This is a genomic window from Allobosea sp. P2_A10, assembly GCF_056405115.1.
In genome coordinates this window covers 109,907-333,343 of the sequence record NZ_JBFUCS010000002.1, presented here as the reverse complement: position 1 = coordinate 333,343, position 223,437 = coordinate 109,907, and the positions used below count along the sequence as shown (strand labels likewise).

Sequence of the window (223,437 nt, the reverse complement as noted above, 5' to 3'; positions counted from 1 at the left end):
CCGGCGCTTCGCCGAGGCCGAAGCCGAATGCCGGGCCCTGCTCGAAAAGGGCGAGAGCGGCGAGCGTCATCTCATGGTCCAGCCGGCCTATGACCAGTGCCTCAAGGCCGGCCACAGCTTCAACCTGCTCGACGCGCGCGGCGTGATCTCGGTCACCGAGCGCCAGAGCTACATCCTGCGCGTACGGGAACTGGCGAAGGCGTGTGGCGCGGCGTGGTTGAAGACAGCGGGCGGGGGAGCCCACTGATGCCTGATCTCCTGCTCGAACTCTTCTCCGAGGAAATCCCCGCGCGCATGCAGCGCAAGGCGGCCGACGATCTGCGCCGGCTCGTCACCGACGCGCTGGTCGAGCGCGGGCTGGTCTATGAGGGCGCGAAGGCTTTCGCCACGCCGCGCCGGCTGGCGCTCCACATCGCCGGCCTGCCGGTGCGTGGGCGCGATATCCGCGAGGAGCGCAAGGGTCCGCGCGTCGGCGCGCCAGACGCCGCCGTGCAGGGCTTTCTCAAGGCTGCGGGTCTCACCTCGCTCGATCAGGCGACCATCGTCAGCGATCCCAAGAAGGGCGACAGCTACATCGCCGTGATCGAAAAGCCGGGGCAGGAGACTCACCTCGCCATCGCCGAGATCGTACCCGCGATCATCCGCAGCTTCCCCTGGCCGAAATCGATGCGCTGGGGCAAGGCGTCCGCCGCCGGCGCGAGCCTGCGCTGGGTCCGGCCGTTGCATACGATCCTGTGCACCTTCGGAGCCGAGACCGAGGAGCCCGAAATCGTACCCTTCGAGGTCGACGGCATCCTCTCCGGCAACATCACCTATGGACACCGCTTCCATGCCCCGGGCGCGATCACGGTGCGGCGCTTCGACGACTATGTCTCGTCTCTGGAGAAGGCGCGCGTCGTGCTCGATGCCGACCGGCGCAAGGAAATCATCCTCGCCGACGCGAAGACTCTTGCCTTCGCGCAGGGGCTCGAACTGGTCGAGGATGAGGGCCTGCTGGAGGAGGTCGCGGGGCTGGTCGAATGGCCGGTCGTGCTGATGGGCTCCTTCGAGGAACGCTTCCTCGATATTCCCGCCGAGACGATCCGCGCGACGATCCGCGCCAACCAGAAGTGCTTTGTGCTGCGCAACCCCGAGACGGGCGCGCTCGCCAACCGCTTCCTGCTGACCGCCAACCTCGTCGCCAGCGACGGCGGCGCAGCCATCACCGCCGGCAATGAGCGCGTCGTCCGCGCCCGCCTCTCCGACGCCGCCTATTTCTTCGCGACCGACAAGGGCGACCTGCCCGATCTCGATACGCTCAAGGAGAGCGCCGACAAGCTCGGGCTCGATCTGACAACGCCGCTCGACCAGCGCATGGCCAAGCTCGACAAGCTCGGGGTGGTGTTTCACGCCAAGCTCGGCACGCAGGGCGAGCGGGTGCAGCGCATCGCGGCGCTGGCGCGGGAGCTGGCACCGATCGTCGGAGCCGATCCCGATCTCACTGAGCGCGCGGCAAAGCTCGCCAAGGCCGACCTGCCGACCGAGATGGTCGGCGAGTTCCCCGAATTGCAGGGGCTGATGGGCCGGAAATATGCCGGGTTGCAGGGCGAGCACCTCTCGGTCTGCGCCGCGATCGAGGAGCATTACAAGCCGCTTGGCCCCTCCGACCGCGTGCCCACCGATCCGGTCTCGGTGGCGGTGGCGCTCGCCGACAAGCTCGACACGCTGGTGGGGTTTTGGGCCATCGACGAGAAGCCGACCGGGAGCAAGGACCCGTTCGCGCTGCGCAGGGCGGCGCTGGGGGTGATCAGGTTGGTGGTTGAGAATGGGGTGCGGTTGGGGCTATCGCGGGCGTTGCTTTCGGCGACGGCGATATACCGAGGCAATGGGATAGCTTCCGTCCTACTTGCAACAACGCCAAATCACGCTGAGCAAGCAATTTCGAATCGGGAGGCGCTGGAAAGAGCATTTGCCGCTCTGACCGCGCCAGACCTCCTCTCCTTCTTCCACGACCGTCTGAAGGTCATGCTCCGCGATCAGGGCGCGCGGCATGATCTGGTCGATGCGGTTCTGGCGGGCGCGACTCCTTCTCCCCTCGGGGGAGAAGGTGGCACGGCGCGTAGCGCCGTGACGGATGAGGGCAGCACTGCGGCAGACGTCCCTCATCCGTCTGCTGCGCAGCCACCTTCTCCCCCGAGGGGAGAAGGAAGCGACGACCTCCTCCTCATCACCCGCCGCGTCGCGGCGCTCGGGCGCTTCCTCGAAACGGATGACGGAAAAAGCCTGCTCGCCGGCTACAAGCGCGCCGCCAACATCCTGAAAGCCGAGGAGAAGAAGGACGGCGAGGGCGCGTTTGCTCAAGCCGCCGATCTCCGGCTCATTGCCGATGCCGGGCTGATCGAGGAGAAGGCGCTCGCGGTCGCGCTCGCGCAGGCGACGCCGAAGGCGACCGCCGCCGTCGCCGCCGAGGACTATGAGGGCGCGATGGCGGCGCTGGCCGAACTGCGCCCTGCGGTCGATGCCTTCTTCGTCGCGGTGATGGTCAACGATCCCGATCCGGCGCTGCGCATCAACCGCCTGCGCCTGCTGAACCAGCTTCGCGAGGCGACGCTCGCCGTGGCGGATTTCGGGCGGATCGCGGGGTAGGGTCCCACGTCATGGTCGGGCTTGACCCTACCATCCCGGAAACCAGTGCCTGCTCGTTCCGGGATTCTCGGGTCTTCGCTTCGCTGCGCCCGCGAATGACACACAACCCGTCATGCTCGCCCTTGTGGCGAGCATCCACGTCTTGGGCATAGCGCTCGACGACGGAAGACGTGGGTGGTCGGGACAAGCCCGACCATGACGGAAAGGGCGGCCCAACGCGTCCAACGGAACCAATTCCCACCCCGCGACGTTCACTTTGCGGCGCTGATGTGCCGCGAAAGCGTCGCGGTGCTGGCGTCGGGGGGCCGGCTTCCGGCCGAGGCATAAGGATTTAAGTCATGTCCATTCTGATTTCGCTGCTGATCACCGTTCTGGTCATCGGCCTCGTGCTCTATCTCGTTCGCATGCTGCCGCTCGACGCGCAGATCAAGAACGTCGTCCAGATCATCGTGATCGTGATCGGCATCATCTCGCTGCTGCGTTATCTCAACGTCTTTGCGATCTGACGCGCTCAGCCGGCGCGAGCCTGTTCGGCCGCGCCGGTTCCGCGAGCTCAGGGGCGGCGCGGCGGCAAAGCGCCGTGCTGCTGCCCCGGCGGCAGCCCCTTGGCCTTCTGCAGCAAGCCGGGCGGCAGCGGGTTTTTCGGCGGCGGGCCCGGCACGGGCCCGAACGCCCGCTCGATGACCTCCAGGATCCAGGTCGTGTTCACGTCGAGCTGGAAGGGCTGCTTGGTCTTCTGGTTGGGCGTCGTGTAGTTGCGCAGCAGCTTTTCGGCAAAGAACAGACGGCCCTCTTGCGTGTTGGCCACGATTCCGCCCGTCACCGCCTGTTTCCAGAGCGTGGCGACCTGGCGCTTGTGCTCCGTCTTTTCGGTTGCATATTTCTGCGCGGCGAGGTCGTTTGGCCCATAGGCGGTCTGCTGGTCCCTGATCAGCAACTTTGCCCAGTTTCCGCGATTTTGGATGAAATCCGCCCCGGTCACCCGGTGCTTTCTGCTGTAATCGTAGATCATCACGGTCTGGACATCGATGCCGTGCATCATCATCGCCTGCAGGAAGCTGATGAAGTTGGCTTCGTCGGGCTGATAATGGCCGCTGTCGTTGCAGATCGCCCTTATCATGCCGTTCTCGATCAGGATGGTCCCCGCACACAAAACGGGGTCTCCGGCGAGATAGGACGAATGGTAGAAATTGCCGCCATTGCCGACATTGGCCTGGCCTTCCCCGCAGTGATGACGCGCCATGTAGAGGTCGCGGCTCATGCTCATGGCGAAGCCGCCCCATTTGGCCAGGCCGAATACGCGCGGGTTTGACGCGCTTTCCGAATTCGCGAGCACGAGTTTCATGCTCTTGGGCTGCCGCTTTTCGCCGCTGGCCAAAGCGCGCTTGCGCTTGTCGAGCAGGGTCAGTTCCGTGCCCTTGCCGGGCCAGTTCCACATGTAGGCCTTCTTGTCGCGGAAGACGATCCTGTACTTGTCGACTTCGGCGCGCGTCAGATAGGTCGCGAGCGACCCGACCACATCGAGGTGCTCGCCGTGATAGGTCAATTTGCGGCCGAAATGGCGCTCGAGATATTCCGGCAGGGTGTTGATCGTGCAGGAGAGCATCTGGGCCAGCGAAAAGGCCGTGAATTTGTACAGGGCAAAGACCGCCGGTTCGCGGCCCTTGCTCATGCCGGATTTCTGCTTGAAGACCTTGAGCCAGTAGTCGAGCGTAAAAAACAGGTCGGACTTGAGCTGAAGCCGGGCATATTCATGCCCGCATGTCTCGTATTCCTTCAGGAGTTCGTCGATCCGGACGAGAACGTTGTCGTCACTGCGGCGGGCAAGCGCGACGCTGCTGTCCTTCTGCCACTGCGCGACGCTGGGCGTGCCGGTGTATGTGAGGGGTGTGCTGGCCATGGCCGGTCGCTTTCGCTGTGGTCGCGGTGTTGGATGCGTTGCTTGATGTAGGAGAGTTTTACTCAACTGTCGCTGCGTAACTGTTCCCTGGGAAACAGCCGTCCCGCTTTTGATTGACCGCGATGCGGGGCCGGTCCAGACTGATGCACGTTATGAAGGTCCCGCGGCGCGCAAGTCCGGGACCTTTTTCCATTTGCAGCGACCGGACCCCGGCGATGACCTCGCAGAACCGCACCACCCATACCCGCCTGACCTCGTATCCCGAGCCCGGCAATGCGGCGGGCCGCTTTCCGATCATCTGGGGCGCGGAGACCCCCGCCGAGCGCGGCCCGATCATCGCCTCGACCACGACACCGGCCGACCGCAACGTCATCGGCGCCCATGGCGGCTCCTACTCGGTCTATCGCGCGCTCGCGATTTCGGCGCGCGCCATGAACCCCTCGCAGCGCCCCGATCTGCACAACACCCACCCCACCGCCGAGATCGCGCCTCAAGCCTCGTGGTTCGCACCCGGCCGGATCGTCTCGATGGACCCGTTCGGCCATCGCGTCGCGCAGGATTTCGGCAGGCTGATCGGCGAGGGCATCGACATCCGCCCGACCATCGCCATCACCAAGGCGCGGCTGAACCTGCCGGAAATCCTTGCGGCCATGGCGGCGCACCGCCTGGCGCCCGACGACCACATCCTGCACAAATCCGGCGACATCAGCGTCACCAAGGTGGCGATCGACCCGGTCTGGCATCTGCCGGGCATCGCCGAGCGCTTCGGCACGAGCGAGAACGAATTGCGCCGCACGCTCTTCGAGCAGACCGGCGGCATGTATCCCGAACTGGTGACGCGGCCCGATCTGCGCGTCTTCCTGCCGCCGATCGGCTCGATCACCGCCTACATCGTCGGCGAAGTCTCAGCGATCGCCGATCCGAAAAGGCGCGTCGCCTGCCGCGTGCATGACGAGTGCAACGGCTCGGACGTCTTCGGCTCCGATATCTGCACCTGCCGGCCCTATCTCGTGCATGGCATCGAGGAAGCCGTGCGCGAGGCGCAAGGCGGCGGCGTCGGGCTGATCGTCTACAACCGCAAGGAAGGCCGGGCGCTCGGCGAGGTCACGAAATTCCTCGTCTACAACGCCCGCAAGCGCCAGGAGGGCGGCGATTCCGCCGCGACCTATTTCGAGCGCACCGAATGCGTCGCCGGCGTGCAGGACGCCCGCTTCCAGCAATTGATGCCCGACGTGCTGCATTGGCTTGGCGTCACCCGGATCGACCGGCTGATGTCGATGTCGAACATGAAATACGACGCCATGGTCGAGAGCGGCATCGAGATCGGCGAGCGCGTCGCGATCCCGCCCGAGCTGATACCCGACGACGCCTCAGTGGAAATGGAGGCCAAGAAGGCGGCGGGTTACTATTCGCCTGACGGTCCGCCCGGCGACAACGTCCTGAAGTCGACCGTCGGTCGCGACCTCGACAAGTTCTGAGCGGCGGCAAGGCCATGCCCGATAGCAACCCCGACGCCTTCCGCCAGTTGCTGAAGCCCACCGCGATCCGCGCCCGCGCGCGGGAGATGCTGGCGCTCGGCCTCGCCGGCAAGCTGCTGCATTTCAGCGTCGACGCCTCGCGGATCGAGGCTTGCGCCGACTATGTGCTCGAAACGATCCGCGCGAATTATCCGACGCTGGAAATCCCCTTTCACGCCCGCTGGCGGCATTTCAGCGTGGCGGGCATGGATCGCTGGACCGTGCTCGATCTCGCCGCGAACTTCCGCGACGCCGGCGCGCGCGGCCGGGCGGCCTACGACCTCGCCATCGTCAGCGTGCTGCTCGATGCCGGCGCGGGCCCGGACTGGCGCTATCGCGACGGGGTGACCGGCCAGATGATCGGCCGCTCGGAGGGGCTCGCCCTGGCCTCGCTCGACATGTTCGCCGGCGGCGCGTTCTCAAGCGACCCCGCCGATCCGTTGCGCGTTGACGCGGCGGCGCTGAAGCGGCTCGACGCGGCAAAGCTTGCGGCCGGGTTCCAGTCGGGGCCGGGCAATCCGCTGCTCGCGCTCGAAGGCCGGGCCGCGCTGATGAACCGGCTCGGCGAGGAACTGGAGCGCCACGGCATGAGCCGCCCGGGCGATCTCTTCGACAGGATAGCGGGAGCGGCGGAAACCGGCGTCATTCGCGCGGGCCATATCCTCGCGGAAGTGCTCGCGGCCTTCGGCGGCATCTGGCCGTCGCGGCTGACCGTTGCCGGGATCGCGCTGGGCGACACCTGGCGGCATCCGCTGATCGCCATGGGCGAGCCGACCGCCGGGCTCGTGCCGTTCCACAAGCTCTCGCAGTGGCTGTCCTATTCGCTGATCGAGCCGCTGCAATGGGCCGGCATTTCCGTCATCGACATCGACGAACTGACCGGGCTGCCCGAATACCGCAATGGCGGACTTTTCCTCGACAGCGGCGTCATCGCCCTGAAGGACGCAGGCGACGCCAACCGCGCTCATGAGGTCGGCTCGACGCTCGTGGTGGAATGGCGCGCGCTGACGGTGGCGCTGCTCGACGAGATCGGGGCCGCTGTCCGCAAGCGGCTGGACAGGACAGCCGAGGAACTGCCGCTGGCCAAGGTTCTGGAGGGCGGCACCTGGGCGGCAGGCCGGCGCATCGCCGCGCAAAAGCGCCAGGGCGGCGGCCCGCCCTTGACGATCGTCAGCGACGGCACGGTATTCTGAAACAGACGACAAGCGTTCCCTCAGCCCTCATCCTGAGGAGCGGGCGAAGCCCGCGTCTCGAAGGGTGCTCCAGCCAGCGCTTTCTGGAGCATCCTTCGAGACGCCGCTGCGTGGCTCCTCAGGATGAGGGCTGAGAGTGGATGAAGAACAGGGAAACTTTGCGCATGACCACCCAACAGGACGGCGTCACCGTCGTTGACCACCCGCTGGTGCGCCACAAGCTGACGCTGATGCGCGAGAAGGACCGCTCGACCAAAAGCTTCCGCCAGCTCCTCAACGAGATCGGCATGCTGCTCTGCTACGAGGTCACGCGCGACCTGCCGATGGAGATGGTCGAGATCGAGACGCCGCTGACGAAGACGATGCAGCCGATCATCGCCGGCAAGAAGATGGTCTTCGCGCCGATCCTGCGCGCCGGCGTCGGCTTCCTCGACGGCATGCTCGAACTGGTGCCGGCCGCCCGCGTCGCCCATATCGGGCTCTATCGCGATCCCAACACGCTGCAGGCGGTGGAGTACTACTTCAAGGCCCCCTCCGACGTCGCCGAACGCATGATCGTGGTGATGGACCCGATGCTGGCCACCGCCAACTCGGCCGTCGCCGCGATCGACCGGCTGAAGGAGCGTGGCGCGCGGGACCTGCGCTTCGTCTGCCTGCTCGCCGCGCCCGAGGGCATCGAGCGGCTGCGCGGCGCCCATCCCGATGTCCGCATCTGGACAGCCGCGATTGACGAGCGCTTGAACGACCACGGCTATATCGTGCCAGGCCTGGGCGACGCCGGAGACCGCATGTTCGGCACGCGCTGACGAAACACGCGCTGAAAACGAAGAAAGGCCCGCTCCATTTCTGGAGCGGGCCCGTCGATCCGGAGGAGGGCAATCAGGCCGGCAATGGCGCGATCACCCTTGCGGATCGGCTTCCGGTCAGTTGATGACCTGTACGATGCGGTGCGTCTGCGGGTCGACCAGCACGGTGCGCTTGTTCACGACCGTGTAGCGATAGGGCGTCTCGCCATATTCGCGCGGCACCGTGCGATACTCGACGCCATCAGCCGGCAGCACCGTGCCGACCGCGACCGGCTCGGCATAGGTGTAGGACGGCACGCGCTGCTCGACCACATAGGTCTGGAAGCGCGGGGTGTTGTCGCCGATGATGCCACCAACGATCAGGCCGCCGACGCCGCCGACCACAGCCCCGACAGGGCCGCCGACGATCGCGCCACCAACAGCGCCGGTTGCGCCGCCAGTCAGCGCGCCACCCTGGGCGCCCTGGGGATTCTGGGCGAAGGCGGTCGCGGGAATGATGGCGAGCGCGCCGATGAGAGCAAGTTTCTTGAGCATGTCTGTTCTCCTTTCGAGAGCATTTCGGGAAGGAGAACGAGCTTCACGGCGCTCGGTTCCGCAGAATTCGCGTCACGAGATGTTTCGATTTGCTCCGGAGCGGGAAAAACTTTTATAGAACAGAAGCTTGAGACGTTACTTGACCTCGGCCCGCTCCAAACGAAAACGGCGGACCACAAGGCCCGCCGTCCCGTATCCAGCCTGTCGGTGACCGCTTATTTCGGCGCGGCCGCGAGCGCGGGCGTCAGCTTGTCGGCGTCGCGCTTGATGATGGCCGCGAAGCCCGCCGGTGTGCGCTCGGCAGCCGTCGGCAGCACGGTGCCCAGTTCGAGCAGGCGCTTCTTTGTGGTCTCGTCGTCGAGCGCCTTGCCCAGCGCATCGACGAGGCGGTCGATCACAGGCTGCGGCAGGCCCTTGGGGCCGGCGATGCCGTTCCAGGCCTCGATCTGGTAGCCCGGCAGGCCAGCTTCCGTGGTCGTGGGAACGTCGGGCAGGGCGGGCGAGCGCGCGGCCGAGGCGACGGCATAGGCCTTGATGTTGCCGGCCTTGACCTGCTCGGCGACACTGACGATCTGGTCGCACATGAAGTCGATCTGGCCGGAGACCAGGTCGTTCAGGGCAGGTCCCGTGCCGCGATAGGCGACCGCGTTGAGCTTGGGCACGCCGAGCACGCCCTTGAGCAGGGTGCAGGTCGTCCACGACACCGAGCCGAGACCGGCATGGGCCTCGTTGACCTTCTCGGAGTTGGCTTTGACGTAGGTCACGAACTCCTTGAGGTCCTTGGGCTCGAAATTCTTCTTCGCCACGATCAGGATCGGGGTGCCGCCGGCGAGCCCGATCGGCTGCATGCCGTTGATGGGATCGTATTTCAGGTTCGGATAGGTTGCGGGCGCCGCCGAGAAGGTGCCCAGATGTCCCATCGCGATGGTGTAGCCGTCGGCCGGCGCGGTCAGTGCACGGGTGATGCCGGTGGTGCCGCCGGCGCCCGCGACGTTCTCCACCACGACCTGCTGGCCGAGTGTCTTCGACATGTGGTCGCCGACGATGCGGGCGATGATGTCGGTCGGGCCGCCGGCCGCGAACGGCACGATCATGGTGACCGGCCGCGTCGGATAGGCCTGCGCGTGAGCTCCGGCAGTCAGCGCCAGGCCGATGGCGGCCGCGAAGCCGAGTGTCAGTTTTTTCATGGAAAAATCCTCCCTTGGATGGTTGGAGACAGAGTTGGGGCCGCAGCGCGGCCCCCGCAACCCCGTCATTCGGTGAAGACCTCGTCGCGCTTCTTGTTGATCGAGGGCAGCAGCGCTATCGCCAGAACGACCACGGCAACCACCAGCAGACCCGCCGAGATCGGCCGCTCCACGAAAGTCATGAACGAGCCGCGCGAGATGATCAGCGCCTGGCGCAGCTTTTCTTCCAGCAGCTTGCCGAGCACGAAACCCAGCAGCATCGGCGCCGGCTCGAAGCCGAGCTTGATCAGCAGGTAGCCGAACAGGCCGAACATGGCGGTGAAGGCGACGTCGACCGGCTGGTTGTTCACCGAGTAGATGCCGATGCAGCAGAAGATCAGGATCGCCGGGAACATCAGGCGATAGGGCACCTGCAGCAGCTTTACCCAGACGCCGACGAGCGGCAGGTTGATGATGACCAGCATCAGGTTGCCGATCCACATCGAGGCGATCATGCCCCAGAACAGATCGGGGTTCTTGGTCATGACCTGCGGGCCGGGGATGATGCCGTGGATCGTCATCGCGCCGACCATCAGCGCCATCACGGCGTTGGGCGGGATGCCCAGCGTCAGCAGCGGGATGAAGGCGGTCTGGGCGCCGGCATTGTTGGCCGACTCCGGACCCGCCACGCCTTCGATCGCGCCGCGCCCGAAGCGCGAGGGGTCCTTGGCGATCTTCTTCTCGATCGTATAGCTCGCGAACGGGCCGAGCACCGCGCCATTGCCCGGCAGGATGCCGAGAATGCCGCCGATGAAGGTGCCGCGGATGACGGGCCAGGTCGACTGCTTGATCTCGCCCCAGTCGGGCAGCAGGCGGCCGATCTTGGCCTTGACGACGTCGCGCGCCTCCGGGCTTTCCAGATTGCGCAGCACCTCGGCGAAGCCGAACACGCCCATCGCCAGCACGGCGAAGTCGATGCCGTCCGAGAGCGGCGGGAAGCCCATCGTCATGCGCTCCTGACCGGTCTCGAGGTCGGTGCCGACCGTCGAGAGCAGCAGGCCGAGCATGATCATGCAGAAGGCCTTCAGGATCGAGCCGCGCGCCAGCACGACGGCAAAGCACAGCCCCATCACCATCAGCGAGAAATATTCCGCCGGGCCGAACAGCAAAGCGAGCTTGGTCAGGGGCGCGCCGAGCGCGGCGATGAACACCGTCGCGACGCAGCCTGCGAAGAACGAGCCCAGCGCGGCGACGCCGAGCGCGACGCCGGCGCGGCCCTGCCGGGCCATCTGGTGGCCGTCGAGCGTGGTGACGACCGATGTCGCCTCGCCCGGAATATTGACCAGGATCGCCGTGGTCGAACCGCCATATTGCGCGCCGTAATAGATGCCCGCCAGCATGATCAGCGCGCCGACCGGGTCGACGCCGAAGGTTATCGGCAGCAGGATCGCAATGGTGGCGATCGGCCCGACGCCGGGCAGGACGCCGATCAGCGTGCCGATGAAGCAGCCCGCAAAGCACAAGGCCAGGTTCTGGAGCGACAGCGCGACGCCGAAGCCCAGGGACAGGTTGGAGATCATCTCATGCATCGTCTCAGATTCCCAGGAGCCAAGGAGCCAGCGGGATCGGCAGACCCAGCGCATATTTGAACAGCAGGCCACAGCTGACCGTCATCGCGATGGCGAAGATGATCAGTTCCTTCCACTTCATGTCGTCGGCCGCCAGGCCGGAGATGATGATGACGAGCGGGCCGGCGATCAGCAATCCAAGCTGCGGGACATGGATCGGGCCGATGTCGAAGCCGCGAATGGCGAGCCCGAAGGCGACGGCGCCGCCCAGGACGAGGAAGACGCCGCGCCACGACCAGCCTGTGAGCTTCTCGCCGTTGAAGCGCAGCGAGGTGAGCGAGAGCGCGGCGCCCAGGACTATGCAGAAAACCGCGAAGGATTTCGGCAGCATGCCGGGGCCGATCTGGCGCAGGCTGCCGAGCGGCAGGTCGTTGGAGAGCACGAACGCCACCACGCCGAGCAGGATCATGAACAGGCCGGCCGCCATGTCCTGCTGGGAGCGGATGCGCAGGCCCTGCGACTGTTCGATTGGGTTAAGGCTCATCAGGCTCCTCCGATTGGCGACCCGGCGGTGCGGGCTGTGCGTGTCAGTCTGGTTGCGGAAAGGCTCGTGTTGCCGGGCGGCTTTCGCGCCGGCTGCGTGACGAACGGCAGAATGGTGCGCTCGTCCATCAGGGTCACGCTCTCGCGCAGGATCGCGAGGAAATCATCGCGCGGCCCCAGCTTCTGCTGCGGCCGCCAGGCGATGCCGACCAGCGCGCCGGGCGGCGGCGGATCGAGCAGGGCGCCGCGCAGGCGGCGCATCGTCACGCCGGGAAAGCTGAGCCGGGAGACCCAGTCGGGCGCCAGCGCCATGCCCAGACCCGCCGCGACAGCCGACATCATCGCCGGTTTCTCGGTCGCCTCGATCGTGACGTTGGGCACCGAGCCGACGCTCTCGAAATAGGCCATCACCAGATCATAGGCGAAGGGCCTGATCCGCTTGGAGGGCACGACGAAGGGCTCGCCCACCAGATCGAGCATGGTCAGGTACTCGCGCTGGGCCAGCGGGTGCGTCTCGTTCAGCACCACGATCGGGCGCTCGACACGCAGGATCTCGAAAGCGCAGTCGGTCGGCTTGCGCGGCGGGCGGGTCAAGGCGAGGTCGAGCTTGCCGGCCTCCAGCATCTGGACAAGCGCGGCCGTCATCGCCTCGACGAACTTGATCTCGATGCCGGGATGGCGCTGGCGGAAGCAGGCGAGCGCCTCGGGCACGAAGCTCGACGACGCGGCGTCGATCGCGCCGATGCGCAGGATCTTGCTCGACGAAAGCGAAGCTTCGCGAACGGCGCGCGAGGCATGCTCCATCTTGACCAGAATGCCCTTGGCCTCCTCCAGCATGATCAGGCCGGCGCGCGTCAGCGTCACCTGCCGCGTGGTGCGCGTGAACAGGGCGACGCCGAGTTCGTCTTCCAGCGAACTGATCTGCCGGGACAAGGCTGGTGGCGCGAGGCCGAGCCTTTCAGCCGCACGGCCGAAATGCAATTCCTCCGCCACCGCGATGAAACATCGCAGTTGCCGAACATCCATGATGACCGTCTGCTCCCCTCTGGCGTATCGTTTTTTGCGATATCTTCCAGTCTTAGCGGTTATGCCTCTAACGGCTGTCGCCGCAAAAACGACCCTAGAGCAATTCATAATTTTTTGGCAATAAAGCCACGCTTGAAATCTGGCCCGCGGAAGCCTTCAGCCGCCGCGGCGAAACAGCCGGCCGTCAATCAGGGCAAGGCCGGCGAAGATCGCCGCCATGCCCAGAAAATGCCGCGGCAGCAGCGCTTCGCCCAGGATTCCGACGCCGAGCATGATCGCGCTGACCGGGACCAGGAAGGTGACGAGCATGGCGTTGGCGCCGCCGGCGCGCCGCATGATCTGGAAGAAGATCACATAGGCGAGAGCCGTCGAGACCAGCGCCAGCGCGAGCAGGGCCGAGCCCGCTGCAAGCGAGGGCAGCGGCAGCCGCCAGGGCGGGTTCACGACGAGGACGAGCGGCAGCGCCATGACCGTCGTGGCGCTGAGCTGGCCGGTCGCGGTCACCAGCGAGGGCAGTTCGCGAAAGCGCCGGCCATAGAGGCCGGCAAAGCCGTATGACAGGGCCGCGCCCAGGCAGGCGAGCTGCGGCAGCAGCGCGCCGCCAAGACCGCCGAGCGCATCGGGCCCCATCAGGATCGCGACGCCGACGACGCCGGCCAGGACGCCCGCGACCTTGAGCGGCGTCGCTTTTTCGTTCGTCCCGAAGACATGCGCGACGAGGACGCCGAAGACCGGCGTGGTCGCGTTCAGGATGGCCGAGACGCCGCTTTCAAGCTGGGTCTGGCCCCAGAAGATCAGCGCGAACGGGATCAGGTTATTGAGCAGCCCCATGCCGAAGAAGGCGAGCCACATCCGGCGCCCGACGGCCATGTCGAGGCCACGCGCCCGCAGCACGAGATAGAGCACCACCGCGGCGAGGCTGACCCGCGACAGCACCACCGCCAGCGGCGGCCACTCGGCCACCGCGATCTTGCCGAAGAAGAAAGAGCCGCCCCAGAGCAGCGAAAGCAGCAGCAACAGCAGCCATTCGCGGGCGCCCATCACGGGGCTGGACGTGGTCGGAACGGCAGTCATGGCGATGGCCCCTGGAGGGGAGGCGAAACCCTCCCCTCCGGCGCACTGGCTATGGTCGCGCGAGCGCTCGCGCCACCCGTTTTCTGGTCATGCGGGCTCGGCGTCGCGCGCGGCCCACATCGCCTTGAAGGCGGGGCGGGCCTGGCAGGCGTCGAGCCATGCCTTCACATGCGGGGCTGCGTCGAAGAGCTGCGTGGCGGGCTTCGCATAGCGCATGATCTCGGCGACGTTGATGTCCGCGACGGTGAAGCGTCCGCCCATGATATGGCCGCCGCCCTCGGCCAGCGCCTTGTCGAGCGCGGCGAACGGGCCGGGCAGGGCGGCGAGCGCCGCCTCGACCAGGGCCGGATTGCGCTTCTCGGGCGGATAGGCCGCCATGTGATACTGGATGTTCAGGGCCTGGCCCTCGACGGCCGTCGCCGCCCAGAGCGACCACATCACCGCAAGGCCTTCCTCCTGCGCGTCCTTCGGCGCCAGCGGCCCGCCATGCTTGCGCGAGAGATAGAGGTTGATCGCCAGCGATTCCTGAAGCTTGAAGCCGCCATCGTCGATCGCGGGGATCTGGCCCTTCGGGTTCACGGCAAGGAATTCGGGGCTCTGCGTATGGATCGGAGCGCCCGGCGCATTCGGATCGGGCAGGCGGTAGACCTGGATCACCGGCACATGGGTGAAGGCAAGGTCGAGCTCCCTGGCGAGCCAGATGTTGCGCGAGGCGCGCGAGCGGTAGCACCCGTAGATGGTCAGGGACATGGGATGAGGCTTTCGGCTGGGAGGGGCGGGCCGCCCGCGCAAGGCGAGCGCGGCGGACGTTAGAGATATCCGTCGTCCTGGCCAACCGATCCTTGGAACACGGCTGCGTTAGCCGGCTCTGTGCTCCCGAAGGCGGTCGGTCGGGCACTGCAAACCCTTATGCAGATTTTATTTGACGCGCGCCCTCGGCGGGTGCACTCCGCCCCCGCCGCCGGACCTTCGGGAACGGTCGCTCACAGGAACCCTCATCGCAATGCCAACCGACAGTCCCAGCCGACAGTCGATGCCGTCCGCCGCCGCCTCGTGCGCCTGACCGGGTAACCGGGCTCGCCTGCGACCGGCCGACGACGGCCGATCGCAAGGAAAGAGCCCATGAACGATATCATCGCGCATGACGGTGCAGCCGCGCCCGATCTCCTAGCCACGACCCTGGCCTGCACCCTGGCGCAGGAACACATCGCCGACATCGTCGAGACGCTGAACGATCAGGACACGGCGACCATCGCCGCCGTCCTCGTCGCCCTGCCGTTCGAGCGTGCCGTCGAGGTGCTCGACCAGCCCGAACTGACCGACGCCGCCGAAGCGCTGTCGCACCTGCCGGAACAGCGTGCTGCGGCGTTCCTCTGCGCCATGTCGGCCGACCGCGTCGCCGATGTCGTCCGCGCGCTGAACGAGCCGCTGCGGGCGCGGCTGCTGGCGCAGGTCGATCAGGAAACGCGCGCGGCGATGACCCGGCTGCTCTCCTATCCCGAGCACAGCGCCGGCTCGATCATGACGACCGAATTCGTCAGCGTGCCGGCAAGCTGGACGGTCGCGCAGACGCTCGATCACATCCGCCATGTCGAGCGCTCGCGCGAGACGGTCTATGCGATCTACGTGCTCGATCCCGCGACCAACGCGCTGGTCTGCGCCGTGACCTTGCGCCGGCTGATCAGCGGCGATCCAGCGGCGCCCGTCGCTTCGGTCGTGCCCGCGCGCAAGCCGATCCGCGTCACGCCTGCGACCGACCGCGAGGATGTCGCCCGGCTGATCTCGAAATACAATCTGCTCGCGGTGCCCGTGGTCGACGCGGCCGACCATGTCATCGGCATCGTCACGGTCGACGACGTGATCGACGCGATGATCGAGGAGACGACGGAGGACGTCCAGAAGCTCGGCGGCATGGAAGCGCTGGACGAACCCTATCGGGAGATCGGCTTCCTCAAGATGATCAGGAAACGCGCCGGATGGCTCTCGATCCTGCTGATCGGCGAGATGTTCACGGCTTCCGCCATGCAGTATTTCCAGGACGAGCTGGAGAAGGCGATCGTGCTGACACTGTTCATCCCGCTGATCATGAGTTCTGGCGGCAATTCGGGCTCGCAGGCGACCTCGCTGATCATCCGGGCGCTGGCGCTGCGCGAGATCAGCCTGAAGGACTGGTGGCGCATCGCCCTGCGCGAACTGCCGACCGGCCTTACGCTCGGCGCGATCCTCGGCGTAATCGGCGTCGCGCGCATCGTGCTCTGGCAGAAGCTCGGCATCTACGATTACGGCCAGCACTGGGCCCTGATCGCCGCGACCGTCGGGGGCGCGCTCGTCGGCATCGTCACCTTCGGCTCGCTGATGGGCTCGATGCTGCCCTTCGTGCTGAAGCGGCTGGGCTTCGACCCGGCCAGCGCGTCGGCGCCCTTTGTGGCGACGCTTGTCGATGTCACCGGTCTGGTGATCTATTTCGGCGTCGCGGCGGTGGTGCTGAGCGGGACGCTGCTGTGAGGTGACGTCTGGCGTTCCGGTTCGGAAACACGCCGTCATTCCGGGCGCAGCGAAGCGGAGACCCGGAATCCATCGTAAGGCACGACAGCGCTCGACGATGGATTCCGGATCGGCGCGGCTTCGCCGCTTGTCCGGAATGATGGTAGTCGGTGCGGGAACGCAGCACTCGAAAACCAGGCCGCGCCTCAGCCCGCCAGCACGCGCTGCGGCGGGAAGGTGATCTCGATCAGCGTGCCTTCCTTCTTGACGCTGGTGATCGTCATCGCGGCGCGGTTGGCCTCGACCAGCGCCTTGGTCAGCGGCAACCCTAAGCCCGTGCCGCCCTTGCGGCGCGTCGTCGGCACCTGCCGGAAGGGCTCCAGCGCCAGCGCGATCTCGTGGTCGTCCATGCCGATGCCGGTATCGCGGACGCGCAGGATCGCCTCGCCCTGGTCGCCGAGCGCCGTCGAGACGATGACCTGCCCGCCCGCATCGGTGAATTTCACCGCGTTGGAGAGCAGATTGATCACGATCTGCTTGATCGAGCGCTGGTCGGCGACGACCGGCGGCAGCTTCGGCGAGAGGCCCGAGCGCAGCACGACGCGCCCGCGATTGGCCTCCGGCTGCAGCAGCGCCACCGTCGAGAGCGCGATCTCGTTCAGGTTCACGCTGATGAAGTCGAGGTCGAGCTTGCCGGCCTCGATCTTGGCGAGGTCGAGCAGGTCGTTGACGAGGCTGATGACGTAGCCGCCCGACTGATGGATATCGCGCAGATATTCCTTGTAGCGCTCGTTGGCGATCGGCCCGAAGCGTTCCTCGGCCATCACCTCGGCAAAGCCGATGATGGCGTTGAGCGGCGTCCTGATCTCGTGGCTGATCTTGGCGAGCACGTCGGATTTCTGCGCGCTCGCCCGCTCGGCCGCCTTGCGCGCCTCGACCAGTTCGCCCTCGGTCTTCTTCCAGGCGGTGATGTCGCGCAGCACCGCGCAGAAGCGGCGCTCCGTTCCCTCGGCGATCTGGCCCATGGTCATGAACAGTGGGATCTTGCCGCCCTGGCGAACGCGGCCGACGATCTCGCGGCCGTCGTTCATCACCGAGGCGACGCCGCCGCCCTTGAGTCCTTCGAGATAGTCCAGCGCCGGCGCATGGCTCTCGGCCGAGAACATCAGCGTGAACAATTCGCCGGTGACCTCGCGCTGGTCGTAGCCGAACAGCGCCTCGGCGGTCTTGTTCATCGACAGGATCCGGCCGCGCTCGTCGACCGTGACGACGCCGTCGGTCGCGGTGTCGAGCATCGCCACCAACTCGCTGATTCGAGCCTCGCGCGCATCGACGTCGAGCCGCAGCGCCTCGACGCGGGCGCCGCTTTCAGCGTCCTCGGCCTCGAACTCGGCTGCGAGTTCCGCGTCTTCCGCTTCCTGGGGAGTCAAAACCTTGACCTCGCCGCCGCCATCGGGATGGCGGAAGGCCATCAGCGTCGCCGGCTCGCCGAGCCAGGACACGCTGGAAAGCACCGCATCGACGCTGACCAGATGATTGCGCCGGTCGATCAGGATCATCGCGCCGCCATCGGTGCGCGCCGCGCCCTTGATCAGCCGGCTGACGCTGCCGCCGGCTGCGAGGTCGTCGAGATCGGCATAGTCGAGCAGGTCGAGCAGGGTCCGGTTGGCATAGAGCGGCACGTCGCCCCGGTTGACGAGCACCGCGATCGGCAGCCGGTCGAGCACGTCGGCATGGGAGTTCGGCAGGCGCGGGCGCGCGGCTTCGCCCGTAGCCTGCGCCTCGGCGGCCGGCTCTACGGTGGTAATGGCGGGCGGGGTCGCGGACTTCGGCACGGCCGCGGCCGCGGCCGCGTCCTGCGTCCCGTCCAGCTCTTTCAGCTTGAGCGGCGCGACGGGCGGAAGGCGCGGGCCGATATCGTCCTCGCCGGCGATGCGCGCGCCCAGCGCCTTGGCGATCTCGCGGAAGGCGTTGCGCTCGGCCGAACTGAGATTGGGCTTGGACGGCTCCAGCATCGGCCTGACGGCGGTGAGGTGACCGTTGCGCAGCGGCACGATGTTGGCGCCGGGAACCGGCGTCTCGCGCTCGGGCGCAGCCGCAGGCGGATTTGGCAGGCTCGGCTCGGGAGCAGCCGGCTCGGGCAACGACGCTTCGGTGACGAGAGCTGTCGCGTCGTTGTCGGCCATGTTGTGCGTTGCGACGATTTCGGGAGCATCGTCGTCGACGGCTCCGACCTCTTCGGCTTCACCGGCGTCGACAGGCTCGGCGTCCTCATCGACCTCGGCCGAGGCGGCGTCGTCAAAGACCGCGACGCTCGCTTCGGTCTCGTTCGTCTCTTCATCCTGATGGACGACAGCGTTCTCGGGCTCGAACACAGCGGCGATATCGTGCAGCGCTTCATCGTGCCGCGCTTCGATCCCGGCCGTGGCTTCGACCGGCTCGGGCAGCTCCTCGGCCTCGATTGCGTCGGGCTGCGAGTCCGGCGCGGATTCTGTCGCCGCCCCGATTTCTGTCGTCGCCTCGACCTCGGGAAAGGTTTCGCGTTCGGTCAGGCGTGCGAGGCCGAAGCCGCGAAAGCCCGAGAACTGCCGGGCGGCGTCCAGCACCGGCACGCCCGAAAGCTCGACGCGCGCGCCTTCGCCTGGCGCTTCGGTCCGCCAGAGCACGCGATGGCCGCTCCAGGTCGAGACCGAAGCGAGACGCTCCGCCAGTCCGCCGTCGCGGTCGATCAGTTGGTGGCCGATCAGTCCGGTCCAGTCGCTGCCGGGCAGGGCTGCGGCTGCTTTTGGCCCTGCCAGTTCCGCGAAGTCCGGCGAGACGCTGGTCAGCTTGCCGGACGCGTCGCTGGTCCAGAGAAAGCGCACGATGGCGCGGCGCGGCGCGGCAGGCACGGGAGCCCGCGGCCCGGGCGTCGCCAAAGACGGCGCGGGCTTAGCGGGGGGCGCATCAGCCGGGGCCGGCGCAGGCGCAACCGTTTCCTCGGCAAGGCCGCCGGCGTCGGTTTCAAGGACTGTGGCCGTCGCTTCCGCCGCCGGAAGCGTGACGCCGAGCCGGCGCAACTCCGCTGCGGGCACCGTCAGCGCCAGCACGGGCGCGCCGCCGTCCAGCGTGAGCAATTTGCAGCCGCAGGTGATCAGGGTCGCGGCAAAGCCGGCCGTCAGCCGCAGGCGCTCCATCCGGATGCCGTCGCGGGGAGCGAGGCCGTCCGCGAGCAGGTTCAGCCTGAGGCGCGTCTGGCCGGGGAAGGTGGCCGAGACCGCGTCTGCCCCAAGCAGGGCGCGCGCGCCGGCATCGGCAAATCCGGGGCGCTCTGTGGCGCGATCCCAGAGCAGCAGCGCGCCGCCCGTCGTGAAGGATGCGTTGCCCGCCTCCTTCATCGCCGCAGCGCCCAACGCCGCCCAGTCCTGTCCGGCTTCGCTCATGCCCGCCCGCTCGTTTGGTCCGCGCCCGTATGGCTAACAAATCTTTAATAGCGCCCAAACGATTGCAAATCCATGGAATCGGGGTCGGCTCTCCCGCTTCTCATCAAAACAGCGTTAACATGGGTGACGGCTGTGCGATCCGCCGTTGTCATTGCAACGCAGCAATGATATTGCACTGCACAATGACCGCCTATGCTCATGAGTCATTGCAACAGGAGGATGCCCCGATGAACGGCAAGATGCCCTACGAAGTGCCGACCGAGATGCGCGAATTCGCCGAGAAGAGCGTCGAACAGGCCCGCAAGGCTTTCGACGGCTTCATCGGAGCGGCCCAGAAGGCCGTCGATACCGCCCATGGCTCGGCCGAGTCGGCCCGCGTCAACACGCAGGACGTGACCCGCAAGGCCATGACCTATGCCGAGACCAACGTCGCCGCCGCCTTCGAGCTGGCCCAGAAGCTGGTGAAGTCCAAGGACCTGACCGAGATCATGCAGCACCAGTCCGAGTTCATGAAGGCGCAGATGGCCTCGCTCCAGACTCAGCTCAAGGAGATGGGCTCCGTGGCGCAGGACGTCGCGACCAAGGCCGCCGAGACCGTCGCCAAGGCGACGAAGCTGAAATGAGCTGCCGCTGCGGGCGCTGAGACGCGCCCGCTTGCGCCGATATGCGAAGATCAGGCGGCCGGGCGCACGAGCCCGGCGCGCGCCGTTTCACCGTTGAAGGAGGATCGTGATGGTCAAGCCTGCCCCGACCAAGACGAAAGCCAAGGCGCCGATCAGCCTGGCGCCGGTCAAGGCGCTCTCGAACCCCGCGCCGATGGCTGCCACCGCCACGGCGTCGCCCGTGGTCGTCGCAAAGCCTATTGAGACTAAGCCGGTTGAGACCAAGCCAGCTGATACCAAGCCGGTCGTCGTCGCGGCTGCAAAACCGCCTGAGGCGCCCAAGCCCGTGACCCCCGCCCCGGCGGCGGCTCCGAAGGCGGAGCCTGCGACGCTCGCTGCGGTGAAGCCGGTAGAGCCGAAGGCCGCCGCGCCGGCGATCGCGCCGGCCAAGGCCTCGCCTGCCAAGATCGAAGCGCCCAAGATCGAAGCCGCCAAGATCGAGGCTTCTAAACCTGCGATCGCAGCGAAGACGTCAAAAGCTGCGGCAAAGCTGGCCAAGCCGTCCGCCAAACGCGTGCCGCCGCCCAAGGCGCGTGTCGAGAAAGCGCCCGCCGCTGCCAAGGCCGCCGCCAAGGCGCCAGTGGTGACCAGCATCGCTCCGCCCGTCGTCGCTCCCAAGCTCGCCGAGGTCGCGAAGCCCGTCGCGGCAGCCAGTGTCGCGGTCGCCAGCAAGAGCGTGGAGACGGCCGAGAAGGTCGTGGCGAAAACGGTGGAGGTCGCCAAGGCCGCCGTGAAGGCCGCGCCCGTTCCGGTGGCGTCGCTGGTCGCGATGATGCCGAAGCCCCCGGAATTCGCCAGTATCACCGCCACGACAATGCTGTCGCAGACGCTCGCCATGGCGCGCGCCTTTGGCGCGATCCAGGCCCAGATGCTCGACCACGCCTGCGCCGAGCTGAAGGCGACGATGGGCGAGGCGGAGACGCTCGCGCGCACCGACAGCGCGGCCGATGCGGTCGCCCTGCAAGCCAAGGCTGTGCGCCGCGGCTACGAATCCTATGCCGCCCATCTCAAGGAACTGGCCAGGCTGGCCAGCGCCTCCCTGAAAAAGGGCTGAAACGACCGAATGACGGGCGTGCCGGCTTTCCTCCGGCGCGCCTGAATTCCACGGTTGCATTCGCAAGCCGTCGGAACTAGGTTCCGCGCCGCTGGAGATCGCCCGTTCGATCGCCGCGCGCCGGGAAGCCGGGCAGCCATAGCTCAGTTGGTTAGAGCGCTAGATTGTGGATCTAGAGGTCCCCCGTTCAAGCCGGGGTGGCTGTACCATCCGGACGACCCCGCATCGCTCCCTCCACTGCAAGATCGATCATCGCCGCCGGGTCGCCGGCGCCCGGCAATGCCCTTGAACCGGCCAAAGCGGCTCGCCATATCCTGTCGATGCGGAAGGGTTCGCCTTTCGCGTGCGGGGCGCTGCCACAGGCGGGTTCCGGTCAAGCAGAGGCGCCTTTCGAGGGCTTCGGCGAGGATGTCGGAATGACGCGTACCCCAAGTTTGTCCCACCCGTTCCTGCTCGGTTTCGACGATATCGAGCGGGCGCTGGACCGGGTCACCAAAGGCGCCAGCGAAGGCTATCCGCCCTACAACATCGAGCGGATGGCGCGCAGCGACGAAGAGCCCGACCGGCTCAGGATCACGCTGGCGGTGGCCGGTTTCGCCCGCGATCAGCTGGAGATCACGCTGGAAGAAAACCAGCTGACCATCCGGGGCCGGCAGAGCGACGACAAGAGCCGGCAATTCCTCCATCGCGGCATCGCTGCGCGCCAGTTCCAGCGCAGCTTCCTGCTGGCCGAAGGCATGCAGGTGATGGGGGCGGATCTATCCAACGGCCTGCTCGCCATCGATCTGATCAGGCCGGAACCTGAACGCCTGATCAGGCGTATCGATATCGTCAGCCGCGATTGAGCAGACTGAAATCCAGGCCTGGAACGGTGCAGCGCGGTTTTTGCATCCGTTCATAATTGCAGGCGTAACTTAGAGACCGCTACTCGCACTGCTCTGAAGGAGGGCGCGATGACCGACAGGACCATGATCCAGATGAATCCCCTGACCGCTGCGGAATTCGCGGCGCTTGGCACCGGGGAAGTCGCCTATCTCAAGTCGATGACATCAGAGGAGCTGGTGCGGATATTCCCGCAGGCTCCGGAGATCCAGCCCGGCTTGAAGCTCTTCGCGCTGCTCTCGGCCGATGGCGCACCTATCCTGGTGACCGACTCGCGCGACGCCGCGACCGCCAACGCCTGGGAGCACGATCTCAGGATGGTCAGCGTCCACTGACGCTGGTCCTCGGCGTCGACTGACGCCGGTTCAGAGGGCGGTCGTCACGCCGGCGACCGCGGCCTGAAGCCTGCTGATGTCGGCCGGCGTCGAGAGACGGTGGTCGCCGTCCTTGATCAGCGTCAGCAGGACGGGGTCTTCCGTCAGATGTTCGACGAGCTTGACCGCTTGCCGCCACGGCACGTCTGGGTCGGCCATGCCCTGCAGGATATGGACGGGGCAGCCTGTCCTGATCTCAGCTCCGAACATCAGGTGCCTGCGCCCATCCTCGATCAGCGCGCGCGTGATCGGCGTAGGCTCGGGCGAGTATTCCGACGGCCGGAGCCAGACGCCATCGCGCAGGATGGTCTGGCGGATCGCCTCGGGCATCTGGGCCCACATCAGTTCCTCGGAAAAATCGACGGCCGGCGCGATCAGCACCAGACCCGCCGGCGCGAGCGCCGTACCGAGCAGCTTGCGTGCGACAAGCAGCGCAATCCAGCCGCCCATCGAGGAGCCGACAAGAACCGGCGGCTGCCTGCACCGGGCGCGGATGACCGCAAGCGCATCCTCGATCCAGTCCGACAGCGTCCAGCGCGCGAAATCGCGGGCGGGATTGGCCGGGTCGGCGGATTCGCCGTGGCCGGCATAGTCGAAGCGCAGAAAGGCGCGGTCATTGGCTTTGGCCCAGTCGGCCAGCGCCTGGGCCTTGGTCGCGCGCATGTCGGAGCGAAAGCCGCCGAGCCAGACGACCGGGGCTCCCTTGCCGTCCTCGTCGACGAAGGCGAGACGCCGTGTCCGGTCGCCCCGACCGACCTCCAGCCATTGCGGCGCGGCTGTCTCCACTTCAAAACTCCTGTGACGAATCGGCTTTGACGCTCAATAGAGACTGCGACGACGCCATGCACATGATGATACTATCGTCCCCGGCCAAAAGAGTTCTCTGAAAACGGTGAGCATGTCCTTTCAGCCCGGCGCGCATCTGTCTTTGCCCTCGACCGAGACCCATCCGCTCAGCGGCCGTACCATCCTGCAGATCATTCCCGATCTCGATGCCGGCGGCGCGGAGCGGACGGCCGTCGACATCGCCAAGGGCCTGACGGATGTCGGCGCGCGCGCTCTGGTGGCGACGGAGGGCGGCCGGCTCGTCGCCGAACTCCAGGCCAAAGGCGGCGTCTGGCTGCCGTTCCCGGCTGCGACCAAGAACCCGCTCGCCATGGCGCTGAACGTGCGCCGGCTGGTGCTGCTCTGCCGCCATGAGGGCGTCGAACTCATTCACGCCCGCTCGCGCGCCCCGGCCTGGGTCGCGCTGGCCGCGGCGCGCCGGCTGAAGCTGCCTTTCGTCACGACCTATCACGGCTCCTATGCCGGCCGCTCCGGCGTCAAGACGCTCTACAACTCGGTGATGGCGCGCGGCGACGTCGTCATCGCCAATTCCGGCTATACGGCCGAGCTGATCCTGGCCAAGCACCCCTTCGCTCGCGAGCGTATCCGCGTCGTCCACCGCGGCACCAATTTCTCGGCCTTCGCGCCGGCTGCCGTCGGTCCCGAGCGCGTGCAGGCCCTGCGCGCCGCCTGGGGCGTCGAGCCGCACCAGCGCATCGTGCTGCTGCCGGGCCGTCTCACCGGCTGGAAGGGCCAGCGCGTCCTGATCGAGGCGGCGCGCATCCTGCGCGACGGCGGAGATAGCGAGACCGCTTTCGTCCTCGCGGGTGATCCGCAGGGGCGAGACGGCTATGTCAGGGAACTCGACCAGGCGATCGCGGCGGCGGGACTGGAAGCCCGCGTCAAACGTGTCGGTCATTGCACGGATATGCCGGCCGCGCTGCTCTCGGCTTCCGTCGTCGCCGTGCCGTCGACGGAACCGGAGGCTTTCGGACGTGTCGCCGTCGAGGCGCAGGCCATGGGCGCGCCGGTGGTCGTCTCCAATCTCGGCGCTGTCCCCGAGACGGTGCTCGCCCCGCCGCAGGTGACGCCCGGCGAGCGCACCGGCTGGCGCGTGCCGCCCGGCGACGCCGCCGCGCTGGCCGACAGCCTGAAGGAGGCGCTGGCCCTGCGTCCCTCGGCCCGCGACGGTCTGGCGCTGCGGGCGCGACTCCATGTCGAGCGGCATTTCTCGCTGGAGACGATGGTCGCCGAGACACTCGACGTCTATTGCGCGCTGCTCGGCGGATAGATGCGGGATTAACCGCGAATACGGGCGAAGACTGCCTATTGCTGCATCATCGACCGCCTCCCACATTGACATCGCGCGGCTTTGTGCAATGTGTCTGCTCAGCGGCGCCGCTTGCGCCTGATACAGGAGAACACCCCCATTCGTCGTCCTTTCCGTGCTGCCCCGACCCCGACCAAAGACGGCCCGCGTTCCAACCGCGACATTCGCGGCGTCCGCGATGTCCAGCTCATCGACGATACCGGCGCCAACCGTGGCGTGGTCTCGTTCTTCGAGGCGTTGAAGATTGCCGAGGATGCTGGTCTCGATCTCGTCGAGATCTCCCCCAATTCCGAACCGCCGGTCTGCAAGATTCTCGACTATGGCCGCTTCCGCTTTCTCGAGCAGAAGAAGGCCGCCGAGGCGCGCAAGAAGCAGCGCACCATCGAGATCAAGGAGATCAAGCTCCGGCCGGGCATCGACAAGCACGACTACGAAGTGAAGATGAAGGCCATGCACGGCTTCTTCGAGGAAGGCGACAAGGTCAAGGTGACGCTGCGCTTCCGCGGCCGCGAGATGGCCCACCAGGATCTCGGCGTGAAGGTGCTCGAACGCGTCAAGGTCGATCTCGTCGATGTCGCCAAGGTCGAGAGCGACTGGCAACTCGAAGGCCGCCAGATGGTCATGGTTCTCGCGCCCAGATAAGCGGTACTGTCTCCGTCATGTGATTTCGATCAGGCCCGGCCCCAGCGCCGGGCCTTGTCATGTCCGGGCTCGCGATGCTTCGATGCCGCAACAGGTCGATTGGCTTTTGAAACGCGCCGTCATTCCGGGTCTCCGTCGCGCCCGGAATGACGGCGCGTTCTTTCGCCCCGCGACCCTGCCCAGATGATCGTTCGACCGAAGGACCGCCCATGTCCCAGCCCAGCATCACCCATCAGCGCCGCGACCTTGCCGCTGCCTTGCGCCTCGCCGCGAAGTTCGAGCTCAACGAGGGTATCTGCAACCATTTCTCGGTCGCGCTGCCCGACGGCGCGGACGGCAAGCCGCGCTATCTGATCAATCCCTACGGCGTGCACTGGGCCGAGATGAAGCCCTCTGATCTACTCCTGATCGACGACAAGGGGCAGGTGCTGGAAGGGGAGGGCGAGGTCGAGGCGACCGCGCGCAACATCCATGTCGCCGCCCACAAGGCCAATCCGGGCCATGTCGCGGTGCTGCATGTCCACATGCCCTATGCCACCGCGCTGACCATGGTCGAGGGCGGCAGGCTGGAGATGGCGCATCAGACCGCCTGCCGTTTCCATGGCCGCACGCTCTATGTCGACCACTTCGGCGGACTGGCGCTGGACGAGAACGAGGGCGAGGCGATCGTCGCGGCGAGCAAGGGCAAGGCCGATGGCGGCGCCGACATCGTCTTCCTCGCCCATCACGGCGTCACCATCGGCGGCCCTTCCGTCGCGGTCGCCTTCGATGATCTCTATTTCCTGGAGCGCGCCTGCAAGCAGCAGGTGCTGGCGATGTCGACCGGCAAGCCGCTGAAGCTGATCCCGCAGCAGGAAATCGACGCGACCGCGCGCGAATGGCGCCAGGTGCTGGTCTACCAGTCCGAAAAGCATTTCGAGGCGCTGCGCCGGATGGAAGGCGTGTGACCCTGCGTCATCATTTTCATTTCCCGTCGCCGGGCCTTTGGCTAGGCTGGCAGGATTCGGAACGCGAGCCCTGAAACGAGGCTTGGCCGGGCGAGGGACGTTTCATGGACTGGCATCGCATCGGCCGAGGTGTGGCCGCCTTGGCGCTGGCTTCGATCCTGCCATCTTTGGCGGCAGCGCAGCCCAAGCCCGATGACGGCAAGATCGATCTGAAGCTCTTCGAGAAGGGCGAGGCCGGCCGCTCGAAGGGCTGTTCGGTCGCGCTCTGGCAGGCCAATCGCGATCCCGACAAGGACAAATACGCGATCATCTTCGCGGAGGCGCTGACCGGCCCGAGCAACGCCCGCCAGCCGGCGCGCATCAAGGTCGGCGACAAGGTCCTGACGATGACCCGCGTCGCCATCGGTGGCAAAGGCAGCGGTTACGGGCTCTATCCCTATCAGCTGTACAAGTTGGGCGAACCAGACGCCTTCGCGGTTCTCGAACTCAAGCTCGGGGAGATCGAGGGTGAGGCTGTCGAGATCGAGAGCGGCACGCTGACCCTGAGCATGTCCGGCAAGCAGCCTGCGCGCGTCACGGTCAAGGGCGGTGCGGGCTGCCAGACGGCGGCTGCACCGCCGCCCGCCAACGAACCCTCGGGCATCTTCACCCGCTATCAGGTCAGGCCTGCTCAGGTGCCCCGTTCGCTGGGCGCGACCGTGAAGAGCAAATTCGGCTGCGACCCGGAGATGCTTAAGATCGGCATCACCGGCTTCCAGATGTCGGAGGAATCGGCGATCTGGGAAATCCCCTGCCAGCGCTTCAACATCCAGGCTAATTCGGTGTTTGCGCTGGTCTACCTGCCGGAGCCTGCGACCAATCTCAGCTTCCTCGCCTTCAAGGGCCCGCCTGGCAGGAAGCGCACCAGCGAGCCCAACGAGTTGATGACGGCGACATGGGATGCCAAGGCACGCACCGTCACCGGCATTGCGCTCGGCCGCAGCTCCGGCGATTGCGGCGTCTATGAGCGCCACCGCGTCAACGAGGCCGGGGAGTTCGTCCTCATCGAATATCGCGAGAAGGAAGCCTGCGACGGCAAGGCCATGAAGCCCGAGCAGTTCCCGCTGGTCTATCGCGGGAAATAGGAGAAGCCGCTGGCTCCCCCCGCGCCGTCATCCTGGACAAGCCGCGCAGCGGCGCAGATCCGGAATCCATCGTAAGGCTCGACGGCCCTCTATGATGGATCCCGGGACGACCTTCGGTCGCCCAGGATGACGCGCGTGGTTCAGAGCAACATTGCCCCCTGCAACGCCCTCACCTGATCGGATGCGGATATTGCAGCCCGCCCTTCGAGGCCAGTTCGTTCAGGCCGCGCTTGAGCTGCAGGCGCGAGCCCATGCCGACATTGCGCTCGAAGCTCTCGCCGTAATTGCCGACATGCTTGACGATCCGGTAGGCCCAGTCGGTGGTCAGGCCGAGACCCTCGCCAAACTTCTGCTCGACACCGAGCAGGCGCCTGATCTCCGGGTTCGCGGACTTCAGCATCTCATCGACATTAGCCTTGGTGACGCCGAATTCCTCGGCGTTGAGCATCGCGTAGTGCACCCATTTCACCAGCGCAAACCAGCTCTCGTCGCCGCGCTTGACGGCCGGTCCAAGCGGCTCGCGCGAGATCAGCGTCGGCAGGATGACGAAATCATCGGGCTTTGCGAACTTCAGGCGCTCGGCGGCGAGCCCAGAGGAATCGGTGGTGAAGGCGTCGCAGCGTCCGGCCTCCAGCGCCTTGACGCCTTCTTCATTGGTCGAGAACCCGATGACTTCGTATTTGAGTTTGTTGGCGCGGAAGAAGTCCGCGAGATTGAGCTCGGTCGTGGTGCCCTGCGTGACGCAGATCGAAGCGCCGTTCAGGCCCTTGGCCTCGGTGACGCCGAGCGCCTTCTTCACCATGAAGCCCTGGCCGTCGAAATAGTTGATGATCGGCCAGGACATGCCGGCCGTGGTGTCGCGCGACATCGTGTAGGTGGCGTTGCGGGCGAGCATGTCGACCTCGCCGGCCTGCACCACGACGAAGCGCATCTGCGGCGTCGTCGGCACGAACTTGACCTTGTTGGGGTCGTTGAAGATGGCCGCCGCCACGGCGCGGCAGAGGTCGATGTCGAGCCCGTCCCAGCGCCCGTCGGGGCCCTGCAGGCCGAAGCCCGGCAGGGCGATGTGGTTGCCGCAGATCAGTTCGCCGCGCGCCTTGACGCGTTCGAGCGTGGTCGTCTGGGCGATGGCGGAGCTTGCGGTCAAAGCGGCGGCAAGGCCGAGGGCCGCAGTCAGCATGGTCTTCGAGGTGGTCATTCTATTCCCCTGTTTTGGTTTGGCGTTTTTGATCGTCGGTCGTTCGTCTCATTCAAACCTTGCCGTCATCCCGGGTCTGCGCGGCTTCGCCGCTTGTCCGGGACGACGACGGAGGTTTGGAAGTCGGTATCGATAGTCGTCAAATCGCGTCCGCGATCGCGGCGTCGACGGCCTCTCCGAGCCGTTCGACGATGGTGTCCATCACCGCCGCATCGGCGATGAAGGGCGGGGCCAGCAGGACATGGTCGCCGGAGGTCCCGTCGGCGGATCCGCCCATCGGATAGACCAGGAGCCCGCGCGCCATCGCCGCCTGCTTGATGCGGGCGTTGAGCTTGAGGCCGGCGTCGAACGGCGTCTTCGAGGCCCGGTCCGCCACGAGTTCGATGCCCCAGAAATGGCCGCGGCCGCGGACGTCGCCGACATGGTGGTGGTTGCCGAAGCGCTCCTTCAGCCGGCGTTGGAGATGGCCGCCCTGCTGGCGAACATTGGCGAGCAGGCCGTCGCGCTCGATCACCTGCTGGACGGCAAGCGCGGTGGCGCAGGCGAGCGGATGGCCGTTATAGGTCTGGCTGTGCGGGAAAGCGCCGGAGCCGCGTCGGACGGCCTCGACGATCCGCCCGGAGACCAGCATCGCCCCGATCGGCGCATAGCCCGCGCCCAGCCCCTTGGCGATCGCCATCAGATCAGGCGCGATGCCCTCCTGCTCGCAGGCATGCAAGGTTCCGGTGCGGCCCATGCCGCACATCACCTCGTCGAGGATCAGCAGCACGCCATGGCGGTCGCAGATCTCGCGGATGCGCCTGAAATAGCCCGGCGTGGCCGTCGAAGCGCCAAGCGTTGCGCCCACGACCGTCTCGGCGACGAAGGCGGCGACGGTCTCAGGCCCGAGTTCGAGGATCTTGGCCTCCAGCTCGTCGGCCATGCGCAGGCCGTAGGCTTCCGCCGTCTCGCCGTCTTCCAGGCCGCGATAGGCATGGCAGGGCGAGATGTGATGACCGTGGAGCAGCATCTCCTTGAACGGCGCGCGGTCCTTCATCCGCCCGCCGACCGAGAGCGCCCCGACCGTGATGCCGTGATAGCTCTGCCGGCGCGAGATGAAGTTGGTGCGCCTGGTCGCGCCGGTCTCGACGAAGTAATGCCGCGCCAGCTTCAGGCAGGCCTCGATCGCCTCAGAGCCGCTGCTGCAGATGAAGACGCTGCTCAGGCCCTTCGGCGCACGCGCGATCAGGTGCTCGGCGAGTTCCTCCGCCGGCTGCGACGTGAAGAAGCTGGTATGGGCATAGGCCAGCTTGTCGATCTGGGCGCGCATCGCGGCCAGTATATCGGGATGGCCATGGCCGAGGCAGGACACCGCGGCGCCGCCGCTGGCGTCGATATAGCTCCTGCCGTCCGCGTCGACCAGGTTGACGCCATGGCCGCCGACGGCCGTCGGATAGGAGCCCGTGAGGCTGCGATGCAGAAGCTGGCTCATAGCGGTCTCCTTTTGGTGCGCCGGGGCGTCTCATAGGTCGAGAAGGCGTCGAGCTGCGTCTCGGCGGCGGCGATGGCGTCGAGCGCCGGCTTGCCGCGCCGCGCCGTCATCAAGGCAGCCAGGCATTCGACTGCGGCGAAGGCCGGCGTCATCGTGTGGAAGAAGGAGGGCGTCTCCGTGCGCACCACGACCGTCTCGTCGGCGAGCGCGGCCAGCGGCGAGTAGAGGCTGTCGGTCAGGGCGATGATGGTCGCGCCCCGGCTTTTGGCGAACGCCGCCGCCTGCACGGTGAGCCGCGTATAGGGCGCGACGGAGACGACGAAGAGTGCATCGCCCGGGCCGATCCGCCGCAACCCGTCGACGCCGCGCCCGCCCGCGCCGTCGGCGAGAACGCTGTCGGCGCCGATCATCGCCCGCACGAAATCGAGCATATAGGCGGCGGGAAAGGCCGAGCGCAGCCCGAAGCAGAACACGCACCCCGCCGCTGCCAGATGTCCCGCCGCGTGTTCGAGGCGCGCAATCGAATCCGGCTCGCGCAAGGCCCGCATATGCTGCGCCAGCGCCGCGAACATATCCTGCGCGATGGCGCTGTCGCCCTCGTCGCCATGACGTTCCAGCAATTCGGTCGCGCGGCCGGCGAAGCCGTCGGGTCGCTGGCGCAGCGAGGCGGCATAGGCCGTGCGCAACGCATCATAGCCTGGAAGCCCGAGCCGCTGCGCCAGTCGCGTGAAGGTCGCCGGCGCAAGCCCGGCGCGGCGCGCCTGCTCGCGCGTCGTCAGCAGCGCGACATCGGCCGGATGGTCGAGCACCCAGCGTGCGACCGCGCGCAACTGACCGGGCAGATGGTCGAGTTCCGCATCCAGCGTCGCGACGAGCGTTTCCTGGTCCATGGCCGGCGATAGCAGGGATCGAGAGGCGATGAAACAGAAATTACAAAACTGACAATAAGATTCATTTGTTTCATCGCGATCATGGCTGCTGCGTTGCCTCATGATCTGCGTCTGCCACCGGCCTGCACAGCCGGAGATCTGCGGAAACTCTGGCGCCGTCGCGCGCGATTGCCGCAAATTTCAGCGCCCGCATCGGGAGAACCAGATGCGAATCATTGAATCTGATGATTTGGTTCATGTCGGAACCGTTGCGCCGACAGGGGCCTGTCCGTCAGCCGCAGCCTCAGTGCCAGACGACCCGATCCGAGAGAACCACCGCCTTGCAGACGCTCCACAAGGGTATCGCGATCGATCCGTCGCTGGCGGGGCTGATCCGCCACATGCATGCGATCGACGATTATCGTCAGGTCTTCGACCGGCTTCAGGGCTCCTGGGACACGCTGACCCTGCTCGGCCAGCTCTCCGGCAACGCCACCGAGATGTCGGGCACGCGCGCCGCCTTCGAGGAGTTGACCGGCAGCCTGCTCAACCATCTCGCCATGGAGACGCGCGACAAGGTCGCGACCGATCTGCGCACCAAGGCGCAGAACGCCATCGACGTGCTCGTCCGCAATCTCTTCGAGCGCACCGCCGATATCGGCTTCCTCGCCGCCGACACCGACATTCGCGAGATGCTGGAGGAGGCGTCGCCGACGCCCGGCGCGCGCAAGGCCATCGAGGCGCGCTTCCGCGACTACGTCGCGAAATACTCGGTCTATTCCGACATCGTGCTGGTCGATCGCGAGGGCGCCATTCGCGCCCGCCTGTCGCCGCATCAGGCGACGGAGGCGCGCCATCCCCTGATCGACGAGGCGCTGAATTCGAGCGGCGCCTATGTCGAGCACTACGGTCCGGTCGACTTCCTCTCCGGAGACCAGTCGCTGGTCTATGCCTGGCGGGTCGAGGATGCGGGCAAGCGTCCGCTCGGCGTGCTCGTACTGGTCTTCCGGCTCGCCGACGAGATGGCCGGCATCTTCCGCAAGCTCCTGCCTGAGGATGACTGGACGATCCTGGGCTGCGCCACGCCCGACGGCCGGATCATCGCTGGCTCCTGCACCTTCCAGTTGCCGGCAGGGCTGACCCTGTCGCAAACGGCGATGCAGGGCAGCGACCCGGTGATCAAGCTCGGTGGCCGGCAATATCTCGCGGTCTCCTGCCGGAGTTCCGGCTATCAGGGCTATATAGGTCCGGGCTGGATCGGCCTTGGGCTGTTGCCGCTCGAGGCCGCCTTCACCGCTGGCGATCGCAAGCTCGGCCAGCGCATCGACGACGGGTTGCTGGCGGCGGTGACCGGCCAGTCCGGCCTGTTCTCGGAGGATCTGCGCGGCGTCTCGCGGCAGGCGGCTCTGATCCAGCGCGATCTCAACCGCTCGGTCTGGAACGGCTCGATCCGGCAGGCGGGCTCGACCGCCGCCAACGCCGCCTTCTCGAAAATCCTGCTCTGGGAGATTTCCAGCGCCGGCCGCAAGACGCAGGCCGTGTTCGACGCCTCGATCGGCGATCTGCATCGCACGGTGGTGGCCGCGATCATGGAAAAATGCCGCTCGCGCGCCGCCTTCGCCATCGATGTCATGGACCGCAATCTCTACGAGCGCGCCAATGACTGCCGCTGGTGGGCGCTGAACGCGACCTTCGCCCGCGTGCTCGCCGAGCCGAGCCGGGAGGGCGCGCGCCTTTGCGGCGAAATCCTCGCGACGATCAACTCGCTCTACACGGTCTACAGCAACCTGATCCTGTTCGACGCCGACGGTCGCGTCGTCGCGGTGTCGCAAGCCGATGCCGGCCATCTCGTCGGAACGCCGCTCGACGCCGAATGGGTTTCGCGCACGCTCGCGCTGCGCTCGGGCCAGCACTACGCGGTCTCGCAATTCGAGCCGACTTCGCTTTACGCCGACGCCTCGACGCTGGTCTATACGGCGGCCGTCCAATCGCCGGGCGGTGGCAAGCCTCTCGGCGGCATCGCCATCGTCTTCGATTCGACGCCGCAATTCGCCGCGATCCTGGCCGATTCACTGCCCGCCGACGAAACCGGCGCGGCGCTGCCCGGCGCCTTCACGCTGATCTTCGGAAGCGACGGCCGCATCGTCTCGTCGAGCGATGCGCGTTTCGCGATCGGCGCGCCAAGCCCGATCGCGATCAGCCCGCAGGCGCTCGCCGCCGACGGCGACCTTACCGATATCCGCGGCTTCGAGGGCAAGCATGTCGCCATCGGCGCGGCGCTGTCGAGGGGCTATCGCGAATACAAGACTAGCGATGGGCACCGCTCCGACGTGGTCGCGCTCTGCGTCGTGCCGCTCGGCGAGATCGCTTCTGGAACGGCGGCCAAGCCCGCTCCCGGCAGCGAGAGCGCCGCGCGCAAGGCTGCCGAAGGCGTCGCGGCCTTCGAGGTCGCGAGCTTCCATATCGGCCGGCACTGGCTCGGGGTCAAAGCGCGCGACGTCGTCGAGGCGGTCGATCTCGAAGGCCTCAAGCCCTCGGCGAAGCAGGCCGGCGACGGGCTGCTCGCGGGCTACAAGCTGTATGAGGGGCAGCCCGTGCCCGTGCTGCGTCTGGCGCGACTGCTCGGCATTCCCGACGCATCGGCTCAAGGTCAGCAGATCGTTATCGTGCGCGCCGCCGGCCGCACGCTCGGGCTCGTCGTCGATGCGCTCGGCCAGATTCCGGAGGTCGCCGAAACCGAGCTGCAGTCGCTGCGCGAGTTCACCGCCAAGGCCGATGTGCCGGCGCTAGGCGTCGTGGCGATGCGCGACGCGCGCGGAGCGCCGGCCGGCATGCTGATGGTGCTCGATGTCGACCGGTTCGGCGCCAGGCTGGAAAGCGAAGCCGCGCCCGCTCCGATGCGTGCCGCCGAGTAGAACTTAGGCCACCGCCAGCCCCAGAAGCGCCCGCGCCTCGGCGACTGTCGCCGGCCTGCGGCCATATTCCGGGCAGAGATCGACGACGCGCTGCACCAGCGCCGCGTTTGAGGGGGCGAGCGTGTGGCGGTCGAGCCGGACATTGTCCTCAAGCCCCGTGCGGCAATGACCGCCCAGTTCGAGCGACCAGCGGTTGAGCGTGATCTGGTCGCGCCCGATGCCGGCTCCGGTCCAGGTCGCATCCGGCGCAAGGCGCTTCAGCGTCGCGATATAGAACTCGAAAGTCGGGCGGTCGACCGGCATGGCGTTCTTCACGCCCATGACGAACTGGACATGCAGCGGCCCCTCGATCGCGCCGGCGACCCCCATCTCCGCCGCCTTGAAGATCATCGACAGGTCGAACGCCTCGATCTCCGGCTTGACGCCATGGGCCTTCATCTCGGCGGCCAGCCAGTCGACGAGATCGGGGCTGTTCTCGTAGATCCGCGTCGGGAAATTGCATGAGCCGGTCGAGAGCGAAGCCATGTCGGGTTTCAGGCTCAGCATGCCGCCGCGCTCCCGGCCCGCGCCGGAACGGCCGCCGGTCGAAAGCTGCACGATCATGCCCGGGCAATGCTGGCGCAGCCCCTCCAGCAGCCGGCCGAAGCGCTCGGGATCGGAGGTCGGCGTGCCCTCGTCGCTGCGGACATGGCAATGTGCCAGCGTCGCGCCGGCCTCGAAGGCGGCCTGCGTCGACTCGACCTGCTCGGAAATCGAGATCGGCACGGCGGGATTGTCGCGCTTGGTCGGCAGCGAGCCGGTCATGGCGACGGTGATGATGCAAGGGGTCATGGGCATCTCCGGGCTTGAAGCGTTGTGATCTCGCGGGTTCACCCGAAGACGGCCAGCCGCAGACCGAGCCCAATCAAGACCACGGCCATGACCACGTCCAATCCTGATTTGGCGCGCAGATAGGCTCTGCTGACAGCCGGGACTGTGAAGAACAGCGTCACTGCGATCCACCAGGCCGCCGAGACCGCGACGACGACGGCCACAGCCGCCCAGAACAACCAGGCCGGCGCACCGGCCGGAATCATCACGCCGAACAGGCTCGCATAGTACGCTACCACCTTGGGATTGGTGATGTTGGTGATGAACCCCGCCCGAACAGCTTCCGCGCCCGAAACCGGCTCGGACACGGGGTGGGCGGCTGCGGCCTGCTTGTTGCGGAAGGTCGAGACCAGCAATTTGGCGCCGAGATAGACCAGATAGGCTGCGCCTGCGAGTTGCAGGCCGCGATAGGCGACAGGAAAGCTCGCCAGCAACGTGCCGATTCCGGCTGCGGCCGCGAACGCCCAGGTCAGGGTCGCCAGCACGACGCCGACGGTCAGCAGCAGACCGGCGCGGCGATCCCCTCTCACCGCGTAGCTCATGACGACCGCAAATGTCGGACCCGGACTCGCGATCGCGAGCACGTGGATCGCTGCGATGCTAGCCAGAATGCCGGTTTGATTCATGGACTGTCTCCCCCGTCACATATTGTTTCATAGCAGGGCGACGACGTCACTCGGGCTGGTTGCGTCGCCATCGAACCGGCATCGGAGCGCTTGCCACCCCCCGGCTTTTCTGGCATACGCGCGTCCTTCGATCGCCCGGCTGATAAGGGCTGCCGTGGCGGTCGATCTTTGCTTCCCCAAGAACCATTCTTGAACAAGCAAAACATGAAGCGGCGCCGTTTGCGCGCTCGCGACCTATGAGGAGCCGAAATGCCCAAGATCAAGACGAAGTCGAGCGCCAAGAAGCGCTTCAAAATCACCGGAACCGGCAAGGTGCTCTACGCCCAGGCCGGCAAGCGTCACGGGATGATCAAGCGGACCAACAAGCAGCTCCGCAATCACCGCGGCACCAACGTCCTCTTCGAGGGCGATGCGGCCAACGTGAAGAAATATTTCCTCCCCAACGGCTGACGCCACCTAACATTCCGGAGATCATCACATGGCTCGCGTGAAACGGGGCGTAACGGCCCACGCCAAGCACAAGAAGACACTCAAGGCCGCCAAGGGTTTCTATGGCCGCCGCAAGAATACGATCCGCGCCGCCAAGGCTGCCGTCGATCGCTCGATGCAGTACGCCTATCGCGACCGCAAGAACCGGAAGCGCTCGTTCCGTGCGCTCTGGATCCAGCGCCTCAACGGCGCGGTGCGCGAGCATGGCCTCGTCTATTCCGCCTTCATCAACGGCCTGCACAAGGCCGGCATCGAGCTCGACCGCAAGACGCTGTCGGCGATGGCGATCGACGATGCGTCGGCCTTCGCCGCCGTGGTCGAGACGGTCAAGGCCGCGCTCGCCGCCGCCGAGCCCAAGGCCGCCTGAGGCTGAGCTTTCCGCTATGAATTGAAAAAGGCCGGCAGCGATGCCGGCCTTTTTCATGTCTGGGCCTGGCCCTTCGCGCCCGGAGGCGGGTTTGGCGACACAGGCAACATGATCCGCTCGAAGGCCTCTTCAGGCGTGTCGGCATAGCAGAAGAGGTCGAGATCCTCGCGCCGGATAAAGCCTGCCTTCGCCAGGGTTTCGAGGTTGAGCAGGCCTTTCCAGAAGGCGCTGTCATAGAGCACCACGGGAACCGGCGGCATCTTGCCGGTCTGTTTCAGAGTGACGATCTCGAACAGCTCGTCGAGCGTGCCGAAGCCGCCGGGGAAGGCGACGAGCGCCGCTGCACGCATCGCCAGATGCATCTTTCGCATCGCGAAATAGTGGAAACGGAAGGTCAGCGCCGGCGTCGACCAGGCGTTGGGGTCCTGTTCGTGCGGCAGGGTGATGTTGAAGCCGATCGAGAGCGATCCGGCTTCGGTGGCGCCGCGATTGGCCGCCTCCATGATGCCCGGCCCGCCGCCCGTCGCGATGACGTTGTCGCGGCCGCTGTGACCTTCGGCAAGCGCGCCGCCGCGCTGCGAGGCGATGCGCGCGAACGTTCTTGCCGCCTCGTACCAGGGTGCGCCCTCGTGCAGCCGCGCCGAGCCGAAGACGACGATGGTCGAGGCGACGCCATGGGCGCGCAGGCTGTCCTCGGCCTTCTGGTATTCGAGCATGAAGCGGGCGCCTCGTGTCGAATCGCCGAGCAGGAAGTCGGAGTCGAGCGCCGCCAGTCGATAGGAAGGCGAAGTCTTCTGGGCGGTATTGTCAGGCATGTTGGCGCATCCGGATTGCAGTGGCCTTTGCATAGGCCGATCCCGCCGGGCTTGTCGCCTGTGGGATGGTCAGCTCGCCGCTTCGAGATATTTCCGTAGCACCGTGGCCAGCCGGTCCGCGCCCGCATTATGCGGCAGCAGCGTCAGGAAGCGCCCGTTCCGGTCCATCAGATAGGTCAGCGAGCCATGATCGACGGCATACTCGCCGGCGCCGTGATGGGCCTGCGTCAGCTTGCGCCGATGCACCTTGTAGGCCTTGGCGATGGCGGCGATCTCGGCTTCGCTGCCGGTCAGTCCGATCAGGCGTGGATGGAACGCTGCGACATAAGGGGCGATCACCGCCGGCGTATCGTTGTCAGGATCGACGGTGACGAAAATTGGCGCGACCCTGTCGGCGAGCGGGCCGATGGCGTCGAGCGCCTGCGCGATGATCGGCAGATCGACCGGGCAGGTGTCGGTGCAGCGCGTGAAACCGAAATAGACCAGCATGAAGCGGCCACGGAAATCGGTATCGCCGAGGCGCTTGCCGGTCTGGTCGACAAGCGAAAAAGGCCCTCCGAACTGCGTCGCCAGCCGGTCATGCGACACGCTGTCGGGCGGAGCGACGCCATGGTGGCCCTGATGCCCCTGCGCCAACGCGCCGCCCGCCGGCAAGGCGAGCAGGCCGGCCAGCAGCGCCCTCCGGCCGATCGATGTGCTCATTTCGGCCATTTCAGATCCTTCCGGCCGAGAATGCCGTTCTCCGCCAGTGCTGTCTTCGCAGTCGGGTCGGCGCGCCACCATTCGTCGGCCTTGCCGTTGGCGGCGGTCCAGTCCTTCTCGAACTGCTCGGTCGGCATGAAGGCTTCGCTGGCTTTCTCCCGGATGCCCTGCACCATCAGGATCGGCATGGCCGGGTTCTCGACCAGCAGGCCGTCGATCTCGATGGTCTTGCCGCACCACGGGACAAGATCACGCGCCGTGCCGGCAAAGAGCGTGTTGCTTTTCGCCGCAGTGTAGAGCTTGCCGTCGGTCGCGAGGATGCCGAGCTGGCGCTTGCCCGCGCCGCAGGCCGCCGGGCAGTCGCCCTTCAGCGTGCACAGGATATCGACGACCTTGCCGGGGAAGGACACGGTCTTCTCGTCCTTCAATCCCCAGGGGTCGGCGGCCATGGCGGGCGTGCAGGCGAGCGCGGCGGGCAGGACGAGAGCGGCGGGAAGGGCGAGGGCGAATAGCAGCTTGCGCATCGTCGTCACTCCCCGAACGGCACAACGCCGTGCTCGTCATGGGTCAGGTTCACGATGCCCTTGTCGTCGGCGACCTTGTTGACGAGCAGGTATTTGACACCGTCACGCTCGAACAGCTCGCCATCGACGGTGACCTCATGGGTCTGGATCTTGACGATCTTCGGCGAGGCGACGCTGACATCCTCCTCCTCGATCCGCAGCACCATGTAGAACTGGCCATCCTTGTCCCTGATCGCGACGGGAATGCCGCCGACCGCACACCAGACCGCGCATTGATGATGCGCCGTGCCGAGCCCGAACATGATGCCGGTGACGGCGCACCAGGTGTCGACGATCTCGCCCGAGACCTGAACGCGTTTGCCGTTCTCCTGCGCCTGCGCGGCAGCGGGCGTGATCAGCGCCAGGAGCGTGGCGGCAGCCAGCATCATCATTCGCATGTCGCGCTCTCTTTTTTGCGTTTCCCTGAGGCGACGCTAGCACGGGCGCGGCAGCCGGCACTTCACTTGGGTGTGAGACACGATTGCAGCTTCGTGAGCGCGCCGTGAGCGGTCTCAGGGCTTTGGCTTCGGCACGAGTCCCTTGATGCCCAGCGGCCCATTCTCCGCGATCAGGTGGTTGGCCTGGGGGTCGGCGCGCCACCACTCCTCGGCCCTGCCGTTGCGCGCTTCCCAGTCCGGCTTGAAACGCTCGGCCGGCGTATAGGGCAGGGTGGCGTCTGTCCGCACGCCCTGCACGAAGAACAGGGTCACCGCCGGGTTCTCGATCAGCAGGCCGTCGGCCTCGATCTCGCGGCCGCAGAAGCCGATGAGGTCCACCGTCGCTCCGGCGAAATCGATGTTGGATTTCGCCACGAGCCGGAAGGTGCCGTCCGCCAGCACCAGGCCGAGCTGGCGCCGGCCAGCCCCGCAATCGGGCGCGCAGCGCCCCTTGAGCCGGCACAGCGCATCGACGACGCGTCCCTTCAGGACGGCCGGCTTCTCGTGGGGAATGCCCCAGGCTTCGGCGGCGTTGGCCGCGACAGGGGCAAACGCCATCAGCGCCGCGACGCCAAGCCCCACAGCCCTCATCCTGAGGAGCCGCGCAGCGGCGTCTCGAAGGATGTTCCAGCGCGCTCTGGAGCATCCTTCGAGACGCGGACGGCGTCCGCTCCTCAGGATGAGGGCTCGTGTGGTCGGGACGAGGAGGTTGGCGCCCATCCCCTCAGTTCCCGAACGGCTGGATGCCGTATTCCTCATGCGTCATCGTGATGACCCCCTTATCGTCGGCGATGCGGTCGACGAGGAGGTAGGTCACCCCGTCGCGCTCCAGCATCTCGCCATCGACCGTGACCTGACGCGTCGCCATGCGGGCGACGCGCGGGTTGCCGGCGCTGTCCTCGTCGTCGCCGATCCTGAGGATGAGATAGAGTTTGCCGTCCGCATCGCGGATGCTGACGGGAATGCCGCCGAGCGCGCACCAGATGGCGCATTGATGATGCGCCGTGCCCTTGGCGAACATCAGCCCGCTGATCGTGCACCAGGTGTCGCTGATCTCGCCAGTGATCGTGACGCGTCGGCCATCCTCGGCATGGGCACGGCCGGAGATCGCGCTCGCCAGCGCCAGACAGAGCAGGACGCCGCGCCATTGAGACATGATTGTCATGCTGCTGCGCTCAATCCCTTGCCGAGAGCCCGATTCGCCGTTGAGGCGATGCTTTGCCAGCATGATTGCCTCTGGATTCGCTGCTGGCGACACCATAGAAGATGCCTCGCAAACGGACCAGAGCAGGCATGAACGAGATCGACACCCTTGGCGCGAGCCTTCTCGACGAGATCGCCGGCGCGCAGGACGAAGCGACGCTTGAGCAACTGCGCATCGCCGCGCTCGGCAAGGCGGGCTCGATCTCGGCGCTGCTGAAGACGCTGGGCGCGATGACGCCCGACGAGCGCAAGGAAAAGGGTCCGCTGATCAACGGCCTGCGCGACCGCGTCCAGAGTGCGCTCAGTGCCCGCAAGGATGCGCTCGGAGAAGCCGCGCTCGAGGCGCGCCTCGCAGCAGAGACCATCGACGTCACGCTGCCCGTCCGCGAGGGGCCCGAGGCGCGTGGTCGCATCCATCCGATCAGCCAGGTCATCGACGAGATCACCGCGATCTTCGGCGATATGGGTTTCTCGGTGGCGGAAGGGCCCGATATCGAGACCGACGACCTGAACTTCACCAAGCTGAACTTCCCCGTCGGCCATCCGGCCCGCGAGATGCACGACACCTTCTTCTTCGCGCCCGACGCCAATGGCGAGCGCAAGCTGCTGCGCACCCACACCTCGCCGGTGCAGGTCCGCACCATGATGAGCCAGGAACCGCCGATCCGGGTGATCATCCCCGGCCGCACCTACCGGATGGATTCCGACCAGACCCACACCCCGATGTTCCATCAGGTCGAGGGGCTGGTGATCGACAAGAAGACCCATATGGGCCACATGAAATGGGTGCTGGAGGAGTTCTGCAAGGCGTTCTTCGAGATCGACGCGGTCAAGATGCGCTTCCGGCCGTCCTTTTTCCCGTTCACCGAGCCCTCCGTCGAGGTCGACATCCAGTGCTCGCGCAAGGGCGGCGAAATCCGCTTCGGCGAGGGTGAGGACTGGCTCGAAATCCTCGGCTGCGGCATGGTTCATCCGAACGTGCTCAGGAATTGCGGGCTCGACCCCGAGGTTTATCAGGGCTTCGCCTGGGGCATGGGCATCGACCGCATCGCCATGCTGAAATACGGCATGCCTGACCTGCGCCCGTTCTTCGAGGCCGATGTCCGCTGGCTCCAGCATTACGGCTTCCGCCCGCTCGATTTGCCGACACTGACGGGTGGGCTGTCGTCGTGAGCGGGTCTTCGCTGCGGGAATGGCTCCGTTGACGCTCACAGCCGCAGCCGGCCTGTTCGCGGCGCTGATGGTCGCGACCAACCTGCTTTGCCAGGCGATCGCCTTCGTGCGCCTGCGCCGCAAGGACAAGGGCTGCGCCCTGCTCGACGCGTTGCCGCCGGTGACGATCGTGCGCCCTGTCCGCGGGATCGAGGCGTTCAGCCGGGAGACAGCGACCTCGGGCCTGACGCTCGACTATCCCCGCTACAAGACGATCTTCTGCGCGGCCGATGCCGACGATCCGATCGTGCCGCTGATCGAGGAGCTGATCGGCCGCTTCGGTGCCGATAGCGTCAGCCTGATCACCGGCGATGTCGCCGTCAGCGCCAATCCCAAGCTGAACAACTGCGTCAAAGGCTGGGAAGCGGCTGCGACCGAATGGGTCATTCTCGCCGATTCCAACGTGCTGATGCCGAAGGATTACATCCAGCGCATGCTGGCGTCCTGGCGGCCCGACACCGGGCTGGTCTGCTCGACGCCGGCGGGGTCGCGCCCGCAGGGCTTCGCGGCCGAGCTGGAATGCGCCTTCCTCAACACCTTCCAGGCGCGTTGGCAATATGCCGGCGAGGCGCTCGGCTTCGGCTTCGCGCAGGGCAAGTCCATGCTCTGGAACAAGCCTTTTCTCGATGGACGCGGCGGCATCGCCGCGCTCGGGCAAGAGATCGCCGAGGACGCGGCCGCGACCAAGCTCGTCCGGCGCGCCGGCAAGCATGTCCACCTCGTCGGCCAGCCCTTCGAGCAGCCGCTGGGCGAGCGCAGCTTGCATGACGTGGTCCAGCGCCAGTTCCGCTGGGCGCGGCTGCGTCGCGTCACCTTCCTGCCCTTCTTCGCGCCGGAGATCTTTGCAGGTCCGCTGCTGGCGGTGCTGCTGGCGCAGGTTGCAGCGTCGGGCCTGGGCTATCCGCTCTGGCTCGCGCCCTTGCTCGTGCTCCTGCCCTGGTATGCCGCCGAGATCGCGCTTGCTCGGGGCGTCGGCTGGTATCTGTCCTGGCGCATGCCGCTGGCGCTGCTCGTCCGCGATGTCGTTTTCCCCGGCATCTGGGCCTATGCCTTCGTTGCCGGCGAGGTCAGCTGGCGCGGCAATGCGATGAAGATCAGAACAGACGGCGACGATCAGCTCAACGCAGCTGCGCCGAGCCTGTCCCATGCCAATATGAGAAGCGACGGACGACCATGAAGTTCACTTTGTCCTGGTTGAAGGACCATCTCGAAACGACAGACACCCTCGACACCATCACCGAGACCCTGACCCGCGTCGGGCTCGAGGTCGAGGGTGTCGAGAACAAGGCGAAAGCGCTCGAAGCCTTCACGATCGCCTATGTGATCGAGGCCAGGCAGCACCCCAACGCCGACCGCCTGCGTGTCTGCATGGTCGACACCGGCTCGGGCGAACCCGTGCAGGTCGTCTGCGGCGCGCCCAATGCCCGTACCGGCATGAAGAGCGTGTTCTCTCCGCCGGGCACCTATATCCCCGGCAAGGACATCACGCTCGGCAAGGGCGTCATCCGTGGCGTCGAATCCAACGGCATGCTGTGCTCGGCCGCCGAACTCCAGACCTCCGATGAATCCGACGGCATCATCGACCTGCCCGCCGATGCGCCCGTCGGCCAGCCCTATGCCGCCTGGCTCGGGCTCGACGACGCCACGATCGAGATCGCGGTCACGCCCAATCGCGCCGATGCGCTCGGCGTCTCAGGCATTGCGCGCGATCTTGCCGCCGCTGGCCTGGGTGCGTTGAAGTCGTCGCAGGCACAGCCGTTGCGCGGGGCTTTCCCGTGCCCGGTCAAGGTCACGCTCGATTTCGTTCCCGAGGACAAGGCGCTCTGCCCGGCCTTTGCGCTGCGGCTCGTGCGCGGCGTGAAGAACGGTCCGTCGCCGGAGTGGCTGCAGGCGCGTCTGCGCGCGATCGGGCTTCGCCCGATCAACACGCTGGTCGACATCACCAACTTCATGACCTTCGACCGCAACCGGCCGCTGCACGTCTTCGACGCCGCCAAAGTCGCGGGCAATCTCGTCGTGCGCCGCGCCAAATCCGGCGAGACCCTGCTCGCGCTCGACGGCAAGACCTATGCGCTGACCGACGAGCATGTCGTGATCGCCGATGATCACGGCGTCGAATCGCTTGCCGGCGTGATGGGCGGCGAGGCCTCGGGCTGCGACGAGAGCACCATCGACGTGCTGGTCGAAAGCGCGCTCTGGGACCCGCTGACGGTCGCCCGCACCGGCCGGGCGCTCGGCCTCAACAGCGATGCGCGCTATCGCTTCGAGCGTGGCGTCGATCCCGATTTCTGCCGGCCGGGCCTCGATCTCGCGACCGCGATGATCCTCGAACTCTGCGGCGGGCAGGCTTCGGAAATGGTGTTCGAGGGCGAACTGCCGGAGCGCCCCCACGCAATCGATTTCCCCTGGTCCGAGGTCAAGCGCCTGACCGGGCTCGATCTGCCGCAGGTCGAGATGAAGCTCGCCTTGGACTCGCTCGGATTCCACGTTTCGGGCGCTGGCGAACGCGTCAAGGTCGCGGCCCCTTCATGGCGTGCCGATATCGGCGGCAAGGCCGATCTGGTTGAGGAAATCCTGCGCATAGCGGGGCTCGACCGCGTAACCTCCACGCCGCTGCCGCGCATCAAGGGCGAGGTCGTCAAGCCGGTCCTGACCGTCCTGCAGAAGCGCACGCGCCAGGCCAAGCGCCTGCTCGCCAGTCGCGGGCTCGTCGAGGCCGTAACCTGGTCCTTCATCTCGCATGATCAGGCGAAGCTCTTCGGCGGCGGCTCGGACAAGCTCGTGCTCGCCAATCCGATCGCGGCCGACCTCTCCGACATGCGCCCCTCGCTGCTGCCGGGCCTGATCCGCTCGGCGCAGGCCAATGCCGATCGCGGCTTTGGCGATGTCGCGCTGTTCGAGGTCGGGCAGGTCTTCAGGGACGACACGCCCGAGGGCCAGTTCATCGCGGCAGCCGGACTGCGTCGCGGCACGGCGCGGATCGAAGGCGTCGGCCGGCATTGGGACGGCGCGGCCAAGCCCATCGACGTGCTCGACGCCAAGGCCGATGTGATGGGCCTGCTCGCCGGCCTCGGCGTGCCGGTCGGCGGGTTGCAGATCGTTCCTGGCGGCGCGGCCTGGGCGCATCCCGGGCGCTCGGCTCTCCTGCAGTTCGGCCCCAAGGGCGTGCTCGGCGCGTTCGGCGAGGTTCATCCGACGATCCTGAAGGCGCTCGACGTCAAGGGGCCGCTGGTCGCCTTCGAAATCCATCTCGATGCGCTGCCGCTGCCGAAACACAAGCCGACCAAGGTCAAGCCGAAGCTTAGCCTGTCGGGCTTCCAGCCGGTGACGCGCGACTTCGCCTTCATCGTCGAGAAGAAGACGGCGGCGGGCGACATGCTGAAAACCGCGCAGAACGCCGACCGGGCGCTGATTTCCGACGTCGCCGTCTTCGATCTCTACGAGGGACCGGGCGTCGAGGCAGGCAAGAAGTCGGTTGCGCTGGCAGTGACGCTGCAGCCCGTCGAGAAGACGTTGACCGAGACCGAGATCGAGGCAGTCGGCGCGAAGATCGTGGCGGAGATGGCCAAGCGCTATGGGGCGTCGCTGCGGGGGTGAGGGGCTGCAGGAACCCTTCTCTCGGATGGGAGAAGGGCAGGGATGAGGGGCCTGCCCTCGATGGATGAGACGAAAACGGCTCCGCTCGCGCCCACTGGAGCAGTGGCAGGCCCTCATCCGTCGCTCCGCGCCACCTTCTCTCATCCGGGAGAAGGGAAGAAGCGTCCGACCTCGCCAAACCACCTCGCCACCATTGATCCTGATTGTGTAATAATCGGCGCGCGCAATCGCTGGAAAATCAGGCTATCGGCACTTCCATTGTTGCAACTTCGCGGTCGTGATGTCGCTCACCGAACTCCCCGTCACTGACAGCCTCTTCCCCGGCTTCCGCCTTCTCGACGTCGCGACGTCAGGTGCGCGCATCCGGGTGCGGACGGGCGGGCAGGGGCCGGCCCTGCTGCTGCTCCACGGCTATCCGCAGACGCATGCGCTCTGGCACAAGGTCGCCGCGCGGCTCAAGGACAGCTTCACGCTCGTCTGCGCCGATCTGCGCGGCTATGGCGACAGCGACAAGCCGACGACCGACGCCGAGCATTTTCCTTACTCCAAGCGCGCCATGGCGCTCGACATGGCGCAGATGATGAGCGCGCTCGGCCATGAGCGCTTCATGGTCGGCGCGCATGATCGCGGCGCGCGCGTCGCCCATCGCCTGGCGCTGGATCACGCCGGGCGGGTCCAAAAACTCGCCACGCTCGACATCGCTCCGACGCGCGAAATGTACGCCAACACCAGCGACGCGTTTGCGCGCGCCTATTGGCACTGGTTCTTCCTGATCCAGCCCGCGCCCTTTCCCGAGACGATGATCGGGGCCGATCCCGACGCCTACTGGCGCAAGAAATGCGGCTCCGGCTCGGCCGGGCTGACGCCGTTCGCGCCGGAGGCTTTGGCGCACTACCTGCGCTGTTTTGCCGATCCCGCGACGATCCATGGCAGCTGCGAGGACTACCGCGCGGCGGCGACGATCGACATCGCCCATGACGACGCCGATGGCGGCCGCAAGCTGGAGCTGCCTTTGCTCGCGCTCTGGGGCGAGAACGGCGTCATCGGCCGCTGCTTCGATCCGCTGGCGCTTTGGCGTCTGCGCGCGCACAACGTCCAAGGCCGCGCCCTGCCGGGCGGGCATTATCTCGCCGAGGAGATCCCCGATCTCGTCGCGGCCGAATTCCAGGCCTTCTTTGGAGAGACCCCATGACCACCACGGGCAAGAGCGGGACCAATCGCGTCTACCGCATCGCCGTCATCGCCGGGGACGGCATCGGCAAGGAAGTCATGCCCGAAGGCGTGCGTGTGCTCGAGGCGGCGGCGAAGAAATACGGTTTCGAGCTGCGCCTGGACGAGTTCGACTTCTCGTCCTGCGACTACTACGCCAGGCACGGCAAGATGCTGCCCGACGACTGGAAAGAAAAGATCGGCGGCCATGACGCGATCTTCTTCGGCGCGGTCGGCATGCCCGCCCAGGTGCCCGATCACATCTCGCTCTGGGGCTCGCTGCTGCTGTTCCGGCGCGAATTCGACCAGTACGTCAATCTGCGCCCCGTCCGGCTGATGCCCGGCGTGCCCTGTCCGCTCGTCGGCCGCAAGCCCGGCGACATCGACTTCTTCGTCGTGCGCGAGAACACCGAGGGCGAATATTCCTCCGTCGGCGGGCGCATGTATGCCGGCACGGAGCGCGAGATCGTGCTGCAGGAGACGGTGATGAGCCGCGTCGGCGTCGACCGCGTGCTGAAATACGCCTTCGAGCTGGCGATGCGCCGGCCGCGCCGTAAGCTGACCTCGGCGACCAAGTCCAACGGCATCTCGATCACGATGCCCTACTGGGACGAGCGGGTGAAGGAGATGGCGAAGAACTATCCCGATATCGCCGTCGACCAGTACCATATCGACATCCTGACCGCGCATTTCGTGCTGAATCCCGACCGTTTCGACGTGGTCGTGGCCTCAAACCTGTTCGGCGACATCCTGTCGGATCTCGGCCCGGCCTGCACGGGCACGATCGGCATTGCCCCAAGCGGCAACATCAACCCGACCGGCGATTACCCGTCGCTGTTCGAGCCGGTCCATGGCTCGGCGCCCGACATCTACGGGCAGGGCATCGCCAATCCGGTCGGCCAGATTTGGTCGGGAGCCATGATGCTCGACCATCTCGGCGAGACCGAAGCCGCCAAGGGCATCGAGGCGGCGATCGAGCGCGCGCTCGGCGATGCCCGCACCCGCACGCGCGATCTCGGTGGCACGTTGGGAACGGAGGCGGCCGGCAAGGCGGTGGAGCAGGCGCTCGGCTGACGGATTTCGCGAACGCCCGACCATCCGTGCGGGGAGGCGACTTCGCCGCCCGGATTGGTTAGGAGATGATATCCGCATGCCAAAAGGTGGCTAGATCATGGATTTCTCGGCAATCTCCTTCAGCGACCCTCTCCTTTGGGGGAAGCTCTTCGAGATCATCATTCTGAATATCGTGCTGTCGGGCGACAATGCGGTCGTCATCGCGCTCGCCTGTCGCGGCCTGCCGCCGGAGCAGCGCACCAAGGGCATCGTCCTGGGCGCCGGCGTCGCGGTCGTGCTGCGCGTCATCTTCACGGTGCTGATCGCGTCGCTTCTCAACACGCCGTTCCTGCGCATCGCCGGCGCGCTGCTGCTGCTCTGGATCGCGATCAAGCTGATCGCCGAGGATGGCGAGGCGCAGGACGATTCCGTCGCCGCCAGCGACCGGCTTTGGAAGGCGGTGCAGACGGTCGCGATCGCCGACATCGTCATGAGTCTGGACAATGTGCTGGCCATCGCCGCCGTCGCCAAGGATTCAGTGCCGCTGCTGGTGGCGGGCCTCGTCATCTCGATCCCGCTGATCGTCGTCGGCGCATCGCTGATCACGAAGCTGCTGGAAAAATTTCCGATCCTGGTCTGGGCCGGCGCGGCCCTGCTCGGCTGGGTCGCGGGCGAGATGCTCGATTCCGACCCTTGGCTGATCACGACCTTCGGCGCGGACCTGCTGCACAAGCTCGAATACCCCGCCGCCATCGTCGGCGCGCTGATCGTGGTCGGCGTCGGCTACCTGCTGAAGAACCGGCGGGCCGAGGCTCACTGACGCGGCTCGGGCGCGCATGCGCCGGAGCCTTTCACTCACCCCCGCCGCGCCCGCGGCGGGCCGCGCGACCGACAAGGGTGCTGCATGGATTTCTTCTCGACCCAGTTCCTGATTTCGCTGCTGCAGATCATCTGGATCGATCTGCTGCTGTCGGGCGACAACGCGGTCGTGATCGCGCTCGCCTGCCGCAACCTGCCCGAGGAGCAGCGGAAGCTCGGCATCTGGCTGGGAGCAGGCGCCGCGATCGGCCTGCGCATCCTGTTCGCGCTGGTCATCACCTATCTGCTCGCGATCCCCTTCCTGAAGATCGGCGGCGGGCTCCTGCTGTTCTGGATCGCGATCAAGCTGATCCATGGCGAGGAGGATCACGGCGACGTCCAGGCCGGCACGACGCTGTGGGACGCGGTCAAGACGATCGCGATCGCCGACGCCGTGATGAGCCTCGACAACGTGCTGGCGGTCGCCGCTGCCGCGCATGGCAATGTCTGGCTCTTCGTGTTCGGGCTCGTGCTGTCGATCCCGCTGATCATCTACGGCTCGACGATGATCCTGGGTCTGCTGACGCGCTTCCCGGTGCTGATCTGGCTCGGCGCTGCGCTGCTCGGCTGGATCGCGGGCGACATGATCGCGAATGATCCCTGGGTGACGGCGCGTTATGGCGCGCCCAGCGGCATCCTCGAATATCTCAGCGACGCTGTCGGGGCGCTGTTCGTGCTCGCGGCCGGTTTCTTCTTCAAATGGCGCAAGGAGCGCGCCGCGCGAACGCACTGACCGGCGCGTTCAATCGAGTAAAACCAGGGCGGCGGCGAGGGTAACCTCGCCGCCGTTTTTCACGAGGCGGCCATGACCCGTCGCCAGCCCGCGCCCGGGATCGTCGATCACAAGGCCATCCTCGCCGAGAAGCGTCAGCGCGAAGCTTTCCGGCGGTCGCGCGAACCCGGTTCCGAGCGCCTTCACATACGCCTCCTTGCCGGCCCAGATCTGCGCGAAGGCGAGCGGCCGGGCGGCTTCCGACAAGGATAGCAGCGCCTCCCTTTCGCGCGGATGCAGAGCTTCCAGCGGCAGCGCCAGCAGCGGATCGACGCGCTCGACATCGACGCCGACGGGATGATGCGCCAGCGCGACAGCCACGACCCCGGCGCGCGTCGCCAGCGACAGATGCAGACCGGTGCCGGCCGGGTGGGCAAGGAGCGGCCGACCGCGCGCGTCATGGTCGATCACGACGTCGGCTTCGGCCAAATTGGCTTGCGTCGCTATGATCGCGCGCGCGACCCGACGCCGCAAGGCCGATCGCTCGATCAGATTGGCCGGCTCGGCGCCGGTCGCGATCAGCCAGGCGGCTGGCAGGGTCGGTGCGGGCTCGCTCTCGGAACTCAGCCAGATCATCGGCGAAGCTTACCCCCACGGCTTTGCCGTGTCCCGCCCTGCGCTCTCCTCATGCGGCCTTGCCATTGTCGTCCGTTGACGTGCGCTGGCGCAGGCTTTCTTGGGAAGAGATGGAGCATTCTCCCGAACCCGGCCCGAAACCCACCGACGTCCTGCTGAGCTGGCAGGGCGCGCTGCTCGGCCTGCGTCGCGTCTCGGTTCTGATGCCCGGCATCGTCGTTTTCGCGGTCGCCTTCGGCGCGGCAGCCTCGGCCAAGGGCCTGAGCCTGCTCGAGACCGTGCTGATGAGCGGACTGGTCTATGCCGGCGTGGCTCAACTCGTGGCCATGGAACTCTGGCGGCCTGAGTGGACCTGGGGAGCGATAGCAGGGCTTGCCGTCGTCACCGCGACCGTCAATGCGCGGATGGTCCTGCAAGGCGCTTCGCTGCAGCCCTGGTTCGCGCCCTATTCCAGGCGGACCAATGCCGCGCATCTCTTCCTCTTCACCGACGCAAACTGGCTGGTCGGCACGCGCTATCATGGCGAGGGCGGACGCGATCTCGGCGTGCTGATCGGAGCCGGCGTCGCCCTCTGGCTGGTCTGGGTCGCGGCGACGGTGCCGGGCTATCTGCTCGGCGCGCTGGTCGCCGATCCCCGGCGATACGGCATCGACCTGGTCATGCCGATCTTCTTTGCGGCGATGATCGTGCCGATGTGGCGGGGCATGCGCGCCGCCGTGCCCTGGGTCGTGGCCGGGTTGGTGGCGCTCGTCACAGCCAAGCTCGTCGACGGCTATGCCTTCATCATCGTCGGTTCCTTGTCGGGGGCGCTGGTGGGAGCGTTGCGCGATGACGCTGCCTGAGCTCGGCCCCTGGGGCCCCTTCATCGCCATCCTCGCCATGGCGGTCGCCACCTATCTCTGCCGGATTTCCGGCGTCGTTCTGATGGGCTTCATCCCGCTGACGCCGGCGGTCAGGCGCGGGCTTGCGGCGCTGCCGGGCTCGATCGTGGTTGCGACCGTCCTCCCGCTGATCGAGCGTCTCGGCCTGTCGGCCGCGCTCGCTCTGCTCGCCGCCATGGGCAGCATGGTGCTCAGGCGCAGCGAACTGCTCGCGCTGGGCGTCGGCATGGCGGTGGTCGCAGGCGCACGCGCGCTCGGGTTCTGATCCATCACCCGTTCGGATCGCATCCATCACATCCCGTCATCGCCGCCGTGTTGACGAAGGCAACGACTGGGCAGACGGTGTCGCCCGGCAGAAATCACTGAAACGGAGCGCCGGAATGGCCTGGTATTCTCAGACTTGGACCTGGTTCGACGGCACATGGCACGAGGGCAATCCCGGCATCGTCGGGCCGCGCAGCCATGCGCTCTGGCAGGCCTCCTCGGTCTTCGACGGCGCACGCTATTTCGACGGCGTCGCTCCCGATCTCGATCTGCACGCAGCCCGCGTCAATCGCTCGGCGGTCGGCCTTGGCCTGAAGGCGACCGTGACGCCGGAGTTCATCATCGAGAAGACCCATGAGGGCGTGAAGAAGTTCGCGCCCGGCACCGCGCTCTACATCAAGCCGATGTATTGGGGCGAGGCCGATGGTCCTTCGACCATCATCCCCGACGCTGAATCGACACAGTTCGCGCTGTGCCTGTTCGAGGCGCCGATGCCGCAGCCGAGCGCCGGCTTCTCGGTGACGAAGGGCGCGTTCCGCCGCCCGACGATGGAGACGATGCCGACGGACTCCAAGGCTGGCTGCCTCTACCCCAACAATGCCCGCATCCTGCGCGCCGCCAAGGCCGCCGGCTTCGACAATGCGCTGGTGCTCGACATGCTCGGCAATGTCGCGGAGACCGCGACGTCCAACATCTTCATGGCCAAGGACGGCGTGGTCAGGACGCCCGTCGCCAACGGCACCTTCCTGAACGGCATCACCCGCCAGCGCGTCATCAGGCTGATGCGCGAAAGCGGCGTCACGGTCGAGGAGACGAGCCTGCGCTATGGCGATTTCGAGCAGGCCGACGAGATCTTCATCTCGGGCAACTACTCGAAATGCATGCCGGTGACCCGGATCGACAACACCGCGCTCCAGCCCGGCCCGATGTTCCGCAAGGCGCGCGAGATGTACATGGACTTCGCCAAGTCGAAGGCCGCGTGAGGCGTCAGCGTCAGCGCAGCAGCCGGGTGAGGCCGCCAATGCGGAGTCCGGCTGCGACGACCACGGCATAGACGATGGCCGCCGCGAGGCCGACCGCTGCGAGCGCCACAAGCTTCGGCTCCAGCGGGACCGACGCGGCTGCCACAAGCAGGGCCGGCGCGCTCAAGCGGGCCGCAAGCCCGGCAAGGGCGGCGGCGACCAGCACGGTCGTGATGAAGGCCGGCAGCCCCGGTGCGGGCCGTGTCCAGCCGCGCTTCACGCCGAGTACGAACAGCGCGCCGACATTGATCCAGGCCCCGGCCGCCGTAGCCAGCGCCAGCCCCGGCGCGCCGAAATCGCGCCACAGCAACAGTTTCAGCCCGACATTGCCGGCAATCGCCGCCAGCGAGACCAGCATCGGCGTGGTCGTGTCGCCGCGCGCCTGAAAGCTCGAGACCTGCGTGCGGATCAGCACGATCGCGGGAAGGCCGATGGCATAGGCGAATAGAACGGCGCCCGCCGCCTGGCTCGCCGCCGCGTCGAAGCGCCCGCGCTCGAACAGGGCCGCGACGATCAGTTCGGGAACGGCGAGGAAGGCGGCGGCGAACGGCGCGGCGGCCACCAGCGTCAGCGCTACCGCCCGGTTCTGCGCCCTGTCGGACGCGGCGACATCGCCAGCCGCCAGCAGCCGGCTCATGGTGGGTAGCAGCACGGTGCCGACGCCGATCGCGATCACGCCGAGCGGCAGCTGATAAAGGCGTTCGGCATAGTACAGCGCGGCATAGGCGCCCGCCGGCAGCAGCGAGGCGATGATCGTGTCGGCGAAGAGCGCGATCTGGACACCGGCCGAGCCGATCACGGCCGGCCCGAACGCCTTGAGGAAGGCCTTCACGTCGCCGTCGAGGCGAGGGCGGGTCAAGGCTGCAGCGACGCCGGCCTTGCGGGACGCGAGCGTCAGTAGCAGCCATTCGAGCACGCCGGCGACCGCGACGCCCCAGGCGGCGGCATAGGCCGCGCTCGGAAACAGGAACGCGATGGCAAGCGCTGCGATGAGGCAGATATTGAGCAGGATCGGCGCAGCCGCAGCCGCTGCAAATTTATCGACGGCGTTGAGGTTGGCCGAGAGCAGCGTCACCAGCGTGATGAAAAGCAGATAGGGGAAGGTGATCCGCGTCAGCGCGACCGCGAGATCGAAGCGCTGGGGGTCATTGGCGAAGCCCGGCGCGAGCAGTCGCACGATCTCCGGCATGAAGGGCAAGGCGAGCCCCAGCAGCACGATCTGGACGACGAGGTTCAGGCTGAACACCCGGTTGGCGAACAGCGCGGCGGCGGCCTGTCCCGTTTGCTGGCGGACCCGCGCATAGGCTGGGATATAGGCCTGGTTGAAAGCGCCCTCGCCGAAGATGGCGCGGAAATGGTTCGGCAGCCGCAACGCCACCGAAAACGCATCCATCATCGGCCCGGCGCCAAGCACGGCCGCCAGCACGATGTCACGCACGAAACCGGACACGCGGGACAGCAGGGTGAAGCCGCTGACGGACAGGATTTTCTTGAGCATCGCGAAGCGGCAACCTTGCTTGGAACCACGACGCCGTCATCCCGGACGCAGCGAAGCGGAGATCCGGGATCCATCATAGAGCACTGTGTCGCCCTATGATGGATCCCTGATCGGCGCGGCTTCGCCGCTTGTCCGGGATGACGGCGGGGTTGCAGGCGAAATGAAAGAGGTGGCCTTCATCCCAGATCGGCCGCCTTGCGTCTACCTGATCAGCGGCGGCAGCGCGTCGCCGCGCGGATGATCGACGGTGCGGGCGTCGAAGCCGACGCGCTCGCCGATCAGATAGAGCGGCCGGCGCTTCACCTCGGCGAAGATGCGTCCGACATATTCGCCGATCAGCCCCAGCGAGATCAGCTGGATGCCGGAAAAGAACATGATCGAGACGATCAGCGAGGGAAAGCCCGGCAGGTCGGTACCGAAGATCAGAGTACGCACCATGAAGAATAAGGCTGTGAAGGCTGCGATGATGGCGATGACGACGCCGGCCCAGGTCGCGATCTTCAAAGGCACCGTCGAGAACGACGACAGCCCGTCGAATGCGAAGGAGAACAGCCGGCGATAGCGGAATTTCGTCTCGCCATGCAGGCGGTCCGCCACCTCGAACGAGACGCCGGTCGAGGGGAAGCCAACCCAGGCGTAGAGCCCCTTCGAGAAGCGCGCGCGCTCGGGCAGCGCGCGCAGCGCATCGACCACCTTGCGGTCGAGCAGGCGAAAATCACCGGCGCCTTCCGGCAATTCGGTCTCGCCGAAGCTTGCAAACAGCCGGTAGAACATCTTCGCGAAATTGCGCTTGAGCGCGCTTTCGCCGTCGCGGTCGGCGCGTTGGCCGTAGATGTTGAGAAAGCCCTCGCGCCATTTCGCCAGGAACACCGGAATCGTCTCGGGCGGATGCTGCAGGTCGGCGTCCATGATCACGACGGCGTCGCCGCGCGCATGGTCGAGCCCGGCCGCGATAGCGATCTCCTTGCCGAAGTTCCGGCTGAAGGAGACGGCGCTGATGCGCTGATCGCCGGCGCTCAGGAGCTTCAGCACCGACAGCGTGCCGTCGCGGCTGCCGTCGTCGACGAAGACGAACTCCCAGGACGAGACCTGGCCCGCAAGCACGTCATTCACGCGCTCGACCAGCAGCGGCACATTGTCGGCCTCGTTATGCACGGGCACGACGATGGAGAGCTCCGGCCGGTTGGCTTCGGCCTTGGGCGCTGTCGAAATCGGGGCAGGCGACATCTCGGACACGAACGACCTCTCGACACCGGCCTCTCGTCCCGACGCCAGAAGGCGCGTCTCGACAGGCCGGATGCAATCTGCACAGAAGCATTGGCTTCTACACGGTTTTGGATGAACCAGTGACAACAGGCACGATGGCGACCGGCTTCGTTCTCTGCGCCGATGATTTCGCGATGACGGATGGCGTCAGCCGCTCGATCCTGGCGCTTCTCGAAGCCCGAAAGCTCTCGGCCGCGGGCGCGATGACCAACCGGCCGCACTGGATGCGCCTCGCGGCGGAATTCGGCGCGCATGTCGCCGATGCCGATCTCGGCCTGCATCTCAACCTGACCTGCGCCGCGCCGCTCGGGTCGATGCCGAGGCTGGCGCCGGGCGACGTCCTGCCGAAGCTCGGCGAGGTTGCGCGCGCGGCGCTTGTCTCGTCTGCCGCCCGGCGGGAGATCGCCGCCGAAATCGCGCGCCAGCTCGACGCCTTCGAGGCCGGGCTTGGACGCGCCCCGGACTTTGTGGACGGCCATCAGCATGTCCATGTCCTGCCGGGCGTGCGCGGCGCAGTGCTGGCCGAACTGCAGCGGCGCTATCCGCCGGGCTCGGTCTATCTGCGCGATCCCGCCGATTCAGCCCGCGCCATCCGGGAGCGGGGCGTTGCAGTGAAAAAGGCGCTGGTCATCGCTGGCCTCGCGCAGGGCTTGGCGAAGTCGGCGCGCCGGCGCGGCATCCCGGTCAATCGCGGCTTTTCGGGGGTTTCGCCCTTCGACCCGCAACGCGATTTCAATGCCGATCTCGGCCGGTTCCTGACGCGGCCCGGCCCGGCCCATCTCGTCATGTGCCATCCCGGCTTCATCGACGACGAGCTTGCGACGCTCGATCCGGTGATCGCGACCCGACCCCTCGAACATGCCGCGCTGCTTGGCTTTGCGCCGCCGCCGAGCCTCGCCATGGTTCGGTTCGCCGGTCTCGCCTGACGCGCCGCCATTCGGCCGCAGCGGGACTTCACGGCTCTCGCCGCCTCGGGTGAGCCGGGTGCAATCGATTCTTTACCTCGTTCGTTCAACATCGTTCCCCAGCGATCATGCGCGGCGAACGCATGCGAAATCGATGAAATTCGGGGATATCAGCGCAATGAAATGGTTCAAGCGAGCCGGCAAGGTGGCCAGCCCTGCCGGGGTGCTTCCCGCGAGGGAAGGTGTCACCCGTTCGCTCGGCAGCCAGATCGCCGGCGCGGCCGTCGCCATCGTCGCCGTTGCGATCGTCTTCGTGGTCATTGCGGTCGCTCGCTACAACGACGCCAAGACGCGCGGCGACCTGGAGCAGAAGATGACGGCGCTGACCACCATGGTCGTCAATGCGTCGCCGGCCCTGATCCTGTCGCGCGACACCACGACGTTGGGCTACATCCTCGAATCGCTGCGCCGCGACCCCGATTTCGACGCCGGTATCGTCGCCGACGACATTTCCGCCCTGGCCAGCGCCGGCCGCACCGAGGAAGCCCGCCTGTCGCTGACCCCTCGCACCCTGAAGGCTGCGCTCGGGCGTGAGCCCTGGGACAGGCTGATGGAGGTCACCTCGACCGAAATCGAGGACAGGACCTATGTCACCAAACTGCATGTGGTGAAGGTCGGTGGCCATCAAAAGCAGATCGGCTACATCGCCGTCCGCTTCGACAAGACCCGCCTCGTGGCGCGCGCCAACTGGGAGCAGTTCGCCACCATCGGTTTCGGCATCGCCATTCTCGTCGTGCTCGGTCCGCTTCTGTGGATATCGCTGTCGCAGACCATGAAGCCGTTGAAGAGCATGACCCGCGCCATCGTCAGCATTTCCGATGGCAAGCTCGATACCCCGATCGACGCCGTGGGCCGGCGCGACGAGATCGGTGCGATCGCGCATGCGCTCGGCATCCTCAAGGTCAGCCTCGCCGAGCGCGCGACCCTGCAGGAGAAGCAGCATGTTTCGGAAGCCGAGCGCAGCGCGCATCAGAAGCGCGTCGACGAATCGATCGCGCTCTTTCGTGCCGAGGTCGGCGTGGCGCTTGAGGCCTTCAAAAGCAATGCCGACCGGATGAGCGAAGCGTCCGACGGGCTTGCCCGGGTCGCGGCCGAATCCTCCGAGCGCGCGGCGCGCGCCGCGCAGAACGCGCATGGTGCCTCGGGCAACGTCGAGAACGCAGCCCAGGCGGCCGAGGAAATGGGCGCCGCCATCCGCGAGGTCGAATTCCAGGTCCGCCGCGTTCGCACCGAGATCGTCGAGGCCGCGTCGGTCTCGCGCGATACGGCGAGCTCGGTCCGCGCGCTCGACGAGACCGCGCGCGCCATCGGCGAGGTCGTCAACCTGATCCGCGACATCGCGGCGCAGACCAATCTGCTGGCGCTCAACGCCACGATCGAGGCCGCCCGCGCCGGCGAGGCGGGCAGGGGCTTTGCCGTGGTCGCCTCCGAGGTCAAGTCGCTGGCCTCGCAGACTGCGGACGCGACCGACCGGATCGTCGCTCAGGTCGGCGCGATCCAGGGCGCCACCGGCGAGGTCGTCGGCGCGATCCAGAACATCGCCGAGCGCATGGGCGCGATCGAGAACTTCGCCAATTCGGTCGCGACCTCGATCGAGCAGCAGGCGATTGCGACCGGCGAGATCGCTTCGGGCGTCGCCATGGCGTCGTCGTCGTCGCTGTCGGTGTCCAGCGATCTCAGCGTGCTTGCCGACAGCGTCGAGGAGACCGGCCGCTCGGCCGAGCAGGTCAGGGGAGCCGCCGGCGAGGTCGCGGCCCAGGCGCTGCGCCTGCGCTCGACGGTCGACCAGTTCCTGCACAGCGTCGCGGCCTGAAGCCCGGCCCCGCACCGCAATAAAAAACGGGGCCGAAAGGCCCCGTTTCCATATCAGCGCTGTCGCGGATATCAGGCCTTTGCGGCGGCTGCGTACATTTCCGCGACATACTCCCAGTTCACCAGGCTCTCGAGGAACGCCTTGAGATAGTCGGGGCGGCGGTTGCGGTAGTCGATGTAGTAGGAGTGCTCCCAGACGTCGCAGCCGAGGATGGGCGCAGCCCCGGTGACCAGCGGGCTCTCGCCATTGGGGGTCTTGCTGACGGCGATCTTGCCGCCCTTGACCTCGAGCCAGGCCCAGCCCGAGCCGAACTGGCCGACGCCGGCGGCGACGAAATCTTCCTTCATCTTTTCGACCGAGCCGAACGAGTCGATCACGGCCTTCTCCAGCTCGCCCGGCAGCTTGCCGCCGCCATTGGGCTTCATCCACTTCCAGAAGTGGAGATGGTTGTAGTGCTGGCCGGCGTTGTTGAAGATCGGCGCGCTCTTGCCGTGCGAGCCCTTGACGATCTCTTCGAGCGACTTGCCCTCGAATTCGGTGCCCTTGATCGCGTTGTTGCCGTTGGTGACGTAGGCGAGGTGATGCTTGTCGTGATGGTATTCCAGCGTTTCCTTCGACATGAAGGGCTGAAGCGCATCATGGGCGTAGGGCAGTTCGGGAAGGGTGAAGGACATCGTTGCCTCTCCTTGGGCTGTCGGATCGCACGGGCCGGGCAGAACGCCCGGGCTTGGGAACGGCTTGGGTCGGGTCGCCCACGAGGAGCGGTCCGCCATTCCCGATCTAGTTAAGCCTCCGGCCAGTCCCCGGCAACCGCCGTGGTGGTGGATCGGGGCATGTCGTTGCGGAAACCGCGCCTCAATATGGCCGGATTTATCGGTCTATCGAGGCGCGTCATTGAAACACTCTCTTATTCAATACGTTAGATGATGATAGACCGGGTCGCGCAGTGACCGAGCCACCGGTCGTCTGGTCAGGAATGCTGAATTGAGCACGCTCTTCGTTTTGCTTGGTGTGATTTTTCTCGGTGGCGGCATCGCGAGCATCGTCGATGGCTATCCCTATATGGTGCTCGAGCGCGGCTTTACGCAGGTCATTGTGGGCTCGGTCGCGGTCGTGGCGGGTGTGCTCTTGCTGGCGCTGTCGCGTGTCATGGCCGAGCTTAAGCAGCTCAGGATGACGCTCTCCAACGCCGTGATGGCGGTCTCGGTTGCTTCACTCGCGGCGGAACCGCCGGCTCTCTCGATCTCCCGCGCCGGAGATCGCGATCTGGACGGCCCATCCACTGACAAAGGCGGCTCTGGAACGGGTCTGTCGGGCGCCGCAGTGGGCGCTGTCGCTGGAGCAGGCGCGGCTGTGATTGCCGGCAGGATGCTGGCGCGCGATGAACTGCGTCATGATCCATTGCCCCAAAGTGAGACCGCACCGGAGGGGGCTTCGTTCGAACAGGCTTTGGCCGCGACGTCATCGTCGGGCGACGATGCCGATCTGTTCGAGAAGACGGATGCCGAGGGCGCGAAGGCCGAGGTAGACCAGCCGGACATGTCCGGGCTGGATCGCCATGACGATGCGCTCCCGGCGGCGGCGATGGCCGATCTCGGCACGTCGCAGGAAACCGCCGACGAACCTCCTATTGTCGCGTCGGCTTCGATCGCCCCGGCCGACGACATCAGGGATCCGTTTTCGGATGCGCTGCTTGCGCCGACCGCTCCGGCTGTTGCGGAGCACGCAGCGGCTGAAGACGCCTCCGACGCATTCCATTCCCACGAGACTGTGGAGCCCCCCCGCAAGAGCGAGCCGGATTTCGACACGCTGCTGGCCTGGCCCGAGCCCGAACCCTACAAGCCGATGGTGTCCGCGCTCCGCTCCGAACCGCGCGACGACGCATTCGGCTCCCTGCGCGACGATCTTGCAGACCGACCCGGCGACCGTAATCAGGCCGCGGACATTCCCGCGCGGGACGATGGGCGTCGTCAGGGCGGCAAGATCGAAGCCGCCGAGTCCTGGATGGCGGAATCCTGGATGGACCGCCCGGCCGCGCGTCGCGAGCCCTGGTTCGCCGAACCTCCGGTCCAGCCTCCAGCGGTGGATTCCGACGAGACCGCACCTGTTGTCGCCGAGATGCCGCTGCCACCCGACCTGCAGCTTCCGCCATGGCCGACGCTGAAGCGCGGCTCTGCGCCGGCGGAAAAAGCTCATGTCCCGGAATGGCCGACGCTGGACAGAGACAGGGAACTCGACGCGGCGATCGAGGCCGCCGAACCCGAGGCGCGCGATGCTCCAGCCCCGGCCGAGGAGATTTCGCCCGTCCTGCCGGACGATATCGCGGCGCACTCGGAGCCCGAACCGGACGAGGTCGCCGATGTTGCTCCTCCGGCCGCCTCGAACGAGGGCATCGTCGGCGCCTATCAGGTCGGAGATGCGAATTTCACCATCTATGCGGACGGCTCGATCAAGGCCCGCACACCGGATGGCGACTATAATTTCGGCTCGATGGACGAACTCAAGACCTATCTCGCCAGCGAGAAGTCGAGGCTCGGCGTCTGATCAGCTTGCTGGTTCGCTGTCGCTTGGCAAGGCATTGTCGGGCCACGCGCCGCCGACGGCCTGAATTGCGAAAGCGTAGGACAGCGCGGTCTCCTTCAGCGAGTCGAAGCGCCCCGCCGAGCCGCCATGCCCGGCGTCCATATTGGTGTGCAGCATCACAGGACCGCCGCCGGTCATGGTTGCGCGCAGCCGCGCCACCCATTTCGCCGGTTCCCAATAGGTCACGCGCGGGTCGGTCAGCCCGCCCATCGCCAGGATCGGCGGATAGCGCTGCGCCTTGACATTGTCATAGGGCGAATAGCTCCGGATCATGTGGAAGGCCGCGACATCGCGGATCGGATCGCCCCATTCCGGCCATTCCGGCGGCGTCAGCGGCAATGTATCATCGAGGATCGTGTTCAGCACGTCGACGAAGGGTACTTCCGCCAGCACGCCCGCGAAAAGGCTGGGCGCCATGTTGGCGACCGCGCCCATCAGCATGCCGCCGGCGCTGCCACCTTCCGCCACGATCCGACCATGCGTCGTGAACCCGGCCTCGGCCAGCGCCTCGGCTGCGGCGATGAAATCGGTGAAGGTATTCATCTTGCGGTCGCGCTTGCCGTCGAGATACCAGCCCCGGCCCTTGTCGGTGCCGCCCCGAACATGGGCGATGGCGTAGACGAAGCCGCGATCGACCAGGCTGAGCGGCCGCGTCCGGAACGAGGCCGACATCGCCGAGCCATAGGAGCCATAGCCGTAGAGCAGGCAGGGCGCGCTGCCGTCGAGTGCGAGATCGGCGCGGTGCAGCAGCGAGACCGGCACCTTGGCGCCGTCCTTCGCCGTCGCAAAGATGCGGCGCACGCGATAGGCCGCCGGATCATGGCCCGAGGGCACTTCCTGGCGCTTCAGCAGCAAGCGTTCGCCGGTGGCCATGTCATAATCGAATGTTTCGGCAGGACGCGCCATCGAGGCGTAGATGAAGCGCAAGGTTTCGGTGTCGAACTCGTAGCCGGCGTCGAGGCCAAGCCCGTAGGCTTCCTCCTCGAACGCGATGCTGGTTTCCGCCCCACTGGCGAGGTCGCGGATCACGATGCGCGGCAGCCCGTCCTCGCGCTCCAGCCGGATCAGCCGGTCCTTGAGGCAGACATGGTTGAGGATCAGCCGCCCGGCCTTGTGCGGCACGAGATCGCGCCAGTTCTCGGGTGCGGGCGCGGCGACCGGCGTGATCGCGATCTTGAAGTCCTCCGCGTCTCCGGCATTGGTCAGGATCAGGAAGTCATCGCCGTGATGCTCGACATCATATTGCCGCCCGACCAGCCGGGGCGCGATCGTCACGGGCTTCGCGGTCGGATCCGCGAGGTCGAGCGCCCGGATCTCGGAGGTCTCGTGGTCGCCGATCGATATCAGCAGGAAGCGGCCCGACTGCGTTTTGTCGATATCGACGAACATGCCGGCATCGTCTTCCTCATGCAGCAGTTCGTCGCCCGCTGGATCGGTTCCGAGCCGATGGCGCATCACCCTCGACGGGCGATGGTCGGCGTCGAGCCTGACATAGGCGAAAGACAGGGAATCGCGCGCCCAGATCATCTCGCCGGTGGTGTCGTCGATGCGGTCGACGAGATCGGTGTCGGTCGCAAGATCGCGAACCCGGATGCTGTGCAATTCCGAGCCGGCCTCGTCGGCGCTCCAGGCGAGGAGCGTGTGGTCGGGACTGTGCGCGGCGTCGCCGAGATCGAAGAAGTCCTTGCCCTCGGCCAGCGTATCGGCGTCGAGCATAATCTGTTCGCGGGACTTGCCGCTGCGAGACTTGCCGCTGCGAGACGTGCTGCTGCGCGGCTTGCGGCAGATCAGCGGGTGTTCGCCACCCTTGCGATAGCGTGAGTAATAAAGGAACGGTCCGTCGGGCTGCGGCACGCTCGAATCGTCCTCCTTGATGCGTCCGCGCATCTCCTTGACGAGTTCGCGCTGCAGCGCGCGCGTCGGCGCCATCAGGCGTTTGCAATAGGCGTTTTCCGCATCGAGATGACTGCGGATATCGGCTGGAAGCACGTTGGGGTCGCGCAGCACATCCTTCCAGTTCGCCGCGCGCAGCCATGAATACTCGTCGCTGAGCTGTGTTTCATGGACGATCCGGACGTCGTGTCTCGTCTCTGCGCGGGGCGCGCGCCTTCGCGGCTGCGCCTTTGGTCCGTTGCCGTGATTTTTGTCTGCGCGCGTCGAAGGCATTGCAATCCCCTGCTGCGGTCGACTGGTAGTGATCGCCGTCTGACCTGACAAGACAATCATGGCCGCCACAACTCACACACGGTAACAGTCCCCGCGTCATTCTGCATTTACAGGGCGTTGCAATATTGCTTGTAGATGACCGTATTCGACTGCTGAAGTTCACTTGCGGGCTCGTAAACTATCGCCTACATAAATAAGCGATCGATCCGCTTGGGATGATTCCATGGCTGCAGGTTCTTGACCAGCTTTCAGCCATTGTCAGCGTAGGCTTGGGCGCCCGGGGGGGCGCGGACGATCACGGATGACCAAGGTCCAAGAACACATAAAGGAGTGCTGCCACCATGCCTGATAATGACGGGTCGGATTACATCGAGCTCGCGGCTGACATTGTTTCAGCCTATGTCTCGAACAATTCTGTTCCGGTGTCCGAATTGCCTGCTCTGATCGCCGATGTGCACGCAGCACTGAGTCGTGTGGTTGGCGGCGTCGCACCGGTCTTGCCGACAGAGGCGCCCAAGCCTGCCATCCCGGTCAAGAAGTCGATCACTGCCGATTATTTGATCTGCCTTGAAGATGGAAAGAAGTTCAAATCGCTGAAGCGCCATCTTCGGACGCAGTACAACATGTCGCCCGAGCAATATCGCGAGAAGTGGGGCCTGCCGCCCGACTATCCGATGGTCGCGCCGAACTATGCCGAAGCCCGCTCCCAGCTCGCCAAGAAGATGGGTCTGGGCCAGCAGCGCCGCAAGCGCCGCTGAGCCGCGGCACTGCCTGGCTTCGCCGGCGGTTCCAGCATCATACCGAAAGGCCGCCGGCATCGCCGGCGGCCTTTTCGTTTGCGCTGTCGTCGGTTGCCGCCCCGGGGGAGGGGACAAGTCGGGGGTGAGGACTGCGGCGTTTCTGCCCTTGCTATTCCCGAGATAGGAATATAAACCTATAACGTCAGGTTGCGGTGACCCGCTCCGACCAATCGGAGAGAGAACATACAATGAACATATCCCAAAGCAAGCGGCAGGATCCGCTGCCTCACGCCGCCTCGGCCCGCCTTGCCGAGGTCGCCGTCGCGGCGATGGCGCGTCTGCCGGCGGCGAGCCTGCGCCGGGCGCAGCGCGGCAAGCGTCAGGCTGCCCGCGCCCGGCAGACCGCGATGTATCTCGCCCATGTCGCTTTCGGCCTGTCCTTCATCCGCATCGGGATTTGCTTCGGGCGCGATCGCACCACGGTCCGGCATGCCTGCGAGCTGATCGAGGACAGGCGTGACGATCCCGCGCTCGAATTCGGCCTGTCGGCGCTCGAAGCCGGCCTCGTCGCATTGAACGACCGGCTTGCCGGCGAGGTGCGGTCATGACCGGGGACGATGCCGTTCACGATGACCGCGCCCGTCTGCTGCGCCATCTCGGCCAGCCGGGCGCTTTCGCGATGGTCTCGCCGCTCGGCTGCGGGCGCATCGCGCTCTTCCGCAGTCATGGCGGCACGAGCCTGGGCGCGGGCTATGTGCCCGATGCGGCGGCGCAGGCGCTGGTCGCCGACGGCCTGGTTTGCTGGAGTGGCTTGGGGAAGGGCAAGCGCCTCGTCGCGGTTGCCGGCGCCGCACCGGGTCGCGAACTGGCGAGCCGGGTCGTGCATGTCGATGGCACGGCCACGCGGGTGCTCTGCGACGAGCGCGAAAGCCCGCTGCTCTGGCTGCACCGCCGCAATGGCAAGGACGGCAAGCCGCAGATTTCCGCCGATGAATTCGCTGCCGGAGAGCGTTTTCGTGCCGATCTGACGCTGGCCCAGATGCTGCCGCGCACGACGATGAACTGGGATGCGTCACTGTCGCCCGGCGCGCGCGGGCCGGGCGGGCGCGACCCGGCCAGCGCGTCGGATTCGGCGCTGGCCGCACGGCAGCGGGTCCGCCTCGCCTGCGACAGGCTCGGGCCGGAGCTTTCGGGCCTCGCCATCGATGTCTGCGGCTTCCTCAAGGGGCTCGACCATGTCGAGCGGGAGCGGCACTGGCCGGCGCGCTCGGCGAAGATCGTGCTTCGGATGGCGCTGGCTGCGCTTGTCGGGCACTACGGCATCGACGCCCGGACCAGGGACGTCAAGAGCAAGCGTCCGTCGGTCTGGCTCGCCGACGACGCCCGCGCCGGCATCATGCCGGCGGATGCGGGGGTGTGACCGTCAGCCCTGCACGGCGGCGCGCGCGTCCGATTTGATCCGGTCGATCATGGCGCGCACGCCGTTCGAGCGCTGCGGCGTCAGATGCGCGGCGAGCCCGAGCCGCTCATAGATTGCGAATGCGTCCGCCGCGACGATCTCCTTGGCGGAGCGGCCGGAGTAGATCGAGAGTGCGAGCGCCACCAGCCCGCGCACGATATGGGCGTCGCTGTCGCCGCGGAAGTTCAGGATGGTCGCCTCGCCCGGGCCGCCTTCGGTCGTCATGTCGAGCCAGACCTGGCTGGCGCAGCCGCGCACCTTGTTGGCGTCGTTATGCGCTTCTTCCGGCAGTGGCGCGAGATCGCGGCCAAGCTCGATCAGATAGCGATAGCGATCGTCCCATTCGTCGAGCAGTTCGAAATTGGCGATGATCTCGTCGAGGCTGGCGCTCATGTCCGGTCCGCTTGCGGGCCGTCGCGGGAGGAACTTGCAGCGGCCGGGGCTCAGCGTCTTCGGCGCGTCGCGCTGCTTCGTCAAGCGCCGGGGTGCCGCAGGCGGCGGTGCTTGAGCCTCAGCGCGGTTTGACGATTTCGCGTGCTTCGGGCCGGCCGGCGATCGCGGGAACGGCCAGCGCCAGCATGCGCTGGCGCGTCTCGGGGTCGAGGTTGGCGAGAATCTGGGCGGCTTCGCGCGCGGCCGCAAGGCTCTGCATCGCGCCATGGGCGTCGATCTGCGTGGCGGATTTCGCCAGGCCGTGCAGCGCCGAGGCCGCGCCGCTCTCGGCGGGTTTGTCGCTCTGCACGGGCGAATTCAGCGCGATCACGCCGATCACCGCCAGGCTGCGCAGAAGATACGCCATGCTCGATCCCCGTTACGGACAAGGCTCTTGCGAACCCACCGGAACCATAGACTGCAAACCCGAAAGATCGCGTCATCCCGATCGTCCGCATTTGAATCGAATGCCGCGCGCGATCTTCAGCTTCCGTTCACCCTGCCGCCAACATGGCGAAAGCGTGCGGGCGGCGCCGGAATCCGGGTAAGATTATGAAATTATTGGCTTTATTCGGATTTAATCCCGTCTCCACGCGGTCCGGTCCCGGCGCGCTTTAAGTCGCGCTTAAACCGCGCTGACGAGGATCGCCTCCAACACGGGCGACAGAGCCCGTCAGGGATCAGGCGTTGCGGTTAGAAATGGCTAAATCGGCGATCAGGACACAGGTAGCGGCGATGGTGCACGCCTCCGTGCTGCCCAACTCGCTCGAGCGGATGCGCCAGGAGCGCTTCATCCTGACGCGTCTGGCCGTCGGGGTGGTGTCGCTCGGGCTGGTTCCGGCCTATCTCGCCTGGCGTGGCGCGCTCGGGGCGCTCGAAGCGGTGGTCGTGATCGCCGCCGCCCTGCCGCCGCTGGCGGTCGTCGTCCTCTCGCGCACCGGGCGGCTCGATCTGGCGCATTGCATGTCGGCTGCGGCGCTTGCGCTCTTCATCTGCGCGCTGGCGGGCATGACCGGCGGTGCGGCCTCGCCGCTACTACTGTGGCTGGCGGCCGTGCCGGCCGAGGCGATGTTCTACGGTTCGCGTCCTTATGTCTCCCGCGCCAGCGCCATCGCGGCGATCGCGCTCTGCGGCGTCATCATTCTGCATCATTTTGGCGCCTTCGCCGAGCCCGCGCTTTGGACCGCCGGCTTGATGCCGACATTCGTCACCATCGCGATCCTGCATTCGATGGCGATCGCCGTCGGCTTCCTGCGTCGCCGCGATGTCGAGCTGCGCGAGCACCGCGCCTCCGACGCCCGCGCGCAGCTGCTGCTCGACCATGTCGGCGATCTCGTCACCTGGCATGACGCCGCCGGATCCGTCGTCTTCGCCAACGCCGCCGCCCGCGCGTTGGCCGGAGCCGAACCGCGCGAGTTGTTCGGGCGCGGCCTGTTCGATCGTGTCCACATCGCCGATCGTCCGCTTTTCCTGAAGGCGCTGAGTGACGCCGCCCATGGAGCGGGCGAGGCCACAGCCTGCTTCCGCACCCTGTTCGTGCCGCGTGACGGCCAGGCGCCGATCTCGCTCTGGCTCGAAATGCACGCCCATCGCATCGCCAATGCCGACGCTGGCGACGGCGCTGCCGTGGTCTGCGTGATGCGCGACATCACCGCCCGCCACGCGATCGACGAGGAGCGGGCGCGCGGCCACGCCGAGGCGGTCAAGGCGAGCGACGTCAAGGGCCAGTTCCTGGCGACTGTCAGCCATGAGTTGCGCACTCCGCTCAACGCCATCATCGGTTTTTCCGAGATGCTCGTCACCGACACGCAGAACTGGCTCGATGACGCCAAGCGTCAGGAATACGCGACGATCATCCATGCCTCGGGGCATCACCTGCTCGACGTCGTCAACACCCTGCTCGACATCTCCAAGATCGAGAGCGGCGCGATGACGATCGAGCAGGATCCGGTCGATGTCGCCGAGGTCGCCCAGGATTGCTGTGCGCTGATGGCGCTGAAGGCCGACGCCGGCGGGATTTCGCTGGAGCGCGTGCTCGGCCCCGATCTGCCTTCCATTCTCGGTGACCGCCGCGCGCTGAAGCAGGTCATGATCAACCTCCTGTCCAACGCGGTGAAATTCACGCCTGCCGGGGGCCGCGTCGTGCTGGCCGTGGTGCGTGACGGCGACATGATCGACCTGTCGGTCTCCGACAGCGGCATCGGCATCGCCGCGACCGACCTGCCTCAACTGGGCGACCCCTTCTTCCAGGCCAAGGGCTCCTATGACCGTACCTATGAGGGCACCGGCCTTGGCCTGTCCGTCGTGCGCGGGCTCGTGGGCCTGCATGGCGGCAAGCTGACGATCGAGAGCGCACCGGGCGTCGGCACGCGCGTCGCCGTCAGGCTGCCGGTCGGCGGCGTCGCGGCCGCCTCCCAACCCGTCAAGATCGCGACCTTCGCCCGGGCCCCACGCCGGGGCATGGACACCAAAGAACCCATCCGCCTGACCGCCTGACCCAAAAACCAACCCTGACCCAGAGCCGAGCATGTCCGCCACTCTCGCCGCCCGCGCCCATACCGGTTCTTCCCTGTCCGCGCCCGTCAGGCGCGCTGCGCCGGCGCGGCGGCAGGCCTCATGGCTGCAACGCATGGGGCGGGTGATCGTGCGCCGACCCGGCCGGGCCGTCGTGCTCGTGCTGTTCAGCGCGGTTGCGACCGCGATCCTCGTCAACGCGATGCTGTTCCAGAAGGGGCGCCATCCCGCGCCGATCATCTCGGCGACGACGCAGACGCCGCCGGTCCGCTCCACGGAGCGCCGCGCCGATCCCAGCGCCGCCACGCCTGCCAATACGGCGCCTGCAAATCCCGTTTCGGCTGCGTCGGCTCCGATGCCGCCGGCCCGGCCGAGCGATCTGTCGCAGGGCGCGCGCGAGGCGCAGACCCGCCCACCGGCCGGCGTCACTAGCATTCCGCGCACGGCGGTGACCCAGGCCCCCGCAGCGCCGGCGCCCGTCGCCCGCAGCACCGCCGCCCGCGATCCGATCGCCGATCTGATCAACGGCTCCGATATCCGCCCGCCGGCCGAAATTCGCGGCGGCGCGGCCGGCAAATCTGCCTCGGCTCGCCGTACGGTCGAGAACTAGGCCGGCGGTCGCGTACAGCGATGCCGCGTCTCACCAGCGATTTCTGGGTATCGGCCTATCTGCGCCAGGCCGCCCATGACGGGCTCGTCGCGGTGCTCCGGCGACGCGGTTCGCCGGAGGCCGGCGCGATCTTCGTCAAGCTCGACCGCCTCGACGGCACGGCGGCGCTTTACGGTCCGGCGCCACAATCGCTTGCCGACGAGGCCGGCAGCCGGCGCTTCCAGTTGATACTCGACGCCGATCCCGGCTCCGTCGAGGAGCGGGTCGAGAAGGAACGGCGCTTCGACCCCGACCTTTGGTTGGTCGAGATCGAGAACCGTCAGGGCGATGCGAGGGTCGATCTGGTCGAGGTCTAGCCCCGGGCCTAGCCCTGCTCGCGCTTCAGCCCGAGCTTGCTCATGACGCCCGACATCAGAGTCTTGGCCTCCGGCCTCGCCGCGCCGGCGCGCACCGGCGTGCTGCTGGGATCCATCGCAGGGATGTGACGGCCCGTTCGTGCAACGCTTTGCGCCCTCACGCCCGCGACCTGCATCACGATGCGCTGCGCCACAGTGGGCCTGATGAAGCGCATCAGCGCGACGAGGGCGAAGATGCGCTCGACCGAATGGGCGGTCTCGTCGCCGAGCCGGATCAGGAAGCGCGTCGCATCCTCGACGCTGACGCCTGCGGAAGTCAGCGCCAGCGCCGCCAGATCGCGCGAGCGATCGACAGAGAGCGCGTGGGCAAGCGTCGGCCCGCTGCCGAGATGGTCGGCGATCGCGCCGAAGGCTCCTTCATGATCGTCGTTGGCCATGGCGAGCCAGCCTGCAAACAGATCCTCGGCGACGGTCGGGCGGCGCTCCGCTGGAGAAAGCGCATCGAGCGCCGACAGTGAATCGATGATCGCGGTGCGTCGCTCGGCGCTGGCCTGCAGGAAAAGCGGCGTCAGCTCGGTGCTGGCGATGTCGCGCCGAGCCAGCAGTCCCGGCCCGTAGGCGGCGTCGCTGCGCGAGCGCTCGACCAGCTGGTCGAGCGCGGCGCGTGGAAGGGGAGCGGCGGGATTGGCGATCAGGGCGAGATCGAGCGGCCGCTCGTCGCGATCGACCAGGATCAGAGCGGCCGTGGCGGTGAGGTCCGGACGCTCGGCGACGGCCGTGGCGATTTCGACATCCGCGGTGTCGGCCAGGAGCTCGATCTCCGTCTCGGGCATCGGCATGCCATGGCGCAGCAGGGCTGAGAGAACCGGGCCGCCGCGCGCCTTCAGCGCCTGCAGCACGAGGCGAGGTGCGTGACGCCAGCCGGCGAGCTTGCGCGCCAGGATCACGGCGGTGTCTTCATCGATCGAGGGGATCAGCGCCTGCGCCATCTCGGCGAAGTCGGCGAGGTCCTCCTGCGGCGGCAACGGCGTCGACATCAGCAGATCCGCCTTCACCCGCAGCGAGACCTGGCTGAGGTCGAGGCCGCCATCACGCGCGACGCGGGCGAGTTGGGCGAGTTCGGCGGAGATTCGCGATGGCATGAGGGCAACTCTGTCGGAGATTTCGGCGATATCGGCAGAGTAATCCCCGAGGCTTTAACACGGCGTTAACCATGTCGGGGCCTGATGCGATCAGGAGGGCCTAAGCGTCGATGCGGGGTTTGGCCCCGAGCGGCCTTGCAGCCCTGCTGCCGCCGCAACCCGGGCGCCAACAAGGAGGCGCGTCAAATGTCCGATGTCATTCTTTTCGCGCCACGCCTCAGGGCCGTTGTCCGCGCGCCGGAAGCCGCGCCGCGCGAGGCTGCGCAGATCCTGTTCTTCACCGGCGTGCGCTATGAGCGCCAGCCGGAGGTCAAGCCCGCCGAGGCGCCGACACCGCGGCGTCGGCGTCCTGCGGCAGGACGGGTCAAGACCGCCGGGCAGCCGGCGTGACGTCCCGGGCTTCGCGGCCGAAGACGCGTCGCGCCTTGAGTCTCGCCGTTCTCTCCGGGCTTGCCACGAGCGCCTGCACGGGTGATCTCGGCCGTCCGCGCCCCAATCTCTGGAGCGACGTTATCGCACCGCAGGCTGGCTTCTGGGCCGCGACCGCGCGCGGGGAGGCGACATCCTCCTTCCGTATGACCGATGACGAACTGCAGCTGCGCGATCGCGCCTGGCGTCTGGTCATGCCCGCGCACGAACGTAACTTCTTCGAGCGCGAGGTGTCCGATCTCGCTCACGCCCGCATCCTGCCGACCTCGGCGCAGTCGAACGCGATCTCCGACTATCACCGCGCCCTGACCGGCGGCTCCTATGCCTCGCAGGCCTCGCGCTATGGCAGACTTTCCGAGGACGCCAATGCCGACCGTCTGCTGATCACGCCGTTTCGCGGCAACGCCATGCGTGTCGTCGCGGCCGATCGTGTCCGGCTGCGCGCCGTCGACGGCTCGCCCTTCGTGCCGCCGGAAAAGCACGATCCCGCCTTCGCGCGCGTCGTCGAGAACGAGGGCCTCGTGCTCTGGGTCTGCGAACGCGTCGGCTTTCGGCTCGAAAGCTACCGCTATGCGCTGGCCAATCTCGTTGTCGAGATGCCGTCGCGCGAGGCGATCCGGGCCGAGCGCGCCATCATGGCGCTGGAGGCCGAGGCCGGGCCGATGTGCAAGCTGCCGCTGATCGGCGTGTTCGGCGAGGGTGCAAGGTCGCGCGAACCCGCGAGCGGCGAGCGGCCGCCCGTCGTCTACAAGGGCTGATCAGTCGGCCAGTTCGCAGGCGACGCCGGTGGCGAGCGCCTCGGCATCGGCGCGATCGGATGGACGCCGCGCCAGCACGCGGGCGACGATCAGCCCCTGCTGCGTGTCCGAGACGACGCGAAGTTCGCGCGAGGTCTCGCCTTCCTCGTCGCGGGCGATGCGCTCGTCGCGCTGCTCCTCGGTCATCACCAGGAACTCGACCACGCCCCGGATCGCGGCGCGATCGGTGATCGCGTAGAGCACGCCGCCGCCACGGCGGTGCAGCGTCAGGCCAAGCGGCAAGGTGCCGGCGCGGGCGACGACACGGACCGGGCCGGCGCTGAGATCATAGCCGCAGACGGCGGTCACGGCCGCCGGATCGGCCTCGCGCAGCGCCGGCAGGCCGCTTGCCGCGCCGGGCCCGGAGATCAGTTCCGCCCGCCCGTTGGCGCCTAGCGCGAGATAGGCGCTGGTGGCGTCGCGCTCCGACAGCACGGGGATGAGCAGGACCGCCACGATATGGACGATCCCGGCGAGAACCAGCCCGGCGAGCGTGCCCAGTGCGAAGCGGCGCAGCGCGCGCGCCAGACGCGAGCCCCAGCTTATCCGCGGCGGTGCGGCGACTGGGGCAGCGGGAGAGGGAGGGGCGATATCCCGCTCCGGAGCCTGGTCGAGCGCGCTCATCGGCAATCGAGCCGCATGATCGCAGGCAGGATGCCGGGGCGCAATTCGCCGGCCTGGCTTGAGATCGGCGTATCGTAGAGCCGCAGCCTCAGCTGGAAACGCCCGCTATCGGGTATAGGCAGCCAGTTGCCGGTCTGTGCGTCCGAAGCCGCCACGATCCGCATCGCGCCGGCTTCGTCGCGAATGATCTCCTCGTCGCTGAAGCCGCTGCGCACGAGCGGCAGGCGCAACGGCTCGCCGGCAGGGTCGCTGACGCTGAGCGTCCAGCCGCGCGTCGTCGGCGTCGCGCCGGTCACCAGGTAGCGGCAGCGTCCGTCGAGAGCCTGGCCGCGGTCGTCGCGGGTCGCGATCAGTTCGAGGCCTTCTCCGGCGCCCAGCGGCAGGTGCACGCCGCGTGCGAGGTAAGCGCGCATATAGGGGTCGACATCGCGCCCGCCGCCGCGCGGCCAGGCGTCCCATGCTCCGATCGGCACCATGCCGAGCAGGGGGCGGCCTGCGACGGCAAGCTGCGCCGAGGCCAGCCCGAGCCCGGCGCCGACGGCGATCACATAGGACAGATCGAGGACACGCAAAGTGGTGGGTTTCCGTGCCGGTTCTGGCGCTGCCGGCGGCGCGAGTTGAACCAGCGGCGCGCTTCGCGTCAACCTGCGATGGCCGCTCTAGCGGATGCGGGTTTCGCGGCCGCCGGGCGTGACCTCGCGGATGCCGACCTGGATCGAGGGCCGCGATGCGCGCTGCGGTTCGATCGTCTTGAACATCGAGCCCACCGCCGACAACACCTCGAAGGACTGGCGCGGCATGTGGCCGGCGCCAGGCCCGGTGGGAGCTGGAGCGGGTGTCGCGGCCGCGGTCGGCGCACTCGCCCTGGCGACCGGCGTCCCCTTGGGGTCGGTCGCCGGCGTGACGCCCGGGATCGGCTTCAGCTCCAGCCCCTGATGGGCGAACTGCATGATTTCCTTCCACAGGATCGCCGGCAGCGAGCCGCCGGTCATGTTGGCGGTCTCGGATGAATCGTCGTTGCCGAACCAGACCGCGCCGACGAGATTGCCGGAATAGCCGACATACCAGGCGTCCTTGTAGCCATTCGTGGTGCCGGTCTTGCCGGCGGTGACGACGCCGTCGAGTGCGGCCTTCCGACCCGTGCCTTCGGTCGGCACCTTCGACAGCATGAAGTTCATGTCCTGCGCGACCTGCGTGCTCAGCACCTGAAGCGGCGCCGGCTCATCGCGGTCGTGGCGGTAGATATCGTCGCCCTGGGAGTTGCGGATTTCGACCGCCGCATAGGGCTTTGCGCGCTTGCCACCATTGGCGAAGACCGAATAGCCCGCCGCCTGGTCGATCACCGTGACCTCGGCTGCGCCGATCGGCAGCGAGACGGTGTCGGCGAGAGGCGTGGTCAGGCCCATCGCATGGGCGGTCTCGACGATTTTGTTGCGGCCGATCCGGGCGGCGCGCGCCTCGTGGCTCTCGCCGGCCGCCTTGCCGATCGCGATCGACATCTGCACGGGGATCGTATTGATCGACTTGGCGAGCGCGACCGTCAGCGGCATCGAGCCGGCATAGGAGCGCCCGTAATTGTTGGGGCACCAGTTGCCGATGCAGACCGGCCGGTCGGTGACGATGGTGTTGGGCCGGTAGAGCCCCGCCGACAGCGCCGCCGCATAGACGTAGGGCTTGAACGAGGAGCCCGGCTGTCTCTGGCTCGACGTCGCGCGGTTGAACTGGCTTGCGCCGTAGTCGCGTCCGCCGACCATGGCGCGCACCGCGCCGTCGGGGTCCATGATCACGGTCGCCGCCTGCCTGGCGCGGTAGGCTGCGCCGTGCTGGCGCAGCACCATCTCGATCGCCTCGTCGGCCTTGTCCTGGATCGCGGGGTCATGCGGCGTCTTCACCGTCAATACCCGATCGGAGCCGATCTTGCCGTCATCGGCGAGCTTCTTGATCTCGTCGAAGGCCCAGTCGAGATAATAATCCGGGCTGGCGTCGCGCCGCCGGTCGATCGGCGTCGCCGGGTTGCGCTTGGCGCTGTCGATCTGCCCGGCCGTCAGGAAGCCGGCATCGACCATGGCGTTGAGCACGTCGCCGGCGCGTGCGCGGGCGGCCGGCAGGTTGACATGCGGCGCATATTTCGTCGGCGCCTTGAACAGCCCGGCCAGCATCGCCGCCTCGGCCAGCGAAACGTCTTTCACCGACTTGCCGAAATAATATTCGGCGGCGGCCGCGACGCCGAAGGTGCCGCCGCCCATATAGGCGCGGTCGAGATAGAGCTTCAGGATCTCGTTCTTGGTCAGGCGATATTCCAGCCAGAGCGCCAGGAACGCTTCCTTGATCTTGCGGTCGAGCGAGCGCTCATTGCTCAGGAACAGGTTCTTGGCGAGCTGCTGGGTCAGCGACGAGCCGCCCTGCACGACGCCCGAGGCGCGCGCATTGACGGTGACGGCCCGCAGCGTGCCGAAGACGTCGATGCCGAAATGGTCGTAGAAGCGCCGGTCTTCCGTCGCCAGCACCGCCTTGATCAGGTGGTCCGGCATTTCCTCGAGCTTCAGGGAGTCGTCGTGGCGCGCCCCGCGATGGCCGATCTCGGAGCCATAGCGATCGAGGAAGGTCACGGCGAAGACCTGGTTCTTCAGCCCTTCCTCGCGCCCCTCGCGGAAGGAGGGGATCGCCAGCGCCAGCATCAGGAAGGCCGCGACGATGCCGATGTTCAGCCCTTCGCTGGCGAACTCCGCCGCGAGACGCTTGCCGCCGGTGACGGTGAAACGGTCGGCGAAGCTGCGGATGCGCTCATAGACCTCGCCGGCCTTGCGAGCGGCACCCCACAGGCCGGCATCGACCCATGAGTCGACGCCGAGCGCGAAGCGCTTCAGACGTGTCCCCCAGCCTGCCTTCCTGAATTCCATCGCCGTCCCGGACCCCAACTAGAGCCGCCGCCAAATTCCTGCCGCGACAAGATCGTCTTGGCAACAAAATCCGCAGCAGCGGACAGATATGTGCCGTTTTGCGCCTGTGAAAGGGCGTGTGACCGGCCGCGCGACATCGTGAGCAGATTCCGGGCCGGCCCCCTCGTCCCGTTGCCGCACAGTGTCGCAGCTTGCTCTACCGGCGGCGACGTCTCGCGGATGCGCGCATGCGCCGGCTTCCCTAGCGCGGCGCGACGGCGCATAAGCGCTCCATGACCCAAAATCCTGCTTCGACCGCCCCTTTCTGGCGCACGACGACGCTCGAAGCGATGAGCCGGGAGCAGTGGGAATCGCTCTGCGACGGTTGCGGCCGCTGCTGCCTGATCAAGCTCGAGGATGACGACACCGGCGAAATCCTCGCGACCGATGTCGGCTGTCGCCTGTTCGATGCGGGCTCCTGCCGCTGCCGCAACTACCCCGGCCGTTCGACGATCGTGCCCGATTGCGTCACGCTGACGCCCGATATCGTGCGCAGTTTGCGCTGGCTGCCGCCGACCTGCGCCTACCGGCTCGTCGCGGAAGGCCGCAACCTCGCCTGGTGGCACCCGCTGGTCTCGGGCGATCCGCAAACGGTGGTCGAGGCCGGCGTCTCGGTGAAGGGCCGCGTCTCCGTCAGCGAAGAAGAGGTCGACGACGAGGACCTGCCGTCGCACATCGTCAAGTGGCCGCTGCGCTGGCCGCGCGGCGCGCGCGGCCAGCGCCCCTGACAGCCTAGCGCCTCGGCGTCGGATCTTTCCGTTTCCGGCGCAGATCGTCCTCCAGCACCACCCGTTCAGCCAGCTTCGGATCACCGATGTCGAGCACGAGGATCAGATCGCCTTGCGTCCCGATCCGCGACGAGAAGGCCAGGTGATGCGAGCGGTAGACGATCTGCTGATGCGCGATCTCCAGCGAACGCCGTTCCTTCAGCAAGGTCCGCAAGGCGATGCCAGCCGCATCGTCGATGCCGGGGCCCAGCAGCCGGCGGGCCGCCAGCGAGGGGTAAATCACGATGGGCAGGGAATGACGCGACATATCTTCTCTCCACGCAGCCGCCGACCCACGTCGGAATGACGTGGCGCGGTGGATGGAGAGGCGGATATTCAGCGCATGGCCGGAGAATTGCTCTTGAACCTCGGCGGAAACAAGGCGTCGACACAGACACCCGCTCATTGATTGTTCAGCCGGTTTTCGGCATGACCACGGCGCGCCCGGCCTGACTGGCGCGCGAGCGAAACCATTCGATTGCCGGCGCGTTCGTCTGCCCGGGCAAATCCGTGAAGAGGCTGTTCTGATGGCTGGCGCGAAGTGGGTCTACACCTTTGGCGATGGCAGGGCCGAGGGCGAGGCGGGGATGAAGAACCTGCTCGGCGGCAAGGGCGCGAACCTGGCCGAGATGAGCAATCTCGGCTTGCCCGTGCCGCCCGGCTTCACCATCACCACCGAGGTCTGCACCTGGTATTACGACAACGGCAAGAACTTCCCGCCCGAGCTCGAAGGCCAGGCCAAGGCCGCGCTCGACGGCATGGCCAAGCTGACCGGCAAGGTCTTCGGCGACCCCGCCAACCCGCTGCTGGTCTCGGTCCGCTCGGGCGCGCGCGCCTCGATGCCGGGCATGATGGACACGGTGCTCAACCTCGGCCTGAACGACGTCACCGTCGAGGCCGTCGCCACGGCTTCGGGCGACGCCCGCTTCGCCTGGGACAGCTATCGCCGCTTCATCACCATGTATTCCAACGTCGTGCTCGACGTCGATCATGGTGCGTTCGAGGAGGCGCTGGAGGACTACAAGGAGCGTAAGGGCCTGCATCTCGACACCGATCTTTCGGCCGATGACTGGAAGCTGCTGGTCGGCAAGTACAAGGACATCGTCAGGAAGGCGCTCGGTTCCGAATTTCCACAGGAGCCGCAAGCCCAGCTCTGGGGCGCGGTCGGCGCGGTGTTCTCCTCCTGGATGAACGCGCGCGCGATCAAATATCGCGAGCTCAACGGCATTCCTGCCGCCTGGGGCACCGCCGTCAACGTCCAGTCGATGGTGTTCGGCAACATGGGCGAAACCTCCGCGACCGGCGTCGCCTTCACCCGCAATCCCTCGACCGGCGAGAACGCGCTCTATGGCGAGTTCCTGATCAACGCCCAGGGCGAGGATGTCGTCGCCGGCATCCGCACGCCGCAGGACATCACCGAGGCCGCCCGCAAGGAAGCCGGCTCCGACAAGCCCTCGATGGAAAAGGAGATGCCCGACGCCTATGCCGAGCTCTGCCGTATCTACGGCATCCTGGAGAAGCACTACCGCGACATGCAGGACATGGAGTTCACCATCCAGGAGGGCAAGCTCTGGATGCTGCAGACCCGCTCCGGCAAGCGCACGGCCAAGGCCGCTTTGCGCATCGCGGTCGAACTCGCCAAGGAGGGGCTGATCGACGAGGCGGAGGCCGTCGGCCGCATCGAGCCCGGCGCGCTCGACCAGTTGCTGCACCCGATGATCGACCCCAAGGCGGAGCGCCGCATCCTGACGACCGGCCTGCCGGCCTCGCCGGGCGCGGCCGCCGGCGAGATCGTGTTCAATTCCGACGATGCCGAGAATGCCAGGAAGGCCGGTCGCAAGGTCATCCTCGTGCGCATCGAGACCTCGCCGGAAGACATCCACGGCATGCACGCCGCCGAGGGAATTCTCACGACTCGCGGCGGTATGACCTCGCACGCGGCGGTGGTCGCGCGCGGCATGGGCAAGCCCTGCGTTTCCGGCGCCGGCCAGATCCGTGTCGACTATGCCAAGGGCACGCTGACGGTCGGCCAGACCGTCTTGAAGGCCGGCGATTTCATCACCATCGACGGCGCGGCGGGCCAGGTCCTGCTCGGCGAGGTCAAGATGCAGAAGCCGGAGCTATCGGGCGAATTCGGCACGCTGATGGGCTGGGCCGACAAGGTCCGCCGCCTGAAGGTCCGCGCCAATGCCGAGACGCCCGAGGACGCCCGCACCGCGCGCGATTTCGGCGCGGAGGGCATCGGGCTTTGCCGTACCGAGCACATGTTCTTCGACGAGGACCGCATCCAGCCGATGCGCGAGATGATCCTCGCCCATGACGATGCCGGCCGTCGCGCCGCGCTCGCCAAGCTCCTGCCGATGCAGCGGCAGGATTTCGTCTCGCTGTTCACGATCATGCAGGGCCTGCCGGTGACGATCCGCCTGCTCGACCCGCCGCTGCACGAATTCCTGCCGCATGGCGAGGCCGAGGTGGCTTCGGTGGCGCGCGCGCTCGGCGTGACGCCCGAGGCGCTGAAGCACCGCGCCGCCGAACTGCACGAGTTCAACCCGATGCTCGGCTTCCGCGGCGTGCGGCTGGCCATCGCCTATCCCGAGATCGCCGAGATGCAGGCCCGCGCCATCTTCGAGGCGGCTGTGATCGCCGCGAAGGAAACGGCTAAGCCGGTCATGCCCGAGGTGATGATCCCGCTCGTCATGGGCGTGCCGGAGTTCGATCTGGTCAAGGCGCGCATCGACGCGATGGCCAAGGCCGTGATGGCCGAGAGCAAGGTCGAGCTGACCTATCAGGTCGGCACCATGATCGAACTGCCGCGCGCCTGCCTGCGCGCCGAAGAGATCGCCGGAAGCGCCGAGTTCTTCTCCTTCGGCACCAACGATCTGACGCAGACGACGCTCGGCATCAGCCGCGACGACGCCGGCTCGTTCCTGGGCTCCTATACGACCAAGGGCATCCTCGCCAACGACCCCTTCGTCACCATCGATCAGGAGGGCGTCGGCGAACTCGTCAGGCTCGCAGCCGAGCGCGGCCGCAAGGCACGGCCCGACATCAAGCTCGGCATCTGCGGCGAGCATGGCGGCGACCCGGCCTCGATCGGCTTCTGCGAGAGCGTCGGGCTCGATTACGTCTCGTGCTCGCCTTTCCGCGTGCCGATCGCAAGGCTTGCGGCGGCGCAGGCGGCGCTGGGGGCCGTGCGGGCGAAGGAAGGGTGAGCCGCGTTCCGCGTGGCCCATCATTGACCGGCGGACATTGGCCGTGACGGCCCCTCCGGGCTAGCATTCGGCCATGCACACGATTTCGGGTTATCTCGACCGCTCTTTCGGCAGGCTCTATTACGAGATGACGGGCTCAGGGCCGCCGATCGTCTTCGCGCATGGCCTCGGCGGCAATCATCTGTCCTGGTGGCAGCAGGTCGCGCATTTCGGGCGTTGCCATACCTGCGTCAGCTTCGCTCATCGCGGTTTCTCGCCGTCCGACGCGGTCGCCGGTGGACCGGACCCCGACGATTACGCCGGGGACCTTGCCGCGTTGATCGGTCATCTTGGGCTGGATCGCCCTGTCCTTGTGGCGCAATCCATGGGCGGCTGGAGCTGCCTGGGCTACGCGCTCGACAACCCGGGCAAGGTGGCGGGGTTGATGATGGCCTGCACCACCGGCATGCTCGATTTTCGCAAGAGCGAGCGTGACATCGCAGCTCCGCTCGCGAATTGGCAGGCGCGTGCCGATGCGGCGATGCCACGCTGGGCTGAGGCCGGCATCCATCCCGCCTGTGGCGAAGCGTTCGCGGCCCGCTCGCCGGCTTTGCACGAACTCTACAAGGCGATCGATCAGCTGAATGCGGGGCTGGACAAAGTCGCGCTCCGCTGGCGGCTTGGGGCCTCGCGCCGTCACTCGCCGGCGGAACTGTCCCGGCTCGACTGCCCGGTGTTGTTTCTGTCGGGTGCGGACGATCTCGTCGTTCCCGCCTGCGGGCTGGAGGCTGTCGCGGCTCAAGCGCCCAATGGACGCTTCGTGCTCGTTCCGGACGCCGGGCATTCGGTCTATTTCGAGCATGCCTCGCGCTTCAACGCCGAACTCGAAGCCTTCATCGTCGCGCTGGGAGTCTGAGCCCGTGCCGCGCACGCTCACCACCATCGGCTTCGACGCCGACGATACGCGTTGGCGGAATAGCTGCTCCTTCAGCAAAAGGAGCGTTTCATCGTACCGCTGATGGCGGCACTTGTGAGTTCATTGCAAAAAAGGTATATTTCCGACCATGGCATGGTCGGTCGAGTTCTTGAACAGCGACGTCCGTGCCGAACTTGAGACGCTGCCCGCCGATATCATAGCAAGTTTCCTGCGCATCTCCCGCCTGATCGCAGCCAACGGTTTGCCGAGTGTGCGCGAGCCCTATGTCAAGCACCTCGAAGGTCCGGTCTGGGAAATGCGGATGAAGGGCAGGGACGGTATCGCCCGTGCGGCTTATGTCACCGCCGTCGGGCAGCGCGTCGTCGTCGTGCGTGTTTTCGGGAAGAAGACCCAGAAAACGCCCCGCCGCGAAATCGAGATCGCCCTGAAGCGGGCAAGGGAGGTTCAATGAGCCGGAAGTTCATTCCTGTCGAAGAGGCGGCGAAGGATTGGTTCGAGAAACCCGATTTCGTCGCGGCCTTCGATGCGCTCGATGAAGAGTTCACATTGGCCGACGCGCTGATCAAGGCCCGCGCGGGCGCCGCAATGACTCAAGAGGATGTTGCAGCGCGCATGGGCACGACGCAGGCCGTCGTCGCGCGTCTGGAAAGTGGCCGGGTGATGCCATCGACCCGGACGCTGAAGCGGTTTGCCGAAGCAACCGGAACGCGCCTGACGATCAGTTTCGACGCCTTGGAACAGCGCAAAGTATCAAATCGCTGAATTCTTCAAAGTCTGCCGCCGTGCGGGCGACGGCGTGCCAAACGTCCATGCCGACCGAAGGGAGCCGCGCTGCTGGACCCACGTTGCAAATTGTGCTAGCCCATCCCATGTAAGACGAGATGCGGCCGGGTTCTGGCCATTCCTCCGCGCGGGCTCACCCGGTCGGCGGGCACGATTCAGATCCACCACTCATCGCTACAAGACCAGAGCGAGGCGTCCGCGCGTCGAGCACTGGGTCTCATCGAATACGCGGATCTGAAACGTAAGGACTACCTTCCATGGATAAGGGCACCGTCAAGTGGTTCAACGCCACCAAGGGCTATGGTTTCATCACGCCTGAGAACGGCGGACAGGACATCTTCGTCCACATCAGCGCCGTCGAGCGCGCCGGCCTGCGTGAGCTGGTCGAAGGCCAGGTCGTCTCCTACGAGATGGTCGCCGATCGCAAGACCGGCAAGTCTTCGGCCGGCAATCTCTCCGTCGCCTGAGACTGAAACGATGACGACCGGGTGGGTGTTTCCATCCACCCGGTTCGCAAACGACACCTTCCGGCGCTGTGGCATAGCGGTTCGCCGGCAGGAAAGAGCAAATACTCATGGCCGGGCGCAATCCGGCGGCACAGCCGATACCCACATGTGCCCCTTGCGTCGCGGCGTCCAGAAAGACCTGTTTTGACTCAATTCACCGACCTCGGCCTCGCCGAGCAGCTGCTCAAGGCTTTGAGCGCCGAAGGTTACACCACGCCCACGCCGATCCAGGCCCAGGCGATCCCCCCGATCCTCGCCGGACGCGACCTTCTCGGCGCCGCCCAGACCGGCACCGGCAAGACGGCCGCCTTCGCGCTGCCGCTGCTACACCGCCTGCTCAACCAGCCGCGCCGCATGCAGCCGCGCTCGGTGCGCGCGCTGATCCTCTCGCCGACGCGTGAACTTGCAGCCCAGATCGAGACCTCGATCCGCGCCTACGCCAATTTCACCACCGTCAAGTCGACCGTCGTGTTCGGCGGCGTCCCCGTCGGCAAGCAGATCCGCGCGCTCGGGCAGCATGTCGACATCCTCGTTGCGACGCCCGGCCGCCTGCTTGATCTCGTTGACCAGCGCGCAGTCTCGCTGCGCGAGATCGAATATCTCGTCCTCGACGAAGCCGACCAGATGCTCGATCTCGGCTTCGTCCATGCGCTGCGCCGCATCGCCACGCTGATCCCGGCCAAGCGCCAGACGCTGCTATTCTCGGCGACGATGCCCAAGCCGATCCGCGAGATCGCCTCGGCCTATCTCACCGATCCGGTCGAGGTTGCCGTCACCCCGGTGGCGACCACCGCCGAGAAGGTCGACCAGCGCGTCATCTTCACCAATCCCGGCGACAAGCCGGCGTTGCTGGCGAGGACCCTGAGCGTGCCCGAGATGGAGCGCGCCATCGTCTTCACCCGCACCAAGCACGGCGCCGACAAGGTGGTCCGCCAGCTTGAGATCGCCGGCATCAAATCCGCCGCGATCCACGGCAACAAGAGCCAGGGCCAGCGCGAGCGCGCGCTTGGCGCGTTCCGTGACGGCGATCTGCGCATCCTGGTCGCCACCGACATCGCCGCGCGCGGCATCGATGTCGACGGCATCAGCCATGTCGTCAATTTCGACCTGCCCAACGTCTCCGAGACCTATGTCCACCGCATCGGCCGCACCGCGCGCGCCGGCGCGTCCGGCGTCGCGATCGCCTTCTGCACGCCAGAAGAGCGCGGCGACCTCGCCGCGATCGAGAAGCTGACCCGCATCGAGCTGACCCCGGTCGGCGACGTCCCCTATTGGGACGGCCGCACCCCGAAGAAGCCGCCCCAGAACCAGGGCCGTGGCGGACGCAGCGGTCAGAACAATGGCGGCGGCGGACGCGATCATGGCAGGCCGTCTGGCCAGCGCCAGGGCGTCAAGCCTTCTCATGCCGGAAATTCTTCGCATGCGGGAAAGCCTGCGCATGCCGCTGGCCAGCGCTCCGAGGCGCCCCGCACTGATGCGCCGCGCAACGACAGGCCGCAGCGCAGCGAGCAGCAGCCCCCGCGAAAAGACGGTGGTTCCGCCAAGGAAGGGCTTGGCGGCGTCGCGTTCTTGCAGCAAAGAACAGGGCAACAACGCACCAACGGCGCCCGGCGGCGCGCAAACTGACGCGCGAGACGCCAGAGCTGGAGCAGGGCAGGGCCAAGGGCCGCGCCCGCTCCACGCGCCCGAGCCGGATCGTCAAAGATCGAATGCGATCTTTGACGTGAATCCGCTTCGGCTATTGTATTTGGACCATGATTTGACGGAAAACCGCGTCCCACTTTTCCTGATCATGGTCCGGGCACACGAAGGACGAACGAATGGCTAAAGAAGAACTGCTCGAATTCGACGGCACGGTGGTCGAAGTCCTGCCGGACGGCAACTACCGGGTGAAGCTCGACAACGAGCACGTGATCCTGGCCTATGCGGCCGGCAAGATGAAGAAGAACCGCATCCGCACCATCGCGGGCGACCGCGTGGTCGTGGAGATGTCGCCTTACGATCTCGATCGCGGCCGCATCAATTTCCGCCAGAAGACAGCCGGCCCCGCGCCCGGCGGTCCGCCGCGCAACCAGAACTTCCGTCGGCGCTGAGCCGGGCATCCAGATGCGCTTTTCGCGGATCGAAATTCTCTTCGTCATCCTCGGTGGCGCGCTCGGCGCCATCGTGGCTTTCGTCTTCAAGGCGGGCCTGGTCGCGGCGTCCGCGAGCTTCCCGCCTTTCATCTTTGTGCTGCTGGGGCTCGGCGTGATCGAGCTTCTCGCCGGCCTTGCCACGCGGGCCTCGCCCGGTGCGCTGGTCGGCATGCCTGCCCGCATGATCGCTTTCGTCGTCGGCGTCGGCGTACTGGCCGCGATCAACGGCGGCTTGAGCTAGACACCGGCCGCTTCTCCCAAACCTCTCCGTCATTCCAGGCAAGCCGCGCAGCGGCGCCGATCCGGAATCCATCGTAAGGCGCAGTCGCAGCTTTATGATGGATTCCGGCTCTCCGCTGCGCAGCGCCCGGAACGACGCCGCGTTTCGACTTTTGAAAAATCCGGCCTTCCGATCGTCCGCCGCAGCGACCAATTTTCTGGGCTCGAGCCCAGAAAAAAACCCCGGCGCGAGCCGGGGTTTGAAGTGGTCTATTTTCCGTAGTCAAAGGGTCTGCGTAGAAACTCGTTGGTGAAACTCAGTAGCCGGTGCGGGCCCAGCGCTGCGAGCCGGGGCTCACCAGCACCGAACGCTGGCGCGTCTCGTAGACGGCCGGGATCGTGTCGTGCACGACCTGCGTCGGGCGCACCATCACCTGGCGCTGCCGCTGCGTGTAGACGGCGGGGATCGTCTCGTAATCGACGCTCGCTGCCGAAATCTGGACCGTGCGCTGCTGATACCCGTACTGGGCCGGCGTGTAGACCCAGCAGCCGGTGGTGCGGCCATAGGCGTCGGTGGTCACTTCCCAGCGCTTGCCGCCGGCCGAGATCATCACCTTTTCGGAGACGGTCGAATACTGCGCCGGGCGGTGATGCGGGATCTGGCGGGCCGGGTGAACCATCACCGTTTCCGTCTGGTAGTCGTATTCGGCGGGAATGACGCGGGCCTGGCTCTGGGCCGGGCGGGCGAGATAGGTCTCGTTGACCGTGCCATAGACCGGCGGCGTCTGGACCAGATTATAGCAGGACGAACCCTGGCAGGGTGCGGGGCGGCAGGAGGAGCCGTAGCAGCCGCCGGCCTGTGCGCCCTGTGCGCCCAACAGCAGGACCGCCGAAAAGGCCGAAGCAGTGAATGCCGAAAGCGAAACGATCTTGCTCATCATGTCCAAATCCAACCTGCCCTGTGGCGTCACCGCGCCGCTTGTGGAATTGAAGAAGCCAGTCCCGGGTGATGAACGCAAGGTAAACGCCAAAACAAGGTAAAATTAACCATGCCGCGTGCGCTGCGCGCGTTCACGCAGATTGAGACGGCGTAAAGATGATCATGGCAATTGTAGCGATCGACTGGTGGTTTCCGCTCATGCGGCCGATGCGCCGGACTCGCCAAGAAGCTGTTCACCGTGGAGTGCTAGAAATGATCGCGTTGTCGCGATAGGAGCCGTCATGGTCAGGACAGGTGGCGCGGGAGAAGGTTGCGGGCATGCGTTGGCCCGGCTTCGCGGAACGCGTAATCTTGCCGGAGGCGCAGATGTCCGACGCCGTCGCTGACCAAAGGGCCGGAGCAGGATATTTGGGTAAGCCGCTTCCTCCTTATCTGCGTCCTCGGCAGCCGGAGCAGGTCGAAAAGCCTGTGCCCGCCCGCCCCCCGATCGCAGCAGGGCCGGTCGGGCGCTGGTTCAAGGCCGTGAACTGGACCCGCCCGGTCGTCAGGGCGATCGTGGCCCTTGCCGCCGCCGCTCTCGTCGCCGGCGTGGTGCTGCTCGCCTGGGCGATCGAGAGCCGTCGTCCGGCCGCGCCCCAGCAGACGAAATCCGCACCCGCCGAACCGTTCAGAAAGGTCGAGGCCCGCACCGAGCGGGCGGTGCTGGCCGAGGTCCTGGACAAGCGCGGCAACGATCTCTCGGCCCTGCCGGCCTTCGATCTCGTCGCGCCGTTCGTATCAGTCGACGGCATCACGCTCCTGCGTGGAACAAGCAAGGTTCGGCTGGAAGGCGTCGAAGGACCCGGCGGCAGCGACACCTGCATCGACGAAGCCGGCGCGCGCTGGGCGTGCGGCCTGCAGGCGCGTGCCGCGCTGCATAATCTGCTCGCCGGCAAGAGCCTGTCCTGCCGGCCGCGTCGTTCGCTCGGCCAGGACGAGATGACCGCGCTGTGCTCGCTGGGCGCACCCGGCCCTTCGTCCTGGAGCGATCGCGATCTCGCCTTCATGCTGATCGAACTAGGTTGGGCACGGCCGCTCGACGCGAACGCCGTGCGCTACGAGCCCTATCTCGCCGTGGCGCGCGAGAAGAAGCTCGGCCTCTGGCGCGGCAACTGGACGCTCTTCACGCAGCCGAAGGGGAATTGAGAGGGGTGGGTGCCTGACGCTCTCAGCCCTCATCCTGAGGAGGCGCGGCACGCGCCGTCTCGAAGGATGCTCCAGTTCACTCAAGAAGCGCCTTCTGGAGCATCCTTCGAGACGCCGCTTCGCGCCTCCTCAGGATGAGGGCTGTACTTGGCCAAATGCGATCGTCCGGGGGAGGTTCCGAGCGCCGCTTTACAACGCCTTCAAGGCCGCTGCATCCTCAGGTTGAACGACGTGACCGAGATGCGCGAGCTGTTCGCCTGGGCGATGATCGAGACGGTAGAGCTGCGCCATCTGGCGGCTGCAGGGCAAACATAGAGCGAGTGCGGGAGGTGACAATATCCCTAAGAGGGCTGCGCCGTGGCGTACACTAATGAAGTCGTGCAGAACATGGCGCAGATGCTGCGTGACTATCGGCTTCGTGAGGCGTTAGTCCGGGAACGGTTACTTTTGTTGCCCCTTCAAAGCGATGAAGGCCGTCAGTATGTCGCGCAAGGAGTAACGCGGCGGCTTGCAACGATAGAGTTGTGCTTAGATCGAGTGTTCAATGTGCTACCCGTCCAAGAGGCCCAACCAGGACGGGCGGCTCTAATCGAGGCAGCCGTACTGCTGCAGGCCTTCGTGATGCATGTCACCGGTGTCATGGACAATCTTGCCCGCATCTGGTGCTTGGAGCGAGGATTTGCTGACGAGAACGGGGCTCCTATCCCGGACGCGCATATCGGCCTAGCACCTCAGAACCGGTCGATTAGAGCGTCTCTCAGTGAGGAATTCCGGGATCGCCTACAGCGAGCGGATGATTGGTTCGCATACTTGAAGAACTACCGTGACGCATTCGCGCATCGCATACCACTCTATATACCCCCGCGTACCTTGGGGCCTGAGGATGAACAGCGATACAGACAGATAGACCTCGAGCACGCGGCAGCGCTACAGCAGCGAGATTATATCGTGGCTGGTAGGCTAATCGTCGAGATGCAGACGCTGGGTCGGTTTGACCCGATGATGATGCACGCTTTTGGAAACCGGCCCCAAGATGGTAGGCCTGTGCGGCTTCATCCTCAAATGATTTGCGACCACGCCACCGTCGTCGAAATATGCGAACTTATGGCCACCGAACTCGAGCGCGGCCCATAGCTCGCCAAATTGCAGCTGCAGCCACTTTGATCGTTCGAGCTACGCGCGCCGTTTCACGTCTGCCCCGGCCGCAGCTTGTAGAAGACATGCTGGCCGATCGTGTCCATCTTCTTCAGCTTCTTGGCCCAGTACGGCCGGACATAGTTCGCGTGGTAGTGCGTCGAGCCGCCGACTTCGGGCATGTAGGTCGTGCCGTCATAAACCTCGCGGGCGAGGCGGACCGCGTCGCGCCAGGGGCCGGGCTCGGTGATGCGCAGCGACTTGCCTTCGCAGGTGAAGGTGAACTGGCAGGCGAGATGCCGGTTGCTGTTCTGGTAGACGACGCCGCAGACGCTATCGGGATAAAGCCCGCTCTTGACCCGGTTCAGCACCACCTGCGCCACGGCGGCGCGGCCTTCGTTCGATTCCGAGCGCGCCTCGAAATAGACCGCTTCCGCCAGGCAGCGCTGCTGGCGCGCCATGTCGCCGGGAGCGATCAGCCCGATATAGCTTTGCTGCGGGCCGGGATCGACCTTGCGGATGGCCGAGGTCGCCGGCGCGGTCGCGCGCGCGACGAGATTGGGGCTGGCGGGCGCGACATGGGCTGGCGTCGCCGGCGGGGCGAGCGTTGCTACATTGTAATTCACCGTCGGCGTCGCCGAGGCGCGGGCGGTCGCCGTTGAAACGGACGGCGTCGAGCCGTCGATGCTTTCCAGATGCAGTTCGCCCTGGCGCGGCGAAATGATGATCGCCTTGGGTGAACTCGGCGAGGCGTCCGACAGCGCCGGATCGGTCAGCCCTTCTTCGTTGGCATAGGGCTCGAAGCCGGTCTGTGGCCCGGTGACGGCTTCGGCCTCGCGCTGGGCGTCGAGCGAAAACCCGCCCGAGATCAGGCCGGGCTGGTTGTCGCCGAAGACGACGCGTTCCAGTTCACGCGGAGGCGCCTGCGTCAGGCTCGGTCGCAGGCCCGGCAGCGGGTCGCCCTTGGCGCTGCGGTCGACCTCGGGGAAGGCGCTGGCCGAGCGCTTCATGTCCTCGCGTGGCTGGCGCGGATCGATCGTGATGCGGCGTTCAGGGTCGTCGAACGAGAGATGCGCCTGCCGGATCGCCGAGGACAGCGACAGCCCCGGCAGCCGGAAGGCGGAGGCCGCGATCAGCATCGAGGGACCTTCCTCGAGTTCCGAATCGGCGGCTGGAACGGCGCGCTGAACCAGCGAATAGGGCAGGGCGTCGGGCCCGTAGTTCTGGCCGGCCGATGCCGTGAATGAGACAAGCAGGCCAGAGGCCAGCGCCCAGGGCGCGACCGTGGCGGCGATCCATCTCAGCCGCAGCAGGCGCTTTCGCCTGGAACGCTCCCGCAACCGCACCTGACCCGAACTCCACTCAAAACAGCGGCGATCCGCACGCTTCCGTTATCTCCCCGGTAGGGTTGAGCTGCGGTTAATGCGAAGGCGTTTTTCGGCGCTGGCGGGCGGATAGCCGCGCGACCATGCGCGGCTGTGATGGGCTACGTAACGAAAAGGCGCTGTTGCGCTGCGGCAAGGGCCGGTATCGTGCAGCCACACGTTCCGCTTCCGCCGCATCGGCCGGAGAACTGCCATGACCACTTCGACATCGCGCGGCTACGCGCCCGAGATCATCGTCGCCGCCGGCTGCCTGATCGCGCTGATCACCTTTGGTCCACGCGCCAGCGCCGGCCTGTTCCAGATCCCGATGACCACGGAGTTTGGCTGGGGCCGCGACACCTTCAGCCTCGCCATCGCGATCCAGAATCTGCTCTGGGGCGTCGGCGCGCCTTTCGCCGGAGCGGTCGCCGATCGTTTCGGCACGGTGCGCGTGCTCTGCTTCGGCGCGGTGCTCTATGCGGCGGGCCTCGTCGGCATGAGCATGGCGACGACTCCGCTGGGCATGCATCTGAGCGCCGGCGTGCTGATCGGCTTTGGCCTCTCGGCCTGCTCGTTCAATCTCGTGCTTGCGGCGTTCAGCAAGATTCTGCCGGAAAGCTGGCGGCCGATGGCGTTCGGCGCCGGCACGGCGGCAGGCTCCTTCGGCCAGTTCCTGTTCCCGCCGATCGGCAACATCCTGATCGAGCAGGTCGGCTGGCATCAGGCGCTCGTCGTCTTCGCCGGCACGGTGCTGCTGGTGATGCCGTTCACATTGATGCTCGCAACCCGCAAGCCCGATGCCGCGCAGATAGCCGCCGCGGCCAAGGTGCCAAGCCAGTCGATCAAGCAGGCCCTGACGGAAGCGTTCCAGCACCGCTCCTATGTGCTGCTCGTGCTCGGCTTCTTCACCTGCGGCTTCCAGCTCGCCTTCATCACCGCCCATATGCCGGCCTATCTCAAGGATGTCGGCATGGCCGCCTGGGTCGGCGGCTGGACGCTCGCCATCATCGGCCTCGCCAATGCGGCGGGCTCGCTCGCCTCCGGCTGGCTCTCGACGCGCATGCCCAAGCGCCATCTCCTGGCCTGGATCTATTTCGGGCGTGCCGCCGCGATCGCGGCTTTCATCCTGCTGCCGCCGAGCCCGGCGACAGCGCTGGCGTTCGGCGCGGTCATCGGCCTGTTCTGGCTCTCGACCATCCCGCCGACCTCCTCGCTGGTCATGCTGATGTTCGGCACGAAATACATGGCGATGCTTTATGGCTTCGCCTTCTTCTCGCATCAGGTCGGCGGCTTCCTCGGCGTGCTGCTCGGCGGCGTGCTCTACGAGGCGACGGGCTCCTACCAGATCGTCTGGTGGCTCTCGGTCGCGCTCGGCATTGCCTCCGCGTTGATCAACCTGCCGATCGTCGAGAAGCCGGTCGAGCGGCCGGTCGCTCAGCCGGCCTGATCCGGAACTGACCAAAGACGCACGGCGCGAGGGCTTGCCCCGCGCGTCGCCCTGCGTATCTCCTGCAGCGAAGCTTCAGGAGAAAACGCCCATGTCGACCTTCAAGGCCCTCGTCGCGACCAAGGGCGAAGCCGGCCCAAATCTCGCCTTCACCGATTTCGCCGAGAGCGACCTGATGGAAGGCGACGTTACCGTCCGCGTCACGCATTCGACGGTGAACTACAAGGACGGGCTCGCCGTGACCGGCAAGGCCCCGGTGATCCGGCGCTGGCCGATGATCCCCGGCATCGACTTCGCCGGGCGCGTCGAAACCTCCGACCATCCCGATTTCAGGCCGGGCGACCTCGTCATCCTCAATGGCTGGGGCACGGGCGAGACGCATCTGGGCGCCTATGCGCAAAAGAGCCGCGTCAAGGGCGACTGGCTGGTGCCGCTGCCGGCCGGCATGAACCCGGACGAGGCCATGGCGATCGGCACCGCCGGCTACACCGCGATGCTCTGCGTGCTGGCGCTGGAGAAATACGGCCTCAAGCCCACTGATGGCCCGGTCGTGGTGACGGGCGCGGCCGGCGGCGTCGGCTCGGTTGCGATTGCGCTGCTCGCCAGGGCCGGCTGGCACGTCATCGCCTCGACCGGCCGTGCGGAAGAGGCGCCCTATCTCAAGGGCCTCGGCGCGGCCGAGATCATCGACCGCAACGAGCTCTCCGCAGCAGGCCGCCCGCTGGCCAAGGAGCGCTGGATCGCCGGCGTCGACGCGGTCGGTTCGCACACGCTCGCCAACCTGCTCGCCATGACGAAATATGGTGGTGCGATCGCCGCCTGCGGCTTGGCGCAGGGCATGGACCTGCCGGCCTCGGTCGCACCCTTCATCCTGCGCGGCGTCGCTTTGCTCGGCGTCGAGTCGGTGATGTGTCCCAAGCCGCGCCGGCTGGAGGCCTGGGCGCGGCTTGCGACCGATCTCGACCGGGCCAAGCTCGCGACCATGACCACGACGATCCCGCTGGAGAGCGTGATCGAGACCGGCAAGGCGATCGTCGAGGGCAAGGTCAGGGGGCGGGTCGTGGTGGAGGTGGGGTGAGGCTTTACCCTGCACCCTCGATCAGCCCGCGCCGTTTCGCCAGCTCCGCGCCGACGAACTCCATGAACGCCCGCACGCGTGGGGCGTGGCGGATGTCGGGATGGGTCAGGATCCAGACGCCGGTCGAGAAGTCCGGGTCGGGCGGCATCAGCCGGATCAGGCCCGGGCGCTGGTCGGCGATGAAACAGGGCAGGGGGCCGATGCCGAGCCCCTGCTCGACGGCCTCGGTCAGGCCGAGCACGGCTGAACTGCGCAGCGCGATCTTCTCGGGCGCGACGCGGTCGCGGACATAGCGCGCCGCCTTCACATAGCCGAGCTGGTCGCCGAGCGTGACCCAGTTGCGCTGGAACAGCGCGGAGGCGTCGGCCTGCTCCGCCTCCGACAGCGGGTTCTCGGCGCGGCCATAGATCGCCCAGGTCAGCGTCGCCAGCCGCCGCCCGACCAGCGTCTCGCCGGGCGAATCGCTGGCGCGGATCGCGACATCGGCGTCGCGCTTGGAGAGGTTCAGCGTCTGGTTGCCGATCACGATGTCGAGCCGGATCAGCGGGTGCGCCAGCCGGAAGGCGGCGAAGATCGGCAGCAGCAGGTTGAGATAGAGCGTGTCGGTGGTGGTGACGCGAACCTCGCCGGAAGGCGCCACGTCGCGCCCGGCCAGGCGTCGCCCGAAGGCGGTGACGTCCTCCTCCATGCGGGCGGCGAGCGCCGCCATCTCGGCCCCGGCGACGGTGGCGACGTAGCCGGTTTTGCGGCGCTCGAACAAAGGCAGCCCGAGCTGCTCCTCCATCTGGCCAAGCCGCCGGAACACCGTCGAATGATTGACGCCGAGCGAGGCCGCGGCCCCGGTCAGCCCGTCATGATCGGCGATCGCCTTGATCAGGCGGAAATCGTCCCAGGCGAGATGGGAGTTCATCGGAAAGGCCCTGCGTGAAGCCGGAACCAAGCCGATATCTTGCAGATATGCAAGCTGCGGCTTGCCTCTGATCAGCGCGGCGCGGCGGCGCGCGCGAGCCTGTCGTTGATCGCCTCGCCAAGCCCCCGCATCGGGATCGGCGCAACCGCGATCGTGGCTGCGCCTGCCGCATCGAGCCGGCGCAGATGGCCGAAGAGGTTGGCGGCGGCCTCAGTCAGATCGCCGGTCGGGCTGAGATTGAGCGATGCCTTCGCAAAGCCGATATTGCGGGGTTCCGGCCCGAAGCCGAGCCAGGCCTCGCCGGCTTGCGGCCGCTCCGCATCGAGCCGGACGCGTGCCGCAGGTGCGTAATGCGAGGCGAGCAGGCCCGGCGAAATCGGGGCCACCCCGCTTTCGCCGGCCAGCACCAGCGTCCGCCCGATCACGGCCTCGATCGCGGCGCTGGCGATGCCGCCTGGACGCAGTAGCCGCGGCGCGCCGTTCAGGCAGGCGACGATGGTCGATTCGACCCCGACCTGCGTCGCCCCACCGTCAAGCACAGCGTCGATGCGGCCGTCGAGATCGGCCAGCACATGCTCCGCGCTGGTCGCGCTGATCCGGCCCGAGCGATTGGCCGACGGCGCGGCGACAGGTCGCCCGGCGGCACGCAGCACCGCCTGCGCGATGGGGTGCGCTGGCACGCGCAGCGCGACGGTATCCAGCCCCGCCCGGGCGAGATCGCAGATTGTGCAGCCAGTCGACACCGGCACGACCAGCGTCAGCGGCCCCGGCCAGAAGGCGCGCGCCAGCGCCAGCGCATTGGCGTCGAACAGCCCTTGCGCCTGCGCGGCGGCGATGTCGGGCAGATGCGAGATCAGCGGGTTAAAGCTCGGCCGCTCCTTGGCGGCGTAGATGCCCGCGACGGCCGCGCCAGAGGTGGCGTCGGCCGCGAGCCCATACACCGTCTCCGTCGGCAGCGCGACGAGGCCGCCCGCGCGCAGCAGATCGGCCGCAGCGGCGATGCCTGCCGCGCTGTCGTCGAGCCGCCGGGTGCTACGGGTGGAAAGCACATTGACCTCAGATGGTTCATATATAAACTAATTCTGTGCATCCACGATCATCGCCCTGCGGACGAAGGTCGCGCTTGCCCTGCGTGGCGTCGGGGATAGTTCCTCGCTAACATCGCGGCAACGTCAAAAACATCGCTTCGCCTGCCCGCTCCGGCATGATGCGAAGGCGTCAAGGGAGAGACCCATGAGCTATCGCGCCCCGGTCGAGGACATCATCGCCACCATGCGCCACGTCGCGGGGCTCGACGCGCTGATCGCCGAGGGGCTTGCGCCCGAACTCGAAGGCGGCGTGGCCGAGGCGGTGCTCGACGAAGCCGCGAAGTTCGCCGCCGACGTGATCGCGCCGCTGAACAAGGTGGGAGACAAGCACGGATCGACCCTGAAGGACGGCGTCGTCACCACGCCGCCGGGCTGGAAGGAGGCCTACACTGCCTGGGCGCAGGCTGGCTGGAACGCATTGCCGGGCCCCGAGGAATTCGGCGGGCAGGGCTTGCCGAACCTGCTGCAATCGGCCTGCACCGAGATGTGGAACTCCGCTTCGCTCGCCTTCGCGCTCGGCCCGCTGCTGACGGTCGGCGCGATCGAGGCCGTGCACGCTCACGGCTCGGACCATCTCAAGCAGACCTATCTCGCCAAGCTCGTCTCGGGCGAGTGGATGGGCACCATGAACCTGACCGAGCCGCAGGCTGGCTCTGATCTCAACGCGCTCAGGGCCAAGGCAGAACCGGTCGGAGACGGCACCTACCGCATCACCGGCCAGAAGATCTTCATCACCTATGGCGAGCATGGGATGACCGAGAACATTATCCATCTCGTGCTGGCGCGCCTTCCCGACGCGCCTGCCGGCACGCGCGGCATCTCGCTCTTCCTGGTGCCGAAATATCTGGTCAACGCCGATGGTTCGCTCGGCGAGCACAATGATCTGCGCTGCTCGGGCATCGAGCACAAGCTCGGCATCCATGCCTCGCCGACCTGCTCGATGGCTTATGGCGACAGGGGCGGCGCCATCGGCTGGCTGATCGGCGAGGAAAATCGCGGTCTCGCCTGCATGTTCACGATGATGAACAACGCCCGCCTCAATGTCGCGCTGCAGGGCGTCGCCATCGCCGAGCGGGCCTATCAGCAGGCGCTCGCTTTCGCGCAGGAGCGCCGTCAGGGCTCGGCCCTCGACGCGCCAAAGGGCTCCGCCATGAGCCCGATCGTCGTCCATCCGGATGTGCGCCGCATGCTCATCGACATGCGCGCCAAGACGCAAGCCTCGCGCGCCATCTGCTTCATGGTCGCGGAGGGCCTCGACCGCGCCCATCGCGAGACCAACCCGGACAGGCGCAAGGCTGCGTCCGAGCGCGCTGCGCTGCTCACCCCCGTCGCCAAGGCCTATGCGACCGATATCGGCATCGATGTCGCCTCGACCGGCGTCCAGATCCATGGCGGCATGGGCTTCGTCGAGGAAACCGGCGCAGCCCAGCATCTGCGCGACGCCCGAATCCTGACGATCTATGAGGGCACCAACGGCATCCAGGCGATCGACCTCGTGCTGCGCAAGCTGCCCTTGTCGGGTGGCGAGGCAGTCAAGGCGCTGATCTCCGAGATGCGCGGCGTCGTTGCGCAGGTCGAGGGCGCCAATACGCCGGGCTTCGGTCATACGTCAGCCCGCCTCAAGGCCGCGGTCGATTCGCTGGAGCGCGCCACCGACTGGATGCTGGCGACGATGGGCGCGAGCCAAAGCGAGGTGCTCGCCGGCGCGACGCCCTACCTTAAGCTCTTCGCGCTCGCGCAGGGCGGCGCCGGGCTCGCGAAAAAGGCGCTGGCGTTGCGTAGCGAGGATAGCGGGCTCGCCCATCTCGCCACCACCCGCTTCTTCGCCGAGCACATCGCGACCGAGGCCCCCGCGCTGGAGCTGGCGGTGACGGAAGGCGCCGGCGCGGTCGCGGATGCGGCGGCGGTCTTCGCGGCGTGATCGCATCGCGCCCGCTGGCAGGCAAGATCTGCCTCGTCGCCGGCGCGTCGCGCGGCCTGGGGCGCGGAATCGCGAGAGCGCTCGGAGAAGCGGGCGCGACCGTGGTGGTCACCGGGCGTTCGAGCGAGGCCGGCCCACGCACCGACCAGAGAGCCGAGACCTTCGAGGATACGGCGCGCGAGGTCGAGGCCGCCGGCGGCAAGGGCCACCCCTATCGCTGCGACCACGTCAACGAGCGCGAGGTCGACGCGCTCGTCTCATGGTGCCTGCGCCGCTTCGGCAGGCTCGATTGCGTGGTCGATGCGGTCTGGGGCGGCAATGAGGGCTATGACGGCGAGCGCTATCCCGACGGCTCGGCCTTTGGCGCGCCGTTCTGGCGCCGTCCGGCGGCCCGCCTCGGCCAGAACTTCGAAAGCGGCGTCTACGCGCAACTGCTGCTGGCGCGGGCGGTTGCCCCGGCGATGGTCCAGATGCGCAAGGGCCTGATCGTCACGGTGAGCTTCGATACGCAAACAGGCTATCTCGGCGACGTCTTCTACGACCTCGCCAAGGCGGCGATGAACCGGCTGACGCTGGCGATGGGCGAGGAACTCAGGCCCTTCGGCGTCACCGCGCTCGGCCTCTCGCCCGGCCATGTCCTGACCGAGCGTGTCACCGACGCCGGCATGGCCGGTGAGACGACGGAGACGCCGCTCTATACCGGCCGCGCGGTCGCCGCGCTTCTGGCCGACGCGGAGGTCGCGCGCCATGCCGGGAAGGTGCTCCATGTCGCCGATCTCGCTCGCGCCTATGGCTTCACCGATCGCGATGGCGGCCAACCCGGGCGCTTCGTACTGACCGCGCCGCCAGCCGGCGCATCGCCGTCATCCGTTTGACAGCACAGGAGGATTGGGCTTCCTGCGGCGCAACAAGCGCCGTTGCGCCGCCACGCTCCATTGAGTCGCCCGCATGCTCCTGACCCACGGCATCTGCCCCGACACCAGCGACAAGCTGCTGCACCGGACGATCACGACCGACGAGGACTTTCCGCCCGGTTCGGTCTGGATCGACCTGCTCAACCCGACCGCGGCCGAAGACGCCAAGGTCGAGAAGCATCTCGGCATATCGATTCCGACGCGCGAGGAAATGCACGATCTCGAACCGTCCGAGATCATCTACACCGAGAACGGCGCGCACTACATGACCGCGCGGATCATCTGCCAGTCCGATACGATCGTGCCTCGCCTCGCCGACGTCACCTTCATCCTGACCGAGAAGGCGCTGGTCACGGTCCGCTATGACGAGCCCGGCGCCTTTCAGATCTTCCTCAACCGCGCGACCAAGCCCGGCGGCTGTGGCACCCAGCCCGAGGCCGTCCTGGACGGGCTGATCGAAGCGATCGTCGACCGCGCGGCGGAAGTGCTGCGCGGCGTCGGCGACCAGATCGACGAGGCGTCCCGGCGCATCTTTTCGGGGCGGGGGCAGGACGTCGAGCAGGGCAGCGCCTATCAGGCGGTGATCCAGAAGATAGGACAGTACGAGCACATCATCTCGAATGTCCGCGAGAGCATGGTCTCGGTCGAGCGCGTGCTGCTCTTCCTGTCGGCCAACTACGCCCGTCCCAAGAAGGCGCAATCGGGCTTCGCCGCCGAATGGCGCTCCTCCGTGCGCGATGTGCAGGCGATCGAGCAGCACGCGACCTTCCTCTCCAACAAGCTGCAATTCATGATGGACGCGACGCTCGGCCTGGTCTCGATCGAGCAGAACAAGATCATCAAGCTGTTCTCCGTCGTCTCGGTCGCGCTTATGCCGCCGACGCTGATCGCCTCGATCTACGGCATGAACTTCAAGGCGATGCCGGAGTTGGAATGGCAGTGGGGCTATCCGATGGCGATCGGGCTGATGATCCTCTTCGCCGTGCTGCCCTATCTCTTCTTCCGCTGGAAGAAATGGCTTTAGAGCATTTTCGAGCGAAGTGGACGCCGGTCCGCGTGAAGAAAATGCGACGAAACAACGAGCTGGAGCCGTTCCGCGATTCCGGGAAACGCGGAACGGCTCTGGACATCGGCGCGGCTTCCCGCGGCGCGGGACATGGATAAGCGCAGCCGATGACCACGCCCCAGATCCTTTCCATCTCGCTTGTCGCCGCGATGATGGCGGCCTTCCTCTGGGGCCGGCTGCGCTACGACATCGTCGCCATGCTGGCGCTGCTCGCGGGCGTCGCGGTCGGCATCGTCCCGGCCAGGGAGGCCTTCAAGGGCTTCTCCGACGACATCGTCATCATCGTCGGCAGCGCGCTGGTGCTGAGTGCGGCGGTGGCCCGTTCGCGTGTGATCGAGCGCCTGCTCGGCCGGCTCGCGCCCGAGCGCGCCTCGACGCAGGTCCAGGTCGCGCTGCTGGTCGTCATCGTCGCGGTGATGTCGGCGATCATCAAGAACATCGGCGCGCTGGCGATGATGCTGCCGATCGCCTACCAGCTTGCCCGCAAGGGCGGGAAATCACCCTCGGTCTTCCTGATGCCGATGGCCTTCGCCTCGCTGCTCGGCGGCGTCGTCACGCTGGTCGGGACCTCGCCCAACGTCATCGTCGCGCGCGTCAGGGCCGAACTTGGCGGCCAGCCCTTCACGATGTTCGATTTCACGCCGGTCGGCATCGTCATCGCGCTCGCCGGCTGCGCCTTTCTCGCCATCGGCTACCGACTGCTGCCCAAGGACCGGCGCGGCGCGGTCTCGCTCGACCAGGCGATCGAGATCAAGGACTATGTCACGGAAGCCGCGCTCCGCGAGAAATCGGCGCTCGCCGGCAAGACGGTCGCCGATCTCAAGGCGCTGGGCGGTGGCGAGGTCGAGATCGTCGCGATCCTGCGCGACAAGCGCCGGCTGCGGACGCCTTTGCCGGACGCCGTTCTGCGGCCCGGCGACACCTTGCTGCTGCGCGGCGACGCCGGCGTGCTCGAACGCGTCGTCGCCGAAGGCGGGCTCGATCTCGCCGGCAAGGACCGGCCGACCGAGAAGGCCGACGCGCTCGATCCCGATCTCGTCAGCGAGGCGATCATCGGCCCCGATTCCGTGCTGATCGGCCAATCGGCCGGCGATATGGGCCTGCATGCCCGCTTCGGCGTCAACATGATCGCGATCAGCCGCTCGGGCGAGAAATTCTCGCAGCGCCTGCGCGATATCCGGCTGCGCGCCGGCGACATCGTCGTGATCCAGGGCGACGAGAAACTGCTGCCGGAAAAGCTGATGGAGCTCGGCCTGCTGCCGCTGGCCGACCGGGTGGTGGCGCTCGGCTCGACCCGCAGGGCGCTGGTGACGGTGTCGATCGTGCTCGCGGCGGTGGTCGCGCTCGCGGCGGGGCTCGCGCCCGTGCCGCTGGTCTTCTTCTCGGCCGCCGTTCTGCTGATCGCGCTGCGCTGCGTGCCGCTGCGCGAGGCCTATCAGAGCATCGACGCGCCGATCCTGCTGATGCTGGCGGCGCTGATCCCGGTCAGCGATTCCCTGCGCGCCACCGGCGCGACGGACCTCTTCGCCGGCTGGCTGGCGCAAATTGGCGCGGGGCTGCCGGGCTGGGCCTCGGTCGCGCTGATCCTGGCGGCGGCGATGGCGGTGACGCCCTTTCTCAACAACGCCGCGACGGTCCTGGTGATGGCGCCGATAGGCGCGGGCTTCGCCGCAAAACTCGGCTACAATCCCGACGCCTTCCTGATGGCGGTCGCGCTGGGCGCAGCCTGCGACTTCCTCACCCCGATCGGCCACCAGTGCAACACGCTGGTGATGGGGCCGGGTGGCTACAGGTTCGGCGATTATCCGAGGCTGGGCGCGCCCCTCTCGCTGATCGTACTGGTGGTAGCCGTGCCGATGATCCTGCTGGTCTGGCCGTTAAAATGAGCTGGGCGCGTCTGACGAGGCTTGTGTCGGCTCCGGCACGATGGCGTTATACTCCGCGAGTGTTCAACGAGGCCGCTGCCATGCCATCAACTGACGCGGAGAAGGCCAGGCTGGTGCTCGATGTCTTCAAGCATTTCGACACCGAGCCGGGCGAGCCTTTGGCAGCGGGAAACCTGCTCTCCATCGCCGCGATGAACGGCTGGCAGACGACGGATGTCGCCGACGGTTACAAGCACGGCGTCTCGTTGGGCTGGTTCGAGGACGGCCCGAACGGAACCGTGATGCTGACGGCTGCGGGTTTCTCCCAGCTTTGACGAGGGTAGGTCATGGCGTTTCCCGAACAACGTCATCACCGAGCCGCACCACTCCGCCCCCGATGACCCGCGCCGTGATCCCGCCATGGCCGCGCACGGCGTTGTAGCCGCCGGGGCCGAGCGTCTCTTCCATGCGCGAGCAGGGATGGCATTCGCCGGTCGTCTCCAGCAGTACCTCGCCGAGGCGGAAGCGCCGGCCCTTCAGCGCCAGCAGGTTGAGGCCGGCGACGACGATGTTGCGGCGCATCTGCTCAGGCGAAACCGCGTCGACACCGAGATAGGCGGCAATGGCGAGGAGATGTTCGGCGCCGATCAGCGTCACCTGCCGCGCGCCGTCCGTCCGGCTGGCATAGCGGTCGCCGACCAGACCCTCCTTGGGATCGAGCCGGGCGTCGTCAACGGCCTGCATCGGTTGCCGTCGCGCCGGGCGCAGGCCGATCCATGCCACGCGCCCCGGCCGCAGCGGTCCGTCGAGCAGCTTTGACAGCGGCGATTCGGGGTTCAGCATCGACAGGTCTCTTGCGGCGGAAGGCCCTTGGGGATCGGCATACGAGCATCGCCCGAAAGCCCGCATCCGGCGATAGGCATTATTGCTCGAAATTAATCCGTTTTTGCTATCTCATTGATTAATAGCCGAAAATGCGAGAGCCTTCCGACGCTTTCCAGGCATTGGGCCGAAAGCCGCAACGGATAAAAAAATCATGAGGAAACTCCTTGCCGCAGTGGCCCTGATGGGCCTGCTTGCGACCTCCGCCCATGCCCGCAACCTCGCTGTTCCCGACAAGGACCCCGCCGTGGTCCTCACGGTGCCCGACAACTGGAAGATGCAGGAGATCGCCTACGGCTACTCCGCAGAATCACCCGGCAAGGACGTGATGTTCTTCGTCGAGTTCGCCAGCGCCAAGAATGTCGACGCGATGCTGGCCAACAACGAGACATGGATGAAGGAGAACAAGATCAAGAAGGTCGAGCCGGTCAAGGCCGAGGCCCCGCTGAACGGCATCCCGGCGACCATCTTCCAGTTCAAGACGAGCGACGCCAACGGCCCGACCACGGTCGATTTCATCATGCTGCCGGGCGGCAAGAACCGCATGATCATGCTCACCGTCTGGGGCAATGACGAGGAGCGCGAAAAACACGGCAAAGCGCTCGACTCGATCTTCTCGAGCATCAAGGCCATCCAGTAGTCTGCAGGCGGCCGTTCACGCGAGAGGCGGAGCGCTCCGGCGCTCCGCCTTTTCTGCTTTCAGCGCAGCACCCGCGCCATCATCTGCTTCAGCCCGGCGTCGCCGCGCTCCAGCCAGCCCGGCACCGGCAGGCCCTTGCTTCGCAGGAACTCGGGGTTGAAGAGCCGCGACTGGTAGCGCGTGCCGTAGTCGCACAGGATCGTCACGATGGTGTGGCCAGGCCCCATGTCTCGGGCCAGCCTGATCGCGCCTGCGACGTTGATGCCCGACGAGCCGCCCAAGCATAGCCCCTCATGCTCCAGCAGGTCGAAGACGATCGGGATCGCCTCTGAATCGGGGATCTGGAAGGAGACGTCGATCGGCGCGCCTTCGATGTTCTTGGTGATCCGCCCCTGTCCGATGCCCTCGGTGATCGAGGAGCCCTCGGATTTCAGTTCGCCGGTGGTGAAGAAGGAATGCAGCGCCGCGCCCATCGGGTCGGCGAGGCCGATCCGGATCGCCGGGTTGAAGCCCTTCAGGGCGATGCCGACGCCGGCCAGCGTGCCGCCCGAGCCGACCGCGCAGATGAAGCCGTCGACCTTGCCGTCGGTCTGATGCCAGATTTCCGGGCCGGTCGTCTCGATATGGCCCTGCCGGTTGGCGATGTTGTCGAACTGGTTGGCCCAGACCGCACCGTTCGGTTCGCTCTTCGCCAGTTCCTCGGCGAGCCGGCCTGACACGCGCACGAAATTATTGGGGTTGGAGTAGGGCGCGGCCGGCACCTCGACTAGCGTCGCGCCGGCCAGCCGCAGCATGTCCTTTTTCTCCTGGCTCTGCGTCTCCGGGATCACGATCACGCTGCGATAGCCCAGCGCATTGCCGACGAGCGCGATGCCGATGCCGGTATTGCCGGCCGTTCCCTCGACGATGACGCCACCGGGCCGCAGCGTTCCGCGCGCCTGCGCATCGCGGATGATGGCGAGCGCGGCGCGGTCCTTGACCGACTGGCCGGGATTCATGAACTCCGCCTTGCCCAGGATCGTGCAGCCGGTTTCCTGCGAGGCGCGCTTCAGCTTGATCAGCGGCGTATTGCCGATGGCCTCGATGACGCCATTGCGGATTGTCATGTCGAAATTTCCCTGTTTGGCTTCAACCTGATAGGCGAAAGCTTCCGACAAATCACCAGTCAGCCGCGCATGCCGCCCCTTGCCGAAAAACCATCCGCCGCAAAGCCTCTCGCGGAAAGGCGTCTCGCCATGAACGAGACCCTGACGATCGCGCGTCTCGGCCAGCGCGGCGACGGCATCGCCGAGACGGATAGTGGCCAGGTCTTCGTGCCCTACACGCTTCCGGACGAGACCGTGCGCGTCGTGCGCGATGGCGAGCGGGGCCAACTGGTCGAGATCATCGCCCCGGCAGCCTCGCGCATCGCCGCGATCTGCCCGCTGTTCACCCGCTGCGGCGGCTGCGCGGCGCAGCACATGGACGATGGACTCTACCGAGCCTGGAAGCGCCAGCAGGTCGTCACCGCGCTCCAGCGCGCCGGCGTCGAGACCAATGTCGCCGAGGTGGTCGATGCTCATGGCGCCGGACGGCGGCGCGTCACCTTCCATGCGCGGCGCGAGGGTCTCGGCATGATGGTGGGATTCATGGCCGCCCGCAGCCATGATCTGATCGCCGTCGAGGCCTGCCCGGTGCTTGCACCGGGTCTCGCCCGCGCGCCGGCTGTGGCGCAGTTGCTGGCAAACCGGCTCGGCGGCTCCAACAAGCCGCTCGACATCCAGATCACGGCCTCCGACGCCGGCCTCGATGTCGATATTCGCGGTCACGGCCCGGCCGGCGACAAGCTCAGGCTCTCGCTGACCGAGGCCGCCGAGCGGCTCGATCTGGCGCGGCTTTCGATGCATGGCGAGATCGTGGTCGAGCGTCGGCCGCCCCTGCAGAAAATGGGCAGGGCCATGGTCTCCCCCGGCGCGGGCGGCTTTCTGCAGGCGACGGTGGCGGGTGAGGAGACGATCGCGGCGCTGGTCACGGCCGCGCTGCCAAAGGCCAGGCGCATCGCCGATCTCTTCGCCGGCTGCGGTCCTTTCGCCTTCCGCCTGGCGGAGAAAGCGCAAATCCATGCCGTCGAGAGCGACAAGGCGGCGCTGCTCGCGCTCGCCCGCGCCGCCGGCGCGACGCAGGGGCTCAAGCCGATCACCAGCGAAATCCGCGACCTGTTCAAGCGGCCGCTGCTGGAGCATGAACTGAACGGCTTCGACGCGATCGTGCTCGATCCGCCGCGCGCCGGCGCGGAGGCGCAGGCGCGGCGTCTGGCGGCCTCGAAGGTCGCGACGATCGCCTATGTGTCCTGCGATGTCGGCAGCTTCGCCCGCGACGCCGCGATTCTGATCGCGGGCGGCTATGCGCTTGGCGTGGTCACACCCGTCGACCAGTTCCGCTATTCAGCCCATATCGAGCTCGTCGGCGTGTTCAGGCGCGCGGGCAAACGTTGATCCAAGCCAAGCGTTGACCCAAGTGGTGACCTCTGGAGACCCCATGACCAGCGAAATCCTGGAGCAGATGGCCGGTGTCGTGGGCGCGAAGAACGTCATCACCGAGGCCGACGCCATGGTGCCCTACCTCAAGGAGTGGCGCGATCTGTTCCGCGGCAAGGCGCGCGCCGTGGTCCGTCCCGGATCGACCGAAGAGGTCGCGGCGCTGGTCAAGCTCGCTGCCGCACAGGGCGTGGCGCTGGTTCCCCAAGGGGGCAATACCGGCCTCGTTGGCGGCCAGATTCCGGTCGCGGAAGGCCGCGAGATCATCCTGTCTCTGCAGCGGCTCGACAGGATCCGCGCCGTCGATGCCGACAGCGACACCATGACGGTCGAGGCCGGCGTCACGCTCCAGCGCGCTCAAGGCGCCGCCGAGGCTGCGGGCCGGCTGTTCCCGCTCTCGCTCGCCTCGGAGGGCAGCTGCACCATCGGCGGCAACCTCTCGACCAATGCCGGCGGCACCGCCGTGCTCGCCTATGGCAACGCCCGCGAGCTCTGCATGGGGCTCGAGGTCGTGCTGGCCGATGGCCGGATCTGGAACGGCCTGCGCCAGCTGCGCAAGGACAACACCGGCTACGATCTCAAGAACCTCTTCATCGGTGCGGAGGGCACGCTGGGCGTCATCACCGCCGCCGTGCTGAAGCTGTTCCCGCTGCCGGCCGCGCGTGCGACGGCCTTCCTCGCGGTGCCAGACCCGGAATCGGCGCTCGCTCTGCTCAACGGCGCACGGGCCGGCGCGGGCGGCACCGTCACGACCTTCGAGCTGATGTCGCGGTTCTGCATCGAGATCGTCCTGCGCCACGCCTCGGGTACGCGCGATCCGCTTTCGGAAGCCTCGCCCTGGTATGTACTGATGGAAATCTCCGGCCAGTCGGCAGCCGGGCTCGACGAGGCCGTCGAGGCCTTTCTCGGCGAGGCTCTGGAGAAGGGGCTTGTCACCGACGCAGCGCTCGCAGGCTCGCTGACCCAGCGCGCCGATTTCTGGAAGCTGCGCGAAATGCTCTCGGAGGTTCAGACCCATGAGGGCGGCTCGATCAAGCATGACATCTCGGTGCCACTGCATGCCGTGCCGGGCTTCCTGACGCGCGCCATCTCGACCGTCGAGGCCATGGTCCCGGGCTGCCGTCCCGTTCCTTTCGGCCACATGGGCGACGGCAACATTCACTTCAACGTCAGCCAGCCCGCTGGCGCCGACAAGGCGGCCTTTCTGGCGCGTTGGAGTGAGATGAACGAAGCCGTGCACGCCATCGTCACCGAACTCCACGGCTCGATCTCGGCCGAACACGGCATCGGCCGCCTCAAGCGCTATCTGCTGCCGGGCGTGAAGGACCCCGTCGAGCTTGCGCTGATGAAGACGCTCAAGGCGACGCTCGATCCGCAGGGGATTTTGAACCCGGGCGCGGTTCTATAGAGTTGAGTTCCAACACTTCTAGGAAATTTTGTCCTCTGGTGTTGGAACAATCTGGCTGCTAAGTTCCAACAGTCGGCGGCTATCTCCGATATTCGTGTTGGAACCGCGATGCGCGAACTGGACAACGACCAGCGCCGGGAGATGATCAATGCGCGGCAGCGTTACGCCGTGTTCCGCGAGGCTGCGGAGAGATTGGCGAAGTATCGCGGCTCGATGGTCTGGTCGGCCACCAAGGGCACCGACTATCTGCTTCGAAGCTTCTACCCGGATGAAGGCGGATCGCGTCGGCAACGCTCGATGGGGCCGCGATCGGCTGAGACCGAAGCGATCAAGCAGGAGTTCGATTCCGGCCGCGCGGTCGCCCGTCGACGCCACAAGGCGACCTGGACGGCGGTTGAGCGTCAGGCGGCGATCGCGCGCGCGGTCGATCTCGGTCGCGTCCCGCTGACAGCAGCACGCATCATCCGCGCCATCGACAGCCTCGGACTGCTCGGGCGTGGCCTGAAGGTCGTCGGGACCAACGCGCTGTTTGCCTATGAGGCCGCCGCCGGCGTCTTCGTCGATCCCCAGGTCACGGCGACGCAGGACATCGATCTTCTCTTCGACGCTCGCCGAGAGTTGGGCCTGGTCGCCGGCAAGGCCGTAGGCCGTGGAGGCCTTCTCGGTCTCCTCAAAGGCATCGACCCCAGTTTCGCGCGGGGGCGCGAGAGCTTTCGCGCCGCCAACGACGAAGGTTACCTGGTCGATCTCATCCGTCCCGAGGCGAATCCGCCTTGGCGCGGCATTCGCGACAGCCTGCATCTGGCGGAGGGCGATCTGTCAGCCGTCGCTATCGAAGGGCTCGAATGGCTCGAGAACGCGCCGCCATTCGAATCCGTCGCTATCGACGAAAAGGGCATGCCGCTGCGGATCGTCGCGGTCGATCCACGCATTTTCGCCGCGCATAAGCTCTGGCTTTCGCAAAAATTCGACCGCGACCCGCTCAAGCGCGCGCGCGATGCGGCGCAGGCCAGGGCGGTCGGGGCGATCGTACGAATGCACCTGCCGCATCTTCCGCCGACCTTTCGCGAGATGTCGGTGCTCCCGCGCGCGATCTTCGATGCGGCTCGCCCGCTGTTCACGCCACCCGATTGAACCGCGACCTCACACCGCCACCACATATCCGTCCCGGCGCGGATCGGCCGCACCCGTATAGGCTCCCGTCGCGGGGTCGCGCGCCACCGCCTGCATGCCGCCGCACTTCATCGTCCAGCCGACATCGAAGGCCTCGATCTCATGGCCGCGCGCTTTCAACGCCGCGATCGTCTCCGGCGCGATCCGGTTCTCGGACTGAATCAGGCGGCCGTCCCAAAGCCGCGAACGCGGAGCCTCGATCGCCTCCTGCAGCGGCAGGCCGAAATCGAGATACTGCACCATCGCCTGCGCCTGCGTCTGCATGATGCCGTAGCTGCCGGGCGTGCCGAGCGCGAGCACGGGCTCGCCATTGCGGGTCGAAATGCTCGGCGACATGCACATCGGCAGGTCCGAGCCCGGCCCCGAGCGGTTGGGGCTGCTTGGCTGGACATCGGCCCAGTAGAGGAAGTTGTTGAGGCACAGGCCCGTGCCGGGCGTCACAACGCCGCTGCCGAAGGGGCTACCGATGCTGTTGGTGATGCAGACCATGTTGCCTTCGCTGTCGGCGACCGAAAGCGAGGTGGTGTGGGCGGGGTCTTCGGATGTCTGCGGCGTCCATTGCTCGGTGGGTCCATCGACCGGCTTGCCGTCGCGCAGCCTCTCTCTCAAGGCTCCGACAGCGGCGTCCGACAGAAGCTCGGCGAGCTTCTCGGGCGGCGGGTTGTTGTGGGCGATGCGCATACCGGCCGCGAGCCTGATGGCGCGATAGACCAGGTCGAGATGGTCGGGGCCGTCCTTGGCCAGGTTTGCAAGGTCCGATCCGTCGAGCAGGCGCAGTGTCAGCAGGAACTGGAAACCCTCGCAGGGCGGCGGCGGCACATGGATCGTCACCCCGCGATAGGAAACCGCCAGCGGCTCGCGCCAGACCGGGGCGACCTCGGCCAGGTCGGCCATCGTCAGCGTACCGCCAAGCGCCTGCAGATGTGAGACGATCTTCTGCCCAAGCGCACCGCGATAGAGATGGTCCGGCCCTTCCTTGGCGATGGCGGTGAGCGTCTTCGCCAGATCGGGCTGGCGCAGTATCGTGCCGAGCCTGACGGGGCCGCCGCTGAAATAGGCTGCGGCGAAACTCGGATAGAGTTCGGGCCAGGCTTTCAGCAGCGGCGCCTGCTCGTTGATCTCCGCGACGCCGAATTCGGCCAGCGGAAAGCCACCCTCGGCCAGTGCGATCGCCGGCGCCAGAATCGCCGCCAGCGGGACGCGGCCATATTTGGCGGCAAGTTCGCACCAGCCGGCGAGATTGCCGGGCTTTCCGACCGAGAGCGCCCCGCGTTCGAGGTCGCTGCGCTGGCTGAAGCGGCCGGCCGGAAAACTCATCGGAATCGTCGGGACGAAGTCGAGCGCGCGGACACGCTTTTCCGCCGCGACCCACATCGTCGCCGAACCCATGCCGGCAAGGCTCGACATGAACGGCTCGACCACGTTGAGCGCCGCTGCGGTGGCTGCCGCCGCGTCGAAGGCCGTGCCGCCATTGGCGAGAATGCGCGCACCGGCCTGCGCGGCGAGCGGGTGCGCGGCGGCGACCATGCCGTGGCGGGAACTGATCGTCGGGCGGCGGCCATGCATCGTCGATTGTCCTTCCAGACCAGGGGGCCGCCTCCCGGCGACAGCGCGATCAGATCACGTTTTGCGCGCGAGGGCAGTCGGTATCGCCCGGCGTTGGTGGATGGGTCGGCGGATATTCCTGCATGGCTGGGCTGGTGGCCTGCTGCATCCTGACCGACGCGTGGCGCGGAACTTGCTCCATTCGAGCCAGGCGGCTCTTTAAGGCTCGGTTAACCATGAGCACCGAGCATCGACCGTGACGCCGATCTTTGCGGGAGTGGTCCGATGGATGCCTTCACGATGGTCATCGTTGCCTGTGTCGCCGGGCAGACGACCTGCACCTCGGCCCATGTCAGCGAGCAGGGCTTCGTCACGGCTCAGGCCTGCGAGGCGCGGATGGACGACATCACCCGCATGATGACGCGCGAATTCGGCAAGCGCGAAGAGTTCAAGGGCAGGGAAGTGACCTACGACGTGACCTGCATGGACCGCGTCCAGCTCAAGCAGAAATTCGGCATCGCCCAGTCCGACACCTGAGATCGCCCGGCCGGACGCCAGGTCAGAACTGGCGACGTTTCGTTGCAACCAGCCCGTCATTTCGGGTCTCCGCTTCGCTGCGCCCGGAATGACGGCTTGGTTCCGCGTTAAAACGGCAGTCGCTAGAACAGACTGCCCTGGGCGTCCTTGGCGGCCGGCTGCTTCTTGGGAGCGGGCTTGGCCGGCTGCGGCGAGGCGCTGGCGGGATCGAACGGCTCCTGCACCTCCGGCCCGTCATTGGCGACCTTGTTCACCGCCGGGCCGATCCGGACCATCTCCAGCAGATCGTCGGGCGGCGGTTGCAGCAGCGGCGCGACATCGCGGGCATCGGCGGCCGGATCGAGCCAGTCGTCATAATCCTTGGGGTCGAGGATCACTGGGCAGCGGTGATGGACCGCCGACATCAGCCCGTTGGCCGGGCCGTTGACAAGCGCGACGGTGTCGATCTCCGAACCGTCCTGCGAATGCCAGGTCTCCCAGAGCGCTGCGAAGGCGAACAGCCCGCGATCGGGCCTTCGGAACAGGTAGGCGCGGCTTTCGCTGTGTCGGCCCTCGCCGGTGCGGTGCCACTCATAGAACCCGTCGGCCGGCATCAGGCAGCGTCGCCTTGTCAGGGCGGCGCGGAAGGACGGCTTCTCGGCTGCGCTTTCGCCGCGGATGTTGATGACGAGCGGGAAGTCCTTCAGGTCCTTGACCCAGCCCGGAACGAAGCCCCAGCGCATCAGCATGAACTGGCGCTGACCGTCATGCCGGCGCACCACCGGCACCGGCTGCGTCGGCGCGATGTTGTAGCGCGGCGGAAAGTTCGGCCGTTCGCGATAGGCGAAAAGCCTCTGCATCGCCTCGGGGGGCAGGGTGATGGCGTAGCGACCGCACATGGTGGGCCAGATGTGGCGAGACGTGACGAGCGGATCAACACTTTATTTGGGTTTCATCAAGCATAGTCGTGGCGTCCCGGGGCTCATGATGACCGTCTCAGCAGTGCGAACGCTGGCCATTGCTGACGATGAGTGGGCGCTCGCGGCCGCAGTGCCGCATCTCTCCACCGACTATCTCAACCGCTATGGCGAAGCGCTGATGCTGCTTGAGATCGCGCCGATGGATCCCGGTGTCGTCGAGGATCTCGCCGTCTGGCGGGCCGTCGGCTATCGCGAGCATTTCGAGACGTCGCAGCTGCGCTGCACGGAGTCCGCGCTGTCGGCCTATGACAACCTCGCAGCCGATCGCCGGCAGGCTTTCGAGGAGCTTTGTGGCGCGATGAACCGCCTGATCGCAACAGTGACCGCGCTGCTGGTCGAAAAGCCCGAAGATCCCGAGGCTACCGCCGTGATCGATGTGGCCTGCGAAGCGCTGCGGACGCTGATGGGTCGGGCGACGCAGTTCATCAACGCCAACGGGCGGGTCGATATCGGCGCGCTCGAAGGCGTCGGCCTGCAGGACGAGATCGACGCGCTGTTCGCGAACTGAATTCAGCCAGCCCTTCGCCCGCCGATCAGGAATTCGCGATTGCCGTCGCCGCCCTCGATCGGCGAAGGCACGGGCCCCGTGACCGCAAAACCCAGCCCCACCAGAATTTCGATAATCTCGGCGCAGACCTTGGCATGCACCGCCTCGTCGCGGACGACGCCCTTCTTCAGCGCGGCGCGCCCGGCCTCGAATTGCGGCTTGATCAGCGCGGCGATCTCGGCCTCCGGCGCAAGCAGAGCCGCGACCGCCGGCAAAACCAGCCTGAGCGAGATGAAACTGACGTCGACAGCGGCCAGCGAGGGCCGCTCGGCCATGCCGGCCAGCGTCAGCGTCCTGATATCCTGCCCCTCGAAGCTGGACACCTTGGGGTGGCCCCGCAATGAGGCGTGCAACTGGTCGCGCCCGACATCGACGGCGATGACCCGCGTCGCGCCACGTTTCAGCAGCACGTCGGTGAAGCCGCCGGTCGAGGCCCCGACATCGAGGCAGATTCGACCGTCCGGCGCGAAGCCGAACGCGTCGAGCGCCGCCTCGAGCTTGAGGCCACCGCGCGAGACGTAAGGGTGGGCCGCACTGGCCTGCACGCAGGCATCAGCGGCGAGCATCGCCGAGGCCTTGCGGACGAGCGCGCCATCGGCGGTGACGAGACCAGCCGTGATCGCCGCCTGCGCCCGTGCCCGGCTTTCAAAGATGCCGCGCTCGACGAGCCATTGGTCGGCCCGGAGCTTCATCGCTGCTGTCTCGACGGTTTCAGGCGCGCTTGATGGCGCTGGGCACACCGAGCGCGCTCTCGACGGTGCGCACGATGCCGGCGGCGTCGAGCCCGGCCTGGGCATACATCGCCTCGGGCTTGTTCTGGTCCTGGTAGATGTCGGGCAGAGTCAGCGTCCGGACCTTCAGTCCGCCATCGAGCATGCCGGTGCGGGCGAGCAGATGCAGCACATGGCTGCCGAAGCCGCCGACCGAGCCTTCCTCGACCGTGACCAGAATCTCATGCTCGCGCGCGAGCCGCAGGATCAAAGCCTCGTCGAGCGGTTTGGCGAAGCGCGCATCGGCGACCGTCGCCGAGAGGCCGCGCTGGCCGAGTTGTTCCGCCGCCAGCAGGCATTCCGCCAGCCTTGTGCCCAGCGATAGCAGCGCGACGCGCGTGCCTTCGCGGACGATCCGGCCCCGGCCGATTTCGAGGGGCTCGCCGAATTGCGGCATCTCGACGCCGACGCCTTCGCCGCGCGGATAGCGCAGTGCGATCGGCCCCTCGTCGAAGGCCGCGGCGGTCGCGACCATATGGGTCAGTTCGGCCTCGTCGGCCGCGGCCATCACCACCATGTCGGGCAGGCAGGCGAGATAGGCGACGTCGAAAGCGCCTGCATGGGTCGCGCCATCGGCCCCGACCAGCCCGGCGCGGTCGAGCGCGAAACGGACGGGGAGCTTCTGCAGCGCAACATCGTGCACGACCTGGTCGTAGGCGCGCTGCAGGAAGGTCGAGTAGATCGCGCAGAACGGCTTGTAGCCTTCGGTCGCCAGGCCCGCCGCGAAGGTCACCGCATGCTGCTCGGCGATGCCGACATCGAAGGTCCGGCCCGGAAATTCCTTGCCGAAGGCATCGAGCCCGGTGCCGGACGGCATCGCGGCGGTGACGGCGACGATCTTGTCGTCCTTGCGCGCTTCCTTGATCAGGGCGTTGGCGAAGACGCCGGTGTAGCTCGGCGCATTGGCCGGAGCCTTGGCCTGCTGACCCGTGACGGGGTCGAACTTGACGACGCCGTGGTATTTGTCGGCGCTGGCCTCGGCCGGCGCATAGCCCTTGCCCTTCTGCGTCACGACATGAACGAGGACAGGGCCTGATTCGGCATCGCGGACATTGCGCAGCACCGGCAGCAGATGGTCGAGATTGTGTCCGTCGATCGGCCCGACATAGTAGAAGCCGAGCTCCTCGAAGAGCGTGCCGCCGGTCCAGAAACCGCGCGCATATTCTTCCGTCCGCTTCGCCTTCTCATGGAAGAAGCGCGGCAGCTTTTCGGCGAGGTATTTCGCGACCTCGCGCAGCGAACGATAGGTCCGGCCCGAGACGAGCCTTGCAAGATAGGCCGACATCGCCCCGACCGGCGGCGCGATCGACATGTCGTTGTCGTTCAGGATCACGATCAGGCGCGAGCCGAGCGCGCCGGCGTTGTTCATCGCCTCATAGGCCATGCCGGCCGACATCGCGCCGTCGCCGATTACTGCGATGACGTTGTTGGGTTTGCCCGAAAGGTCGCGGGCGACCGCCATGCCGAGGCCGGCCGAGATCGAGGTCGAGGAGTGCGCCGCGCCGAACGGGTCGTATTCGCTCTCCGTCCGTTTGGTGAAGCCCGACAGACCGCCGGGCTGGCGCAGCGTGCGGATGCGGTCGCGCCGGCCGGTCAGGATCTTGTGCGGATAGGCCTGGTGGCCGACATCCCAGATCAGCCGGTCCTTTGGCGTATCGAAGACATGGTGCAGCGCCACGGTGAGTTCGACGACGCCGAGCCCCGCGCCAAGATGGCCTCCGGTGACGGAAACGGCGTCGATCGTCTCGAGCCGCAATTCATCCGCGAGCTGGCGCAGATCGCTCTCGGGCAGCTTGCGCAGATCCTGAGGCGTATGGACGCGGTCGAGGAGCGGGGTTTGCGGGCGCGTGGTCACGGTCACGGTCTATCGCATCGCCGCATGGCGGCACAAGGGCAGGGCGGCAGACTGCGCATGCGTGCGGCACACTGCCGCCACACGCGCCAGCGTCTTCGGCGCAACCATGAGCAGAGGCTTCGCCGGAGGTCGCGAGGACGTGTCCATGAGCCGCTCGTGACTGGCCCGCAACTTGCGTTTTCCCCTGCCAGTCGCCATTCGCGCCGTCGCGCCAGATTCGGTCACAGGAGCCCACATGAGCACGCCCTCGCCCGTTCGCTGTCGCCGCCAGACACCTCCTGAAGGGGTTTGCCGTCGGTGCGTTGGCCACCGCCATCCTGTCTGCGCAGCCAGCCGGCGCCCAGACGCTGCGGATCGCGATGACCGCCTCGGATATCCCGACCGCGACCGGCCTGCCCAATAACGGCTTCGAGGGCATGCGTTTCCTCGGCTACCCGATTTTCGAGGGGTTGATGCTGTGGGATCTGACGCGCACCGACAGGCTCTCTGAACTGCGTCCGGGCCTCGCCGAGCGCTGGGAGCAGGCCGCCGACGACCCAAAGACCTGGATCTTCCACCTGCGCCGCGGCGTGAAATTCCATGACGGTACGGATTTCAACGCCGACGCCGTGGTCTGGAACCTCGAACGCTATTTCAACAAGGATGCGCCCCAGTTCGAGCCGCCGGCCGCCGGCATCACCCGCGCCCGCATCCCGGTGATGGGCTCCTACAGGAAGATCGACGACCACACCGTGTCGATCACGACGACGCAGCCCGCCTCCTATTTCCCCTATATGGCGGTCTACATTCTCTTCACCTCGCCTGCCTCCTTCGAGAAGGCCGGGAAGGACTGGGCCAAGGTCGCGGCGCTGCCGGCCGCCGGCACCGGCCCGTTCCGCATCACCAGCGTGGTGCCGCGCGAGCGCGTCGAACTCGCCCGCAACGACGCTTATTGGGACGCGGCCAAGAAGGCGAAGGTCGAGAAAGTCGTGCTCCAGCCGATCCCGGAGGCCAATGCTCGGCTTGCGGCGTTGCGCGCCGGCCAGGTCGACTGGATCGAAGTGCCGCCCGCCGACGGCATCCCCTCGCTGAAGCAGGCCGGCTTCTCGATCGTCACCGGCTCATACCCGCATGTCTGGCCGTGGTTCTTCAATATCGGCGCGACCAACAGCCCGCTCAAGGACGTCAGGGTCCGGCAGGCGCTGAACTATTGCGTCGATCGCGCCGGCATCGTCGAACTGCTCAACGGCACGGCCGAGCCCTCGGTCGGCTGGCTCAAGGCGAGCGACCCGAATTTCGGCAAGCCGGAGAACCGCTATGCGTTCGATCCCGCCAAGGGCAAGAAGCTGCTGGCCGAAGCGGGTTTCAGCGCGAGCAAGCCGCTCTCCTTCAAGGTGATGATCTCGACCTCGGGCTCGGGCCAGATGTCGCCGCTGCCGATGAACGAGTTTCTGCAGGCCAGTCTCAAGGAGGCCTGCGGCGTCAATGTCGAGTTCAACGTCTCGGAATGGCAGGTGCTGCTCAACGCGATCCGCGCCACGCCCGACAGCCCGAGCCTGTCGGGCTCGCTGGCGCTGAACGTGTCCTCGCCCTCGTCGGATGCCGGCGTGATGGCGCGCTATTTCCTCGCCGCCAATTTTTCGCCCAACGGCTTCAATTTCGAGCAATGGAAGGATGACGGCTTCGAGGCCGCCTTCGCCAGGCTGTCGACCGCGACCGACCCCAAAATCGTCGCCGAGCAGACCGCCGCCGCCCATGAACGGCTCGTCGACAACCCGCCCTGGCTTTACATCGTCCACGACCTCAACCCGCGCGCCATGTCGGGCAAGGTCAAGGGCTTCGTCTCGCCGCAATCCTGGTTCGTCGACCTGACCCTCGTGAGCATGCAGTAAGGCCAAAGAGCGTGCCAAAGGTGATCCCATGAACGACGCCGCCCACCGCCCGACCGAACTCGCCTTCGAGCCGGCCCATGTCCTTGCCCGCGAGATCGCCGCGCGGCGCATCTCGCCGGTCGAGGTCGTCGATGCGCTGCTGCGGCGGATCGACCGGCTGGAACCCAAACTGCAGGCCTTCGTCGCGGTCTATGGCATGGATGCAAGGCTCGCCGCCGAAGGCGCCGACAAGGCGATCCGCTCGGGCCATGCGGTCGGTCCTCTCCATGGCGTGCCGGTCGCATTGAAAGACCTGATCGAGCTGGAGGGGCGCGTCACCACCGGCGGTTCGGCAAACTGGCGCACCCGTCGCTCGCCGGTGACCGCAACCATCGCGCGCAGGATGATCGCGCAGGGCATGATCGTGCTCGGCAAGACCCACACCGTCGAGTTCGCCTTCGGCGGCTGGGGCACAAACCAGCATATGGGGACGCCCCGGAACCCATGGGATGCAGTACACGCGCGCACGCCCGGCGGCTCCAGCAGCGGTTCGGGCGTCGCGGTCGCGGGCCGGCTCGCGCCCTGGGCGATCGGCACCGACACCGGCGGCTCGGTACGCCTGCCGGCTTCCTTCTGCGGGTTGACGGGACTGAAGCTCACGATCGGACGGGCCTCGACCTATGGAATCCTGCCGCTTTCAACCTCGCTCGATACGCCGGGTCCCATGGCGCGCGATGTCGAGGACGTGGCGCTGCTCTACAATGTCATGCAGGGGCCCGATCCGCTCGATCCCAACACGCGCGGCATCCTGCCGATCGACCCGATGCCGGTGCTGAAGCGCGGCGTACGCGGCTTGCGGATCGCGCGCATGCCGGCCTCGGAGCGACAGGGCGTCGATGCCGAAATCCTTGCGGCCTATGACGGTTCGCTCGCGACCCTTGCCGGGCTCGGCGCCGAGATCGTCGATGTCGATCTGCCCTTCGCCTTCGCGGATTTCCTGAGATCGCAGGCGATCCTCGAAGCAGAGGCCTATTTCAACGACGGCGTCATCGCGGAGAATGCCACTGCGGCGATCGACGATGCGGTCAGGGCGCGCGTGCTGGCGGGCGCGACGGTGCCGGCGCAGGCCTACCTCGCCACCAGGCAGCACCAGGTCGACTGCAAACGGCTGATGGCGAATGCCCTTGCCGGTATCGACGCGCTGTTGACGCCGAGCACTGCGATGGCGGCGATCAGGCTCGACGCGGTCGATCAGGATGTGATGCCCTCGCGCTTCACCCGCTTCGGCAACTTCCTCGAGATGTGCGCCCTGTCGTTGCCGAACGGCTTCAACACCGAGGGCTTGCCGCTCTCGCTGCAAATCTGCTGTCCGGGCTACGAGGAAGCAACCGCGCTGCGCATCGGCTACGCCCTGCAGCAGGCGACGGATTATCATCTGAAGGTGCCGCCGATGGTGGCGTGAGCGGACACAGGAAACGGGTGGGTTCCACCGCGGCGTGATGGGAAAGCTTGTCTCACCCGCAAGCAGGAACTCATCACCATGTCCTCGCCACTCCCGCTCGCCTTGCTCGTCGCCGGCGTCGCCTCGCAATTCGCCGACAAGCTGGCCCTCGACACGATCTCGCTGGCGGCGACGCAGAGCGGGGCCAGCCCCCGGCTCGTCGGCCTGCTGGTCGCGGCGCAATCGGCGGCCTGGCTCCTGGTCTCGCTGCCGGCCGGCGTCTTCGCCGACAGGGTTGCGCCGCGCGCGCTGATCATGCTCGGCGGCGCTCTGATGCTGGCGGGTTCGCTGGCCGGTGCGGGCCTGCTGGCGCTGGGCGCCGTCGGCTGGGCGCTGGCGCTCTCGACCTTCGTCGCGGCGTCCGGCCCCGTGGTGATCGCTTTGTCGATCTTCGTGCTGCTGCCGCGCATGGTCGCGGTCGCCAGCCTGCCGCGCGCCAATGGCCGGCTCGAACTCGGCCGCGCCTGCTTCAGCCTTGCCGCGCCGCTGATCGCGGGCTGGGCGGTCGCTCATGGCGTCGGGTCGCTCGGGCTCGGCCTTTGCGCGGTTCTGGGAGCAGCCGTGCTGGTCGTCGCGACGCGCCTGCCGGGCGACCGTCCCGAGGCAGCGCCGCGCCAACCCTTGCATCGCGCCATCGCGGAAGGCGGCGCGTTCGTCCTGCGCCACCCTTATCTCCGGCCGATCGCGTTTTGCGCCATCGGCTGGAACATGGCCTTCTTCGCCTTCCTCGCCATGGTCACGCCCTATGCCGCCCGCGTTCTCCTGCTCACGCCGGAGGCGATCGGGCTTGCATCCTCCGTCTATGGCGCGGGGCTGGTCGTCGGCGCGCTGAGCGGTCCCGCCCTGATCGCACGGCTGCCGACAGGCCCGCTGCTGGTCTTCGGCCCGGCCTCGTCCCTGATCGGCGCTGGGCTGCTCGCCCTCGCGCCGCCGGCGCTGGGCTCAGCCGTGCTGGCCTTCGCCTTCTTCCTGTTCGGCTTTGGCCCGATTCTCTGGTTCATCGTCCAGACCAGCCTGCGTCAGGCCGTGACACCGAAGGCTCTGCTCGGTCGCGTCAGCGCCACGCTGACGACGGCGATGTACGGCATGCGGCCGGTCGGCGCGCTCGCCGGCGGGCTTGCCGGCGAATGGTTCGGGCTTCAGGCGGCCATATGGCTGCCGGTCGTGCTCTTCGCCTTCTCGACGCTGGCGATCCTGGCCTCGGCCATGCCGGGGCTGAAGGCGATGCCGGAAGGCGAACTCACCCTTCAGGCGGCGGAGTAACGCTTCAGGCGCGCGCCCCTGCGGCTTCGCTCTCCATCTCGGCCATGTCCTGGAACCGGTCGGCGATGCGCGGATGCGCCCGGCCGCCATCGGACGCGCCGATCGCGATCAGGATCTCGTCGGGCCCCGGCGCGTCGCTGATCTGGAAGGTCGCGGTCAGGAAGTGCGAGCGCTTGCCGRTCTCACTCTTGTGGATCATCGGCAGGCACAGCAGGGCGCCGGGGCCGACGCGCGTATTGGTGAAGCTCAGGAAGGCCGTGCCCTGGGCCGCCTCGCGATACATGTTGCCGAAGCGCAGCGTGTGGATCAGCGCCGAGCCATGCTCGATCTCGCCGTTGACGCCGACGGAGGCCGCCTTGCCATAGGCCTCGATCCGGTCGGCGGGCATCAGCGCGGTGAGCCGTCGCGTCATCTCGACGCCCAGCGGCGGCGCGAGGCGCAGGATGTCGGGCCGCAGGTTCTCGACGAAGCCTTTGCCGGCCCACGGGTTCTTCAGCACGGCGGCGACCACGATCATGGTGATCGGCCGATCGGTCGCCTTGCCGCCCTCGATCATGGTTTCCTCAACGAAGGTCGCGATCTTGCGAAGACCCAGTTCCATGTCCGTTCGTCCCTCGTCGGCAATGTCCGTTCAGCCGAGATTATGGGGGCGGTCTGCGCTTTCCTTCCTTCGGTCCGATGGAAGAAGCAGTTCCCGCTTCCGCGATACGCTGTAGCATCGAGGGCTCAGCGTCGTGAAAGGCGGGCCGTATGCCGGACCAGACATCTCAGATGCGGTCGTTGCGGGATGTCGCCAGCCGGATCAACTCCGGCGGCAATCTCGATGCGATCCTGAAGGACCTGATCCAGGCGGCCTGCGAGCATGGCGGCTGGCAGATGGGCTCGGTCATGGCGGTCGATGCCGCGCGCGGCCATGCCTTTGTCATCGTCAGGCACGATCCGACCTTGCTGCGTCGACCGCTCGAGGATCGCTGGGAGCTGGCGACAAGCCCGGCCATGATCGCCTTGCAGCGCAACGAGCCGGTTTATATCCGCGATGCGCGGGCCTCCGACGAATTTCCCGGCTACCGGCGCGAGGCCTTCGAGCGCGATTACCGCACCGTCCTCGTGCTGCCGATGAGCTGTGCCGATGCCGAAGGCCGGCCCATGGTGCTCAACGTCGTCTCGCGCACGGTCACCGAGGTTTCGGGCGAGGATCTCGCCTTCATGGGGATGATCGTTCATCTCGGCGGCATCGCGGTCGAGCGCGAGCATCGCCACCGCGCCCAGGCGCAGGCGGCCGAGCGCCTGCAGGCTGCGCTTCAGGCGCAAGCCTCGCTACTGCAGCAGGTGCTGTCGGGCGGTACGACCGCGTCGCTTGCGGCGAGGCTGGCCGATCTGGTGCCGAGCCCCATCGTCGTCGTCGACTTCGCCGGCAACAGCCTGATGGCCGGGCGTTCACCCGACAAAGCCACGTTCGACGACGATGCCTGGCGAGAGGCGGTGGAAGGTGCCTTCAGCGCTCAGATTGCCATGGCGGCGCGCGACAGCGTCGGGCGCGGCGGGTCCGGGCCGATCAGGCTGCGTATCGACGACGGCAAACGCAAATTCGAGCTCCCCGCTCGGGTCGAGCCGCTCAGCGTCGATGGCGACGCGGTTGGCGCGATCATGGTGTTTGCGACCTCCGCTGTGCCGGGCGACCTCGAATTGCTGATGCTGGAAAGCGCCAAGTTCGCGCTCAGCGTCCAGATGATGCGCAGCGTCATCCGGTTCCGTTTCGAGACGCGCACGCTGACCGAACTGTTCTTCGAGATCGTCGAGCGGCGCTGGCGCGACGCCGACGACCTGATGCACCGCGCGAGGCGGCTCGGCCTGTCGCTGTCGCAGTCCGCGCGCATGGTCGTGGTCGATTTCCCCGATCGTCCGGCGGGCGCGGCGGACGTCTCGGTCGAATGCCATCATGCCGTGGTCAGGCTGGCGCGCCAGCACAATGTTCCGGCGACCGTGATCACCGTCGGCGGCGGCCTCGTCTGCCTGCTGCCCCAGGATGGCGGCGTCGATCAGGAGCGGCAGGGACGGCTTGCGCGACGCATCGCGGAGACCCTGCGGCACAGCTTCGGGCGCGAGCCCATCGTCGTGCTCGGCGGCGCGTGCGAGGGGCACGAGGCCTATCCCAAGGAATGGGAGCGTTGCTGGCGCATGATCCGCATCGCGCGCGCCTTCGGGCGCACCGGCGTGCTCTCCGCCCCGGATTTCGGGCCGATGCCGATGCTGATCGGCGCTGCCGACTCGACCGAGGTCCGAAGCTTCGTCGAAGGCTGCATCGGCGCGATGGTCGCGCATGACCGGGCTCACGGCACGCCCTATCTGGAGACGCTTGCGGCCTATGTCCGCGAAGGCTGCCGCAGCCAGCCCTGCGCCGACGCGATGGGCCTGCATGTGACGACGCTGCGCTACCGGCTCGGGCGGATCAACGACCTCTTCGGCATCGACGCCGAGACGCCCGAGCGGCGCTTCGCCCTCGAACTCGCGATCCGGCTGCACTGCGTCATCGAGAACACGGCGGCGACGCCGGGCGTCTGATCCTGCCGCGAGACGCAGAACTCTTTTCGCAAACCGTCCTCCGGTTCGCAGGAAGAACGGTATGGCCTCGCCTCGTAGCGTCCTCGTCGCGATCACCGATCCTTCGAGACGAAGCGAATGCTGGCTCCCGCACCACACCATCCCACGACGATCGATCCGCTGGCGCTGCGCCGCGCGTTCGGCACCTTCGTCACCGGCGTCACCGTGATCACGACGCATGACGCGCAGGGCAATCCGCGCGGCATGACCGCGAATTCCTTCACCTCGGTCTCGCTCGATCCGCCGTTGCTGCTAGTCTGCGTCGGCAAGAGCGCGGCGAGTTTCTCGGCCTTCAACACCTCGCCCTGCTTTGCCGTGAACCTGCTGCATGAAGGCCAGATCGAGGTTTCCAATCTCTTCGCCTCGAAGGCCGCCAACAAGTTCGAGGCGGTCAACTATGACCGCGTCCATACCGGCGCGCCGGTGCTGACCGACTGCCTGAGCTGGTTCGACTGCGTCGTCCACAGCCGCGTCGACGCCGGCGACCATGTCGTGCTGCTCGGCGAGGTCCAGGCCTTCGGCACGAGTCCGGTCGCCCCGCTCGGCTTCTGCCGGGGCCGCTACGCCAACATCAAGGATCCGCTGCCGCCCGGCTGGCTCGCCTCGCACGGCATGATCGTCGGTTATCTGATCGAGGCCGACGGCCATCTGCTGCTCGCGAGCGATGGCAAGGGCGGCTGGGTGCTCCCGAGCGCGCCGCGCCGGATCGCCAACGACCGCCTGCACATCGAGGGCGGCGAGGCGCTGACGCTGCTGCCCGACGACACCTTCCTCTATTCGGTCTTCGACGTCGCCGATGGCGATCCGGGCTACCTGATTTACCGGGCAAGGCTGGCGCAGGAGCCGGCCGGCGTAGCCCTGCCGGCGAATTTGCGCTTCTTCCCCATCGACCAGCTTCCCTTTGAGGCGATCCCGACCCGCGAAATCCAGGCGATGCTGCGCCGCTATGCCCGCGAGAGCGCCAGCAAGCGCTTCGGCATCTACATGGATTCCCATGATGGCGGGCGGCTCGCCATGGTCGGCGAGGCCCAGCCCTGGGCCACGGCACCCACCCCCGATCTCGGCTGAGCGACATGAAAACCACTGTCAGGACACTCGAAGGCTCACGCCAGGACCTGTTCATCGACGGCCGCTTCGTCGCGCCCAAAAGCGGCGTCTATGTCCCGAGCTACGACCCCACCACCGCGCAGCCCTGGTACGAATTCGCGCAGGGTGATGCGGCCGATGTCGAGGCCGCCGTACGCTCGGCCCGCGCCGCGCTGATCAACCCGGCCTGGCGTCGGCTGACCCAGACCGATCGCGGCAAGCTTGTGCGCAGGCTCGCCGATCTCGTGCTGGAGAACGCCGACGAACTGGCGCTGATGGAGTGCCGCGACAACGGCAAGCTGCTCAAGGAGATGAAGGCCCAGATGCGGGCCATCCCGGATTCCTATCTCTATTTCGCGGGGATGGCCGACAAGCTCCAGGGCGACACGATCCCGGTCAACAAGCTCGATACGCTGAACTTCAACCTGCGCGAGCCGATCGGCGTGGTCGGCATGATCATCCCGTGGAACTCGCCGCTGATGATGCTGACGGGCACGCTGGCGCCCTGTCTCGCCATCGGCAACACCATCGTCATCAAGCCGTCCGAACATGCCAGCGCGTCGACGCTGGCGCTGGCCGAGCTGGTGATCGAGGCCGGCATTCCGCCCGGCGTCGTCAACGTGGTGACCGGTGACGGCGCGACGACCGGCGAGGCGCTGACGCGCCATCCCGGCATCGCCAAATACGTCTTCACCGGCAGCACCGCGACGGGCCGCAGGATCGCAGCCAACGCGGCGGCCAACCTGGTGCCCTGCCAGATGGAGCTCGGCGGCAAGTCGCCCCATGTCGTCTTCGGAGACGTCGATGTCGAGCGCGCCGTGAACGGCGTCGTTTCCGGCGTCTTCGCGGCGGCGGGCCAGACTTGCGTCGCCGGCTCGCGCTGCTTCGTCGAGGCCTCGATCTATCCCCGCTTCGTCGAGGCGCTGGTCGAGCGCACGCGCCGCGTCAAGGTCGGCCATCCGCTGGCCGAGGATACCGATATCGGGCCGCTGGCGCTTTCAGCCCAGCTCGACAAGGTCGAGGGCTATGTCGCGTCGGGCGTGCGCGAGGGCGCGACGATCGCGGCCGGCGGGCGCAAGCCGCAGGACGAAGACCTCGCTTGCGGCTGGTATTTCGAACCGACCGTGATGACCGATGCCAGCAACGAGATGAGTTTCATGCGCGACGAGATCTTCGGCCCCGTCGTCGGCGTGGTGCCGTTCTCGAGCGAGGACGAGATGATCGCACTCGCCAACGACACCGAATACGGCCTCGCCTCCGGCGTCTGGACGAAGGATATCGACCGCGCCATGCGCTTTGCCCGCAATGTTGAGGCCGGCACGGTCTGGATCAACACCTACCGCTCCGCCGCCTACATGTCCGCCAATGGCGGCACCAAGAAGAGCGGCTACGGCCGGCGCGGCGGCTTCGAGGTCATGCGCGAGTTCTCGCGGCTGAAGAACGTCGTGATCGACTACTCCGGCGCCATGCAGGACCCGTTCGTGATCCGCCTGCGCTGACCCGCTCCAGAACCTTCAGCCCGATCCCGGAGGCCATCATGAAATTCGCCGTTTCGATCAGCATGGAGCGCTTCTCGCCCCAGGACAGGATGTCGGACGCCATCGCCAATCTGCGCGCACTGGCGCGGCTCGCCGACGAGGGCGGCTTCGAGACGTTGTGGACTGCCGAGCACCACACCATCGAGTGCACGATCTCGCCCAATCCCTTCCAGACCCTGACCTGGCTTGCCCAGCATACAGACCGGATCAGGCTCGGCACCGCGACGCTGGCCGCGCCCTACTGGTCGCCGATCAGGCTCGCCGGCGAGGCGGCGCTCTGCGACCACCTGACCGGCGGACGCCTCGAATTCGGCATCGCGCGTGGCGCCTACCAGTACGAGTTCGACCGGATGGCAGGCGGCATCCCCCAGCAGGAGGGCGTCGGCTACATGAAGGAACTGGTCCCGGCCGTACAGAAGCTCTGGGCCGGCGACTACGCCCATGACGGGCATTACTGGCAGTTCCCGCTCGCGACATCCGTGCCCAAGCCGCTGCAGCAGCCCCATCCGCCGATCTGGGTCGCGGCGCGCGACCCCGGCACCTTCGACTGGGCGATCAGCATCGGCGCCAGCATCCTGTCGACGCCGCTGTCCTCGCCGCCGGCCGAGGTCTCGGTACTCGGCGAGAAGTTCCGCAAGGCGGTCGCCGATCATCCCGGCCGGCCGCGCCCGCGCTTCATGATGCAGCGGCGGACCTGCGCCTATGATCGGCCGGGCGACTGGGAGGTGGCGGTGCGCCACAGCGTCGATTACGGCCGCTATTTCGAGAACCTGATGCAGAACATCGGCGCGGTGAAGAATGGCTTCCCCGAAGCCGTGCCGTTCGATGCCGTCGCCAATCGCGCCAACTATAATCCGCAGGCGATCCGCGACAATCTGATGTTCGGCACGCCCGACGAGATCGTCGAGAAGCTCCAGATCTACGAGGACGAGGGCGTCGACCAGTATTGCCTCGGCCTGTCCTTCAACCTGCCCTTCGCCTTGCAGGTCAAGACGCTGCGGCTGTTCATCGATGAGGTGATGCCGCATTTCGCGATGCGCGAGCGCGACCGGCAGCGCGCGCCGCGCGTCGCCGCAGCGGGGCACTGAGCCATGGGCGTGGCGATGCGGGCTCCAGACGAGATGGCGGCTGCGACGAGCCTGACCGTTGGTGGCGTCACCCTGAACTACCGGCTTCAGGGCAGTGGGACGCAGGCGCTGGTCTGCATCCATGGCGTCGGCTCCTATTGCGAGGCGTGGGACGGGATCGTCGCGCGGCTGTCCGACAGGTTCCGCATCCTGACATTCGATCTGCGCGGGCATGGCGGCTCGACACGGGTGAAGGGGCGCTACGAGATCGACGATTTCGTCGGTGACGTGCTGGCGCTCGCCGACCATGTCGGTTTCAAACGCTTCCACCTCGCCGGGTTTTCGCTCGGAGGGCTGATTGCGCAACGCCTCGCGTTGACCCATCCCGACAGGCTCGACCGCCTCGCCCTGCTCGCAACGGTGGCCGGTCGCAATCAAGACGAGCGCGAGCGCGTCGCGGCCCGGCTCGCCGCGCTGCAGGCCGGCGAGCGCGGCTCGCACTACGACGCATCTCTTTCGCGGTGGCTTACGGAAGGCTTCCAGGAGCGCAATCCGCAGCTGATCGCGCGGTTGCGCGAGCGCAACGCCGGCAACGATCCCGATTGCTACGCCGCAGCCTACCGCGTGCTGGCGCAGACCGATCTCGGCGATGCGATAGGCCAGATCCGCGCGCCGACGCTGATCGCGACAGGCCAGGACGATCAGGGCTCGAACCCGCGCATGGCGCGCTTCATGGCGGGGCGGATCGCCGGCTCGCGCCTGCACATCCTGCCGGGCCTGCGCCATTCCATCCTGATGGAAGCGCCCGATGCGGTCGCCGACCTGATGCGCGACTTCCTGATCGGATGCGACGGAGAAGGAAAACCATGATCGTCGAGGAACGCAACTACCGTATCCGCAACGGCAAGATGGGACGCTATCTCCAGCTCGTGCGCGAGGAGGGCCTGGCAATCCAGCAGCCGATCCTCGGTCATCTCGTCGGCTATTTCACCACCGAGATCGGCACGCTCAGCCAGATCACGCATCTCTGGGCCTATGCCGACCTCGCCGACCGTGCGCGCCGGCGCCAGCAACTGGCGGATGATCCGCGCTGGCAGGCGTTCCTGCCCAAGCTCGCGGAGACCATCGAGCAGGCCGAGAACCGCATTTTGCTGCCGACCGATTTTTCGCCGCTGAAATGAGATCGCCCACTGGGAAGCAGCCTGCATTTCCGGTGGTCGCGATGATCGTTGTGGTGCGACGTCCTCTGTATCGCAGGAAGACCGATCCGGTGCCGCAATCGTTTACTTGGCGAGCGCGCGGGCAAGGCATGACGCAAGGGAGGCATCGGTGACCGAGCGGCTGCAGATCCAGAACCTGTGCAAGGTATTCTCGAAGACGCCCGAGCGCGCGCTCGCGCTGCTCGCGGCCGGCGGCGACAAGGACAGCGTCTTCGAACAGCTCGGCCAGGTCGTCGGCCTGCACGATGTCTCGCTGAGCGTGCCTTCGGGCGCGATGTACATGGTCATGGGCCTGTCGGGCTCGGGCAAGTCGACGCTGGCGCGCTGCATCAACCGGCTGAACGAGCCGAGCTCCGGCAGGATCCTGCTCGACGGCCGCGATATCGTCGCGCTCGACGAAGCCGAACTGCGCGAGGTCAGGCGCACCCGCATCTCCATGGTCTTCCAGCATTTCGCGCTCCTGCCCAACAAGCGCGTCATCGAGAATGTCGAGTTCGGGCTGAAGCTGCGCGGCGTCGGCCTGCAGGAGCGCCGCAAGCGCGCCGACGAGGTTCTCTCCGTCGTCGGGCTGGCACGCTGGGGCTACCATTATCCGCACGAGCTCAGCGGCGGCATGCGCCAGCGCGTCGGCCTGGCGCGGGCGCTGGCGACGGACGCCGACATCCTGATCATGGACGAGGCCTTCAGCGCGCTCGACCCGCTGATACGCACCGAGATGCAGGACGAATTGCTGCGTCTGCAGCGCACCTTCAACAAGACCATCCTGTTCATCACCCATGATTTCCAGGAGGCGTTGAAGCTCGGCACGCGGATCGCGATCATGTCGGAGGGCCGGTTGGTCCGTGAGGGCACGCCGCAATCGATCGTGCTCGACCCCGGCAGCGACTATGTCGCCGCCTTCACACGCGAGGTCGACCGGGCAAGGCTGTTCGATGCGCGCTCGGTGATGCGCCCGATCGCGGAGCATCCGCCGGGCTTCGTGCTCGCAGGCTTCGTGCTCGATGGCGAGCAGCGCGTCGTCGGCTCGCTGGACGGTGCCGGGCCGATCTGCGTGCCCGCGGACACCAAGCTCGTCGAAGTGGCGGCGCGCTACCGCGACGGCCAGTCGATCGGCGTCGTCGACGACGACGGCCGGCTCATCGGCATGCTCGGCCCGGAGCAGATCCTGTCCCGCATCGCCTCGCGTCCCGCGCAGGTTGCGTCCGCCGGAGGCCACCATGTTCAAGGCTGACGATCTCGCCGTCTTTCCGGTCGACAAATGGATTCAGGAGGGCGTGCAATGGGTCGCGCTCAACCTGCGCCCGGTCTTTCTCGCCATCAAATGGCCGGTCGAGGCGCTCCTGACCTTCAATGACTATGTGCTGCACGCGATCCCGTTCCCCGTCATGGTGATCGGGATGTTCCTGCTGGCCTACAGGCTGGCCAGCACCGGCATTGCCGCGTTCAGCGCGATCTCGCTCGTCGTCATCGCCTTCATCGGCGTCTGGGCCGAGGCGATGACCACGCTGTCGCTGATCGCGACCGCCATTCTGTTCTGCGCGGTGATCGGCATACCGATCGGCATCTGGTGCGCCCGCAGCGACCGGGTCTGGAGCATCGTGCGCCCGGTCCTCGACATCATGCAGACGACGCCGACCTTCGTTTATCTCGTACCGGTGGTGATGCTCTTCGGCGTCGGCACGGTGCCCGGCGAGGTCGCGGTGGTGACGGCCGCCGCCCCGCCGCTGATCCGCTTCACCAATCTCGGCATCCGCATGGTCGAGCACGAGATCGTCGAGGCTGGTCTCGCCTTCGGCGCCAATCCCCGGCAACTGCTCTGGGAGATTCAGCTGCCGCTGGCGATACCGACGATCCTTGGCGGCCTCAACCAGACCGTGCTCACCGCGATGGTGATGTCGGTGGTCGTCGCGATGATCGGCGCGGAAGGCCTTGGCCTCGTCGTGCTGCAGGGCCTCGGCCGGCTCGATGTCGGGCGCGCTGCCGTCGGCGGCATCGCCATCGTGCTGCTCGCCATGATGCTCGACCGCATCACCCAGAAACTGGCCGAGCCGAAGCGCGGCAAGCAGAGCTCGCTGCTGCGCAGCGTGCTGACCTTCATCCGCGGCGAGCGCTTCGAGCAGCCGATCGGCGCGCGCGTCGAAACCCGGCAGGCGAGCTAGCGACGGGCAGCAGACCCGCCGAATGGCGGGCAGGGGAAACCAACCAAGATCGAATGATCGACAGCCGTGAAATCGACAGCAAAGAGCAGGAGAATCCGATGATCAAGAGCACATTTCTCAGGACCGCCGCCGCAGCCGCCCTGGCTGGCCTCCTGCTGCAGGCGGCCCCCGCAGGCGCGCAGGAGATGCCCGGCAAGGGCAAGACCGTGCGTTACGCCCAGAGCGACAGCCTCGGCGCCAACTACGTCACCGCGCAAATCATCATCAAGGCGATGAAGGCGCTGGGCTACGAGGTGAAGTTGAGCACGCTCAACACCACGCTGTTTTTTCAGGCGGCCGGCCAGGGCGATCTCGACCTCGCCACCGACGTGAACATGCCCCAGCGCGAGCCCGCCTTTCGCGCCATCGAGAAGCAGGCCGAGATCGTCACCGCCGGCATGATCGTCGGCGGCGGCATCAACGGCTATCTGATCGACAAGAAGACCGCCGCCGCCCACAACATCACCACGCTCGAGCAGATGAAGGACGCCAAGCTCGCGGGCCTGTTCGGCAAGGACGGCAAGGCCGACCTGATCAACTGCGATCCGGGCTGGAGCTGCGGCGACGTGGTCGATTTCCAGCTCGACAAGTTCGGCCTCAAGGACACGGTGCGTTCCGTGCGCGGCAAATACGAGGCTCTGATGGTCGAGACCGTGGCGCGGGTGAAGCGCGGCGAACCGGCCTTCTTCTATGCCTGGAGCCCGTCCTGGGTGAACAACGCGCTGGTGCCGGGCGAGGACGTGGTCTGGCTGCCGACGCCGGCCGACGCGCTGCCGCCATCCGTGCCCAACAAGGGTTCTGCTCTCGTCAACGGCGTCAAGGGTTGCGCCGGCGGGGCCGATCCCTGCCGCATGGCGATGTCGTCCTGGAACTGGGCAGCCGTCGCCAACAAGGACTTCGTCGCCGCCAACCCGGCGATCAAGACCCTGATCCAGAACGTTAAATTCCCGCTGGCGACATGGTCGGGCTGGGAGTTCAGCATCAACAAGAACGGCGCCAGCTCGGCGCTCGTCACCAAGATGGCCGATGACTGGATCGCAGCCAACAAGGCCGACTTCGACGGCTGGATCAGCGCGGCGCGGGTGGTCAAATGATCTGAAGCCAGCTGATTTTACACATAAGCACCGCCGTCATTCCGGATCAGCGCGGCTTCGCCGCTCGTCCGAAATGACGGCGGTGGTTCCATCAAAAACAGCATGCTCCAAAGCCTGTGACGGTACCGGCTCAGCCCTCGGGCAGCGGAATGAACTCCGTCTCGTCGCCGGGCACGGTGTCGAAGCGGCCGGACTTCCACTCGGCCTTGGCCTGGTCGATGCGCTCCTTCGAGGAGGAGACGAAGTTCCACCAGATATGGCGCGGCCCGTCCATCGGCTCGCCGCCGACCAGCATCAGCCGACTCTGGTCGAGGCTGAGGATCGAGATGCGGTCGCCGGGCTTGAAGATCAGCAATTGCCCCGGCCCGAACTCGTCGCCGGCGATGTCGATGCGGCCGGCGACGATATAGACCGCGCGTTCCTCATGGTCGGCGTCGAGCGGCAGGATCGCGCCGGGCGAAAGCACCGCCTCGGCATAAAGCACGTCCCACGGAAATTTCACCGGGGAGGTCTCGCCATAGGCCGAGCCCATGATCAGGCTGATGCGCTTTCCGCCTTCGACGATGCGCGGCAGCTCAGGTGCGGCATGGTGGATGAACTCGGGCGCAATCTCCTCATGCGTCTTCGGCAGTGCGAGCCAGGCCTGGATGCCGTAGAGCTTCGGGCCGCTGGCGCGCGCCTCCAGCCCGGTGCGCTCCGAATGGACGATGCCGCGCCCCGCCGTCATCAGGTTGACCGCGCCGGGCTTGATGGCGAGCGCCGTGCCCAGCGAGTCCCGGTGCATGATCTCGCCGTCGAAGAGATAGGTCACGGTCGAGAGCCCGATATGGGGATGCGGGCGCACGTCGAGCCCCTCGCCGAGATGGAATTCGGCCGGCCCCATCTGGTCGAAGAAGATGAACGGCCCGACCATCTTGCGCCCGATCGAGGGCAAGGCGCGCCGGACCGAAAACCCGCCGAGATCGCGCGCACGCGGCACGATCACCTGCTCGATCGCCTGGCAGGAGCGGGCGTCGCCCGGTACGGGGTCTTCGGCGGGAAGTTCGGACATGGAGCGATGCTCTTTTTTGAAGACCTACTTGTCGACGTCCAGCGCCGTCACTCCCGTCGGCTTGCCGTCGGCGCCCAGCGTGATCTTCTCGATGCGGGCTTCGGCCTGCTTCAGCAGGGCGTCGCAGCGCGCCTTCAGCGCCTCGCCGCGGGTGTAGATGTCGATCGATTCCTCAAGCGCTACATCGCCGCGTTCGAGCCGGGCGACGATCGCCTCGAGCTGCTTCAGCGCCTCCTCGAAGGGCAGGGCGGCGATGTCGGCATTGGCCTTCGGGTCGGTCTTTGAGTCGGTCTTGGCTTCGCTCACGGCATGATTCCCATTTGAGCCGACCATATCAGTCTTCGCGCTTTGTTCCGCAACCCCGGTCTCACACCGGCAGGGCCGAACTCTTCTTGATGGTGCGCAGCGTCAGTGTCGACTGCACCCGGGTGACGCCCGGCAGTTGCGTGATGATGTCGGTGTGGATGCGCTCGAAATCGGCGCTGTCGCGGTAGATCACCCGCATCAGATAGTCATGCGCGCCGGCCAGCAGATGGCATTCCAGAATCTCCGGCAGGTTCTGCACGGCCTGCTCGAAACCCTCCAGCGAGGCGCGGCCCTGCTGGTCGAGCGTGACGAAGACGAAGGCCGTGCCGGGGAAGCCTGCGATCTTGTCGTCGAGCATCATCGCATAACCGCGAATGAGGCCGCTCTCCTCAAGCTGCCGGACGCGTCGCAGACAGGCCGAGGGCGAAAGATGCACCTTCTCGGCAAGGTCGGAATTGGTAATCCGCCCGTCCATCTGCAGGATGCGCAGGATGGATCGGTCGCGGGAGTCGAGTTCGATCGTCATGATGTCAGGCCAGCCCCTTTTGCGCGATGCTTTGTCGCAAAACCGGGCGGGTGCAAGCAATATTCTGCGCCTGAAGTGAATAAGTGCGGCGCGATGCACGCAAAGCGCGCGACAACCCGCACGAAGCTGCCGCGCGGGTCGACGGTTTTCAGGCCTCGGTCAGGCCAGCGGGAGCTGGAACGGCGTGCCCTCGAACGCATCCGCGCCGCGCCCGATCCGCTCGATCGCGGCGCTCATCGCGCCGCGCCTGCCAAGCATCTCGTCGGCGATGGCGACGAGTCGCGCATTGGGCGTGGCCGAGGGCGAGACGGCGCGCAGATGCGTCGCGATCTCCTCCTCGTCACGCGCCGGCGACAGCGCGCAGGCGGTGATGAAGGCGGCAGCCGTCGAGCGGCTGATGCCGGCCCAGCAATGGATCACCAGCGGGGCGTTGCGATCCCACTCGCCGACGAAGCGCAGGAAGCGCTCGACATGCTCCTGCGCCGGCACGATATGGCCGTCTATCGGCGCGGTGATGTCGGACATGCCGAGGAAGAGATGGCGCTCGGGCGAAATGCCGGGCGGGCGCTCGACCACGGTATTGACGTTGATCAGCGTCACGACATGGCTGGCGCGCACGCTCGCCACGGTCTCGTGCAACCTCGCCAGCGAGGAAACGTGCAAGGTCGGCATGCCGGTCTGTCCTGTCGGTCGCGGCGCTGGCTGAGGCGTCGCCTGCGTTGAATCACCGGCCATCCTATCGACTTCATCGGCTTCCCCGCTAGAAGCTGTCCTGCGTTCCGCTTCAGCCAACGTCGAAAAGGCCACGATGAATCTCTGGTTCCGCCTGATCTGGCTCCTGCTGACGACGCCGTTTCGTCCACGCTTGAAGGCTTTCGAGCCGTCGCTGCTGCCTTTTCGCGTTTGGCCGCATGATCTCGACACCAGCCTGCATATGAACAATGGCCGCTACTGGTCGCTGATGGATCTTGGCCGCACCGATCTGATGCTGCGCACCGGGCTCTGGCGCGCCGTGCTGCGCCATCGCTGGGTCCCTGTGGTGAACGCCGGCACGATCCGCTTTCGCCGCGAGTTGCGGCTGTTTCGGCCGTTCCGGATCGAGACCGCGATCCTGTGCTGGAACGAATCCTGGCTGGTGATGCAGCACCGCCTCCTGAGCAGGGGGCGCGGCGGCGAGGAGATCGTTGCAGCCCACGCGCTGGTTCGCGCCGCGCTCTACGACCGGGGCAGCCGCAGCTACGTCCCGGTGGCGCGGCTGATGTCGGAAATCGGCCTGGAGGTTGAGAGCCCGGAGCCCGGGCCTGATGTCGTCGCCTTCCTCGCTTCGGAAGAGGCGATGCGTCAGGCGGGTGCGTCAGGACGCTGAGGCCCGCGACACCCTCCGCCAGAGCATGGAAAAGCCCGCGAGCACGAGTGCGCCAGGGACCACGATGAAGGCGAGGAAATCCAGCCCGAGATCCTGATGCACGATCAGCAGCGGATCGATGCCGGCCGGCGGATGCATGGTCCGGGTCAGATGCATTGCCGTCGCTGAGATTCCCACGGCAAGCGCTACGGCGAGCGCCGAATGACCAAGCAGCGCCGAGACGCCATAGCCGGTCAAACTCGCGATCAGATGCCCGCCGATCAGCGCACGCGTCCGCGCCGGCTCCGCATCGGGCAGGCACAGCACGAGCACGATCGAGGTCACGAACGGGATCAGCGCCAGCGGCTTGCCGAAGGCGTCGGCCGTGACCTCCATCGCGCCGATGGCGAGCGCCGTCCCGACGCCTCCGAGCAGGCCAGCTCTCAGGAAGGGCGGCATGGCGCGTGCGGGCGACAGGCGGTTGCGGAAGGCGTCGCGCCAGCCCGATGACGGTTCGCTCATCTGTCCGCCCTTACTCGGCCGCCAGCCGCGTCGCGCGCCATTGCGCCAGCAGCGCCCGCAGCGCGCCGGGCTTCAGCGGCTTGTTCAGCAGATGGACTTCCAGCGCGGCGGCGGCCTCGCGCACCTGCGGCGAGCGGTCGGCCGTCAGCAGGATCGCGGGCAGAGGTCCGCCCAAGCGCTCGCGCATCGTGCTGATCGCGGTCAGGCCATTGCCATGGTCGAGATGATAGTCGGCGATCACGACATCGGGCGTCCCGTCCGTGCGGAGCGACTGCAGGCCCTCATCCTGACCCGCCGCGGTCGCGACCGTGCAGCCCCAGCCTTCGAGCAGGCGCTTCATCCCGTCGAGAATCGTCGGTTCATTGTCGATCACCAGCAGCCGCAGGCCAGCAAGCTGCCCGGCCGGCGCATTGCGCGGCGCCGCGCCCGTCGACATCGCCGGCAGCGGCGACGCACGCGGCACCAGCACGCAGAAGCGCGAGCCCCGGCCGGGAACGGAAGACAGCGTCAGTTTGTGGTCGAGCGTACGCGCAATGCGGTGGACGATCGAGAGTCCTAGCCCCAGTCCACGCGCCACCTTCGCGCCCTGCTCGAGTCGCTGGAACTCGCGAAACACAGTCTTCTGCTTGCTCGCGGGGATGCCGAGCCCGGTGTCTACAACCTCGACCGAAAGCTGCGCGCCGCGCCGCCGGCAGCCGACCACGACCTTGCCGCTCGGCGTGTACTTGATCGCGTTCGAGACCAGGTTCTGCAGCAGCCGGCGCAGCAGCCGCCGGTCGGAACGCAGCGTCAGATTGGTCGCGATGAAGACGAGCTTCAGCCCCTTGGCTTCCGCGCTCGGCTCGAATTCGCGCTGGAGCTGGCGCATCAGTTCGTCGATCCGGAAGGCGGTGATCTCGGGCTTGAGCGCTCCGCCATCGAGTCGCGAGATTTCGAGCAGCGCGGTCAGGATCTCCTCGACCGCATCCAGCGAGGCGTCGATGTTCTCGGCGAGATCGGGGCTGCCTGCCATCCGGTCGCGCTCGACCAGCGAGGTCGCATAGAGTCTGGCGGCGTTGAGCGGTTGCAGGATGTCGTGGCTGGCGGCGGCGAGGAAGCGCGTCTTCGAGGCATTGGCCTCTTCGGCCTCGGCCTTGGCGCGCTGGAGTTCGGTGTTGACCCGCAGGATCTCCTCGGTGCGCTCGGCGACGCGCAGCTCCAGACTCTCATTGGTGCGCTCCAGCTCCTCGTGCGCCTCCACGGACTGCGTGATGTCGGTATAGGTCGTGACCAGACCGCCATCGGGCAGCGGATTGGAGCGGATTTCGATGACCTTCTTGTCCGGGAAGAGCTTCAGCCGCACAGGTTCCCGGTCACGCACGAAGCTTTGCAGCCGCGCCGCCATCAGTTCGTCCTGTTCGCCATCGCCATAGGTTCCGCGTGCGGCATTGAAGCGCACGACCTCGTCGAGCCCGGTGCCGAAGCGCACCAGAGAGGGCGGCAGGTCGTAGAGCTCGATGAAGGCCTGGTTCCAGGCGAGCAGGCGCAGGTCGCGGTCGAGCACGGTGATGCCCTGGCCGGCATGGTCGAGCCCATGCTGGAGGATGTCGCGGTTGTATTGCAGCGCAGCCGATGCGTCGTCGAGCAGCTTGAAGGCGGCCTCGGTCGAAAGATTGCGCCGCCGCAGCAGCAGCGACAGCACGAGCCGCGACGAGGCGGCCCCGATCGCAGACGAGAGCAGGTGCTCGCCGAAGCGCAGCAGGTGGATGTCTGCCTCGCGATTGGCATTGGAGGCCTCGCCGCGCCCGCTGGCGAAATCCTCGAAGGCGCGCTGCGTCCGCTCCTGCCCGAGATAGCGCCCGATCGTCGATTGCAGTTCGGCCTCGGTGACGCTGGAGCGCCACAGCGAGAAGGATTGCGCCATCGTCGCCTTGTCCGATTCGACAAAGGCGTTGGCCTGCAGCCTCTCCATCGCATTGGCCGGTCGCAGCAGCGAGAAACCGCAATAGGCAAGGATGTTGAGGCCGAGGCTCCAGACGACGCCATGTGGCAGGGCCGGCAGATCGAGCCCCAGCAGCGCCTCGGGACGCAGGGCGGCGATGCCGAGCGGCCCCATCGCGACGATCTCGCTCCAGTAGTTGCCGGCATAGGCCAGGCTGGGCATCAGCAGGGTGTAGGCCCAGGTCGCGATTCCGATGGTCAGACCTGCCGCCGCGCCCAGCGCGGTGCCCCGACGCCAGACCACTCCGCCGAAGAAGGCCGGCGCGATCTGCGCCGTCGCGGCGAAGGAGAGCAGGCCGATCGAGACCAGCGCCGCCTCGCCGGCGGCCCGGTAGTAGGCATAGCCGAGCAGGATCACGACGAGGATCGCGACACGGCGGATGATCACGATCTGCGAGCCGAGGTCGCCGCCCGCTGTACCGTTGCTGCTTGCCCGCTTCGCCTTGAGCAGGGCCATCGAGCGATCGGGATCGCTGAGCACGCCGCGCCCGCGCAGCAGCAGCGGCATGACGAGATGGTTGGAGATCATGATCGCGAGCGCGACCGAGGCGACGATCACCATCGCGGTCGCAGCCGACAGGCCGCCGACGAAGACGAGCAGCGCCAGCAGCCCGGCCTCGCGCTGGAGCGGCAGCAGCAGCACGGTCATGTCGCGGTCGATCCCGGCGCCCGGCAGCAGCAATTCGCCCGCCATCGCCAGCGGCAGCACGAACAGGTTGATCAGGATCAGGTAGAGCGGGAACATCCAGGCGGCGCGGCGGACATCGCCGACATCGCGGTTCTCGACGATCGTCATGTGGAATTGGCGCGCCAGCAACAGCGAGGCGCAGCAGGAGAGCAGCGTCAGCGTCAGGAAGGTCGGCCAGTTCGAGGTGCGCTCCCACAGCGGGGCTGCGCCGCTCGGCAGCCTGGCGGCTTTCGTCAGCAGGTCGCCCGCGCCGTCGAACAGGCCGTAGACCACGAACAGACCCAGCGCGAGGAAGGCGACCAGCTTGATCAGCGATTCCACCGCGATCGCCAGCACGAGGCCGTCCTGATGCTCGGTCGCGTCGATGTGTCGTGTACCGAAGGCGCAGGCGAAGCCGGCAAGCACGATCGCGACGAGGAAGGCGAGATCGCTCAGCACCGGCACGTCTGGCGTCAGAGCGTGTCCGCCGGTCGCGGTCAGGAACACCGAGAGCGAATTGGCCACCGCCTTGAGCTGGAGCGCGATGTAGGGCAGCGCGCCGATCACCGCGACGATGCAGACCAGCGCCGCGACGCGCTCGCTCTTGCCGTAACGCGCGCCGACGAAATCCGCGATCGAGGTGATGTTCTGCGACTTGGCGATCTCGACGATGCGCGCGACGAAACGGTGGCCGAAGCCGATCACCAGGATCGGCCCGACATAGATGCCGAGGAAGTCGAAGCCCGCCCGGCTGGCGAAACCGACCGATCCGTAGAAGGTCCAGGAGGTGCAGTAGACGCCCAGCGCCAGCGCATAGACCGTCGCGCGCCCCCGTCCCGTCATCAGCCGCCGGCCCGACGTGTCGGCAAGATGGGCGACCGCAAACAGTGCGCACAGATAGGTCAGGGCCATCAGGATGACGGACCAGGCGGGAATCATCGGGCCTCCATCGCCGTCGAACCGGCGCGCCGTCGACCCTATCGGTCCCGGCAAAACCCCGCCAGAGGGGTTTGGATGCGGTTTGGCCTGTGATTTGGCGACCAGCCGGGGTTCTATGGTGCGTCCAACTCGGCTAGCGTCGCCGAGAGCGCTTCCTTCCTGTCATCGCGGCGCTCGTCACAGCAGATCATGAGGGGCGTCGCATGCTGAAGGAATTCAAGGAATTTGCCCTCAAGGGCAATGTCGTCGATCTCGCCATCGGCGTGGTCATCGGCGCGGCTTTCGGCAAGATCGTCGACTCGCTCGTGGGCGACATCATCATGCCGATCATCGGCGCGATCCTCGGCGGCCTCGATTTCTCCAACTACTTCGTCGGGCTGAGCAAGGCCGTGACCAACCCGGTTCTCGTCGAGGCCAAGAAGCAGGGCGCGGTGCTGGCCTATGGCTCGTTCCTGACGGTCGCGGTCAATTTCGTGATTATCGCCGCCGTGCTGTTCATGGTCGTCAAGGCGATCAACACGCTCAAGCGCAAGGAAGCCGCTGCCCCGCCGCCGCCCGCCAAGCCGGCCGAGGACGTCGTGCTGCTCGGCGAAATCCGCGATCTGCTGAAGCATAAGCCGGTCTGATCGTCGTCGATCGGTCGAGGCGATTCATCACCGCGACCGATCGACCTGATCTCGCGATTTCATGCCTGCCTGCGCTGCCATCGGCTAAACAGGGGCATCCTGTTTCGCTGAGGTTCTTGCGCATGACCACCACGACCCTGCCGGGCGCCAGCCTGATCGCCGATCTTCGGCCCGAGGCCCGCAATGCGCCCGAAAGCGGTATCGTCGAGGTCGTCAACCATGGCCGCCTGAAGGAAGGCCTGATCCCGCTCTGGGTCGGCGAAGGCGATCTGCCGACGCCTGCCTTCATTGCGCGCGCCGCCAATGCGTCGCTCGCCGCCGGCGAGACCTTCTATACGTGGCAGCGCGGCATACCGGAACTGCGCGAGGCCCTGGCGCGCTATCACGAGACGCTCTACGGCATGCCGTTCTCGTCGGACCGGTTCTTCGTCACCGGCTCGGGCATGCAGGCCGTCCAGATCGCCGCCCGGATGATCGCCGGGCCCGGCGACGAGATCCTGATCCCGACCCCGGCCTGGCCCAATGTCGCAGCCGCGCTGGGCGTCGCAGGGGCCAGCGCCGTCAGCATTCCGATGGACCTCGCCGAAGGCCGTTTCTCGCTCGACCTCGGCAAGGTCGCCGCCGCGATCACGCCCAGGACGCGCGGCATCGCGATCAACTCGCCCGCCAATCCCACGGGCTGGACCGCGACGAGGGACGAACTCGCCGCGATCCTGGCGCTCGCCCGCAAGCATGGGCTCTGGATCATCGCCGACGAGATCTATGCCCGCTTCGTCTATGACGGCCAGGCCCGTGCCGCTTCGTTCCACGACGTCATGGATGCCGAGGACCGTGTTCTGTTCGTCCAGACCTTCTCGAAGAACTGGGCCATGACCGGGTGGCGCGTCGGCTGGATCGAAGCGCCGGCCGCGCTTGGCCAGGTGATCGAGAACATGATCCAGTATTCGACCTCGGGCTCGCCGGTCTTCGTGCAGCGCGCCGCGATCGCTGCCCTGACCGAGGGAGAGCCTTTCGTCGCGGAACAGATCGCGCGCGCCGCGGAAGGCCGCAGGATCATCGCCGAAGGCCTCAAGGCGACCAACCGCGTCTCGCTGGCTGCTCCCGTGGGCGCGTTCTACCAGTTCTTCACCGTCGATGGCCGAACTGATTCGCGTGCGCTCGCCATCGAACTGGTCGACAAGGCCAATGTCGGCCTGGCCCCGGGTACCGCCTTCGGCCCCGGCGGCGAGGCTGGCCTGCGGCTCTGCTTCGCCCGCAAATCCTCCGATCTCGTCGAGGTCGTCTCGCGCCTGCAGACGGCTCTCGCGGCGATCTAGGTTGACCGCGCCCGCAGAGCGCGCAAGGCCGCTCTGCGCCGCCACGGCGCTTCCGAAATTGACCGGGCGGCGCAAGCCGCTCATGAGGGGTGAAAGCGCCGCCGCGTTCCCCGGTGCGCGGCTGGAGTGCGATGACACCCTTCGGTTACCCCTCGACACGGCTGATGATCCTGTGGCGCGAGTCTCTCGTCATCGCGCTGGCGGCATTGGGCGGCGCGTCGCTCGCCCTGTTCGACATCCAGGCCGCATGGCTTTCGGGCTCGATGCTGCTGGTCGCGGTCGTCGGCGTGCTCAGGCCCCTGCCTGACCTGCGCAAGCCCTGGTTCGATTCGACCATGCTGCTTTCGGGCGCGCTGATCGGCTCGGCGGCGACGCCCGAGGCGCTGGCTGCGGCCGCGCGCTATCCCGGGTCGCTCGCCGTGCTCTTCGTTGGCCTGGCCGCGATCATGCTCGCGACGGGGGCCTATCTGCGTTATGTCGCGCGCTGGTCCTGGATCGACGCTCTGCTGGCCGCAGCGCCCGGCGCGCTGTCGGCCGTGATCGCGGTGGCGCAGGCCAAGGGCGCCAATATCGGCAAGATCGCCGTCGTCCAGCTCTTCCGCATTCTCGTCCTCGTCGCCTGCCTGCCGAGCATCATGCAGGCGGCCGGCGACGGCGTGGTCGGGCAGGCTCCTGTCGCACTGGTCGCGGGAGCGGGCCAGATGCTGCTCGTGCTGGCCTGCGGCCTCGTCACAGGTCTCGTCTTCGAGCGCATCGGCGTCACCGCGCCGATCATCCTGGGTTCGACCATGGCGAGCGCGATTCTGCATGGAACCGGCCTGGTCCATGGCACGCTGCCGCCCTCGATCCAGATCGCCGTGCTCGTGCTGCTCGGCGCGGTGATGGGGGGCAGGGTCTCGAATGTGAAGCGCAGCGAACTCGCCGCGCTGTTCCCGCTCGCGATCGGCGGCTTCGTCGTCTCGGTCGCTGTGGCTTTCGCCTTCGCCTGGCCGGCGGCCTGGCTCGCCGGCGTGCCCTACGCGACCGCGATGGCGGCCTTTGCGCCGGGCGGGCTGGAGGCGATGGCGATGCTCGCCTTCGCCATGGGGCTCGACCCGCTCTATGTCGGCGCGCACCATCTGGCGCGCTTCATGCTGCTGGGATTGCTGATGCCGCTGATCGTGTCGAAGATGAAGCCCGAGCCCCCGAAGGCCTGAGCGTTCCACTGTCGTCGCGGCGGAGCTGTCTTTCCCGCGCCTCTCAATCCACCCCGACCGTGGTCAGATCCTGGAACCAGTGCTGGGCCAGGACGAACTTCGTCACCTTCGGCGAGAGCGCATGGGGATTGGTGTCGTGCACCACCCAACCAAGCACTGCGTCGTCGACGATCAGGCTGTGCGCCCTTGCGAGCAGCTCGTCCTGCTTGGCGACGTCGAAGCTCTTGGTCGCCTCGTCGAGGAGAGCATCGACCGCCGGACTCGACCATGTGCCCCAGTTGATGCCGACCGGCGCGACCTGGTTGGAATGGAAGAAGCGGATGATCGCGTAGAACGGATCGGAGGTGACGTAAGCGATGTTGTTGGAGGTGACGTCGGCGTTCATCTCGTCCTTGGCGCCCTTGCGCCAGCGCGTGTAGAGCACCTCGAGCTCGACCACCTTGAACTCGACCTCGATGCCGACATCCTTGAGGTTCTGCTGGATGAATTCGTTCATCGGCAGCGACTGCATCTGGCCCGAGCCGCCCTGTGCGATCACGAAGGTGGTCTTCAGTGGCTTCTGCTTCGAGTAGCCGGCCTCGGCGAGCAGCTTCCTGGCGGCTTCCGGATCGTATTTGATCTGGAAGCTCGGCTTGCCGAACCACGGGCTGGTCGGATCGACCTGACCGCTTGCCGGGCGGGCGAGCCCGTTCAGCAGCGCCACGATGCCGTCGCGGTCGATGGCGAGGTTCAAAGCCTTGCGCAGGCGAACATCCACCCACGGCGAGCCCGGCGCGACCGAGAGATGATAGTTCCAGACATGGGGCGTGACGTTCTCGACGATCCGCATCTTCGCCGATTTGAGCTGCGGTACGGTGTCGGGCGCCGGCGTCTCGATCATGTCGACCTGGCCGGTGATCAGCGCATTGGTCCGCGCCAGCACCTCGGGAATCGGCAGCAGGATCAGACGATCGACCTTGGCGAGGCGCTTCTTGTCGAAGTAATCGGGATTGCGGACGAGTTCGGCGCGTTCGCGCGGCACGAACTTGTCGAGCTTGAACGGCCCGGTGCCCGAAGGCGTCATCGCGAACTTGTCCCAGTCCTTGCCGACCTTCTCGTATTGCGCCGGGCTCGACACGAGGAACCAGAGCATCTGGTAGGGGAAGAAGCTGTCGACCGCCTTGGTGGTGATCTCGACGGTCTTGGGATCGACGACACGATAGCTCGCAATCGAGGGCAGGCGCGGCTTGACCTGCGCGGCCTGGCGGCGGTCGTAATGGGCGGCCTTCTCGTCCAGCACCTTGTCGAGGTTCCAGACCACGGCGGCGGCATCGAGCGTCGAGCCGTCATGAAACTTCACGCCGTCGCGCAGGGTGAAAAGCCATTTCTTCTGGTCGGCCGCATCGACCTTCCATTCGGTCGCGAGCCCCGGCACCAGCTTGCCCGGCCGGTCGGCGATGTCCATCTCCCACGCCACCAGCGGGTCGTAGAGCGTGTAGCCGGTGAACTTGTAGGCGCCGGCGCCGCGATCGGGCTGGCCCGAGGTCAGCGGGATATCGGCGAGCGAGATGCCGTAGCGGACGACCGACTCCGCTTGTGCCGCGTTGGCGAGCGAAAAGGCAAACGCGACGGAGACTGCCAGGAGTTTGAACATGCATGCACCTCTGGGAAGGAAGATGCATGCAGTTCAGCAAGGCGTGTGCCACGCGCGGCGGGGCTGAGCCAGCAAGCCGGCCAATCGGAGAGCCTCGATCACGGTTAACGAATTTCATTATTTTATTCAGCACTTTACGCAATCGCGTGAACGTGATCGCAAGCGCCGTAGAGTAAGGTTCCAAAGGTCTCCCCCCGCCGCTCCGGTCGCGTGGGAGCCATGGGGTCGGGCCGTGAGTTCAGCAAGAATCCGCTCGGGCGTCTGGAGCAAAGTCGTCAAGCCGGTCGCCATCATAGGGGCCGGAATCGCCGGACTCACTGCTGCGCTGGATTTCGAGCGCCGCGGCATTCCCGCCCGTGTCTTCGAGGCCGGCAAATCCATCGGCGGGCTGGCGTCGTCCTTCAAGGACGATAGCGGCTTCACCTATGATTTCGGCGCTCATTTCGTCAGTAATCGCCTGGCTTCCGAGCTCGGCGCGGCCGATATCTGTAGGACGGTTACCCGCTACGGCGAGGCCGTTCAGCTCGAAGGACGCAGCTGCAGCTACCCGCTCGGCCTGCTGGCGCAGCCCCGTTTCGTCGGCAGTGCGCTCGTCGCCAGGCTGGGCAGTGCAAAGCCGGTTTCGACCGCTGCGGACTGGTTCGTGCAGAATTACGGCGAGGCGCTGGCCCGCGAGGTCGCGATCCCGCTCGCCGAGGCCTGGTCGGGCGCATCGGCCGACGAACTCGCCCCGTCGGTCGGCAACAAGTTCGGCTCCGGCATCCTGAAGTCGATCTATCTCAAGGCGGCGGCCCGCGTCACAGGCCGCGCCGTCTGCAACGGCTATTCGCACGAAATGCCGGAGAGCGCGGGGCTCTATCATGTCTATCCCGAGGGCGGCATTGCCAAGCTGCTGGAACCCACCGCGCGCAAGATCGAGCATCTGATCCAGCTGGAATCTCCGGTCGAGAAGATCGTGGTCGAGGGTGGCAAGGTCGCCGCCATCCGCGTTCGGGGCGAGACCGTCCCGGTCGCGGCCGTCGTCAGCACCGCGCCGGTTCATGTCCTGCCGAAGCTGGTCACGGGGACCGATGCGCTCGACGATCTCGCGGCCTTCCGTTACCGGCCGATGATCTTCGTCAACCTGCGTTTCGAGGGGCGCGATCTGCTGCCCGACACGATGCTCTGGGTGCCCGATCGCACCAAGCCGTTCTTCCGGATGACCGAGGCGCCGCACGCCATGCCCTGGCTCGCGCCCGAGGGCCGGACGCAGATCACCTTCGACATCGGCTGCGAGGTCGGCGACGCCTACTGGACGATGCCGAACGAGCAACTCGCGGCGATCTGCCTGGAGGGACTGTGCGAGATCTATCCTCATCTGCGGCGGCTCTATTCCGGGGCCGGCGGCATCCTGCGGACGCCGGTGGCCTATCCGGTCTATCTCGCGGCCTATGAGGAGCGCAGGCAGAGTTTCGCGCGCGATACCGGCGTCGCCGGGCTCTACAGCATCGGCCGCAACGGCGAATTCGCCCATCTCCTGATGGAGGATGTCTATTGGCGGACGCTCAAGCGCACGGCCGCCGTCGCCGAATATCTCGATGCGACGGCCCGCGCGGAGGCTCTGGCCGGCCAGCCACCGGCAAGGCGCAGTGCGCCGGCGAAGCGTTCCAGGGCAGCCTGACCAACCGGCGGGTGCGTCAGCCGCGCCCGCCCGTCTGGGGCCAGCCCGCGCCGTTGGTGTTGGTCATCACGGCATAGAGCGAACTCGTGCCGCAGATGAAGAGGCGGTTGAGCTTCGGCCCGCCCCAGCAGACATTGGCGACGATCTCGGGGATGGCGATCTTTCCGATCAGCGTGCCGTCGGGCGCGAAGATATGGACACCGTCGGCGGCGCTGCTCCAGACCCGCCCGGCGATATCGAGCCGGAAGCCGTCGAAGAGGCCAGCCGTGCAGGTCGCGAAGATGGATGAAGCGCCAAGCGTCGCGCCATCGGGATTGACCGTGCAGGCGCGGATATGGCGCGGACCGTTGGTCGGGTCGTGGCTCGCACCCGTATCGGCGATGTAGAGGATTTTTTCGTCGGGCGAGAAGGCGAGCCCGTTTGGCTTGACGAAATCATCGGAGACGATCGTCAGCGCGCCGCTTTGCCCGTCGATGCGATAGACATGGCACGCGCCGATCTCGCTCTCGGATTTGTCGCCCTCATAGTCGCTGAGGATGCCGTAATCGGGGTCGGTGAACCAGATCGAGCCGTCCGATTTGACCACGAGGTCGTTGGGCGAGTTCAGCCGCCTGCCCTCGAAATGGCTCGCCAGCACGGTGATCGATCCGTCATGCTCGGTGCGCGTCACCTGCCGCCCGCCATGCTCGCAGGTCACCAGCCGGCCCTGGGGATCGACGGTGTTGCCGTTGGCGTTGCGCGCCGGCTGGCGAAATACGCCGACCTGCCCGGTCATCGCGTCGTAGCGCAGCATCCGGTCGTTGGGAATATCCGACCAGACCAGCAGGCCGTGAGCCCGGAACCAGGCCGGCCCCTCGGCCCAGCGCGAGCCGCTCCAGAGCCGTTCGACGCGGGCCGAGCCTGGGATGACACGGTGGAAGCGCGGGTCGAGAACCGTGGTGCCTGTGCCTTCGATGACGCCGAACATGAATTTGATCTCCGCAGTCTTGAGCGCGCGCACCATCGGCGAGCGCGCCCGGCGCGGCAACCCTACAAATCCAGCCCCGCATCCCAATAGGGCGTCGCGCCGTAGAGCTCGCCGAGATAATCGACGAAGGCGCGGACCTTCTGCTCCATGTGCCGGCGGCTTGGATAGACCGCGTAGACCGCGACGCGCCTGCCGACCGAATACTCGGGCAAGACGCGCCGGAGCGCGCCCGATTTCAGCTCCGGCCCGACATCCCAGGTCGAGCGCAGGGCTATGCCCACGCCCGCCAGCAGCGCCTCGCGCACCACTTCGCTCGAATTCGTCCGCAGCGGCCCGTTGACCCTGACCGAGACCGGCCCCGAAGGCCCGTCGAGCCGCCAGTGGTCGGCGTTATGGGCGATCAGGGTGTGGCGGCCGAGATCCTCGATATGCGCCGGCATGCCTGCCGCCGCGAGATAGTCCGGCGCGGCGCAGAGCACGCGGTGGTTGGGCGCGAGCCGCTTTGCGACCAGGCTGGAATCCTGCAGGTCGGCGATGCGGACGGCGAGATCGAAGCCCTCGCCGACGATGTCGACGAAGGCGTCGCTCAGGATCAGGTCGACGCTGACCAGCGGGTTGCCGTCGAGGAACGGTTTGAGATGCGGCGCGATGTGCATCCGCCCGAACGAGGTCGGAGCCGAAACCCGCAGCGTGCCGCGCGCATGGCCCGAGCCGCTCGCGACCCAGGCTTCGGCATCCTCGATCGAGGACAGGATCGAGACGACGCGCTCGTAGAAGCCCTGTCCCGCCTCGGTCAGGGAGAGTTGCCGGGTCGTGCGCTGCAGCAGCCTGACGCCGAGCCGCTCCTCCAGTCTTCGGATACGCTTGGAGATGACGGCCGGCGAAAGCTTCAGCTGCCGTCCTGCCGCCGACATGCTCTTTGCGGTCACCACATGGGCGAAGACGTCTAGATCGCCGAACCGGTCCATCGAAGCCCTGTATCCTCTCGCGATCTTTTCCTAAAAAGAAATAATCATGGACATGAGCCACACTGCAAGCATGCTGGAATTGGTCTAGGGTCTGCGTTGCCCGTCGAGGAGGCCGCCGCCATGTCCGCCATCGCATTTCCAACGCCCGACGCCGGCATTCTCGCGCGCCGCGACCAGATCGTCGCCGGCTTGAGCGCGCTCGTCGCACCCGACGCGCTGATCACCTCCGAGGACGAGCGCCGGCCTTACGAGACCGATGCGCTCACGGCCTATCGGCGCATGCCGCTCGCCGTCGTGCTGCCCTCGACCACGCAGGAGGTCGCGAGCATCCTGAAGTTCTGCAGCGAGCAGGGCGTGCCTGTCATCCCGCGCGGCGCCGGCACCTCGCTCGCCGGCGGCGCGATCCCGCAGGAGGACGCGGTGGTGATCGGCGTCGCCAAGATGAACCGCATCCTCGCTATCGACTACGCCAACCGCACCGCGAAGGTGCAGGCCGGCGTCACCAACCTCGCCGTCACGGCCGACGTTTCGGTCGAGGGCTTCTTCTACGCGCCCGATCCCTCCTCGCAGCTTGCCTGCTCGATCGGCGGCAATATCGGCATGAACTCCGGTGGCGCGCACTGTCTGAAATACGGCGTCACCACCAACAACGTGCTCGGTGCCACGCTGGTCATGCTCGACGGCTCGATCTGCGAGATCGGCGGCGCGCATCTCGATTCAGGTGGCCTCGACATCCTCGGCCTGATCGTCGGCTCGGAGGGCCAACTCGGCATCGTCACCGAGGCGACGGTCCGCATCCTGCGTTCGGCCGAGGGCGCGCGGCCCGTGCTGTTCGGCTTCCCGACCAGCGAGCAGGCCGGCGAGGCGGTCGCCGCCATCATCGGCGCGGGTATCATCCCGGTCGCTATGGAGTTCATGGACAAGCCGGCGATCGATATCTGCGAGGCCTTCGCCCATGCCGGCTATCCCATGGATGTCGAGGCGCTGCTGATCATCGAGGTCGAGGGTTCCGACGCCGAGATGGACGCGCAACTCGCCCGCATCGTCGCGATCGCCCGCGAGCACGGCGTCAAGACGGTCAAGGAGAGCCAGTCGGCGATGGAGTCGGCCGCGATCTGGAAGGGGCGCAAATCCGCCTTCGGCGCCACGGGGCGCATCGCCGACTATATCTGCATGGACGGCACCATTCCGACCGGGCAGTTGCCGCATGTGCTGCGCCGCATGGACGAGATCGTGAAGGGCTACGGGCTTCGCGTCGCCAACGTCTTCCATGCCGGCGACGGCAATCTCCACCCGCTGATCCTTTACAACTGCAACGATCCGGTCGAGGCGCAGAAGGCGGAGGATGCCGGCATGGACATCCTGAAACTCTGCGTCGAGGTCGGCGGCTGCCTGACCGGCGAGCACGGCGTCGGCATCGAGAAGCGCGACCTGATGACCTTCCAGTTCAACGGGGAGGATCTCAACCAGCAGATGCGGGTGAGGGCGGTGTTCGACCGTATGTGGCTGCTGAACCCGGCCAAGGTGTTCCCGCTGGAAGGGCGGATTGCGGCGTGATCGTTCACACTCCCACCACCGAGGCGCAGGCCTGCGCCATCGTCGTCTCCGCTCTCGCCGGTGCGACGCCGCTCTCGATCCAGGGCGGGAACACGCGTTCGGGGCTCGGCCGCCCCTCGCAGGCGGCGAGCACGCTCTGCAGCGCCGGCCTCACCGGCATCACGCTTTACGAACCCGCCGAGATGGTGATCGGCGCGCGCGCCGGTACGCCGCTGTCGCTGGTGCGGAAGACGCTCGCCGATCGTGGCCAGATGCTGCCCTTCGAGCCGATGGACCACCGCCCGCTTTTCGCAACGACCGGCGAGCCGACCATCGGCGCTGTCGCCGCCGGCAACATCTCCGGCCCGCGCCGGATCAATGCGGGCGCGGCGCGCGATTCCCTGATCGGCATCCGTATGGTCAATGGCCGCGGCGAGGCGATCAAGTCCGGCGGGCGCGTGATGAAGAACGTCACGGGGCTGGATCTGGTGAAGCTCGTCTCCGGCAGCCATGGCACGCTCGGCTTTCTCACCGAGGTGATTTTCCGTGTGCTGCCGACGCCCGAGCGGATCGTCACGCTGGTCTGGCGTGGGCTTTCGGACGAGACAGGCGTCGCGCTGCTCTGCGCCGCCCTGGGTTCGCCCTTCGAGCCGATGGCGGCCGCCCATCTGCCGGCCGGCATCGGCGCCGACCACGCCCGTACGCTGCTGCGGCTGGAGAATTTTTCGGCCTCGATCGACTATCGCAAAACCGAACTGGCGGGCCTGCTCCGCGCCCATGGCGCGCCTGAGTTGATCGAGGGCTCGGCCTCCGACACGCTCTGGACCGAGATCCGCGACGCTCGCTTCTTCGCCGGCACGCACGAGGCGGTCTGGCGGCTCTCGCTTGCGCCGACCAACGGGCCGAAAGCGGCGGCCGCTATCATGAACGCGATTCCGCAGGCGCGCTGGTTTTATGACTGGGGCGGCGGGCTGGTCTGGTTGGCGGTCTCCGCGCAGGGCGATGCAGGCGCTGCCGCGATCCGCGCCGCGATCAGGCCGCTCGGCGGCCATGCCACGCTGGTGCGCGCGCCCGATGCGATCCGCGCCAGCGTCGCCGTGTTCGAACCGCTGGCCGAACCGCTGATGCGGGTTACGGCGGGCATCAAGAAGAGCTTCGATCCGGCGGGGATTTTCGAGCCCGGCCGGATGTATGCGGGGATATGAGAGGCGCTGGAAGAACCCTTCTCCCGGATGGGAGAAGGGCAGGGATGAGGGCCTGCCGCCCGGCAGTGAAACGCAACGGAGCCGTTGCGGCCCATCCCGACCGGCAGGCCCTCATCCGACCCTCCGGGCCACCTTCTCCCATCCGGGAGAAGGAAGGATGCGTGGCGGGTGACAGGACGATCAGAGAATAGCGATGCAGACCAACTTCACGCCCGACCATCTCGCCTCCGACCCCCGGCTCCCGGCCTCGGAGAAGATCCTGCGGACCTGCGTGCATTGCGGCTTCTGCACCGCGACCTGCCCGACCTATCTGCTGCTTGGCGACGAACTCGATAGCCCGCGCGGGCGCATCTACCTGATCAAGGACATGCTGGAGAACGGCAAGCCGGCGACCGCGGAGGTGGTCAAGCATGTCGACCGCTGCCTCTCCTGCCTGTCCTGCATGACGACCTGCCCATCGGGCGTGAACTACATGCACCTCGTCGACCATGCCCGCGCCCATATCGAGGAAACGTACCAGCGCGACTGGGCCGAGCGGATGCTGCGGCGCGTGCTCTCAGCGGTCCTGCCGCATCCCGGCCGGTTCAGGCTGGCGATGCTGGCGGCGATGCTGGGCAAGCCTTTCGCCGGCCTGCTCGGGGCGCTGCCGGCCGTCGGTGCGCGGCTGAAGGCGATGCTGGACCTCGCCCCATCAAGCCTTCCGTCGCGTTCGGCCATGGAGGGCCCGAGGAGCTTTCCGGTCGAGGGCGCGCGCACAAGGCGCGTCGCGCTCTTGTCCGGTTGCGCCCAGCCGGTGCTCGACCCTGGCATCAACGAGGCGACGATCCGCCTGCTGACCCGCCATGGCGTCGAGGTCGTGCTGCCCAAGGGAGAGGGCTGCTGCGGCGCGCTCGTCCATCATATGGGCCGCGAACACGATGCGCTGTCGTTTGCGCGCGGCAACATCGACGCCTGGATGGCGGAGATCGACGGGCAGGGGCTCGACGCCATCGTGATCACGGCCTCGGGCTGCGGCACCACGATCAAGGACTACGGCTTCATGTTCCGCAACGAGCCGGCCTATGCGGAGAAGGCGGCGCGGGTGTCCGCGCTGGCGAAAGACGTCACGGAATTCCTCGGAACGCTCGAACTGCGCCCCGTGCGCGATGTCGCCATGCCGATCGCCTATCACTCGGCCTGCTCGATGCAGCATGGCCAGCAGTTGAAGGACGGGCCCAAGCGCCTGCTCGCTGCCGCCGGCTTCAAGGTCAGGGAGGTGCCGGAGGGCCACATCTGCTGTGGCTCGGCCGGCGTCTACAACATCCTCCAGCCCGAGATCGCAGGCCAATTGCGCGCCCGCAAGATCGGCAACATCGAGAAGACGAAGCCGGTGCTGGTCGCCACCGGCAATATCGGCTGCATGACGCAGTTGGCGAAGGGCTTTGCCGACAAGGGCTCGGCCGTGCCGGTCGTCCATACCGCCGAGCTGCTCGACTGGGCGACCGGCGGGCCGCTGCCGGAGAAGCTAGCGAAAGCGGGGATTGCGGATGTGTCGCTCAGGACACCGGCGCTGATTGCAGCGGAGTGAGACCGGGACGTGTCGACTTTCACCCCGAGCCCTCATCCTGAGGAGCGAGCAAAGCTCGCGTCTCGACGGATGAGGGCTGAGTACGTGCTGCCCTGTGATGGAACGGCGCTGTCATTCCGGACAAGCGGCGCAGCCGCGCCGATCCGGAATCCATCATAAAGCGCGGTTCTCTACGATGGATTCCGGGTCTGCGCTTCGCTTCGCCCGGAATGACGGCGTTGTTCCGTATAAACTCAGCGGGTTCCAGGCGAGCAGGATTGGCTATCCCCCATAGACCAGCCGCCGCAGCTTCTGCTGGGCCTCGACCATCGAGCGCTGCTTTGAACTCATCGCCGTCAACGCCGCCTGGACCTTGTCGCGCAGCGCCGCGTTCTGGATCTCGATCTGCGAGCCGTTGAGCTTGATGCCCGGCCGGTTGGCCTCGATCAGCTCTGCCAGCGCCAGAATGGCCGCGAACGCCTCGTCGGTCGGCGGGAAGATCTCGCGGAAGGTCGCGACCGGCTGCGTCACCAGCTTGTCGTAGGTGGCCGCATAGACACTTGCCAGATCCTCCGGCTGCTTCAGCGCGGCCCGTTCGCTTTCGGTCGCCGCCGCCGATTGCTCGAGCGCCTGACGCATGCCGGAGAAGCCGACGCGCACCGCCGCGATGTCGGCTTTACGCATCACCACATCCTCGATCGAGCGCGGCATGCCCTTGGCCATCGCCTCCTGCATCGGCTTGGCGACGGAAGTGTCCATGCGGTCGTGGAAACGGGTGATCACGGCATAGTGGCCGGCATAGTCGCCGAAAGGCTTCTGCTTTTCCGCATCGGGGCGCGGCACGCGCGCACCCTGCTTCGACAGCACGTCCTCTTTCAGGAAGGCGATGAAGGCCTTGCGCTGGTCGGCTTCGCTCGGGCTGCAGGCAGCGAGCGCAAGGCCTGCGACGAGGCAAACAGCAAAAGTCCGCAACCAGCTTGTCATAGCCGTCCTCCTGCCGATGCGGACGATCCTAACCGAATGCCGTCCTTGCGCCTATCACTGCGACATGCTTGCCCCGCCTGCGCCAGCGGGCTAACCCCTCGCGCGACAGATTTGAGCGTCCGCCGACGCCATGAGACCAGAGAACCCAACGCCATGTCGAAGCCCGACAAACTCAAGGCCCGCCAGCCGCGCGGTTTCGTCGACCGTGGACCGGCCGACGTCGCCGCGACCGAGCGCATGCTCGGCGTCATCCGCGACAGCTTTTCGCGCTACGGTTTCGAGCCGGTGGAGACTCCTTTCGTCGAGTTCTCGGATGCGCTCGGAAAATTCCTGCCCGATCAGGACCGGCCCAATGAGGGCGTCTTCTCCTTCCAGGACGATGACGAGCAGTGGCTTTCGCTGCGCTACGATCTGACCGCGCCGCTCGCCCGCTATGTCGCCGAGAACTACGACGCGCTGCCGAAACCCTATCGCAGCTACCGCGCCGGCTACGTCTTCCGCAACGAGAAGCCCGGCCCGGGGCGCTTCCGCCAGTTCATGCAGTTCGACGCCGACATCGTCGGCGCGGGCAGCGTCGCGGCCGACGCCGAGATCTGCATGCTCGCGGCCGATACGATGGAAGCGCTCGGCATCAAACGCGGCGACTACGTCGTCAAGGTCAACAACCGGAAAGTGCTCGACGGCGTGATGGAGGCGATCGACCTCGGCGGTGAGGACAACGCCGGGCGGCGGCTGACCGTGCTGCGGGCGATCGACAAGCTCGACAAGTTCGGGCCCGACGGCGTGCGGCTGCTGTTGGGCGAAGGGCGCAAGGACGAGAGCGGGGATTTTACCAAGGGCGCGGGGCTGGATCCCGACAAGTGCGACTACCTTCTCAAAGTAGTTGGCGCAACAGCTCGTGGTGTTGGCCGCAAAGACATCGAATTCAAGAACCGTCCTTGGGATGATATGGCGTCAGGCGATAGTGACCAAGGCGTCGAACGTCGGATCGACAACAGTATGACGATTGCATTCTGGCAGGGTATCCTAGCTCAAAATGCCTTGGCTACTGAAGGTGTTGACGAGCTTCACGCGATACGCAGCCTTTGTGAGGCGGCTGGCTACGGCAGTAGCCGAATCCAGATCGACCCCTCCGTCGTCCGTGGCCTCGAATACTACACCGGCCCGGTCTACGAGGTTGAACTGACCTTCCCGGTCACCAATGACGACGGCCAAATCGTGCGCTTCGGCTCCGTCGCCGGCGGCGGGCGTTATGACGGCCTCGTCGGCCGCTTCCGGCCCGAGCCGGTGCCGGCGACCGGCTTCTCGATCGGCGTCTCGCGACTTTATTCGGCGCTGAAGGCGGTCAAATCGCCCATCGTCGATGCCAAGGCCGAGCTGCCGCTCGTCGTCGTCACGGCGATGGACAACAAGTCGCCCGAGCACATGCCGGGCTATCAGGCGATGGTCTCCGCGCTGCGCCACGCCAAGGACGACAGCGGAAAACCGCTGCTGCGCGCCGATCTCTATCTCGGCTCGTCGGGCTTCAACGCCCAGATGAAATACGCCGACAAGCGCGGCGCGGTCTGCGCGGTGATCCAGGGCTCGTCCGAGCGCGAGGCAGGCACCGTCATCGTCAAGGACCTGATCCTCGGCGCGGAGCTCGCGGCGGCCGGTCGCGAGGTCAAGGATTCCGCCGAGCACAAGGAGCGGCAGGCGCAGGCGCAGTTCGCCGTGCCGGTGGCGGAGCTGGTCGAGGGGGTGAAAAAGGTCTTGGCGCGGTATCGGTGAGGCGCTGGAAGAACCCCTCTCCTGTAAGGAGAGGGGCAGGGGTGAGGTGACGGACGTTTCGGGAGTGGCCTAAACGGGCGCGCGGAAGGGTTGTGCCGCGCTGGTTTATGGGCCTTCCCCTCACCCCTGCCCCTCTCCCTCCGGGAGAGGGGTTCCCAGCGCCCCGCCAGTTCCCGTTCACCCAATTCCCTAAAAACCGTCGAAAATCCTTGGCGCTACTGCTAGGACAGCGCCGCAACAGGATAACCCCGCCCGTGCCCGCCAGTGCAGCCCAAATCGAGACCGTGATCGCGCTGTTGGCCCGCGAGGGCTATGGCCGCGCCGAGCCGGCGATCCTGCAGCCTGCGGACGTCTTCCTCGACCTCTCGGGCGAGGATATCCGCCGGCGCATCTTCATGACGCAGGATGCCGATGGCCGCGACTGGTGTCTGCGGCCCGAATACACCATCCCCGTCGCGCTCGATCATATAGCGTCTGGCGCGACCGAGCCGGCGGCCTATGCCTATGCCGGTCCGGTCTTCCGGATGCGGGCGCGCGAGCCCGGCGAGTTCGCGCAGGCCGGGCTTGAATCCTTCGGCCGGACGGATTTCGCCGCCGCCGACGCCGAGATCATGGCGCTGACGATCGAGGCCACGGCCGCGCTCGGTCTTAGCCAGCCGAAGATCGTGATGGGCGATGTCGCGCTGCTGAACGCGCTGCTCGACGGTCTTGCCGTGCCGCATGCTTCGCGCCGCCGGCTGATGCGCGCGGTCGTGCAGGGCAGGGGGGCGGATGCGGTCGCCGCGCTCGATGTGCCGAAATCCGAGGGTGACGCCGCCCATGCCGGCCTGCTCAAGGCGCTTGAGGGGCAGGACCCAAAGGCGGCGAAGGCTTTCGTCGAGGACGTGCTGTCGATCGCCGGCATAGCGACGGTGGGCGGCCGCAGCGCGGGCGATATTGCCGAGCGCTTCCTGGCGCGGGCCGCCGAGCGCGAGAACCCCGTCAGCGGCGATGTCCGCGCCGTGCTGGCGGAGGCGCTTGCCGTCACAGGTGATCCCGATGGCGCGTCGGCTGCGCTACGCGCGCTGGCGGAGCGCGCCTCGCTCGACCTTGCGAGGCAACTCGACGCCTTCGACGAGCGCACCGGTTTCCTCGCCGTGCGCGGCGTCGATGTGGCGCAGATTGCGTTCCAGACCGGCTTTGCCCGCAATCTCGACTACTACACCGGCTTCATCTTCGAGCTTCACGACGCTGCGCGCGGCGACGGCAAGCCGGTCGCCGGTGGCGGGCGCTATGACGATGTGCTCGGCCGCCTCGGCGCGAAAAGCCCGACGCCTGCGGTCGGCGCCTCGCTCTGGCTCGACCGGCTGGCGGGAGACGCATCATGACACAAGCGCCGCAGGCATTTGAAGAGACCGCCTCGCAGGCTCCCGACAACGCGCCGCTCGTTCTCGCCGTGCCCTCCAAAGGCCGGCTGCAGGAAAACGCCACGGCGTTCTTCGGCCGCGCCGGCCTGAAATTCGTCAAGTCGCGCGGCGAGCGCGACTATCGCGGAACGATCGCCGGGGTCGAGGGCGCGGAGGTCGCTTTCCTCTCGGCCTCCGAGATCGTCTCGCAGCTCGCTTCGGGCGCCGTTCATCTGGGCGTCACCGGCGAGGATCTGGTGCGCGAGCAGGTCAGCGATGCCGACGCGCTCGTCGAGATTCTGACGCCGCTGGGCTTCGGCAACGCCAATGTCGTCGTCGCCGTTCCGCAGGCCTGGATCGATGTCCGCACCATGGCCGATCTCGACGACGTCGCCTCAGGCCTGCGCATCCGGCAGGGTCGCAGGCTGCGCGTCGCCACGAAATACGTGAACCTGACCCGCCGCTTCTTCGCGCAGCATGGCCTCGCCGACTACCGCATCGTCGAGAGCTTGGGCGCGACCGAGGGCGCGCCGGCCGCCGGCACCGCCGAAATCGTCGTCGACATCACCACCACCGGCGCGACGCTGGCGGGCAACGCGCTGAAAGTACTCGACGACGGCACGATGCTGTCATCGGAGGCCAACCTCGTCGCCTCCGTGCGCGCGCCCTGGAGCGAAAAGGCGCGTGCGGCAGCCAACGCCATCCTGTCCCGCATCGCAGCCGAGGAGGAGGCGCGGACGACGCGCGAGATTCGCGCCCGCGCGGTCAACGGCTCGGCGGCGGCGGTCGAGGCGCTCGGCCAACTTTTCGGCGCGCGGCTTCCTTTCGGCGTGGCCGGGCGCGATGGCGTCCAGACGATTCACTGCCCGGAAAAATCGGTCTTCGCGCTGGTCGAGCATCTCGCCCGCCAGGGCGCCGACGACATCACCGTGAGCGCGCCGGCCTATGTTTTCCGCAAGGCCAACCCGCTGACAGAGCGACTTTTCGCACGAATCTGACGCGTTCCAGACGAAAAAAGAGGCCGCTCCGGGGGGAAGCGGCCTCTCATGTTGCGTTCCTGCCTCGGGGGGAACAGCAGGATCGCCAAAGCCGTCGTGTTCCCGACGTGGAGTTGCTACTCGCCGCCGGGGGCTGTGGATGCAGGCCCGCACAAATTTTCTTAAGATCACCGATCGGGTTGATATCGGCCGGCGCGGCTGCCGCGTAAAATCCTGAATTCACCGCTATGGCTGCGGTTCATGATTGATCCTTGGACAATACGCCGCTACGCGCTTTCTCCAGGGATGCTCCATGCGCTATCGTCGCGGTCCTGACTGCAGGTAAGAAAACCATGAACCGACGCCTTGGCTACGCCGCTCTTCTCGCCGCACTCGTGCCGACGCTCTCGCTGATCGCTGCCCCCGCCGAAGCCCAGCGCCGTGGCCGCGGCGGCAACGAGCGACCGCCGCAGCCCGACACCTACATTCCGCCCGCCCAGCAGGAGAAGACCTTTCCGCTCGGCGGCGCCTGGGCCGCGGTCTCGCTGAACGGCAAGCCTGTCGCCGACCGGCGCGCCACCTTCCATGTCGACGCCAATCTGCGCGGCACGGGTTTTGGCGGCTGCAACACCTTCTCGGCCGCCTCCTACCCGCTGCGCCAGCAGGGCTTCGCGGTCGGGCCGCTCGCGCTGACCAAGCGCACCTGCGACAAGGCCATGCTCGATTTCGAGCGCAGCTATCTCACCGCGCTGCGCGGCGCGCGCAACTGGGACCTCGTCAACGGCAAGCTCGTGATCAAGGGCGCGGCCGGAGAAGTCCAGTTCGACCGGACGCTCTGAGGGCTGCGGGCGCGATACGGCAACGCCCGTCCTGAGACCCTGTCACGAAATCAATCCTGTGATTTCAATGGCTCTGGTTTTGATCATTCCCTCGCCGTCATTCCGGGCAAGCGAAGCGCAGACCCGGAATCCATCATAAGGCGCTGTCGTGCTCGATGATGGATCGCGGGACGAGCTTCGCTCGCCCAGGATGATGGGGAGGGGGCTCGATCAGTCGGCCTTGCTCTACCCGGCCATCGCCGGGCTTGCCGCCTTCGGGCTGAACGTGCCGTCCTCGTTGGGCTGCATCGTCACGACAGCATCGTGCATTTCGCGCAGCGTCGAGCGATGGCCGATCGAGACGATCCGCGTCTGCGGCAGCGCGCTTTCGATCGTGGCGTAGACCTCGCCTTCGAGCTTCTCGTCGAGCGAAGCGGTCGCCTCGTCGAGGAACAGCCAGTCGGGCTTTGCCAGCAGCGCGCGCGCCACGGCCAGGCGCTGCTGCTCGCCGCCAGACAGGCGCTGGCCCCAGAGATCGACCTCGTCGAGCCGGTCGCCGAGATGGTCGAGCTTCATCGCATGCATGGCAGTCTTGATGTCGGCGTCGCTGAAAGCGTCGGCCTGTGAGGGGTAGGCGATGGCCGCCCGCAGCGTGCCCTGCGGCAGATAGGGCCTCTGCGGGAGCAGCATGATCTGCGCGCCGGCGGGAATGCCGACCTTGCCCTGGCCAAAGGGCCAGATGCCGGCGATGGCCCGAAACAGCGTCGATTTGCCGGATCCCGAAGGACCGACCACGAGCGTGCGCCTGACCGCGCCGAGGTCGAGATCCTGCACCCGCACGATCGCTTGTCCGGTCGGCAGGCTGAGCGTCGCGTCGTCGACATGCACGGAAGCGCCCGGTGCGGTCGCCTGATGGACGCCCTTTTCGCCGGCGTTGGCTCCTTGAGCCTGCGCGATCGCGGCCTCGAAGGTCGTCAGGCGGTTGATGGAGGCGAGATAGGAGGCGATCGACTGGTACGAGTTGATGAAGAACGACATCGCCGTCTCGACCCGCCCGAACGCAGAGGCGACCTGGCTAAGCACGCCGAAGGTGATCGCTCCGCCGAAATAGTATGGCGCAAGCAGGACATAGGGGATGACGACGTTCGCCTGATTATAGGACAGGGTGAAGGTGTTCAGCTTCAGCTTGCGCCACATCAACTGGTAGAAATTCGAGACGATGGCGCCAAAGCCCCGCCCGAGATTCTGCCGTTCGGCCGGCTCGCCGCGCATCAGCGCGATCTGCTCGGAATATTCGCGCAGGCGCGCCAGCGAGAAACGGAAATTCGCCTCGCGCCGCTCCTGCTCGAAATCAAGCGCGATCAGCGGCTTGCCGATCAGATGGGTGATCCAGGTGCAGATCGCCGCATAGATCAGCGTCGCCCAGAAGATGAAGCCGGGAATGACGATGTCGGTGCCGGGAACCGTGATCGCGACGGGAATGGTCCACAGGATGATTGAGAACGAGACCAGCGTGGAGACCTGCGTCAGCATGGTCAGCGAGAACTGATAGGTCTGGTTCAGGAAGGAGCGGGTGTCTTCCGCGATGCGCTGGTCGGGGTTGTCGGCCGCTCCGGCGAGGGAGATGCGGTAATGCGTGCCGTTCTGGAGCCAGCGCTTGCCGTATTCCTCGGCCATCCATTCGCGCCAGCGGATCAGCAGGACGGACTGCGCCACGATCTCGATCAGGTTGGAAATCGCCGAGATCGCGGCCCAGACGCAGAACACCCAGAGCAGCTGCTCCCAGAACGCCGGCGCGTTCTTCTCCTGCAGGGCGTTGTAGAAATCGCGGTAGAAGAAGTTCAGCCTGAGCGAAACGCCGACCTGCGCCTGGTTCAGTACGATCAAAAACACGATCAGCGCCACGGCGAGATGGCCGAGCTTCACGCGGTAGCTGCCGAACGGCCACAGATGCGCCGTGGTGCGCTCATCCGACAGGAAATAGGGCGACGAAATCCGCGCGATGCGCTGCACGATCGGGGCAAAGGAGATCGCGTAGATCAGGATGCCGAAGACCGCGACGGTGGTGGCAAGGCTCGATGGCGGGGCCGCCGCCTGCCACCCTTGCGGCCAGTAGCCGAGCTGGGTCAGGATCGCGCCGGCGCCGAAGACCACATATTCCGTGCCGAAAATGGCCGAGAATATCTTCAGGAAAAAGTCGATCTCCGTCGAGCGGAAGAGCGCGACCGCCAGCAGCACGCCGACCACGCCCATGCCAATGATGCCGGCGCTGCCGGTCTGCTGGCCGACGATCAATGCGATCACGGCGAGCGCGGCGGCGGCGAAACTCAACGGGCGCATCGGCACATCCCTGACTGGGCTTGAAAGCTGTGGCGAACGCCACGATTCGGACCATGATCCACCGGATGCGGCCATTCAATGGCTGTCGACCGACATCAACCGATTGTAATCCGCCGGACATGAAAAAGGCCCGGCTTGCGCCGGGCCTCTCGTCTTTCGCAGGTGACTTGGATCAGAAGTCCATGCCGCCACTGGAACCGGGCCTGCCCGGTTCCAGCACTTTGACGTCTTGGGCGTCTGGACTTCCTCAGAAGTCCATGCCGCCCATGCCGCCGCCACCGCCCATCGGGGGCATGGCGTCCTTCTTGGGCAGCTCGGCGATCATCGCCTCCGTCGTGATCAGCAGGCCGGCGATCGAAGCCGCGTCCTGGATCGCCGTGCGCACGACCTTGGTCGGGTCGATGATGCCGGCCTTGACCAGATCGCCGTACACGCCGGTCTGGGCATTGTAGCCGAAGGCGTATTCCTTGGACTCGAGCAGCTTGCCGACCACGACCGCGCCGTCATCGCCGGCGTTGTCGACGATCTGCTTGGCCGGGGCCATGATCGCCTTGCGGACGATCTCGACGCCGGTCTTCTGGTCGTCATTGGCGGTCTTGATCGACTTGACGGTCGAGAGCGCGCGCAGGAGGGCGACGCCGCCGCCCGGCAGGACGCCTTCTTCCACGGCCGCGCGGGTCGCGTTCAGGGCGTCGTCGACGCGGTCCTTCTTCTCCTTGACCTCGACCTCGGTCGCGCCGCCGACGCGGATGACCGCGACGCCGCCGGCGAGCTTGGCCAGACGCTCCTGGAGCTTCTCGCGGTCGTAGTCCGAGGAGGTCTCCTCGATCTGCGCCTTGATCTGCTGGACGCGGCCTTCGATGTCCTTCTTCTTGCCGGCGCCGTCGATGATCGTGGTGTTCTCCTTCTCGATGCGCACCTTCTTGGCGCGTCCGAGCATGGCGAGCGTCACGGTCTCGAGCTTGATGCCGAGGTCTTCCGAGATCATCTGGCCGGCGGTCAGGATCGAGATGTCCTCGAGCATGGCCTTGCGGCGGTCACCGAAGCCCGGAGCCTTGACGGCCGCGACCTTCAGGCCGCCACGGAGCTTGTTGACGACGAGCGTGGCCAGAGCCTCGCCCTCGACGTCCTCGGCGATGATGAGCAGCGGCTTGCCGGTCTGCACGACGGCCTCGAGGATCGGCAGCATCGCCTGGAGCGAGGACAGCTTCTTCTCGAAGACGAGGATGTAGGGATCTTCCAGCTCGGCGACCATCTTCTCGGCATTGGTGATGAAGTAGGGCGAGAGATAGCCACGGTCGAACTGCATGCCCTCGACGACGTCGAGCTCGGTCTCGGCGGTCTTGGCTTCCTCGACGGTGATGACACCCTCGTTGCCGACCTTCTGCATGGCGGTCGCGATCATCTTGCCGACCGACTCGTCGCCATTGGCCGAGATGGTGCCGACCTGCGCGACTTCGGCGTTGGTCGTGACCTTCTTGGAGTTCTTCTTCAGGTCCGCAACGATCGCCTCGACCGCAAGGTCGATGCCGCGCTTCAGGTCCATCGGGTTCATGCCGGCGGCCACCGACTTCAGGCCTTCGCGCATGATGGCGGCGGCGAGAACGGTCGCGGTCGTGGTGCCGTCGCCGGCGGCGTCGTTCTGCTTCGAGGCCACTTCGCGCACCATCTGGGCGCCCATGTTCTCGAACTTGTCGGCGAGCTCGATCTCCTTGGCGACGGTGACGCCGTCCTTGGTGATGCGCGGCGCGCCGAACGACTTGTCGATGACGACGTTGCGGCCCTTGGGACCGAGCGTCACCTTGACGGCGTTGTTGAGGATTTCGACGCCGCGCAGCATCCGGTCGCGCGCGTCGGTGGAGAACTTGACGTCTTTGGCTGCCATGAGAGCAACTCCTTATGAAATTTCGGGAAAAGCGGTCTCAGGCGTTCAGCCGATGACGCCCATGATGTCGGATTCCTTCATGATCAGAAGGTCCTTGCCATCGATCTTGACCTCGGTGCCGGACCACTTGCCGAAGAGGACGCGGTCGCCCTTCTTGACGTCCAGCGGGGTCAGCTTGCCGGCCTCGTCGCGGCCACCGGGGCCGACGGCGACGATCTCGCCCTCTTGGGGCTTTTCCTTGGCGGTATCGGGGATGATGATGCCACCCTTGGTCTTCTCTTCGCCATCAAGGCGACGGACCACAACGCGGTCATGCAACGGACGGAACTTCATGGTTCAGTCTTCCTCTCGAGTCTAATTCGATGCGGGCGTCATTTCGCGAGCCCGCGATGGGCATCCGTTAGCAGTCTCGTTTCATGAGTGCTAACCGATTGCGCGGAGATAGGCGCGGCACATGACAGAGTCAAGAAATCATCGCCGACGCGAGAATCGATCGCCTGTCAAAGTGAATCGCGTGGGTCTCGCGGACGCGCTACCATTGCGCCATGACCGTTTCCAAACACGACCCAAGGCCTGACGACCCAAGGCTTGACGACCCAAGGCCCCATGATCCACGCCTCGACGAGATCGGCCGCTCCTGCGTCGCGCTTCATATCCGCATGACCGCGCGGGCCGTGACGCGGGCCTATGACGAGGCGATGCGGCCGAGCGGGCTGAAGATCACGCAGTTCGTCCTGCTGTCGGCGTTGAGCACGGGCGCGTACCGCTCGGTCACGGAACTGGCGGAACGCTTTGCCCTGGAGCGGACCTCGCTCACCCGCAACCTGCAGCTTCTGGCGGCCGAGGCGCTGATCGAGCCGGTCGCGTGCAAGGGCCGCGCCTCGATCTATGCCGTCACCGATACGGGACGGGCGGCGATCGAGGCCGCGATCCCGTATTGGCGCGCCGCGCAGGACAGGATCGAGGGCGGGCTCGGCAAGGAGCTCTGGAGCGAGACCCGCGACGGCCTGCGCGCCTTGCGCCGCGTCGCGCGGGCCGCCGGCTGAGCAAGGCTTGACCGCAGCGTCCGGCTGCCGCTAGCGTGTATCTACACATTGGCGAGGCAAGCAGTCATGGCGCGAGAAGTTGGGGTCGTGGCCCGCGAGGTTCTGCTGGCCGAGGATGGTGTCTCGTTCCTGCGCGGGATGATCGAGGGCCGCCATCCCGGCCCGCCTTTCGCCGATACGATGGATTTCGATCTCGCCGAGGTCGAGCACGGGCGCGTCGTCTTTGTCGGCCGGCCGTCGCCGCGCTTCTTCAATCCGCTGGGAACGATCCATGGCGGCTGGACCGCGACCATCCTCGATTCCGCCATGGCCTGCGCGGCGCATTCGACGCTCAAGGCCGGCGAGGGCTACACGACGCTGGAAATGAAGATCAACTACGTCCGCCCGGTCATGCCCGGGAGCGGCGTGGTGCGCTGCGAGGGCAAGCTGATCCATCGCGGCGGCACGGTCGCCACGACCGAGGGCCGGCTCGTCGACGAAAACGGCAAGCTTTTGGCGCACGGCACCGAGACCTGCATGATCTTCCCGGCGACGACCAGGGTCTGACCTACCGCCGGCTGACCGCGATCGCGCCGGCCACGATCAGCAGCGCGCCGGCATAGGTCGTCAGCAGCGGCACCTCGCTGAACATGACGTAGCCGAGCAAGCTCGCCCAGATCAGCGCGGTGTATTCGATCGGCGCGATCCGCGAAGCTGCGGCGCGGGCGAAGGCGGAGGTCAGCGTCAGGTGGCCGGCGACACCAAGCGCCCCGGCCACGAAATAGGCGCCGAGATCGCGCGTCGTCATTGGCACGAAGGCGTAAGCGGCGGGGATGGCGAGCAGCAGCGCCGGGCCGAGATTCTGGAACACGACGATGACCGCCGGGTGCTCCTTCTGCGCAATGCGCCTGAGCAGGATCAGGTTGAAGGCGTAGGCGATGGCCGAGAACAGCGCGGCGGCGACGCCGAGCCCCGCTCCACTGACCTCGCCCTGCAGGCGCGGCCAGACCATCACGAGCATGCCGGCGACGCCGAAGCCCAGCGCCTGGAATATCCGCCCGTCGAGCTTCTCCTTCAGCAGCAACCCGCCGAGCAGCGCCACGAAGACCGGCGCGAGGAAGGATAGCGTCAGCGCCTCCGCGAGCGGCAGCACCGAGAGCGAATAGAAGAAGCTGCCGGCCGTGATCACCACCACCGGCACGCGGGCAATGTTGCCGATCAGGCTTTCGCGGGTCGGAAAGGCCGGCCGGACCAGCGCCAGCACCGCGAGCGCGCAGACGCCGCCGGTGGCGAAGCGCATGAACAGCGCGACGAGGAAGGGATGCTGCTGCATCTGCGCCTTGACCACCGCATCCATGGCGGTGAGCAGCGCGATGCCGAGGATGGCCCGCAACGCAACCGATGGCGTCATGCCGGCGGGCCGGTCAGCGGCTTGCGAAAATGGTATTCCCAGGTCGAAGACACGTCGGCGAGATAGCGTGAGCCGGGCCAGCGCACGAAGCCGAGCTTTTCGTAGAAGCGATGACCCCGCGCAAAGCGCGTGTCCGACCACAGCGTCATCTCGCCATAGCCGCCGGCTTCGGCAAATCCCAGCGCGCGCGCAAACAGCGCCTGCGCCAGTCCCGAGCCGCGAAAGACCGGGTCGGCATAGACCTTGAAGATCTCGACGGCGTTCTGCTCGGGCACGGGCACGACCCCGAGCGAGCCTGCGACCGCGCCGCCCGGCGCGTCCGCGATCCAGAGCCTGCCGCCCTTCGCCGCGAAATGGCTCGCGGGCGCACGCAGTTCGGGGAATTCCGACCAATCGAACAGACAGTCGGGATACTCGGCGAAGCTCGCGGCGATGAGGGCGGCAAGCGGCGCTGAATCGGAATCGCGGGCGTCGCGGATCGGCGGGAGGGCGGCGGTCATGGCGGATCGCTTAAGGCCTATCGGCGCGGCGGAACAGGGGCCCGATGGCAAGGCGGCATTCGCTCAACGCAGCAGCGCCAACCCCGAATCCACCGTCAGCTTCATGGCCGCGACCGCCAGCAGCCCGTAGCACCAGACGAACAGCGTCTTCTGCTCCAGCCGGTCATGCACGATGCGGCCGAGCCAGATCCCGATCGGCACGGCGGGCGAGAGCACGAGCGCGCCCCACAGCGCTTGCGGATGTTTCAGCCCCAGCGCGAAATAGGGTGGCAGCTTGAGCCAGTTGCCGAGCGTGAACAGCGCCACGGTGGTGCCCACCAGAATGGTCTTGGGCAGGCCGCGCCCGAGCAGGTACATCGCCACCGGCGGCCCGCCGGCATGGGCGACGAAGGTGGTGAAGCCCGACGCCGTGCCCGCCAGCAGCGCGAGCCTGGGCGAGACCGGACGTGCGCCCGGGGCCGCCAGCCGCCCCTTCAGGAACCATTGCAGCGTGAAGGCGAGCGTGGTCACGCCGATCAGGAGCGTGACGATGCGCGGATCGACCCGGGTGAAGACGACATAGCCGATAGCGATCCCGGTCACGAGGCCCGGCAGCAGCCAGACGAGATCGGGCTTCGACCAAGTCTCGCGGCCAAAACTCCGCAGCGCCATGAGATCCATCAGCGAGACCAGCATCGCGACCATGATCGCCGCGTCGAGGGGTTCGGTAACGATCGCCAGCAGCGGAATACCGAGAATGGCGAGCCCGCCGCCAAAGGCGCTCTTGCCGATCGCGATCAGCAGCGTCGTCGCCCAGCCGACGAGATAGAACAACGGCTCGGTCGGCATCAGCAGACCAGACCCGCGCTGTCGTCGCGCTGCCTCTGACAATCCCGGCCTTCCCCTTGGAAAACCGCCATGGGGCCGCTACGCCATGAACAGCCTCGATCTCCGGCGCGTGCCTGAGTCGCGGGACCTTTGCCGCCAAGACCTTTACAGCTGCGTCGCCGTGACCGGACTGACATGACCGTCCTCCTGCCCTTCGTCATCAATGCCGGGCTGAACTTCGTTCTCGGTCTGCTCATCGCGTATTTTCTCGGGCCGGCGGAATTTGGCCGCTACGCCATTGGCGCGGCCATTATCGTGCTGGTCAATACGGCTCTGCTCGATTGGCTGAAGCTGTCGGCGATCCGCTTCTATTCGCTGACGACCCGCGAAACCCGGCCGGAAATCCGCGCGACGCTCGACCTGCTGGCGGCCGGCATCAGCATGACGCTCGCGGCGCTGCTGGTCGCGGCGGTCGCGGCCGGCATCGACTTCAAGCTGCCGGCGATGCTGCTGTCGGCCGCCGTGCTCGCCGGCATCGGGGCCGGCCTTTTCGACTATCACGGCGCCATCGCCCGGGCCCGCTTCCTCGATGCCGCCTATGCCCGGCTGATCATCATCAAGAACGTCATGGCGCTGATCCTGATGGTCGGCGGCGCCTGGTGGACGCGCGATCCGACGGTCGTACTGTTCGGCGGTCTGCTCAGCGTCGCCGTCGCGCTGCTCACCGTGCGTCGCGCACTCGCCGACGCGCCGCTCTCGATTGCGGCCGCGCGCAGGGACGTCGCTTGGAGCTTCTTCGTCTATGCGCTGCCGCTCGTCGCCGGCAACGCGATCTACTCGCTGATTCCCCTGCTCAACCGCTCGCTGCTCGCCAATGCTCATGGCTATGCCGAAGCGGGCTATTTCTCGCTTGCCTCCGACATGGGTCTTCGCCTGTTCGGCACGCTGGGCGCGACGCTCGAGATCGTGCTGCTGCGCGAGGTCATCCGGCTCGACGAGGTCAAGGGCAGGCGGGCTGCCGAAAGGCGGATCTCGGCCAATATCCTGCTGGTGCTGATGGTGGCGCTTCCGGCGGCGGTCGGTGTCTGGATGGTTCTGCCCGCCTTTGACAGGCTGCTGGTGCCGCCGAGCTTTCAGGGCCGCTTTGCGAGCTACATGGCGATCCTGGTGCCGGGCTTCGCGGCGATCACCATCTTTCTGGCTGCGCTCTACCCCGTCTTTCTGATCGGGAAGCGCACGGTCGTCGCAACGCTCGCGGCGGTGCTGGGGTTAGCGATCAATCTCATCCTGGGGATTATGCTGGCGCCGACGGTCGGGCCGACGGCCTATGCCATCGGCCAGACGGCGGCATTTCTGGCCGTGCTCGCGATCACCGCGATAGCGGCGCTGCGAGCGCTGCCCGTCCTGCCGCCGCTGCGCGATTGCGGGCTCGTGGTGCTGGCCGCCGCGCTGATGGCGCTGGCGATTTGGCCGTTGCGCAACCGGTTTGCCGCTCCTGTCGAGCTCACGCTACAAATCGTCGTCGGCGGCTTCGTCTATGTTGGATTCATGCTCGCCTGCGACATCGCCCGCTGCCGCACCACCCTGCGGCTGTGGTGGGTCGCGCGCCGGAGCCGCAAGCGGGCTCCGGGGCCGGCAGCCTGACATGAAGGAGGAGTTGCGATGACGATTTTCAGGCATTCGGCTCTCGCGGCCGGGATCGCCTCGACGCTTGCAGCAGTGCCGGCGGCGGCGCAGACCGCCGACCAACTGGTCGGCCGCTGGGGTCTCGCTTCCTATTTTCGCGAGGCCGATGCGGCCAGGGTCAGGGCGGCGGCCGCCGGTCAGTGCGGCGCGCCCTACACGATCGCGAAGGGGCCGTCGGGCGGCGTAATGCTCCATCGCCCCGACGAGAGCAAAACGAGCGAGCACGTCATCAAATCCTCCCTGCTCGGCAAGAGCCTGATCGGTCCGGCGGGTGACGGCGGCAAGGATCGCGAGATCGTCTCCTTCGATGGCAGGACGCTCGTCCTGCGCTGGCTCGAGGAGAGCGTTGCCAACCGCTATGGTACGATGGTCTTCGTGCGCTGCGGGCGCTGACGTCGCCCTGGCAGGGGCGCAACGCTTCGTTCACCCTGTGCCTTGCCGAAATGCTAAGGTTAATTCGTTGAATTCGCGGGAATAACCGGGCTTGAGGCGCGCCAGAGTCAACGATTCACCATTCCTTCTAGGGCCGCTCCGCACGCTCTCCGGCAGGTTGATGTCGAGAGAGTATCCGTCATGCGTCCAGTGCTTCTCCTGCCTTTCGCGGCCGTAGTTCTCGGCGGGCCGGCCTTCGCCCAGAACTACGCCCAGCCTCTGCCGGTCGACCCGATGACGACCGCCTCGGCCGGGCGCGCCAACTACGGCGGTGGGTTCATCGAGATGTTGATGACTGGCCGCGATCCCTCGCAGGGCGGCCGGGGCGGCGCCGTCTACAACCGGCCGGGCGGTTATGCCGCCTATGGCCGCAGCAGCCAGCCGGCCTATCCCGTCGATCCCTTCGCGCCCCAGGCGCAGCCGCGCGAGCCCGGCCGCCGCGTCGCGGCGCTGGGGCAGCCCATCGAGATGGAGCGCCCGATCGAGCGCGTCATCGATCCTCGCTTCCACAAGCAGGAGGTCGCCTATGACGGTCGCCAGTCGCCCGGCACGATCATCATCGATACCAATCAGAAGTTCCTCTTTCTGGTCCAGTCCGGCGGGCGCGCCATGCGCTACGGCATCGGCGTCGGTCGTCCCGGCTTCGAATGGGCGGGCATGAAGAGCATCACGCGCAAGGCCGAATGGCCGACCTGGACGCCGCCCCCCGAAATGCTCAAGCGCCGTCCCGATCTGCCGCGCTTCATGCCGGGCGGGCCGGAAAACCCGATGGGCGCAAGGGCTATGTATCTGGGCTCGTCGCTCTACCGCATCCACGGCACCAACGAGCCCCACACCATCGGGCAGGCTGTCTCGTCGGGCTGCATCCGCATGACCAATGACGACGTCACGGATCTCTACGAGCGCGTCCGGGTCGGCGCGAAGGTACAGGTGATCTGACGCCGATCCGGTCTTCCATCGGGGCATGAAAAAAGCCCGCCCGGTCTGCACCGGGCGGGCTCTTCATTGTTCAGGACCGCAGCGACCAGGCCGGTTCAGGCGTAGCTGTCGTCGTCGCCGCCGCCGCCGAAGCTCGAACCGTCGTCATAGCCGGCGTCGACCGGAGCGTCGTAGCTGGCGTCCTGATAGTTCGCCGGATCCGACGAGCCGTCATTGTAGTTGCTGTTGTCGCCGGCGTTTTGTGTCCCGGCGCTGTCTCCAGAACCGTTGCTGGACGAGCCTGAGCTGTCGGAAGCGGAGCCGGCATCGGCTGCCTTCGCCGTCTGGTCGCCGCCGGTCTTGTGGCCTCCGCTGAAGGCGTTGGTCAGCACATTGCCGAGCACCATGCCGCCGGCGACGCCGGCCGCGGTCGTGAGCGCGCTCGCCATGAAGCCGCCTCCGGCGCGTGGAGGAGGCTGCTGCGGCTGTCCGCCCCACGGACCCGGCTGCTGCTGGGGCATGCCTGGCTGCATCGAGCCCTGCTGCATCGGGGCCGCCTGCATCGTGCCGGGCTGCTGCGTATTCCAGGCCGGCGAGGGCTGCCCCTGCGGACGTGGCGGGAAGCCTGGCACCGAGCCGGAGCGAGGGGCTGCATCCGCAGGCCTGGCTCCGCCACCGAAGATGCCGGACAGGAAGCCGCCGGACTGCGGCGCGGCCTCGGCCGGGCGGCTCTGCAGGTCGCGCATCTGCGCCTGCAGTTGTTCCACCTGCGACTGCAGATTGGTCAGCGCCTGCTCTTGCACATAGACGGCCTGCGCCATGGCGTAGGGCGCATAGGGTTGGTCGCGCAGGCGCTCGGCGATAAAGCGCTCAGCCTCGGGGTCGCGGGGCTGGTTGGCCGCCTGACGCAGGCGGTCGAAAATCCCGGCGATCACGTCGCGTTCTTGCGGCGTCATCGTCATCTCCTCTCATTTTGGGCTGCGCGGCTGCGCAGCCGTAGCAAGAGGTGGTGCCTGCCTGTGACGGTATCAAGGCGGGCTGGATCATCATGACCAAACGTCAGAGCGGATCGGAGGGAACCTCGTCGAAGCTCTCGCCTTCGGTGGGTTCCAGCAGCGTCCCGCGGTTCAGCACCACGACGGTCGTGCCCGTCGGCACCCGGCTGTGCAGGTCGATGATGTCCTGGTTGAACATCCGGATGCAGCCGCTCGAAACCGACTGTCCGATCGACCACGGCTCGGAGGTGCCGTGAATGCGGTACAGCGTGTCGCGGTTGCCCTGGTAGAGGTAGAGCGCGCGGGCTCCGAGCGGGTTGTCGAGGCCAGCATCCATGCCGCCCGCCCAGGGGCCGTTCTTCTCGGGGTCGCGCGCGACCATCGCGGCCGTCGGCGTCCAGCGCGGCCAGGCGGCCTTGCGGGCGATCGTGGCGCGGCCGCGCCAGGACATGCCCTGCTTGCCGACGCCGATGCCGTAGCGGATGGCGCGGCCGTTCTCGCGCACGAGATAGAGGAAGCGGTTGTCGGTATCGACCACGATCGTGCCCGGCGCCTCGCGCGTCGGGTAGGCGACGACCTGGCGCAGGAACTTCGGGTCGACCTCCGAGATGTCGGTCGCTGGCAGCGGATAGGTCTCATCGGGCATGTCGCCATACATCGAGAGATATTCGGCGCTGACGCCGGGCGCGCGCGCGACCTCGAACGGCTCCTGTCGCGCCCCGACGCAGGCCGCTAGTGCAAGCGGCATCAGCAAAGCCGCCAGCCGCACAAGAATGCGGCTGCGATCACGAAGGGAAACAGGGGCGGACGGCGCGACGGACATGAAATGTGACTCTGCTTGTGGTCTTGCGGGCGGTGGATAACCGGAAAGCAGCCGTCCTGTTCCACAGGCGCTGCCGCTGCGGTTGTTCAAGGCGCGCGAGATGGCCGTGGGGTGAACAGCATGTGGCCAAAATGTGGCGGAAGTCCGCTGTGACGGATTGGCAACACGGTTGATCGGGCGGCTGTCTCTCTACCCGGAGTGTATGACCAAGCGTCAGGATTTAAACCGATTGTTACCAGTCTGGTTCTAAATTGAGTGATCCAGATGCGCGAAACGCGCTTTTCTCCGTTCCGGACTGCTCCATGAAAAAGCTTTTCGCCGTCCGCCTGCCGATCTCAACCCGCCTCGCCATTGTCGGCGTCGCGATCGTCGCGGTCGCGGTCGCTGCCTCCGTGCTGGTCTCGATCCAGGCAGCCGACAAGGCGATGCGCGAGCGTGCGCAGTCGAGCCTGTCGGTCAACATCAACCTGCTGCGCGACACGCTGGCCTCCAAGGGCGAGCCGAAGCTCGACGGTGACAAGCTCTATTTCGGCAGCGAACTGGTGAACGGCAATTTCGCGGCCGTGGACAAGGTCAAGGCGTTGGCCGGCAGCGTCGCGACGGTCTTCATGGGCGATGTCCGCGTCGCAACCAACGTCCAGAAGGCTGATGGTTCTCGCGCGGTCGGCACCAAGCTCGCGCCGGGCGCGGCCTATGACACCGTATTCAAGGAGAAGAAGACCTATTCGGGCGCGGCCGACATTCTCGGACTGCCCTATTTCACCGTCTATGAGCCGATCGTCCAGAAGTCGAACAATCAGGTCGTCGGTATCCTGTTCGTCGGCATCAAGCAGGCCGACTTCCTGACCGTGATCGACGAGATGATCGTCGGTAACGTCATTGCGGGGCTGCTGATCGCGCTGGTCGGCGGCGCCGTGCTGCTGCTGATCGTGCGCCGCATGATGAAACCGCTCGGCAGCCTCAAGGACGCCATGCACCGTCTCGCCTCGGGCGATCTGGATGCGGCGATCCCGGCAATGCGCGGCGGCGGCGAGATCGCCAGGATGGCCGAGGCCGTCGGGGTGCTGCGCAGCGCCGCGATCGAGAAGGCCCAACTCGAAGCCCAGGCGACGACGCAGGCCGATCTGATGGACGAGACGCGCCGGATCACCGAGACCGAGCGCCAGGACGCCGCCCGCCGGCAGGTCGAGCAGGCGCGCGAACTGGAGCAGGTCGTCGCCGCGCTGGCGAAGGGCCTGTCGGAACTCTCCAACGGAAACCTGACGCACCGCATCGAGGCGTCCGTGCCGGCGGCCTATGAGATGCTGCGCGACGATTTCAATGCCACCGTCGACCGTCTCTCGGCGACGGTGCGGACGATCCAGGTGACGTCGTCGGATGTCGGCCTGGCGGCGCGCGAGATCAACATGGGCGCCGACGATCTGTCGAAGCGCACCGAAGAGCAGGCCTCCTCGCTGGAGGAGACGGCGGCGACGACGGAGGAGCTTGCGGCGTCGGTGAAGGCGTCGGCTGCGGCCTCGCGGCAGGCGGCGGCGATTGCGACCGAGGCGATGGAGGCAGCCCAGGGCGGCGGCGCGATCGCGACCGAAGCGGTGGCTGCGATGTCGCGCATCGAGGACGCCTCGAAGAAGATCTCCGACATCATCCGGGTGATCGACGACATCGCCTTCCAGACCAACCTGCTGGCGCTGAACGCGGCGGTCGAGGCTGCGCGYGCCGGCGACGCCGGCAAGGGTTTTGCGGTCGTCGCAAGCGAGGTGCGCACGCTGGCGCAGCGTTCGTCGGCGGCGGCCAAGGACATCTCCGGCCTGATCTCGTCGAGCAACGCCGAGGTGACGGGCGGCGTCAGGCTGGTGCGGCAGGCGGGCGATGCGCTGACGCAGATTCTCTCGGCGTCGCAGAAGGTCGCGGCCACCATTGCCGACATTTCGGCGGCGTCCGGCGAGCAGGCCAACGGCATCGACGAGATGAGCCAGGCYGTCGCCCATCTCGACGAGATGACGCAGCAGAATGCGGCGCTGGCCGAACAGAGCGCGGCGTCCGCCGGGTCGCTGTCTGGCAAGATCGGCCAGCTCAACGACCTCGTCGCCGCGTTCCGCACCGGGCCGGAATCAGCCCAGAGCCACGCCGCAGCGCGCGCGGCCTACGCCCCGCCGCCGGTGCGCGCCACGGACCGCGCCGCCGGAGAGCCCGAGCGCCTGCGCAAGCTCGCCGAGGCCGCCTTCGCGCAGACAAAGGCCGCGCCGGCCCCGGCACGACCCGCCCCCGCCAGGAAGGCCGTCAACGCCCGCGCCTCCGACGCAGGGTGGGAAGAGTTCTGAGGAAGGGAAGCGAGCCGGAGGCCCGAGCACTCAGGCCTCTCGGCTCGCCTCGATCATGATGCGAGCGATCTCGCCGTAAAGCCCAGCCCATGCGCGCTCGATTTGCGGCGTGAAGCCGCTGCCCAGCGAACTGCGCAGCGTCCAGATCAGCGCAGCCCCGACACTGTCATAGTGGCTATCCCTGACGCCGTAGCTCTTGTGCTCCCGACCGAGCTTGCGCAGCAGGATGGCGAGACCCTTGGGGTCGTTGAGCGTGGCGATGGCGACCGTCAGCGTCTCCATCAGCTTGACGCTCTGCGCCCGGATGTCGGGCTTGAAGAGAGGCCTGACCTCGGGAGCGATCTCGAACAGCCGCTCATAGAACAGAGCCGCTGCCTCCGGCTTTCTGCGATGCAGATGCGCAAAGCTTTCGCGGATCAGCGTGACGTCATCCGGGGCCATTCTCAAACGCTTTCGAGAGTTGAAGCCAACGGCATGAAGTAGCACGGATCGCGCCGCAGTGCATCGTGCCGCGTAGCCGACAAGGACGTGCGGACTCAGGCGGGTTTGACCAGGCCGAGCTTTTCGCGCGCCCACCAGCGTCCCAGCATCAGCGTTGCGACGATGGTCAGCGCTGCTGCGAGGCCGATCCAGATGCCGATGCCGGCCAGTTGCGTGAAAAAGCCCAGCGCGATCGAAAGCGGCAGCCCGATCGCCCAGTAGCCGAGGCCGGCGAAGATCATCGGCATGCGGGTGTCGCCGAGGCCGCGCAGCAGGCAGGAGCCGACCACCTGCGCACCGTCGGCGATCTGGAAGATCGCGGCATAGAGCAGGAAGGACATGGCGAGCGCCGCGACCTCCGCCGCGCCGGGCTTGGAGACGTCGAGGAACGGGCCGACCAGGATCTGCGGCGCAAGCAGCATGACCAGCGCCATCAGCGCCATGAAACCGAGCCCCAGCACGATCGCCATCGTGCCGGCTCGCGTCACGCCGTCCCTGTCGTTGGCTCCGAAGGCACGGCCGACCCTGACCGTGCCGGCCTGTCCGATCCCCATCGGCACCATGAAGGTCAGCGAGGCGATCTGGATCGCGATCGCATGCGCCGCCAGCGCGGTAGCCCCGATCAACCCCATCAGCATGGCTGCGCCGTTGAAGATGGCCACCTCGAAAGCGAGTGTGATGCCGATGGGCAACCCGAGCCGCCAGAAGCCGCGAAAACGCTGCCAGTCGGGAACCCAGACACGGCCGAACAGGCGGTAGCGCCGGAAGCGGCGGTCGCGGCTGATGACCAGCGCGAGCCCGAGGAACAGCAGCGTCGAGGATAATGTCGTGGCAAGCCCCGAACCCGGCAGGCCCAACGCCGGAAAGCCAAGACCGCCGAACATCAGGCACCAGTTCGCAAAAGCGTTGAACGCGACTGCGACCACGACGACGGCGACGGCTGCAAACGGCCTCTGCAGCGAGGCGACGAAGCCGCGCAGCACGAGATAGAGAAAGAAAGGCAGCAGGCTCCATTGCAGCGTTCGCACATAAGACGCAGCCGCCTCCGCGAGCGTTACATCCTGGCCCATGCCGCGCAGGATCGCCTCGCCCTGCCAAAGGAAGAGCCACATCGGCCCGACCAGCGTGACGGCGGCCCAGAGACCCTGCCGGACCGTCCGGCGGACCTCGCGCACGGCATGACGGTTGGCGCCGAGTTCGATCGACAGCATCGGCGGAACGGCCGCCATCACGCCGATGCCGAAGATCAGCATCGCCATGTAGAGATTCGCGCCGAGCGCCCCGGCAGCGAGCGAATCCGGCCCGAGATGCCCCATCATCAGGACATCGGTCGTCGTCATCGCCATCTGCGCGAGATTGGTCAGGATCATCGGCCAGCTCAGGGCGATCATGGCCCTGGCCTCCGCGAACCATGGGTTCGCCGGTTTGATCGTGAGTGCGAGCTCGGACATCTGCGCTTTGTTCGATGGGGAGCCGCTTCTAGCGGTCTTGCACGCGCCGCGACAGCACTTTGCGCGCCGGGCAGGCCTGCGCGGTGGACGCCTTGCGAGTATCGCAGGCCCGAACAAAGCTGGCGAACGCAGGAAATCGCGGCGATGATCGCCGCAGCCATGGGGCGGGGGCCTAGATCGCCATGTCAGCCAGTCATCAATCCGCGACCGCGATCGCGGCGCTCGACGCGATCGCGCTGTCGCAGGCGATCCACGCCAGCACGATCTCCTGCGTCGAGGTGATGACGGCGTTCCTCGACCAGATCGACCGGGTGAACCCCATCGTCAACGCGATCGTCTCGCTGCGCGAGCGTGGCGACGTGCTGAAGGACGCGGCAGCCTGCGATGCCGAACTCGCATCGGGCCGTTCGCGCGGCTGGATGCACGGCTTCCCGCAGGCGATCAAGGATCTGGCGGCGGCGAAGGGCTTCCCGACGACGCAAGGCTCGCCGCTGTTCAGGGATGCGATCGCCGACAGCGACGCGATCTTCGTCGAGCGAACGAAGGCGGCAGGCTCGATCATCATCGGCAAGACCAACACGCCCGAATTCGGACTGGGCTCGCAGACCCACAACCCGGTCCATGGGGCGACGCGAAACGCCTACGACCCGTCGAAGACCTCCGGCGGCTCCAGTGGCGGCGCGGCCGTGGCGCTGGCGCTTCGCATGCTGCCGGTGGCGGATGGCAGCGACCATGCCGGCTCGCTGCGCAATCCCGCCGCCTTCAACAATGTGTTGGGCCTGCGCCCCTCCTATGGCCGTGTGCCGTCGAACGCGGACGAGGTTTTCATTCCGCAGCTCGGCGTCGCGGGGCCGATGGCGCGTAAAGTCCGCGATCTCGCGGCGCTGCTGGCAGTGCAGTCGGGATACGATCCACGCGTGCCGTTGTCGATCCGGGAGGACCCGGCCGCCTTCCTCGGACCGCTCGACCGCGACATCGCAGGCCTGCGCATCGGCTGGCTCGGCGATCTTGGGGGCCATCTGCCGATGGAGGACGGCGTTCTGGCGCTCTGCCGGGAGGCGCTGAAGGCCTTCGAGGCGCTGGGTGCGCAGGTCGAGGACGCCAGCCTCGGCTTCGACCCCGAGACGATCTGGCAGGCATGGCTGAAACTGCGCGCCTGGCAGGCCGGATCGAGCCTCGCCGACATCGCCGCCGACCCTGCCCGACGCGGACTCCTCAAGCCCGAGGCGCTCTGGGAGGCACAGCAGGGTCTCGATCTCACCGCATTCGAGGTGATGAAGGCCTCGAACCTCCGCTCGGCCTGGTACCAGCATGTCCGCAAGCTGTTCGGGCGCTACGACATCCTCGTCCTGCCGAGCGCACAGGTTTTTCCGTTCGCGGTCGAGACGCATTGGCCCAGAGAAATCGCGGGCCGCGCCATGGACACCTATCACCGCTGGATGGAGGTGGTGATTCCGGCGACGATGTCGGGCTGCCCGGCGATCAGCGTGCCCGCCGGCTTCAACGCGGCCGGCCTGCCGATGGGCATGCAGCTCTGGGGACCCAACCAGTCGGAATTGCTGCTGTTGCAGGTCGCGCAGGCCTATGAAGACGCGACCGGCTGGGTCGACAGGCATCCACCGGCCTTGCTCGGCGCGTGAGCGGCTTGCATCTTGCCTTGCGCGCTCTGCTCGGGCCATTGCCCGCCGATCCGCAGCATGCCCGGAGACCCTGCCCATGAGTACAAATCTGCGGATCGATGGCGCGCGGCTGGTGTCGCGGCTGGCCGAATTGTCCAGGATCGGCGCGACGCCGGAGGGAGGCTGCCGCCGGCTGGCGCTGACCGACGAGGACAGGCAGGGCCGCGACTGGCTGGTCGGCCAGATGGAACAGCTCGGGCTCACGGTGAAGATCGACGCGATCGGCAACATCGTCGGCATCCTGAAAGGCCAGCAGGACGGCCCGGCCGTCATCATGGGTTCGCATATCGACACGGTCGGCACCGGCGGGCGCTTCGACGGCGCGCTTGGCGTCATCGCCGGCGTCGAGGTGCTGGCGGCTTTGCGCGACGCCGGCCTGACGCCGAAACGCGACATGGCGGTGATCGCCTTCACCAATGAGGAGGGTGCGCGCTTCCATCCCGACATGCTCGGCTCCTATGTCTGGGCCGGCGGCATGAGCGTCGCGGCGGCCCATGCCGAGGTCGATTCAGACGGCGTCGCCGTCGGCGCGGAGTTGCAACGGATCGGCTACGAGGGCGCCGAACAGCCGGGCTTCCTCAAGGCGCATGCCTATCTCGAGATGCATATCGAGCAGGGGCCGGTGCTGGAAAGCGAGGGCGGCGGTCTCGGCGCTGTCACCGGCATCCAGGCGATCTGCTGGCTCGAACTGACGCTGAAGGGTCGTCCGAGCCATGCCGGAACCACGCCGATGGCCTATCGCAAGGATCCCGGCCTCGCCGCGGCGCGGATCAATATCTTCGCCAATGAGCTGACGAAGACCATTCCGAACCAACTGGCCAACTCCGGCGTCATCCGGGTCCAGCCCGGCAACGTCAACGTCGTGCCCGAGACGGTGGTGATGTCGCTCGACCTGCGCAACCCTCTCGATGCGCCGCTCGCCGAGGCCGAAGCCGCTGTGCGCAAATTCTGCGCCGAACTCTCGCAGCGCGACGATATCCAGATCGGCTTTCGCGACCTCGCCCGTTTCCCGGCAACCGCCTTCGCCGAAGAGCTGATCGCTGGCATGGAGCAAAGCGCGACCGAACTCGGTCTGCCGATCCGCAGGATGATCTCGGGCGCAGGCCACGACGCGCAGATGATGTCGCGGCTCTGCCCGACCGCGATGGTGTTCATCCCCTCGATCGGCGGGCTTTCACATAATCCAGCCGAGCTCAGCACCGACGAAGACATGGCCGCCGGGGCCAATGTGCTGCTCAGCGCCGCCTGGCGCGTGGCAAATGCGTGACGCATTTTCACCGACCCGCCGTCATTCCCGACAAGCCGCAAAGCGGCGCCGATCCGGTATCCATCGTCGAGCACTGCCATGCCCTATGATGGATTGCGGGTCTCCGCTTCGCTGCGCCCGGAATGACGGTCGCGGTTCCCTAGCTTTCTATTTTGATCGACAGGCCTGACATGACCGCCATCGCCTCGCTTTCCGCCGCCGAACTCGGCCCGCTCTTCGCCAGCCGCGAACTTTCGCCGGTCGAGGTCGCTAAAGATGTGCTTGCCCGGATCGAGCGCTTCGAACCGGACATCAACGCCTTCGTCTTCCGCGATGCCGAGGTTACCCTCGCCATGGCTGCGGCCGCCGAAGCGCGCCATCTCGCGGGCGGGGCGCTCGGACCGCTCGATGGCGTGCCCGTCACGATCAAGGACAATATCGCCATTGCCGGCTGGCCGATGAGGCGCGGTTCGGCCGTCGGTTCGGACGCACCCTGGCCTGACGACGCGCCCGCCGCCGCCCGGCTGCGCGAGGCGGGCTGTGTCTTCCTCGGCAAGACCACGATGCCGGAATATGGCTGGAAGGGCGTCGGCGATTCGCCGCTCTCTGGCATCACCCGCAATCCGTGGGATACCGCGACCGGCCCCGGCGGCTCGTCGGCGGGCGCGGCCTCCTGCGCTGCGCTCAATCTCGGCTGCATCCACATCGGCACCGATGGCGCGGGTTCGGTGCGCATACCCGCCGCCTTCACCGGCGTCGTCGGCCTGAAGCCGACCTATGGCCGCGTGCCGGCTTTTCCGGTCTCGACCATGGGCTTCCTCGCCCATCTCGGCCCGCTGACGCGCACGGTGATGGACACCGCGCTCGCCATGAACGCGATCGGCCGGCCCGACGAGCGCGACATGACCGCAATGATCGATGCACCGCCGGACTTCGTCGCGGCGCTAAAGGGCGGCGTGAAGGGCTTGCGCCTCGCCTGGTCGCCCAAGCTTGGCGGCGATGTCGTAGTCGATCCCGAGATCGCCGCGCTGACTCGCGATGCCGCGATGGCTTTCCGCGATCTCGGCGCGAGCGTCGAGGAGGTCGATCCCGGTTTCGCCGACCCCATCGAGACGCTGATGACGATCTGGTCGGCCGGCGCGGCGCTGGCGCTGCGCAGCGCGGGGCCTGAGGCGCGCAGGCGCATGGACCCCGGCCTCGTCGCGGTCGCCGAGGCCGGGGAGCGCGTGCCGGGCTCCGGCTATGTCGATGCCTTGCTGAATCAGCGCAATGCGCTTGCGCATCACATGGCGCAATTTCATGCACGCTTCGATTTGCTTTTGACACCGACGCTGCCGCTGCCGGCTTTCGCGGTCGGCGCCAACACGCCCGCGCATGGCGCCTATGGCGATGACTGGACACGCTGGACGCCCTTCACCTACCCCTTCAACATCACGCAGGCTCCGGCGATTTCGTTACCCTGCGGCCTGACGAAAGCGGGTCTGCCGGCGGGTCTGCAGCTCGTCGGTCCGTTCGGGCGTGACGGGCTGGTGCTGCGCGCGGCGGCGGCTTTTGAATCCGCAAGGCCGTTCGCCCGGATCGATTCACCGATCAAATCGATTTAGGCGCTGGTCCGGCAATTTTCTGCCGGTCAAACCCGAAAGCCGGCAGCGATTGCCGATTTCGCTCGCCGCTGGCCAAGTCTGTCCCGTTTGGCACGAAGTCTGCAGGCGCGGGCCAGCCGCGAATGGTCGATCATGCGTGTTGTCAGGGCAGAGGTTTTCTGCCCAAACTCGCGCCAAGGTCGCCCGGACAGAGGTCGCCGCTTCAGGGGAGTAAGTGACATGGACCGCAGATCATTTCTGAAGGCCGCCGCCGGGACTGGCGCTCTGGCTGCAACCGGCGGGCTTGCCATGCCGGCGCTGTCGCAAAACGCGGCCGCCAAGACGCTGCGCTTCGTGCCGCAGGCCAACCTCGCCAATTTCGATCCGATCTGGGGCACGCAATATGTCGTGCGCAACGCCGCCCTGCTGGTCTGGGACACGCTCTACGGCATCGACGACAAGTTTGAGCCCAAGCGCCAGATGACCGCGAGCGAAGAGGTCTCGGCCGATGGTCTGGTCTGGACCTTCAAGCTGCGCCCGGGTTTGAAATTCCATGACGGCGCGCCCGTGACGTCGAAGGACGTCGTCCAGAGCCTGAAGCGCTGGCAGGCCCGCGATCCGATGGGCACGATGATCAAGGCGATCGAGAACGAACTTGTCGCCGTCGACGACACGACCTTCAAATGGTCGCTGAAGCAGCCCTATCCGAAGATGCTGTTCGCGCTCGGCAAGAACAACTCGCCCTGCACCTTCATCATGCCCGAGCGCATCGCCAAGACCGATCCGTTCCAGCAGATCACCGAATATATCGGTTCCGGTCCGATGAAGTTCGTGCGCAGCGAATGGGTGCCGGGCGCCAAGGCGGTGTTCGAGAAGTTCGCCGACTACGTGCCGCGTGACGAGGCGCCCTCCTGGCTCGCGGGCGGCAAGAAGATGCTGTTTGATCGTGTCGAGTGGGTGATCATCCCCGACGCCGCCACCGCCGCCGCCGCGCTCCAGAGCGGCGAGGTCGACTGGTGGGAGACCGCGCTCTCCGACCTCGTGCCGGTGCTGAAGAAGAACGCCAATATCAGCGTCGATATCGGCGATCCGCTCGGCAATATCGGCGCCTTCCGCATGAACCACCTGCACCCGCCCTTCAATAATCTGAAGGTGCGTCAGGCCGTGATGACGGCGCTGAACCAGGAAGACTACATGCGCTCGATCGTCGGCGACGAGGACAAGCTCTGGAAGGCCATGGGCGGCTTCTTCACGCCCGGCACGCCGCTCTACACCGAGGAAGGCGGCGAGATGATGAAGATGAAGAACGTCGCCGCCGCCAAGAAGCTTCTGGCCGAGTCCGGCTACAAGGACGAGCCGGTGGTCTGCGTTGTCGCGCAGGACATGTCGGCCACCAAGTCGATGGGCGACGTCACGGCCGAGCTCCTGAAGAGCATCGGCATGAAAGTCGATTTCGTCGCCACCGACTGGGGCACGACCGGCGCGCGCCGCGCCCAGAAAACGCCTCCCGGCCAGGGCGGCTGGAGCATGTTCCACACCTGGCATGCCGGCGCCGACTGCGTGAACCCGGCCTCCTATACCGCCGTGCGCGCCAATGGCGACAAGGCCTGGTTCGGCTGGCCCGACGTGCCAGCCGTCGAGACCGAGGTGACGAACTGGTTCAACGCCAAGGACACCGCCGAGGAGAAGGTCGTGATGGGCCGGCTCAACAAGGCGGCGGTCCAGAACGTCGTCTATTGCCCGACGGGCTTCTATCTCGGCTACCAGGCCTGGCGGAAGAGCGTCTCCGGCGTGACCAGCGGCCCGTTCCCGGTGCTGTGGGGTGTGTCGAAGGCCTAATCGGCGAACAGCACCGTCATTCTCGGGCTCGTCCCGAGAATCTCGTAGCCAGAATTCTCTGGTTTCAGAGATGGTCGGGTCGAGCCCGACCATGACGGGCATGATCAAAACCCGGATAAGACACGGCGTCCCATGTTCGCATTCATCGTCAGACGGATCATCTCGACGATACCCGTCATGCTGTTCGTGGCGCTGTTCGTCTTCTCGCTGCTCTACATTGCGCCCGGCGATCCCGCCGCGGTGATCGCGGGCGATCAGGCCTCGCCTGATGACGTCGAGAAGATCCGCGCCAGCCTCGGCCTCGACAGGCCCTATTTCGTGCGCTTCTTCGAGTGGTTCTTCCGGGTGCTGCAGGGCGATCTCGGCACCTCGATCTTCACCTCGCTGCCGGTGACGCAGCTCATCGGCCAGCGCATCGAACCGACGGTCTCGCTGATGCTGCTGACATTGCTTCTGGCCGTTTCGGTCGCCGTGCCGATGGGCGTGCTCGCCGCCTGGAAGGCCGGCAGCTGGATCGACCGCGCCGTCGTCGCCTTCGCCGTATTCGGCTTCTCGGTTCCAGTCTTCGTGGTCGGGTATCTGCTGGCCTATGTCTTCGCGCTGCAGCTCGACTGGGTGCCCGTGCAGGGCTACACGCCGATCTCGCAGGGGATCTGGCCCTGGCTCAGGAACCTGATACTGCCGGCGATCACGCTGGGCTTCGTCTACATCGCGCTGATCGCGCGCATCACCCGCGCAACGATGCTTGAGGTGCTGCAGCAGGACTATGTCCGTACCGCCGAGGCCAAGGGCGTCGAGCAGCGCAACGTGCTCTTCGTCCACGCGCTGAAGAACGCCGCCATCCCTGTCATCACCATCATCGGCATCGGCGTGGCGCTTCTGATCGGCGGCGCTGTGGTGACGGAGAGCGTCTTCGCCATTCCCGGCCTCGGCCGCCTGACGCTCGACGCGATCCTACGGCGCGACTACCCTGTGATTCAGGGCGTCGTGCTGATCTTCTCCTTCGTCTATGTGCTCGTGAACCTGCTCGTGGACATCGTCTACACCCTGGTCGATCCGAGGATACGGTATTGACAGTCCAGTCGAACACAATCGCCGGAGCGCTCGCCGTGCCAGCGGAAGCGGTCGTCCCGCCGCCCAAGCGCTCCTATCTGCGCAGGCATCCGACGGTTACGATCGGCGGCGGCCTGTTGCTGGCGATGATCCTGATCGCGATCCTCGCGCCTTTCCTCTGGACCGTCGACCCGACCGCGATCGCGACCTCGCGGCGCACGCGCGTACCCTCGGAGCTCTACTGGTTCGGTACCGACATGCTCGGCCGCGACATCTATTCGCGCGTTTTCTATGGCGCGCGGGTCTCGCTGCTGGTCGGCTTCAGCGTGGCGATCCTGTCCTCGGTGGTGGGCCTCGCGATCGGCCTGTTCGCCGGCTTCGTGCGCTGGGCCGATGGCGTCGTCATGCGCATCATCGACGGCATGATGTCGATCCCGCCGATCCTGCTTGCCATCGCGCTGATGGCGCTGACGCGCGGCTCGGTCCAGAACGTCATCATCGCGATCACGCTCGCCGAGATTCCGCGCGTCGCCCGGCTGGTGCGCAGCGTCGTGCTCAGCCTGCGCGAGCAGCCCTATGTCGAGGCCGCTGTCGCCTGCGGCGCCAGGACGCCACGCATCATCTTCATCCACATCCTGCCCAACACCATCGCGCCGATGATGGTGCAGGCCACCTATATCTGCGCCAGCGCCATGATCATCGAGGCGATCCTGTCGTTCATCGGTGCGGGCGTGCCGCCGGCGACGCCGTCCTGGGGCAACATCATGGCCGAGGGGCGCGCGCTCTGGCAGGTCAGGCCCCATATCATCCTGTTCCCTGCGGTGTTCCTGTCGATCACCGTGCTGGCCGTAAACCTGCTCGGCGACGGATTGCGCGACTCGCTCGATCCCCGTCTGGCGAAGAGCCTCTGAGCCCATGCCCGAGCATCCGGCCAAGACCGCTCCGCTCCCTCCGGCGGGGCCTCAGACGCCGGATTTTGTCCTCAACGCCGGTCTGGACCGCGTCTGCGCTTATTCGCGGGAGATGCAGTCCATTCTCTCGCTCGATGCGGCCGGCACAGCCCGCGCCGCAATCACTGCCTGGGACGGCTATGCGCCGACTCCGTTGCGCGACCTGCCAGCCATCGCCGACCAGCTCGATCTCGCGCAGGTGCTCTACAAGGACGAGGGCCAGCGCTTCGGCCTCAAGAGCTTCAAGGCGCTTGGCGGGGCCTATGCCGTCGACCGCATCGTCGCCGCACGTGGTGCAGCCGGGCTGACCGTCGCCTGCGCCACCGATGGCAATCATGGCCGCTCCGTGGCGTGGGGGGCGCGGCGCGCCGGCGTGAAGGCCGTGATCTACGTCCACCAAACCGTCAGCGAGGGCAGGGCCGAGGCGATCCGGAGCTTCGGCGCGACCGTCGTTCGCGAAGGCCGCACCTATGACGACAGCGTTCGCGCCTGCACGGAGGCCGCGGCCGAAAATGGCTGGCAGATCGTCTCCGACACCTCATGGCCTGGTTACGAGGATGTGCCCAGGGATGTGATGCAGGGTTATGCGCTGCTGGCCATGGAGGTCGAGGCGCAAGGCGGCAGACCGACCCATGTCTTCGTTCAGGGTGGCGTCGGCGGGCTGGCGGCAGGCGTGCTCTCCTATCGCTGGGAGAAACTCGGCGCTGATCGCCCGATCTTCGTCGTGGTCGAGCCCGAAAACGCCGCCTGCCTGTTCGAGTCGGCGAGGAACGGCAGCGTCACGACCGTCGACGGCGATCTCGACACTATCATGGCCGGGCTCGCCTGCGGCGAACCCTCGATCCTGGCCTGGCGCATTCTCCAGCCCGGAGCCGACGCCTTCATGACGATCGCGGACACGGCGGCCGCCGATGCGATGCGCCTGCTCGCAAGCCTCGGCGTCGTCGGCGGGGAGTCGGGCGTGGCGGGGCTCGCCGGGCTGATCAGGGCGGCGCGCGAACCGTCCCTGCGCGCGGCGCTGAAGCTCGACGGCGCGTCGCGCGTGCTCTGCTACGGTACCGAGGGCGCCACCGACCCGGAGGTCTATCGCGGCATCGTCGGGCGCTCCGCCGACGAGGTTGACCCGAATGCGTGATCGGCGCGCGGCCTCGAACGGGCGATCGTCGCCCCGTCATCTTCGTGGGCCGAATCGCTCTCGCCACGGCGGCGTCGGGAGAACGCTAGGCCGTGAGATCGACCACCATGTCCCCGGAGGCGGCGTCGGTCACGCCGAGGCCGTTGCCGAGATCCTCGAGCGTGTCGCGAAAAGTCCCCAGCGTTGCGATCATCTCGGCACGGGCCGCCTTCAGCGTCTCCAGATCGGGCCATTCGCCGATCAGGCAATAGGAACGCTCGCCAGTCTTGAGGATATGTCCCCTGGAAAGGCCGGGCCAATGCGCCTTGCCGCCGCGATGGGCCGCGAGGAACTCCTCGTCCCGGCCTTCCTTGACGCGAAATCTGACGACGTTGAACGTGGTCATGGCCTTGCCCCCCAGCCTGCGGCCGCTGCGGACGCGCCGGGCGGGGATTTCAGACCGCGCAGGCGGGCAGCGAGTGCAGGCTACCGCTACGTCAGTTTCGACGCAACAAGCGCGCCAGGGATGCCGTCGCCCGCGCAGCCGGCACGAGACGCCCGAACGAAAGCACGCAGGCCATGAGCCGCATCCTGACCATCGCCGCTGCCCAGATGGGGCCGATACAGCGCGACGAAAGTCGGCGCTCGGCGGTCGCCCGCATGATCGAACTGATGCGCCAGGCAAAAGGTCATGGCGGCGATCTCGTCGTTTTTCCCGAGGCGGCGCTGACCGCCTTCTTTCCGCATTGGTGGATGGAGGACGAGGCCGAGATCGATTCGTATTTCGAAAGCGCGATGCCATCCAACGAGACCGCTGCGCTGTTCGAGGAGAGCAAGCGCCTCGGCATCGGCTTCCATCTCGGCTATTGCGAACTCGCGAACGAAGACGGCCGCAAGCGCCGTTTCAACGCGGCGATCCTCGTCGACAAAACCGGCGCGATCATCGGCAAGTACCGCAAGATCCATCTGCCCGGCCATCCCGAACATCGTCCCGACGCACCGTTCCAGAACCTCGAAAAGCGCTATTTCGAGACGGGCGATCTCGGCTGGCCGGTCTGGCGGACGATGGATGCCAATATCGGCATGATGATCTGCAACGACCGGCGCTGGCCCGAAAGCTATAGGTCGATGGGCCTGCGGGACGTCGAGCTGATCGTGCTCGGCTACAACACGCCCAAGCACAATCCACCGGCGCCCGACCATGACCGGCTCGGAAATTTCCACAACCAGCTGGTGATGCAGGCCGGCGCCTATCAGAATGCGAGCTGGGTCGTCGGCGTCGCCAAGGCGGGGCTCGAAGCCGGCGTCGACCAGATCGGCGGCTCCTGCATCATCGCGCCGACCGGAGAGGTCGTCGCCCAGGCCGTGACCGAGGGCGACGAGCTGGTGGTCGCCCGCTGCGACATGGATCTGGGCAAGAGTTACAAAGCCTCGACCTTCAATTTCGCCAGGCATCGCGAGCCGCAGGCCTATGGGCTGATCGTCGAGCGCAAGGGTGCGTTGGGACCGGCATGATGGCGTCGAGCTTGCCGGTCAGCTCCGGCGAGCGTAGTATATCCGACTCGGATATACAGAGGTGACGATGCCAGCCAAAACCCGGGCGACCACCAAGCTTTTCGTGACCAACCGCACCCAGGCCGTGCGCCTGCCGAAGGAACTCGCCTTCCCGCCGGAGGTGACGGAGGTCGAGATCATCAGGCAGGGCTCGGGCGTGCTGATCGTGCCGAAGGGCAAGGGTTGGGATGACTATTTCGATCGCGGTGCGCGGGCGAGTGACGACTTCATGAGCGACTGGAAGCCGCTTGAAGGCGAGGAGCGCGAAGAGTTCTGAATGCTCAACTACATGCTCGATACCAACATTTGCATCTACGTGATGAAAGACAGGCCAGAAGGATTGCGAGCACGATTTCGCGCCGCTGCGAGCAGCGTTTGCATTTCCACAGTGGTGCTCGCCGAACTCCGGTTCGGCGCCGAGGAATCCGCTGCCCGCTCAAAGAGCCTCGAAGCGGTTGACGACTTCCTCGCGCAAGTCAACGTCCTCCCATTCGATCACGATGCAGCCGTTCATTACGGCCAACTTCGTGCCGAGCTTGAGCGAGCCGGTACCCCTTGCGGCCTTCACGACACCCAGATCGGCGCTCACGCGCGCAGCCAAAGCCTGATCATCGTCACCAACAACCGCCGCGAGTTCGACCGCATGCCCGGCCTGCGCGTCGAGAATTGGGTCTGACCAACCGGGTCGATATGCTCTCTTCCGTTCCCTCCGCAGCCGCCCCTCAGGACACCCCATGACCCACGATCTCATCCTCAAGGGCGGCCGGGTCATCGACCCCTCGCAGAAGCATGACGGCGTCCTCGACGTCGCCTTCACCGACGGCAAGGTCTCGGGCTTCGGCAAGGACCTGAAGGGCGCCAAGGAGACCCGCGACGTTTCCGGCTATATCGTTACGCCGGGCCTGATCGACCTGCACACCCATGTCTATTGGGGCGGCACCTCGCTTGGCATCGACGCCGACGAATTCTGTCGGGCGTCCGGCGTCACCACCTCGGTCGATACCGGTTCGGCCGGTCCCGGCAACTGGCCGGGCTTCCGCAAGCACGTCATCGAGAAGAGCCAGGCCCGCATCCTCGCCTATCTCCACGTCTCGCATGCCGGCATCTACGGCTTCGATCATCGCGTCATGGTTGGCGAGAGCGGCGATCTCAGACTGATGAATCCGATCGACTGCGCCGAGGTCGCGGACAAGAACCGCGACCTGATCGTCGGCATCAAGGTGCGCGTCGGGCTGCACGCTTCCGGCGATCAAGGCACCGTGCCGCTCAATATCGCGCTGCAGGTCGCCAACGAAGTCGGCATGCCGCTGATGTGCCATATCGACCATCCACCGCCATCCTATGAGGAGGTGGTCAATATGCTCCGGCCGGGAGACGTGCTGACTCACGCTTTTCGCCCCTTCCCGAACGCGCCCTGCACGGCGCAGGGCACGGTGAAACCCGAGGTGCAGGCCGCCCGCAAGCGCGGCGTCATCTTCGACATCGGCCACGGCAAGGGCTCGTTCTCGTTCAAGACGACGCGCGCCATGCTCGCCAATGGTTTCGAGCCCGATGTGATCTCGTCGGACGTCCACAAGCTCTGCATCGACGGCCCGGCCTATGATCAGGTCACGACCATGTCGAAATTCCTGCTGATGGGCATGAGCCTCAACAACGTCATCGCCGCCTCGACCGTGAACGCGGCGATGGCGCTGAAGCGTCCTGAATACGGATCGCTCAGGGTCGGCTCGCTCGGCGACGCGACGATCCTGACGGTGAAGGAAGGCAAGTTCGACTATGCCGACGTCACCGGCGAGCACATGATCGGAGACCGCAAGATCATCTCCGAAGGCGTGGTGCTGAAGGGCGCGTGGTGGCACCCCAGGCGCAGCAACAAATTCAGGAAGGTCACGGCATAGCCTGTAGGCTTTCGCTGCGGAAAATGGTTAGCTGGGCTGGATTTTGGCCGACGGAGAGTTCCGATGCCGAAAATGCAGTCCAGCCTTGCAGTCGCGACCCTGTTCATCCTGTGCGTCCCGGCGGGGGCGCAAAGCCTCGATATCCTGCAGGACAAATTCGCGTTCAACTGGCACGGGAATCCGGGCCGCCAGAAATGCGTCAAGGTCGCGGGCCCGTTGCTGGCCAGCTTCAAATCGGCCCAATATCGCTGCGATCTGAAGGCCCAGTCGAACACGTCGTCGGGCGCGAGCGCCCGCACATGCACCGAGGTCAAAGGCCAGCGGGAATATCTGGTCTTCGACACGATGCGGGCCTGTGAAGGCGAACGGAAGACCCAAGAGTCGAACGGCGACTGATTTGCCGGCTCGCTTGAGCATGCGGCTTTCGATAGCGCCGAGCTGCTGCGACCGCTTGTGATGACCAATCCACCGCGGTCGCACTGGCGCATGATGACAGCCTCCGACTTGCGGTCCGTGGTGGCCGTCGCGGCGCGAGTTCATCCCGACTATCCCGAAGACGACATCGTCTTTGCCGAACGCCTCGCGCGCTTTGCGGAAGGCTGCCTCTGCCTTGAGGCGGCCAGCCGAGTCAGTGGTTATGTGTTGAGCCATCCGTGGCCGCGCGGGCAAATCCCGCTGCTTAACAGCCTGCTCGGTGCGCTGCCGGCGTCGGCTGACGCCTTCTACATTCATGATCTCGCATTGTTGCCGGCGATGCGCGGTGGCGGGCATGGGGTGACTTGTGTCGAAAAACTGGCTGAGTTGGCGCGCCGTAGCGGACTCGCCTGCATGACGCTCGTCGCCGTCAATGGCTCGGCCGGCTTCTGGCGGCGTCAGGGCTTTCGCGAGACGCATGACGCCGACCTTGCGGGTAAGCTCTCAAGCTATGACGATGCGGCCCGTTACATGATACGCGAGCTGGAATCCTGACGCCGGGTCCCGTCTGACAGCGGCGCCATCTGAAGACACGCACGAGGAAACGCGATGAGCGCCGAACAGAAGCTGAAAGACCTGGGCCTGACCCTGCCCGCCATGGTGCCGCCGATGGCGAACTATGTCCGCTTCAAGAAGGTCGGCGATCTCGTCTTCCTCTCGGGGCAGGGGCCGCGCAACCCCGATGGCTCGATCCCCAGCGGCAAGGTGGGCAAGGAGTTTACCACCGAGCAGGCTTATGAGTTCGCAAAGAGCACCGGGCTTGGCCTGCTCGCGGCGATGAAGGAGGCGGCCGGTTCGCTCGACAAGATCGAGGTCATCAAGCTGCTCGGCATGGTCAATGCCGTGCCGGAGTTCGGCGACCAGCCCAAGGTCATCAATGGCTGCTCGGATTTGTTCGTCGCGGTGCTCGGCGAGAACGGCCGCCATGCCCGCTCGGCGGTCGGCATGGGCTCGCTGCCCGGCAATATGCCCGTCGAGATCGAGGCGATCGTCAAGGTGCTGCCGTGACCGCGCTTGCCCAGGACAAACTGAAAGACGAGATCGCCCGGGTCTACGGCACGCCGTCGGTCGTCATCGACCTCGACGTCGTCGAGGCCAACATCGCCCGGCTACAGGCCGTCTGCGACGCCAAGGGCGTCGCCAACCGCCCGCATATCAAGACGCATAAATCGCCCGAGCTCGCCCGGCTCCAGATCGAGGCCGGCGCGCGCGGCATCACCTGCCAGAAGCTCGGCGAGGCCGAGGTCATGGCCGATGGCGGCGTCGACGACATCCTGATCAGCTACAACATCCTCGGCGAGCAGAAGCTCGGCCGGCTCGGCGCGCTGCAACGGCGCGTGCGGATGATCGTGGCGGCCGACAATCCGGTCACGATCGGCGGCCTGCCGCAGGCGGCGGCCATCGCCGGGCGCGACCTCGAGGTCGTCATCGAATGCGATACCGGCCGCAAGCGCGCTGGCGTCGAGACGCCCGCCGAGGCCGTCGAACTGGCGAAGCTGATCGCGGGCTCGAAGGGTCTGACCTTCGCCGGCTTCCTGATGTATCCGCCCGAGGATGGCTGGGAGCGCACGCAGATATTCCTCGACACCGCCAATGCCGGCCTGCGCGACGCAGGGCTGGAGGCCGGCATGGTCTCGACCGGCGGCTCGCCGAACATCCCCAATATCGGCAAGCTCAAGGGCGCGACCGAGCATCGTTCGGGCACCTCGATCTTCAACGACCGCATGCAGGTCGCAGCCGGCGTGGCCTCGCTGGAAGATTGTGCGCTCACCGTCTATGCCACGGTGGTCAGCCGGGCGGGGCCGGAGCGCGGCATCCTCGATTCAGGCTCCAAGACGCTGACGAGCGATACGGGCGGTCTCGATGGCCATGGCTACATCCTCGAATACCCGGCGGCTAGGATCGCAAAGTTCGCCGAGGAGCACGGCTTTCTCGATCTCGCGGCCTCCAACGAGCGTCCCAATGTCGGCGAGGTCGTACGGATCGTGCCCAACCATGTCTGCGTCGTCGTCAACATGGTCGACCGGCTGGTCACGGTGCGTGGTGACAGGCTCGTCGGCGAGCTCCCGGTCGCGGCGCGCGGCAAGCTCGTGTGAGGGATCGGTCTGACTGCCGGTCAACACGCCTCGCCGTCAACATCACCTCGCACCGTCATCCCGGGCGCAGCGAAGCGGAGACCCGGGATCCATTCCGGAACGCTGCGCGGAGAGGTTCAGGAATGGATCCCGGATCGGCGCTGCTGCGCAGCTTGTCCGGGATGACCCGCGCGGTGGCTTGAGCAGAACGGGAGATGGTCCAGTCCGGTCCGGCTTAGTTCTGCAGGATCTTCGACCCCTTCATGACGAGGTCGCCGCTGGCCTTGGCGTCGATCTTGCCACTCGCCTTGAGGTCGATGTCCTTGCCGTCGATCCTGATCGAGCCGTCCTTCTTCATGTCGATCTCGGCGTCGCCGGTTTCCAGCGTCAGCCGGTCGGCTGCGGTGATGGCGAGTTTCTTGCCGACCGTGAGGGTGACGTCCTTCAGCAGATCGGCGGTCAGCGTATGGCCGCTGAGCGACACCGTGTGCGAGCCGGCGATGCTGATCGCGGCCGAAGCCCTGACCTCGAAGGCAGCAGAGGTCGTCAGGGTCAGGCGCGAGGCGGCGGTGATCGCCGTCGCGCCGCCCGACGTGATCTGGATCGCGCCGCCCGCAACGATCGTCAGCGAGCCTCCGGCGCGGATCGTCACGCCAGATGCCGTGACGTCGACGGCCTGTCGCAGGTCGCGCAGTTGCGCTTCCATCATCGCGATCCGGCGCGCCAGACCTTCGGTTTCAGGAGATGCCATCGATCCCTCCCGTTGTCGCGAACCGGAGCGAGAATGCGTCAACCGACGCCCCTCGCGCAACCGCATCCGTGTCGCGAAGCATCAGCTTTGCGGGTGCCGCGCGTTCCACGCCGCCGCATACTCCGTGCAGAGGCGGTCGAGTTCGGTGCGGTCGGTCACGCCAGCCGGCCTTGCCCGCGATGGCGAGGCCATCTGGAACGGCACATAGCGCTGATGGGCGACGCGCCAGAGGCGGCGCAACTCCGTCAGCGGGTCGGGATGGTCGTCGACGCGGATGTCGAAACTCGCGACAGGATCGCCCGCCCAGATCCGGATGGCGCAGGATTGCCGGCCACGCTTGTCGCCGCCGGCCTTCTCGCCGGCTTCCAGCGCGACCAGAAGCCGCTCGTCGAAATCGAGCGCCGAGGCGGCGATATAAGCCTTCAGCGTCTCCTCGATCACCTGCGGCCCGGCCAGCATATTGCCGGCGACCGAAACCTGCGGCCCGTTGACCGCGCCGCACCAGTCGATGCAGGCCGATCCGGTATGGGACGCGGTCTTGCCCTCGCGGTCGATCAGGTGAAGCTGGCGATGCGCACGGCCTTCGTCGGCGGCCGTCAGCGTCGCGATGATCTCGACCGCCGAGCGCCCCTCCTGCAACAGTCGCAGGCCGTCGAGGCCGTAGAGCGGATTGACGAAGGCCTGCGTCGCGATCGCTCCGACGCGGCCGCCGCCATAGGGAACGCGCGAGCCGACGGCGAAGGCGCAGGTCGAGACCGCGACGCCATAGGCGCCGGTCGCGGCGTCGCGGGCGACGATGGACCATGTCATGGGCGCGGTTCTCCTAGCGGCCGGCGGCGTAGGCCTGCATCAGACGCGGGGTCGCCGCCGCGCGCAAGAGACCATCGTCGCTCTTCTCGGCGGCCGTCAGGCGCCCGACCGTCCAGGCCGGGGCGCGCTCCAGCAGGTGCCCGCGCCGGACGAGATCGTCCAGCGCCGCCTCGCCGATGCTCTCCTCGACCGTGAGATGGCCCGGGCGCGCCTCGCGCGGGTAGAAGGTCGAGGGGAAGGCTTGCGTGTGGAACAGCGGCAGGTCGATCGCCTCCTGCAGGTTGAGGCCGTGATGCACGCGGCGCAGGAACATGCCCATCTGCCATTGCTCCTGCTGGTCGCCGCCAGGTGTCCCGAAGGCGAGGCGCGGCTCGCCGTTCTCGAAGGCGAGTGTCGGAGTGAGCGTCGTGCGCGGGCGCTTGTTGGGCGCGAGCGAGGAGGGCAGGCCTTCTTCCAGCCAGAACGCCTGCGCCCGCGAGTTCAGCGGAAATCCAAGTTCCGGGATCACGGGGTTGGACTGCATCCAGCCGCCCGACGGGGTCGCCGCGATCATGTTGCCCCATTTGTCGATGACGTCGATGTGGACGGTGTCGCCGCGCCGACCGGCTGCGACCATCGAGGCCATGGTCGGTTCGCCGACGGTGGCGCCGCCCTTGCCCGAGGTGCCCGCGATGCGGATTCCGGCCAGCATGCGCCCGACCGGGTCCTCGAAGCCGGCGATCATGCCCGGCCGCAGTTCGTGCGAGGCCTTGTCGGTGATCAGGTTGCGCCGGCCCCGCGCATAGTCTTCCGACAGCAGTGTCGCCAGCGGCACCTTCACGAAATCAGGGTCGCCATAATAGGCCTCGCGATCGGCGAAGGCGAGCTTCAGCGCTTCCGTGACGTGGTGGATAAAGGTCGGGCTCGCCGGCCCCATCGCGGCGATGTCGATGCCTTCGAGGATCTTGAGGGTCTGCAGGAAGACCGGGCCCTGGCCCCAGGGGCCGATCTTGAAAACCTCCCAGCCATGATAGGTCACGCTGGCGGGCGTCTCGTAGGTCGGCTGCCAGCGCGCCATGTCGTCGGCGGTGAGCAGGCCCTTGTGCCGGCGGCCCGAGGAATCGAGCGCCTCGGTGGTGCGGCAGAATGCATCCATCGCCTCCGCGACGAAGCCCTTGTACCAGCTGTCATAAGCGGCTTGAATCTGCTTCTGGCGGTCTCCTCCGGCGGCTTCGGCCTCGCGCAGGATGCGCTTGTAGGTCTCGGCCGCCGCCTTGTTCTGGAACAGCTTCTTGCCCTCGGGCACCTTGCCGCCCGGCAGGTAGACCGCGCCCGATGTCGGCCAGTCCCGGGTGAACAGCTCGGTCAGCGTCGCGATCGTATCGGAGACGCGCGGCAGCATCGGATGGCCGTTCTCGAAATAACCGATGGCGGGCTCCAGCACCTCGCGCAGCGTCAGCAGGCCGTGGTCGCGCAGCAGCGCCATCCAGCCGCCGAACGCGCCGGGCACCACGGTCGAGAGCAGGCCGGAACCGGGGATCATGTCGAGCCCGAGCGCCTTGAAGGCGTCGATGGTCGCGGCCCCAGGTGCCGGCCCCTGAGCGCACAGAACCTCGACCTTCTTGCTCTTGGCCGAATAGAACACCGCCGGCATGTCGCCGGCAGGCCCGACCAGATGAGGCTCGACCACCTGCAGCACGAAGGCTGCCGCCGCGCAGGCGTCGAAGGCGTTGCCGCCCTTCTCCAGCATGGCCATGCCCGATGCGGTGGCGAGCCAATGCGTCGAGGTGACGACACCGAAAGTGCCTAGGATTTCCGGGCGGGTCGTGAACATGGGCGTATCCTTGGGAGTCAGTTTTCTTTGGGGTCGAGCGCGTCGCGCAGTCCGTCGCCGAGCAGGTTGAAGCCGAGCACCGCCAGGAAGATGGCGACGCCCGGCGCAACCGACATCCACGGCGCCTGCTCCATGAAATTCTTGGCGACGTTCAGCATCTGGCCCCAGGAAGGCGAGGGCGGCTGCTGACCGAGGCCGAGGAAGGAGAGCGACGCCTCGAGGATGATCGCCTGCGCCATGAACAGCGTCGACTGCACCACGATGGGCGACATCGTGTTGGGCAACACATGGACGAACATCAGGCGCAGGTTGCGCGCACCGATCGAGCGTGCGCCCTCGACGAAATCCTCGGCCTTGACGCTCATCACCTGTCCGCGCACCAGCCGGATAAAGATCGGCACCGCCGAAAGCCCGATCGCGATCATCGCATTGGTCAGCGATGGGCCGAGGATGGCGGCGAAGGCGATCGCGAGGATCAGGAACGGGCAGGCCAGCATCGCCTCGGTGACGCGCGAGATCGCGATGTCGGTCCAGCCGCCATACCAGCCGGCGAGCAGCCCGAAGGGTACGCCGATCGCGAGCGCGATCATCACCGAGACGATGCCGGCGAGCAGCGAGGTCTGCGCTCCGTAGAACAGGCGTGCGACCTGATCGCGGCCGAGCTCGTCCGTGCCGAACCAGTGGAGCTCCGAGGGCGGCTTGCGGATGGCAAGGAAGTTCGACTTGAGCGGGTCGGCGATGGGCAGGAGCGGGGCGAGCACCGCCATCAGCACGAAGATCAGCACCACGATGCCGCCGATCAGCGCCGAGCGGTTGCGCAAAAGCTTGCCCCAGGCGCTCCGGCGCGGGGGCGGCGCGGCATCGACGGCAAGAAGCGTGACCTGCCGCATCAGCCTGTCCTCAGCCGTGGGTTGACGAGAACGTAGAGGACATCGGCCAGCAGGTTCATCAGGATGAAGCCGATCGCGGTGCACAGCACGACGCCCTGCACGACGCCGTAGTCGCGGTTGAACACGGCATCGATGATCAGCTTGCCGAAGCCGGGGATGGTGAAGACCTGCTCGGTCAGGACCGCGCCGGCGAGCAATTCGCCGAAAAGCAGCGTCGAGAGCGTGATGATGGGGGCCAGCGCATTGCGCAGCGCATGCCGGTTCACCACCGTGTCCTCGTCAAGCCCCTTGGCGCGGGCCGTCCGGACATAGTCCGAGCGCAGCACCTCCAGCATCGCCGAGCGGGTATGGCGCATGATGAAAGCGGCGAGTCCGCCGCCCAGCACGAGCGAGGGCATGATCAGCCGCTCGATCGCCGCCTTGGGATCCACGAAGATCGACTCGAATCCGGAGGCCGGCAGCCAGCGCAGCTCGACCGAAATCACCAGGATCATCATGATCCCGAGCCAGAAATGCGGGACCGAAAGCCCGAAAAGCGCGACCGCGCTGGCAGCGTAGTCGGCGACGGTATCCTTGCGCCGCGCCGCGACGATGCCCGCCGGCAAGCCTATGCCGACGGCGACGATCATCGAGGCTATGGCGAGCTGCACGGTGACGCCGAGTTTCTGCCAGATCAGCCCGAGCACGGGCTCTCCCGTCCGCAGCGACCGCCCGAAATCACCCTGCGCGACCTGTCCGAGCCAGGCGAAGAACTGCACCACGATGGGGTCGTCGAGCCGATAGAGCTGTCTGAGATGCGCGATGACCTGGGGGTCTCGTTCCTCGCCGGCGATGACGAGAAAGGGATCGCCCGGCAAGGCGCGCTGCAGAGCGAACACCATCAGCGACACCAGAAGCAGCGTCGGCAGAGCGATCACCGCGCGGCGGACGATCAGCGCGAGCATGACCGGCCCGGGCAAACGTCATCATCCTGGCCGGAGCGAAGCGAAGCGCCGGGATTCATCATCGAGTGCGACGGTGCTCGATGATGGATCCCGGGACGACCCGCGGCCGCCCAGGATGACGGAGAGGTCATACAGAGCGCCGACGAGCGGGTCACTGGCGCTTGATTCCAGCCAGCCGGATCATCCCGTCGGGATTGATCGCGAACCCCTGGATATTCGCGCGCAGGGCGAAATAGCGCTTGTCGTTATAGAGATACACGATCGGCAGCTCGTCCTGCAGGATCTTCTGCGCCGCGTCGTAGTGCTTCTTGCGCCCTGCGACGTCGTAGACCGTACGGGCTTCGTCCAGTTCCTTGTCGACGGTGGCGTTGGAGAATTTGCCGTCGTTCTGGTTGCCCTTGCTGGTGACGAACTGATGAAGATTGCCGTCGGGATCGATGCGTCCCGACCAGCCGATCAGGCTCATCTGGAACTTGCCCTGCTGCTGGTCGCGGAGCTGGCTTGCGAACTCGGTCGAACGGACCTGCACGTCGATGCCGGCCTCCTGCGCCATCGCCTGGATGACCTGACCGACCTGCGCCTGGACGGGGTTGTTGGTCACGAACAGCTCGACCGAAACCTTCTCGGCGCCTGCGGCCTTGAGCAGCGCCTTGGCCTTGGCGACGTCGCGGGCCGGCACCGGGAAATCGGCGCTGAGATAGGCGTTGCCCGGATTGAAGGGCTGGACCATCGGCTCGTAGAGGCCGTCGAAGACGGCGTCGTTGAGCACCTTGCGGTCGATCGAGAGCGAAAGCGCCTGGCGCACGCGCTTGTCCATCGCCATCGGCAGCTTGGCGGCGTCGCCATTGGCGACGTTGATGGTGATGCCCTGGTAGCCGAGATTGGCGACGCTCTCGACCTTGATGCTCTTGTCCGACAGCGCCGATTTCACGTCGGTAGGGGCAAGCCGCTCAAGGATATCGAGTTCGCCGGCGCGCAAATTGGCAAGGCGCACGGTGGTGTCGGGAATCGAGCGGTAGATGATGCGGTCGAAATTGTAATTGGCCGCCTCCCAGTGCTCCTTGAATTTTTCCAGCACGATGCGGTCGTTCTGGACGCGCTCGACGAATTTGTAGGGGCCCGAACAGACCGGCTTGGCGGCGACATCGCCGGACAGGCTCTTGGGGGCCAGCATCATGCCGGCGCGGTCGGTCAGCTGGGCGAGCAGCGTCGCGTCGGGGCGCTTCAGCTTGAACACGAGGGTCGAGGCATCCGGCGTTTCGATGCTGTCGACGGAGGCGAGTTCCGATTTGCGCAGCGAGTCCGGCAGCGTCCGGGCGCGCTCGAGATTGGCTTTGGCCGCCTCCGCGTTAAAGGCGTCGCCATCATGGAACTTGGCGTCGGTGCGCAGCTTCATCGTCAGCGTCAGGCCGTCGGGCGAGAACGACCACTCGGTCGCCAGCCGCGGCACGATCTTCAGATCGGGCGTGATGTCGAGCAGCTTGTCGCACAAACCCTTGAAGACGATGCGGCCGACGAAGGTGCGCGCCTTGTGCGGGTCGAGCRTGTCGGGGTCTTCCTGCAGGCCTATCCGCAGCGTCGAAGGGGTTTGCGCCGCTGCGGGCAGGATTGCGAGCGTGAGGAATGTTGCCGAGGCAAGGGCCGTCAAGAGCTTCATCAGATGTCCCCTCTTCAATGTCGTTCGGTCGCGGCCAAGCGCTGATCATGGTGGCAAGGTGTTTGTTTCGCCCGCCGCCGTCGATCGCGCTGCCTGCAGATTTCGTTCCACTCGGTACCAAGTTGGCCTAAAATTCGGCGCGCGTCGATCCGGCATGACGCCGCTGTCCCGGGCGACTGCATGCTGCCCCGCCGCCGCCCTGCATGCAATTCGACGGCCATGGCCTTGTCGCCGAGGAGATGATGCGATGCGCGCGTCGGTCTGTCGCGAAGCCGGCGATCTCTGGTAACAACTGTGCCAGGCGGGCTGTCGGAAGCCCGCCTCGCTGGAAAACAGGGACGTCCCGATGCTGCTGGGTGTGATCGCCGACGATATGACGGGCGCGACCGATGTCGCGCTGATGCTGAATCGCGCCGGCATGCGGACCGTCCAGGTCATCGGTGCACCCAGGCCCGGCGCAGCGCTGCCCGAGGCCGACGCCGTCGTGGTCGCGTTGAAATCGCGCACCAACCCGGTCGTGGAGGCGGTCGCGGATTCGCTGGCCGCCTGCGAGGCGCTGCTGGTGGCGGGAGCGCGGCAGATCCTGTTCAAATACTGCTCGACCTTCGATTCGACGCCTTCAGGCAATATCGGCCCGGTTGCGGACGCCCTGATGCAGCGGCTCGGCGCAACCATCGCAATCATCTGCCCGGCCTTTCCCGCCAATGGCCGCTCGATCTACCAAGGCTATCTCTTCGTCGGCGCGGTGCCGCTTCACGAAAGCTCGATGAAGGATCATCCGCTCACTCCGATGCGCGATTCGAACCTGATGCGGCTGATGGGCGCGCAGACGAACATGCCGGTCGGCCATGTCGACTACGCGACCGTGCATGCCGGCTTGGACGCGGTGAAGGCGCGCCTGGCGAAACTCGGCGGGGAGGGCGTGCGCTATGTCGTCACCGATGCGCTGACCAATGACGACCTGATGGTGCTGGGGGCTGCCGTCGATGGCAATGCCTTCTTGACGGGCGGGTCGGGCATCGCGATGGGCCTGGCCCAGAACTTCCGCAAGGCGGGGCTTCTGCCCCAACGCGAGATCGCGACCAGCATGATTGCACCGAATGGCCGGGCCGGCATCGTCTCCGGGAGCTGCTCGACGGCGACGCGCGGCCAGATCAAGGCGGCTATGGCGGCAGGTTACCCGGCGCTCAAGGTTGATCCGCTGGCGCTGGTCTCCGGCACGCAGACGCCACAGGGCCTCGCGGAATGGGCGCTGGCGCAGCCGCGGGACAAGCCCTTCCTGCTCTATTCGAGCGACGACCCGGCCGAGGTCTCCGCCATCCAGGACAAGCTCGGTCGCGACAAGGCCGGCGAGATGGTCGAGCATGCCTTTGCGCAGATCGCGAGCCTGCTCGCGCAGGGCGGCGTCTCCCGGCTGCTCGTCGCCGGCGGCGAAACCTCCGGCGCGGTTGTGCAGGGACTGGGCATCGCAACGCTGGAGATCGGACCGGAGATCGATCCCGGCGTGCCGTGGACACGCGTCGTCGGCGGCCCGGAGATGGTGATCGCGCTCAAATCCGGCAATTTCGGCTCAGCCGACTTCTTCCTGAAGGCGTGGGCGCTGCTCGACTGAGCTTGCGTCGATGACGCGCGGTTCCGATGGCGGCAAACTCGTATAGACTGGCCGTCGAGGACAAGGGGGGACTGCATGGACATGGCGTTTCTCGGCGATCTTCTGACCAGCGTGGCCGGTCGCGGCCGCGCCCTGATCGGCTTCGAGCGCTTTGCCGGTGGCAAGGGCCGGCCGATCGAGCGGCTCTGCGAGGATCTGCTTTCAGGCCGTGGCGAGGCGTCGGGCATGGCGCTGGCGCAGGCTGTGCTCGATGCCTGGGAGCGGCTCGACCGCGCCGGCCGGCAAGCGTTCTTCGCCATGCTGCAGGAGCGTTTCGGCCCCGATCATGAACGTCTCGGCAAGGCGATCGAGGCCTATCGCGAAGAGCCTGGCGCGGCCGCGATCGCGGCGCTGCATCTCGCCTCCGAGCCGCGCCGGCAGGAACTGCTGCGCCGCCTCAACCTTGCGCCTGGCGGCACCCATGTTTTGGTGCGCATGCGCGAGGCGCTGTTCGAGGCGATGGAGGCCGACAGGGAGCTTGCCGCCGTCGACAGCGATTTCCGCCATCTCTTCGGCTCCTGGTTCAACCGCGGCTTCCTCGTGCTGCGCCGCATCGACTGGCGCACGCCTGCCAACGTGCTGGAGAAGATCATCCGCTACGAGGCGGTGCACGAGATCCAGGGCTGGGACGATCTGCGCCGCCGACTGGAGCCGGCCGACCGGCGCTGCTTCGCCTTCTTCCATCCTCAGTTGATCGACGAGCCGCTGATCTTCGTCGAGGTCGCGCTGACCGGCGATATCCCGCGCACGATCGATGAAGTCTTGAGCGGCGAGCGCGAGGTGCTGCCCGCGCCGGCCGCCACGACTGCCGTGTTCTACTCGATCTCGAATTGCCAGGAGGGCCTGCGCGGCATCTCCTTCGGCAATTTCCTGATCAAGCAGGTGGCGGAGGACCTGAAGCGCGAATTGCCGGGGCTCGACACTTTCGTCACGCTCTCGCCCGTGCCCGGCTTCGCGCGCTGGCTCGCCGGCATCGCCGCCGACCCCGGCGAGTTCCGCCTGACCAATGAGGAGCGCGCCGAACTCGCCCGTCCGACGGGGGAGACGATCTCGCTCGACGCTGCCGAGCGCGTAAAGCGCGACAGGCTGCTCGGCCAGATGGCGGCGCAATACATGCTGCGGGCGCGGACGAGTTCAGGCCGCGTCATCGATCCGGTCGCACGCTTCCATCTCGGCAATGGCGCGCGGCTCGAACGCATCAATGTCGGCGGCAACCTCTCGGCCCGGGGCCTGCGCGAATCGCATGGCGTGATGGTCAATTACCGCTATGAGCTCGACGACATCGAGATCAATCACGAGGCCTTCGCCACGCGCAACACCGTCGTCACCTCGTCGGGCGTGCGCAAGCTGCTGCGGCCGGCGTCGGCCTGAGTTTTACGCCTACGGAAACGCCTGAAAGGACCCGAAATCATGGGCAACCACCTGTTCGACCTCGTCAGGGCGCGCATTCCGGCGCCCGGCGCGCCCTTCGCGCTGCTCGATGACGGCCGGCTCTACACCTATGCCGACATGGTGGAGGCCAGTGCGCGCTTCGCCAATGCGCTGGTCGAGCTCGGGGTGAAGCCGGGCGATCGCGTCGCCGTGCAGGTCGAGAAATCGATCGAGGCGCTGATGCTCTATCTCGGGACGGTTCGCGCCGGCGCGATCTTCCTGCCGCTGAACACCGCCTACACGCCAGCCGAAATCGATTACTTCCTTGGCGACGCACAGCCTTCCGTCTTCGTCTGCGATCCCGCCCGCGCCGCCGCGCTGCGGCCCTATGCGGACAAGGCCGAGGCGCAGCTCGAAACGCTCGGCGTCTGGCGTTCGCCCGATGTCTCGGCTGGCACGCTGTCGGACCGCGCGCTCGCCGCCTCCAGCGATTTCCACGATGTCGCGCGCGGCCCCGACGATCTCGCCGCGATCCTCTACACCTCCGGCACCACCGGGCGCTCCAAGGGCGCGATGCTGAGTCATGACAACCTCGCCTCGAACGCGCTGGCGCTGGTCGACTACTGGCGATTCAGCAAGGACGACCGGCTGTTGCATGCGCTGCCGATCTTCCACACCCACGGCCTTTTCGTCGCGACCAACTGCGTGCTGTTTTCGGGCAGCTCGATGATTCTGCTGCCGAAATTCGATCCCGATCAGGTCTTCAAATATCTGCCCCAGGCGACCTGCATGATGGGCGTGCCGACGTTCTATGTCCGGCTGCTCCAGGACGAGCGCCTGAGCAAGGCCGCGACCGCGCATATGCGGCTGTTCGTTTCGGGTTCCGCACCGCTGCTGGCCGAAACCCACCGCGAATGGCGCGAGCGCACTGGGCACGCGATCCTCGAGCGCTACGGCATGACCGAGACCAACATGAACACGTCCAACCCCTATGACGGCGAGCGGGTCGCAGGCACGGTCGGCTTTCCGCTGCCGGGCGTTTCGGCGCGCGTCACCGATCCCGAAACCGCGAAAGTGCTCGGTACCGATGCGATCGGCATGATCGAGGTCAAGGGCCCCAACGTTTTCAAAGGCTATTGGCGCAACCCCGAGAAGACAGCCGCCGAATTCCGCGCCGATGGCTTCTTCATTACCGGCGATCTCGGCAAGATCGATCCCGCCGGCTACGTCCACATCGTCGGGCGCGGCAAGGACCTGATCATCACCGGCGGCTACAACGTCTACCCCAAGGAAGTCGAGACCGAGATCGACGAGATGCAAGGCGTGATCGAGAGCGCCGTGATCGGCGTACCCCATCCCGATTTCGGCGAGGGCGTCACGGCCGTGGTGGTGGTCAAGCCCGGCGCGACGGTCACGGCGCAAAGCATCGCCAGGACGCTCGAGGACCGGCTGGCCAAGTTCAAGCTGCCCAAGCAGGTCTTCATCGTCGCCGACCTGCCGCGCAACACCATGGGCAAGGTCCAGAAAAACCTGCTGCGCGACACCTACAAGGACATCTACGCCCGGCAGATGAAGGCGGGCGAATAGCGCAGCCTCAAGCCGCGACGCTCGCCCTGATCTCGACGGTTTCGCCATCCTTCGGGATGAGGAGCCGGCTGGAGGATATCCGGCGCGCGATCGCCGCCTGCCGCAGGGCGGCGCGGCTGATGCTGGCGTGGTCGAGCGCCTCCATATGCGTTGCGATCACGGTCGCGCGCGGCGCGGCCTCGCACAGGTCGAGCGTCTGGTCGGCGTCCATCACGATCAGCGTGTCGTCCCAGAGCGCGCCGCAGGAATGGGTCACGATCACGTCGGGGTCGGTCGCCGCCACGCTTTCGAGCAGCGGCGGGTAGAGCACGCTGTCGCCGCACCAGTACAGCGTCGGCTCGCCCGGCGCTTCCAGACTGAAGCCCATCACCGGCCCCATCGTCTCGACGACGGCGCCGGTGCCGTGCTGCGCCGGATGCCGTTTCAGGATCGCCGAGCCGAGCCGCACGAAGCAGTCGACCGGTGTCACCGACTGGAAGCCTGCCGCGACGATGGCCTGCTCGTTGCCCGGCTGGCAGATCACCGGCAAATGCTTGGGCACGCGCTCCTTGGCGACCTCGTCGAAATGGTCGGCATGGAGATGCGAGACGATGACGGTATCGACCCCGGCCAGGATCGAGTCGATTGCTTCCGGCAGCGCGACCATCGGATTGGGCGAGCGCCCCGTGAAAGAAGCGCGCGCGTGCCGCGGTCCGAAATCGGGATCGACGAGGATCGTCCTGCCGGCATAGCGCAGCTTGAGCGTGGCGTTGCGAAGAAGCTGAAGCTGCATGTCGATCGACCTCGTGAGGGGCGCGACAACTCCGCTATTCCCGGCCGTCCGACCAGTTCGAATTTGTGAAGGACGCGCCACTCTCGCGTGAGGAGTGCGGTTCGCCGGCAGCGTCACCTGGCCTTGTGCAGGTTCGCCAGCGGGAATCGCGCGACATCGGCCAGCAATTCGACGAAGCCCTTCGCCTGCAGTTCGGCCGTCGCCTTGCCCTTCGCGGCCGTGGCGAGGCTGGCGTCGCCCGCCGCGCCGGACGGGTGAACGTCCTGCGCCATCCAGGCCATGGCGTGCAGGCCGGTCGGGCGCAGCCATGTGTAGCCGTCTTCGGCCATGGTGATGGTCGCCGGCTTGAACAGCGCCGCCTTGCCCATGTCGACGAGATCAGGCCGGAAATGCAGCATCAGCGAGGTCTCGATGTCGCCGGCATGGATCCCGTGCAGCGCGTCGAGGTCGGCATACAAGCCCTGCGGCAGCCCGAAGGCTCGCCACGCCGTCGTCACCGCCAGCATGCCGTGGCTGACGCGTAATTCGCGCGCGACCACCTTCATCGGGTCGATATTGCCGCCATGCGAGGTGACGATGACAAGCTTGCGCAGGCCCGCGCGCCTGACGCTCTGGCCGATTTCGATCCAGGCGGCGGTCGCGGTTTCCCAGGTCAGCGTCAGCGTGCCCGGCGAATGCAGATGCTCGTTCGACTTGCACACCGCCATGGTCGGCAGGACCAGCACGTCGAGACCGGCGGGCACCTGCGGCATGGCGAGCCCGAGCATTGCGTTCATGAGGGTCGTATCGACCGAGACCGGCAGATGCGGCCCATGCTGCTCGATCGCCGCCAGCGGCAACACCGCGACGGTCTTTTCCGGATCAAGGCCCTCGAATTCCGTGGTCTTCAGGTCGCCCCAGAAACGCGCGCTCATGTTCTCGGTCCTTGCCGCCGGTCTTGATGCCGCAACCCTAGGAGCCGCGCGCGCGCCGTTCAATGCGGCGGACGCATGGTCGCTCAGAGTCGGTTGATGTCGGCGTTCTCCAGGATGCGCCTGGGCGCGCCGTCGCGGACGACCGTGAGCATCGCTTTGCCGACCTGCTCGGTCGTGGTCAGCACATTGGGCATGAAGCGCTGGAGCGCGGGAAAGACAGGATCGAGCACGCGATAGATCACGCGGTAGAGCGCGGTCTTGGAGACGATGCCGTGCAGTGGCCGGATCATTCCCGGACGAAACATATAGGCCGCCTTGAAGGGCAGCCGCATCAGCGCGTTCTCGGTCGCGCCCTTGACCCGTGCCCACATCCAGCGGCCCTGCTCGCTGCTGTCGGTGCCCGTGCCCGAGACATAGACGAAGACCATCGCCGGGTTGAGCCGTACCAGCGTTTCCGCCGCCGCAAGCGTGACGTCATAGGTAATGCGCCGATAGGCCTCCTCGCTCATGCCCGCCGAGGCGACGCCGAGACAGAAGAAGCAGGCGTCGAAGCCGGTCAGGTCGGGCTCGATCGCGGCGTAGTTCGTCAAATCGGCACGGACGATTTCGCACAGCTTGGGATCGCTCCGACCGGTCGCGCTGCGGCCGATGGTCGTCACGGCCTCCACCTCGGGATCGAGCAGGCATTCGCGTAGCACGCCGAGACCGACCATGCCGGTCGCGCCGAAGATCAGGACTTTCACGACGCCGCTCCCTGCGCCGCGCCGAGGCCGGCAAAATGCCCGCCGGTCAGCCGCTCGGCCGCTTCCCAGAGCCTCGTCGCGACGGCCGGGTCATTCGCCTGCCCGGTGATCTTGGAGTGCGAGGGCGCCCCCTTCAGTTCGCCGAAGCCGTCGGGGCCATAATAGCCGCCTTTCTTCACATCGGGAGCGGTCGCGGCATAAAGCGTCGGCAGCGCTCCCCCGGCCGGAGACTGGCTGAACAGCGGCGAGAGCAGGTGCGTCAACCGCCAGAGCAGCTTTGGGCCGCTGGTGGCCGGGCCGTTGGCGATCAGGTCTGTCGTCGCCCAGCCTGGATGGGCCCCCATGCTGGTCAGGCCCCAGCCCTGTGCGTCGCTGCGGCGCTGCAGTTCCAGCGCGAAGATCAGCATCGCGAGCTTGGACTGGCTGTAGGCCTTCCAGGCGCCATAGGGTCGCTCGCCCTGCAGATCGTCGAAATCGATCGCGCCCCGGCGATGCGCCAGGCTGCTCAACTGGATCACGCGCGGATCGTTGGCCTTGCGCAGCAGCGGCAGGAGCTGTCCCGTCAGGGCGAAGTGCCCGAGGAAGTTCGTGCCGATCTGCAGCTCGAAGCCGTCGGCCGTGGTCTGCCGCGTCGGCAGCGCCATCACGGCGGCATTGTTGATCAGAATGTCGAGCCGTTCGTGCTCGCCGGCGAAGGCAGCCGAGAAAGCCGAAACCGAGGCGAGGTCCGCCAGATCGAGCCGGCTGAAGGCGATATCGGCGGTCGGCACGATAGTCTTGATCCGAGCCACCGCCTTTCCGCCCTTGGCCGCATTGCGTCCCGCGAGAATGACCTTCGCCCCGGCGCGCGCCAACTCCAGTGCGTCCTCATAGCCGAGACCGCCCGTGCCGGTGACGATGGCGAGCTTGCCGGCTTGCGAGGTGATATCGGCAGCGGTCCAGTTGGATTTCATGGCTCTTTCCAGGAGTGTGGCGGCGGGATGGGCTGGCGAGTCGTCTCTGGAGCGTCTATATTTGCATCAAGTGCAAAATTGCAAGAGATGAAACAAAGAGTTTTCGATGCCTGAAATGCCTCCGGGCGAAAGCCCGCCCGATGTCGCCCGGCCCGGTCTGCGCGAACGCAAGAAGCAGCAGACGCGCGAGCGCCTGACGCAGGCGGCGCTGGCGCTGTTCATGCAAAAAGGCTTCGAGGCGACGACGCTCGATGAGATCGCGGCTGCGGCCGACATCTCGCGTCGCAGCTTCTTCCATTATTTCGCCTCCAAGGAGGAGGTCGTCTTCGCCTGGAAGGACGCCTTTGGCGACAAGCTGGTTGCGGCGCTGGCGCTGCGCCCGGTGGACGAGCCGATGCTGCTCGCCGCCGAGCGGGCGCTGATCGCCAGCGTCAGCGGCTATGACCGTGACGAGGCTCTCGCCTTGTCGCGGCTGGTCAAGGGGACGCCGGCCCTGCGCGCCTACGACCAGATCAAATATGCGAGGATGGAGACCAGGCTCGCCGAGGCGCTGGCGGTGCGCGCCGGCAAGAATAGCGATCCGCTGCCGGCGCGGCTGGTCGCCATGGCGACGATCGGGACGCTGAGGGTTGCCGGTGATCTCTGGCTGGACCAGGGCGGCGTCGAGCCGCCCGAGGCCTATGCCGGCCGCATCTTCGCGGCGCTGCGCGCGGTCATCGCCGGGCGCTGATGGCGGCTATTCCGCCGCCTCCGCCGCCTTGGCTTCCCAGTCCAGCAGTTTGCCTGGGTTCATCAGCCCGTAGGGATCGGCGAGCCGCTTGAATTCCGGCTGCGGCGCATCTGTCCGCTTCCAGCCGGCGTTGTTAAGCACCCATGTGTGCGGGTTAGAGGCCTGGATGCCGGCCTCTTCGGCCAGTCGCATGATCTGGTGCAGGCGCTCGGCCGTGGTGTAGCGCACCAGTGGCAGGCTGGAATGATAGACGCGGCCCTGCCGGCGCTGGAACTCGATGTGGAAGATCACGTCGTCACGGAAGGCCTCTTCCGCCCAGTCGAGCAGTTCGAGATTGCGGCCGGGCGGAAAGCGCAGCTGCAGATAGGTGATCTCGGGATCGACCTTCAGCGCATGCAGCGTCGTGTGGTTCCAGGTGTATTCGTAGAGCGGGCCGGGCGCGCCTTTTTCGCGGTGCTCGCCGAAGGCCGCCGCGCGCGCTGCCTCAGCGCCGCGAGAAAAGGTCACCATACCGCCCATCCCGGCGATCAGCCGGTCGAGCTCGTCGCCCTGCGGCTCCGAGACCATCAGGATCGCAAAGGCCTTGTCCTGCCCGAGATAGGGTCCGAGCCTGCGCAGATAAGGCGCGATCCGGGGATCATGGATGCTGACCAGCTTCTTGGCGATGCCGTCGCATTCGGTGAAGGCCTGTCCGAAGGCGGCCGCTGCCTTGAGGCTGTCGAAGGTCGCGATCCGCTCGGCCCAGGCATGAGCCGGGGCGAGCGGCATCTCCACCTCGGTGATGATGCCATTGACGCCATAAGCGTGCATCACCTTGAGGATCTCCGTTCCGCGCAGCTCGATCAGCCGCGGCTCGGGCTCGACCGTCATCACCTCGAGCGCAATCACCGCGCCGAGATTGTCGATCTGGCCCCAGGTGCAGGAGCCGGCGCCGGCTGCGCCACCGGCGACGAAGCCGCCGAGCGTCGCCTGCGCCCGCGTCGAAGGGTGCATCCGCAGTTCCTGCCCGAGCGGCCAGAGCGCCTTGTCGATGTCGAGCAGGTTTGCGCCGGCCTCGAAGCGCCCTGCGCCCAGTGTCGTCGAGACGACGCGGCTCAGCCGCGTCAGGTTCATCACCACGCCACCCTCCAGCGGAACGGCCTGGCCGTAATTGCCGGTGCCGCCGCCGCGCACTGTCAGCGGCACGCGATGGCGTGCGCAGGCCGAGGCGATGCGGGCAACCTCCGCCTTGTCGCGCGGCAGGATGATGAGCTCGGCCTGCTTGCCCTCCAGATCGGGCTTCAGCACCGGCGAGAACCAGAAGAAGTCGCGGCTGTGCATGCGCAAGCTGGGCGCATCGTCATAGATCGTCAGGTCGGCGAGATCGGCGCGAAGGTTGGCAAGCGCTGGATGGGTCATGGCATGTCCGGTCGGAAAGATTGACGACACCTTAACGCGCCGGGCCTGTCGGGAAAGCACCCGTCTGGCGCCCTGCGCGTTCGCGGTCGAATTTGCCTTTGAAATAGGCGGATGCGCGTTCTCTGTGCGCAGCAGCGCCATGCCGCATTTCCAGCGCGCCGTTGTCCATGGCATGTATGTTGCTCGCCCGCGATCAAGGCGGCGCTCGCCTAAAAGCCATTCAGGGAGGTCACCAGCATGACGATGAAATATCGGATGAGCCGGCGCTCGGCGCTCGGTCTCCTCGGTGGCTCGGCCGCCTCAGTCCTCGTGCCGGTTCCTGGCGCGAAGGTCAGCGCCCAGACGCTCGACAAGGTCTCCTATCAGACCAACTGGCGCGCGCAGGCCGAGCATGGCGGCTTTTATCTCGCGGTCGCCAACGGCATCTACAAGAAATACGGCATCGACGCCGAGATCCGCCCCGGCGGTCCGCAGCAGAACCCCTCGCAGCTCCTGCTCGGCGGCCGCGTCGACATGATCATGTCGAATTCCTTCGAGGCGATCCGCTATGCCGAGGAGAAGATCCCCTTCCTCTGCATCGCCTCGATCTTCCAGAAGGACCCGCAGGTCCTGATCTCGCATCCGGGTCAGGGCAACGATTCGCTCGCCGCACTCAAGGGCAAGCCTATTTTGGTCGGCGCCGCCGGCCGCAACAGCTACTGGCCCTTCCTGAAGGCGAAGTTCGGCTACACCGACGAGCAGATCAGGCCCTACACCTTCAACATGGCCCCGTTCCTGGCCGACAAGACGATTTCGCAGCAGGGTTTCCTGTCGTCGGAGCCTTTTGCGATCCTGAAGCAGGGCGGCGTGACGCCGCTGGTGCACCTCATCGCCGATGCCGGCTTCGAGAACTACAACACCACGATCAACATCTCGCAGAAGATGGTCTCCGAGAAGAAGGACGTGGTGCAGCGCTTCGTCACCGCCTCGCTCGAGGGCTGGGCCGCCTACATGAAGGGCCAGGACGTCGCCGCGGCCAACGCCCAGATCCTGAAGGACAATCCCGACATGGATCAGGAGAAGATCGACTACGCCGTCAAGGTGATGAACGAGAAGGGCATCGTCATGTCCGGCGACGCGCTGACGCTGGGCGTCGGCGCGATGACCGATGCGCGCTGGGCAAGCTTCTACAAGCAGATGTCGGAGGTCGGCGTCTTCCCGGCTGGCATCGACGTCAAGAAGGCCTACAGCCTCGATTTCATCAACAAGGGCGTCGGCAAGGCGTGACCTTTGCGTCCCGCCGCCCTCATTCCGGACAAGCGGCGAAGCCGCGCCGATCCGGAATCCATCATAAGGCAGCATCGGCGCTCTACGATGGATTCCGGGTCTCCGCTTCGCTGCGCCCGGAATGACGGCGAGGGTGGAACTGCTGCCACAGACAACGGACAATCAGGCTTTGGACACGGCCTTTCTGAGCACGAGCGATATTGCGAAGCGGGACGGCGGCAAGCCGCTGGTCTCGATCCGCCACGTCTCCAAGCAGTTCGCCAACGGCACGCTCGCCGTCCGCGATGTCGATCTCGATCTCGGCCCGGGTCAGTTCATCAGCCTGCTCGGTCCGTCGGGCTGCGGGAAATCGACGCTGCTGCGCATGATCGCGGGGCTGGGCGCGCCCTCCACCGGCACGATCGACTGGCCCACCACCAGCCATGACGCTTCGGGCATGCCGCAGCGCGATCTCGGTTTCGTCTTCCAGGACCCGACGCTGATGCCTTGGGCGAGCGCGCTCGCCAACGTCATGATGCCGCTGACTCTGAAGGGCGTGCGCAAAAGCGAGGCGGAAGGCCGCGCGGCCGAATTGCTGGCGCTGGTCGGACTGAGAGGCTTCGAGACATCCTATCCGCGCGAGCTCTCGGGCGGCATGAGGATGCGCGTCTCGATCGCGCGCGGGCTCGTCCTGCGGCCGAAAATCCTGCTGATGGACGAGCCCTTCGCGGCGCTCGACGAAATCACCCGCCATCGCCTCAACGATGATCTGTTGGAGCTTTGGTGGAAGGAAAAGTTCACCGCCGTCTTCGTCACGCACTCCGTCTTCGAGTCGGTCTATCTCTCGAAGCGCATCGTGGTGATGGCGGCGAGGCCCGGCCGGGTGATGGCCGATCTCGACGTCGATGCGCCCTATCCGCGCGACGACCTGTTCCGCACCTCGCCGGAATATGCCCATCTCTGCCGCGTCGTCTCGGGCAAGCTCAAGGAGGCGATCGGATCGTGAGTATGCCCCTTCGCCACCCCACAGCCCTCATCCTGAGGAGCGAGCGAAGCTTGCGTCTCGAAGGAGGCTCCAGGAAGCTCCGGAGATCGCTGGAGCGTCCTTCGAGACGCCGCTGCGCGGCTCCTCAGGATGAGGGCTGCGGGTGGGAGGTCGCGTCGTGAGCGCCCATGACGGCACGGACGCCGAGGCGCGTCCCGTCTTCGCAGCCGAAGAACGCATCCTCGGCCTGCCTGCCAGCGCCTGGCCGCGCATCCTCGCGCCGATCGTCATCGGCGTGCTGGCGCTGGGCGCATGGGAAATCCTCGTCCGCTACAAGGAGATCCCGCCTTACGTCCTGCCCGGCCCGTTGCTGATCGGCCAGACGCTGATCGCCGACTGGGGCACGCTCTCGGGCTCGCTCTGGATCACGCTGCGCATCACCTTCATGGCGCTTGCGGCGGCGATCATCGTCGGCGTCTCGCTGGCTGTCCTGTTCACCCAGTCGAAATGGCTGGAGATGTCGCTTTTGCCCTATGCGGTGATCCTGCAGGTCACGCCGATCGTCGCGATCGCGCCGCTGATCATCATCTGGGCCGGCGACATCAATCTCTCGCTGCTGATCTGCGCCTGGATCGTCGCCTTCTTCCCGATCCTGTCGAACACGATCCTCGGGTTGAACTCGGCTGACCACAACCTGATCAACCTGTTCCAGCTCTATGGCGCGACGCGCTGGCAGACGATGCGCTATCTCAAGCTGCCGGCCGCGCTGCCCTATTTCCTCGCGGGCCTCAAGATTTCCGGCGGTCTGGCGCTGATCGGCGCGGTCGTCGCCGAATTCGTCGCCGGCACCGGCGGCAGTTCCTCGGGGTTGGCCTACCGCATCCTGGAATCGGGCTACCAGCTCAAAATCCCGCGCGTCTTCGCGGCGCTGATCATGATCTCGCTGTCGGGCATAGCGATCTTCCTGGCGACGAGCTGGATCTCGCATCTCCTGCTGCGGCGCTGGCACGAAAGCGCGCTGAAGCGGGAGAATTGAGCATGAGCGCCATCCCCGAGCGCAGACCCCGCGCGCAGCAACCGTCGCGCTACGACATCGCCGCGCTCAAGGCAGCGCTCGCCGGCATCCAGCTGATCGACGAGCCTCAGGTTGTCCGCAAGCGCTCGCGGGATTTCTTCTGGTATTCGCCGATCCTGAATGTCGAACTCGCCGACAAATCCGCCGACATCATCGCCTGCCCGCGCGACGAAGCGGAGGTCGTCCGCGTCGCGGCGGCCTGCGCGAAGCTGCGCATTCCGCTGACGGTGCGCGCGGCGGGTACCGGCAATTACGGCCAGGCGGTGCCGCTGCAAGGCGGCGTGCTGCTCGACATCACCGCGCTGACCGGCATCGAATGGCAGAAGCCCGGCGCGGTGCGCGTGGCGTCGGGCGAGCGCCTGCTCGACATCGATCTGGCGACGCGCGCGAGCGGCTATGAGCTGCGCATGCACCCCTCGACCAAACGCTCGGCCACCATCGGCGGCTTCGTCGCAGGTGGCTCGGGCGGCGTCGGCTCGGTGACCTATGGCGGCCTGCGCGAGCCCGGCAACATCCTCGCCGCGCGCATCGTCACGGTGGAGGAGGAGCCGCGCATTCTGGAGTTGCGCGACGACGCCGCCCAGAAGGTCAACCGCGCCTATGGCACCACCGGCATCATCACGGCGCTCGAAATGCCGCTCGCTCCGGCCTGGCCCTGGATCGACGTCATCGTCGCCTTCGACGATTACATGGACGCTTTCAGGGCCGGCTATGAGGTCGCGCTCGCCGATGGCGTCGTCAAGAAGCTGATGACGCCGATCGCGTGGCCTATCCCCGGCCATTTCGGCGCGCTGAAGCAACACTGCCCTGAAGGAAAGAGCATCCTGATCTGCATGATCGCGGAAGCGTCGCTCGGTCCATTCAAGGCGATCATCGGCCGGCGCGGCGTCGTCACCTACGAAGCGCCGTCGGAGGAGGGGCCGGGCACCGTGCCGCTCTACGAATACACCTGGAACCACACCACGCTGCAATGGCTGAAAGGCGACCGCAGTGTCACCTATCTGCAATGCATGTTCCCCCATGACCGGCTGATCGAGAGTGCGGCCGAGATGATCGCGCGCTTCCCCGACGAGGTGCTGGCCCATCACGAGTTCATCCGCTTCGCTGGCAAGGTCACGGCAAGCGCGTTGCCGATCCTGCGCTACACCACGGCGGAACGGCTGAACGAGGTCATCGCGCTGCATGAGAAGGCCGGCGTCATGATCGCCAACCCGCATGTCGTGTCGCTGGAAGCCGGCAGTCGCCACAAACGCGCCGATGCCGACCAGCTCGGCTTCAAGCGCGAGGTCGATCCTTACGGCCTGCTCAACCCCGGCAAGATGGCGAGTTTCGTGGCCGATCAGGCGAAATAGGCGAGTTTCTTTTCCGCCGGCATCTCGTCGAGTTCACGCAGGCCGGCTTCGGACGTCGCCGCGAGTACGGGCTTCTCGTCGGGCACGAGCGCGTTGAACTCGTCTGAATATTCGAACACCACATCGTCGTTCAGGATCGCGTTGCTCTGCAGCTTGAGATCGAGCGCCGGGCGCGCCGAAACCGTGCGCGGCGCCGTCAACACCGAGGTCGGAGCATCGTCGATCTCGACGATCTCGATATCCTCATAGGAGCTCAGCGGCGCTGCATCGCGCATCTCGAACGGGTGCTTCGGCGCTGGCACGACAGGCGTGGCGACAGGTTCCGGCGTCTCCTGGGCCTTGTCGCAGAACGCCCGCAGGCTGGAATCGAGCATGGCGATGGTATCGGCGATCTTGCCGATCTGCTGGGCGGTGCCTTCGACGATTGCGGTGGCGGCATAGATTTCGGTGGCGCGCCGGTCGAGCATGTCGCAGGCGTCGTCGTTGGCGCCGGCCTCGCGCAGGCTCCATGAAGCTTCCTGAACGCTTTCGGTCGCAGTCATGATGGTGGTGGCCGCGCCCTCGATACGTGCCGCCAGCCCCGAGGAGGGTTCTCCGCCGCGTCCGCTGATGCGTTCGAGGTCGAGCCTGAGATCGCCGATCAGCGCCGCGGCCTCGCGAAGGTTCGGCTCCGGCGCCGGCTGTGCTTCGCCCAGCCCGACGACACGCTCGATCCGGCCGATTGCGGAGAGCAGTTGCGCGGTGTCGGCCTGGCGATTGCGCTTGGCGAATTCGGTCATGAACCAGCGCCCGCGCGCCGTTTCCATCACGGCGGCGGCGATCGCCTCGTAATCGTCCTCGCTCAGCGGTGTCAGCGAACGCGCTTCGCTCATGACCAACCTGTTCGTGAAAGACTGGCCGAATCGGCATTCGTCAGTCGAGATGCATCGTCGCGAATCGTGCCCCCGGAATGCTTAAGGATTTGCTGCCAGAACCATGCAACCGGGCTTGAAAAGGGCGTTCCTGACGCAAGGGGCGGTCGCCTCGCGGCTTTCGCTCATGCACGCGCTGACTTTTCTGGGCGTCGGCTTCTACATGCCGTTCTTTCCGGTCTGGCTCGCCGCGAAGGGTCTCGACGACGTTGCGATCGGCCTGATCCTGACGATCCCGATCCTGACGCGTGTTGTCGCTGCGTCATGGATTACCGGCCTCGGCGACAGGCACGTCTCGCCCGTGCTGCTGCTGGCGACGCTGAACGGTTTTGCAGCGGCGTCCTATCTGTCGCTGCTTGCCGTCGATGGCGCCTGGGCGATCGGCCTGATCATGATGCTGAACGCCATCGCGATCTCGGGCGTGATCCCGCTCGCGGATGTCCTGACCACGGCGCAGATCAGGGCAGGCGCGTCGGTCGACTACGGCCGCGTCCGGCTCTGGGGTTCCGTCAGTTTCTTCTTCGCCAATCTGCTCGGCGGTGCCCTGATAGCGGGCCGGGGAGCCGGCATCGTGCCGGTCGCGCTGGCGCTCAGCACCGGGCTTGCCGCGCTCGCCGCCCTGGCTGCGCCATCGCCGCCCGGCAGCGCATCGCGCCCCACTCAGCCGGGTTCCGCGCCGCCGGCCGGGTTCAGTCCGGCCTTCTGGTTCGCGGTGGCGGGCGCAGCCTGCATCAACGCCACGCATGCGGCGCTCTACGGCTTCGGCTCTCTGCACTGGCGCAGCCTCGGATTTGGCGACACGCTCATCGGCGGCCTCTGGGCCGTCAGCACGGTCGTCGAGGTGGCGTTGTTCCTGTTCGCGGGCGGCATCGTGGCGCGCGGCGCCGCCGGCCTCGCCTGGATCGCATTCGGCGCCGTCGCCGCCATCCTGCGCTTTTCGATGATGGCGCTCGATCCCGGCCTCGGCGTCACGCTGCTCCTGCAATTGCTGCATGGCTTCAGCTTCGGCTGCACCCATCTCGGCACGATGGCGGTGATCTCGGCGCTGGCTCCCGAGGGCAGGCGGGCCGCGGCGCAGGGGCGGCTCGTGGCCCTCGGTGCGCTCGCCAGCGCCTCCATGACCATGCTGTCGGGCTATCTCTACCAGCGCCACGGCTCCCTGACTTTTCTCGCCATGACGCCGCTGGCGTTCGTCGGTCTCGGCTTCCTCCTGCTTGCCAAGCGCAACCTGCCCGGCGATACAAATCGCAGGGGTGGAACAGGATCGATCGGACGGGCGTTGCGGACAGGTCGAGAGACCGCTGCAGGCCCGGCGAAGGATATCACGTAGAACCATGGCGACCCTCGACACCGCCGAACCTCAAGCGGTCTTTCGCGACGACGCGGGCACGCTCTCCGTGGCGCTGGTCGGCTCGTGGAGTGCCGATCGCGCGCCGCGCGTCGAGGCGCTGATCGCCGAGATCGCCGAGCGCATCGGCAAGGGCGCATCGGCGCGTCTCGATCTTTCGGCCGTGACACGGCTCGACACGCTGGGCGCCTATGTCCTCAACCGCCTCAAGGCGCGTCAGGACGCCGATGGCGCGGCTGTCGAGATCGTCAGCAAGCAGCCGGAACATGCGGTGCTTCTGGCCGAGGTCACGGTGCGCGACCATGATCTGCCCACGCATCCCGGCCATTTCGGCGTTGTCAGCGTGCTGGTCGACATCGGCGCGTCGATCGTCAGCTTCGGGCGCGATATGGTGGCGGGCGCGATGTTTCTCGGCGAGGTCGTCGTCGGCTCGGCCGGCGTCGTGCTCGGTCCGCGCAAATTCCGCGGACCCTCGCTCGTCAACCAGATCGAGCTGATCGCCTTCAACGGCGCACCGATCATCATGCTGATCTCTTTCCTGGTCGGCTGCATCGTCGCCCAGCAGGGCATCTTCCAGCTCCAGCAATTCGGCGCGACCGCCTTCGTCGTGAACCTCACCGGCATCCTGATCCTGCGCGAACTCGCGGTGCTGCTGACCTCGATCATGATTGCCGGCCGCTCGGGCTCGGCCTTCACCGCCGAAATCGGCTCGATGAAGATGCGCGAGGAGATCGATGCGCTGCGCGTGATGGGTCTCGACCCGATCGAGGTACTGGTCGTGCCCCGCATCCTCGCGCTTGTCATATCCCTGCCGATCCTGACCTTCATCTCGGCAATGTCAGGCCTGACCGGGGCAGCGCTCGTCGCCTGGCTCTATGGCGGCATCGGCATTGACACCTTCCTGGCGCGGCTCCAGTCCGTCATCACCTGGAAGCATTTCGCCGTCGGCCTCATCAAAGCCCCTTTCATGGCCTTCGTCATCGGGCTGATCGCCTCGATCGAGGGGTTGGCGGTCAAGGGTTCGGCTGAATCGCTCGGGCGGCAGGTCACGGCCTCGGTGGTGAAGGCGATCTTCATGGTCATCGTGGTCGACGGTCTCTTCGCCATGTTTTTTGCATCCATCGCGTTTTGAGGATCGTAAGCCGACCATGAGCGAACAAGCGACCGAACCGCACGGTCACGCGCTTCGCAACGGCGCGGCCCCGGCGCGACATGACGCAGCCGATGATGGCGACGCCGTCATCCGCGTGCGCGATCTCAAGGTCGCGTTCGGCGACAAGGTCATCATGGAGGGGCTCGATCTCGACGTGATGCGCGGCGAGATCCTGGGCTTCGTCGGCGGTTCGGGGCAGGGCAAGTCGGTGCTGACGCGCACGATCCTCGGTCTCGTTCGCAAGACGCGCGGCACGATCGAGGTGCTGGGCGAGAATGTCGATGAACTTGATCTGGCCCGGCGGCGGGCGCTGGAACGACGCTTTGGCGTGATGTTCCAGCATGGCGCATTGTTTTCGGCCCTGACCGTGAAGCAGAACATCCAGGTGCCGATGCGCGAATACCTCAAGCTCTCCCCGGCGCTGCTCGACGAGATGGCGATGGTGAAGCTCGATCTCGTCGGCCTGAAGCCCGATGCCGCCGACAAGGCGCCCTCGGAACTCTCGGGCGGCATGATCAAGCGTGCGGCGCTCGCCCGCGCGCTGGCGCTCGATCCCGAAATCGTCTTCCTCGATGAGCCGACTTCGGGTCTCGACCCGATCGGCGCCGCCGAGTTCGACGAGCTGATCATGACCCTCAAGCAGACTTTGGGGCTGACCGTGTTCATGGTAACCCACGACCTCGACAGCCTCTATTCCGCTTGCGACCGCATCGCCGCGCTTGCGGACAAGCGGGTCATCGCGGTCGGGCCGCTCGCCACCATGCTGGCGTCGGACCATCCCTGGCTGAAATCTTATTTCGGTGGAGAGCGCGCGAAGGCGCGCCTGCCGTCGCCTGTACAGGGATAACGTTCGAGACGATGGAATCGCGTGCGAATTATGCGTTGGTCGGGTTGTTCACGCTTGCGGTCCTCGCGGCGGTGTTCGGCTTCGTCTACTGGTTCAACAGTGGCGCCGGCAGCCGCAAGATGGATGTCCGCGTGATCTTCAGCGGCACGGTGACCGGCCTCGGGCGCGGCTCCAGCGTGCTGTTCAACGGCCTGCGCGTCGGCGAGGTCACCACGATCCAGCTGCGCCCCGACGATCCGCGCCGCATCTACGCCGTGATCTCGGTCGACAACACCACCCCGTTGAAGCTCGACACGCGTGCGCGCATCGAGGCCCAGGGGCTGGCCGGCGTCGTCGCGGTCCAGCTGCTCGGCGGCGATCCGACATCGCCGCCGCTGGTGGCGCTGCAGGGCCAGGACCTGCCGACGATCATCGCCGAGCGGTCCGAGTTCCAGGACATTCTCGAGACGGTGCGCACCATCGCCAAGCGCGCCGACGAAGTGCTGACCAGCGTCGAGGGGCTGGTCAAGGACAATGCCGGCTCGATCGGCAACACCGTGCGCAACGTCGAGAAGTTTTCCGCCGCGCTCGGCGACAATTCCCAGAACGTCGACAAGCTGATGAAGAGCTTCGGCACGGTCGCCGACACCATCACGCCGGTCGCGCAGAAGCTCGGTACGCTCAGCGACGAGCTGACCGATGTCGTGCGCGCCATCGACGAGAAGAAGGTCGCCAGCATCGTCGACAATGTCGACCGCTTCACCGCCGCGCTCGGCAGTTCCAGCGGCGATGTCGGCAAGGCCGTCAAGGATGTCGCCTCGATCACCGACAAGCTCAACCGCGCCGCCGACCAGGTCGAGGGCGTGTTGAAAGCGGCGCAGACCTTCCTCAACACGGCCGCGGGCACGGAAGGCCGCAGCGCCTTCCAGGAGGTCGCGGACGCCGCGAAATCGATCCGCGTGCTGGCCGACAATCTCGACAAGCGCACCGCCGAGATCACCTCGGGCATCAACCGCTTCACCGGCCCGGGCCTGCGCGACATCGAGGCGCTGGCGAGCGAGGGCAAGAAGACCCTGACCGACATCAACCGCACCCTGCGCAATGTCGAGCGCAATCCCCAGCAGTTCATCTTCGGCGGCAAGCCGCCACTTCCCCAGTATGGCGGATCACGCTAGCCCCATGACGATATCGCTCTCGCCCGCGCGCTCCCGCGCAACCCGCATCCTCGGTGTCACCGCGCTGTTCGCCGCCTCGCTGCTGCTCGGCGGTTGCGGCGGCGGTGCGACGCCGACGACTTATGATCTGTCTGCTCCGCGCGATATCGGCCGCGTCGGCGGCGCGCGCTCGGCTCTGGTCGTGGCCGAGCCGACGACGGTGCAGGCGCTCGATTCCGATCGCGTCATCGTCAAGGATTCGTCGGGCGCGCTGTCGTTCGCAGGTGGCGCGCAATGGGCCGACCGCGTCCCCAAACTGGTGCAGACCCGGCTGATCCAGACCTTCGAGAATGGCGGAAGGCTTGCCTCGGTCGCGCGCCCGGGCGAGCGCATCGTGCCCGACAACCAACTCAACACCGATATCCGCAGCTTCAACATCGACACGGCCAGTGGCGCCGCCGTTGTCGAGATCACGGCCAAACTGGTCGGCGACCGCACCGGCAAGGTGCAGCGTGCGCGTGTGTTCTCCGCCCGCGTGCCCGCCAGCGCCGGCGATGGCGGTGTCGCGGCTCAGGCGCTCGACCGGGCGCTTTCGCAGGTGCTGATCGAGATTGTGCGCTGGGCGCGCTGAGAAAGGCCTTTTTGGCCCGCCACTGGATCAGGTCGCCCGATCTGTTCCCCGTGCGGCTATCGTCTCACCGTCTTCCTTGACGAAATCGCCGATATCCGGGTTTTCCAGAAGCGCGAGCACCGCTTCCGAGGGCCGGCAGAGCCGCGTGCCCTTGGGCGTTTCGACGATCGGCCGGTTGATCAGGATCGGGTTGGCGAGCATCGCGTCCAGCAACGCTTCATCGCCAAGTGTGGCGTCTCCCAGGCCGAGTTCGCCATAGGGCGTGCCCTTCTCGCGCAGCAGCCCGCGTACGCCGATGCCCATGGCCGCGATCAGGGCGGTGAGCCTCGCGCGGTCGGGCGGCGTTTTGAGATATTCAATGACGACCGGCTCAACGCCGCTCTGGCGGATCATGGCGAGGGTGTTGCGCGACGTGCCGCAATCGGGATTGTGGTAGATGGTGATGGTCATCACGGATCGTTCCTGTCATCGGGTTTGACGCTTGCATCGGGCGGGGGCTGAAGCCACGCCATCAAGGCGAGCGCGCACAGCGCTCCAGCGAGTTCAGCCACGACGAAGCCCGGCAGATCGACAAAACGGATGCCGGAGAAGCTGTTCGTGAACGCACGCGCCAAAGCTACGGCGGGATTGGCGAAGGAGGTCGACGCTGTGAACCAGTAGGCCGCCGCGATGTAGGCGGCGATGAGCCAGGCAGCATCCCTCAGGGCGAAGCGGCTGGCGGCCAGGACGGTTACCGCGAGCCCAAACGTCGCCACCCACTCGGAAAACCATTGCGCAGCGCCGCTGCGGACCTTGAGCGACGCCTGGATCACAGCCTGATCGAACATCAAATGGGCGGCCATCACGCCGACCAGGCCGCCCGCCACCTGGGCGAGGGCGTAGAGCGCTGCCTCTCGGATCGGCTGGTCGCCCTTGATCGCGAGCATCAGCGACACGGCCGGGTTGAAGTGCGCGCCTGATACGGGTCCGAGAACGGTGATCAGAACCGCCAGCATCGCAGCGGTTGCCACCGCGTTGCAAAGCAGCGCCAGCGCGATGTCCTGCGTCAGCGACGAGGCCATGATCCCCGAGCCGACGACCGTCGCGACCAGGAAGGTCGTGCCGAGGGCTTCGGCGGCGAGCCGTTGCGTCAGCCGGCCGGTCATGGCGCGTCCGCCACGCAGCATTCCGCCAGCGCCGCCATGGCCGGGTCGCAGATTTCCGGCCGGCCCTGGCAGCAATCGCGCATCAGGAATGCGACAAGGCCCGACAGCGCCGTAAAATCCGCGCTGTAGATGATCGAGCGCGCCTCGCGGCGCGAGCGCACCAGGCCCGCCTGCTCGAGGTGGGTAAGGTGAAACGACAGGCGCGACGACGATGCGCCGACCGATTCGCCGATTGAGCCCGCGGCGAGCCCATCCGGGCCGACTGTCACTAAAAGGCGGATGATGCGCAGGCGCGTGTCCTGCGACATGGCGGCGAAGGCTGCCAGAGCCTGTGTTTCGGTGTTCATCATCTCAATCTCTCAAGAGATATTGAGATATTACTATGTTAGATTGAGCGGGAGCGCCAGTGCCGTCCTTGCAGATTTCGGCCGCTATGAATCTCGTGGCTTTGACGAGGTCGATGGTCGCTCGGCGGGGCCGAGATCATCGCTTAGCGGCGAACCGCGATGCTTTTACGCCGGATCGGAATGCCTCACAGCATACGGCTCAGCGCCAGCTGGCCCGCCAGCTCTGACAACGTGGTTAACCATGCGTTGATGATCCACGCATCTACTACCTCCGATTGGAGGCGGACCATGATTCGTGGATTTGGACACGTTGTAGCGACATCCTGCTTTGCTCTGCTGTCGAGCATGGCGTTGGCGCAGAACTCCGACGTCGGGCTGATGGAAAGCCCCGGCAAAGGCGAAACGATCGCCGTGACCCCGTTCGTGGGCTATCTGCGCAGCTTCGCGACCGAGAGCGTTTATGATTCCGGCAAACGAGGAAACAAAATCAGCCAGCTCGACTGGAAGGCCGAGGCCGTCACGCTGGGCGGCCGCGCTGCCGTGCAGCCCTTCGATGGCCTGACGCTGCGCGGCACGATCTGGGCTGCCGTGTCATCCGAAGCTGATATGCGCGATCGCGATTGGCTGTTCGGCTATCAGGGCGACAATTCCTGGAGCCACCAGTCGATTCACCCCGACACGCGTGTGCCGAAGGCCTGGCAAGCCGATGTCAGCGCAGCCTATACGATGACGAAATTCGGCGATGTCGCCGTCGCGGGATTGGCGGGCTTCCGGCATTACGACGTGAAATACCGTGCCAATGGCGGCAGCTACGTCTATTCCGTGAATGGTTTCCGCGACACGGCCGGTACGTTCGATCCGGCCAGACTGGCGATTTCCTATCGGCAGCAGTGGGACACGCCCTACCTCGGGATTGGAGCCTATTATCGCGGGGAAACCCTGTCGGTTGCGGCTGAGATCTACGGCAGCCCGGCCAGCTACGGGCGCGACCGGGACTACCATGCCCTGCGCTATACGCTCTTCACCGAAACGTTCGAGCCCGCTGCAATGATCGGTGCGAGCTTCGGTGTCGACTACCGGCTCACCTCCGTGCTCTCGCTTACCGGGCGCGTCGATTACACCAAATACGTCGAAGCGAGAGGCGGCACCAAAATTTACGACGGCACGACAGGTCAGGCCATCCGGATCCCCAAGCCCGGAGCCGGCGCCGACGCCGAGACGCTCAACGTCTCATTGGGCGTGAAGGGGAAGATTTGAGCCAACTGTGCTGTCCGGCCCGCGCGCGTTTTCACGCGTGCGAATCAAGGGAACAATGCAGCCCCACGGGCGTCCTATCGTAGATCGCCTGACCAGTAACGTTTACTCGAAGCGCCCGCTCGCGTGGGCCAGCATGGTGTAGACCTTGCCGGTTTCCGAGGTGAGGTAGGTCTTGGCCACGATCGAGTCGCGGTCGTCCTTGGCGGCTTCACCGAGCAGGCGCTCGAACTCGTCGATATAGCGGTCGACCGTCTCCTTGAACTCGGCGTCGCGGCGGTATTTGCGCCGGATCTCGTCGAAGGTCTGCTGGCCCTGCAGCGTGTAGAGCCGGCGGGTGAAGACGTTGCGCTCGCCGCGCTTGTAGCGGTCCCAGAGCTCGACGGCCGCCTCATGGTCGATCATCCGGGCGATGTCGACGGAGAGCGAATCGAGCTTCTCGATCGAATGCGCGGTCGGCTTGGCCACCTCGGCTGCGCGCTCGTCTCGCGAGGCGCGATTGAGCAGGTCCGACAGCCAGCCGGCCTTGGCGGGCTGCTGCGGCTCGGGCGAGGGCGCGCGCCGCGGCATCTCCGGCGGCGTCGGGCGCGGGGCGGGAGTCAGCATGGGCCTGGCCTCGATCCGCGGCGCCTCGCTGCGGGGCTCGCTTCGCGCAGGTTCCGGCGTCGCATCGATCGAGGGCCGCAGCAGCGGCTCGCTGCTGGTCGAAGGCATGCGGGCCTGTGTGACGGTGGTGTAGGCGGGGACCGAAGGCAGCGCGGCGGGCAGGGGCGCTGGGGCGGCGCGACGCGGCTGATTGTCCGACGGCTGGGCGACGTCGCTGCGCCGGCCCGATTTGGTGACGATCTCGGTCAGCTCGTTCAGCGCCTTGATCTGCTCGGAAACGACGCGGCGCATCGCGGCGGTCGATTCCTGCGTCTCGCGCGGCAGTTCGAGCACGCCGCGCTTGAGTTCGGCGCGCGTCGCCTCCAGCTCACGCTGGATCTCGGTCCTGACCGCGCGCATGTCCTGCGCCGCGAGCTGGAAGCGCTCGGTGACCTTGGCGAGTTCGCCGCCAACCTCGCTGGTGACCTGCTCATAGGCCGAGCGCAGCGCCTGCGCCGTGCGCTCGCGCTCCTTGCCGGTCGTCGCGCGGATCAACTCGAACTGCTGGGTGATCGCATTGGTCGAAGCCTCGGCGGAATCCGCCAGAACCCCGCCGATCTGGCGCGCGCGCGCCTCGGCCGTGGTCAGCGAATCGTCGATCAGCGCCGCAAAGGAGCGCGTGATCGCTTCTACGTCGTCGGTCCGGTTCGCGATCAGCCCGTGCAGATCCTCGAGCGTATCCTTGCGTTCGGCGAGCGCTTTGCCGACCCGTGCCTCGACCTGCTCCAGCCGTGTTGCGACGGCGTGCAGGGCCGAAGTGCTGGCCTGCGTCGCCTCGCTGAGCGAGGCGCCCCGCTCGTCGAGCTGGCCGACGAGCGCGGTCGTCTCGCGCAGCGTTCCCTCGGAGAAGGATTTCAGTTCCGCGACCTGGGTCGCGACCTGCTGGGATGCACGTCCGGTCTCGTCCATCACAGTGGCGATCACGGTCTGCAGTTCGCCGACGCGGCTCGATAGTCCGTACTCGATGGCGGAGAGGTTCTTGTTCGCGCCGTTGACGATCTGCTGCATCAGCTTGTTGGCTTCGCCGAGGCGGCCCAGCATGCCGCCGAGTTCGCCGCGCAGCTGCTCGTTGGTGCTGACCAGCGCATCGACGGACTGGCGCGTACCCGATTCCAGCGTCTCGCGCAGGCCGCTCGACGAGGTGTCGAGTGCGGTGGTGATCTCGGCGCCGCGCGTGCGCAGCCCGTCGATCATGGCCGAGCCACGGCTTTCGATGGCGCGCACCACGGTCTGGCCGACGGTCGCAACCTCGCTGGCGATGGCCTCGCCGCGCTGGTTCAGCGCACCGACCACGCCGCCGCCGGTCTCGTCGAACAGAATGCGCAGTTCGTCGGCGCGGGCGCCGAGCGCGGCCGTGATCTCGTCGGATTTCGTCTGCAACGTGTCGGCGAACTCCTGGCTGCGCGTGTCGAGCGCACCCGAAACCGAGTCGAGCCGGTTGACGACGCGCTCCTCGAAGCGCGCCACGCTCTGGTCGAGCGTGTCGGCGATCTGCAGTGCGCGTCCGCCGAGCGTCGTGTTGATGGCGTCGGCCTTGTCGCCCAGCATGCGGGTCAGCGACTCGCTCTTGGAGGTGACGACCTCGCCGATCTCGTCGGCCTTGGCGGCGAGCGCGCGGGTGACCTCGCGGCCGCCCTCGGCCAGCACGCGGGCGATATCGACCGTGCGCTCGACCAGGGCTTCGTTCAGCGCGGTCGCCCGCGAGCCGAGGCTGCCGTCGATGCGCGCGATCAGCCCGTCGAGCGACTGGCCGATCTCGGCGCTCTTGGCGCTGGAACGGTCCTCGAAGACCCTGATCTGGCTCTCCATGGCCGCAGCGGCGTCGGCCGTGCGCGTCGACAGGATTTCTGCGGCCTCGACCGCGCGCTCGCCGACCTTGTCGGCCAGCGCCTGGCCGCCATCGCCAAGCAGCCGCTCGACCTGGGCAAGCCGCGTCGTGACGGTGTCGGTGAAGCCGCGCGCGTTCTCCGCGACGCGCGTCGCCAGCGCGCCGCCCTGGTTGAGCAGGATGTCCTCGAACGCGGCCAGCCTTGCGCCGAGCCCGCTTTCGATCTCGCGGCCCTGCGTGTCGAACAGCTTGACCAGTGCATCGTGCTTGCCTGCGAGAGCCTCGTTCAGCGCCAGCGAACGGCTTTCGACCGAGCGCAGCAGCGACTCGGCGTTCGCGGCCAGCGCCTCGTTGACGCGCCCGCCCTGCTGGGTGAGAGCCAGCACGATCTCGCGGCCGGTGCCGGCGAGCAGCACGCGGGCGTCCTCGGCATGGATGGTGAAGGTCTCGCGCAGGCCTTGCGTCGCTTCCGTGACGCGGTCGGCGATGCCGCGGCCGTCGACGTTGATGGTCTCGGTGAGCGCGCGGGTGGCTTCGGTCATCCGCCGGGCCAGATCCTCGCTCTGCTCGCCGAGCAGGCCATGGACCTCGCGGCCGGTGCTGACGAGGTCGCGAACCATGGTCTCACGCTGGCTGCCGAGCAGCGAGCCGACCTGTTCGCCGGTTTCGCTGAGGCGCGTCAGGAAGTCGTTATGCTGCTGGTCGAGTGCGTTGCGCGCGCTTTCGGCGGCTTCAGTGACGCGGCCGGCGAGCGCCAGGCCCTGCGCGTCGAACTGGCGGTTCATCGCCTCGCCGGTTTCGCCGAGGCGCGTGATCAGCGCGCTGCTGCGTTCGGCGAGCACGCCGTGCACGGAGCGGCCGACATCGGCGATCCGTCCAACCAGCGCCTGGCTTTCGTTGCCAAGCAGATCCTTGAGTTCGAGGCCGGCCTGCGACACCTGCACGGTCATCGCGCCGGCCTGCTCCTCGAGCAGGGCGCCGACGCGGACGCCGGTGTCCGAAAGTCCGGCAAGCAGCGCCTCGCGCTGGGTCGTGATCAGTCTCTCGACCTGCTCGCCCGCCTGTCCGAGGCGCGAGACAAGGTCGTCGCTCTGCCGCCCGAGCATGAGGTCGACATCCCGGCCGGCTGTCGAGACCATCGAGACGAGGCTGGCGCTCTGGCTCGCAAGCAGGGCCGCGGCCTCGCTGGCGACGCCGGAGACGCGCGAGACCAGCGTGTCGCTGTGTCCGTCGAGCAGCGCGGTCACATCCGAGCCGGCATTGGCGACGCGCGAGACCAGCGCCTCGCTGCGGTCGTCCAGAAGGGTGGTGAGTTGCGTTCCAGCGTCCGTGACACGCGAGACCAGCGTTTCGCTGCGGCTGTCCAGAAGCGTGGCCAGTTGTGTCCCGGCGTCCGTGACGCGCAACACCAGCGCGTCGCTTCGCCCGTCGAGCAACCCGGCAACGTCATTTCCTGCGCCGGAGACGCGGGCGACCAGCTTTTCGGCCTGGTCGTCGAGCAGGCCGTGCACGGTGTCGCCGGTCTCGGCAAGACGCGTCACCAGATTGCCGCCCTGTTCGCTGAACAGGCCGTGGATGGTGGTGCCGACCTCCGCGATCCGGGTCGTCAGCGTCTCGCCATGGCGGTCGACCGTGTCGCCGAGCGATTTGCCGGCATCGTCGACGCGCAGGATGATGGCGTCGCTGCGCTCGCGCAGCACATCGTCGACCGTCCGGGCGGTCTCGTTCAGGCGCGTGACCAGCGTGTCGCCCTGCGTACCGATCAGCGTATTGACGCTTTCTCCGACTTCGAGAAGGCGCGAGGCGATCGCCTCGTTCTGGCGATTGAGCAGTCCGTTGACGCCGCGGCCGACTTCGGCGAGGCGGGTGGTGACGCTTTCGCCCTCGCTCGATAGCGTGTTGCGCAGAGCTTCGCCGGTCTCGGTCAGGCGCGCGCCGATGGCGTCGCTCTGGCCTTCGATCAGAGCGACCATCGCACGGCTGGAGGTCTCGAAGCGCTCGACGACATCGGCGCCGCGCTCGGAGATTTCCTTGGCGAGGCCCTCGCCGGTCGCCCGCAGCGTCTCGTTGACGGTCTCGGCGCGCGACGCGAGCGTGTCGGCGACTTGCGTTCCGGTCTCGCTGATGGCGCGGGTTACGTCGCGCGCGCCGGTGGTCAGGCCTTCTGTCAGCACCGCGCCGGTCCGTTCGAGCGAGGCGGAAATCTCGCGGGCGCGCCCGTCAAGCAGGGTGGACAGGCTGTCGCTTGCGCCCGACAGGCGTTCGCCGACCTCGCCCGAGGTGATCTGCAGGCGTTCGACCAGTTCGTTGCCGCGTCCGCTGATCTCGTCGACCATGCGCTCGCCGGCGCGTCCGAGCGCCAGCGTGATCTGGTCGCCCTTTTCACCGAGCGAGCCGGTGACGCGGTCGCCGGCCTGGGTGACAGCCTCGGCGATGACGCGGCTGGCGTTGTCGAGGTCCTTGGACAGGCTCTCATGGGCGCCGCTGATCGCGAATTTGACGCGCTCGGCATTGCCGACAACGGCCTCGCGCTGCGTCACCAGTTCGTCGATCAGCGAACGCAGGCGGATCTCGTTGTCGGCATAGGCGCGCTCCAGCGTCGCGATCTCACCGCGCACGATGGTCTCGAGTTCGCCGGCGCGCGCCACCGCCCGTTCGATGCCGTCGCCCATGGCGGCGACTTCGCGGCGGATGGTCTGGCTCAGCGACAGCACGGAATCAGCCCCGACGATCTCTGGTTCGGCCAGCCTGAGCGCGACCTCGGTCATGGCGCGCGACACCAGGCGCATCTCCTGCGTGCGGCGATAGAGCGCCGCCAGAACGAAGAAGAAGGCGACAGGCGCGCCGGTGATCAGCGCCAGCAGCGTCCATTCGCCGATGCCGAAATTGGCCATGCCGTCCGGCAGGCCGGCGCTGAACGAGCCGAACCGGCTGGTCAGGACGAAGGCGGTGCCGCCGAGCCAGGCGAGCGAGGCGATGGCTGCAATCCAGTACGGCTTCAGCGATGGCCGGACCGAGAAGGCCTGAACCAGCGAACTGGAATCGCGGCGGTCGTCATTGGCGACGCGGCTGGCGTCGGGCGCGATCAGCGTGCGCGGGGCGGGCGCGGTAGCGGCAGGCTGTTCGGACTGCGCCGGCGTCTCGATGCGCGGCAGTTCGATCTTGAGATCGTTGTCGGTGGTCGTCGGCAGTTTCGGCTCGGAGGACGCGCCGGTCTCGGCGTCAGTTTTGGGCTGGTCCAGCCGCAATGCCTCTTCGATCGCCGACATCGCGGCCTCGGTCGGGTCCTGGAGCTTCTTTTGCCGGGTCATGCTAGCCGCCTCGCCACGCTACTTCGAAGGGCACCTGATCGCATCGCATCGTCGGGAGGGGCCGCCTCTGACCCCTGGCCGAACGGCCGACACTGCACCCATCGTTTACCAATTGGGAAGGGTAGTGGACGCATCCGGTGATGGAAACCCATTTGGCGGCCCGATTCACAAACGTCGTTAACGCCTCGTTCACCATGATGGCGCTTGTTAGAGCGTCGAAGGGCCGCCCGAGCGGGTCGCCAAACATTATCTTCCGAGCCTGAAATGCCCCAGACCGCCATCGATCTCGTCCATCTCGCCCGCCAGACCGGCGGCGACCAGGAACTCGAACGCGAACTCCTGACCCTGTTCTCGCAGCAATGCGTCCGCCATCTGCGCACCATCCATGCCGGCAAGGACGCCCAAACCCGGATGGACGCCGCCCATACGCTCAAAGGCGCGGCGCGTGCCGTCGGAGCCTGGCAGGTGGCCGACGCCGCCGACGTCATCGAGCAGCGTCTGGCGGAGGCCGACCCGCTGCGCGCCGAGAACGCGATGGATGCGCTGGCGCTTGCCGCCGCCGAGGCGCGGGCCGCGATCTCCAGGCTCGATTGCGCCGCCTGACGCTCGGAAAGTCCTTTCCTCGCGCGTTGGAAATGCTCTAAGCGGGGCGCGGAAAACGCGTCCGCCGGAGTTCATGATGCCCAAGATCACCTTCATCGACGCCCAGGGAACGAGCCGCACCGCCGAGGGCGAGACAGGTTCGACCGTGATGGAAGTCGCCGTCCGCAACGCCATTCCCGGAATCGAGGCGGAATGTGGCGGCGCCTGCGCCTGCGCGACCTGCCATGTCTATGTCGACGATGCCTGGGTCGCCAAAGCCGGTGGCCCGGAGTCGATGGAGGAGGACATGCTCGATTTCGCCTTCGACGTGCGCCCGACCTCGCGGCTCTCCTGCCAGATCAGGGTTCGCGACGATCTCGATGGTCTCGTCGTCCGCACGCCCGCCCGTCAGGGCTGATATCTTCGGGGAGGGGCGCTACTCGGCGGCCGCCGGAACGCCGGGAGCCATCACCGTCTCGTTGCCGGGCGACGGATGGCGCGGCACCAGGAAAGCCAGCGACAGCGAGACGCAGGCGACGCCCGCGCCGATATAGAACACGATCGCCGGATCGTAGAGCCAGATGATCCCGAACGTCACCGGCAGGAACACGGCCGCGATGTGGTTGATCGTGAAGGCGACGGCCGATGTCGGGGCGATGTCGGCGGGGTCGGCGATCTTCTGGAAATAGGTTCGCTGCGCCAGCATCAGCGTCGTGAAGATGCCGTCGACGACGAACAGTCCGCCGGCGACGAAATAGCCGGCTCCGGCGAAATGCTCCTGCGTCGCCAGGGCGTAGCCGACGAAGACCACGACCAGCGAAACATTCTCGATCTGGATCGTCGCGCGCTCGCCGATGCTTCCGACAAGCCTGCCGAGCAGCGGACCCATGAAGGTATTGATGCCATAGGTCGCCAGCAGCAGCGTCGCGGTGGCCGAGACGTCGTAGCCGAAGCGCTCGACCAGCAGGAAGCCGGCGAAGGCCATGAAGATCTGCCGGCGCGCGCCCGACATGAAGGTCAGCGCGTAATAGAGCCAGTAGCGCCTGCGCAGCACGAAGCCCTTGTTCTGCGGCACCGCGCCCTGGAAACGCGGAAACAGCAACCAGACCGCCAGCGCCAGTAGCGCCGTGATCGCGCCTGCGGTCACGAAGACGGCGATATAGCCCGGCTGAAAAACCCGCCAGACCACGGCGATCGTGCCGAAGGCTATGAGCTGCGCCACCGCCGATGCGCCGGCGATCTTGCCCAACAGCCTCGGCGCTTCCGATTTCGGCAGAAGTTGGAGCTGCAGCGATTGCTGCGACGTCTCGTAATAGTGGAAGCCGATCGACATCACCGTCGTGGTCAGAAGCAGGCCGCCAAGACTCGGATGGAAGCCGGTGATGGCGATGCCGATGCCCAGCGTCACCAGGCTGAGATAGGCCAGAATCTGCTCGCGCATGATCCAGAACAGGATGATGGCGGTGAAGGCGAGGAAGCCGGGGATTTCGCGCACCGACTGCAGGATGCCGATGTCCCGGCCGGTAAAGCCCGCAGCCTCCTTGGCGAAATTGTTGATCAGCGCGCTCCAGCTGGCGAAGCCGAGCCAGTTGACGAAGGCCAGTACCATCAGGAAAGCGGCGGGCGATTGCAGCAGAACCCGGAGGCCGCGCGGAGCAGGGGAGGCGTTGCTCATGGTTTACCGGGCAGGGAGGGCGGCGCTGGCCGTCGCCATGGACTTCACATCGCTGGCTCCGTGCGCGCATACTCTTAGGCGCGTGCGGGCCAGCGTCAAATTCGCAGGAGTCATGGCGTCCATGACTGGGTGCGATCGACGAAAGCGCCGCAGCGACGGTCGAAAAAACTCTGCAACGCGGCCAAATGCCGGGAGGATGCGATGTACAAATCGATTCTGGTCCCCGTCGATCTCGCCGAGGCCGATCTGGCCGAGCCCGCCATCAACGCGGCGGTCGCCTTCGCCGAAACCTCAGGCGGCACGGTCAGGCTGGTCTATGTCCGTTCGCTCGTGCCGATCACCTATATGGAGTTCGTCCCGGCCGATTTCGATTCCGAGCAGCAAAGCGATGCGGAGGGCAAGCTTGCCGCCATCGCCGCCGCGATCCCCCTCCCCACCGAGCGGGTCTCGGCCCGGGTGCTGGTCGGTTCGGTCCATGGTGAGGTGCTGGCCGAAGCGGAAGCGAGCGGGGCCGACCTGATCGTGATCGGCTCGCATGAGCCCGGCATGCTCGCCTACGTCATCGGCTCCAACGCCTCGACCATCGTGCGCCGGGCTAAATGTTCGGTACTGGTGGTGCGTTAGGCGCTTGTGCGTCCGGGCACGAGATCGTCGGGCACTTCGCCGGCCGCAAGGTCGCGCGGCTTGTTCAGGCGGATCATCGGCGCGATCTGCCAGAACGAGGCCGCAAGCAGCAGTCCCCCGAGCAGGACGACGCTGGTCGAGCCCTGCATCAGCGCGCGTAGGCTGAAATAGACCAGCATCAGCAGCGACAGCCCCCCCAC

Annotated in this window: 207 protein-coding genes and 1 tRNA gene (2 of these 208 only partly in view); 125 read left to right on the top strand and 83 right to left on the bottom strand. The window is 66.7% G+C overall.

The features are described from left to right. The 3 genes from AC1DZY_RS05690 to AC1DZY_RS05680 form a co-directional block, all read left to right on the top strand. Window positions 1-247: the final stretch of a glycine--tRNA ligase subunit alpha gene (locus AC1DZY_RS05690; protein WP_476819103.1), read on the top strand. The gene continues 677 nt to the left of window position 1, outside the view; 247 of the gene's 924 nt are visible here — the last part of the coding sequence; the start codon falls outside the window, past its left edge; the stop codon is at window positions 245-247. Then, complete coding sequence (gene glyS / locus AC1DZY_RS05685) at window positions 247-2,625, top strand: glycine--tRNA ligase subunit beta (RefSeq protein ID WP_476819102.1); 2,379 nt, start codon at window positions 247-249, stop codon at window positions 2,623-2,625. The genes AC1DZY_RS05690 and glyS overlap by 1 nt, the downstream gene beginning before the upstream one ends. A 338-nt stretch (window positions 2,626-2,963) precedes the next feature. Then, entirely contained in the window at window positions 2,964-3,131 is a 168-nt protein-coding gene (locus AC1DZY_RS05680; protein WP_476819101.1) for a Thivi_2564 family membrane protein, read from the top strand. Window positions 3,132-3,178: 47 nt separating this feature from the next. Here AC1DZY_RS05680 and AC1DZY_RS05675 read toward each other — a convergent pair whose 3' ends face one another. Next, a complete protein-coding gene (locus tag AC1DZY_RS05675) occupies window positions 3,179-4,525 on the bottom strand; it encodes a hypothetical protein (protein WP_476819100.1) in 1,347 nt (448 codons plus the stop codon). A 215-nt stretch (window positions 4,526-4,740) separates the two neighbouring features. Between AC1DZY_RS05675 and AC1DZY_RS05670 the strand changes: the two genes are divergently transcribed. The 3 genes from AC1DZY_RS05670 to upp all read left to right on the top strand — a co-directional run bounded on the left by AC1DZY_RS05670 (window position 4,741) and on the right by upp (window position 8,041). Continuing rightward, window positions 4,741-6,003, top strand: coding sequence for a GTP cyclohydrolase II (locus tag AC1DZY_RS05670; protein WP_476819099.1), 1,263 nt, complete (start codon window positions 4,741-4,743; stop codon window positions 6,001-6,003). Window positions 6,004-6,017: 14 nt separating this feature from the next. Beyond that, complete coding sequence (locus tag AC1DZY_RS05665; RefSeq protein WP_476819098.1) at window positions 6,018-7,235, top strand: URC4/urg3 family protein; 1,218 nt, start codon at window positions 6,018-6,020, stop codon at window positions 7,233-7,235. A gap of 164 nt (window positions 7,236-7,399) precedes the next feature. After that, a complete protein-coding gene (gene upp, locus AC1DZY_RS05660; RefSeq protein ID WP_476819097.1) occupies window positions 7,400-8,041 on the top strand; it encodes a uracil phosphoribosyltransferase in 642 nt (213 codons plus the stop codon). A 117-nt stretch (window positions 8,042-8,158) separates the two neighbouring features. Here upp and AC1DZY_RS05655 read toward each other — a convergent pair whose 3' ends face one another. The 7 genes from AC1DZY_RS05655 to AC1DZY_RS05625 form a co-directional block, all read right to left on the bottom strand. Beyond that, window positions 8,159-8,575, bottom strand: coding sequence for a DUF1236 domain-containing protein (locus AC1DZY_RS05655; protein ID WP_476819096.1), 417 nt, complete (start codon window positions 8,573-8,575; stop codon window positions 8,159-8,161). Between the two features lie 215 nt (window positions 8,576-8,790). Next, window positions 8,791-9,762, bottom strand: a complete 972-nt coding sequence (locus AC1DZY_RS05650) for a tripartite tricarboxylate transporter substrate-binding protein (protein ID WP_476819095.1) — start codon at window positions 9,760-9,762, stop codon at window positions 8,791-8,793. A gap of 65 nt (window positions 9,763-9,827) precedes the next feature. Continuing rightward, entirely contained in the window at window positions 9,828-11,330 is a 1,503-nt protein-coding gene (locus AC1DZY_RS05645; RefSeq protein ID WP_476819094.1) for a tripartite tricarboxylate transporter permease, read from the bottom strand. Between the two features lie 4 nt (window positions 11,331-11,334). After that, window positions 11,335-11,853: a tripartite tricarboxylate transporter TctB family protein gene (locus AC1DZY_RS05640; protein ID WP_476819093.1), complete on the bottom strand. Its 519-nt coding sequence runs from the start codon at window positions 11,851-11,853 to the stop codon at window positions 11,335-11,337. After that, the gene (locus AC1DZY_RS05635; protein ID WP_476819092.1) at window positions 11,853-12,878 is read right to left on the bottom strand and encodes a LysR family transcriptional regulator; all 1,026 of its coding nucleotides are present in this window, start codon (window positions 12,876-12,878) and stop codon (window positions 11,853-11,855) included. Before AC1DZY_RS05635 ends, AC1DZY_RS05640 begins: the two co-directional genes overlap by 1 nt. Before the next feature lie 156 nt (window positions 12,879-13,034). After that, on the bottom strand, window positions 13,035-13,952 hold the full coding sequence (locus AC1DZY_RS05630; protein ID WP_476819091.1) for a DMT family transporter: 918 nt from the start codon (window positions 13,950-13,952) through the stop codon (window positions 13,035-13,037). 87 nt (window positions 13,953-14,039) lie between these two features. After that, entirely contained in the window at window positions 14,040-14,702 is a 663-nt protein-coding gene (locus AC1DZY_RS05625; protein WP_476819090.1) for a glutathione S-transferase family protein, read from the bottom strand. 372 nt (window positions 14,703-15,074) lie between these two features. On the opposite strand from AC1DZY_RS05625, the gene mgtE reads away from it, so the two are divergent. Beyond that, on the top strand, window positions 15,075-16,457 hold the full coding sequence (mgtE, locus tag AC1DZY_RS05620; RefSeq protein ID WP_476819089.1) for a magnesium transporter: 1,383 nt from the start codon (window positions 15,075-15,077) through the stop codon (window positions 16,455-16,457). A 185-nt stretch (window positions 16,458-16,642) separates the two neighbouring features. On the opposite strand, the gene AC1DZY_RS05615 is transcribed toward mgtE, so the two are convergent. Next, on the bottom strand, window positions 16,643-19,858 hold the full coding sequence (locus AC1DZY_RS05615; RefSeq protein WP_476819088.1) for a PAS domain-containing sensor histidine kinase: 3,216 nt from the start codon (window positions 19,856-19,858) through the stop codon (window positions 16,643-16,645). Between the two features lie 227 nt (window positions 19,859-20,085). Between AC1DZY_RS05615 and AC1DZY_RS05610 the strand changes: the two genes are divergently transcribed. From AC1DZY_RS05610 to AC1DZY_RS05590, 5 genes are all read left to right on the top strand, one after another. Further along, window positions 20,086-20,481 carry a phasin gene (locus tag AC1DZY_RS05610; RefSeq protein ID WP_476819087.1) on the top strand — a complete coding sequence of 132 codons (396 nt, stop codon included), beginning with the start codon at window positions 20,086-20,088 and terminating at the stop codon, window positions 20,479-20,481. A 109-nt stretch (window positions 20,482-20,590) separates the two neighbouring features. Beyond that, the gene (locus tag AC1DZY_RS05605) at window positions 20,591-21,574 is read left to right on the top strand and encodes a phasin family protein (protein ID WP_476819086.1); all 984 of its coding nucleotides are present in this window, start codon (window positions 20,591-20,593) and stop codon (window positions 21,572-21,574) included. A 132-nt stretch (window positions 21,575-21,706) separates the two neighbouring features. After that, window positions 21,707-21,783, top strand: a tRNA-His gene (locus AC1DZY_RS05600). Window positions 21,784-21,990: 207 nt separating this feature from the next. After that, window positions 21,991-22,419: an Hsp20 family protein gene (locus tag AC1DZY_RS05595; RefSeq protein ID WP_476819085.1), complete on the top strand. Its 429-nt coding sequence runs from the start codon at window positions 21,991-21,993 to the stop codon at window positions 22,417-22,419. A 108-nt stretch (window positions 22,420-22,527) separates the two neighbouring features. Continuing rightward, window positions 22,528-22,791, top strand: a complete 264-nt coding sequence (locus AC1DZY_RS05590) for a BQ00720 family protein (RefSeq protein WP_476819084.1) — start codon at window positions 22,528-22,530, stop codon at window positions 22,789-22,791. Window positions 22,792-22,821: 30 nt separating this feature from the next. Here AC1DZY_RS05590 and AC1DZY_RS05585 read toward each other — a convergent pair whose 3' ends face one another. Beyond that, window positions 22,822-23,616 (bottom strand): alpha/beta hydrolase, encoded by a 795-nt coding sequence (locus tag AC1DZY_RS05585; protein ID WP_476819083.1) that lies wholly within the window; start codon window positions 23,614-23,616, stop codon window positions 22,822-22,824. 112 nt (window positions 23,617-23,728) lie between these two features. Between AC1DZY_RS05585 and AC1DZY_RS05580 the strand changes: the two genes are divergently transcribed. From AC1DZY_RS05580 to AC1DZY_RS05565, 4 genes are all read left to right on the top strand, one after another. Beyond that, entirely contained in the window at window positions 23,729-24,946 is a 1,218-nt protein-coding gene (locus AC1DZY_RS05580) for a glycosyltransferase family 4 protein (RefSeq protein ID WP_476819082.1), read from the top strand. Window positions 24,947-25,084: 138 nt separating this feature from the next. Beyond that, complete coding sequence (gene infC / locus AC1DZY_RS05575; protein ID WP_476819168.1) at window positions 25,085-25,627, top strand: translation initiation factor IF-3; 543 nt, start codon at window positions 25,085-25,087, stop codon at window positions 25,625-25,627. Between the two features lie 209 nt (window positions 25,628-25,836). Further along, complete coding sequence (locus tag AC1DZY_RS05570; RefSeq protein ID WP_476819081.1) at window positions 25,837-26,574, top strand: aldolase; 738 nt, start codon at window positions 25,837-25,839, stop codon at window positions 26,572-26,574. A gap of 104 nt (window positions 26,575-26,678) precedes the next feature. Next, window positions 26,679-27,698, top strand: coding sequence for a DUF1176 domain-containing protein (locus AC1DZY_RS05565; RefSeq protein ID WP_476819080.1), 1,020 nt, complete (start codon window positions 26,679-26,681; stop codon window positions 27,696-27,698). Window positions 27,699-27,867: 169 nt separating this feature from the next. Here the strand turns inward: AC1DZY_RS05565 and AC1DZY_RS05560 are convergent, their stop codons facing one another. From AC1DZY_RS05560 to AC1DZY_RS05550, 3 genes are all read right to left on the bottom strand, one after another. Continuing rightward, complete coding sequence (locus AC1DZY_RS05560) at window positions 27,868-28,896, bottom strand: amino acid ABC transporter substrate-binding protein (RefSeq protein WP_476819079.1); 1,029 nt, start codon at window positions 28,894-28,896, stop codon at window positions 27,868-27,870. A 139-nt stretch (window positions 28,897-29,035) separates the two neighbouring features. After that, the gene (locus AC1DZY_RS05555) at window positions 29,036-30,367 is read right to left on the bottom strand and encodes an aspartate aminotransferase family protein (RefSeq protein WP_476819078.1); all 1,332 of its coding nucleotides are present in this window, start codon (window positions 30,365-30,367) and stop codon (window positions 29,036-29,038) included. Next, window positions 30,364-31,257 (bottom strand): MurR/RpiR family transcriptional regulator, encoded by an 894-nt coding sequence (locus AC1DZY_RS05550; RefSeq protein WP_476819077.1) that lies wholly within the window; start codon window positions 31,255-31,257, stop codon window positions 30,364-30,366. Before AC1DZY_RS05550 ends, AC1DZY_RS05555 begins: the two co-directional genes overlap by 4 nt. Before the next feature lie 320 nt (window positions 31,258-31,577). Here AC1DZY_RS05550 and AC1DZY_RS05545 point away from each other — a divergent pair, with 320 nt between their 5' ends. Beyond that, window positions 31,578-34,151, top strand: a complete 2,574-nt coding sequence (locus AC1DZY_RS05545; protein WP_476819076.1) for a chemotaxis protein CheW — start codon at window positions 31,578-31,580, stop codon at window positions 34,149-34,151. A gap of 3 nt (window positions 34,152-34,154) precedes the next feature. Here the strand turns inward: AC1DZY_RS05545 and AC1DZY_RS05540 are convergent, their stop codons facing one another. Continuing rightward, entirely contained in the window at window positions 34,155-34,982 is an 828-nt protein-coding gene (locus AC1DZY_RS05540) for a 3-oxoadipate:acetyl-CoA acetyltransferase (protein ID WP_476819075.1), read from the bottom strand. A gap of 38 nt (window positions 34,983-35,020) precedes the next feature. After that, window positions 35,021-35,647: a LysE family translocator gene (locus AC1DZY_RS05535; RefSeq protein ID WP_476819074.1), complete on the bottom strand. Its 627-nt coding sequence runs from the start codon at window positions 35,645-35,647 to the stop codon at window positions 35,021-35,023. 249 nt (window positions 35,648-35,896) lie between these two features. On the opposite strand from AC1DZY_RS05535, the gene rpmI reads away from it, so the two are divergent. Together rpmI and rplT are read left to right on the top strand one after the other, a co-directional pair. Further along, on the top strand, window positions 35,897-36,097 hold the full coding sequence (rpmI, locus tag AC1DZY_RS05530; RefSeq protein WP_066609790.1) for a 50S ribosomal protein L35: 201 nt from the start codon (window positions 35,897-35,899) through the stop codon (window positions 36,095-36,097). A gap of 28 nt (window positions 36,098-36,125) precedes the next feature. Beyond that, entirely contained in the window at window positions 36,126-36,503 is a 378-nt protein-coding gene (rplT, locus tag AC1DZY_RS05525) for a 50S ribosomal protein L20 (protein WP_476819073.1), read from the top strand. 53 nt (window positions 36,504-36,556) lie between these two features. On the opposite strand, the gene AC1DZY_RS05520 is transcribed toward rplT, so the two are convergent. From AC1DZY_RS05520 to AC1DZY_RS05495, 6 genes are all read right to left on the bottom strand, one after another. Beyond that, complete coding sequence (locus AC1DZY_RS05520; RefSeq protein ID WP_476819072.1) at window positions 36,557-37,318, bottom strand: LOG family protein; 762 nt, start codon at window positions 37,316-37,318, stop codon at window positions 36,557-36,559. 69 nt (window positions 37,319-37,387) lie between these two features. Beyond that, entirely contained in the window at window positions 37,388-38,020 is a 633-nt protein-coding gene (locus AC1DZY_RS05515) for an SCO family protein (RefSeq protein ID WP_476819071.1), read from the bottom strand. Next, entirely contained in the window at window positions 38,017-38,544 is a 528-nt protein-coding gene (locus AC1DZY_RS05510; RefSeq protein ID WP_476819070.1) for a hypothetical protein, read from the bottom strand. Before AC1DZY_RS05510 ends, AC1DZY_RS05515 begins: the two co-directional genes overlap by 4 nt. A gap of 5 nt (window positions 38,545-38,549) precedes the next feature. After that, complete coding sequence (locus tag AC1DZY_RS05505; RefSeq protein ID WP_476819069.1) at window positions 38,550-38,981, bottom strand: hypothetical protein; 432 nt, start codon at window positions 38,979-38,981, stop codon at window positions 38,550-38,552. Window positions 38,982-39,095: 114 nt separating this feature from the next. Continuing rightward, complete coding sequence (locus AC1DZY_RS05500; protein ID WP_476819068.1) at window positions 39,096-39,611, bottom strand: hypothetical protein; 516 nt, start codon at window positions 39,609-39,611, stop codon at window positions 39,096-39,098. 133 nt (window positions 39,612-39,744) lie between these two features. Further along, window positions 39,745-40,185 (bottom strand): hypothetical protein, encoded by a 441-nt coding sequence (locus AC1DZY_RS05495; protein ID WP_476819067.1) that lies wholly within the window; start codon window positions 40,183-40,185, stop codon window positions 39,745-39,747. Between the two features lie 128 nt (window positions 40,186-40,313). Between AC1DZY_RS05495 and pheS the strand changes: the two genes are divergently transcribed. The 7 genes from pheS (at window position 40,314) to AC1DZY_RS05460 (ending at window position 48,885) form a co-directional block, all read left to right on the top strand. After that, window positions 40,314-41,396: a phenylalanine--tRNA ligase subunit alpha gene (pheS, locus tag AC1DZY_RS05490; RefSeq protein ID WP_476819066.1), complete on the top strand. Its 1,083-nt coding sequence runs from the start codon at window positions 40,314-40,316 to the stop codon at window positions 41,394-41,396. A 28-nt stretch (window positions 41,397-41,424) separates the two neighbouring features. Then, window positions 41,425-42,612 (top strand): ceramide glucosyltransferase, encoded by a 1,188-nt coding sequence (locus tag AC1DZY_RS05485; RefSeq protein WP_476819065.1) that lies wholly within the window; start codon window positions 41,425-41,427, stop codon window positions 42,610-42,612. Further along, window positions 42,609-45,032 carry a phenylalanine--tRNA ligase subunit beta gene (pheT, locus tag AC1DZY_RS05480; protein ID WP_476819064.1) on the top strand — a complete coding sequence of 808 codons (2,424 nt, stop codon included), beginning with the start codon at window positions 42,609-42,611 and terminating at the stop codon, window positions 45,030-45,032. The genes AC1DZY_RS05485 and pheT overlap by 4 nt, the downstream gene beginning before the upstream one ends. Window positions 45,033-45,312: 280 nt before the next feature. Continuing rightward, a complete protein-coding gene (locus tag AC1DZY_RS05475; RefSeq protein ID WP_476819063.1) occupies window positions 45,313-46,224 on the top strand; it encodes an alpha/beta fold hydrolase in 912 nt (303 codons plus the stop codon). After that, entirely contained in the window at window positions 46,221-47,315 is a 1,095-nt protein-coding gene (locus AC1DZY_RS05470; protein WP_476819062.1) for a tartrate dehydrogenase, read from the top strand. Before AC1DZY_RS05475 ends, AC1DZY_RS05470 begins: the two co-directional genes overlap by 4 nt. 97 nt (window positions 47,316-47,412) lie before the next feature. Then, window positions 47,413-48,114: a TerC family protein gene (locus AC1DZY_RS05465; protein WP_476819061.1), complete on the top strand. Its 702-nt coding sequence runs from the start codon at window positions 47,413-47,415 to the stop codon at window positions 48,112-48,114. Between the two features lie 84 nt (window positions 48,115-48,198). Further along, the gene (locus AC1DZY_RS05460) at window positions 48,199-48,885 is read left to right on the top strand and encodes a TerC family protein (protein ID WP_476819060.1); all 687 of its coding nucleotides are present in this window, start codon (window positions 48,199-48,201) and stop codon (window positions 48,883-48,885) included. A gap of 9 nt (window positions 48,886-48,894) precedes the next feature. Here the strand turns inward: AC1DZY_RS05460 and AC1DZY_RS05455 are convergent, their stop codons facing one another. After that, window positions 48,895-49,500 (bottom strand): 4'-phosphopantetheinyl transferase family protein, encoded by a 606-nt coding sequence (locus tag AC1DZY_RS05455; RefSeq protein WP_476819059.1) that lies wholly within the window; start codon window positions 49,498-49,500, stop codon window positions 48,895-48,897. Between the two features lie 110 nt (window positions 49,501-49,610). Here AC1DZY_RS05455 and AC1DZY_RS05450 point away from each other — a divergent pair, with 110 nt between their 5' ends. From AC1DZY_RS05450 to AC1DZY_RS05440, 3 genes are all read left to right on the top strand, one after another. Beyond that, window positions 49,611-50,342 carry an AzlC family ABC transporter permease gene (locus AC1DZY_RS05450; protein ID WP_476819058.1) on the top strand — a complete coding sequence of 244 codons (732 nt, stop codon included), beginning with the start codon at window positions 49,611-49,613 and terminating at the stop codon, window positions 50,340-50,342. After that, entirely contained in the window at window positions 50,329-50,646 is a 318-nt protein-coding gene (locus tag AC1DZY_RS05445; RefSeq protein WP_476819057.1) for an AzlD family protein, read from the top strand. The genes AC1DZY_RS05450 and AC1DZY_RS05445 overlap by 14 nt, the downstream gene beginning before the upstream one ends. Before the next feature lie 115 nt (window positions 50,647-50,761). Further along, the gene (locus tag AC1DZY_RS05440) at window positions 50,762-51,628 is read left to right on the top strand and encodes a branched-chain amino acid aminotransferase (RefSeq protein WP_476819056.1); all 867 of its coding nucleotides are present in this window, start codon (window positions 50,762-50,764) and stop codon (window positions 51,626-51,628) included. 10 nt (window positions 51,629-51,638) lie between these two features. Here AC1DZY_RS05440 and murJ read toward each other — a convergent pair whose 3' ends face one another. After that, window positions 51,639-53,165 (bottom strand): murein biosynthesis integral membrane protein MurJ, encoded by a 1,527-nt coding sequence (gene murJ, locus AC1DZY_RS05435; RefSeq protein ID WP_476819055.1) that lies wholly within the window; start codon window positions 53,163-53,165, stop codon window positions 51,639-51,641. A 201-nt stretch (window positions 53,166-53,366) separates the two neighbouring features. Beyond that, window positions 53,367-54,392, bottom strand: coding sequence for a glycosyltransferase family 2 protein (locus tag AC1DZY_RS05430; RefSeq protein ID WP_476819167.1), 1,026 nt, complete (start codon window positions 54,390-54,392; stop codon window positions 53,367-53,369). Between the two features lie 119 nt (window positions 54,393-54,511). On the opposite strand from AC1DZY_RS05430, the gene AC1DZY_RS05425 reads away from it, so the two are divergent. Then, complete coding sequence (locus AC1DZY_RS05425; RefSeq protein ID WP_476819054.1) at window positions 54,512-55,357, top strand: ChbG/HpnK family deacetylase; 846 nt, start codon at window positions 54,512-54,514, stop codon at window positions 55,355-55,357. 157 nt (window positions 55,358-55,514) lie between these two features. Further along, on the top strand, window positions 55,515-57,209 hold the full coding sequence (locus AC1DZY_RS05420) for a methyl-accepting chemotaxis protein (protein WP_476819053.1): 1,695 nt from the start codon (window positions 55,515-55,517) through the stop codon (window positions 57,207-57,209). Between the two features lie 71 nt (window positions 57,210-57,280). Here AC1DZY_RS05420 and AC1DZY_RS05415 read toward each other — a convergent pair whose 3' ends face one another. Then, complete coding sequence (locus AC1DZY_RS05415; RefSeq protein WP_476819052.1) at window positions 57,281-57,883, bottom strand: superoxide dismutase; 603 nt, start codon at window positions 57,881-57,883, stop codon at window positions 57,281-57,283. A 310-nt stretch (window positions 57,884-58,193) separates the two neighbouring features. On the opposite strand from AC1DZY_RS05415, the gene AC1DZY_RS05410 reads away from it, so the two are divergent. Beyond that, complete coding sequence (locus tag AC1DZY_RS05410; protein WP_476819051.1) at window positions 58,194-59,753, top strand: hypothetical protein; 1,560 nt, start codon at window positions 58,194-58,196, stop codon at window positions 59,751-59,753. Here the strand turns inward: AC1DZY_RS05410 and AC1DZY_RS05405 are convergent, their stop codons facing one another. After that, the gene (locus AC1DZY_RS05405; RefSeq protein WP_476819050.1) at window positions 59,754-61,958 is read right to left on the bottom strand and encodes a S9 family peptidase; all 2,205 of its coding nucleotides are present in this window, start codon (window positions 61,956-61,958) and stop codon (window positions 59,754-59,756) included. A 341-nt stretch (window positions 61,959-62,299) separates the two neighbouring features. Between AC1DZY_RS05405 and AC1DZY_RS05400 the strand changes: the two genes are divergently transcribed. From AC1DZY_RS05400 to AC1DZY_RS05390, 3 genes are all read left to right on the top strand, one after another. Further along, window positions 62,300-62,716, top strand: coding sequence for a Ros/MucR family transcriptional regulator (locus AC1DZY_RS05400; RefSeq protein ID WP_476819049.1), 417 nt, complete (start codon window positions 62,300-62,302; stop codon window positions 62,714-62,716). A gap of 230 nt (window positions 62,717-62,946) precedes the next feature. After that, complete coding sequence (locus AC1DZY_RS05395) at window positions 62,947-63,306, top strand: helix-turn-helix domain-containing protein (protein ID WP_476819048.1); 360 nt, start codon at window positions 62,947-62,949, stop codon at window positions 63,304-63,306. After that, the gene (locus tag AC1DZY_RS05390) at window positions 63,303-64,118 is read left to right on the top strand and encodes a DUF6456 domain-containing protein (RefSeq protein WP_476819047.1); all 816 of its coding nucleotides are present in this window, start codon (window positions 63,303-63,305) and stop codon (window positions 64,116-64,118) included. Before AC1DZY_RS05395 ends, AC1DZY_RS05390 begins: the two co-directional genes overlap by 4 nt. A 3-nt stretch (window positions 64,119-64,121) precedes the next feature. On the opposite strand, the gene AC1DZY_RS05385 is transcribed toward AC1DZY_RS05390, so the two are convergent. Further along, window positions 64,122-64,550: a SufE family protein gene (locus AC1DZY_RS05385; RefSeq protein WP_476819046.1), complete on the bottom strand. Its 429-nt coding sequence runs from the start codon at window positions 64,548-64,550 to the stop codon at window positions 64,122-64,124. A gap of 118 nt (window positions 64,551-64,668) precedes the next feature. After that, entirely contained in the window at window positions 64,669-64,956 is a 288-nt protein-coding gene (locus tag AC1DZY_RS05380; RefSeq protein WP_476819045.1) for a hypothetical protein, read from the bottom strand. A 368-nt stretch (window positions 64,957-65,324) separates the two neighbouring features. On the opposite strand from AC1DZY_RS05380, the gene AC1DZY_RS05375 reads away from it, so the two are divergent. From AC1DZY_RS05375 to AC1DZY_RS05365, 3 genes are read left to right on the top strand one after another with little or no spacing between them, the layout of a single operon-like run. After that, window positions 65,325-67,085 (top strand): sensor histidine kinase, encoded by a 1,761-nt coding sequence (locus AC1DZY_RS05375; RefSeq protein ID WP_476819044.1) that lies wholly within the window; start codon window positions 65,325-65,327, stop codon window positions 67,083-67,085. A 31-nt stretch (window positions 67,086-67,116) separates the two neighbouring features. Further along, entirely contained in the window at window positions 67,117-67,713 is a 597-nt protein-coding gene (locus AC1DZY_RS05370) for a hypothetical protein (protein ID WP_476819043.1), read from the top strand. 20 nt (window positions 67,714-67,733) lie between these two features. Continuing rightward, window positions 67,734-68,069, top strand: a complete 336-nt coding sequence (locus AC1DZY_RS05365; RefSeq protein WP_476819042.1) for a DUF1491 family protein — start codon at window positions 67,734-67,736, stop codon at window positions 68,067-68,069. An 8-nt stretch (window positions 68,070-68,077) separates the two neighbouring features. Here the strand turns inward: AC1DZY_RS05365 and AC1DZY_RS05360 are convergent, their stop codons facing one another. Further along, complete coding sequence (locus AC1DZY_RS05360; protein WP_476819041.1) at window positions 68,078-69,211, bottom strand: DUF2336 domain-containing protein; 1,134 nt, start codon at window positions 69,209-69,211, stop codon at window positions 68,078-68,080. Between the two features lie 186 nt (window positions 69,212-69,397). Here AC1DZY_RS05360 and AC1DZY_RS05355 point away from each other — a divergent pair, with 186 nt between their 5' ends. Together AC1DZY_RS05355 and AC1DZY_RS05350 are read left to right on the top strand one after the other, a co-directional pair. Further along, on the top strand, window positions 69,398-69,601 hold the full coding sequence (locus AC1DZY_RS05355) for a hypothetical protein (RefSeq protein ID WP_476819040.1): 204 nt from the start codon (window positions 69,398-69,400) through the stop codon (window positions 69,599-69,601). Between the two features lie 35 nt (window positions 69,602-69,636). Then, window positions 69,637-70,398, top strand: coding sequence for a hypothetical protein (locus AC1DZY_RS05350; RefSeq protein ID WP_476819039.1), 762 nt, complete (start codon window positions 69,637-69,639; stop codon window positions 70,396-70,398). Here the strand turns inward: AC1DZY_RS05350 and AC1DZY_RS05345 are convergent, their stop codons facing one another. The 3 genes from AC1DZY_RS05345 to AC1DZY_RS05335 form a co-directional block, all read right to left on the bottom strand. Beyond that, window positions 70,399-71,061: a DUF1254 domain-containing protein gene (locus AC1DZY_RS05345; RefSeq protein WP_476819038.1), complete on the bottom strand. Its 663-nt coding sequence runs from the start codon at window positions 71,059-71,061 to the stop codon at window positions 70,399-70,401. Continuing rightward, entirely contained in the window at window positions 71,058-71,633 is a 576-nt protein-coding gene (locus AC1DZY_RS05340) for a DUF1214 domain-containing protein (RefSeq protein ID WP_476819037.1), read from the bottom strand. Before AC1DZY_RS05340 ends, AC1DZY_RS05345 begins: the two co-directional genes overlap by 4 nt. 87 nt (window positions 71,634-71,720) lie before the next feature. Next, a complete protein-coding gene (locus AC1DZY_RS05335) occupies window positions 71,721-73,961 on the bottom strand; it encodes a transglycosylase domain-containing protein (protein WP_476819036.1) in 2,241 nt (746 codons plus the stop codon). Between the two features lie 272 nt (window positions 73,962-74,233). Here AC1DZY_RS05335 and AC1DZY_RS05330 point away from each other — a divergent pair, with 272 nt between their 5' ends. After that, window positions 74,234-74,728, top strand: coding sequence for a YcgN family cysteine cluster protein (locus AC1DZY_RS05330; protein ID WP_476819035.1), 495 nt, complete (start codon window positions 74,234-74,236; stop codon window positions 74,726-74,728). Between the two features lie 4 nt (window positions 74,729-74,732). Here the strand turns inward: AC1DZY_RS05330 and AC1DZY_RS05325 are convergent, their stop codons facing one another. Beyond that, window positions 74,733-75,035 carry a hypothetical protein gene (locus AC1DZY_RS05325; RefSeq protein ID WP_476819034.1) on the bottom strand — a complete coding sequence of 101 codons (303 nt, stop codon included), beginning with the start codon at window positions 75,033-75,035 and terminating at the stop codon, window positions 74,733-74,735. Window positions 75,036-75,294: 259 nt separating this feature from the next. Between AC1DZY_RS05325 and ppdK the strand changes: the two genes are divergently transcribed. From ppdK to AC1DZY_RS05285, 8 genes are all read left to right on the top strand, one after another. Next, entirely contained in the window at window positions 75,295-77,979 is a 2,685-nt protein-coding gene (gene ppdK, locus AC1DZY_RS05320; protein ID WP_476819033.1) for a pyruvate, phosphate dikinase, read from the top strand. 73 nt (window positions 77,980-78,052) lie between these two features. Further along, window positions 78,053-78,874, top strand: a complete 822-nt coding sequence (locus AC1DZY_RS05315; RefSeq protein ID WP_476819032.1) for an alpha/beta fold hydrolase — start codon at window positions 78,053-78,055, stop codon at window positions 78,872-78,874. A gap of 148 nt (window positions 78,875-79,022) precedes the next feature. After that, window positions 79,023-79,346: a type II toxin-antitoxin system RelE/ParE family toxin gene (locus AC1DZY_RS05310; protein ID WP_476819031.1), complete on the top strand. Its 324-nt coding sequence runs from the start codon at window positions 79,023-79,025 to the stop codon at window positions 79,344-79,346. Next, window positions 79,343-79,657, top strand: a complete 315-nt coding sequence (locus tag AC1DZY_RS05305; RefSeq protein ID WP_476819030.1) for a helix-turn-helix domain-containing protein — start codon at window positions 79,343-79,345, stop codon at window positions 79,655-79,657. The genes AC1DZY_RS05310 and AC1DZY_RS05305 overlap by 4 nt, the downstream gene beginning before the upstream one ends. A 278-nt stretch (window positions 79,658-79,935) precedes the next feature. Next, entirely contained in the window at window positions 79,936-80,145 is a 210-nt protein-coding gene (locus AC1DZY_RS05300) for a cold-shock protein (RefSeq protein WP_476819029.1), read from the top strand. A gap of 183 nt (window positions 80,146-80,328) precedes the next feature. Continuing rightward, window positions 80,329-81,810 carry a DEAD/DEAH box helicase gene (locus AC1DZY_RS05295; protein WP_476819028.1) on the top strand — a complete coding sequence of 494 codons (1,482 nt, stop codon included), beginning with the start codon at window positions 80,329-80,331 and terminating at the stop codon, window positions 81,808-81,810. Window positions 81,811-82,004: 194 nt separating this feature from the next. Next, window positions 82,005-82,277: a translation initiation factor IF-1 gene (infA, locus tag AC1DZY_RS05290; RefSeq protein WP_056795444.1), complete on the top strand. Its 273-nt coding sequence runs from the start codon at window positions 82,005-82,007 to the stop codon at window positions 82,275-82,277. Between the two features lie 13 nt (window positions 82,278-82,290). Beyond that, the gene (locus AC1DZY_RS05285) at window positions 82,291-82,560 is read left to right on the top strand and encodes a hypothetical protein (RefSeq protein ID WP_476819027.1); all 270 of its coding nucleotides are present in this window, start codon (window positions 82,291-82,293) and stop codon (window positions 82,558-82,560) included. A 295-nt stretch (window positions 82,561-82,855) separates the two neighbouring features. Here AC1DZY_RS05285 and AC1DZY_RS05280 read toward each other — a convergent pair whose 3' ends face one another. Beyond that, on the bottom strand, window positions 82,856-83,479 hold the full coding sequence (locus tag AC1DZY_RS05280; RefSeq protein ID WP_476819026.1) for a hypothetical protein: 624 nt from the start codon (window positions 83,477-83,479) through the stop codon (window positions 82,856-82,858). Window positions 83,480-83,946: 467 nt separating this feature from the next. Between AC1DZY_RS05280 and AC1DZY_RS05275 the strand changes: the two genes are divergently transcribed. Next, on the top strand, window positions 83,947-84,663 hold the full coding sequence (locus tag AC1DZY_RS05275) for a thermonuclease family protein (RefSeq protein ID WP_476819025.1): 717 nt from the start codon (window positions 83,947-83,949) through the stop codon (window positions 84,661-84,663). 1,187 nt (window positions 84,664-85,850) lie between these two features. Here the strand turns inward: AC1DZY_RS05275 and AC1DZY_RS05270 are convergent. After that, on the bottom strand, window positions 85,851-87,143 hold the full coding sequence (locus AC1DZY_RS05270) for a cell wall hydrolase (protein ID WP_476819024.1): 1,293 nt from the start codon (window positions 87,141-87,143) through the stop codon (window positions 85,851-85,853). 232 nt (window positions 87,144-87,375) lie between these two features. Between AC1DZY_RS05270 and AC1DZY_RS05265 the strand changes: the two genes are divergently transcribed. Further along, complete coding sequence (locus AC1DZY_RS05265) at window positions 87,376-88,608, top strand: MFS transporter (protein WP_476819023.1); 1,233 nt, start codon at window positions 87,376-87,378, stop codon at window positions 88,606-88,608. 91 nt (window positions 88,609-88,699) lie between these two features. After that, window positions 88,700-89,686: an acrylyl-CoA reductase (NADPH) gene (acuI, locus tag AC1DZY_RS05260; protein WP_476819022.1), complete on the top strand. Its 987-nt coding sequence runs from the start codon at window positions 88,700-88,702 to the stop codon at window positions 89,684-89,686. A gap of 4 nt (window positions 89,687-89,690) precedes the next feature. Here the strand turns inward: acuI and AC1DZY_RS05255 are convergent, their stop codons facing one another. Further along, window positions 89,691-90,596 carry a LysR family transcriptional regulator gene (locus AC1DZY_RS05255; protein WP_476819021.1) on the bottom strand — a complete coding sequence of 302 codons (906 nt, stop codon included), beginning with the start codon at window positions 90,594-90,596 and terminating at the stop codon, window positions 89,691-89,693. A 71-nt stretch (window positions 90,597-90,667) separates the two neighbouring features. Then, on the bottom strand, window positions 90,668-91,645 hold the full coding sequence (locus AC1DZY_RS05250; protein ID WP_476819020.1) for an L-threonylcarbamoyladenylate synthase: 978 nt from the start codon (window positions 91,643-91,645) through the stop codon (window positions 90,668-90,670). A 184-nt stretch (window positions 91,646-91,829) separates the two neighbouring features. Between AC1DZY_RS05250 and AC1DZY_RS05245 the strand changes: the two genes are divergently transcribed. From AC1DZY_RS05245 to AC1DZY_RS05225, 5 genes are all read left to right on the top strand, one after another. Continuing rightward, window positions 91,830-93,605, top strand: a complete 1,776-nt coding sequence (locus tag AC1DZY_RS05245; RefSeq protein WP_476819019.1) for an acyl-CoA dehydrogenase — start codon at window positions 91,830-91,832, stop codon at window positions 93,603-93,605. Further along, entirely contained in the window at window positions 93,605-94,480 is an 876-nt protein-coding gene (locus tag AC1DZY_RS05240; protein WP_476819166.1) for an SDR family NAD(P)-dependent oxidoreductase, read from the top strand. The genes AC1DZY_RS05245 and AC1DZY_RS05240 overlap by 1 nt, the downstream gene beginning before the upstream one ends. 73 nt (window positions 94,481-94,553) lie before the next feature. Continuing rightward, window positions 94,554-95,543 carry a magnesium transporter CorA family protein gene (locus AC1DZY_RS05235; RefSeq protein WP_476819018.1) on the top strand — a complete coding sequence of 330 codons (990 nt, stop codon included), beginning with the start codon at window positions 94,554-94,556 and terminating at the stop codon, window positions 95,541-95,543. Between the two features lie 149 nt (window positions 95,544-95,692). Further along, the gene (locus AC1DZY_RS05230; RefSeq protein WP_476819017.1) at window positions 95,693-97,471 is read left to right on the top strand and encodes an SLC13 family permease; all 1,779 of its coding nucleotides are present in this window, start codon (window positions 95,693-95,695) and stop codon (window positions 97,469-97,471) included. A gap of 80 nt (window positions 97,472-97,551) precedes the next feature. Beyond that, complete coding sequence (locus tag AC1DZY_RS05225) at window positions 97,552-97,785, top strand: hypothetical protein (RefSeq protein WP_476819016.1); 234 nt, start codon at window positions 97,552-97,554, stop codon at window positions 97,783-97,785. A 10-nt stretch (window positions 97,786-97,795) separates the two neighbouring features. Here the strand turns inward: AC1DZY_RS05225 and AC1DZY_RS05220 are convergent, their stop codons facing one another. Beyond that, window positions 97,796-98,293: an MOSC domain-containing protein gene (locus tag AC1DZY_RS05220; protein WP_476819015.1), complete on the bottom strand. Its 498-nt coding sequence runs from the start codon at window positions 98,291-98,293 to the stop codon at window positions 97,796-97,798. 193 nt (window positions 98,294-98,486) lie between these two features. Between AC1DZY_RS05220 and AC1DZY_RS05215 the strand changes: the two genes are divergently transcribed. Next, a complete protein-coding gene (locus AC1DZY_RS05215; RefSeq protein WP_476819014.1) occupies window positions 98,487-98,972 on the top strand; it encodes a hypothetical protein in 486 nt (161 codons plus the stop codon). Window positions 98,973-99,031: 59 nt separating this feature from the next. Here AC1DZY_RS05215 and AC1DZY_RS05210 read toward each other — a convergent pair whose 3' ends face one another. Continuing rightward, window positions 99,032-100,078, bottom strand: coding sequence for a cysteine synthase A (locus tag AC1DZY_RS05210; protein WP_476819013.1), 1,047 nt, complete (start codon window positions 100,076-100,078; stop codon window positions 99,032-99,034). A 129-nt stretch (window positions 100,079-100,207) separates the two neighbouring features. Here AC1DZY_RS05210 and AC1DZY_RS05205 point away from each other — a divergent pair, with 129 nt between their 5' ends. The 3 genes from AC1DZY_RS05205 to AC1DZY_RS05195 all read left to right on the top strand — a co-directional run bounded on the left by AC1DZY_RS05205 (window position 100,208) and on the right by AC1DZY_RS05195 (window position 104,030). Further along, window positions 100,208-101,446 carry a class I SAM-dependent RNA methyltransferase gene (locus AC1DZY_RS05205; protein WP_476819012.1) on the top strand — a complete coding sequence of 413 codons (1,239 nt, stop codon included), beginning with the start codon at window positions 100,208-100,210 and terminating at the stop codon, window positions 101,444-101,446. A gap of 43 nt (window positions 101,447-101,489) precedes the next feature. Continuing rightward, window positions 101,490-102,896, top strand: coding sequence for an FAD-binding oxidoreductase (locus AC1DZY_RS05200; protein ID WP_476819011.1), 1,407 nt, complete (start codon window positions 101,490-101,492; stop codon window positions 102,894-102,896). 108 nt (window positions 102,897-103,004) lie between these two features. Then, the gene (locus tag AC1DZY_RS05195; protein WP_476819010.1) at window positions 103,005-104,030 is read left to right on the top strand and encodes a GSU2403 family nucleotidyltransferase fold protein; all 1,026 of its coding nucleotides are present in this window, start codon (window positions 103,005-103,007) and stop codon (window positions 104,028-104,030) included. Between the two features lie 9 nt (window positions 104,031-104,039). Here the strand turns inward: AC1DZY_RS05195 and AC1DZY_RS05190 are convergent, their stop codons facing one another. After that, window positions 104,040-105,635, bottom strand: a complete 1,596-nt coding sequence (locus AC1DZY_RS05190) for a gamma-glutamyltransferase family protein (RefSeq protein WP_476819009.1) — start codon at window positions 105,633-105,635, stop codon at window positions 104,040-104,042. A 264-nt stretch (window positions 105,636-105,899) separates the two neighbouring features. On the opposite strand from AC1DZY_RS05190, the gene AC1DZY_RS05185 reads away from it, so the two are divergent. After that, complete coding sequence (locus AC1DZY_RS05185; protein ID WP_476819008.1) at window positions 105,900-106,151, top strand: hypothetical protein; 252 nt, start codon at window positions 105,900-105,902, stop codon at window positions 106,149-106,151. Window positions 106,152-106,273: 122 nt separating this feature from the next. Here AC1DZY_RS05185 and AC1DZY_RS05180 read toward each other — a convergent pair whose 3' ends face one another. Beyond that, window positions 106,274-107,029: an SOS response-associated peptidase gene (locus AC1DZY_RS05180; protein ID WP_476819007.1), complete on the bottom strand. Its 756-nt coding sequence runs from the start codon at window positions 107,027-107,029 to the stop codon at window positions 106,274-106,276. Between AC1DZY_RS05180 and AC1DZY_RS05175 the strand changes: the two genes are divergently transcribed. After that, window positions 107,028-107,618, top strand: coding sequence for a hypothetical protein (locus AC1DZY_RS05175; protein WP_476819006.1), 591 nt, complete (start codon window positions 107,028-107,030; stop codon window positions 107,616-107,618). The genes AC1DZY_RS05180 and AC1DZY_RS05175 overlap by 2 nt on opposite strands. 2 nt (window positions 107,619-107,620) lie before the next feature. Here the strand turns inward: AC1DZY_RS05175 and AC1DZY_RS05170 are convergent, their stop codons facing one another. Together AC1DZY_RS05170 and dxs are read right to left on the bottom strand one after the other, a co-directional pair. Further along, on the bottom strand, window positions 107,621-108,349 hold the full coding sequence (locus AC1DZY_RS05170; protein ID WP_476819005.1) for a TlyA family RNA methyltransferase: 729 nt from the start codon (window positions 108,347-108,349) through the stop codon (window positions 107,621-107,623). Between the two features lie 19 nt (window positions 108,350-108,368). Beyond that, complete coding sequence (dxs, locus tag AC1DZY_RS05165; protein ID WP_476819165.1) at window positions 108,369-110,282, bottom strand: 1-deoxy-D-xylulose-5-phosphate synthase; 1,914 nt, start codon at window positions 110,280-110,282, stop codon at window positions 108,369-108,371. Between the two features lie 359 nt (window positions 110,283-110,641). Here dxs and AC1DZY_RS05160 point away from each other — a divergent pair, with 359 nt between their 5' ends. The 3 genes from AC1DZY_RS05160 to AC1DZY_RS05150 all read left to right on the top strand — a co-directional run bounded on the left by AC1DZY_RS05160 (window position 110,642) and on the right by AC1DZY_RS05150 (window position 114,896). Then, a complete protein-coding gene (locus AC1DZY_RS05160; RefSeq protein WP_476819004.1) occupies window positions 110,642-112,153 on the top strand; it encodes an ABC transporter substrate-binding protein in 1,512 nt (503 codons plus the stop codon). A gap of 28 nt (window positions 112,154-112,181) precedes the next feature. Beyond that, window positions 112,182-113,594: an amidase gene (locus tag AC1DZY_RS05155; protein WP_476819003.1), complete on the top strand. Its 1,413-nt coding sequence runs from the start codon at window positions 112,182-112,184 to the stop codon at window positions 113,592-113,594. A 78-nt stretch (window positions 113,595-113,672) separates the two neighbouring features. Beyond that, a complete protein-coding gene (locus AC1DZY_RS05150; protein ID WP_476819002.1) occupies window positions 113,673-114,896 on the top strand; it encodes an MFS transporter in 1,224 nt (407 codons plus the stop codon). A gap of 4 nt (window positions 114,897-114,900) precedes the next feature. Here AC1DZY_RS05150 and AC1DZY_RS05145 read toward each other — a convergent pair whose 3' ends face one another. After that, window positions 114,901-115,497 carry an amino acid synthesis family protein gene (locus AC1DZY_RS05145; protein WP_476819001.1) on the bottom strand — a complete coding sequence of 199 codons (597 nt, stop codon included), beginning with the start codon at window positions 115,495-115,497 and terminating at the stop codon, window positions 114,901-114,903. Window positions 115,498-115,667: 170 nt separating this feature from the next. On the opposite strand from AC1DZY_RS05145, the gene AC1DZY_RS05140 reads away from it, so the two are divergent. The 9 genes from AC1DZY_RS05140 to proX all read left to right on the top strand — a co-directional run bounded on the left by AC1DZY_RS05140 (window position 115,668) and on the right by proX (window position 125,700). Further along, window positions 115,668-117,458, top strand: a complete 1,791-nt coding sequence (locus AC1DZY_RS05140; protein ID WP_476819000.1) for a helix-turn-helix domain-containing protein — start codon at window positions 115,668-115,670, stop codon at window positions 117,456-117,458. A 117-nt stretch (window positions 117,459-117,575) separates the two neighbouring features. Beyond that, the gene (locus tag AC1DZY_RS05135) at window positions 117,576-118,565 is read left to right on the top strand and encodes a flavin reductase family protein (protein WP_476818999.1); all 990 of its coding nucleotides are present in this window, start codon (window positions 117,576-117,578) and stop codon (window positions 118,563-118,565) included. A gap of 5 nt (window positions 118,566-118,570) precedes the next feature. After that, complete coding sequence (locus AC1DZY_RS05130; RefSeq protein ID WP_476818998.1) at window positions 118,571-120,082, top strand: aldehyde dehydrogenase; 1,512 nt, start codon at window positions 118,571-118,573, stop codon at window positions 120,080-120,082. A gap of 38 nt (window positions 120,083-120,120) precedes the next feature. Beyond that, window positions 120,121-121,209: an LLM class flavin-dependent oxidoreductase gene (locus AC1DZY_RS05125; RefSeq protein WP_476818997.1), complete on the top strand. Its 1,089-nt coding sequence runs from the start codon at window positions 120,121-120,123 to the stop codon at window positions 121,207-121,209. A gap of 33 nt (window positions 121,210-121,242) precedes the next feature. Further along, window positions 121,243-122,058, top strand: a complete 816-nt coding sequence (locus AC1DZY_RS05120) for an alpha/beta fold hydrolase (RefSeq protein ID WP_476819164.1) — start codon at window positions 121,243-121,245, stop codon at window positions 122,056-122,058. After that, the gene (locus tag AC1DZY_RS05115; RefSeq protein WP_476818996.1) at window positions 122,055-122,369 is read left to right on the top strand and encodes an NIPSNAP family protein; all 315 of its coding nucleotides are present in this window, start codon (window positions 122,055-122,057) and stop codon (window positions 122,367-122,369) included. Before AC1DZY_RS05120 ends, AC1DZY_RS05115 begins: the two co-directional genes overlap by 4 nt. Window positions 122,370-122,517: 148 nt before the next feature. Continuing rightward, complete coding sequence (locus AC1DZY_RS05110) at window positions 122,518-123,639, top strand: quaternary amine ABC transporter ATP-binding protein (protein WP_476818995.1); 1,122 nt, start codon at window positions 122,518-122,520, stop codon at window positions 123,637-123,639. Beyond that, window positions 123,626-124,567, top strand: a complete 942-nt coding sequence (locus AC1DZY_RS05105; RefSeq protein WP_476818994.1) for an ABC transporter permease — start codon at window positions 123,626-123,628, stop codon at window positions 124,565-124,567. The genes AC1DZY_RS05110 and AC1DZY_RS05105 overlap by 14 nt, the downstream gene beginning before the upstream one ends. A gap of 98 nt (window positions 124,568-124,665) precedes the next feature. Next, window positions 124,666-125,700 (top strand): glycine betaine/L-proline ABC transporter substrate-binding protein ProX, encoded by a 1,035-nt coding sequence (proX, locus tag AC1DZY_RS05100; RefSeq protein WP_476818993.1) that lies wholly within the window; start codon window positions 124,666-124,668, stop codon window positions 125,698-125,700. A gap of 130 nt (window positions 125,701-125,830) precedes the next feature. On the opposite strand, the gene AC1DZY_RS05095 is transcribed toward proX, so the two are convergent. The 4 genes from AC1DZY_RS05095 to AC1DZY_RS05080 all read right to left on the bottom strand — a co-directional run bounded on the left by AC1DZY_RS05095 (window position 125,831) and on the right by AC1DZY_RS05080 (window position 128,255). Then, entirely contained in the window at window positions 125,831-126,751 is a 921-nt protein-coding gene (locus tag AC1DZY_RS05095) for a pirin family protein (protein ID WP_476818992.1), read from the bottom strand. A gap of 24 nt (window positions 126,752-126,775) precedes the next feature. Beyond that, the gene (locus tag AC1DZY_RS05090; protein ID WP_476818991.1) at window positions 126,776-127,057 is read right to left on the bottom strand and encodes an exodeoxyribonuclease VII small subunit; all 282 of its coding nucleotides are present in this window, start codon (window positions 127,055-127,057) and stop codon (window positions 126,776-126,778) included. 61 nt (window positions 127,058-127,118) lie between these two features. Beyond that, on the bottom strand, window positions 127,119-127,583 hold the full coding sequence (locus AC1DZY_RS05085) for an Lrp/AsnC family transcriptional regulator (RefSeq protein WP_476818990.1): 465 nt from the start codon (window positions 127,581-127,583) through the stop codon (window positions 127,119-127,121). A 159-nt stretch (window positions 127,584-127,742) separates the two neighbouring features. Next, window positions 127,743-128,255 carry a tyrosine phosphatase family protein gene (locus tag AC1DZY_RS05080; RefSeq protein WP_476818989.1) on the bottom strand — a complete coding sequence of 171 codons (513 nt, stop codon included), beginning with the start codon at window positions 128,253-128,255 and terminating at the stop codon, window positions 127,743-127,745. A 136-nt stretch (window positions 128,256-128,391) separates the two neighbouring features. Here AC1DZY_RS05080 and AC1DZY_RS05075 point away from each other — a divergent pair, with 136 nt between their 5' ends. After that, window positions 128,392-128,949, top strand: a complete 558-nt coding sequence (locus AC1DZY_RS05075; protein WP_476818988.1) for a thioesterase family protein — start codon at window positions 128,392-128,394, stop codon at window positions 128,947-128,949. Here AC1DZY_RS05075 and AC1DZY_RS05070 read toward each other — a convergent pair. Both AC1DZY_RS05070 and AC1DZY_RS05065 read right to left on the bottom strand, forming a co-directional pair. After that, window positions 128,938-129,450, bottom strand: coding sequence for an HPP family protein (locus AC1DZY_RS05070; RefSeq protein ID WP_476818987.1), 513 nt, complete (start codon window positions 129,448-129,450; stop codon window positions 128,938-128,940). The two genes, AC1DZY_RS05075 and AC1DZY_RS05070, sit on opposite strands and share 12 nt — an antisense overlap. 10 nt (window positions 129,451-129,460) lie before the next feature. Continuing rightward, window positions 129,461-133,036 (bottom strand): PAS domain-containing hybrid sensor histidine kinase/response regulator, encoded by a 3,576-nt coding sequence (locus tag AC1DZY_RS05065; protein WP_476818986.1) that lies wholly within the window; start codon window positions 133,034-133,036, stop codon window positions 129,461-129,463. A gap of 203 nt (window positions 133,037-133,239) precedes the next feature. Here AC1DZY_RS05065 and mscL point away from each other — a divergent pair, with 203 nt between their 5' ends. The 3 genes from mscL (at window position 133,240) to AC1DZY_RS05050 (ending at window position 136,174) form a co-directional block, all read left to right on the top strand. Next, window positions 133,240-133,662, top strand: coding sequence for a large conductance mechanosensitive channel protein MscL (gene mscL / locus AC1DZY_RS05060; protein ID WP_476818985.1), 423 nt, complete (start codon window positions 133,240-133,242; stop codon window positions 133,660-133,662). 122 nt (window positions 133,663-133,784) lie between these two features. After that, entirely contained in the window at window positions 133,785-134,978 is a 1,194-nt protein-coding gene (locus AC1DZY_RS05055) for a pyridoxal phosphate-dependent aminotransferase (protein ID WP_476818984.1), read from the top strand. Between the two features lie 131 nt (window positions 134,979-135,109). Next, window positions 135,110-136,174, top strand: coding sequence for an AbrB family transcriptional regulator (locus tag AC1DZY_RS05050; RefSeq protein ID WP_476818983.1), 1,065 nt, complete (start codon window positions 135,110-135,112; stop codon window positions 136,172-136,174). Window positions 136,175-136,217: 43 nt separating this feature from the next. Here the strand turns inward: AC1DZY_RS05050 and AC1DZY_RS05045 are convergent, their stop codons facing one another. Further along, window positions 136,218-137,807, bottom strand: a complete 1,590-nt coding sequence (locus AC1DZY_RS05045) for an ABC transporter substrate-binding protein (protein WP_476818982.1) — start codon at window positions 137,805-137,807, stop codon at window positions 136,218-136,220. A 232-nt stretch (window positions 137,808-138,039) separates the two neighbouring features. On the opposite strand from AC1DZY_RS05045, the gene AC1DZY_RS05040 reads away from it, so the two are divergent. Continuing rightward, window positions 138,040-139,467: a protoporphyrinogen/coproporphyrinogen oxidase gene (locus AC1DZY_RS05040; RefSeq protein ID WP_476818981.1), complete on the top strand. Its 1,428-nt coding sequence runs from the start codon at window positions 138,040-138,042 to the stop codon at window positions 139,465-139,467. A 16-nt stretch (window positions 139,468-139,483) separates the two neighbouring features. Here the strand turns inward: AC1DZY_RS05040 and AC1DZY_RS05035 are convergent, their stop codons facing one another. Next, window positions 139,484-140,434, bottom strand: coding sequence for an SMP-30/gluconolactonase/LRE family protein (locus tag AC1DZY_RS05035; protein WP_476818980.1), 951 nt, complete (start codon window positions 140,432-140,434; stop codon window positions 139,484-139,486). 62 nt (window positions 140,435-140,496) lie between these two features. Next, a complete protein-coding gene (locus AC1DZY_RS05030; RefSeq protein WP_476818979.1) occupies window positions 140,497-141,402 on the bottom strand; it encodes a LysR family transcriptional regulator in 906 nt (301 codons plus the stop codon). Between the two features lie 120 nt (window positions 141,403-141,522). On the opposite strand from AC1DZY_RS05030, the gene AC1DZY_RS05025 reads away from it, so the two are divergent. The 3 genes from AC1DZY_RS05025 to glcF all read left to right on the top strand — a co-directional run bounded on the left by AC1DZY_RS05025 (window position 141,523) and on the right by glcF (window position 145,710). Next, window positions 141,523-142,959, top strand: coding sequence for an FAD-linked oxidase C-terminal domain-containing protein (locus AC1DZY_RS05025; RefSeq protein ID WP_476818978.1), 1,437 nt, complete (start codon window positions 141,523-141,525; stop codon window positions 142,957-142,959). Continuing rightward, on the top strand, window positions 142,956-144,143 hold the full coding sequence (locus AC1DZY_RS05020) for an FAD-binding protein (protein WP_476818977.1): 1,188 nt from the start codon (window positions 142,956-142,958) through the stop codon (window positions 144,141-144,143). Before AC1DZY_RS05025 ends, AC1DZY_RS05020 begins: the two co-directional genes overlap by 4 nt. A gap of 193 nt (window positions 144,144-144,336) precedes the next feature. Next, window positions 144,337-145,710 (top strand): glycolate oxidase subunit GlcF, encoded by a 1,374-nt coding sequence (gene glcF, locus AC1DZY_RS05015; protein ID WP_476818976.1) that lies wholly within the window; start codon window positions 144,337-144,339, stop codon window positions 145,708-145,710. A gap of 261 nt (window positions 145,711-145,971) precedes the next feature. On the opposite strand, the gene AC1DZY_RS05010 is transcribed toward glcF, so the two are convergent. Beyond that, window positions 145,972-146,673 carry a DUF3053 family protein gene (locus tag AC1DZY_RS05010; protein ID WP_476818975.1) on the bottom strand — a complete coding sequence of 234 codons (702 nt, stop codon included), beginning with the start codon at window positions 146,671-146,673 and terminating at the stop codon, window positions 145,972-145,974. A gap of 153 nt (window positions 146,674-146,826) precedes the next feature. Here AC1DZY_RS05010 and hisS point away from each other — a divergent pair, with 153 nt between their 5' ends. From hisS to AC1DZY_RS04990, 4 genes are all read left to right on the top strand, one after another. After that, window positions 146,827-148,443: a histidine--tRNA ligase gene (gene hisS / locus AC1DZY_RS05005; RefSeq protein ID WP_476818974.1), complete on the top strand. Its 1,617-nt coding sequence runs from the start codon at window positions 146,827-146,829 to the stop codon at window positions 148,441-148,443. A gap of 254 nt (window positions 148,444-148,697) precedes the next feature. Continuing rightward, a complete protein-coding gene (locus tag AC1DZY_RS05000) occupies window positions 148,698-149,810 on the top strand; it encodes an ATP phosphoribosyltransferase regulatory subunit (RefSeq protein ID WP_476818973.1) in 1,113 nt (370 codons plus the stop codon). Continuing rightward, the gene (gene hisG, locus AC1DZY_RS04995) at window positions 149,807-150,826 is read left to right on the top strand and encodes an ATP phosphoribosyltransferase (RefSeq protein ID WP_476818972.1); all 1,020 of its coding nucleotides are present in this window, start codon (window positions 149,807-149,809) and stop codon (window positions 150,824-150,826) included. The genes AC1DZY_RS05000 and hisG overlap by 4 nt, the downstream gene beginning before the upstream one ends. Window positions 150,827-151,158: 332 nt before the next feature. Continuing rightward, window positions 151,159-151,644, top strand: a complete 486-nt coding sequence (locus AC1DZY_RS04990; protein ID WP_476818971.1) for an META domain-containing protein — start codon at window positions 151,159-151,161, stop codon at window positions 151,642-151,644. Between the two features lie 225 nt (window positions 151,645-151,869). Here AC1DZY_RS04990 and AC1DZY_RS04985 read toward each other — a convergent pair whose 3' ends face one another. The 3 genes from AC1DZY_RS04985 to groES form a co-directional block, all read right to left on the bottom strand. Further along, window positions 151,870-153,963: an ABC transporter ATP-binding protein/permease gene (locus AC1DZY_RS04985; protein WP_476818970.1), complete on the bottom strand. Its 2,094-nt coding sequence runs from the start codon at window positions 153,961-153,963 to the stop codon at window positions 151,870-151,872. 247 nt (window positions 153,964-154,210) lie between these two features. After that, entirely contained in the window at window positions 154,211-155,848 is a 1,638-nt protein-coding gene (gene groL, locus AC1DZY_RS04980; RefSeq protein WP_476818969.1) for a chaperonin GroEL, read from the bottom strand. Between the two features lie 45 nt (window positions 155,849-155,893). Next, window positions 155,894-156,181, bottom strand: a complete 288-nt coding sequence (groES, locus tag AC1DZY_RS04975; protein ID WP_476818968.1) for a co-chaperone GroES — start codon at window positions 156,179-156,181, stop codon at window positions 155,894-155,896. Window positions 156,182-156,393: 212 nt separating this feature from the next. On the opposite strand from groES, the gene AC1DZY_RS04970 reads away from it, so the two are divergent. Continuing rightward, the gene (locus AC1DZY_RS04970) at window positions 156,394-156,894 is read left to right on the top strand and encodes a MarR family winged helix-turn-helix transcriptional regulator (RefSeq protein WP_476818967.1); all 501 of its coding nucleotides are present in this window, start codon (window positions 156,394-156,396) and stop codon (window positions 156,892-156,894) included. A gap of 66 nt (window positions 156,895-156,960) precedes the next feature. Beyond that, window positions 156,961-157,440 carry a PaaI family thioesterase gene (locus AC1DZY_RS04965; protein WP_476818966.1) on the top strand — a complete coding sequence of 160 codons (480 nt, stop codon included), beginning with the start codon at window positions 156,961-156,963 and terminating at the stop codon, window positions 157,438-157,440. A 1-nt stretch (window position 157,441) separates the two neighbouring features. On the opposite strand, the gene AC1DZY_RS04960 is transcribed toward AC1DZY_RS04965, so the two are convergent. From AC1DZY_RS04960 to AC1DZY_RS04950, 3 genes are all read right to left on the bottom strand, one after another. Continuing rightward, complete coding sequence (locus AC1DZY_RS04960; protein WP_476818965.1) at window positions 157,442-158,284, bottom strand: DMT family transporter; 843 nt, start codon at window positions 158,282-158,284, stop codon at window positions 157,442-157,444. Then, on the bottom strand, window positions 158,281-158,784 hold the full coding sequence (locus tag AC1DZY_RS04955) for a GNAT family N-acetyltransferase (protein ID WP_476818964.1): 504 nt from the start codon (window positions 158,782-158,784) through the stop codon (window positions 158,281-158,283). Before AC1DZY_RS04955 ends, AC1DZY_RS04960 begins: the two co-directional genes overlap by 4 nt. A gap of 63 nt (window positions 158,785-158,847) precedes the next feature. Further along, entirely contained in the window at window positions 158,848-159,612 is a 765-nt protein-coding gene (locus AC1DZY_RS04950) for a sulfite exporter TauE/SafE family protein (protein ID WP_476818963.1), read from the bottom strand. Between the two features lie 174 nt (window positions 159,613-159,786). Between AC1DZY_RS04950 and AC1DZY_RS04945 the strand changes: the two genes are divergently transcribed. From AC1DZY_RS04945 to AC1DZY_RS04935, 3 genes are all read left to right on the top strand, one after another. Next, a complete protein-coding gene (locus tag AC1DZY_RS04945; protein ID WP_476818962.1) occupies window positions 159,787-161,235 on the top strand; it encodes a lipopolysaccharide biosynthesis protein in 1,449 nt (482 codons plus the stop codon). An 18-nt stretch (window positions 161,236-161,253) separates the two neighbouring features. Then, on the top strand, window positions 161,254-161,670 hold the full coding sequence (locus AC1DZY_RS04940; RefSeq protein ID WP_476818961.1) for a hypothetical protein: 417 nt from the start codon (window positions 161,254-161,256) through the stop codon (window positions 161,668-161,670). A gap of 180 nt (window positions 161,671-161,850) precedes the next feature. Next, a complete protein-coding gene (locus tag AC1DZY_RS04935; RefSeq protein ID WP_476818960.1) occupies window positions 161,851-162,648 on the top strand; it encodes a L,D-transpeptidase in 798 nt (265 codons plus the stop codon). 95 nt (window positions 162,649-162,743) lie between these two features. On the opposite strand, the gene AC1DZY_RS04930 is transcribed toward AC1DZY_RS04935, so the two are convergent. After that, window positions 162,744-163,583 (bottom strand): DUF2076 domain-containing protein, encoded by an 840-nt coding sequence (locus AC1DZY_RS04930; protein ID WP_476818959.1) that lies wholly within the window; start codon window positions 163,581-163,583, stop codon window positions 162,744-162,746. A 103-nt stretch (window positions 163,584-163,686) separates the two neighbouring features. Beyond that, complete coding sequence (locus AC1DZY_RS04925) at window positions 163,687-164,370, bottom strand: L,D-transpeptidase (protein WP_476818958.1); 684 nt, start codon at window positions 164,368-164,370, stop codon at window positions 163,687-163,689. Window positions 164,371-164,747: 377 nt separating this feature from the next. Between AC1DZY_RS04925 and AC1DZY_RS04920 the strand changes: the two genes are divergently transcribed. Next, window positions 164,748-166,766, top strand: coding sequence for a methyl-accepting chemotaxis protein (locus AC1DZY_RS04920; protein WP_476818957.1), 2,019 nt, complete (start codon window positions 164,748-164,750; stop codon window positions 166,764-166,766). Between the two features lie 30 nt (window positions 166,767-166,796). Here AC1DZY_RS04920 and AC1DZY_RS04915 read toward each other — a convergent pair whose 3' ends face one another. Both AC1DZY_RS04915 and AC1DZY_RS04910 read right to left on the bottom strand, forming a co-directional pair. Further along, the gene (locus tag AC1DZY_RS04915) at window positions 166,797-167,207 is read right to left on the bottom strand and encodes a globin domain-containing protein (RefSeq protein WP_476818956.1); all 411 of its coding nucleotides are present in this window, start codon (window positions 167,205-167,207) and stop codon (window positions 166,797-166,799) included. 95 nt (window positions 167,208-167,302) lie between these two features. Beyond that, the gene (locus AC1DZY_RS04910; protein ID WP_476818955.1) at window positions 167,303-168,637 is read right to left on the bottom strand and encodes an MATE family efflux transporter; all 1,335 of its coding nucleotides are present in this window, start codon (window positions 168,635-168,637) and stop codon (window positions 167,303-167,305) included. A gap of 242 nt (window positions 168,638-168,879) precedes the next feature. Between AC1DZY_RS04910 and AC1DZY_RS04905 the strand changes: the two genes are divergently transcribed. From AC1DZY_RS04905 to AC1DZY_RS04875, 7 genes are all read left to right on the top strand, one after another. Next, on the top strand, window positions 168,880-170,337 hold the full coding sequence (locus AC1DZY_RS04905) for an amidase (RefSeq protein WP_476818954.1): 1,458 nt from the start codon (window positions 168,880-168,882) through the stop codon (window positions 170,335-170,337). Window positions 170,338-170,413: 76 nt separating this feature from the next. After that, on the top strand, window positions 170,414-171,643 hold the full coding sequence (locus AC1DZY_RS04900) for a M20 family metallo-hydrolase (RefSeq protein ID WP_476818953.1): 1,230 nt from the start codon (window positions 170,414-170,416) through the stop codon (window positions 171,641-171,643). 170 nt (window positions 171,644-171,813) lie between these two features. Beyond that, window positions 171,814-173,226 carry an amidase gene (locus AC1DZY_RS04895; protein WP_476818952.1) on the top strand — a complete coding sequence of 471 codons (1,413 nt, stop codon included), beginning with the start codon at window positions 171,814-171,816 and terminating at the stop codon, window positions 173,224-173,226. Window positions 173,227-173,445: 219 nt separating this feature from the next. After that, window positions 173,446-175,044 (top strand): ABC transporter substrate-binding protein, encoded by a 1,599-nt coding sequence (locus AC1DZY_RS04890; protein ID WP_476818951.1) that lies wholly within the window; start codon window positions 173,446-173,448, stop codon window positions 175,042-175,044. A 132-nt stretch (window positions 175,045-175,176) separates the two neighbouring features. Next, window positions 175,177-176,118, top strand: a complete 942-nt coding sequence (locus tag AC1DZY_RS04885; RefSeq protein WP_476818950.1) for an ABC transporter permease — start codon at window positions 175,177-175,179, stop codon at window positions 176,116-176,118. 17 nt (window positions 176,119-176,135) lie between these two features. Next, complete coding sequence (locus tag AC1DZY_RS04880) at window positions 176,136-177,008, top strand: ABC transporter permease (RefSeq protein ID WP_476819163.1); 873 nt, start codon at window positions 176,136-176,138, stop codon at window positions 177,006-177,008. Between the two features lie 4 nt (window positions 177,009-177,012). Continuing rightward, window positions 177,013-178,182, top strand: coding sequence for a diaminopropionate ammonia-lyase (locus tag AC1DZY_RS04875; protein WP_476818949.1), 1,170 nt, complete (start codon window positions 177,013-177,015; stop codon window positions 178,180-178,182). An 85-nt stretch (window positions 178,183-178,267) separates the two neighbouring features. Here the strand turns inward: AC1DZY_RS04875 and AC1DZY_RS04870 are convergent, their stop codons facing one another. Next, window positions 178,268-178,567: a DUF718 domain-containing protein gene (locus tag AC1DZY_RS04870; protein ID WP_476818948.1), complete on the bottom strand. Its 300-nt coding sequence runs from the start codon at window positions 178,565-178,567 to the stop codon at window positions 178,268-178,270. A gap of 173 nt (window positions 178,568-178,740) precedes the next feature. On the opposite strand from AC1DZY_RS04870, the gene AC1DZY_RS04865 reads away from it, so the two are divergent. The 8 genes from AC1DZY_RS04865 to AC1DZY_RS04830 all read left to right on the top strand — a co-directional run bounded on the left by AC1DZY_RS04865 (window position 178,741) and on the right by AC1DZY_RS04830 (window position 184,183). Continuing rightward, window positions 178,741-179,676: an N-carbamoyl-D-amino-acid hydrolase gene (locus AC1DZY_RS04865; RefSeq protein ID WP_476818947.1), complete on the top strand. Its 936-nt coding sequence runs from the start codon at window positions 178,741-178,743 to the stop codon at window positions 179,674-179,676. 67 nt (window positions 179,677-179,743) lie between these two features. Then, window positions 179,744-179,992, top strand: a complete 249-nt coding sequence (gene vapB / locus AC1DZY_RS04860) for a type II toxin-antitoxin system VapB family antitoxin (protein WP_476818946.1) — start codon at window positions 179,744-179,746, stop codon at window positions 179,990-179,992. After that, entirely contained in the window at window positions 179,993-180,391 is a 399-nt protein-coding gene (gene vapC, locus AC1DZY_RS04855) for a type II toxin-antitoxin system tRNA(fMet)-specific endonuclease VapC (RefSeq protein ID WP_476818945.1), read from the top strand. 58 nt (window positions 180,392-180,449) lie between these two features. Next, window positions 180,450-181,613 carry an amidohydrolase/deacetylase family metallohydrolase gene (locus tag AC1DZY_RS04850; RefSeq protein ID WP_476818944.1) on the top strand — a complete coding sequence of 388 codons (1,164 nt, stop codon included), beginning with the start codon at window positions 180,450-180,452 and terminating at the stop codon, window positions 181,611-181,613. Window positions 181,614-181,676: 63 nt separating this feature from the next. Next, window positions 181,677-182,009, top strand: a complete 333-nt coding sequence (locus AC1DZY_RS04845) for a hypothetical protein (protein WP_476818943.1) — start codon at window positions 181,677-181,679, stop codon at window positions 182,007-182,009. A 117-nt stretch (window positions 182,010-182,126) separates the two neighbouring features. Beyond that, complete coding sequence (locus AC1DZY_RS04840; protein WP_476818942.1) at window positions 182,127-182,582, top strand: GNAT family N-acetyltransferase; 456 nt, start codon at window positions 182,127-182,129, stop codon at window positions 182,580-182,582. 54 nt (window positions 182,583-182,636) lie between these two features. Then, window positions 182,637-183,095, top strand: a complete 459-nt coding sequence (locus AC1DZY_RS04835) for a RidA family protein (RefSeq protein WP_476818941.1) — start codon at window positions 182,637-182,639, stop codon at window positions 183,093-183,095. Continuing rightward, window positions 183,092-184,183, top strand: coding sequence for a D-TA family PLP-dependent enzyme (locus AC1DZY_RS04830; RefSeq protein WP_476818940.1), 1,092 nt, complete (start codon window positions 183,092-183,094; stop codon window positions 184,181-184,183). Before AC1DZY_RS04835 ends, AC1DZY_RS04830 begins: the two co-directional genes overlap by 4 nt. A 214-nt stretch (window positions 184,184-184,397) precedes the next feature. Here AC1DZY_RS04830 and AC1DZY_RS04825 read toward each other — a convergent pair whose 3' ends face one another. The 6 genes from AC1DZY_RS04825 to AC1DZY_RS04800 all read right to left on the bottom strand — a co-directional run bounded on the left by AC1DZY_RS04825 (window position 184,398) and on the right by AC1DZY_RS04800 (window position 191,027). Further along, window positions 184,398-184,913: a DUF2345 domain-containing protein gene (locus tag AC1DZY_RS04825; protein WP_476818939.1), complete on the bottom strand. Its 516-nt coding sequence runs from the start codon at window positions 184,911-184,913 to the stop codon at window positions 184,398-184,400. Between the two features lie 81 nt (window positions 184,914-184,994). Continuing rightward, the gene (locus AC1DZY_RS04820; RefSeq protein WP_476818938.1) at window positions 184,995-185,723 is read right to left on the bottom strand and encodes a DUF1028 domain-containing protein; all 729 of its coding nucleotides are present in this window, start codon (window positions 185,721-185,723) and stop codon (window positions 184,995-184,997) included. 13 nt (window positions 185,724-185,736) lie between these two features. Beyond that, the gene (locus AC1DZY_RS04815; protein WP_476818937.1) at window positions 185,737-187,536 is read right to left on the bottom strand and encodes a gamma-glutamyltransferase family protein; all 1,800 of its coding nucleotides are present in this window, start codon (window positions 187,534-187,536) and stop codon (window positions 185,737-185,739) included. A 17-nt stretch (window positions 187,537-187,553) separates the two neighbouring features. Continuing rightward, window positions 187,554-188,426: an ABC transporter permease gene (locus AC1DZY_RS04810; protein WP_476818936.1), complete on the bottom strand. Its 873-nt coding sequence runs from the start codon at window positions 188,424-188,426 to the stop codon at window positions 187,554-187,556. Further along, entirely contained in the window at window positions 188,426-189,370 is a 945-nt protein-coding gene (locus AC1DZY_RS04805; protein ID WP_476819162.1) for an ABC transporter permease, read from the bottom strand. The genes AC1DZY_RS04810 and AC1DZY_RS04805 overlap by 1 nt, the downstream gene beginning before the upstream one ends. 151 nt (window positions 189,371-189,521) lie before the next feature. Then, on the bottom strand, window positions 189,522-191,027 hold the full coding sequence (locus AC1DZY_RS04800; protein WP_476818935.1) for an ABC transporter substrate-binding protein: 1,506 nt from the start codon (window positions 191,025-191,027) through the stop codon (window positions 189,522-189,524). Between the two features lie 346 nt (window positions 191,028-191,373). Here AC1DZY_RS04800 and otnK point away from each other — a divergent pair, with 346 nt between their 5' ends. The 3 genes from otnK to AC1DZY_RS04785 all read left to right on the top strand — a co-directional run bounded on the left by otnK (window position 191,374) and on the right by AC1DZY_RS04785 (window position 195,636). After that, a complete protein-coding gene (gene otnK, locus AC1DZY_RS04795; RefSeq protein ID WP_476818934.1) occupies window positions 191,374-192,639 on the top strand; it encodes a 3-oxo-tetronate kinase in 1,266 nt (421 codons plus the stop codon). 81 nt (window positions 192,640-192,720) lie between these two features. Next, window positions 192,721-194,049 (top strand): malonyl-CoA decarboxylase, encoded by a 1,329-nt coding sequence (locus AC1DZY_RS04790; protein WP_476818933.1) that lies wholly within the window; start codon window positions 192,721-192,723, stop codon window positions 194,047-194,049. Window positions 194,050-194,088: 39 nt separating this feature from the next. Continuing rightward, entirely contained in the window at window positions 194,089-195,636 is a 1,548-nt protein-coding gene (locus tag AC1DZY_RS04785; protein WP_476818932.1) for a malonate--CoA ligase, read from the top strand. A gap of 7 nt (window positions 195,637-195,643) precedes the next feature. Here the strand turns inward: AC1DZY_RS04785 and AC1DZY_RS04780 are convergent, their stop codons facing one another. From AC1DZY_RS04780 to AC1DZY_RS04765, 4 genes are all read right to left on the bottom strand, one after another. Then, window positions 195,644-196,408 (bottom strand): MBL fold metallo-hydrolase, encoded by a 765-nt coding sequence (locus tag AC1DZY_RS04780; protein ID WP_476818931.1) that lies wholly within the window; start codon window positions 196,406-196,408, stop codon window positions 195,644-195,646. A 113-nt stretch (window positions 196,409-196,521) separates the two neighbouring features. Then, complete coding sequence (locus tag AC1DZY_RS04775; protein WP_476818930.1) at window positions 196,522-197,322, bottom strand: creatininase family protein; 801 nt, start codon at window positions 197,320-197,322, stop codon at window positions 196,522-196,524. 83 nt (window positions 197,323-197,405) lie between these two features. Continuing rightward, on the bottom strand, window positions 197,406-198,065 hold the full coding sequence (locus tag AC1DZY_RS04770; protein WP_476818929.1) for an NAD(P)H-binding protein: 660 nt from the start codon (window positions 198,063-198,065) through the stop codon (window positions 197,406-197,408). Beyond that, window positions 198,062-199,018 carry an oxidoreductase gene (locus AC1DZY_RS04765; protein WP_476818928.1) on the bottom strand — a complete coding sequence of 319 codons (957 nt, stop codon included), beginning with the start codon at window positions 199,016-199,018 and terminating at the stop codon, window positions 198,062-198,064. The genes AC1DZY_RS04770 and AC1DZY_RS04765 overlap by 4 nt, the downstream gene beginning before the upstream one ends. Window positions 199,019-199,124: 106 nt before the next feature. Here AC1DZY_RS04765 and AC1DZY_RS04760 point away from each other — a divergent pair, with 106 nt between their 5' ends. Then, entirely contained in the window at window positions 199,125-199,748 is a 624-nt protein-coding gene (locus tag AC1DZY_RS04760; protein WP_476818927.1) for a TetR/AcrR family transcriptional regulator, read from the top strand. 6 nt (window positions 199,749-199,754) lie between these two features. Here AC1DZY_RS04760 and AC1DZY_RS04755 read toward each other — a convergent pair whose 3' ends face one another. Beyond that, a complete protein-coding gene (locus AC1DZY_RS04755; RefSeq protein WP_476818926.1) occupies window positions 199,755-201,146 on the bottom strand; it encodes an FAD-binding oxidoreductase in 1,392 nt (463 codons plus the stop codon). A gap of 237 nt (window positions 201,147-201,383) precedes the next feature. Between AC1DZY_RS04755 and AC1DZY_RS04750 the strand changes: the two genes are divergently transcribed. From AC1DZY_RS04750 to AC1DZY_RS04735, 4 genes are all read left to right on the top strand, one after another. Beyond that, window positions 201,384-202,412: an ABC transporter substrate-binding protein gene (locus tag AC1DZY_RS04750; RefSeq protein WP_476818925.1), complete on the top strand. Its 1,029-nt coding sequence runs from the start codon at window positions 201,384-201,386 to the stop codon at window positions 202,410-202,412. 169 nt (window positions 202,413-202,581) lie between these two features. Then, window positions 202,582-203,397 (top strand): ABC transporter ATP-binding protein, encoded by an 816-nt coding sequence (locus AC1DZY_RS04745; RefSeq protein WP_476818924.1) that lies wholly within the window; start codon window positions 202,582-202,584, stop codon window positions 203,395-203,397. 217 nt (window positions 203,398-203,614) lie between these two features. Further along, on the top strand, window positions 203,615-204,412 hold the full coding sequence (locus AC1DZY_RS04740) for an ABC transporter permease (RefSeq protein WP_476819161.1): 798 nt from the start codon (window positions 203,615-203,617) through the stop codon (window positions 204,410-204,412). Window positions 204,413-204,414: 2 nt separating this feature from the next. Then, a complete protein-coding gene (locus AC1DZY_RS04735) occupies window positions 204,415-205,803 on the top strand; it encodes an FAD-binding oxidoreductase (RefSeq protein WP_476818923.1) in 1,389 nt (462 codons plus the stop codon). Here the strand turns inward: AC1DZY_RS04735 and AC1DZY_RS04730 are convergent. Beyond that, window positions 205,791-206,675 carry a hypothetical protein gene (locus AC1DZY_RS04730; RefSeq protein ID WP_476818922.1) on the bottom strand — a complete coding sequence of 295 codons (885 nt, stop codon included), beginning with the start codon at window positions 206,673-206,675 and terminating at the stop codon, window positions 205,791-205,793. The genes AC1DZY_RS04735 and AC1DZY_RS04730 overlap by 13 nt on opposite strands. A 166-nt stretch (window positions 206,676-206,841) precedes the next feature. Between AC1DZY_RS04730 and AC1DZY_RS04725 the strand changes: the two genes are divergently transcribed. Genes AC1DZY_RS04725 through AC1DZY_RS04705 form a run of 5 tightly spaced genes read left to right on the top strand, consistent with a single transcriptional unit; the run spans window position 206,842 to window position 211,826 of the window. Then, entirely contained in the window at window positions 206,842-208,044 is a 1,203-nt protein-coding gene (locus AC1DZY_RS04725; RefSeq protein ID WP_476818921.1) for an MFS transporter, read from the top strand. 4 nt (window positions 208,045-208,048) lie between these two features. After that, window positions 208,049-209,194, top strand: a complete 1,146-nt coding sequence (locus tag AC1DZY_RS04720; protein WP_476818920.1) for an ABC transporter permease — start codon at window positions 208,049-208,051, stop codon at window positions 209,192-209,194. Window positions 209,195-209,210: 16 nt separating this feature from the next. Continuing rightward, window positions 209,211-210,062 carry an ABC transporter ATP-binding protein gene (locus AC1DZY_RS04715; RefSeq protein WP_476818919.1) on the top strand — a complete coding sequence of 284 codons (852 nt, stop codon included), beginning with the start codon at window positions 209,211-209,213 and terminating at the stop codon, window positions 210,060-210,062. 11 nt (window positions 210,063-210,073) lie between these two features. Next, complete coding sequence (locus tag AC1DZY_RS04710) at window positions 210,074-211,216, top strand: MlaD family protein (protein WP_476818918.1); 1,143 nt, start codon at window positions 210,074-210,076, stop codon at window positions 211,214-211,216. A gap of 4 nt (window positions 211,217-211,220) precedes the next feature. Then, window positions 211,221-211,826, top strand: coding sequence for an ABC-type transport auxiliary lipoprotein family protein (locus AC1DZY_RS04705; protein WP_476818917.1), 606 nt, complete (start codon window positions 211,221-211,223; stop codon window positions 211,824-211,826). A gap of 27 nt (window positions 211,827-211,853) precedes the next feature. On the opposite strand, the gene arsC is transcribed toward AC1DZY_RS04705, so the two are convergent. Genes arsC through AC1DZY_RS04690 form a run of 3 tightly spaced genes read right to left on the bottom strand, consistent with a single transcriptional unit; the run spans window position 211,854 to window position 213,318 of the window. Next, window positions 211,854-212,276: an arsenate reductase (glutaredoxin) gene (arsC, locus tag AC1DZY_RS04700; protein WP_476818916.1), complete on the bottom strand. Its 423-nt coding sequence runs from the start codon at window positions 212,274-212,276 to the stop codon at window positions 211,854-211,856. Next, window positions 212,276-212,971 carry an aquaporin gene (locus AC1DZY_RS04695; RefSeq protein ID WP_476818915.1) on the bottom strand — a complete coding sequence of 232 codons (696 nt, stop codon included), beginning with the start codon at window positions 212,969-212,971 and terminating at the stop codon, window positions 212,276-212,278. Before AC1DZY_RS04695 ends, arsC begins: the two co-directional genes overlap by 1 nt. Beyond that, a complete protein-coding gene (locus AC1DZY_RS04690) occupies window positions 212,968-213,318 on the bottom strand; it encodes an ArsR/SmtB family transcription factor (RefSeq protein WP_476819160.1) in 351 nt (116 codons plus the stop codon). The genes AC1DZY_RS04695 and AC1DZY_RS04690 overlap by 4 nt, the downstream gene beginning before the upstream one ends. 159 nt (window positions 213,319-213,477) lie before the next feature. Here AC1DZY_RS04690 and AC1DZY_RS04685 point away from each other — a divergent pair, with 159 nt between their 5' ends. Further along, window positions 213,478-214,575 (top strand): omptin family outer membrane protease, encoded by a 1,098-nt coding sequence (locus tag AC1DZY_RS04685; RefSeq protein WP_476818914.1) that lies wholly within the window; start codon window positions 213,478-213,480, stop codon window positions 214,573-214,575. 102 nt (window positions 214,576-214,677) lie between these two features. Here the strand turns inward: AC1DZY_RS04685 and AC1DZY_RS04680 are convergent, their stop codons facing one another. Further along, window positions 214,678-220,356 carry an apolipoprotein A-IV repeat region-like domain-containing protein gene (locus AC1DZY_RS04680; protein WP_476818913.1) on the bottom strand — a complete coding sequence of 1,893 codons (5,679 nt, stop codon included), beginning with the start codon at window positions 220,354-220,356 and terminating at the stop codon, window positions 214,678-214,680. Window positions 220,357-220,620: 264 nt separating this feature from the next. Between AC1DZY_RS04680 and AC1DZY_RS04675 the strand changes: the two genes are divergently transcribed. After that, entirely contained in the window at window positions 220,621-220,959 is a 339-nt protein-coding gene (locus AC1DZY_RS04675; RefSeq protein WP_476818912.1) for an Hpt domain-containing protein, read from the top strand. A 76-nt stretch (window positions 220,960-221,035) separates the two neighbouring features. Beyond that, complete coding sequence (locus AC1DZY_RS04670) at window positions 221,036-221,356, top strand: 2Fe-2S iron-sulfur cluster-binding protein (protein WP_476819159.1); 321 nt, start codon at window positions 221,036-221,038, stop codon at window positions 221,354-221,356. 18 nt (window positions 221,357-221,374) lie between these two features. On the opposite strand, the gene AC1DZY_RS04665 is transcribed toward AC1DZY_RS04670, so the two are convergent. Then, window positions 221,375-222,613: an MFS transporter gene (locus AC1DZY_RS04665; RefSeq protein WP_476818911.1), complete on the bottom strand. Its 1,239-nt coding sequence runs from the start codon at window positions 222,611-222,613 to the stop codon at window positions 221,375-221,377. 201 nt (window positions 222,614-222,814) lie between these two features. On the opposite strand from AC1DZY_RS04665, the gene AC1DZY_RS04660 reads away from it, so the two are divergent. After that, entirely contained in the window at window positions 222,815-223,237 is a 423-nt protein-coding gene (locus AC1DZY_RS04660; RefSeq protein WP_476818910.1) for a universal stress protein, read from the top strand. On the opposite strand, the gene AC1DZY_RS04655 is transcribed toward AC1DZY_RS04660, so the two are convergent. After that, window positions 223,234-223,437 carry the 3' portion of a hypothetical protein gene (locus AC1DZY_RS04655; RefSeq protein ID WP_476818909.1) on the bottom strand. It continues 399 nt past the right edge of the window, so the window shows 204 of its 603 coding nt (coding positions 400-603); its start codon lies off the right edge, out of view; the stop codon is at window positions 223,234-223,236. The genes AC1DZY_RS04660 and AC1DZY_RS04655 overlap by 4 nt on opposite strands.

Bases quoted from the DNA above. Each gene is read 5' to 3' on its own strand.
- glyS (WP_476819102.1), top strand. From the start codon at position 247: ATGCCTGATCTCCTGCTCGAACTCTTCTCCGAGGAAATCCCCGCGCGC.
- AC1DZY_RS05680 (WP_476819101.1), top strand. From the start codon at position 2,964: ATGTCCATTCTGATTTCGCTGCTGATCACCGTTCTGGTCATCGGCCTC.
- AC1DZY_RS05675 (WP_476819100.1), bottom strand. From the start codon at position 4,525: ATGGCCAGCACACCCCTCACATACACCGGCACGCCCAGCGTCGCGCAG.
- AC1DZY_RS05670 (WP_476819099.1), top strand. From the start codon at position 4,741: ATGACCTCGCAGAACCGCACCACCCATACCCGCCTGACCTCGTATCCC.
- AC1DZY_RS05665 (WP_476819098.1), top strand. From the start codon at position 6,018: ATGCCCGATAGCAACCCCGACGCCTTCCGCCAGTTGCTGAAGCCCACC.
- upp (WP_476819097.1), top strand. From the start codon at position 7,400: ATGACCACCCAACAGGACGGCGTCACCGTCGTTGACCACCCGCTGGTG.
- AC1DZY_RS05655 (WP_476819096.1), bottom strand. From the start codon at position 8,575: ATGCTCAAGAAACTTGCTCTCATCGGCGCGCTCGCCATCATTCCCGCG.
- AC1DZY_RS05650 (WP_476819095.1), bottom strand. From the start codon at position 9,762: ATGAAAAAACTGACACTCGGCTTCGCGGCCGCCATCGGCCTGGCGCTG.
- AC1DZY_RS05645 (WP_476819094.1), bottom strand. From the start codon at position 11,330: ATGCATGAGATGATCTCCAACCTGTCCCTGGGCTTCGGCGTCGCGCTG.
- AC1DZY_RS05640 (WP_476819093.1), bottom strand. From the start codon at position 11,853: ATGAGCCTTAACCCAATCGAACAGTCGCAGGGCCTGCGCATCCGCTCC.
- AC1DZY_RS05635 (WP_476819092.1), bottom strand. From the start codon at position 12,878: ATGGATGTTCGGCAACTGCGATGTTTCATCGCGGTGGCGGAGGAATTG.
- AC1DZY_RS05630 (WP_476819091.1), bottom strand. From the start codon at position 13,952: ATGACTGCCGTTCCGACCACGTCCAGCCCCGTGATGGGCGCCCGCGAA.
- AC1DZY_RS05625 (WP_476819090.1), bottom strand. From the start codon at position 14,702: ATGTCCCTGACCATCTACGGGTGCTACCGCTCGCGCGCCTCGCGCAAC.
- mgtE (WP_476819089.1), top strand. From the start codon at position 15,075: ATGAACGATATCATCGCGCATGACGGTGCAGCCGCGCCCGATCTCCTA.
- AC1DZY_RS05615 (WP_476819088.1), bottom strand. From the start codon at position 19,858: ATGAGCGAAGCCGGACAGGACTGGGCGGCGTTGGGCGCTGCGGCGATG.
- AC1DZY_RS05610 (WP_476819087.1), top strand. From the start codon at position 20,086: ATGAACGGCAAGATGCCCTACGAAGTGCCGACCGAGATGCGCGAATTC.
- AC1DZY_RS05605 (WP_476819086.1), top strand. From the start codon at position 20,591: ATGGTCAAGCCTGCCCCGACCAAGACGAAAGCCAAGGCGCCGATCAGC.
- AC1DZY_RS05595 (WP_476819085.1), top strand. From the start codon at position 21,991: ATGACGCGTACCCCAAGTTTGTCCCACCCGTTCCTGCTCGGTTTCGAC.
- AC1DZY_RS05590 (WP_476819084.1), top strand. From the start codon at position 22,528: ATGACCGACAGGACCATGATCCAGATGAATCCCCTGACCGCTGCGGAA.
- AC1DZY_RS05580 (WP_476819082.1), top strand. From the start codon at position 23,729: ATGTCCTTTCAGCCCGGCGCGCATCTGTCTTTGCCCTCGACCGAGACC.
- AC1DZY_RS05570 (WP_476819081.1), top strand. From the start codon at position 25,837: ATGTCCCAGCCCAGCATCACCCATCAGCGCCGCGACCTTGCCGCTGCC.
- AC1DZY_RS05565 (WP_476819080.1), top strand. From the start codon at position 26,679: ATGGACTGGCATCGCATCGGCCGAGGTGTGGCCGCCTTGGCGCTGGCT.
- AC1DZY_RS05560 (WP_476819079.1), bottom strand. From the start codon at position 28,896: ATGACCACCTCGAAGACCATGCTGACTGCGGCCCTCGGCCTTGCCGCC.
- AC1DZY_RS05555 (WP_476819078.1), bottom strand. From the start codon at position 30,367: ATGAGCCAGCTTCTGCATCGCAGCCTCACGGGCTCCTATCCGACGGCC.
- AC1DZY_RS05550 (WP_476819077.1), bottom strand. From the start codon at position 31,257: ATGGACCAGGAAACGCTCGTCGCGACGCTGGATGCGGAACTCGACCAT.
- AC1DZY_RS05540 (WP_476819075.1), bottom strand. From the start codon at position 34,982: ATGACCCCTTGCATCATCACCGTCGCCATGACCGGCTCGCTGCCGACC.
- AC1DZY_RS05535 (WP_476819074.1), bottom strand. From the start codon at position 35,647: ATGAATCAAACCGGCATTCTGGCTAGCATCGCAGCGATCCACGTGCTC.
- rpmI (WP_066609790.1), top strand. From the start codon at position 35,897: ATGCCCAAGATCAAGACGAAGTCGAGCGCCAAGAAGCGCTTCAAAATC.
- rplT (WP_476819073.1), top strand. From the start codon at position 36,126: ATGGCTCGCGTGAAACGGGGCGTAACGGCCCACGCCAAGCACAAGAAG.
- AC1DZY_RS05520 (WP_476819072.1), bottom strand. From the start codon at position 37,318: ATGCCTGACAATACCGCCCAGAAGACTTCGCCTTCCTATCGACTGGCG.
- AC1DZY_RS05515 (WP_476819071.1), bottom strand. From the start codon at position 38,020: ATGAGCACATCGATCGGCCGGAGGGCGCTGCTGGCCGGCCTGCTCGCC.
- AC1DZY_RS05510 (WP_476819070.1), bottom strand. From the start codon at position 38,544: ATGCGCAAGCTGCTATTCGCCCTCGCCCTTCCCGCCGCTCTCGTCCTG.
- AC1DZY_RS05505 (WP_476819069.1), bottom strand. From the start codon at position 38,981: ATGCGAATGATGATGCTGGCTGCCGCCACGCTCCTGGCGCTGATCACG.
- AC1DZY_RS05500 (WP_476819068.1), bottom strand. From the start codon at position 39,611: ATGAGGGCTGTGGGGCTTGGCGTCGCGGCGCTGATGGCGTTTGCCCCT.
- AC1DZY_RS05495 (WP_476819067.1), bottom strand. From the start codon at position 40,185: ATGACAATCATGTCTCAATGGCGCGGCGTCCTGCTCTGTCTGGCGCTG.
- pheS (WP_476819066.1), top strand. From the start codon at position 40,314: ATGAACGAGATCGACACCCTTGGCGCGAGCCTTCTCGACGAGATCGCC.
- pheT (WP_476819064.1), top strand. From the start codon at position 42,609: ATGAAGTTCACTTTGTCCTGGTTGAAGGACCATCTCGAAACGACAGAC.
- AC1DZY_RS05475 (WP_476819063.1), top strand. From the start codon at position 45,313: ATGTCGCTCACCGAACTCCCCGTCACTGACAGCCTCTTCCCCGGCTTC.
- AC1DZY_RS05470 (WP_476819062.1), top strand. From the start codon at position 46,221: ATGACCACCACGGGCAAGAGCGGGACCAATCGCGTCTACCGCATCGCC.
- AC1DZY_RS05465 (WP_476819061.1), top strand. From the start codon at position 47,413: ATGGATTTCTCGGCAATCTCCTTCAGCGACCCTCTCCTTTGGGGGAAG.
- AC1DZY_RS05460 (WP_476819060.1), top strand. From the start codon at position 48,199: ATGGATTTCTTCTCGACCCAGTTCCTGATTTCGCTGCTGCAGATCATC.
- AC1DZY_RS05455 (WP_476819059.1), bottom strand. From the start codon at position 49,500: ATGATCTGGCTGAGTTCCGAGAGCGAGCCCGCACCGACCCTGCCAGCC.
- AC1DZY_RS05450 (WP_476819058.1), top strand. From the start codon at position 49,611: ATGGAGCATTCTCCCGAACCCGGCCCGAAACCCACCGACGTCCTGCTG.
- AC1DZY_RS05445 (WP_476819057.1), top strand. From the start codon at position 50,329: ATGACGCTGCCTGAGCTCGGCCCCTGGGGCCCCTTCATCGCCATCCTC.
- AC1DZY_RS05440 (WP_476819056.1), top strand. From the start codon at position 50,762: ATGGCCTGGTATTCTCAGACTTGGACCTGGTTCGACGGCACATGGCAC.
- murJ (WP_476819055.1), bottom strand. From the start codon at position 53,165: ATGCTCAAGAAAATCCTGTCCGTCAGCGGCTTCACCCTGCTGTCCCGC.
- AC1DZY_RS05430 (WP_476819167.1), bottom strand. From the start codon at position 54,392: ATGTCGCCTGCCCCGATTTCGACAGCGCCCAAGGCCGAAGCCAACCGG.
- AC1DZY_RS05420 (WP_476819053.1), top strand. From the start codon at position 55,515: ATGAAATGGTTCAAGCGAGCCGGCAAGGTGGCCAGCCCTGCCGGGGTG.
- AC1DZY_RS05415 (WP_476819052.1), bottom strand. From the start codon at position 57,883: ATGTCCTTCACCCTTCCCGAACTGCCCTACGCCCATGATGCGCTTCAG.
- AC1DZY_RS05405 (WP_476819050.1), bottom strand. From the start codon at position 61,958: ATGCCTTCGACGCGCGCAGACAAAAATCACGGCAACGGACCAAAGGCG.
- AC1DZY_RS05400 (WP_476819049.1), top strand. From the start codon at position 62,300: ATGCCTGATAATGACGGGTCGGATTACATCGAGCTCGCGGCTGACATT.
- AC1DZY_RS05395 (WP_476819048.1), top strand. From the start codon at position 62,947: ATGAACATATCCCAAAGCAAGCGGCAGGATCCGCTGCCTCACGCCGCC.
- AC1DZY_RS05390 (WP_476819047.1), top strand. From the start codon at position 63,303: ATGACCGGGGACGATGCCGTTCACGATGACCGCGCCCGTCTGCTGCGC.
- AC1DZY_RS05385 (WP_476819046.1), bottom strand. From the start codon at position 64,550: ATGAGCGCCAGCCTCGACGAGATCATCGCCAATTTCGAACTGCTCGAC.
- AC1DZY_RS05380 (WP_476819045.1), bottom strand. From the start codon at position 64,956: ATGGCGTATCTTCTGCGCAGCCTGGCGGTGATCGGCGTGATCGCGCTG.
- AC1DZY_RS05375 (WP_476819044.1), top strand. From the start codon at position 65,325: ATGGTGCACGCCTCCGTGCTGCCCAACTCGCTCGAGCGGATGCGCCAG.
- AC1DZY_RS05370 (WP_476819043.1), top strand. From the start codon at position 67,117: ATGTCCGCCACTCTCGCCGCCCGCGCCCATACCGGTTCTTCCCTGTCC.
- AC1DZY_RS05365 (WP_476819042.1), top strand. From the start codon at position 67,734: ATGCCGCGTCTCACCAGCGATTTCTGGGTATCGGCCTATCTGCGCCAG.
- AC1DZY_RS05360 (WP_476819041.1), bottom strand. From the start codon at position 69,211: ATGCCATCGCGAATCTCCGCCGAACTCGCCCAACTCGCCCGCGTCGCG.
- AC1DZY_RS05355 (WP_476819040.1), top strand. From the start codon at position 69,398: ATGTCCGATGTCATTCTTTTCGCGCCACGCCTCAGGGCCGTTGTCCGC.
- AC1DZY_RS05345 (WP_476819038.1), bottom strand. From the start codon at position 71,061: ATGAGCGCGCTCGACCAGGCTCCGGAGCGGGATATCGCCCCTCCCTCT.
- AC1DZY_RS05335 (WP_476819036.1), bottom strand. From the start codon at position 73,961: ATGGAATTCAGGAAGGCAGGCTGGGGGACACGTCTGAAGCGCTTCGCG.
- AC1DZY_RS05330 (WP_476819035.1), top strand. From the start codon at position 74,234: ATGACCCAAAATCCTGCTTCGACCGCCCCTTTCTGGCGCACGACGACG.
- AC1DZY_RS05325 (WP_476819034.1), bottom strand. From the start codon at position 75,035: ATGTCGCGTCATTCCCTGCCCATCGTGATTTACCCCTCGCTGGCGGCC.
- ppdK (WP_476819033.1), top strand. From the start codon at position 75,295: ATGGCTGGCGCGAAGTGGGTCTACACCTTTGGCGATGGCAGGGCCGAG.
- AC1DZY_RS05315 (WP_476819032.1), top strand. From the start codon at position 78,053: ATGCACACGATTTCGGGTTATCTCGACCGCTCTTTCGGCAGGCTCTAT.
- AC1DZY_RS05310 (WP_476819031.1), top strand. From the start codon at position 79,023: ATGGCATGGTCGGTCGAGTTCTTGAACAGCGACGTCCGTGCCGAACTT.
- AC1DZY_RS05305 (WP_476819030.1), top strand. From the start codon at position 79,343: ATGAGCCGGAAGTTCATTCCTGTCGAAGAGGCGGCGAAGGATTGGTTC.
- AC1DZY_RS05300 (WP_476819029.1), top strand. From the start codon at position 79,936: ATGGATAAGGGCACCGTCAAGTGGTTCAACGCCACCAAGGGCTATGGT.
- infA (WP_056795444.1), top strand. From the start codon at position 82,005: ATGGCTAAAGAAGAACTGCTCGAATTCGACGGCACGGTGGTCGAAGTC.
- AC1DZY_RS05285 (WP_476819027.1), top strand. From the start codon at position 82,291: ATGCGCTTTTCGCGGATCGAAATTCTCTTCGTCATCCTCGGTGGCGCG.
- AC1DZY_RS05280 (WP_476819026.1), bottom strand. From the start codon at position 83,479: ATGATGAGCAAGATCGTTTCGCTTTCGGCATTCACTGCTTCGGCCTTT.
- AC1DZY_RS05265 (WP_476819023.1), top strand. From the start codon at position 87,376: ATGACCACTTCGACATCGCGCGGCTACGCGCCCGAGATCATCGTCGCC.
- acuI (WP_476819022.1), top strand. From the start codon at position 88,700: ATGTCGACCTTCAAGGCCCTCGTCGCGACCAAGGGCGAAGCCGGCCCA.
- AC1DZY_RS05255 (WP_476819021.1), bottom strand. From the start codon at position 90,596: ATGAACTCCCATCTCGCCTGGGACGATTTCCGCCTGATCAAGGCGATC.
- AC1DZY_RS05245 (WP_476819019.1), top strand. From the start codon at position 91,830: ATGAGCTATCGCGCCCCGGTCGAGGACATCATCGCCACCATGCGCCAC.
- AC1DZY_RS05235 (WP_476819018.1), top strand. From the start codon at position 94,554: ATGCTCCTGACCCACGGCATCTGCCCCGACACCAGCGACAAGCTGCTG.
- AC1DZY_RS05230 (WP_476819017.1), top strand. From the start codon at position 95,693: ATGACCACGCCCCAGATCCTTTCCATCTCGCTTGTCGCCGCGATGATG.
- AC1DZY_RS05225 (WP_476819016.1), top strand. From the start codon at position 97,552: ATGCCATCAACTGACGCGGAGAAGGCCAGGCTGGTGCTCGATGTCTTC.
- AC1DZY_RS05220 (WP_476819015.1), bottom strand. From the start codon at position 98,293: ATGCTGAACCCCGAATCGCCGCTGTCAAAGCTGCTCGACGGACCGCTG.
- AC1DZY_RS05215 (WP_476819014.1), top strand. From the start codon at position 98,487: ATGAGGAAACTCCTTGCCGCAGTGGCCCTGATGGGCCTGCTTGCGACC.
- AC1DZY_RS05210 (WP_476819013.1), bottom strand. From the start codon at position 100,078: ATGACAATCCGCAATGGCGTCATCGAGGCCATCGGCAATACGCCGCTG.
- AC1DZY_RS05205 (WP_476819012.1), top strand. From the start codon at position 100,208: ATGAACGAGACCCTGACGATCGCGCGTCTCGGCCAGCGCGGCGACGGC.
- AC1DZY_RS05200 (WP_476819011.1), top strand. From the start codon at position 101,490: ATGACCAGCGAAATCCTGGAGCAGATGGCCGGTGTCGTGGGCGCGAAG.
- AC1DZY_RS05195 (WP_476819010.1), top strand. From the start codon at position 103,005: ATGCGCGAACTGGACAACGACCAGCGCCGGGAGATGATCAATGCGCGG.
- AC1DZY_RS05190 (WP_476819009.1), bottom strand. From the start codon at position 105,635: ATGCATGGCCGCCGCCCGACGATCAGTTCCCGCCACGGCATGGTCGCC.
- AC1DZY_RS05185 (WP_476819008.1), top strand. From the start codon at position 105,900: ATGGATGCCTTCACGATGGTCATCGTTGCCTGTGTCGCCGGGCAGACG.
- AC1DZY_RS05175 (WP_476819006.1), top strand. From the start codon at position 107,028: ATGGTGGGCCAGATGTGGCGAGACGTGACGAGCGGATCAACACTTTAT.
- AC1DZY_RS05180 (WP_476819007.1), bottom strand. From the start codon at position 107,029: ATGTGCGGTCGCTACGCCATCACCCTGCCCCCCGAGGCGATGCAGAGG.
- AC1DZY_RS05170 (WP_476819005.1), bottom strand. From the start codon at position 108,349: ATGAAGCTCCGGGCCGACCAATGGCTCGTCGAGCGCGGCATCTTTGAA.
- AC1DZY_RS05160 (WP_476819004.1), top strand. From the start codon at position 110,642: ATGACCGCCTCGGATATCCCGACCGCGACCGGCCTGCCCAATAACGGC.
- AC1DZY_RS05155 (WP_476819003.1), top strand. From the start codon at position 112,182: ATGAACGACGCCGCCCACCGCCCGACCGAACTCGCCTTCGAGCCGGCC.
- AC1DZY_RS05150 (WP_476819002.1), top strand. From the start codon at position 113,673: ATGTCCTCGCCACTCCCGCTCGCCTTGCTCGTCGCCGGCGTCGCCTCG.
- AC1DZY_RS05140 (WP_476819000.1), top strand. From the start codon at position 115,668: ATGCGGTCGTTGCGGGATGTCGCCAGCCGGATCAACTCCGGCGGCAAT.
- AC1DZY_RS05135 (WP_476818999.1), top strand. From the start codon at position 117,576: ATGCTGGCTCCCGCACCACACCATCCCACGACGATCGATCCGCTGGCG.
- AC1DZY_RS05130 (WP_476818998.1), top strand. From the start codon at position 118,571: ATGAAAACCACTGTCAGGACACTCGAAGGCTCACGCCAGGACCTGTTC.
- AC1DZY_RS05125 (WP_476818997.1), top strand. From the start codon at position 120,121: ATGAAATTCGCCGTTTCGATCAGCATGGAGCGCTTCTCGCCCCAGGAC.
- AC1DZY_RS05120 (WP_476819164.1), top strand. From the start codon at position 121,243: ATGGCGGCTGCGACGAGCCTGACCGTTGGTGGCGTCACCCTGAACTAC.
- AC1DZY_RS05115 (WP_476818996.1), top strand. From the start codon at position 122,055: ATGATCGTCGAGGAACGCAACTACCGTATCCGCAACGGCAAGATGGGA.
- AC1DZY_RS05105 (WP_476818994.1), top strand. From the start codon at position 123,626: ATGTTCAAGGCTGACGATCTCGCCGTCTTTCCGGTCGACAAATGGATT.
- proX (WP_476818993.1), top strand. From the start codon at position 124,666: ATGATCAAGAGCACATTTCTCAGGACCGCCGCCGCAGCCGCCCTGGCT.
- AC1DZY_RS05095 (WP_476818992.1), bottom strand. From the start codon at position 126,751: ATGTCCGAACTTCCCGCCGAAGACCCCGTACCGGGCGACGCCCGCTCC.
- AC1DZY_RS05085 (WP_476818990.1), bottom strand. From the start codon at position 127,583: ATGACGATCGAACTCGACTCCCGCGACCGATCCATCCTGCGCATCCTG.
- AC1DZY_RS05080 (WP_476818989.1), bottom strand. From the start codon at position 128,255: ATGCCGACCTTGCACGTTTCCTCGCTGGCGAGGTTGCACGAGACCGTG.
- AC1DZY_RS05075 (WP_476818988.1), top strand. From the start codon at position 128,392: ATGAATCTCTGGTTCCGCCTGATCTGGCTCCTGCTGACGACGCCGTTT.
- AC1DZY_RS05070 (WP_476818987.1), bottom strand. From the start codon at position 129,450: ATGAGCGAACCGTCATCGGGCTGGCGCGACGCCTTCCGCAACCGCCTG.
- AC1DZY_RS05065 (WP_476818986.1), bottom strand. From the start codon at position 133,036: ATGATTCCCGCCTGGTCCGTCATCCTGATGGCCCTGACCTATCTGTGC.
- mscL (WP_476818985.1), top strand. From the start codon at position 133,240: ATGCTGAAGGAATTCAAGGAATTTGCCCTCAAGGGCAATGTCGTCGAT.
- AC1DZY_RS05055 (WP_476818984.1), top strand. From the start codon at position 133,785: ATGACCACCACGACCCTGCCGGGCGCCAGCCTGATCGCCGATCTTCGG.
- AC1DZY_RS05050 (WP_476818983.1), top strand. From the start codon at position 135,110: ATGACACCCTTCGGTTACCCCTCGACACGGCTGATGATCCTGTGGCGC.
- AC1DZY_RS05045 (WP_476818982.1), bottom strand. From the start codon at position 137,807: ATGTTCAAACTCCTGGCAGTCTCCGTCGCGTTTGCCTTTTCGCTCGCC.
- AC1DZY_RS05035 (WP_476818980.1), bottom strand. From the start codon at position 140,434: ATGTTCGGCGTCATCGAAGGCACAGGCACCACGGTTCTCGACCCGCGC.
- AC1DZY_RS05030 (WP_476818979.1), bottom strand. From the start codon at position 141,402: ATGGACCGGTTCGGCGATCTAGACGTCTTCGCCCATGTGGTGACCGCA.
- AC1DZY_RS05025 (WP_476818978.1), top strand. From the start codon at position 141,523: ATGTCCGCCATCGCATTTCCAACGCCCGACGCCGGCATTCTCGCGCGC.
- glcF (WP_476818976.1), top strand. From the start codon at position 144,337: ATGCAGACCAACTTCACGCCCGACCATCTCGCCTCCGACCCCCGGCTC.
- AC1DZY_RS05010 (WP_476818975.1), bottom strand. From the start codon at position 146,673: ATGACAAGCTGGTTGCGGACTTTTGCTGTTTGCCTCGTCGCAGGCCTT.
- hisS (WP_476818974.1), top strand. From the start codon at position 146,827: ATGTCGAAGCCCGACAAACTCAAGGCCCGCCAGCCGCGCGGTTTCGTC.
- hisG (WP_476818972.1), top strand. From the start codon at position 149,807: ATGACACAAGCGCCGCAGGCATTTGAAGAGACCGCCTCGCAGGCTCCC.
- AC1DZY_RS04990 (WP_476818971.1), top strand. From the start codon at position 151,159: ATGAACCGACGCCTTGGCTACGCCGCTCTTCTCGCCGCACTCGTGCCG.
- AC1DZY_RS04985 (WP_476818970.1), bottom strand. From the start codon at position 153,963: ATGCGCCCGTTGAGTTTCGCCGCCGCCGCGCTCGCCGTGATCGCATTG.
- groL (WP_476818969.1), bottom strand. From the start codon at position 155,848: ATGGCAGCCAAAGACGTCAAGTTCTCCACCGACGCGCGCGACCGGATG.
- groES (WP_476818968.1), bottom strand. From the start codon at position 156,181: ATGAAGTTCCGTCCGTTGCATGACCGCGTTGTGGTCCGTCGCCTTGAT.
- AC1DZY_RS04970 (WP_476818967.1), top strand. From the start codon at position 156,394: ATGACCGTTTCCAAACACGACCCAAGGCCTGACGACCCAAGGCTTGAC.
- AC1DZY_RS04965 (WP_476818966.1), top strand. From the start codon at position 156,961: ATGGCGCGAGAAGTTGGGGTCGTGGCCCGCGAGGTTCTGCTGGCCGAG.
- AC1DZY_RS04960 (WP_476818965.1), bottom strand. From the start codon at position 158,284: ATGACGCCATCGGTTGCGTTGCGGGCCATCCTCGGCATCGCGCTGCTC.
- AC1DZY_RS04955 (WP_476818964.1), bottom strand. From the start codon at position 158,784: ATGACCGCCGCCCTCCCGCCGATCCGCGACGCCCGCGATTCCGATTCA.
- AC1DZY_RS04950 (WP_476818963.1), bottom strand. From the start codon at position 159,612: ATGCCGACCGAGCCGTTGTTCTATCTCGTCGGCTGGGCGACGACGCTG.
- AC1DZY_RS04945 (WP_476818962.1), top strand. From the start codon at position 159,787: ATGACCGTCCTCCTGCCCTTCGTCATCAATGCCGGGCTGAACTTCGTT.
- AC1DZY_RS04940 (WP_476818961.1), top strand. From the start codon at position 161,254: ATGACGATTTTCAGGCATTCGGCTCTCGCGGCCGGGATCGCCTCGACG.
- AC1DZY_RS04935 (WP_476818960.1), top strand. From the start codon at position 161,851: ATGCGTCCAGTGCTTCTCCTGCCTTTCGCGGCCGTAGTTCTCGGCGGG.
- AC1DZY_RS04930 (WP_476818959.1), bottom strand. From the start codon at position 163,583: ATGACGCCGCAAGAACGCGACGTGATCGCCGGGATTTTCGACCGCCTG.
- AC1DZY_RS04925 (WP_476818958.1), bottom strand. From the start codon at position 164,370: ATGCCGCTTGCACTAGCGGCCTGCGTCGGGGCGCGACAGGAGCCGTTC.
- AC1DZY_RS04915 (WP_476818956.1), bottom strand. From the start codon at position 167,207: ATGGCCCCGGATGACGTCACGCTGATCCGCGAAAGCTTTGCGCATCTG.
- AC1DZY_RS04910 (WP_476818955.1), bottom strand. From the start codon at position 168,637: ATGATCGCCCTGAGCTGGCCGATGATCCTGACCAATCTCGCGCAGATG.
- AC1DZY_RS04905 (WP_476818954.1), top strand. From the start codon at position 168,880: ATGTCAGCCAGTCATCAATCCGCGACCGCGATCGCGGCGCTCGACGCG.
- AC1DZY_RS04900 (WP_476818953.1), top strand. From the start codon at position 170,414: ATGAGTACAAATCTGCGGATCGATGGCGCGCGGCTGGTGTCGCGGCTG.
- AC1DZY_RS04895 (WP_476818952.1), top strand. From the start codon at position 171,814: ATGACCGCCATCGCCTCGCTTTCCGCCGCCGAACTCGGCCCGCTCTTC.
- AC1DZY_RS04890 (WP_476818951.1), top strand. From the start codon at position 173,446: ATGGACCGCAGATCATTTCTGAAGGCCGCCGCCGGGACTGGCGCTCTG.
- AC1DZY_RS04885 (WP_476818950.1), top strand. From the start codon at position 175,177: ATGTTCGCATTCATCGTCAGACGGATCATCTCGACGATACCCGTCATG.
- AC1DZY_RS04875 (WP_476818949.1), top strand. From the start codon at position 177,013: ATGCCCGAGCATCCGGCCAAGACCGCTCCGCTCCCTCCGGCGGGGCCT.
- AC1DZY_RS04870 (WP_476818948.1), bottom strand. From the start codon at position 178,567: ATGACCACGTTCAACGTCGTCAGATTTCGCGTCAAGGAAGGCCGGGAC.
- AC1DZY_RS04865 (WP_476818947.1), top strand. From the start codon at position 178,741: ATGAGCCGCATCCTGACCATCGCCGCTGCCCAGATGGGGCCGATACAG.
- vapB (WP_476818946.1), top strand. From the start codon at position 179,744: ATGCCAGCCAAAACCCGGGCGACCACCAAGCTTTTCGTGACCAACCGC.
- vapC (WP_476818945.1), top strand. From the start codon at position 179,993: ATGCTCAACTACATGCTCGATACCAACATTTGCATCTACGTGATGAAA.
- AC1DZY_RS04850 (WP_476818944.1), top strand. From the start codon at position 180,450: ATGACCCACGATCTCATCCTCAAGGGCGGCCGGGTCATCGACCCCTCG.
- AC1DZY_RS04845 (WP_476818943.1), top strand. From the start codon at position 181,677: ATGCCGAAAATGCAGTCCAGCCTTGCAGTCGCGACCCTGTTCATCCTG.
- AC1DZY_RS04835 (WP_476818941.1), top strand. From the start codon at position 182,637: ATGAGCGCCGAACAGAAGCTGAAAGACCTGGGCCTGACCCTGCCCGCC.
- AC1DZY_RS04825 (WP_476818939.1), bottom strand. From the start codon at position 184,913: ATGGCATCTCCTGAAACCGAAGGTCTGGCGCGCCGGATCGCGATGATG.
- AC1DZY_RS04820 (WP_476818938.1), bottom strand. From the start codon at position 185,723: ATGACATGGTCCATCGTCGCCCGCGACGCCGCGACCGGCGCCTATGGC.
- AC1DZY_RS04815 (WP_476818937.1), bottom strand. From the start codon at position 187,536: ATGTTCACGACCCGCCCGGAAATCCTAGGCACTTTCGGTGTCGTCACC.
- AC1DZY_RS04810 (WP_476818936.1), bottom strand. From the start codon at position 188,426: ATGCGGCAGGTCACGCTTCTTGCCGTCGATGCCGCGCCGCCCCCGCGC.
- AC1DZY_RS04805 (WP_476819162.1), bottom strand. From the start codon at position 189,370: ATGCTCGCGCTGATCGTCCGCCGCGCGGTGATCGCTCTGCCGACGCTG.
- otnK (WP_476818934.1), top strand. From the start codon at position 191,374: ATGCTGCTGGGTGTGATCGCCGACGATATGACGGGCGCGACCGATGTC.
- AC1DZY_RS04790 (WP_476818933.1), top strand. From the start codon at position 192,721: ATGGCGTTTCTCGGCGATCTTCTGACCAGCGTGGCCGGTCGCGGCCGC.
- AC1DZY_RS04785 (WP_476818932.1), top strand. From the start codon at position 194,089: ATGGGCAACCACCTGTTCGACCTCGTCAGGGCGCGCATTCCGGCGCCC.
- AC1DZY_RS04780 (WP_476818931.1), bottom strand. From the start codon at position 196,408: ATGCAGCTTCAGCTTCTTCGCAACGCCACGCTCAAGCTGCGCTATGCC.
- AC1DZY_RS04775 (WP_476818930.1), bottom strand. From the start codon at position 197,322: ATGAGCGCGCGTTTCTGGGGCGACCTGAAGACCACGGAATTCGAGGGC.
- AC1DZY_RS04765 (WP_476818928.1), bottom strand. From the start codon at position 199,018: ATGAAATCCAACTGGACCGCTGCCGATATCACCTCGCAAGCCGGCAAG.
- AC1DZY_RS04760 (WP_476818927.1), top strand. From the start codon at position 199,125: ATGCCTGAAATGCCTCCGGGCGAAAGCCCGCCCGATGTCGCCCGGCCC.
- AC1DZY_RS04755 (WP_476818926.1), bottom strand. From the start codon at position 201,146: ATGACCCATCCAGCGCTTGCCAACCTTCGCGCCGATCTCGCCGACCTG.
- AC1DZY_RS04750 (WP_476818925.1), top strand. From the start codon at position 201,384: ATGACGATGAAATATCGGATGAGCCGGCGCTCGGCGCTCGGTCTCCTC.
- AC1DZY_RS04735 (WP_476818923.1), top strand. From the start codon at position 204,415: ATGAGCGCCATCCCCGAGCGCAGACCCCGCGCGCAGCAACCGTCGCGC.
- AC1DZY_RS04730 (WP_476818922.1), bottom strand. From the start codon at position 206,675: ATGAGCGAAGCGCGTTCGCTGACACCGCTGAGCGAGGACGATTACGAG.
- AC1DZY_RS04725 (WP_476818921.1), top strand. From the start codon at position 206,842: ATGCACGCGCTGACTTTTCTGGGCGTCGGCTTCTACATGCCGTTCTTT.
- AC1DZY_RS04720 (WP_476818920.1), top strand. From the start codon at position 208,049: ATGGCGACCCTCGACACCGCCGAACCTCAAGCGGTCTTTCGCGACGAC.
- AC1DZY_RS04715 (WP_476818919.1), top strand. From the start codon at position 209,211: ATGAGCGAACAAGCGACCGAACCGCACGGTCACGCGCTTCGCAACGGC.
- AC1DZY_RS04710 (WP_476818918.1), top strand. From the start codon at position 210,074: ATGGAATCGCGTGCGAATTATGCGTTGGTCGGGTTGTTCACGCTTGCG.
- AC1DZY_RS04705 (WP_476818917.1), top strand. From the start codon at position 211,221: ATGACGATATCGCTCTCGCCCGCGCGCTCCCGCGCAACCCGCATCCTC.
- arsC (WP_476818916.1), bottom strand. From the start codon at position 212,276: ATGACCATCACCATCTACCACAATCCCGATTGCGGCACGTCGCGCAAC.
- AC1DZY_RS04695 (WP_476818915.1), bottom strand. From the start codon at position 212,971: ATGACCGGCCGGCTGACGCAACGGCTCGCCGCCGAAGCCCTCGGCACG.
- AC1DZY_RS04690 (WP_476819160.1), bottom strand. From the start codon at position 213,318: ATGAACACCGAAACACAGGCTCTGGCAGCCTTCGCCGCCATGTCGCAG.
- AC1DZY_RS04685 (WP_476818914.1), top strand. From the start codon at position 213,478: ATGCTTTTACGCCGGATCGGAATGCCTCACAGCATACGGCTCAGCGCC.
- AC1DZY_RS04680 (WP_476818913.1), bottom strand. From the start codon at position 220,356: ATGACCCGGCAAAAGAAGCTCCAGGACCCGACCGAGGCCGCGATGTCG.
- AC1DZY_RS04675 (WP_476818912.1), top strand. From the start codon at position 220,621: ATGCCCCAGACCGCCATCGATCTCGTCCATCTCGCCCGCCAGACCGGC.
- AC1DZY_RS04670 (WP_476819159.1), top strand. From the start codon at position 221,036: ATGCCCAAGATCACCTTCATCGACGCCCAGGGAACGAGCCGCACCGCC.
- AC1DZY_RS04665 (WP_476818911.1), bottom strand. From the start codon at position 222,613: ATGAGCAACGCCTCCCCTGCTCCGCGCGGCCTCCGGGTTCTGCTGCAA.
- AC1DZY_RS04660 (WP_476818910.1), top strand. From the start codon at position 222,815: ATGTACAAATCGATTCTGGTCCCCGTCGATCTCGCCGAGGCCGATCTG.